The organism is Pseudomonas sp. GB2N2, assembly GCF_054897705.1.
In genome coordinates this window covers 1,606,884-1,837,569 of the sequence record NZ_CM142701.1, presented here as the reverse complement: position 1 = coordinate 1,837,569, position 230,686 = coordinate 1,606,884, and the positions used below count along the sequence as shown (strand labels likewise).

Genomic DNA, 230,686 nt, shown 5'->3' with positions numbered 1-230,686 from the left:
CCGCATCTGCCGGTATTGCCATTCGCCGATTGGTTGCGCCTGGGTGAACTGGCGTTCGCCATGGTGATGATTCTGTACGCCGAGTCCTACGGCTCGATCAGTTCGTTCGCGCTAAAACACGGCGACCGCGTGTCTTCCAACCGCGACTTGCTGGCCCTCGGTGCTTCCAATCTTTTATCTGGCCTGTTCCATGGCATGCCGGCAGGCGCCGGTTATTCGGCGACCTCGGCCAATGAAGCGGCGGGCGCGGGTTCGCGTCTTTCCGGAGCGGTAGCGGCGGGCGTCGTGCTGCTCATTGTGCTGACGCTGTTGCCGTGGATCGCCCTGACGCCCGAACCGGTGCTGGCCGCCATCGTCATTCATGCCTTGGCCCGGGGCCTGAGCTTGCAACCGTTGGGCCGGTATTTCATTTGGCGCCGCGACCGCCTGCTGGTGATCTGCGCGGTGGTGGCAGTGCTGGTGCTGGGTGTGCTGGACGGTTTGCTGCTGGCGGTGGCGATCAGCGTGGTGCTGATGCTCAAGCAGATGTCATCGGCGGATATCCAGGTATTGGGGCAACTGAGCGGCAGCCATGATTTTGTCGACGTGCACCGTCATCCCGACGCTCAGGCAATTCCCGGGGTGTTGATTGTGCGGCCCAGCGAGGCGCTGTTTTTCGCCAATGTCGAACGCATTCTGGGCGGTGCACTGCGTCTGGCCCGACACGCGGAACCGCCGGTGCACACGATTATTCTCAGCCTCGAAGAATCGCCGGATCTGGACGGCACCAGCATCGAAGCGCTGGAAGCGTTCTTTTTGCAGGTGCGGGCCGAGGATAAGTTGCTGATTCTGGCGCGGCTCAAGCATGAGGCGAAAGCGGTACTGTCGATATTGCCGACGCAGGAGCTGGAGCAGGTGGTGCTCAGTGGGTTGAGTGTCGATGGTGCGGTCCAACAGGCCCTCAAGCCGTACACATGACCCCGGTAGGAGTGAGCCTGCTCGCGATGGCGGTGTGTCAGTCAACATTTTGCGGAATGACACACCGCCATCGCGAGCAGGCTCACTCCTACAGGGGATGATGCAAACCTTTCGGGCATAAAAAACGCCGCTCATCTCGCGATGGGCGGCGTTTTTTACAGCGTTGTAACGTTAGGCTTGAACGACCGGAATGTTGGCGTTCGCAGCAGCTTCACGGAACTCGGCGATCTGGTCGAAGGACAGGTAGCGGTAAACATCGGCCGCCATGCTGTCGATCTTTCCAGCGTATTCCATGTACTCCTCGACGGTCGGCAGGCGACCCAGGATGGACGCAACGGACGCCAATTCAGCCGAGGCCAGGTAAACGTTCGCGCCGTCACCCAGACGGTTCGGGAAGTTACGGGTCGATGTCGACACCACGGTGGAGTTCGGTTCTACGCGTGCCTGGTTACCCATGCACAGCGAGCAGCCCGGCATTTCCATGCGTGCGCCAGCCTTGCCGTAGATGCCGTAGTAGCCTTCTTCGGTCAACTGGTGAGCGTCCATTTTGGTCGGCGGCGACAGCCACAGACGGGTTGGAAGCTGACCTTTGACCTGATCCAGCAGTTTACCGGCAGCGCGGAAGTGACCGATGTTGGTCATGCACGAACCGATGAACACTTCGTCGATCTTCTCGCCAGCAACGCTGGACAGCAGACGGGCATCGTCCGGATCGTTCGGCGCGCAGAGCACAGGCTCCTTGATGTCAGCCAGGTCGATTTCGATGACTTCAGCGTATTCGGCGTCAGCATCGGCAACCATCAACTCAGGGTTGGCAACCCAGGCTTCCATCGCTTGAGCACGACGTTCCAGAGTACGTGCATCGCCGTAGCCTTCGCCGATCATCCAGCGCAGCAGGGTGATGTTGGAGTTCAAGTACTCGGTGATCGAGTCCTTCGACAGCTTGATGGTGCAACCGGCAGCCGAACGTTCGGCCGAGGCGTCGGACAGCTCGAAAGCCTGTTCGATGCTCAGGTTGTCCAGGCCTTCGATTTCCAGGATGCGGCCGGAGAAGGCGTTCTTCTTGCCTTTCTTCTCGACGGTCAGCAGACCAGCCTGAATCGCGAAGTAAGGAATGGCGTGAACCAAGTCACGCAGGGTAACGCCCGGCTGCATTTTGCCTTTGAAGCGCACCAGGATCGATTCCGGCATGTCCAGCGGCATAACGCCGGTGGCTGCAGCAAACGCAACCAGACCGGAACCGGCCGGGAACGAAATGCCCATCGGAAAGCGGGTGTGCGAGTCACCACCAGTACCGACGGTGTCCGGCAGCAGCATGCGGTTCAGCCAGCTGTGGATGATGCCGTCGCCCGGACGCAGGGAAACGCCGCCGCGGGTCATGATGAAGTCTGGCAGGGTGTGGTGGGTGGTCACGTCGATCGGCTTTGGATAAGCCGCGGTGTGGCAGAAGGACTGCATTACCAGATCGGTCGAGAAGCCCAGGCACGCCAGGTCTTTCAGTTCATCACGGGTCATCGGACCGGTGGTGTCCTGGGAACCGACGGTGGTCATTTTCGGTTCGCAGTAGGTGCCAGGACGCACACCTTTGCCTTCCGGCAGACCGCAAGCCTTGCCGACCATTTTCTGTGCCAGGGTGTAGCCCTTGCCGGTGTCGACAGGTGCTTCCGGCAGTTTGAACAGATCGGTAGGACCCAGGCCCAGTTCGGCACGCGCCTTGTCGGTCAGGCCACGGCCGATGATCAGCGGGATACGGCCGCCAGCACGGACTTCGTCCAACAGCACCGGGGTCTTCATTTCGAAGGTGGTCAAGACTTCGTCAGTGCCGTGTTTGCAGACTTTGCCAGCATGCGGGTACAGGTCGATCACGTCGCCCATGTGCATGTTGGAAACGTCGAATTCGATCGGCAGTGCGCCGGCATCTTCCATGGTGTTGTAGAAGATCGGCGCGATCTTGCTGCCGAAGCAGAAACCGCCAGCACGCTTGTTCGGCACGTTGGGCACGTCGTCGCCGAAGAACCACAGCACCGAGTTGGTGGCCGATTTACGCGACGAACCGGTACCGACCACGTCACCAACGTAGGCAATAGGGAAGCCTTGGCCGCGCATTTCTTCGATCTGCTTCATCGGGCCGGTAACGCCCTGAACATCGGGCACGATGCCTTCGCGGGCCATTTTCAGCATAGCGAGGGCGTGCAGCGGGATGTCCGGACGGGACCAGGCGTCTGGGGCAGGGGACAGGTCGTCGGTGTTGGTTTCGCCTGTGACCTTGAACACGCGCAGGCTGATCTTGTCGGCCAAGGTCGGACGGTTGCGGAACCACTCGCCGTCAGCCCAGGACTGGATCACGCCTTTGGCATGTTCGTTGCCGTTTTTGGCTTTTTCAGCGACGTCGTGGAACGCATCGAACATCAGCAGGGTGTGCTTCAGTTGAGCGGCAGCGACAGGGGCCAGTTCGGCGCTGTCGAGCAGGTCAACCAGCGTCACGATGTTATAGCCACCCTGCATGGTGCCGAGCAGTTCAACCGCGCGCTTTTTGTCGATCAGAGGGGAAGTCGCTTCGCCTTTGGCCAAGGCTGACAGGAAGCCGGCCTTTACATAGGCTGCTTCGTCCACGCCAGGCGGAATGCGATTGGTGATCAGGTCAACGAGGAACGCTTCTTCGCCAGCCGGGGGATTCTTCAGCAGCTCGACCAGGCCTGCAGTTTGTTCGGCGTTAAGCGGCTGGGGAACGATACCCAGTGCTGCACGCTCTTCGATATGTTTGCGGTAGGCTTCAAGCACAGTTATTACCCTCATCAGTGGTCCCAAATGGGTGTCCGGGACGCTCATCCCGAAATTGCCGTACTCATGCGCTGCGTGGCGTTGTGGGCCACTTAGCCAGAATTACCGACAATTCCTTACAGAAGCTGCTTTCAAAGTTTTACGCCTGCAGAACGGGGGAGCTGATGAGGGTTGGCGTTGGGCTTTTCCCCGCTGGAAAAACCCTTCGCCAACACCGCTCTGTAGGAACGACTGTGCTCGTGACGCTTTGAAAACAGCTTCTAACGGACATTGGCGCCTTAAAAGGCTGGCTGATTCTACGGCAAAAAAAAATTAAAGGTAAGTTAGCCCCTCAATTTTGAGGGGTGATGAATGTTAGACAAAGGGCTAACATGCCGGCCTGTTCTGTTTTTCCGTGTTTTGCCTACCTATGCCCAATCAGACCATCAAAACCCCCTGCGTCGGCCTTTGCTCCACCGTTTACGGTGACCTGGTCTGCCGTGGCTGCAAGCGTTTTCACCATGAAGTGATCAACTGGAACGGCTACAACGAGGAGGAGAAGCGCGCGGTGTGGCTGCGCCTTGAGCAACTGCTGTCTCAGGTGATGGCCAGTAAACTGGAGGTTTTTGATCCCCAGCGCCTGCGTCTGCAGCTGGAACAACGCAAGATTCGCTTCGTGCCGCATCAGTCGGAATATTGCTGGGCGTACCAGTTGATCGCCCGGGGTGCGCGGGTGATCAACAACCTCGAGGCGTACGGGATGGTGCTGATGCCGGAGTTTCGCGACTGGACCCTGCCAGAGCTGCGGGATGCGATTGATCGGGAGTTCTTTTTGTTGTCTGAGGCGCATTACCAGCGGTACATCGCACCGGGGTTCCTCAAGGATGCGTTCGTCGGCTGAATCTTCAAAGGATTGCCGGCGAGCCGGCGATGGCGATCTACCCGCCACTGCAAAATTTCAATGCTGCGTAACGATCTCCTCCAGATGATCCATGATCGTATCCGGCTTCAGCACCAGCACATCGCTCTCCACCGCATCCAGCACCACCTCCGCCGTATTCCCGATCAGCGCGCCCGACAACCCGGACCGCGCCACCGTGCCGATCACTGTCACTGCCACCCCCAGCTTGTGCACCAGAAACGGAATCAACACATCCGCCGGGCCTTCCTCGATATGCAGGTGCTCGTCATCGATATCGAATTCCGCCTGAAACGCCTTGCACTGTTCGCGATAGCGCGCCTCGATGGTTGCACTGAGCTGCAGGGTCGGATCAGAGGATGACAGCATCGGCGACGGATGAGCGCTGATCACGTGCAACTGAGCCTTGGCCAGGCTGGCGATGTCGTAGCCGTGATCGACAATGGTGGCATGCAAGGTGCGGTGCTCACCGTCGGTATTACCGACGTCAATTGCCGCCAGAATGACCCCGCCGGTCCACGGTTTCGAGGTTTTCACCAGCAGCACCGGCGTCGGGCAAAAGCGCAACAGCTTCCAGTCCGCCGGGGTCAGCAGGGCCTTTTTCAACGGACTGTCGGGGAAGTGCTGTTTGATCACCAGCCCGCAACCTTCCGCTTGCTGCACGTCAACGATGGTTTCGTGCAGGCTTTCGTTCCACGCCTGCTCGGTGGTGACGCTATAGCCATCCTCAAGCAGCGCAGCCTTGAGCACGCCAAGCATGCCGCTGTGGTCATGCTTGCGGTCGCACACCAGCAGATGCAGGTGCGCCTGCGTCACGCCGGCGATCAGCTTGGCCCGTTTGAGCGCCAGGCTTTCCGAGTGTTCGGGTTCGATGACCACCAGAATGCTGCGAATGGCTTGCATGATCGGGATCTCCAGAAAGTAAAAAACGCTGCGCGGGACAACGGATAACTATAGTAGTTGCTGGTCGCGCATCCGTGACTTGATACATATCAACGTTCGCGACTGGTGGTCTGGCGCCGGGCCGGTATAATCGGCGCCCTTCGTTTTGAACCTCCTATGTCCGTGAGCCCCATGATCCTTCCCGAAATTCACCAGTTTCTCGGTTGCCGTACCCCTGACGGCTGGGTCCGGGCCGCACTGGCCGATCAGGAAACGTTGCTGATCGACCACAAGAACTGCGAATTCAAGGCTGCCAGCACGGCGTTAAGCCTGATCGCCAAGTACCACTCCCATGTCGATTTGATCAACCTGATGTCGCGTCTGGCCCGGGAAGAACTGGTGCACCACGAACAGGTCATGCGCCTGATGAAAAAGCGCAAGATCGAGCTGCGTCAGCTGTCCGCCGGCCGTTACGCCTCGGGCCTGCGCAAAGTGGTGCGCAGTCACGAGCCGGTCAAACTGGTGGATACGCTGGTGGTCGGCGCGTTCATCGAGGCCCGCAGCTGCGAGCGTTTCGAGGCACTCGTGCCGCATCTGGAAGAAGAACTCGGCAAGTTCTACTTCGGTTTGCTGAAAAGCGAGGCGCGGCATTTCCAGGGCTACCTGAAACTGGCTTACCAATACGGTGACGCCAAGGACATTGCCGTGGTGATCGACCGGGTGCGCGAAGCCGAGCAGGAATTGATTGAATCACCGGACGTGGAGTTTCGCTTTCACAGCGGTGTGCCGATGCTGACGTCGAAGGCCTGACTGAGCGAAAACACCCCCGCCAATCTCCGTCAGATTAGCGGGGTATACGATCAACTCTTCAACGGCTCATTCTGCCTTCTTTGTTGAAATGGAAAGTAAGCGCGTTTTTCGAAACGCGGTGACTTAAATCGACGTTTTTAACGCACATCGTGAACGGAAAGTCTTTGGTGTTGATTGGCGCTTCATACGACGTGTGTACATAGTCTTTTTTGTCCACGTTGCTACAGTCTGTCTCTTTGAACGGGCCCTTGTAATAACGAATGGCAAGATTTGCAGGAAGATTCTGACTGAATTGCAGGGCAAGACTTCCGTCGTTGTAAATGCGGTAATTAGGGTTCAGTGGTAACGCGACAAGCGTTCTTTCTATCAGTTGGGTTGGGAGGATTAAAGTGCCTTTCAAGTGCTCGGTAGTCAGTGCCTGTTCCGCAGTATCGACACCTGTAACGCACAGAAAATAGAGCCCTGTCTCTCGAGGTATTGGTGATTTGATAGTTGCATCGGTTGCGTCTTCGATGTTGCTGTAACCAACAGGCAGGCCGCAATGTGCAGGATCTCGGGTGGCTTTAAACCTGTAGTAAGGTGTGTTTAAAGAAAACGTGGCCCTTGCAGTGAGTGGCTTGTCTTCGAACGGCATTGCAGTGTATCGGGAATAATTATCCAGGTCAGTAACTTCGAAAGAACGTCCAAGCGTGCATGCATTTGAGGTGTTCGTGAAAACACCGTCACTGAAACAGCTCGATAAAAAGCTGACAGAGTGGCCATAGCGTGTTTGCGGTGTCCATACGGGCTGGCCATCTTTGACTTCACACGGAGCGAAATCAAAACATTGTCGTTCACTCGTCGAATTGTAGGTGTCCATCGACAGCACGCTAAGAAGCGTGCCGCTGTCGCGATCAACCACGGGGGCACCTGACGAGGAATAGTCTGCAGCCCCACAGCTATTTTTCAGTGTGTTGAGGTAAAGCTCGTCTACCCCCGCAAGGACTGCCCCCCCTGTAGACTCCTGAGTACACGCCTGCACGCGTAGTCCTGTGTTCTGCGTGCTTGTTCTCGTACCGAAAACAAGCACGTTGTTTAGTGCATCTGTAGATTGTGGTACCAACTTGAGTGGCGTTATTCCGTCTTCCAGCAATGTCGAAAGAGGAACCTGTAACTCTATAATCGCGAGGTCAGTATTGTCGCGGTTTTCCCAGGTCGTCGTGCGAATTGTGTAGCTCTTGAAGTCGAGATTGGTGTCACTGAAATAGTTGAATGTTACGGTTCTAGATATGGGCTGTGGCTGAAGCAGATGGGGAATACCTGATACGCAGTTTCCTGCAGTGAGCACATACGCAGGGCCTACTGCGTTATTATTCTGGTCCCGTGTGTCCAGCAGGCTGGCGGTGCAATTTGCATTGTCTCCCCAGAAAATTTGTCCGATTCCATTCCACTGCTGGTTTTCTTTATTTTTATTATTCAACAGCGTTGACCCCGCCCCGTCAATGGCGAGCGTTCCAAAGCTCAATGCAGACGTTGATAATAATAATGTTCCGATTAGTAAAGATGAAGTTGCCAGTCGTGTATTTTTCATAACCATTCCTTGGTTGAGTTCGGGCGTTTCGGAGTCATTAAGTAAGGTGCGCCCGGCGTGATCCGACATTAGAATCTTCGCCTGATATCAGCAAGTTATTAAATAGCGAGTATCGGGCTTAATGGTTTCGGTCTATTGCGGCACGTTTATGAACACAACGGTGCAATCCTGTAAAAACTTCAAAATCCAAGCGCTCGAACATTTGCGATTTGTCCGAACACTTCAACTTGATGGCGGCGCGAATCCCTACAGGTTGCATGCCCGTCACGCCTGGATCGGTACCAGAATCGCATCGCCGGTGGCGACCCGCTTCAATTGATCGCCGTTCTGCGCGAACAGTTCGGCGCGGGCGAACACCTGCTTCTTGCCGGCCTTTATCACTCGTCCTCGGACGATGAACACTTCACCGACGGCGGGTGCCAGGCAATTCACCGAAAAGTGTGATGCCAACACATTGCCTGCGACGGTTCCGGCGGCAAATCCACAGGCGGTGTCGAGCAGCGCGCCAATCAGGCCGGCGTGCAGGAAACCGGCGTATTGCGCCATGTCGGCTTCGCGAAAATCCATGGATAACTCGACTTCGCCGCTTTCGGCTCGAGTGATTTCGAACCCGGCCCAGCGATTGAAGGCGGATGTAGAGTTGATCAGTTTGAGTGCTTCGAGCATGGCGAATCCTCCGAATTGAAGGACCAACATGCGCCGGGTTTGGGGGGATGTCATGGTGGATAAAGGGCGGTGATGGGCCTGAGACTTTGTGGTGAATCCACAGGCTTGCCCGCGAAGAACGATGACGCGGGCCTACTGGACGCCCACCAAAGTCCGGGTCAGCATGCCCACCTCGCACTCAGGATAAAACCCATGCGCCGCCTACCGTCCCTCGCCGCACTCAAAACCTTCGAATGCGCCGCCCGCCACGCTCATTTCGGCCGGGCAGCCGCGGAGTTGTGCGTCACCGACAGCGCAGTCAGTCACCAGATCCGTCAGCTCGAAGAACAGTTGGGTGTGTCGCTGTTCATCCGCGAAGGCCGGCAAATCCGCCCGACAATCGCCGCCGGACGCCTGATGCAAAGCCTGCAACAAGCCTTCGAGCTGATCGGTGAGGCGTGCGATGAACTGCGCGATCCCGCATCGCTGGCGGTGTTGCGCCTGGCGGTGACTGCCGAACTCGCGCAAAAGTGGTTGATGAGCCGCCTCGCTGATTTTTACGCGCGCTACCCGCACGTCACCTTGCACCTGTACGAACAGCCCATCGACGCCACCGCGCCGGGGGAAGACATCGACCTCTCGATCACCTACGGCACTGGCCCGGTGGACAGCAGTGCGTATTTCGTCCGGCCATTGCCGGCGTTGCAATTCTTCCCGGTATGCAGCCCCGGCCTGTTCAATCAGGGCACGCTGAAAACCCCCAAGGATTTGGCGCGCCACTGCCTGCTGCACGACGATCAGGACGGCAAGACCTGGACCGCATGGCTCACCAGTCATGCCGGTGATCAGCGTCCGCAACGGCAACTGTATTTCGCCCACGCCGGTCTGGCGCTGGAAGCTGCGGCGCAAGGGCAGGGTGTAGCGATGGGCGATAACTTGACGGCGCAGGAAGATTTACTCAGTGGTCGACTGGTCCGGCCGTTTACCTCAAGCATGACTGCGTTGGGCCAATACGCGCTGGTGTGCGAACGGGTACGTCTGGAACGTCCGGCCGTGGCGCAAATGCTCGAATGGTTCAACGATCAGTGGCTCGATTGATGAGTGTAATTCAAGTATTCCGCAATTTTCATCGTTGGCGAGGAGGGCGTCGACGCCCTTAGCCTGTGGTCATTCCAATCCCCGTTGATGAGGTTTGACCATGGCACGTTTGCTCGATTCCACTCCAAAGCAAGACGGCTTCCGCCTGCCCGGCGAATTCGAGAACAAGTCCGGTTGCTGGCTCGGCTGGCCAGAGCGCACCGACGTCTGGCGTAACGGCGCCAAGCCTGCGCAGAAAGTCTGGGTGCAGATCGTCACCGCCATTTCCCACAGCGAACCGGTCACCGTGTGCGCCTCCGCGGCGCAGTTCGCCACGGCCCGCCGGCAGTTGCCGCCGCAAGTGCGCGTAGTGGAAATGACCTGCAACGACACCTGGTTCCGCGACAGTGGCCCGTGCTTTGTGGTCAACGATGCCAGCAACGAAGTGCGCGGCGTCGATTTCGAGTTCAACGCCTACGGCGGCCTCGACGGTGGCTTGTACTACCCGTGGGACAAGGACGACCAGATTGCCAGCAAAATCCTCGAAATCGAACGCTTCGACCGTTACCGCGCGCCGCTGATCGCCGAGCTTGGCGGTATCCAGAGCGACGGCCAGGGCAGCATTCTCACCACCGAACAATGCCTGCTCAACCGCAATCGCAACCAGCACCTTGGCAAGGACGAAGTCGCCCGCCGACTGACCGATTACCTCGGTGCCGAGCAGATCATCTGGCTGCCGCGCGGTTGCAAGTTCGATGAAACCGACGGCCATGTCGACGACCTCGCGTGCTTCGTGCGCCCCGGTGAAGTAGTGCTGCAATGGACCGACAACCGTGATGACCCGCAATGGGAAATCTACCAGGAAGCCTACGACATTCTGCGCAGCACCCGCGACAGCCGTGGCCGCGCGCTGATTGTGCACAAATTGCCGCAACCCGACGTTTTAGAATGGACCGCTGAAGAAGCCGAAGGCCTCGACCAGCAGGACAGCACGCACACCCGTCAGGCTGGAACGAAAATTTGCGCCTCGTACATCAATTACTACGCCGGCAATACCTCGATCGTCGTGCCGCTTTTCGGCGACCGCAATGATCAGGTGGCGCTGGCGACACTCGCCGAACTGTTCCCGCAGCACACAATCGTCGGCATCGAAAACTCCCGGGAAATCCTTCTCGGCGGCGGCAACGTCGCCTGCATCACCATGCCGCAATACGCTGGCAAAGGAGTGTGAACATGCGCCTGCACAAACTGACCCAAGCGGTATTGCTGGTGCTTGCACCCTGGTGTGTGCAGGCCGCCGACAGCGCCAAACCGGTGGTAAACCTGTACATCTGGGGTGAGTACCTGGCCCCGGATACCCTGACCAATTTCGAGAAAAAAACCGGCATTCATGTGGTCGCCGATCACTTCGACTCCCTGGAAACTGTCGAGACCAAACTGCTCACCGGTCGCAGTGGCTACGACCTGGTGCTGACGGCGGGGCAGCACCTGTCGCGGGCGATCCAGAGCGGCGCGATCCAGACTTTGAACCCGCAGCGGCTGCCGCACTTCGCCGGGGTCGGTGATGAATTCCGCCAGCACATGGCCGTATTCGATCCGGGCAATCGTTACGCCGGGATTTATGCCTGGGGGACGACGGGCGTGGGCTTTCAGCAGGAGGCAGTCAGCAAGCGCTTGCCGGAGGCGCCCACCGACAGTTGGGCGATGTTGTTCGACCCGGCGGTGGTGGCGAATTTTGCCGATTGCGGCGTGAGTCTGCTCAACGATCCCAACGAGGTGTTCGCTGCGGTGATGAAATACATGGGGCTGGACATCAACCGACAGAACCTTGATGACCTGAAACTCGCCGAGCAACAGTTGGCGAAGATCCGGCCGTACATCCGCTACTTCGACAATGACCTGAACATCAGCGACCTGGCGAATGGCAACACCTGTGTGGCGATGTCGTGGAACGGTAACGTGGCCATCGCCGCGGGTCAGGCAGAGGCGGCGAAAAAACCCTACACGCTGAACTATCGGATTCCGAGGGAGGGCACGCTGATCTGGTTTGACGCCATGGTCATTCCCAAGGATGCACCGCATCCCGAGGCGGGTCTGGCGTTGATGGACTATTTGATGACGCCGGAGGTCATAGCGCCGATCACCGACACCATTCACTACGCCAATGCGATCACGGCAGCGGATGACTTGATTGACCCGGCGATCCGCAATGATCCGGGGACGTATCCGACGGCGCAGGTGCGGGCTTCGTTGTATAGCAAGAATGACAACGGCAAGGTGTTTAACCGGGCGCTGATTCGGGCGTTCAGTCGGTTGAAATCCGGGTTGTGACAGGTTCTGGGTGATGTGTTGAATCGACTTGCCCGCGATGAACGATGACGCGGTCTAACGGCTGGGCACCCGCCACAGATACCACGAAGCCACCGTGCGAAAAGGGCTCCACGCCAATCCGATCTCAACCATCTGCTTGCGCGTCGGCTGCACCTCCAACCTTTTCAACCGGCGGTAACCCTCGCGCACCCCGAAATCATCCGCCGGCAGAATATCCGGCCGCTCCAGGCTGTAGATCAGCAGCATCTCCACCGTCCAGCGACCCACCCCACGCAGGGTAACCAGGCGCTCGATCAGCGCTTCATCCGCCATGGCCAACGCCGTCGCGTAATTCGGTACCACACCGTCCAGCGTCGCCTGGGCGATGCCTTGAATGGTCGCAACCTTGCTCGTGGAAAAACCACACCCGCGCATCTGATCAAACCCGGTCGCCAGTATCTGTTCGGGTCGGGGAAATGCTGAGGAAGGAAACAACGCCAGAAGCCGACCGACAATCGCATCCCCGGCCTTGGTGTGCAGTTGCTGATAGGCAATCGAGCGCACCAGCGACTCATACGGATCACGCGCTGCATGGGGCTCGTGCAGGCAAGGGCCGATGGCTGCGATATGGCGCTGCCAATCTTCATCGATGGACGATAAATACGTACTGGCAGTCAGATAGGTGTTGGGGACGTTGATCAAAAGGACAGTGGCTCCGTTAGTTGCACCGCCGCTTTTTCCAGCCTGAGCAAAAATGCCTTGCGCGGTTGTCCTCCACCATAGCCCGTCAGCGAACCGTCCGCACCGATCACCCGGTGGCAGGGCAAGACAATCGAAATCCGGTTATGCCCGTTGGCCAGGCCCACGGCGCGGCTGGCGCCGGGCTTGCCCAGCCGCGCGGCGATGCTGCCGTAGGTGCTGGTGTGGCCATAGGGGATTTTCGCCAGTTCGGCCCAGACTTGCCGGGAGAACTCGCTGCCGGGCAAGTGCAACGGCACCCTGAATTCGGTGAGTTTGCCGGCGAAGTACTGCGCCAGCTCTGCTTCGATTTGCTGCAAGTGTGCGTTGTGCCCGGGCGCTACCGCATAGCCATGTTGGCGCTGCAGGGCTTCGACTTCCCCGGTCAGCGCCGGCCGGTCGAGAAACTCCAGCAGCACCAGGCCGCGCCGTTCGGCCATGGCGATCATCGGTCCCAGCGGCGTGGTCAGGCGGGTGAACAGCAAAGGTTCGCTGTTGGCCGCGCGACCGGGGGTGATGTGGAAGGATTTTTGAAAGGCGTCGCGAAACCCGCTCAGGGATTCGTACCCGGAATCGAACGCTGCGCCGTCGATGGAATCGCCCTGTTTGATGCCTCCCAAGGCCTTACCGAGGCGGCGGGTGCGTAACCATGCATGGAAGGTCATGCCGAAATGTTGTTTGAACCAGCGCCGCAGTTTCAGCGGCTCGATGCCTTCGGCTAGCAACTGGGCGTCGGTCCAGCGCAACTCTGGATCAACGTCCACCGACTTGAGCAGCGCTTGCACCCAGTCCGGCGCGATGGCGGCCGCGTCCAGCGGTTTGCAGCGCAGGCAGGCGCGATAACCGGCGGACAGGCACTCGTCGGCATGGGCGAAGAATTCGACGTTCTCCGGTTTCGGCTTGCGCGCGGTGCAACTGGGGCGGCAGAAGATCCCGGTGGTTTTGACCGCAGTAAAAAACACCCCCTCGTAGGTGGTGTCTCGTTCGAGCATGGCGCGAACCATCTCGGCGTGGGGCGGAAGCAGCGTGTGTTGTAGGTTCATGGGTTGAGCATAGGGCGCGTCACCTCTGGCTTCCACCGACAAATGGGCAGAGAACTTCAGGGAGGAAACACTCCTGTGTAGGAGTGAGCCTGCTCGCGATGACGTCGCATCAGTCGAGATTAATGTTGGCTGATCAACACCGATCTTGTAGGAGCCGGCAATCCGGCTCCTACAAGGTTGTGTGCATCAGTCATTTTTTTGCGAATTTCTTCGCCCCCGCCACACACAAAATCACCGCCAACGTCACCGCGAGCATCCCGACACTCACCTGCTCATGCAGCAACGTTGCCGCCAGCGCCAGGCCGAAAAACGGTTGCAGCAATTGTAACTGCCCTACAGCGGCAATCCCGCCCTGCGCCAGCCCGCGATACCAGAACACAAAGCCGATCAGCATGCTGAACAGCGACACGTAACCCAGGCTGAACCACGCGGGTGGACTGATTCCGGCGAACGAGACGGGTGTGCGCCACCCGGTCAACAACGCCATCACCGGCAGCGCCAGTACCAGCGCCCAGCAAATCACCTGCCAGCCGCCGAGTGTCCGCGACAGCTTCGCGCCTTCGGCATAACCGAGGCCGCAGGCGAGGATCGCCGCCAGCATCAGCATGTCGCCTTCAGGCGAGGCGGTCAGGCCTTGGGAAACGGCAAATCCCACCACAAGCGAACTGCCCAGAATCGAGAAAAACCAGAACACCGGACGTGGACGCTCGCCACCACGCAGCACGCCAAATACGGCAGTCGCGAGGGGCAGCAGGCCGACGAAGACAATCGAGTGCGCCGAGGTCACATATTGCAGCGCCAGTGCGGTCAGCAATGGAAAGCCGACCACTACGCCCATGGCTACGATGACCAGCGGCAACAGCTGATTGCGCGCCGGGCGTTTTTCCTTGAACAGCCACAACAGGCACAGTGCGAGTACGCCGGCGATGGTGGCGCGGGCGACGGTCAGGAAAACCGGATCGAATTCCAGCACCGCTACCCGCGTGGCCGGCAGCGAGCCACTGAAAATCACCACGCCGATCAGCCCGTTGATCCAGCCGCTTGTGGTCTTCTCCGATGTGTGGGCGTTCAGGTTCGATGTGCGTTCCATTGTGGTCACTCTCGACGTGTGGTGTTAGCGGCGGGTTGCCTCCCGCGCATCGTATGACCGACTATCAGCACAATCAAAAAATTGTCATGGATACATCCACTATGCCGCGCTTGCGCTACAAATCACTTGTCGATCGCTTCGCCGCAGACATCCGCTCGGGCCATTTGCCGCCCGGTATGCGTCTGCCCACCCATCGCCAGCTCGCCGCTGAACATGGCCTGGCGCTGGTCACTGCCAGCCGGGTGTACGCGGAGCTGGAGGCGATGGGCCTGGTCAGTGGCGAGACCGGGCGCGGTACCTTTGTCAGGGAGACTTCGCTTCCTGCCGCTCAGGGCGTCAGCCAGCACGTGGTGGCGGTGGGTATGGCGGATCTGAATTTCAACTACCCGTCGTTGCCCGGTCAGGCCGATCTGTTGCGCACCGCCTTGCGGCAGCTCGCGTTGTCCGGCGACCTCGAATCCCATCTGCGCTACCAGCCCCACGGCGGGCGCCTGCATGAGCGGGCTTCAATTGCCAGGCATCTGGGCTCTCGGGGATTGAGCGTTGAGGCCGAGCATGTGTTGATTGTCAGCGGCGCTCAACATGGATTGGCCGTGACCATGATGGCGTTGCTCAAACCGGGCGATGTGATCGCGGCGGATGCGTTGACCTACACTGGCTTCAAGGTGCTCGCCGAATCGCTGCACCTGGAGATCGTGCCGATTCCGGCCACGCAGGCCGGGCCTGATCTCGGTGCGTTCGAACAGCTTTGCCGGCGCCGATCGGTACGGGCCGTCTACAGCATGCCGACCTTACATAACCCGCTGGGCTGGGTCATGGACCTGAAGTGGCGTAACCGCTTTGTATCGATCGCCCGTCAGCATGACCTGCTGATCATCGAAGACGCCGCCTACGCTTTTTTGGTCGAAGACGCCCCGGCTCCGTTAGCCGAATTGGCACCGGAGCGGACAGTCTACGTGTCCGGATTCTCCAAGAACGTTGCCACCGGATTACGCGTGGGATTCGTTGCCGCGCCACTGGAAAAAGTGCCGGCATTGGAACGTGCAATCAGGGCCACCACCTGGAATACCCCCGGCGTGATGACGGCGATTGCTTGCGCCTGGCTCGACGATGGCACCGTCAGCCAACTCGAAGCGCAAAAGCGCGCCGATGCACAGGCGCGCCAAGCCATGGCCGCCGAGCTATTGAAAGGGCTGCGCTGCATGACGCATCCCAATTCCTACTTTCTCTGGCTACCGTTGGCGGAAGACGCCCGGGCAGATCAGATCGCGGTCGAGTTGATGCACGAGCACGTCGCCGTCTCCACCGCCGAGCCGTTTGCCACCTCTGTGCATGTGCCGCATGCGATCCGCTTGGCGCTGGGGTCGGTGGATATGGATTCACTGCGCGAAGCGCTGATCAAAGTTAAACGGGTGGTGGGCGCGTATTCCTGACGCGGCTGGGCAGTTTTCTTCAATACGTCGACCCGGCCGCTCTTTACCTTGACGCCTGGTTCAACTGAATTGAAGAAGGTTTGCAATGAGTCTGATTATTTCGATGGCGGCATTTGCGTTGGTGGCGTCGATCACGCCGGGGCCGGTGAACATTGTTGCGTTGAGTTCCGGCGCGCAGTTCGGTTTTCGCGCCAGTCAGCGCCACGTCGCTGGGGCGACCTTGGGTTTTGTGTTGTTGCTGGTGCTGATGGGACTCGGGCTGCATGAAGTGTTGCAATTGTGGCCTGCGCTGACGCGAGTGGTGCAATTGGCCGGGGTGGCGTTTCTGTTGTTCATGGCGTGGAAACTGGCGGCGGACAACGGTCAGCTCAATGCCGGGGATTCTGCGCAGGCGCCGTCGATGCTGTACGGCGCGATCATGCAGTGGCTGAACCCGAAAGCCTGGCTGGCCTGCGTCGCTGGCATGGGCGCGTTCGTTGCGGATGGCGAGGCGCGGCTGGTCTGGCAGTTCGCGGCGGTGTATCTGGTGATCTGTTACCTTTCGGTCGGTTGCTGGGCGTACGCCGGAACGTTTTTGCGCGGTTATCTGAACAACCCGACGGGCATGCGTCTTTTCAATCGGATCATGGCGTTGCTGCTGGCCCTGAGCGCGATCTATCTGCTGCTGCCCTAGCCGCGATACTGCCCAGGCGTTGCCGCCAGATGCAGTTTGAATACCCGCTGGAAATGCGCCTGATCGGCAAAACCGGCTTCCAGCGCCACATCGGCAATCAGGCTGCCGCTGCGCAGCCGCTCTTGGGCAAACTGGATGCGCCGGTTCACCAGAAACGCGTGGGGCGTCATGCCGTAATGCTGCTTGAAGGCGCGGATCAGGTAAGACGGCGACAGCTGAGCGGCGGCACAAATGTCTTCGAGCTTGAGCAGTTGCGTGCAGTTGTCACGGATGAAATCCGCAGCGCGCTCCAATTTGAAATTGGGCTCGCGCAGCGGCTGATCGCCGGGGTTGAGGCGCTGCTGCACGTCGGTAAAAAACTCCACTGCCGCGCTGTGTTTGCGCAGCACGTCGTGCTCACCGTCGATGAGTACGGCGTACAAATCCTTGAGACCGATAAACAGCTCGGCGTCGTCATTGTGGGTGACATCAAATCGCCGAAACGCCAAGTCGTCGCTGAACCCGAGCTGATGCTGCAAATCGGTGAGCCATCGTGTTTCGAGGTACAACATCAGGTACGACCACGGTTGATCGTCGATGGGATTGCAGGCGTGGACATCGCCGGGATTCATCAACACCACGGTGCCGGTACTGACCTCGGACGTGGCGTGCTCATGGATATAGGTGCTGCGCCCGGCGGTGATCGCACCGATGGAAAAGTGCTCGTGAGCATGGCGCGTGTAGCAGACCTCGCGACCGTCGGCGATGGCGCGGGCTTCGATGAAGGGCAGGGCATCGTCGCGCCAGAAGCGCGGCGCCTTGTCGGCATCCTTGGCAGCGGTGGGCTTCATCGTCGATGTCCTCGGCAGGTCAGCGCTGGAGTGTATTAGCTCTTGCGCCGCTTGCCGATCAAAAATACGCAACCACACTAGAGTCAATATGACCATTTTAGGAGTCTTAGTGACTATTTTCGGATGGAGTCAAATTGACTTAGTTCTACCTAACCCATTGATTTAATTGCATACCAAATCTGGCACGGAAACTGAAATAACAAGCGTACAACTGGTCTGATTCAGGAGTACGAAAAAATGTTCGCCTACTTCAGCAATCCTCAGAATGTCCTGCACCTGTCGAGCAAAGTCCTGGGCGTCGGCCTGGCGCTGCTACTGGCGGGTATCTACGGCGCTTACCTGTACGCCGGGCACTTGCCGATCGTGGTGTTGGTCACCCTGCATGCCGGTACCATCATTGGCCCGACGCTGATCAAGATCGGCTACGTCATGCGCCTGCTGGCCCAGCATCGCTTGAGCAAACCCTTTGCCGTGGCGGTTGCCTGATGCGCCGACTCGCCACTGCACCGGTGTTCAGCCTAGGCTTTCGCCCGTTCTTTCTGGTGGGTGCCGGTTTTGCGGCCATCGCCGTGGCAGTCTGGGCCTTGTGGTTGTACGGGCGTTTGCCCGGCGCGCAAGCCGTAGGCGGCATGCTGAGTTGGCATCGGCACGAAATGCCGTTTGGTTTCGCCTCCGCGATCATCGCCGGTTTCCTGCTGACGGCGGTGCCAAACTGGACGGGGCACGCGGGCCTTAACGGCTGGCCGTTGATCGGCCTGCTGCTGGTGTGGCTGATCGCGCGGCTGGCGTGGCTGATGCCGATCCCGGCGGTCGCGCTGATTGCGTTGCAAATCCCTTTTCTGCCCTTGCTGGCCTGGGTGTTAGGACGCGATTTGGTCGCCGCCGGTAAACGCGACAACTACCCGATTCTGCTGGTTGTCGCGCTGTTGGCCGCGACTCAGGCCATGACGCTGTGGGGCCTTGCGACCGAGGACGCCGGCCTGCAACGGCGCGGGGTGTTGACGGCCGTGTGGCTGATCGGCGCGTTGATGAGCGTGATTGGCGGGCGGGTGATTCCGTTCTTTATTCAGCGCGGGTTGAATCGGCCTGTTGCCAGTCCGGCGCATCCAATCCCCGGCCGGGTATTGTTGGTGAGCAGTTTGCTGGCCGCGCTTACGTTTGCCGGCGGTTTGCACGACGTCCCCCGAGGTTGGCTCGCAGCGCTGTTCCTGCTGATCGGCGGTTTGCATGTGCTCAAGCTGTGGCGCTGGCATGACCGGGGAATCTGGCGAGTGCCGCTGCTGTGGTCGCTGTATCTTTCGTATGCGTGGCTGGCGATGGCCGCACTGGCCATGGCGCTGTGGCACGCCGGTGTGATGCCGCAACAGAGTCTGGCCACGCATTCACTGGCCGTCGGCGGGATCGGCGGCTTGATCCTGGCGATGATTGCCCGGGTCAGCCTCGGGCATACCGGACGGCTATTGCAGCCCTCGAAAGCCATCGTCGTTGGGTTTGCCCTGTTGTTGGCTGCCGGCGTCTGCCGCGTGTTGCTGGTGCCGTTTTCCGGTACTGGAGTGGCGCTGTCCGCAGTGTTCTGGTGTGGCGCCTTTGTGCTGTTCCTCGTGTGCTACACCGGCGTCTTGCTCAAGCCACGGGTTTGAGGTTGCCATGGCTGGCGGTCCAGCGCGTGGGTCGCCATCCTTGAACCCGGTTCCGCGATCGCCAGCAAGCAAGCTCCTGCAGTTTTGCGGGGGTCGTCGGAGTACCGGTGGTCGATGAACCAGTCTCCCCCAGTAATTTGCGCTTAGCTGAAAGGATACCGCCGCGTCGTAAAAATAACGGCGTCACCGTGAGTCTGAGGAAAACGCGCCATGCTGACCTTGAACATCAATGGCAAGGACCAGGAGCTCGATGTCCCCGCTGACATGCCGCTGCTCTGGGTCTTGCGCGATGTCGCGCACCTGACCGGCACCAAGTTCGGTTGCGGCATGGCCCAGTGCGGCGCCTGCACCGTGCACGTTGACGGCGCACCGTTACGCTCGTGCATCACGCCCGCCACGGCCGTGGCCCACGGGCAAAAAATCCTCACCATCGAAGGCCTGTCCACCGACGGCTCTCACCCGGTGCAACAAGCCTGGGCCGAGCTCGACGTGGTCCAGTGCGGTTACTGCCAGTCCGGGCAGATCATGTCGGCGGCGGCGTTGCTGGCGAAAATTCCCGCGCCGACCGACAGCGATATCGACCAGGCGCTGTCCGGCAACATCTGCCGCTGCGGCACTTACCCAAGGATTCGTGCCGCGGTCAAACGCGCTGCGCAGATCAGCTCATGAACAGCCTCAATCCGGTTTCGCGTCGGGGCTTCCTCAAGGGCAGTGCGCTGCTTGGTGGTGGGTTGGTGGTTGCGTTTGTCATCCCCAGTGCACACCGTTTTGCCCTGGGCGCCGAGAATCAGGGCAACGTCTTTGCGCCCAACGCGTTCTTGCGCATTGGTAATGACAACAGCGTCACCGTGCTGCTCGGCCATTCTGAAATGGGTCAGGGCATCTGGACCGGCCTGACCATGCTGATCGCCGAGGAACTGGACGCCGACTGGTCGAAAATCCGTGTCGAGCACTCACCGGCATCGGCCGCCGACTACGGACTGGCGGGGTTTGGCGGGATGCAGATCACCGGCGGATCTACCTCAACCTGGATGGAGTTCGACCGCTACCGTCAGGCCGGCGCCGCCGCGCGTCTGATGTTGGTCGATGCCGCCGCCAAACGCTTCAACGTTGCGCCGTCGATCATCCGCACCGAGTCGGGTGTAGTGATTGCCGGTGCCGATCGCGCCACCTACGGCGAACTGGCCGACGACGCGGGCCAGTTGCCGGTGCCGGATCCGTCCTTGATCATCTTCAAGCAAGCCAAGGACTGGAAAGTCATTGGCAAACCCACCAAACGCCTGGACACACCGGAAAAAATCACCGGACGGGCCAAGTTTGGCATGGACGTGCAATTCGACGGGCTGATGACCGCGTTGGTTGCGCGCCCGCCGGTGTTCGGTGGCAGCGTCAAATCCTTCGAAGGCGCCGCAGCGCTGGCGATACCTGGCGTGCGCAACGTGGTGCAAGTGCCCACGGGCGTGGCGGTGATCGCCGATCATTACTGGGCCGCTAAGTTGGGCCGCGATGCGCTGAAGGTCGATTGGGACCTGGGGCCGAATACCGGGCTCGACAGCCAGAAACTGCTGGAGGATTTCCGCAAACTCGCGGGCACACCGGGCGCCACGGCGAGCAAGGCGGGTGATGCGGCGGGCGCCTTGGCCAAGGCGGCGAAGAGCATCGACGTCGAGTACAGCGTGCCGTATCTGGCGCACGCGCCAATGGAACCGCTGAACTGCACGGTGAAAATCAGCAAGGACAAATGCGAGATCTGGACCGGTACGCAGTTCCAGACCCTGGATCAAATGATTGCCGGGAAAATCACCGGGCTCAAACCCGAGCAAGTCGAGATTCATACCGAGTTTCTTGGCGGCGGCTTCGGTCGTCGGGCCAATCCGACGTCGGATTTCGTCGCTGAAGCCGTGCAGGTGGCCAAGGCGGCCGGCGCGCCTGTGAAAACCGTGTGGGCGCGCGAGGACGACATTCGCGGCGGCTATTACCGTTCGATGTTCCTGCATCAGGCGAGTATCGGCCTGGATGCCGACGGCCTGCCGATGGCCTGGAAGCACTCGATGGTCGGACAGTCGATCATGGACGGCACCGCGTTCGCGGCCACCATGGTCAAGGACGGCGTCGACAAAACTTCGGTCGAAGGTGTCGCCGATAGTCCGTATCTCGAAGGCATGGCCAATCACCAGGTGGAATTGCATTCACCGAAAACCGGCATAGCCGTGCTGTGGCTGCGGTCGGTCGGGCACAGCCACACCGGGTTCGTGATGGAATCGTTGATCGACGAATTGGCGGCGGCGGCCGGCAAGGATCCCGTGGACTACCGACGGACGTTGCTCAAAACGCATCCGCGCCATCTCGGCGTGTTGAATCTGGCCGTCGAAAAAGCCAACTGGACCGCGCCATTACCGGACGGTCATGCGCTGGGTGTCGCGGTGCATGAGTCGTTCGGCAGTTATGTCGCGCAGGTCGCCGAGGTGTCCCAGGACAACCTGAAAATCCGCGTGCATCGGGTGGTGTGCGCGGTGGACTGCGGGATTGCGGTCAACCCGATGAGCATTGCGGCGCAGATGGAGTCGGCCATCACCTTCGGCCTCGGGTTTACCTTGCACAGCAAGCTGACCTTCAAAAACGGGCAGGTGGTGCAGTCCAATTACCATGATTATCAAGTGCTTCGACTCAACGAAATGCCGGTGGTCGAAGTGCACATCGTGCCCAGCACCGAGAAACCTGGCGGCATCGGCGAGGCCGGTGTGCCGCCCACTGCTCCAGCGGTGGCCAACGCAGTGTTCGCCCTGACCGGGCAGCGTCTGCGCGAATTACCCTTGCAACTGTCGGGGGTGTGAGATGAAACGACATCTAGTGCTCGGCGCCGTGGTGATGGTGGGACTGGCGATCTATGCCTCGGATTTATTCGCAGAAGACCAGGCCGCGTTGAAGGCTTTCGACACGGTGCAGAAGGTGTTCCAAAGCCCGCGTTGCCAGAACTGCCATATCCCCGGCGATTCGCCGTTGCAGTTCGACGCCGGGACGCCCCATGCGATGAACGTGGTCCGGGGCATGGATGGCAAGGGCGCGGCTGGCTTGCCCTGCGCTACTTGCCACGCCGACAGCAATCCGCCGGCCAGTTATGGCCCTCACGCCCCACCAGGTGCGCCGCACTGGAGTCTGCCGCCCGCGTCACACAAAATGGCCTGGATCGGCCTGCCCGCCGACAAGCTGTGCGCGCTGATCAAGGACCGCTCCAGTAACGGTGATCGTGATTTCGCGGCGCTGATCAAGCATGTCAGTGACGACAAGTTGGTGTTATGGGGCTGGAATCCGGGCGAGGGCAGGGCGCCGGTGCCCGTTCCCCACGACATTTTCGTCACGCAGTTCAAGCGCTGGGCCGAGGCGGGAGGGCCGTGTCCAGTGGCGGGGATATGACCGGCGGTCCGTTAGCGGGGAGTCAATGCGGGTCTGCGCCACTCTAAAGTTCATATCCGCCACTGGAGTGAACAATGCTGACCCCAGGCAAACCGGTAAAACACGTTGGCCCAAGCCCCTCGATGTCGCCGCAACAGGCTCGCGAGGTTCTGCGCGACATGGCCCGCCAAGCCGAGCAGGCCGTCATGGGCGTGACCATGGCGAGCATGGATGAGTTGACGCTGCTGTCCAATCGACACGGTTTCACCACGTTGGCCCAACTGGGGCTGGACGTCTGTCAGCGCTTGGAAATACCGGCCACATTGCTTTTTTTTGACCTGGATAACTTCAAGCACATCAACTATTTGTTCGGCCGTTCTGCCGGTGATCACGCGCTTAAAACCTTTGCTGATGTGCTGCGAATCGCCTTTCGCGAAAGCGATGTCGTCGGGCGGCTCGGTGACAATGAGTTTGTCGCCCTGTTGTCCGGCTCAAGCGTTGTTGAACGGGGGGCCATCAGGGCGCGGCTTGAAGAAATCCTCGATGAGCGCAACGTGACGATGCGACGCGGTTATGGGATTCGTTTCAGTATCGAGCAGATTGAGTTCGACCCCGCGCAACACCGTTCGGTGGAGATTTTGCTGGAGCGGGCAGGCCTGTAAAAACAGATCAAAAGGTCGCAGCCTCGGTCACTTGGCAAACAACTGTCCGATATCCTTGAATGCCTTGAATTCCAGCGCATTGGCGCAAGGATCGAACAAAAACATTGTCGCTTGTTCACCCACCAGACCCTGAAACCGAATCCCCGGCTCGATCACGAATCGGGTGTCGCGGGCTTTCAGCCGCTCCGCCAGGTTCTTCCATTCCTCCATCCCCAACACCACACCAAAATGCGGCACCGGCACGTCATGCCCGTCCACAGCGTTGGTGTGCGCAGCTTCCTGAGAGGCGTTTTTCGGCGCCAGGTGAATCACCAGTTGATGGCCGAAAAAGTTGAAGTCGACCCAATGGTCGCTGGAGCGACCTTCTTCCAGGCCGAAGACTTCACCGTAAAATGCCCGGGCCGCCGCTAGGTCGTACACCGGGATCGCCAAGTGAAATGGAGAAAGTTGCATCGTTGAACCTCACAGGCTGTTAGTCGTTTAGGCCAAGTTTATCGCTATGCTTTTTGATTGAAAGACGATAGTTTTTGCGCCGAGCTCAAAATAATTCGATCAATCGAGGGCGGCATGCTGCGGGAATTGAAAACCTTCGTCGCCGTGACACGCTACGGTACCTTCGCTGCCGCCGGTATGCACATCGGCCTGACCCAGTCGGCGGTCAGTGCGCAGATGCGTAATCTGGAGCAGGCGCTTGGCATTCGTCTGTTTGATCGCACCGGGCGTCAGGCGATTCTCAATGCGGCCGGCCAGCGGGCGTTGCCGATGGCCAGGGAAATGCTCGAAACCTTCAGCCGCATGGCGGTCAGCGATGATGTCAGCGAGTACCGCGGCGAGTTGAAAATCGGTGCCGTAGCCACGGCCCAGACCGGGTTGCTGCCTCAGGCGCTGCTGCGTTTGCGCCAGCAAGCACCGCTGCTCGAGCCGAAACTGGTGCCGGGCGTTTCGCTGAATCTGCTAAGCCAGGTGGACACGGGCGAGGTGGATCTGGCGATTCTGATCAAGCCACCCTTCGAGCTGCCCAAGGAACTGTCGTCGCAGGTGATTCGCCGTGAGCCGTTTGTGCTGATCGTGCCGGCGGACCTCGAAGGCGATGATCCGTTGCAGTTGCTGGCAGATCACCCGCAGGTGCGCTACGACCGCAATTCGTTTGGCGGGCGACTGGTGACGCGGTTTTTGCGCGAGCAGCACATCGAGGTGCAGGTGGCGCTGGAGCTGGATGAGCTGGAGGCGATTGTGAAGATGGTTGAATGTGGGTTGGGTGTTTCGCTGCTGCCCGAGGCGGGGTTGTGGCTCGATTATGGCGCGAAGGTGCGGATCATCCGGTTGGGCGAGTTGACGTTCTACCGTGAAATCGTCCTGTTGCAGCGGTATAGCCAGCGTATGCAGCCGATCCAGCAGTTGTTTGCCAAGTGCTTGGCTTTGATCGCCAACTAAACACATCCCCTGTGGGAGCGGGCTTGCTCGCGAAGACGGCCTTAAGGTTGGCGGAGGTTTCGATCGTGTACATATCCATTTCTGTGGTTAGGGCTTGCATTGGTTTCGCCCTTACGGCGAGTCCCTTGAAAAGCCCCAAGTCACCAAAGGCTCTTGCCCCACCACGTGGCACCTCGCTAGGGCTCGGTTTGCCCGCTGCGCAATGCCTGCGTTCGGTCTGACATTCGGGCACAAAAAAACCCGCCTGAAGAGGCGGGTTTTTTAATGGCCGAGCCGAAGCTTACTCTTCGAGGCTGCCCATGGCCGTGGTGTTGAAACCACCGTCCACGTACATGATTTCACCGCTGATACCCGACGCCAGGTCCGAACACAGGAATGCGCCGGCGTTGCCGACTTCGTCAATGGTGACGTTGCGACGCAGCGGAGTTTGCGCTTCGTTAGCAGCCAGCATCTTGCGGAAGTTCTTGATGCCGGAAGCGGCGAGGGTGCGGATCGGGCCAGCCGATACGCAGTTGACGCGGGTGCCATCCGGGCCCAGGGAGCCGGCCAGGTAACGTACGCCAGCTTCCAGCGAAGCCTTGGCCATGCCCATGACGTTGTAGTTCGGCATGGTGCGCTCGGCACCCAGGTACGACAGGGTCAACAGGCTGCCATTGCGGCCTTTCATCATCTCGCGACCGGCTTTGGCCAGGGCCACGAAGCTGTAGGCGCTGATGTCGTGAGCGATGCGGAAACCTTCACGGGTAGTGGCTTCGGTGAAGTCGCCGTCCAGTTGGTCGCCCGGGGCGAAGCCGACGGAGTGCACGATGCAATCCAGGCCGTCCCACTTCTTGCCCAGTTCAACGAAAACCTTGGCGATTTCTTCATCGCTGGCCACGTCGCACGGGAAGCACAGGTCCGGGTTGGAACCCCAGCTCTGCGCGAACTCTTCGACACGACCCTTGAGTTTGTCGTTCTGATAAGTGAAGGCAAGCTCAGCGCCCTCGCGATGCATGGCGGCAGCGATGCCGGATGCGATGGACAGCTTGCTGGCGACACCGACGATCAGTACGCGCTTACCGGCGAGAAAACCCATGTGTTGCTCCTCTTTTTCAGGTTATTGCGCAGTGGCCGGCGCCAGGAAAGCGGCTTCCAGCAACTGCTGTGTATACGGATGTTGGGGGGCGGCAAAAATACGTTGCGCGTCTCCCTGTTCGACCACTTGGCCATGCTTGACCACCATCAGCTGGTGGCTCAGCGCTTTGACGACAGCCAGGTCATGGCTGATAAACAGATACGTCAGGTTGTACTTGCTTTGCAGTGAACGCAGCAGCTCCACTACCTGGCGCTGCACTGTCCGGTCGAGGGCCGAGGTCGGCTCGTCCAGCAGAATCAGCGCCGGTTTCAACACCAGTGCCCGGGCAATGGCGATTCTCTGCCGCTGCCCACCGGAAAATTCGTGGGGGTAGCGGTGCCGGGTTTCCGGGTCCAGACCTACCTCCTTCAATGCCGCAATAATCGCTTGTTCCTGTTCCGCCTCGGTGCCCATCTTGTGGATTCGCAGGCCTTCGCCGACGATCTGGCTCACGCACATCCGCGGGCTCAGGCTGCCGAACGGGTCCTGGAACACCACCTGCATCTCCCGGCGCAGTGGCCGAACCTGTTGTTGCGTGAGGCAGTCTAGCTGCTTGCCTTCAAAACGGATCGCGCCTTGACTGGCGATCAATCTTAAAATCGCCAATCCCAGCGTTGATTTGCCGGAACCGCTTTCACCCACAATCCCCAACGTCTGCCCCTGGGGCAGGCTGAAATTGATTCCGTCGACCGCTTTGATGTGATCGACAGTCTTTTTCAGCAAGCCTTTCTTGATCGGAAACCAGACTTTCAAGTCCTCGACCTGCAGCAATGGCGGGCCAATTACATTGGTCGCCGGCTTGCCGCTGGGCTCCGCTGCCAGCAGTTCCCGAGTGTACGGATGCTGCGGCGCACGGAACAGCTCTTCGCACGATGCCTGTTCGACGATGCAACCGCGCTGCATGACACATACGCGATGCGCAATTCTTCGCACCAGGTTCAAATCGTGACTGATCAGCAACAACGCCATGCCCAGACGGGCCTGCAATTCCTTGAGCAATTCGAGGATTTTCAGCTGAACGGTCACGTCCAGCGCAGTGGTCGGCTCGTCCGCGATCAGCAGTTCCGGCTCGTTGGCCAGGGCCATGGCGATCATCACGCGCTGGCGCTGGCCACCGGACAATTCGTGGGGCAAGGCCTTGAGTCGTTTGTGGGGTTCAGGAATGCCCACCAGTTCGAGCAACTCCAGGGTGCGCTTGGTCGCGATTTTGCCGATCAAGCCTTTGTGGATGCCCAGCACCTCGTTGATCTGCTTCTCGATCGAATGCAGCGGGTTGAGCGAGGTCATCGGCTCCTGGAAGATCATCGCGATCCGGTTGCCACGGATGTGGCGGATGGTTTTCTCTTTCAGGCTCAACAGATCTTGCCCGGAATACTCGATGGTGCCGGACGGATGCCGGGCGAGCGGGTAGGGCAGCAGGCGCAGGATCGAGTGGGCAGTCACCGATTTTCCGGAACCGCTTTCACCGACCAGGGCCAGGGTTTCGCCGCGCTTGATGTCGAAACTGACGTTTTCGACCACGCGCTGGCAGTGATCACCGACGACGAATTCGACGGACAGGTCGCGCACTTCGATCAGATTGTCCTGATTCATTTCACTTCCTCGGGTCGAAGGCATCGCGAGCGGACTCACCGATGAACACCAGCAGACTCAACATCAACGCCAGCACCGCAAACGCGCTCATGCCCAGCCACGGCGCTTGCAGGTTGGATTTGCCCTGGGCCACCAGTTCACCCAGCGACGGTGCGCCCGGCGGCAAACCGAAACCGAGGAAATCCAGCGCGGTCAGCGTGCCGATGGCGCCGGTCAGGATGAACGGCATGAAGGTCATGGTCGAGACCATCGCGTTGGGCAAGATATGGCGGAACATGATCGCACCATTCTGCATCCCCAGTGCCCGCGCCGCGCGCACGTATTCGAGGTTACGTCCGCGCAAAAACTCGGCGCGGACCACGTCTACCAGGCTCATCCACGAAAACAGCAGCATGATCCCCAACAACCACCAGAAGTTCGGCTGGACAAAACTGGCGAGGATGATCAACAAATACAGCACCGGCAACCCGGACCATATCTCCAGGAATCGCTGCCCGGCCAGATCGACCCAGCCGCCATAGAAACCCTGCAGCGCGCCGGCAATCACCCCGATGATCGAGCTGAGAATGGTCAGGCTCAAGGCAAACAGCACGGAAATACGGAAGCCGTAGATGACTCGTGCCAGCACGTCGCGGCCCTGATCGTCAGTGCCCAGCAGGTTGTCGGCGGAGGGCGGCGCGGGGGCCGGGACTTTCAGGTCGTAATTGATGCTCTGGTAACTGAAGGGGATCGGCGCCCACAGCACCCAGGCGTCCTTGGCCTTGAGCAGTTCGCGGATGTACGGGCTCTTGTAGTTGGCTTCCAGCGGGAATTCGCCGCCGAACGCGGTTTCCGGGTAACGCTTGATCGCCGGGAAATACCAGCTGTTGTCGTAGTGCACCACCAGCGGTTTGTCGTTGGCGATCAACTCGGCGCCGAGACTCAGGCCGAACAGCACCAGGAACAGCCACAACGACCACCAGCCACGCTTGTTGGCCTTGAACAGTACGAAACGTCGGCGATTGAGAGGGGACAGGTTCATCTCAATGCTCCCGGCTTTCGAAGTCGATGCGCGGATCGACAAAGGTGTACGTCAGGTCGCCGATCAGTTTCACCACCAGCCCCAGCAGGGTGAAGATAAACAGCGTGCCGAAGACTACCGGGTAATCGCGGTTGATCGCCGCTTCGAAACTCATCAGGCCCAAGCCGTCGAGGGAGAAAATCACTTCCACCAGCAACGAGCCGGTGAAGAAAATGCCGATGAACGCCGAGGGGAAACCGGCGATCACCAGCAACATGGCGTTGCGAAATACATGGCCGTAAAGCACACGGTGATTGGTCAAGCCCTTGGCTTTGGCCGTGACCACGTACTGTTTGTTGATTTCATCGAGGAAGCTGTTTTTGGTCAGCAGGGTCATGGTCGCGAAGTTGCCGATCACCAGCGCCGTCACCGGCAGCGCCAAGTGCCAGAAGTAATCGAGGAGCTTGCCGCCCATGCTCAGCTCAGCGAAGTTGTTCGACGTCAGACCCCTTAGCGGAAACCAGTCGAAATAACTGCCGCCGGCGAACACCACGATTAGCAGGATGGCGAACAGGAATGACGGAATGGCGTAGCCGACGATGATCAACGAGCTGGTCCAGACGTCGAAATGGCTGCCGTGTCGCGTGGCCTTGGCAATCCCGAGCGGGATCGACACCAGGTACATGATCAGCGTGCTCCACAACCCGAGCGAGATGGAAACCGGCATCTTTTCCTTGATCAGGTCGATGACCTTGGCGTCGCGGAAGAAACTGTCGCCGAAATCCAGGGTGGCGTAGTTCTTGACCATGATCCACAGACGCTCCGGCGCCGATTTGTCGAAGCCGTACATGTGCTCGATTTCTTTCACCAAAGCGGGGTCGAGGCCCTGGGCACCGCGATAGGCGGAACCCGCCACCGAGACTTCCGCACCGCCGCCGGCAATGCGGCTGGTGGCGCCTTCGAAGCCTTCGAGCTTGGCGATCATCTGTTCTACCGGCCCGCCGGGGGCGGCCTGGATGATCACGAAGTTAATCAGCAAGATGCCGAGCAACGTCGGGATGATCAGCAGCAGTCGCCGAAAAATATACGCCAGCATCTATTACTCCGTGCCCGCAGGGTCGGCTTGCAGTTTGGTTTCGACTTCTATCGCCGGTGTCACGTTCGGCTTGATCCACCAGGTGGCGGTACCGATGTCGTACTTGGGTGAGATTTTCGGATGACCGATGTGGTTCCAATACGCCACGCGCCAGCTCTTGATGTGCCAGTTGGGGATGACGTAATAACCCCATTGCAGCACGCGGTCCAGTGCGCGGGCGTGGGCCACCAGGCTTTTGCGCGAATCGGCGTTGATCAGTTGTTCGACCAGTTGATCCACCACCGGGTCTTTCAGGCCCATGGAGTTGCGGCTGCCGGGTTTGTCGGCGGCGGCGGACATCCAGAATTCGCGCTGTTCGTTCCCCGGTGAGTTGGACTGCGGGAAGCTGCCGACGATCATGTCGAAGTCCCGGGAACGCACGCGGTTGATGTACTGCGACACGTCGACCCGGCGGATCACCAGGTCGATGCCCAGATCGCTCAGGTTGCGCTTGAACGGCAGCAGCACGCGCTCGAATTCGGTCTGCGCGAGGAGAAATTCGAGGGTCACCGGTTTGCCGGTGGCGTCGACCATCTTGTCGTCGACGATCCGCCAGCCGGCCTCTTGCAGCAATTGGTAAGCCTTGCGCTGCTGGGTGCGGATCATGCCGCTGGCATCGGTCGCCGGGTTCTGGAACGCCTCGCTGAACACTTCGGCCGGGAGTTTGCTGCGCAACGGATCGAGAACAGCCAGTTGATCGGCGTCCGGCAGGCCGGTGGCGGCCATTTCCGAGTTCTCGAAGAAACTGCGGGTGCGCACGTACGCACCATTGAATAGTTGTTTGTTGGTCCACTCAAAGTCCAGCAACAGCGCCAGGGCCTGGCGCACACGAACGTCCTGGAACACCGGACGGCGCAGGTTGAAGACAAAACCCTGCATGCCGGTCGGGTTGCCGTTGGGAATCATTTCCTTGATCAACCGGCCTTCGGTCACCGCCGGAATGTTGTAGGCGTTGGCCCAGTTTTTTGCAGTCATTTCCAGCCAGTAATCGAACTGCCCGGCCTTCAGCGCTTCCAGGGCGACAGTGTTGTCGCGGTAGTAATCGGTGGTCATCACGTCGAAGTTGTAGAAGCCACGGTTGGCCGGCAGGTCCTTGCCCCAGTAATCCTTGACCCGCTCATACCGCACCGAGCGCCCGGCCTTCACTTCGCTGACCTTGTACGGGCCGCTCCCCAGCGGAATTTCCAGGTTGCCCTTGTTGAAGTTCCGCGTTGCCCACCAGTGTTTCGGCAGTACCGGCAGCTGCCCGAGGATCAATGGCAGTTCGCGGTTATTGGTGTGCTTGAACTTGAACAACACGGTCAGCGGGTCTTCGGCGACCGCTTCGGAAACGTCGCTGTAGTAGCCGCGATAGAGCGGCGCACCGTCCTTGGTCAGCGTTTCGAAGCTGAACACCACGTCTTCGGCGCGGATCGGATGGCCATCGTGGAAACGTGCTTCGGGGCGCAGGTAGAAACGCACCCAACTGTTGTCCGGGGCTTTTTCGATTTTGCCGGCGATCAAGCCGTATTCGGTGAACGGCTCATCCAGGCCTTGCTTGGCCAGGGTGTCGTAGATGATGCCGATGTCGTCGGCCGGCACGCCTTTGCTGATGAACGGGTTGAGGCTGTCGAAGCCGCCGAACCCGGCCTGACGAAAAATTCCGCCCTTTGGCGCATCGGGATTCACGTAATCGAAGTGGTTGAAATCGGCCGGATATTTCGGCGGCTCGTTGTACAGGGTCACGGCATGTTGCGGAGCGGCGCTGGCCAGTCCGGCGAACAACAGGCCGCTGGCCTGCAAGAGCAGGGTGCGGATGGGTTTCATTGATCTTTCTCCGAAGATTTCAGCCACCACGCGCTCAGGCCCAGAGTGTAGGGCGGCGTGGTGACGAAGGCGAACCGGTTGCGGTAGGCCAGACGGTGATAATTGAGGTACCAGTTGGGAATGATGTAGTGCTGCCACAACAGCACCCGGTCAAGGGCTTTGCCGGCAGCAACTTGCTCGTCGCGTGTCTGGGCGGCCAGCAGTTGTTCGAGTAAATGGTCGACCACCGGGTTGGCGATGCCCGCGTAGTTTTTACTGCCCTTGACCCCGACCTGGCTGGAATGGAAGTACTGCCATTGCTCCAGGCCGGGGCTGAGGGTCTGGTTCAGGGTCATCAGGATCATGTCGAAATCGAATTGATCAAGGCGCTGCTTGTACTGGGCACGATCCACCGTGCGCAGCTGGGCCTCGATGCCGATGCTGGCGAGGTTCTCGACGTAAGGCTGGAGGATGCGTTCCAGGTTCGGATTGACCAGCAGGATTTCCAGACTCAACGGCTGCCCGGCGGCATTCTGCACATGCTGGCCATCCAGCTTCCAGCCAGCCTCGGCCAGCAGGCCCAAGGCCTTGCGCAGAGTTTCCCGTGGAACGCCGCGCCCCTGGGTTTGCGGCAGGCTGAACGGCTCAGTGAACAGCTTGGCCGGCAGTTGCTCGCGATACGGCTTGAGCATCAGCCATTCGTGCCCGACCGGCAGGCCGGTGGCGGAAAATTCACTGTTGGGGTAATAACTCATCGCACGTTTGTAAGCGCCGCTGAACAGCGTGCGGTTGGTCCACTCGAAGTCGAACATCAGCCCCAGCGCTTCACGGACCCGGACGTCGGCAAACGACGGGCGCCGGGTATTCATGAACAGGCCCTGGCTCTGGGTCGGAATCTGATGCGGAATCTGTGCCTTGATCACGTCGCCGCGATTGACCGCCGGGAAGCGGTAGCCGTTGTCCCAGTTCTTGGCCTGATGCTCGATGTAGATGTCGAACTCTCCGGCCTTGAACGCCTCGAACGCCACGTCGCTGTCACGGTAGAACTCGACCTCCATGCGGTCGAAATTATATTTGCCGCGATTGACCGCCAGGTCCTTGCCCCAGTAATCCTTGACCCGTTCGAAGACGATCTGGCGACCGGGAGTGACCGAGGTGATGCGATACGGTCCGCTTCCCAGCGGTGGCTCGAAGGTGGTGGCCTTGAAGTCGCGACCTTTCCAGTAATGCTGCGGCAGCACCGGCAGCTCGCCCAGACGCAGGATCAGCAGAGGATTGCCGGCGCGCTTGAAGACGAAACGGATGCGCTGCGGGTTGAGCACGTCGACCCGCAAGACTTCCTGAAGATTGGTCCGGTATTGCGGATGGCCGTCCTTGAGCAGCAGGCGGTAGGAGAACGCGACGTCATACGCGGTGATCGGCGTGCCATCGTGAAATCGCGCTTCGGGGCGCAGGTTGAAGACCACCCAGCTGCGATCTTCGCTGTACTCCACCGATTGGGCGATCAGGCCGTAACTGGATGTCGGCTCGTCGCCTGAAGGCGCGTACTGGCCAGTGCCGACCATCAGCGGTTCGTTCAGCTCGTTAATGCCGTACTGCAGGAAATTCCCGGTAGAAACCGGGCTCGAGCCCTTGAAGGTATAGGGATTGAGCGTATCGAAGGTGCCAAACGCCATCACCCGCAACGTTCCACCCTTGGGCGCTTGCGGGTTGACCCAGTCGAAGTGGGTAAATCTGGCCGGGTACTTGAGCGTGCCGAACTGCGCATAACCATGGCTTTCGCTGATCGTCGCGCTTGCGCAGGTGCTCAAGGCCAGGCTGATCAGGAGAAGGAGGAGGGGACACTTCAAGTCAGAGATCCGATCCAGGCGGCTTGGGCTTTGTGGGCGGTACAGTAACAGCTTGTATGGACAGGAAAAAGACAGGGATTAATGCTGAGCAATGCCGCTATTGTAGGCGCGAGCTTGCTCGCGATGGTCGTCAACGATAACGCGGGGAGCCTGACACCCTGCGGCGGTCTCACATCCATCGCGAGCAAGCTCGCTCCTGCAGGCAAAAAAAGCCCCTGAAGTCAGGGGCTCGTTTTTAATGCGGCGAAGCGACCGTCAGCATCTGCCCAGGCTTCAACGCCTGACCCACACGCGGATTCCAGCGCTTGAGGTGCTGCATTTCAACGTTGAAACGCTTGGCCACCATGTACAGCGAATCACCCTGCTGAACCTTGTACTGGGTCTGCGGTTTCTCGGTCTTTGCTTTCGTTTTAGTGTTGACCGCGACGACGGTGTTCACCCGTCCGGCGCTGCGCTTTGTCTTGTCCTGCATCACCAGCGTCTGGCCAACCTTGAGGTCCTTGCCGGTCAGCTTGTTCCAGCGTTGCAGGTCCTTGACGTCGACCTTGTTGGCCTTGGCGATGGTCCCAAGGTTGTCACCACGCTTGACCCGGTAGGCGCGTTTCAGGGTGGCGAGCTGGGCGTCGTCGGCGCCTTCGAAAACCGGTTTGAGCGGCTTTTTGCTGATCAGCTCTTCAGGACGCATGGTCTGCAGGCTGGCGGTCAGCAACTGCGCCTTGGACGTTGGCACCAGCAAATGCTGCGGACCGTCTAGCGTGGTGGTGCGTTGCTTGAAGGCTGGATTGAGCTGGAACAGCTCGTCTTCGTCGATGTTGGCCACCGCTGCAACCTTGGACAGGTCCATGCGCTGATTGATTTCGACGACCTGGAAGTACGGTTCGTTAGCGATCGGGTTCAGATTCACGCCGTAGGCTTCCGGCGACAGGACTACTTGCGACAAGGCCAGCAACTTCGGCACGTAGGCCTGGGTTTCGGCGGGCAGCGGCAGGTTCCAGTAATCAGTCGGCAGGCCGAGCTTTTCGTTGCGCTCGATGGCCCGGCTGACCGTGCCTTCACCTGCGTTGTATGCCGCGAGGGCTAACAGCCAGTCGCCGTTGAACATGTCGTGCAGGCGCGTCAGGTAATCCATCGCGGCGGTGGTCGAGGCCGTGATATCACGACGACCATCATAGAGATTGGTCTGGCGCAGGTTGAAGTAACGACCGGTGGAAGGAATGAACTGCCAAAGACCCACCGCATTGGCCCGAGAGTAGGCCATCGGGTTGTAGGCACTTTCAATCACTGGCAGCAGCGCCAGTTCCAGTGGCATGTTGCGCTCTTCAAGGCGTTCGACGATGTAGTGAATGTAGAGGCTGCCACGTTCGCCGGCGCTTTCGAGGAAGGACGGGTTGCTGGCGAACCACAGGCGCTGTTGCTCGATGCGCGGGTTGACGCCCAGGCCGTCCTGCAACTGGAAGCCCTGGCGCATGCGCTCCCAGACGTCCTGTGGAATTTGCGGAGTGGGCTTCTCGCTGAGCCAGATGGGCTTCTGCTTGGCTCGCGCGGCAATGTTCGGGGTGTGTGTGGCTTCGGTCTGCGGCACATGGCTGGAACAGCCCGCCAGAGTGGCGGACACGGCCACCGCTATGGCTTGAGCCAAGCGGGTCAATGCGTCTGAATTGATGGCTTTGCGTATAGGTGACGACATTGGCTGGAAGTTAGTTCCGGACAAAAATGTCGGGCGATTCTAGAAAGCGCACCCCTCGCGGTCAACCATTCAGATTTTTCGTACCCGCGCGCAGGCCTGTCAGAACGTATCTTTCCACGCCCTCAAGGCAGTAAAAACCGCACTCGGAGCCCGGTTATGGGTGCCGGTCCGTTCGTCCACTTTTTCTTTAACAGATGTTTCATCGGTACGCAAAAACGGGTTTGTCAGCCTTTCCAGTGCGAGCGTGGAGGGCAATGTGATGATGCCGGCCGCGCGCATTTCAGTGACCTTGGCCAAGCGTTCGAGGGTGTGCGGGTTGCCGGGCTCGACCGCTACGGCGAAGCGCAGGTTGCTCAAGGTGTATTCGTGGGTGCAGTAGACCCGCGTGTCCTCGGGAAAGGACGCAAGGCGCGTCAGCGAGGTGTGCATTTGCTCGGGCGTGCCTTCGAAGAGGCGTCCGCAACCGGCGGCGAACAGGGTGTCACCGCAAAACAGCACGCCCCCGTGATAGAAAGCAATGTGCCCCAAGGTATGGCCAGGCACGGCGAGTACCTCGAAGTCCCAACCCAGCACGCTGATGCGATCGTTGTCCTTGAGGGCAACGTCCCGCGCCGGAATGTTTTCGCTGGCCGGCCCGTAGACCTTCGCGTCCGTCGCTTTTTTCAGCTGTTCGACGCCGCCGACGTGGTCGTGATGGTGGTGAGTGATCAGAATGTCACTCAGCACCCACCCCGGATTCGCCGCCAGCCACGCTTGCACGGGGGCGGCATCGCCGGGATCGACCACGGCGCAGCGCCGGGTTTCGGGATTTTGTAACAACCAGATGTAGTTGTCGGTGAAGGCGGGCAGGGCTGTGATCTGTATCATCGTCGGATTCGCCAAGCGGAAAACATTGGCGCATCTTAGAACTTCCTGGCGCGTTGGAGAATGCAATGACCGATAAAGCGTTCGCTCAGGCTGATCCTGACTGGCTGGCCCTGATCAGCGCGGCCCGTGAATGGCTGTCCGGCCCCCTCGGGCAATTTCTGCTGGACGAAGAGCGACGCATGCTCGAAGACGAGCTGGGCCGGTTCTTCGGCGGCTACCTGGTGCATTACGGTCCTTCGGCCGAGACACCGCCGGCGGCACCGCAAGTCCAGCGCAATGTGCGGCTCGGCGCGCCGTTGCCGGGTGTCGAAATCGTGTGTGAAGAACAGGCCTGGCCGTTGAGCGAGCATGCCGCCGATGTGGTGGTGTTGCAGCACGGCCTGGATTTCTGCCTGTCGCCCCACGGTTTACTGCGTGAAGCGGCGAGCAGCGTACGGCCTGGCGGGCACTTGCTGATTATCGGGATCAACCCCTGGAGCACCTGGGGGCTGCGTCACGTGTTCGCCCATGATGCCTTGCGCAAGGCCCGCTGCATTTCGCCTTCGAGGGTCGGCGACTGGCTTAACCTGCTGGGCTTCGCGCTGGAGAAACGTCGCTTCGGATGCTATCGTCCGCCGCTTGCGTCCCCGGCGTGGCAAGCCCGTCTGGCTGGCTGGGAGCGCAAGGCCGGTGATTGGCAACTCTCGGGCGGCGGCTTCTATTTACTGGTCGCGCGCAAGATCGTGGTGGGCCTGCGCCCGCTTCGCCAGGAACGTCGCGAACCCATGGGCAAGCTGATTCCCTTGCCAATGGCCAAGGTCAACCGGCGCAATATCGAACCGTAATACCTTTTTCAATCCCGGCCGGGTTTGCCCCGGCCTCGGGCAGCGTTGATCGCGGATCGGCGAGCCTCCGCATTTTTCTGGATAGATTGGCATGAGCGATAGCGTAGAACTCTTTACTGACGGCGCCTGCAAAGGCAATCCTGGCCCTGGCGGCTGGGGCGCTCTGCTGGTGTGCAAAGGTGTTGAAAAAGAACTCTGGGGCGGCGAAGCCAATACCACCAACAACCGCATGGAACTGATGGGCGCGATTCGCGGATTGGAAGAGCTCAAGCGTTCCTGCGACGTGCTGCTGGTGACCGACTCGCAGTACGTGATGAAAGGCATCAACGAGTGGATGGACAATTGGAAGAAGCGTGGCTGGAAAACAGCGGCGAAAGAACCGGTGAAAAACGCCGACCTGTGGAAACTGCTCGATGAGCAGGTGAATCGTCACAACGTCACGTGGAAATGGGTGCGCGGGCACATTGGGCACCACGGCAATGAACGGGCCGACCAGTTGGCCAACCGAGGCGTGGATGAAGTGCGCGGGTACAAACAGGCCTGATCGCGGCAGCGCCTACGAGGGCGTGTTCACGGCCTCAAAATGGCGTTAACATCGCCCCTTTTGCACGATTGACCCGTTGAGAGCTGAGCACTGATGGCCACCAGATCCGTTGTACTCGATACCGAAACCACCGGCATGCCGGTGACCGACGGCCACCGGATTATTGAAATCGGTTGTGTCGAGTTGATTGGTCGGCGCCTGACGGGCCGGCATTTCCACGTTTACCTGCAGCCGGACCGGGAAAGTGACGAAGGCGCCGTCGGCGTCCACGGTATCACCACCGAATTCCTGGTGGGCAAGCCGCGTTTCGCTGAAGTGGCCGATGAGTTTTTCGAATTCATCAAGGGTGCGCAGCTGATCATCCATAACGCGGCGTTCGACGTTGGTTTTATCAACAACGAATTCGCCCTGATGGGCCAGCGCGATCGGGCTGACATCACGCAACACTGCTCGATCCTCGACACCCTGATGATGGCCCGGGAACGTCACCCCGGGCAGCGCAACAGCCTCGACGCCTTGTGCAAACGTTATGGTGTCGACAACTCCGGCCGTGAACTGCACGGCGCCTTGCTCGACTCCGAGATTCTCGCCGACGTTTACCTGACCATGACCGGCGGCCAGACCAGCCTGTCGCTGGCCGGCAATGCGTCCGACGGCAATGGCTCCGGCGAAGGTGCGGACAACTCCGCCACGGAAATCCGCCGCTTGCCGGCCGATCGCCAGCTGACGCGGATCATCCGCGCCAGTGAAGATGACTTGGCGCAGCACCTGGCCCGTCTTGAAGTCATCGCTAAATCCGCTGGTGCGCCTGCGCTGTGGCAGCAACTGGTCGAAGCCGAAGCCTGACCCCTGTAGAAGCTGCCGAAGGCTACGTCAGAGCGTGCCTGCGCTCGCAATCTGGCAATTCTCATGCAATTGCTGCTCACTCGAACGCACCCTTCGGCAGCTGCTGCAGGTGTGCGCGCTGCGACATAAGGGTGCGTCCCTCGCTCGCTTGCGGGCATCGTCACTCGCCACATCCGCCTCAACCCTCTACCCTGAGCTTATTGGCAGGCCAAGGTCTGCCGCCTCAGGACACTGAGCCCCATGTATAAAGATTTGAAATTCCCGGTGTTGATCGTCCATCGCGACATCAAGGCCGACACCGTCGCCGGTGATCGCGTGCGTGGCATCGCCCGGGAGCTGGAGCAGGAAGGCTTCAGCATTGTGTCGGCGGTGGATTACACCGAAGGGCGACTGGTCGCGTCGACCCACCACGGCCTCTCGTGCATGTTGATCGCCGCTGAAGATCCCAGCGCCAACTCCCACCTGCTGCAAAACATGGCCGAGCTGATTGGCCTGGCGCGGGTGCGTGCCCCGGATCTGCCGATCTTCGCCCTCGGCGAACAAGTGACGCTGGAGAACGCTCCGGCCGATGCTATGGACGAGCTTAATCAGTTGCGCGGGATTCTTTATCTGTTCGAAGACACCGTGCCGTTTCTGGCCCGGCAGGTTGCGCGAGCCGCGCGAAAATATCTCGATGGGTTGCTGCCACCGTTTTTCAAAGCGCTGGTGCAGCACACTGCCGACTCCAATTATTCCTGGCACACCCCCGGCCACGGCGGTGGAGTTGCCTATCACAAAAGCCCGGTGGGGCAGGCGTTCCATCAGTTCTTCGGGGAAAACACCCTGCGTTCGGACTTGTCGGTGTCTGTGCCGGAACTGGGTTCGTTGCTCGATCACACCGGGCCACTGGCCGAGGCTGAGGCGCGAGCGGCACGTAACTTTGGCGCCGATCACACATTCTTCGTGATCAATGGCACCTCGACCGCCAACAAGATTGTCTGGCATTCCATGGTGGCTCGCGACGATCTGGTGCTGGTGGACCGCAACTGCCACAAGTCGGTGCTGCACTCGATCATCATGACCGGCGCGATCCCGCTGTACCTGTGTCCGGAACGTAACGAACTGGGGATCATCGGCCCGATTCCGCTGAGCGAATTCAGCCGTGGATCAATCCAGGCCAAGATCGACGCCAGCCCGTTGACCAAGGGACGCGAGCCCAAGGTTAAACTCGCGGTGGTGACCAATTCGACCTACGACGGCCTGTGCTACAACGCGGAGCTGATCAAGCAGAGTCTGGGCAACAGCGTTGAAGTGCTGCATTTCGACGAAGCCTGGTACGCCTACGCGGCGTTTCACGAGTTCTTCGCCGGACGTTACGGCATGGGCACTTCCCGCAGCGAAGACAGCCCGCTGGTGTTCACCACCCATTCCACCCACAAATTGCTGGCGGCATTCAGTCAGGCTTCGATGATTCATGTCCAGGACGGCGGCGCGCGACAACTGGATCGCGATCGTTTCAACGAAGCGTTCATGATGCACATCTCGACGTCGCCGCAGTACAGCATCATTGCTTCGCTGGACGTCGCCTCGGCGATGATGGAAGGGCCGGCCGGTCGTTCTTTGTTACAGGAAATGTTCGACGAAGCCTTGAGTTTTCGCCGGGCGCTGGCCAACCTGCGCCAACACATTGCTTCCGATGACTGGTGGTTCACCATCTGGCAGCCGCCGTCGGTGGCGGGCATTGAGCGTGTGGTGACGGAAGACTGGCTGCTACAGCCCGATGCCGACTGGCACGGCTTTGGCGGTGTGACCGACGACTATGTACTGCTTGATCCGATCAAAGTCACCCTGGTGATGCCAGGTTTGACGGCGGGCGGTGCATTGAGCGAACGCGGGATTCCGGCGGCGGTGGTCAGCAAGTTCCTGTGGGAGCGTGGGCTGGTCGTCGAGAAGACCGGTTTGTATTCATTCCTGGTGTTGTTCTCCATGGGCATCACCAAGGGTAAATGGAGCACGTTGTTGACCGAGCTACTGGAATTCAAGCGCAGTTACGACGCCAATGTCAGCCTCTCGACCTGTCTGCCGTGCGTGTCACAGCAGGACAGTGCGCGTTACAGGAACATGGGGTTGCGAGATTTGTGCGACCAACTGCACGCGTGCTATCGCAGCAACGCCACTGCCAAGCACCTCAAGCGCATGTACACCGTGCTGCCGGAAATCGCGATGAAACCGGCCGACGCCTATGATCAGTTGGTGCGTGGCGAAGTGGAGGCGGTGTCGATCGATGCACTGGAGGGGCGTATTGCCGCGGTGATGCTGGTGCCGTATCCGCCGGGAATCCCGTTGATCATGCCCGGTGAACGCTTTACCGAGTCGACCCGCTCGATCATTGATTACCTGGCGTTTGCTCGCACGTTCGACAGCAGCTTCCCTGGATTTGTCGCCGATGTGCATGGCTTGCAACACGAAGACGAGGGCAATGGGCGGCATTACACCGTCGATTGCATCAAGGAATGAGGACCTTTCCCAGCATGCAACCGGTCATGAATCCAAAATACCCAGGGCTGTCGGTGCGCGTTGCCGACGATGGTTTCGCCGCTTATATCTGGGGCAGTGATTTCAGTTTTGAAGTCGCGGCTTATGGCGCTGCCGAAATCGGCACATCGGTGGAGCAATGGCCGGTGACGCCCATCACCCCTTACCGCAAGTGCTATGGCATTGATCCCGAAGAATTCAGCAGTTTCCGCGATGCCGCCGACAGTGCGATTTTCATGGCGTATCTCGATGATGAGCCGGTGGGTCACCTGGTGATCAGCACCAACTGGAACGGCTTTGCCCATATCGACGAGTTGGCGGTGCATGCGCCGGCTCGACGCCATGGTGTGGCGAAGGCGCTGCTGGACGTGGCGCAGTTCTGGAGTCGCAAGAAAAAACTGCCGGGCATCATGCTCGAAACCCAGAACAACAATCTGGGGGCGTGTCGGCTGTATGAGCGTTGCGGTTATGTGATTGGGGGTGTCGATCATCTGCGCTATCGCGGCATCGATCCGAACACCGCCGAGATTGCGTTGTTCTGGTATCGGCTGTTCGATAACCCGCTGGAAGGCTCGATCAGCTCGCCAGCATCGCCGCGGCTTGTTCCGTGACGATATCCAGCAGAGTCTGTACGGCCGAAGCAGGCTCGCCGTTTTTCAAAGTCAGGGCGTAGACACTGATTGGCACGGCAGGTGCCAGTGGGCAGGCGTCCAGGCCCGCGGACTTGGCGCCGAGCGCCGTGAACGGATCGACAATCGCCAGGCCTTCACCGGCCTCGACCATGCTGCGCATCATCTGGTGCGTCTGCACCCGGGTGTGCACCACGGGGGCAGGGCGCAAGGCGTGCAGTTTGTTGTCGAGCGCCGGGCTCAGCGGATCGTGGCCTTCGAGGCCGACCATCGACTGGCCTGCCAGGTCCTGCAGCGAAATGTACTTCTGCTTCGGTTGCAACCAGCCATGAGGCGCAAGCAGCTGCAGTTTGCCGTGGGCAATGACCTGACAATGAATATCGGCGTGATCGGGATCGTGCAGGCTCAGGCCCAGTTCGCTTTCGCGCAGCAGCAAGCTCCTGACGATATCGCGAGTCGGTTGGCTCAGCAGGCTGCACGGGACGTCGGGGAGGCGCCGGCGCAACGCTGCGATGCTTTGGGGCAACAATTGTTGCGCCAGCGGCGGGGTGCACATGACACGGAGGGGCGGGGCATGATATTGCTTGAGACTGTTGGCCAGACGCTGGACCGGCTCAAGCGCGTCGTAAACGCGGGCGATTCCGGCCTGTAGCTCCCGCGCCTCACGCGTTGCCTGCAAGCGTCCACGCACGCTGGAAAACAGCATGAAGCCCAACTGACTCTCGGCGTCCCGCAGAATGCTTTCGACCTCTGCCACCGGCAACTGCAGCCATTCGGCCGCGGTACCCAGGTGACCGGTCTGCAGGAGCGCCTGAATCACTTCGATATGGCGTAAACGCATGCGTGAAGTCCATGTTCAGCAGGTGGGGAGTCAGTGGCTGAATCCTAACCCAAGTCCGCGCATATGACTTCTGCTCATAACGCAAGGTTATGAGGCGACGTTGGTTTCCGCCACGCCAGCGACGTAGGTGTCAGGCTCGCGAACGATGGTGACGTCCGATTGCACCAGCAAAAACTGGTTGTCGTCGAGTTTCTTTACGCGATCGCCAATGGCCAGTTTGTAAGTGGTGACAGGCACGGAGCCGGCGAGGCCGTCTGCCGACGGGGTAGATTCCTGGAACTCATGCACGGAATAGACACGACCTTCTGCGTCTCTTGCATGGAACTGACCGACGAGTACTGCTGCCATCTGCTTAGAACCTCTGGAGATAAATCACTCAATTTGCGGTTCTGTAGACCGTGGTTGGGCGAAGTAAGTTTTCCTACAGGAAAAAAATAGTCAAGTGAACGTGGGTATAGGTAGCAAACGCCATGAAACGTCAACTATAACTAGGCGTTCCTACTATCAGACAGTCGAGAATCTTCTATGAGCAACGTCTACACGATCGCCGTGCTGGTTGGCAGCTTGAGAAAGGATTCGATCAATCGCAAGGTCGCGTTGGCCCTGGCCGATCTGGCACCTGCAAACCTCACGCTGAACATCGTCGAAATCGGCGACCTCCCGCTCTACAACGAAGACATCGATGGTGCTACACCGCCGGCAGCCTACAGCACTTTCCGGCAACAAGTGAGCTCATCCGACGCAGTGCTGTTTGTCACGCCGGAATACAACCGTTCAGTACCGGCACCGTTGAAAAATGCGATCGACGTGGGTTCGCGGCCTTATGGCAAGAGCGCCTGGAGCGGCAAGCCCGGCGCGGTGATCAGCGTTTCACCGGGAGCGGTCGGTGGATTCGGCGCCAACCACCACCTGCGCCAATCCCTGGTTTTTCTCAATGTGCCCTGCATGCAGCAGCCTGAAGCCTATCTCGGCGGGGCCGGCACGGCGTTCGACGAGGCGGGCAAATTGTCCGAGTCGGTGAAGCCGTTCCTGCAAAGCTTCATCAATGCCTACGGCCAGTGGGTCGAGCAGCACAAAAAAGCCTGACCTACCCACCATTTGCAGGAGCCGGCTTGCCGGCGATGAGGCCCTTGGGATTTGCATGGGCCTCACTGCCGCCATCGCCGGCAAGCAGGCTCCTACAAGGAACCCCACGTACCCCGGTTGGAAGGCCGCTTACATCGGGGCGGGGAACTGAGTTATTTTGGCGACCCGTTGTTCACAGGTTGCTGTTGCATGCTCACCGCCTCGTTGATTTTCCTCCTGACCATCACCCTGGTGATCTGGCAACCCAAAGGCCTCGGCGTTGGCTGGAGCGCGATGTTCGGCGCGGTGCTGGCGCTGATTTTCGGGGTGGTGCATCTCAGCGACATCCCGCTGGTGTGGCAGATCATCTGGAACGCTACCGGCACCTTTGTCGCGCTGATCATCATCAGTCTATTGCTCGACGAGGCCGGGTTCTTTGCCTGGGCGGCGCTGCATGTCGCGCGTTGGGGCAGGGGCAGTGGGCGCAAGTTGTTCGCCTACATGGTGCTGCTTGGCGCGTTGGTCTCGGCGCTGTTTGCCAATGACGGCGCGGCGCTGATTCTCACGCCGATTGTGATTTCCATGCTCCTGGCATTGCGTTTTTCTCCTGCCGCGACCCTGGCGTTCGTGATGGGCGCCGGCTTCATCGCCGACACCGCGAGCCTGCCTCTGGTGGTGTCGAACCTGGTGAACATCGTTTCTGCTGACTTCTTCCACATCAGCTTCAACCGCTACGCGGCGGTGATGATCCCGGTCAATCTGGTGAGTGTCGGGGCAACGCTGACGGTGTTGATGGGGTACTTCCGGCGCGACATTCCCAAGGATTACGACCGCGAACAATTGGAAGATCCAGCCGGTGCCATCCACGACAAGGCGACTTTCTACGCCGGTTGGGCGGTTTTGCTGATCCTCTTGCTAGGCTGCTTCGCGCTTGAGCCGTTGGGCATTCCGATCAGTGCGATTTCTGCGGTGTGCGCGGCGCTATTGCTGGCCATTGCCGCCCGAGGCCACAAGATTTCCACGCGCAAGGTGATTAAAGAGGCGCCTTGGCACATCGTGATTTTCTCGTTGGGCATGTATCTGGTGGTCTACGGCCTGCGTAATGCCGGACTTACCGGTTATCTGGCGGGATGGCTCGACGGCTTTGCCGGTTACGGCATCTGGGGCGCGGCGATGGGCACCGGGGTGTTGACCGCGCTGCTGTCGTCGCTGATGAACAACCTGCCCACGGTATTGATCGGCCTGCTGTCGATCGATGCCAGCCAGGCGACCGGGGTGGTGAAGGAGGCGATGATTTACGCGAACGTCATCGGCAGTGACCTGGGGCCGAAAATCACCCCGATCGGCAGTCTGGCGACGCTGTTGTGGTTGCATGTGCTGGAGCGCAAGAACATCCGCATTGGCTGGGGGTACTATTTCAAGGTGGGGATTGTGTTGACGGTGCCGGTGTTGTTGGTGACGTTGGCGGCATTGGCGTTGCGGTTATCCATCTAAATCCGGCTTGCCCGCGATGAGGCCGGTTCAGGCACTAAATAACTAACCACTACCCGGCACATTCGGCCAAAGATCCGCCACCAGGAACAACCGCTCCGCTTCCTCCCAGTCACCCTCGGCATTCTCGGTCAACCGCACCAGCAGCTGCGCCGGCGCCAGCGGTTCCAGGTCAGTCAGCCACGTCTCCAACTGCTCCGTATTCCAGGTCTGCTCCACCGGATAATGCGCCGGCGCCAGCCAGGCATGCCGGGGCAGGGGTTGCCAAAGCCCGAATGGCCGCTGTGCGACAAAGTCTTTCCAGTCCTTTTGATGCAACCAGCTGCCACGCAAATGCAGCGGGTGCGCACCCTCCGGTGCGCGGGCACGCCCCGGCCACGGATACAGCAGATAACCGCCCAGCCACAAATGCGCGTTGAACTGCTGGATGTCCAGCGCGGCCAGCACCTCGCGGCTCTCCGGTCGTGCGGAAATCGGCAGTTGATGCTGGCTCAGGTGCGCCAGCTTTCGGTCGAGTCGATCATGGCACCCAGGTCCCAGCCACTGCGCGGTATCCTGCCCGTCGCCAATTTGCGGGCCGAGGTAAAGCTTGATCGCCAGCTCCAGATGATGCACGCCGTCACGATCACGCAGCAGCATATCCAGCTCGCCCAAGGTGTGACCCTCGCGGCGGATCGGCAGGTTCGCGGCAATCAGCTCGATGCCCGGCGCGTGACGCACGGCGTATTGCCACAGCCGTTCGTAATACAGACCCAGGCGCCGGGTCCGGGCCTGGGCCAGCCAGTGCAGCAAGTCATAACTGTCGCGATCCAGTTGCCGCAACCAGGATTCCAGCCGTTCCGGCGCCTGTACCCAGTCGCTGCCGGCCAGCGGATGACGCTGCGGCCACGGCGTGACCTCGAGCATCGGCGGCGCGAGGATGACCCACGCCAGGTCACGCACCTCGGGGTGGCGCAACTGGTGGGGTAACTGCAGCAAATCGGGAAATAGGATCATGTTGCCAGCATAGCCCTAATCATCAGCACGCCGTTGTGGCTGAAAGGATTTTGTCTATCCCGCGGTTTCGCCCATAATCGTGGTTTTCGCCGTCGCAACCGTAGAGGCACCATGGAGCAATTTCGTAATATCGGCATCATCGGTCGCCTGGGCAGTTCGCAGGTGCTGGATACCGTCCGCCGACTGAAACGGTTTCTGCTCGATCGTCACCTGCACGTGATCCTCGAAGACACCATCGCCGAAGTGCTGCCGGGTCATGGCCTGCAAACCTCGTCGCGCAAGATGCTTGGCGAAGTGTGTGACATGGTGATTGTGGTCGGGGGCGACGGCAGCCTGCTTGGCGCAGCACGCGCGCTGGCCCGGCACAATATTCCAGTGCTCGGGATCAACCGTGGCAGCCTGGGGTTCCTCACCGATATCCGTCCCGACGAGCTTGAAGTCAAAGTCGCCGAAGTGCTCGACGGCCATTACCTGGTGGAAAACCGCTTCCTGCTGCAAGCCGAAGTTCGGCGCCATGCCGAGGCCATCGGCCAGGGCGATGCCCTGAACGATGTGGTGCTGCACCCCGGCAAATCGACGCGGATGATCGAGTTTGAGCTGTACATCGACGGCCAGTTCGTCTGCAGCCAGAAGGCCGACGGCCTGATCGTCGCCACGCCGACCGGTTCGACCGCCTATGCGCTGTCCGCTGGCGGCCCGATCATGCATCCCAAGCTCGACGCTATTGTGATTGTGCCGATGTACCCCCATACCTTGTCAGGCAGGCCAATTGTGGTCGATGGCAACAGTGAGCTAAAAATCGTCGTGTCCAAGGATATGCAGATTTACCCGCAAGTCTCCTGTGACGGGCAGAACCACTTCACCTGCGCGCCGGGTGACACCATTACCATCAGCAAGAAAGCCCAGAAGCTGCGGCTGATTCACCCGCTTGACCATAACTATTATGAAGTCTGCCGAACCAAGCTCGGCTGGGGCAGCAGGTTGGGGGGTGGAGGCGACTGATGCTCGATCCCGCGCGAAGTTACGACCTGATCGGTGACGTGCACGGTTGCGCCATGACCCTTGAGCACTTGCTCGACCAGCTCGGTTATCACAAACAAGGTGGCGTCTGGCGGCATGCGTCGCGCATGGCGGTGTTCGTCGGTGACATCATCGACCGCGGCCCGCGGATTCGCGAGGCGCTGCACATCGTCCATGACATGGTCGAGGCCGGCCAGGCGTTGTGCATCATGGGCAACCATGAATTCAACGCACTCGGCTGGAGCACCCCGGCGTCTCCCGGCAGCGGCAAACAGTTCGTGCGTGAGCACACGCCGCGTCACGCGCGCCTGTTGGGTGAAACCCTGACCCAGTTCGAGGATCATCCTGGCGACTGGCATGACTTCCAGCAGTGGTTCTACGAACTGCCGCTGTTTGCCGATGCCGGACGTTTCCGCGTAGTCCACGCCTGCTGGGATTCGGGGCTGATCGAGCCGCTGCGCGCGCTGTTTCCCGACGGCTGCGTCGATGAACATTTTCTCCAGGCCTCCGCCGTGCCGGGCAGTTTTGCCAGCACCGTGTTCGACCGCTTGCTGCGTGGCACCGACATGCGTCTTCCCGACGGGTTGACCATGACCAGCGGCGATGGCCTGACGCGTTCGTTCTTCCGCACTAAATTCTGGGAAGACGATCCGCAAACCTATGGAGACATTGTGTTTCAGCCTGACGCGCTACCGGAGCCCGTGGCCCGAACGCCGCTATCGTCCATCGAGAAAAACACCTTGCTGCGCTATGGCGCCGACGAACCCCTGCTGTTCGTTGGCCACTACTGGCGCAGCGGCAAACCGGCACCGATCCGCCCGAACCTGGCCTGTCTGGATTACAGTGCGGTGCTCTACGGCAAACTGGTTGCCTACCGCCTGGACCAGGAAACCCGGCTCGATCCGCACAAATTTGTCTGGGTCGATGTTGAACGGCCGGAGGTGCTGCGATGAGCACTGTGGCTGTGTTGCGCCTGCCGCTGGCGGTTGACTTGAGCGGGTTCGTCAAACTGCTGCATCGCATGCAGGTGCCGCATCGGGTCAGCGAAGAGCTGGGCGAGCAGGTGCTGTGGGTGCCCGCCAACATCAGCGAAGACGTGCGTGTGTTGTACGAGCGTTTCCCGGCCGGTGATCCGGACGAGCAACTGGACATCCCGGTGGCGCAGACCGTCAACCGTCCCGGTTTCGTCGAGCAATTGCGCCACGCCAAGGCGACTGCGCTGGTGTTGCTGCTGAGTCTGATCGTCGGCGCGGTGACGCTGCTGGGCGAAAACCTCGACACGATGCACTGGTTCACCTTCCTCGATTTCCGCGTCGTCGGCGAGTACATCCATTTCACGCCACTGGCCGACAGCCTGGCGGCGGGGCAGTGGTGGCGTCTGGTGACGCCGATGCTGATCCACTTTGGTTTCCTGCACCTGGCCATGAACGGCATGTGGTACTGGGAACTGGGGCGACGCATCGAGTCGCGCCAAGGCAGCATCAACCTGATTGGTCTGACGCTGCTGTTCGCCCTGGTGTCCAATTACGCCCAGTATTATTTCAGCGGCCCGACCCTGTTTGGCGGGCTGTCGGGTGTGCTGTACGGCCTGCTCGGGCATTGCTGGATCTTCCAGCTCATTTCGCCGAACCGGGCCTATCGCCTGCCGCGCGGTGTGCTGGTGATGATGCTGGTGTGGCTGCTGCTGTGCCTGTCCGGGCTGGTCTCTATGATCGGTTTCGGGGAAATTGCCAACGCCGCCCATGTCGGCGGGTTGCTCGTCGGATGCTTGACCGGTTTGTTGGGTGGTTTGTACAACCGCCGTAAACTGGCCGCCTAAAGAAGTTATGCAAGTTCGGAGACCTTGATGTCCTCTTTTAACGAAATGATCAAAAACATCACCCCCGATATCTATCAGAGCCTGAAACTGGCGGTGGAAATCGGCAAATGGTCCGATGGCGGCAAGCTCACCGCCGAACAACGCGAACTGTCGCTGCAGGCGATGATCGCCTGGGAAGTCCAGAACCTGCCGGAAGAAGAGCGTACGGGCTACATGGGCCCGCAGGAATGCAGCTCGAAGTCGATCAGCGTGCCAAACATCCTGTTCAAATCGGATGCCATCCATTGATCGAGATTGGCCGCGGTGCAATCAGCAAAATGTCGGCACGCCTTGAAGGCCCTGACGTGCAGTACGCGTTTCGTCTGGGTGATGCCGAGGTGCCGGTCAACCCGTTGATCGGCAACACGGTGCGTCTGGAATACCTTGGGGCGATCCACTGCTCCCATTGCGGGCGCAAGACCAAAACCAGTTTCAGCCAGGGTTATTGCTACCCGTGCATGACCAAACTGGCGCAGTGCGACCTGTGCATCATGAGCCCGGAGCGTTGCCATTTCGACGCTGGCACCTGCCGTGAACCGGAGTGGGGCCAGACGTTCTGCATGACCGATCACATTGTGTATCTGTCGAACTCGTCCGGGGTGAAAGTCGGGATTACCCGCGCCACCCAGCTGCCGACCCGCTGGATTGACCAGGGCGCGCGTCAGGCGTTGCCGATCATGCGTGTGTCGACCCGCCAGCAGTCGGGGTTCGTCGAAGACCTGTTCCGCAGTCAGGTTGCCGACAAAACCAACTGGCGTGCTTTACTCAAGGGCGAAGCGGTTTCGGTGGACTTGGCAGCGGTTCGCGACCAGCTGTTTGAAAGCTGCGCCGAAGGCCTGCAAACCTTGCAGGAACGATTTGGCATTCAGGCCATCCAGACTATTGCCGACGTGGAACCGCTGGAAATCCGTTATCCGGTCGTGCAATACCCGGCCAAGATCGTCAGCTTCAACCTCGACAAGAACCCGATTGCCGAAGGCACGCTGCTGGGAATCAAAGGCCAGTACCTGATTTTCGACACCGGCGTGATCAATATTCGTAAGTACACGGCTTATCAACTCGCCGTGCATCAGTAAGGATTCCAGCATGCGCACCGAACAACCGAAGATGATCTATTTGAAAGACTATCAGGCGCCCGAGTACCTGATCGACGAGACGCACCTGACCTTCGAGTTGTTCGAGGACCACAGCCTGGTCCATACGCAACTGGTGATGCGCCGCAATCCTGAACGCGGGCCGGGCCTGCCGCCGCTGGTGCTCGATGGGCAGCAACTGGAGTTGTTGTCGGTCACGCTGGCCGACAGTGAGTTGAGCGATGCTGACTACCAACTGACCGAAAACCATCTGACTTTGCACCCGACCAGCACTACTTTTACGGTCGATACCAGCGTCAGGATCCACCCGGAAACCAACACTGCGCTGGAAGGCCTGTACAAATCCAGCGGTATGTTCTGCACCCAGTGCGAGGCCGAAGGCTTCCGCAAGATCACCTATTACCTCGATCGCCCGGACGTGATGAGCAAGTTCACCACCACCGTGATGGCCGAGCAGCACAGCTACCCGGTGCTGCTCTCCAACGGCAACCCGATTGCCAGCGGTCCGGGCGAAGACGGCCGTCATTGGGCGACGTGGGAAGATCCGTTCATGAAACCGGCGTACCTGTTTGCGCTGGTGGCCGGGGACCTGTGGTGTGTCGAAGACACCTTCACCACCCTGACCGAGCGCTCCGTGGCGCTGCGCATTTATGTCGAGCCGGAGAACATCGACAAGTGCCAGCACGCCATGAACAGCCTGAAGAAGTCGATGCGCTGGGATGAAGAAGTCTACGGTCGCGAGTACGACCTGGACATCTTCATGATCGTCGCGGTCAACGACTTCAACATGGGCGCGATGGAAAACAAGGGCCTCAACATCTTTAACTCCAGCGCCGTGCTGGCCCGCGCCGAAACCGCGACCGACGCCGCGCACCAGCGTGTCGAAGCGATCGTTGCCCACGAATATTTTCACAACTGGTCGGGCAACCGCGTGACCTGCCGCGACTGGTTCCAATTGTCGCTGAAGGAAGGCTTTACCGTGTACCGTGATTCGGGCTTCTCTGCCGACATGAACTCGGCCACCGTGAAGCGCATTCAGGACGTTGCGTACTTGCGCACCCACCAGTTCGCCGAAGACGCCGGCCCGATGGCCCACGCCGTGCGCCCGGACAGCTTCATCGAAATTTCCAACTTCTACACCCTGACCGTGTACGAAAAGGGCTCGGAAGTGGTCGGCATGATCCACACCCTGCTGGGCGCCGAAGGCTTCCGCAAAGGCAGCGACCTGTACTTCGACCGTCATGACGGCCAGGCCGTGACCTGCGATGACTTTATCAAAGCCATGGAAGATGCCAACGGCGTCGACCTGACCCAGTTCAAACGCTGGTACAGCCAGGCCGGCACGCCGCGTCTGGCAGTGAGCGAGTCCTACGACGCCGGCGCAAAAACCTACAGCCTGACGTTCCGCCAGAGCTGCCCGGCCACGCCGGACAAGGTTGAAAAACTGCCGTTCGTGATTCCGGTTGAATTGGGCCTGCTGGATTCCAAAGGCGCGGCAATTGCCTTGCGCCTGTCCGGCGAAGCCAGCAATCAAGGCACTTCGCGGGTGATTTCGGTCACTGAAGCGGAGCAGACCTTCACCTTCGTCGACATTGCCGAACACCCGCTGCCGTCGTTGCTGCGCGGCTTCTCGTCGCCAGTGAAACTGAGCTTCCCGTACAACCGCGACCAACTGATGTTCCTGATGCAGCACGACAGCGACGGTTTCAATCGTTGGGATGCCGGCCAGCAATTGTCGGTTCAAGTGCTGCAGGAACTGATCGCCCAGCAGCAGAAAGGCTTGCCACTGGTACTTGATCAGCGTTTGGTGTCTGCCCTGCGTACTGTGCTGTCAGACGAGACGCTGGATCAGGCGATGGTCGCTGAAATGCTTTCGCTGCCGGGCGAAGCGTATCTGACGGAAATCAGCGAAGTGGCTGACGTCGATGCCATCCACATCGCCCGCGAATTTGCCCGCAAGCAATTGGCGGACGGGTTGTTCGAGGCGTTGTGGCTGCGTTACCAGGCCAACCGCGATCTGTCGAAGAAAACCCCATACGCGGCCGAGGCCGAACACTTCGCCCGTCGTGCGTTGCAGAATATTGCGCTGTCGTACTTGATGTTGAGCGGCAAACCTGAAGTCCTGGCGGCAACGCTCGAACAGTTCGAGACCAGCGACAACATGACCGAACGCCTGACGGCGTTGGCCGTGCTGGTCAATTCGCCGTACGACGAAGATAAGGCCCGTGCGCTGGCGAGTTTCGCCGAACACTTCAAGGACAATCCGCTGGTCATGGATCAGTGGTTCAGCGTTCAGGCGGGCAGCACGCTGCCGGGTGGTCTGGCGCGTGTGCACCAGTTGATGCAGCACCCGGCGTTCAACATCAAAAACCCGAACAAGGTGCGGGCGCTGGTCGGTGCGTTTGCCGGGCAGAACCTGATCAACTTCCACGCGGCCGATGGCTCGGGGTATCGCTTCCTGGCGGATCTGGTGATCGAGCTGAACGGCTTCAATCCGCAAATCGCATCGCGCCAATTGGCGCCGCTGACGCGCTGGCGCAAGTATGACGACGCGCGTCAGGCGTTGATGAAAGGCGAGCTGGAGCGGATTCGTGCTTCGGGTCAACTGTCCAGCGACGTGTTTGAAGTGGTCAGCAAAAGCCTGGCGTGAGGCTGGCTTCGCTCCTGCAAGGTTCACCCCGAACCCTGTAGGAGCGAGCTCGCTCGCGAAAAACGCCCAGGCAAACATTCATTCAGGCAGCCCCCGTTATCGTTGACGTCCATCGCGAGCACGCTCGCTCCTACAAGTGACAGCGTACGATCAAAGAGCCAAATCACCCCACCTGATACCCCATCATTCAGACAAACCCCATCCCCCTCAGGTTAACAAAACATAACGTGGCGTCGATTGTCAGACCTTTCCAAACCCCGATAGGATAAGCCAGCTTCCGAAGGGGCTCTGGATTGCGGGTTTGAGGACTATGCTCCAAACCACTCAATCCCAGCGAGCACCCCTTACGGCGCCCTGAAAGGTTGAACGACCTAACAATAATAATGGGGGAAGGTCTATGAGTGAGCCTGTCATGGGTGTGGGTACCTGCCGCCCGCCGGCATTGCGCAAATTCGCGTTGCTGGCCACAGCGCTCTCGCTGTTGGGCTGTGCCGTGTTGTCGGCACCTGTGCTGGCCGCTGCGGCGCCGGCATCCGACGTTGTTTATGCGGTTGAATCCGCCAAGGCCAGCAAAAGCCTGATGCTCGACGTCGTGCACGCCGGCAAGCGCCTGGTGGCGGTCGGTGATCGCGGGCACATTCTGTATTCCGATGACCAGGGCGTGACCTGGACTCAGGCCAAGGTGCCGACCCGGCAATTGCTGACATCCGTCTCTTTTGTCGATGACAAACACGGCTGGGCGGTCGGCCATGACGCACAAATTCTCGCCAGCGAGGACGGCGGGGTCACCTGGACCAAACAATTCGAAGACCTCAAACGAGAAGCGCCGCTGCTCGACGTCTGGTTCAAGGACGTCAACAGCGGTTTTGCCGTGGGCGCTTACGGCGCATTGCTGGTCACCACCGACGGTGGCAAGACCTGGGACGATGCCAGCGATCGCCTGGACAACGAAGACCAGTACCACCTCAATGGCATTGCAGCGGTCAAGGACGCCGGCCTGTTTATCGTCGGCGAGCAGGGCAGCATGTTTCGTTCTGCAGACTGGGGCCAGACCTGGGAAAAGCTTGAAGGCCCTTACCAGGGCTCATTGTTTGGCGTGATCGGCACCGCTCAAGCCAACACGCTGCTGGCTTACGGTTTGCGTGGCAATCTGTTCCGCTCCACCGATTTCGGCAGCACCTGGGAGCCGGTCGAGCTGCAAGCGACTCGTGGCGCACTGGAGTTCGGCCTGTCCGGCGCTACGCTGCTCGATGACGGTTCCATCGTGATCGTCGGTAATGGTGGCAGCGTGATCCGCAGCAACGACAACGGCGAAACCTTCAGTGTGTTCAACCGTCCGGATCGCATTTCCGTGTCGGCAGTGACAGCAGCGGGCAACGGCAATCTGATTCTGGCAGGACAGGGCGGCGTTCGCGCTACTTCGCCAACCGGCTCAGAGCTGGGCAAATAATAAGAAGGGCGGAGCTATGACATCCATGACAAGTCATCACCAGGACAAGGCGACGTTTCTTGAACGCCTGATTTTCAACAACCGCCCGGCAGTGATCGTGATCTGCCTGCTGGTCAGCATTTTCCTGTTCTGGCAGGCGACGCTGATCCGGCCGTCCACCAGTTTCGAAAAAATGATCCCGCTCGAGCATCCATTCATTCAAAAAATGATGGAGCATCGCAACGATCTGGCAAACCTGGGCAACACCGTGCGGATCTCGGTGGAAGCTACCGACGGCGACATCTTCTCCAAGGAATACATGGAGACCCTGCGCCAGATCAACGACGAGGTGTTCTACATCTCCGGCGTCGACCGTTCCGGGCTCAAGTCCCTGTGGAGTCCGAGCGTACGCTGGACCGAGGTGACGGAAGAGGGCTTCGCCGGCGGCGAAGTGATTCCGCAGAGCTACAACGGCTCCCAGCAAAGCCTGGATCTGCTGCGCAACAACGTGCTCAAGTCCGGGCAGGTCGGGCGCCTGGTGGCCAACGATTTCAAGTCGAGCATCGTCGATATTCCGTTGCTGGAGTCCTACCCGGACCCGCAGGACCAAGGCAAGTTGCTGGCCCTGGACTACCGCAAGTTCTCCCACGAACTGGAAGATAAAATCCGCGACAAGTTTGAAAAACAGAACCCCAACGTGCAGATCCACATTGTCGGTTTCGCCAAGAAAGTCGGCGACCTGATCGATGGCCTGGTGATGGTGGTGATGTTCTTCGGTATCGCCTTCGTCATCACCTTGATCCTGCTGTACTGGTTTACCAACTGCATGCGCAGCACCGTGGCGGTCTTGAGCACAACGCTGGTGGCGGTGGTCTGGCAACTTGGGCTGATGCACTTCTTTGGCTTCGGGCTGGATCCGTATTCGATGCTGGTGCCGTTCCTGATCTTCGCCATCGGTATTTCCCACGGTGTCCAAAAGATAAACGGCATCGCGTTGCAATCGAGTGAGGCCGACAACGCGTTGACCGCTGCGCGACGCACCTTCCGCCAGTTGTTCCTGCCGGGGATGATCGCGATCCTGGCGGATGCCGTGGGCTTCATCACGCTGCTGATCATCGACATCGGCGTCATTCGCGAACTGGCCATCGGCGCGTCCATCGGTGTGGCGGTGATCGTGTTCACCAACCTGATCCTGTTGCCGGTGGCGATTTCCTACGTCGGTATCAGCAAGCGCGCCGTCGAACGCAGCAAGAAAGATGCGCACCGCGAACACCCGTTCTGGCGCCTGCTGTCGAACTTTGCCAGCCCGAAAGTTGCACCGGTGTCGATCGTGTTGGCCCTGTTGGCCTTCGGTGGCGGTCTCTGGTACAGCCAGAACCTGAAAATCGGCGACCTTGACCAGGGTGCGCCAGAGCTGCGTCCGGATTCGCGTTACAACAAGGACAACAACTTCATCATCAGCAATTACTCCACCAGTTCCGACGTGTTGGTGGTGATGGTCAAAACCAAGGCTGAAGGCTGTTCACGCTACGAAGCCATGGCGCCGATCGACGAACTGATGTGGAAGATGCAGAACACCGAGGGCGTGCAGTCGGCGATCTCGTTGGTGACCGTGTCCAAGCAGATGATCAAGGGCATGAACGAGGGCAACCTGAAATGGGAAACCCTGTCGCGCAACCCGGACGTGCTGAACAACTCCATCGCTCGGGCTGACGGCCTCTACAACAACAGTTGCTCCCTGGCGCCGGTGCTGGTGTTCCTCAATGATCACAAGGCCGCAACGCTGGATCGCGCCGTGCATGCGGTGCAGGACTTCGCCAAGGAGAACAACAAGGACGGTCTGGAATTCATCCTCGCCGCCGGTAACGCCGGTATCGAGGCGGCCACCAACGAGGTGATCAAGGAATCCGAGCTGACGATCCTGATCCTCGTCTACATCTGCGTCGCGACCATGTGCATGATCACCTTCCGTTCCTGGGCGGCGACCTTGTGCATCGTGCTCCCGCTGGTGCTGACCTCGGTACTCGGTAACGCCCTGATGGCGTTCATGGGGATCGGTGTGAAAGTCGCAACCTTGCCGGTGGTGGCGCTGGGTGTGGGGATTGGCGTGGACTACGGCATCTACATCTACAGCCGTCTGGAAAGTTTCCTGCGCGCAGGGCTGCCGTTGCAGGAAGCTTATTACCAGACGCTGAGATCCACCGGTAAAGCGGTGCTGTTCACCGGCCTGTGCCTGGCGATCGGCGTGTGCACCTGGATTTTCTCGGCCATCAAGTTCCAGGCCGACATGGGCCTGATGCTGACCTTCATGCTGCTCTGGAACATGTTCGGCGCGCTGTGGCTGTTACCGGCGCTGGCACGGTTCCTGATCAAACCGGAGAAACTCGCGGGACAGAAGGGCAATTCGCTGTTTGCTCACTGATCCAGGCAGAAACTAAAAAGCCGCAACCCAGGTTGCGGCTTTTTTTTATCTCTGGATTGACACTGAACCTATGTGGGAGCGGGCTTGCTCCCACATTTGATCTTTGTCGGTCAGAGGGGATCGGTTCCGAGCACCACATTCAGCGCACTGCGCGCATCATCCAGCTGCACCAGCGTCGCATGCCTTGCGCCCAGCGCATCGCGATTCTCGATGGCGGTGAGGATTGCTTTGTGTCGCGGCAATGCCAGTTCATGCAGGTTCGGCCGCTGGTTGGAGTGCTTCAACGCTTCGGCAATCGCAACTGACAGCATGTTGCACAGGTTCGCCAACAGATCGTTGTGGGTGGCGTCGGCGATGCGGCTGTGGAAATCCAGGTCCGGTTGCAGGAGGGCTTCCGGGGTCGGCGCGGTTTCCATGCGTTGGTAGGCTTCACCAATGGAGGCAATGTCGGCGTCTGTGGCGAACTGCGCCGCCAGGGCCGCCGCTGCCGGCTCGATGATGCTGCGCACGCTGGTCAGCAGGTCGAAGAATTGATTTTGCGGGCTGCTTTGCATCAGCCAGTGCAGCACATCCGGGTCGAGCATGTGCCATTCCTTGCGCTGCTTGACCACCGTGCCGACGCGCGGGCGGGAATACACCAGGCCTTTGGCAACCAACACACGCGTGGCTTCACGCAGCACCGGCCGACTGACCGCGTATTCTTCGCACAACAGGGCCTCGGCGGGCAGCTTGTCGTCCGGCTTGAAGCGTCCCGAAACGATCTGCATCCCGAGTTCCTGGACGATGCGCGAATGCATGCTTTTGCGGTCGGAGGGTTTGCGGTAATCCATGGGGAACGGCGCGATCCTGAGCGATGGAGATGCCGCGCATCATAGCAGGCGCGGCGCAACCTTGAGGTACATGCAAAGCAAATGTGGGAGCGGGCTTGCTCGCGAAGGCGGTGTGTCAGTCAACAAAGAAAGTGACTGACGTATCGCCTTCGCGAGCAAGCCCGCTCCCACATTAGATTGATGGGGTTAGTGAGAGTGGCGCGGCACTTCGGAGCCTCGGCAGCCGACCAGAAAGTCGAAATCGCAGCCCTGATCCGCTTGCAGCACGTGATCGATGTACAGCTGGCGATAGCCGCCAACGATCAGGTTCTGCGGCGGTTTCAAGTCGGCCATGCGCGCGGCCAGTTCGGCATCCGGGATGTCCAGGTGCAAACGCCCATTCGCGCAATCCAGCTCGATCCAGTCGCCTTCTTTCACCGTCGCCAAAGGCCCGCCGGCGGCCGCTTCCGGGGCAACATGCAAAACCACCGTGCCGTACGCCGTGCCGCTCATGCGCGCATCGGAAATCCGCACCATGTCGGTCACGCCTTGCGCCAACAGTTTCGCCGGCAAGCCCATGTTGCCAACCTCGGCCATGCCCGGATAACCCTTCGGCCCGCAGTTTTTCATCACCAGAATCGAATTCGCATCCACGTCCAGCTCGGGATCGTTGATCCGCGCCTTGTACATGTCGAAGTTCTCGAACACCACCGCACGCCCGCGATGCTGCATCAGTTCGGCGGTGGCGGCGGACGGTTTGAGCACCGCACCGAGCGGCGCCAGGTTGCCGCGCAACACACAGATCCCGCCGTCGGCGCGGATCGGGTTATCGAGGGTGCGGATGACTTCGTCCTGGCCGTAGATCGGCGCGTCTTTGGTGTTCTCGCCGAGCGTCTTGCCGTTGACGGTCAAGGCGTTCGGGTTAGGGATCAGGTTGGCTTCGCCGAGGCGACGCAATACTGCCGGCAGGCCGCCGGCGTAGTAGAACTCTTCCATCAGGAAGCGCCCGGACGGTTGCAGGTCGACGATGGTCGGCATGCCACGACCGATGCGGGTCCAGTCGTCCAGGTCGAGCTCGACGCCGATACGCCCGGCGATGGCTTTCAAATGAATCACCGCGTTGGTCGAACCGCCAATGGCCGCGTTCACCCGAATCGCATTTTCAAAGGCTTCTTTGGTGAGGATCTTCGACAGGCGCAGGTCTTCGCGAACCATTTCCACCGCACGCATGCCAGACATGTGCGCCAGCACATAACGCCGTGCGTCCACTGCCGGAATCGCCGCGTTGTGGGGCAGGGACGTGCCGAGCGCTTCAGCCATGCAGGCCATGGTCGACGCGGTGCCCATGGTGTTGCAGGTGCCGGCCGAGCGGGACATGCCGCCCTCGGCCGCGAGGAAGTCATCGATAGTGATCGTGCCGGCTTTGACCTGTTCGCTGAGCTGCCAGACCACCGTGCCCGAGCCGATGTCCTGGCCCTTGTGTTTGCCATTGAGCATCGGGCCGCCGGTCACCACGATCGCCGGCACGTCGCAACTGGCGGCACCCATCAGCAAGGCCGGAGTGGTTTTGTCGCAGCCGGTCAGCAGCACCACGCCGTCGATTGGGTTGCCCCGAATGGCTTCTTCGACGTCCATGCTCGTCAGGTTGCGGGTGAACATGGCGGTGGGGCGCAGGTTCGATTCGCCGTTGGAGAACACCGGGAATTCAACCGGGAAACCACCGGCTTCGATCACACCGCGCTTGACGTGATCCGCAATCTGGCGGAAATGCGCGTTGCACGGGGTCAGTTCCGACCAGGTGTTGCAGATACCGATGATCGGTTTGCCGTGGAACTGGTGGTCGGCGATGCCCTGATTCTTCATCCAGCTGCGGTACATGAAGCCGTTCTTGTCGGCCGTGCCAAACCATTGGGCGGAGCGCAGGGTGGGTTTCTTATCAGACATGATCGATTCTCTTATTGTATGACTATATTGTTCGAGCTGACGCTTAACATAAGCGCAAAATCGCCGCTTTGGAAGTGTTGCCCGATTAAATAGTATTACTATATAGTCGGTGCGAGTGGAGGGATGGCCCTGGCAGATATTCCGCGAGAGGCGTCCCCCGAGGTTCTATAACAACAACAATCGGAGACCGATCCCATGAGCCAGGAACTGCGGCTTATTCGTCGCATCACGCTGAAACTGATTCCCTTTCTGATCCTGCTGTACCTGATCGCCTATGTGGATCGCTCCGCCGTCGGTTTCGCCAAGCTGCACATGGGCGCGGACATCGGTATCGGCGATGCGGCTTACGGCCTCGGTGCCGGGCTGTTCTTCATTGGTTACTTCCTGCTGGAAATCCCCAGCAACCTGATGCTCGAACGCTTCGGCGCGCGGCGCTGGTTCGCGCGGATCATGCTGACCTGGGGCGCCATCACCATCGGCATGGCCTTCGTTCAAGGCCCGCACAGCTTCTATGTGATGCGCTTCCTGCTCGGCGCCGCCGAAGCCGGGTTCTTCCCGGGCGTTCTGTACTACATCACGCAATGGTTCCCGGTGCGCCATCGCGGCAAGATCCTTGGGCTGTTTATCCTCTCTCAACCGATTGCGATGCTGATCACCGGTCCGGTGTCCGGTGGCTTGCTAGGCATGGACGGGGTTCTCGGTTTGCATGGCTGGCAGTGGCTGTTCATCGTCATCGGCACCCCGGCGATCCTGTTGACCTGGCCGGTGCTGCGCTGGTTGCCGGATGGTCCGCAACAGGTGAAATGGATGGATCAGCCTGAGAAAGACTGGCTGGCCGGTGAGTTGAAAAAGGATCTTGAGGCTTACGGCCAGACCCGTCACGGCAATCCGTTGCATGCGCTGAAGGACAAACGGGTATTGCTGCTGGCGCTGTTTTATCTACCGGTGACCCTGAGCATTTATGGCCTTGGCCTGTGGTTACCGACGCTGATCAAACAGTTCGGTGGCACCGACCTGATGACCGGTTTCGTGTCGTCGGTGCCGTACATTTTCGGGATCATCGGGTTGCTGATCATTCCGCGCAGTTCCGACCGGTTGAATGATCGCTACGGGCATCTGGCGGTGCTTTACGTGTTGGGTGCGATCGGACTGTTTCTCAGCGCCTGGCTGACCGTGCCGGTGCTGCAATTGGCGGCACTGTGCCTGGTGGCTTTTTCATTGTTCTCTTGCACCGCGGTGTTCTGGACTTTGCCGGGCCGCTTCTTTGCCGGCGCCAGCGCAGCAGCGGGGATTGCGCTGATCAACTCGGTGGGCAACCTCGGTGGTTACATCGGTCCGTTTGTGATTGGTGCGCTGAAGGAATACACCGGGAACCTTGCGTCCGGGCTGTATTTCCTCTCGGGCGTGATGGTCTTCGGGCTGATTTTGACGGGCGTGGTTTATCGCGTGCTGGAGCGCAAACATGTGCTGCCGGTTGATCAGTTTGCGGCGAGTGCCCGAGGGGCAACCCGCACCTGAGGATTCACACCGATCACTGTAGGAGCGAGCCTGCTCGCGAAAGCGGTATGTCAGTCACCAAAGAGGTTGGATTTGATGGCCTCATCGCGAGCAGGCTCGCTCCTACAGGGATCAATGCCGACTTGAAGATTGTTTAAGGAGAGAATTCATGCGTTTGGTTCAATTCGAATTGGTTAACGGCGAGCGCCGGGTTGGTGTGGTCGAAAACGGTCTGGTCCGTGAAGTACAAGAAGCACGCACCGTGCGTGATCTGGCGTTGGCGGCGATCGAGGCGGGAGTCAACCTTGAGCAACAGGTGACCACCTTCGGACTGGGCATCAGCCATGACTACGCGGAACTGCTGGCAACACTGCGTATCCTGCCGCCGCTGGATCATCCGGACCCGGCGCACATGCTTGTCAGCGGCACTGGCCTGACCCATCTGGGCAGCGCTTCGGCGCGAGACAAGATGCATCAGCAGGCGGGCGACGAAGCGACAATGACCGACACTATGCGAATCTTCAAATGGGGCGTGGAGGGCGGTAAACCCGTAGCGGGGCAGGTCGGTGTACAGCCGGAATGGTTTTATAAAGGAGACGGCAGCATCGTCGTGCGACCGGGTCAGCCGTTCCCGCTTCCCCCGTTCGCCGAAGACGCTGGCGAAGAGCCCGAACTCAGCGGACTGTACATTATCGGGCACGACGGCAAGCCCTATCGTCTCGGGTTTGCGGTGGGCAACGAGTTCTCCGACCACGTCATGGAACGCAAGAATTACCTGTACCTGGCACACTCGAAATTGCGTAGTTGCAGTTATGGTCCGGAACTTCGGGTCGGTAAATTACCTCACCATCTGGCAGGCACCAGCCGCATATTGCGCGACGGCGAAGTGTTGTGGCAGAACGAGTTCCTCAGTGGTGAGGCCAACATGTGCCACAGCCTGGAGAACCTCGAATACCACCATTTCAAATACAGCCAGTTCCTGCGTCCTGGGGACGTGCACATTCACTTCTTCGGCACCGCGACCCTGTCCTTTGCCGACGGCATTCGCACCCGACCGGGTGACGTGTTCGAGATCAGTCAGGCCGAGTTCGGCGCACCGTTGATCAACGGTATTGCACCGGTTGCAGCGGCGTTCGAGCCCGGCACCATCGGTACTCTTTAAGGAGACTTGCATGAGCCAGATTCTGGGTCACAACTACATCGGCGGCCAACGCAGCGCTGCGGGCACCGTCAAATTGCAAAGTGTCGACGCCAGCACCGGCGCAGCGTTGCCTCACGACTTTATCCAGGCCACGCCGGAAGAAGTCGATGCCGCCGCCAAGGCCGCCGCTGCCGCTTACCCCACGTACCGCAGCCTGAGCGCCGAACGTCGCGCGCAGTTTCTCGAAGCGATTGCCGATGAGCTGGACACGTTGGGCGATGACTTCGTCGCCGTGGTTTGCCGCGAAACAGCGCTGCCTGCGGGACGCATTCAAGGCGAGCGCGCACGCACCAGCGGTCAGATGCGCTTGTTCGCCAAGGTCCTGCGTCGGGGCGACTTCTATGGCGCGCGGATCGACCTCGCGTTGCCGAATCGCCAGCCGTTACCGCGTCCCGACTTGCGTCAGTACCGTATCGGTCTCGGACCGGTGGCCGTATTCGGCGCGAGTAACTTTCCGCTGGCATTTTCCACCGCCGGCGGCGACACCGCGTCCGCCCTGGCCGCCGGTTGCCCGGTAGTGTTCAAGGCTCACAGCGGCCACATGGCCACCGCGGAACTCGTCGCCGATGCAATCGTGCGTGCTGCGGAAAAAACCGCGATGCCGGCCGGCGTTTTCAACATGATCTACGGCGGCGGGGTCGGCGAAGCGCTGGTCAAGCATCCGGCGATTCAGGCGGTGGGTTTTACCGGCTCGCTCAAGGGCGGCCGCGCGTTGTGCGACATGGCGGCTGCGCGTCCGCAACCGATCCCGGTGTTCGCCGAGATGTCGAGCATCAACCCGGTGATCGTCTTGCCGCAGGCGCTGCAGGCCCGCGCTGAAACCGTCGCCCGCGAGTTGACGGCTTCGGTGGTTCAGGGCTGTGGCCAGTTCTGCACTAATCCTGGCTTGGTGATCGGCATTCGCTCGCCGCAGTTCAGTGCGTTCGTGCAGCAAGTGGCCGGGCTTATCAATGATCAACCGGCGCAAACGATGCTCAACGCCGGGACGCTGGGCAGCTATGGGAAAGGCCTGCAAAAGCTTTTCGCTCACTCCGGCGTGACACACCTGGCCGGGCATCCGCAGCAAGGCAATCAGGCGCAGCCGCAGTTGTTCAAGGCCGATGTCAGTCTGTTGATCGATGACGATGAGGTCCTGCAGGAAGAAGTCTTCGGCCCGACCACGGTGTTTGTCGAAGTCGCGGATCAAGCGCAACTCAGCGCGGCGTTGAACGGGCTGCACGGGCAACTGACGGCAACGATCATCGGTGAGCCGGCGGACTTCGAACAGTTCGGCGAGTTGACGGCGTTGCTGGAACAGAAGGTCGGCCGCATCCTGCTCAATGGCTATCCGACCGGGGTGGAGGTCTGCGATTCGATGGTGCATGGCGGGCCATACCCGGCGACCTCCGATGCGCGCGGCACGTCGGTTGGCACATTGGCAATTGACCGATTCCTGCGGCCGGTGTGCTTCCAGAACTACCCCGACAGCTTGCTGCCAGATGCGTTGAAGAATGGCAATCCCCTGCGTATCCAGCGACTGGTGGATGGCCAGCCTTCGCGCGACGCCCTCTAAAGCCAGCCACAAACCCCTGTAGGAGTGAGCCTGCTCGCGATGCGGTGTGTCATTCAACAGTGATGTTGCCTGACACACCGCATCGCGAGCAGGCTCACTCCTACAGGAAGGGGGCTGTGGTGTTCTTGGGGTTTGTGATCGGCGCATTGAGCTATCATTGCGTCTTTCCCTTCCAAAGATTGACTGCCATGACTGCCGTAACCGATACCTTGCTCAACACCCTCGAACTCTGCGACATGTTGATAATCGACGGATTGCACGCTTCCGATTTCTACCTCGCTGAAGACGATGACAGTCTGAACATCGAGTGCATGGACGGCCGGGCGCTGAAGCAGTGGGAATTCAGCAAGGCGCAAATCGAAAACGCGACGTTTGATCCAACCCTGCAAAGCTGGCTGATCACCGGTGACTCCGGCGAGCATCGGCTGGAATGCCTGTCCGCGACAGGCGGTGGCGACGACGAGGATGACGAGCATGAGGATGCGTAATTTCTGGCCGCTGCTGATGGCCGGCAGCGTCGGCGCCATGGGCGTGCAGGCGGCACCGGCCGATCAGTATCAGCTGTTGGTGGGGTCGTACACGGCGGGCCAGAGTCAGGGCATCTATCGCTTGAATTTCGACAGTGCCAGCGGGCAGATCGACGCCAAGCCACTGCAAGTGGTCAAGCGTGAAAACCCGTCCTGGCTGACCCTGTCCAAAGATCAGCGGCATCTGTTCGTGGTTAACGAGAACGGCCCCGGACAGAAAGACCCGGTCGGTCGCGTCAGCAGTTACGCGATCGATCCGAAGACCCATGCGCTGAGCCTGCTCAGTCAAGTGCAGAGCCTGGGCAACGAGCCAACCCATTCGAGCCTCAGCGGCGATGCAAGTCACTTGTTCGTCAGCAATTACTCGGTGTCTGAAGACCCGGGCGGCTCCCTGGCCGTGCTGCCGGTGGGCGCCGACGGCAAGCTCAAGTCCGTGGTGCAACTGAGCAGCCATCCATCGAGCCGGGTCAATCCCGAGCGGCAGATGTCGGCGCACGTGCATTCGACGATCTCTTCGCCGGACGGCAAGTTTGTATTCTCCAATGACCTGGGCGCGGACAAGGTCTTTGTCTACCGCTTCGACCCGAGGGCCAATCCGGATTTGCCGCTGGTGGCCGCCACGCCGCCGTCGGTGCAGTTGCCCGCAGGCAGCGGTCCCCGGCATTTGCTGTTCAGCGCCGATGGCAAACATGCCTGGCTGACCATGGAGATGAGTGCGCAGGTCGCGGTGTTCGATTACCAGGACGGCAAGCTTGAACAGACGCAGATAGTCGATCTCGCCGCCGGGCAACCGACGTCGGACAAGGCCGGCGCGGCGTTGCATGTATCAAACGACGGCAAGTTCCTCTATGTCAGCAACCGTGGCACCGCCAATCAGTTGCTGGTGTTTGCCATCGATCCGGCGACCGGCCACCTCAAGGAACTGCAGCGGCGCTCGGTGGAAGGTGATCACCCGCGCGAGTTCAGCCTAGACCCAAGTGGCAAGTTCTTGCTGATCGCCAATCAGAAAAGCAACCAGATAGTCGTCGTCGAACGCGATCCCCAAAGTGGCATGCTGGGTAAGACCGTGCAGAAACTGCCGATGGATGCCCCAAGCGACCTGAAATTCCTGGTGCGTCAATAGGCCGCAGGCCCCGGTTGATGGGGCCTGCGTCCCTGTATTAATGCTGATGATATCTGCTACTGCTACAAAAGATTTCAAGCAGCCAGCCTCGACGGTTAAGTTTGCTTCACGGCCCCACCGGGCAAGCAAGCCAACTGAATCCGAGGAATACCGCCATGAACTTCAATCTCTTCTCCGTTATCGCCGCTTCCGCCATTTCCGCCACCGTTGCTCTGCCAGCGAGCGCCAACGTTGAAATCAGCGATAAAAAAACCCACACCCAGAGCTACACCCAGAAATACCTGCAACAGAGCGCCAACTTCTACGCGGCACTGGACCACAAAACCCAAGCCTGAACGTCAAGCCCTGCACCCTTTATGCAGGAGCGAAGTCACTTGCGCAGATCAAGCTGAGAAGCTTTGAAAAGCCCTGAGTGATGTCGCTCCTGCATAACGCGTTTCCGACAGCATCACATTGCAATCATCGCGCTGCTAAATATCGTTTTCGGCAAGCCTGACCCTGCGCATGAGGGCATGATAAGTTTTATTGAACGCTGAAATAGACTGGCTTAATGATCAACGAAGTCGATGGTGACTATGGATAACCCTGAGTGGTTATCGCGGCTTTTTTGATCGATTCTGTGGGCTCTGAAACATGCCCACGGAGAACACCATGGCCAGCGCAATTCTCACTTCCGCCAAATACGGCGCCTACCTGGCCATCGGTCTTTACGTAGCGCTGGTCTCGGTTGTCAGTATCACCGCCCAGTCGCAACACGAATTCGAAGCACCGATTCAGGTCGCTTATCCCGCCATTCAGTTCGAGCACCGCGTGCAGAACGCCGTGGTCGATCACGTAGACGTGGCGGGAGTGACAGGGGCATGAAAGGCGTAAAACTCTGGGTCATCGCCTTCCTGGCATTGATGATCAATGGCGGTTCGTTGTTGGGCATTGGACAAGCCTCGGCCGGGTCGGTAGCGCGCTCCATTGAAGCCAATCACAACCTCGCTCGCAACATCGAAACCGACAAGGCCATGGGCTTGCTGGCCGGCAATCCACCGGTGAAACGACAAGCCGATTTCTTTGGCCCGTTCAAGGTTGATTGCTCGGTGTTGCAGATGTGCGAAGTGTTCGCCTGATTCCCGGCACGAAGCAAACCCTGTAGGCGCCGGCAAGCTGGCTCCAGCACGGGTTGCGGTTATTTCTGCATGATGGACGTAAACAGGTCCGCGTCGAGGAAGCGCTGTAACCAGGTCTGCAATCGCACATGACGAGTCTGCGCAAACCACTCACGATCCACATGCGCAAACTGCCGAACGAATGGCATCAGCGCCATGTCGGCCAGACTCGGATGGACCGCCAGCAAATAATCGCGCCCCTCCAGCAATGCCTCAAGCCTGCTCAAAAACACCTCACCTTCGCTGCGATAAAACGCCATCGGCTGCTCGGGATAACGTTCGGCATATTTGTATCGATTGAGGTGCACCTTGAACACCTGATCGTTTTCTTCGATCAGCGCCGCACTGTGCGCTTGACCGATCACATCATCCTTGAGCAGCCAATCCTGCGGGTCGTTCTGCGCCAGTGCCCAACGCATGATCGACAGACTTTCATCGATCACCAGGCCGTCGACGCTCAGCACCGGCACCGTGCCTTTGCTCGACAGCGCGAGCATCTCGGCAGGCTTGGCCTTGAGGCTGACTTCGACAATGTTGACCGCCACCCCCGAGTAACGCAGGGCCATGCGCGCCCGCATCGCATACGGGCAGCGGCGAAAGGAATACAGCGTATTCACTTCACCTCCAGCGTGCTCAGGCCGTTGCCCTGGCGGTGAACCTGAATCTGCACCGGAATCCGTTCATGCATTTCCTGCACGTGGGAAATCACTGCGACCTTGCGGCCCTGAGCCTGCAAGCCGTCGAGGGCATCCATGGCCAGTTGCAGCGATTCCGGATCGAGGCTGCCGAAGCCTTCGTCGATGAACAGCGATTCGATCTTCAACGTGCTCGACGCCATCGACGCCAACCCCAGCGCCAATGCCAACGACACCAGGAAGGTTTCGCCGCCGGACAACGAGTGCACGGAACGCAGTTCGTCGCCCATCTCGGTGTCCATCACCAGCAAGCCGAGCATGCTGCCGCCGCGTTTCAAGCGGTAGCGCCGCACCAGTTGGCGCAGTTGTACGTTGGCGTGATGCACCAGCAAGTCGAGGTTGTACGCCTGGGCGATCTTGCGGAAGGTGTCGCCGGTGGCGGAACCAATCAACGCGTTCAATCGCGCCCAGCGCTGGTACTCGGTGTAGGCGTCGGCGATCTGCTGGCCCAATGCCTGATTGGCGTTTTGTCGGCGCTGATCCTCGGCCTGCTCGGCGCGCAGTTCGGCGCAATGCTGTTCGCTGGTGGAAAACTGGTTTTGGAGCTCGGTCAGTGCCGTCGCCAGCTCACCGGCGTCGAGCTTGCCATTGTGTTGCGCTTGATGAGTCGCCAGACGCTTGTCGCGTTCCTGCAACAGTACCTTGGCTTGCTCGATGGCTTTTTCGTTGAGTTGCAAGCGCTGGCGCAATTCGCTGACCTGTTGGTCGTCGACGCTCAGCAACTGCTCAAGACCGACGTCATCCAGTTCCGGGTGCGACGCGCGCCAGTCGGCAATCTTCGCGCGCAGTTCGCGGTCCTCGGTTTCGAGGGCTTGCAGGCGTTCTTGCTGTGCCTTGAGTTCGGCGGCCAGTTGCACCAGGCGCGTGCGCACGGTTTGCAGTTCCTGACTGGCCGTAGCTTCGGCCTTGCGTGCTTGCTCGACGGCTTGATCCAGTTGCTGTTGCCAGTGTTCGGCTGATTCGTGTGTACCGAGCAGTTGCATCAGTTGTTGCTGGCAATTGTGTTGCTGCTCGGCGAGGGCGGCGAACTGCTGCTGAGCCGATTCCAGTTGCTGGGCACGCGTCAGTTGGCGGTCCTGTTCCTTGTCCAGGGTTCGCTGGCGTTGTTGCTGTTCGCTGAGTTCGTCGCGTTGCTGGTCGAGTTGTTCCAGGCGCTGGGCGATCAGCCGGTCGAGCTGCATGAAGGTCGCGGCGGGCTCGTTGCGCAACGCGTCCAGCGTGTCGGCCGGAAGCAGGCTGCTGAACGCCGTCAGCTCTTCATCCAGACGCTGGCGATCGTTGCCCAGTTCACGTTGCTGATTACCCAGATGCTGAGACGCTTGCTGACTTGCGGTCTCGGCATTGCGCAGTTGCTGCTGCAGGCGCGTGGCGTCCTGTTGCAGGGTGAGCAGGGCGGTCTGGCGTTGCTCGTCCTGATTGATGCTTTGGTTCAACTGACTGTTTTGTTGCCCGAGCCAGGCGTTGCGCTTGGCAGCGTCCTGCGCAAACAGCTGCGCTGATATCGGGTGGGCTTCGAGGCTCGGCGCCAGGCTTTGCTGTTGAGCGACGAGGTGTTCGTGTTGTTGCAGCAGTTCCTTTTGCTGGGCAATCACGCCGCCGACTTCGGTGCGCAGGTCGGTGAGTGTTTCCTTGAGCACATCCACCGCTTTCTGTGCGTTCGCCTGTTCGCTTTCATCGTGCCGACCGAGGCTTTGCAACAGCGCTTCCGGCTGATGATACGGATGGTCCGGGCTACCGCAGACCGGGCATGGCTGATCGTCCTGCAACTGCTCGCGCAATTCTTCGACGCTGGCGCTGCGGGCCAGGCGCTGACGTTCCAGCAGCTCGCGGGTTACCGTCAGGGTCTGCTCGGCGACGGTCAATTCGTTTTTGGTTTTCACCCCGTCCTGGGTCAGTCGGTCGCGTTCCTGTTGGGCTGCCGCTTGGCGTTGTTGCAGTTCGGCAAGGCGTTTTTCCAGTTCTTGCTGGCTGCTCCACAGCCGCGTGAGCTCTTCAATGGCGCGCAGTTGCTTGCGGTTGTCCTGCAACAGATTGCTTAACAACCGGACCTGCTCCGCCACGGCATCAGGCTCGGCGCCGGCCTCTTTGTAGAGCACTTCGAGGCTCTGCTTTTGTTCGGCCAGTTCAGCGGCGGCACGACTGGCATTTTGCTCCAGAGACACAAGTTCTGCCTGGCCTTTATTCAGACGATTGCCGATCAGCATCAATTGCTGCAATCGGTCACGGTAGGCGTTCCAGGCATCGCTGAGCGGCGCGAGATGCGTGCTTTGTTCAAGCTCGGCGGCGATCGTTTGCAAACGTTCGGCGACGCGTTTCTGCTGATCGAGCAACGCTTGAATCGTATTTTTCCCTTCATTACACGCCAGCTCTGCCTGCTGCTTGAGCCCGGCGCTGACGCCGGTGTCCTTGATCAGGCGGGCGAGGGTGCTTTGCGCTTCAAAGGCCTGACGCAGCAATGGCGCGTTGGAGGTGTGTTGGCGTTGCGCCTCGACCAGCGCGGTGTGCGCTGCGATCAGGTTCTGTTCGAGTTCAATCTGGCGTGCTTGCAGGTCTTGCTGCTGTTGGGTGTGCTGCTGAATCTGCGCGGCCAGCGGCGTGAGCTGGTGGGCGAGTTCGATCTGCCGAGCGAACTGATGGCGTTGCGGGGCGAGTTGCTCCAGGCGAGTCAACTTCAAGCGCTCGCCGGTCAGGCTCTGCCAATCCTGCTGAGCGGCGGTCAGTTGTTCGGTGGCGCCCTGTTGATCTTCCTGCACCTGGCGCAGCTCTTTCAGCCAGGTGCTCTGAGATTCAAGTTGCTTGAGTTGCGCCTGCTGAGTCTTGAGTTGCTGCGCCGCTGCGTTGAAGCGCTCATCGAGTTCGGCGCGAGCCTCGGGCGCCAGCGGTGTGACGCCGGTGGCCTGATCCTGCAGCTGCTTGTGCACTTCACGGGCGTCTTTGGTCTTGTCGAAGGCGCGTCGGCCGAGGCGCGTGTAGAGCGCGGTGTCCGTGAGTTTTTCCAGCAGTTCGCTACGTTCGTTGTCGTTGGCCTTGAGGAAGGCGCTGAATTCACTCTGGGCCAGCAACACGGCGCGGGTGAACTGTTCGAAGTTCAAGCCCAGGACTGCTTCAAGCTGGACCTTGAACTCGACTTTCTGACTGGCCAGCAGTTGATCCAGATCGATGTCGCGCAAGCTCTGACGGCTGTGTTGCAGTTTACCGCCGGCCTTTTCCCGGGCGCGATTGGCTTCCCAGCGCGCGCGGTAACGACGGCCATCGATGCCGACAAAATCAACTTCGGCATAACCTTCGCCGGTGCCGCGACGCAACAGCGTGCGCGGATCGCCGGTGCTGATCTCGCCGTCGGCGTCCGGTGCCTTGGCCGACACCTGGGCATTGCTCAGCCGCGGCACGGCGCCGAACAGCGCCAGGCACAAGGCATCGAGCAAGGTGCTTTTGCCGGCGCCGGTCGGCCCGGTGATCGCGAACAGGCCGGCGCTGGCCAGCGGTTCAGCGGTGAAATCGATTTCAAACGGCCCGGCCAGGGACGCGAGGTTTTTCAGGCGGATCGCGAGAATTTTCATGGCTGTTCGCTCTCCATCTGTACGTCCTGCAGCAGCTCGGCAAAGTCCTTCAGCGTTTGCTCATCGACCTCGCTGCCGTAGTTGTCTTGCCAGGCGCGACTGAACAATTCCTGGGGCGTGAGCTGGTCCAGTTCGATCAGCGCGGTGCCGTCATCGACGCCATCGCGGCTGCCGCTGCCGGCGTATTCGGCAGCGATGCGTACCAGTCGCACAGCTTTGCCTTGCAGGGCGCTTTCGACCTGATGGCGCAAGTCGGGCTGCGGCTCGTCGAGGCGCACCCGGACTTCCAGCCACGGTTGCCGTTGAATGTCGGCCAATAGATCGATGTTCGGCAGGTCTGCCAGTTGCAGGAGGATGTCTGCTAACGGCGCCGGGCCGATGCGTTGCAGGTTGACCGCGCGCGGAATCAGTTTCGGTTCGACGCTGACCAGAGCTTCACCGTCCAACTGGACGTCGAGAATCTGATGCTGATAACCGATCTCGGAGAACGACAAGGGAATCGGCGAGCCGCTGTAGCGAATGCGTTCTTCACCATTGACCTTCTGCGGCTTGTGCAAGTGACCGAGGGCCACGTAGCTGATGCTCGGGCCGAACAGGCTGGCGGGCAGGGCTTCGGCGTTGCCGATGATCAGGCTGCGCTCGGAATCTTCCGACACCGAGCCACCGGCCATGTGCGCATGACTGATGGCAATCAGCGCCTGGCCTTTTTTGCGCTTGGCATTGGCGGCTTCGATCAGCCATTCGTGAACCTGTCCAATGCCGCGCAAATAGTTGTCGCCGAGGTGCGCGCCGGTCACTTCTGCAGGACGCAGGAACGGCAGCGCCAGGCACCAGGCGACCGTTTTGCCCTTGGCATCCGGCAGCGGCAGCAGCAGACGCTCGGCGTCGAGCTGCCCGTCATCCAGCCACAACACCCGCCCCAGCGCGTGGGTGCGCAAACGGCGCATCAACGGTGCGGGCAACTCGATCCGCGAGCCTGAATCGTGGTTGCCGGCGATCATCACGATGGTCAGCTTCGGTTGTTGCTCGTGGGCACTGACGATGAAGTCGTAAAGGCGTTCCTGGGCTTTGACCGGCGGATTGACCGTGTCGAAGATATCGCCGGCAATCAGCAGCACGTCTGGCTGGTCCAGCTTCAGCTGGCGCAACAGCCATTCGAGGAAACAACCGTGTTCGAAATCGCGTTCCTGGCCGTGCAGGTTCTGCCCAAGGTGCCAGTCGGAGGTGTGAAACAGACGCAAGGCAAGCTCCGTAGGAAAAAGGTGATGGCCGCGAAGGAAATGGAGGCGGCGAAAGGGCAGAGAGTTTACTGGCAAAGAAGTAATAACACCTACAGCTCAGACTGCAAACCCGGGCTCCACCACGGATAACTGTAGGAGCGAGCTTGCTCGCGAAGGACGTCAACGATAACGCGTGCTGCCTGAATGAACACGATGTCCAGACGATTTTCGCGAGCAGGCTCGCTCCTACAAGGAATCAGCTTCGCCCAGGCGTTGGGGTTACTTCGGGTAGAGCGGCGGCAACCCGCTGTCGCCCACCGGGTCATGAACCCGTTCGGCAATCGGGATCGCACGGGTGGCCCGCCACAGATCTTCACCCTGCCAATGCTGGCCGGTTTCGCTGTACAGCGCGCCGTTCAAGCCGTCCAGCGCATCGGACAATGGCACGAAGCGTGCGGCCATGTCGGCCAGGGTTTCCGGTTGTTGCCGGGCCCAGGCGTCGAGGGCCTGGCGGGTGGCGTGGGGGTCGTTGGCCTGGCAGGCGCGCTTGAGGTCGTCAAGCACGGTCCGTGGGCTCGGGCCGGTTTGCGCTGCGCGCAGGATTGCCGGTTGCCAGCGGGCGCGCCACCAGAGGCCGAAGCCCAGCAGGGTGGTGCAGGCGAGGATCGCAGTGCTGAGTTTCCACCACCAGAGCGCTTCATTGTCGGCGACGGAAATGACCGTCGGCGTGGCGGCGGGAGCATCCACCACCCATCCCGGATTGTTCGCCACTTGCAGGGTTTGGTCCGAACAGGGCTTCACGTTCTCCATGACTGCTGGTCGATTCGTGCTCACCGTTCTCATTGTGTCGCCCCTCTTGGACCATCATGATCAGTCTCTAAGACTACTTCCCCTTCGTCGATTTATCTTGGGAGTCATTTGTGCAGTAACACTGCGCCAATCAGCGAGGCAGTGAGGGCAAGCAGAGCACCCGCTAAAAACGCCATGCCATAACCGCCGCTCAAAGCGGCAAGAGGTGCGAGGCCGGTATCTACGAGGTAGTCACGATGATGCGAAGCCAGACTGCTGATGATAGCCAGTCCCAACGCGCCTCCCATCATGAAGGAGGTATTGACGATACCTGAGGCGAGGCCGGATTCACTGGGATCCACATCGTTCATGGCGGCTACTAGCACTGGATTGAATGCCATCCCTGCACCCAATCCCAGCAGAAGCATGCCCGGTAAGACGTCAAACAGAAAGCCGCCGTTTGCGGGTGCCCTGGACAGCAGTAGCAGACCTGCGGCGGCCAACGCGAGGCCCAGGACCAGCGGCAGCTTGATGCCGTAACGAATGATGAGCCTCGAGGACAGGCTCAATGAACACACGGCCATTACCAGGTTGGCAGGCAAAAAGGCCAGTCCTACATCAAGCGGGCTATAGCCCAGAACCTGTTGCAGGTAGAGAGCGCACAGAAAAAACCAGGCGAACATCGACGTTGCCCAGAGGATACCGATCAGGTTGGCCGTACTCAGGTTTCGCAAGCGGAACAGACGTAACGGTACCAAAGGCTCTTTCACGCGAACCTCTATGGCTAAAAACAGCGCGAACAACAAGGTCGCCAGTGCCAGTAAGCTAATCGTCTGCGTGGATCCCCGGCCGACGTGATTGCCATTCATGATTGCGTACACAGCCAGCATCAGTGCCGCCGTGATCGTGATGGCACCGGCCACATCCAGCATGCCTCTTTTGGTTTTGTCGGCTGGTGGAAGTAATCGGCATGCCAAGCAGAGAACGATGATCCCCAGGGGAAGGTTGACAAGAAAAATCGAATGCCAGTCATAGTTGGTGGTCAGAACGCCGCCCAACAGTACACCGATGCTGCCGCCCCCAGCGCACACGAAGCTGTAGGCGCTGATGGCTTTCGCGCGCTCGATCGGGTCAGTGAACAAGTGAATGATCAGCGACAGCGCTGTGGCGGTGACTAGTGCGCCGCCGAGGCCTTGAAATCCTCGTGCTGCGACGAGGGTCCATTGAGTCGATGCCAGACCGCAGGCCAGTGACGCCAACGTAAAGAGGCTGAGCCCGCAAATAAAAAGATTACGCTGCCCGTACAAATCGCCCAAACGACCGCCTAGCAACAAGAAGCCACCAAACGTCAGTAAATACGCATTAATAATCCAGGCCAGCGAGGCATCGCTGAAGCCCAGCGCTATTTTTATCGAAGGTAACGCGACGTTCACGATCGTTGTGTCCAGCACGATCACCAATGTTGCTAGGCAGACAATTATCAATGCTTGCCAGCGTTTTTCACGGTAAACGCCTCGATCTAAAAGCAGATTATTCGAGTTTTGGTTTAAACCACCCATAAAAAATATCCGTTTAGAAAGTTATTTTATTGAAGGAGCAGCTCCTTCGTTTGATTTGTGGGGTTATTGAGCGATTGTTTAGTGTGTAGTTGTGGTTTTGTAGGATATGTATGACGGATCTTTCGGAAAGTTGATCGATTGGCGTGATTGCATGGCCAGAATAGTTGTTTGTTTTTTATTTGCAAGTTAGGTTGTGTTTTCTGATTTTAGCATTGCGGGCTGAAATTTTATTAGTGATAACACAGTGCTATATGGTTGATTGAATTTTATGCTGATTCGGGAACTAAAGCTGCCAGGAAGGTAAATGCAATGTATAGGCGTGCCAATTGCCATGAAGAACTTGTGTTTGAGCGAATCGAGAGAAATATAGGTGATCCCGGTTGCAGGCTCTCATATGCTTTTCTGATTTCTGGCGAGTTGATGGTGGATGAGCTGGCAGATACTTTGCGCACCCTGATTTTTAATCACTATCAAGTCGCCTTGAGTAGGTTCGTGAGAAAGGAGGCTGGACTGTATGTTTACTCCACTGGAATACCGGAGAACATTCTCGATTATTATGAAAATCCACAGCGCCTCCACTCGCGCATTTTAGATGGTGCGACAGAGTCACTCCCTGAAGACCGTCTTTTTTGCTTTGCTCTGACGAAGCTCACGGAGCACGTTTACCATCTTCGGTTAACATTCAGTCATCTAATTTTCGACGGGCAGTGCTATCGGGTTTTTTGTAATTTGCTGAGCCGGCTTTATGGGCAAGAGCGTGTCCGACTCGACCCATCCAGCGAGTCTCAACGTACTCGGCGTCTTCCATCCGGCGCCCCCGCCATTCCTTCGACCGACACAGTTGCTTTCTGGAAAGAGCGACTGAATCGATATCCGCTCGGCCAGACGTTGTCGTTTCTCAAGGCGAATCATCGAGGTGCATCCCCCTTCGTGACGGTCAGACGCTCGCTGAGCGGATCGGACTTTGCAGCCCTCCAGGCCTTTGTCGCGGAGTCAAACAGTACGTTGTTCAGGTTGATCGTGGCCGCGACGGCCATAACAATCGCCCGCTACAGCAATGATGAGGAACTTGCAGGGGTCAGCATCGCGCATACGTTCGATGCTCGCCAGCAGGCCGGCGCGCTGGGATGTTTCACCAGCCTGGTGCCCTTGTGGATTCCACATCATTCGGACTGGTCGCCTCGTCAGTACCTGAGCTACGTGGATCAGGAGCGTAGAACCCTCAGACCGCATCAGCAGCTGGCACCTCAGATGTTGCTGGAGCTGGCGGATGAGCGCCTGAATCGCAATCGTCCAGTCCTGAACGTAGTGGTCAATCAATCCGAGGGCCTGTTGCCAAGTGTCTGTCCTGAGCTGGAAGGGCTCAAGGTCGAATTGATCGAAACGCCATCGACCGGGGGGCCATATGATTTGGGGGTGAATTTTCATTACGATGCCAAGGGGCTGTCCCTACGTGTCGACATCCCCCGCAGTCTTGCTACTGATGCCCTGGTCAACCAGTGGGCCGATAACTTCATGCTGGTGTTGAATCGTTTCGTGAATGACGGCGACACCGCCATCGACTCCATCGAGTTTTCCGAACCCTTGAGCCCGGCGGCTTACGGCGATGCAATGGTGTTGACCGAGGCCGACAGTGTGGTTGCACGCGTCTGTGAGCAGGTGCAATTACGCCCTGAAAAAGTTGCCGTGCAGTCGCCGCAACAGGTGCTGACATATGCTCAATTGTCGGACCAGGCACTGCGTCTGGCCCGGCAGATTCAAGCCGTTGTCGATGGGGATGCGCTGCAGCACGGTATCGGTCTGATGCTGGGACGCTCATCCTGGTTACCCGTGTCGATGCTCGCTGCATTGGAGCTTCAGGTCCCGTTTATCCCCCTGGATAACGCGCTGCCGGAACGACGGTTGGACGCGATCCTTGCCACGACGCAGTTGGGGATTGTGCTCAGCGATGACCAGACGGATGTCGCGGGCTTACAGACTCGCCATCCCGGTGTGCTAGTGATCGAGTTGCCTAACTCTGGCGCGCTACTACCTAGTGTCAGCGAAGAACCGATTCGGAAGCAACGCTGTGATCAGGCCTACATCCTGTTCACCTCGGGCTCCACCGGTGTGCCCAAGGGAGTCGCACCGACCCGGGACAACCTTTCGAATTTTCTGATGGCCATGACGTTTGAGCCGGGGTTCTGTGAGGAAGACCATTTCCTTGCGTTGACGCCCATCTGCTTCGATATCTCGATTCTCGAACTGCTTCTGCCATTGGTCATTGGCGGCACGCTGGAAATTGTCGATGATGAAACCCGGCGTTCAGCGGTGGCACTCGCTCGGCACATCAATCATTCCGCGGCCACGGTTGTTCAGGCCACTCCCGCGTCCTGGCGATTGCTCAAGAATGCCCGATGGTCATGTCCCCGCAGGCTGACGATTGTTTGCGGTGGGGAGGCGTTGACGGCTGATATCGCGCAGTTCCTGCTGCGGGATCGGCACCTGCTGTACAACGTGTATGGTCCTACGGAGGCAACGATTTGGGCTTCCTGCGCGTGCATTGAAGATCCCGATGTCATTTACCTCGGCCGCCCGGTACTCAACAATCGCTTCTATGTCGTTGACGAACACCTTCGCACTGTCGCCAACGGCCAGGCGGGAGAGCTGCTGATCAGTGGCGCCAGCGTTGCTCCGGGTTACTTGAATGTAGACAGCCGCAACGCGTTTATCGATGTACCCGGCATACAGGGCAAGGTCTACCGTACGGGCGATCGGGTCAGGCATTTCGGCGAGGGGCAGTTGGCGTATCTGGGGCGCTCTGACAATCAGCTCAAACTCAATGGCCATCGGATCGAACTTGACGAAATCAACGTGCGTCTCGCAGCGCTGCTGGGACCGGCGGAGGTGTTCACGGTCGTGCGTTCCGGCACCGAACCTCACTTGTGCAGCTTTTACTGGTCTGGGCAGGGCGATGCGGTGGATGAGTCGCGCGTTCTGGCTGAACTGAAAAATGCATTGCCGCTTTACATGGTCCCGGCCACTCTCCTGCGGCTGGAGGTGATCCCGCTTACCCCGAGTGGCAAGGTCGATTTGCGACGCCTGGCCAGCGAGCCGCTGGCGCTGTTGGGCGTCCAATCCTCTGGCGCAGTCACGCCTGTTTCAGTACTGGCGCCATCAACCTACGATTCTGAGAGCAGCGAGGTCAAAGTCCGGGCCATCATCCTTTCCTGTCTGGGGGTGGATGTCCAAGATCGACAACTGCCCCTGGGATGGCTGGGGCTGAACTCGATTTCCTACAACCTGTTGTCTCAGGCACTGTCCGATGAACTGGGAGTGAGTATCGCCCCCCATCGTTTCTATGCCCTCAACACGCTGGCTGCCATCGCCGAAGAGCTGTCGGCTCGCCAGTCGCGAAACGGTGACGCCAACAGCCAACAGGCGCGCGAGACACCGCAGCCGGCGACCCGATCTGAAAAGGACGATCAGATCGCGATCATCGGTTATTCCGTATTGATGCCTGAAGACCTTGAGGCTCAAGGGTTCTGGCAGGCTTTGCTGGACAATCGAAACCTGATCTCCAACACCTCGCGTCCCGGTTTTTCCGCTCCGCTTCAGGCCGGGTTTTTGAAAAATATCAAGGCGTTCGATGCCCGGCTGTTTTCCATTTCCCCGCTGGAAGCCAACTACATGGATCCGCGTCAGCGCTTGCTCTTGCAGACGACCTGGCGCGCACTCGAAGACGCCGGCTATGCGCCGCAAGCTCTGGCCGGCAGTCGAACCGGCTGCTATATCGCAGGGACAGGCGCCGACTACGCCACTCTGCAGGCCAAGTTCTCCACGCCATCCACCCCGTACACCTTGCCCGGCAACTCGTTGAGTATTCTGGCCAATCGTCTGTCGAGTTTTTTCGACTGGAGCGGCCCTTCCTTTACCTTGGATACCGCCTGCTCAGGTTCGTTGAGTGCAGTGGTCAAGGCTTGCCATGATCTGGCTTCGGGTGTTTGTGAAGTCGCGCTGGCGGGCGGCATCAACCTGATTGCCGATGATCAGATTTCTCTGGGGTTACAGGCCGGGAACTTCATGTCGCCGCGTTTTCGTTGCGCCAGTTTCGATGAGTCTGCCGACGGTTATGTTCGTGCAGAAGGCGTGGGCTGCTTCTTGCTTAAGCCCTTGTGCCAAGCCCGGCAGGATGGGGACGCAATTCATGGTGTGATACTTGCGCATGGTGAGAATCATGGCGGGCGGGCCAACTCTCTGACCGCGCCTAACCCGGCGGCTCAGGCAGCGCTATTAACCCGTGTCTACAGTCCCGGGCTCGCCGCGCAAGTCAGTTACATCGAGACCCACGGCACCGGCACGTTGTTGGGCGATCCAATCGAAATTGATGCGCTTAAGGCCGCCTGGCGCGAACTTTGTCCGAACCAGCCTGAGCAGTCAGTCTGGCTAGGGGCCGTAAAGTCCAATATTGGTCATCTGGAGCCGGCTGCCGGAGCCGCTTCGCTGGCCAAAGTGCTCCTGGCCATGCAGCACAGCACCTTGACGGCGAACCATCACTTCAGTCGATTAAATCCACTGATCAACCTTGAGCAGTCCCCGTTCTCGATCCTCACCCAAACACGGCCGTGGCCTGAGCCACACGTGGCGGGTATCAGTTCCTTCGGTTTCGGTGGCGCCAATGCTCATCTGGTCGTTGGCAATGCGCCGCGTCGTGAGCGATTTGCCAATCTTCACGCCTGCTATCTGGTCACGTTGTCTGCTGCTAGCGACAAGGCCATGCAGGCCATGCGTGAACAGCTCAAAGACTTTTTGATCCGCTCTTTGCAAACCGATCCGTCGCGCCTTGACCTGGAGCAGGTTGCTTACACGTGCAATAGTGGTCGTGCTCAAGCGGAATTCAGATTGGCCTGGGTGGCCAGCAGTCTCGCAGATCTGGTACAGCAACTGGCACTGCCGTCGGCCTCATGGCGTGCAGCCGTTCAAGCCAATGGCGACGCTGCTGCATCGCTGCGCACAGACCTGCCCCGGCACGAAGCGTTGTCAGCCCTCAGAGAATGCTTCTTGCAGGGCGAGACACTGGATTGGGCGAGTGTGCATCTGGGCGAAAGCGGACAGCGAGTGCATCTGCCGACTTATCGCTTCGACGAGCGCGAATACTGGTTTGACCAGGTACGGCCAAACCGTGCCGCGCAGGAATCGGCAAGATGATCGGGGAGGGCATTTTTGCCCCTTTCATTCTGGCTCAGGGCCACGCCGCGACACTCTGTGTGCCGCCCCATCATCGTTGCTTTTCCGATCATCAGGTGCGGTCGATGCCGGTCATGCCCGGTGTGAGTCACCTGGAGCTGGTTTTGAATGCCGCGAAGTTGCTCTTTCCGCACTTCACGACAAGCACTCTGGAAGATTGCCTGTGGCTCAGGCCGTTTCTTGGCAACGTCCCAGCCCCTCGACTGAACATCGAGTTCAAGCCGGTCAGCGATGAGCGTCTGGCGTTTACGGTCAGTGACCAGGAACATACCTATGCACTGGGCTGCCTCTGCTCCGAGTCAGCAAAAACGGACGTTCCTGTGCAGGGGCAGGGTATTCGCCAGCAACTGGGTCTGCACTTCAGCCGGTATTTCAGCCATCAGCAGGTGTACGCCGAATTCAGGGGCATGGGGATCGACTACGGGCCGTTCTTCAAAAAGATCAGCGATGTGCGCATCCACGAGCAACAGTCCCTAGCGTTACTTTCAAGGCAGGCCGGCGCCGGATTTTGCTTCAGCAATCTACTGGACTGCGCGTTTCAATCAGGCATGGCCATATCCATTGGCACCGAGCGCGGCAGCCTTATGCCGTTCTCGCTGGGCACGCTGGTGCTGCATGCGCCCATCGACTTCAGTCACACGAATGAATACTGGGTCGCCACCCAGAAAAACACCGAGTTTCGAACCGATATTTGCGTGCTCAGCCATGACGGCAGACCGCTGATTTCCGTACGCGACCTGGGCGTCAAACCGTCTCTTCTGTAAAGCGCAGATCATATTCATATGGAGGTGAAACATGAGCCAGCCCGTTCTCCCGTTCTCCCAGGTTGCATCATTGGTATACGCACCTCGGTGGCAGTGTTCGAAGCTTCAGCCCGACTCTCGCTCCTGCATCGAGCGTCACATTCTACTCGTCGTTCCAGCCAGGCAGGTCGCTACGTTCGAAGCGCTCAAGCAGTGGTCGCCCGATGCGCAATCGCTGGTGCTCAATGCCGAAAACGTCGAGCGGATCGGGTACCTGGTCGAGAGCGGTGCGGTTTCGCGCATTGTTTTCATGTCGGTCACGCCTTGGCGCGACGGCATTGATGATCAGGCGATAAAAGACTTTTTACAGATGAGCAAACGGCTCGCCAAACTGGCACATCTGCGGTTGGATATCATGACGGTCAAGTCGATCGTCTCACCGGCTACCGAAGCGCCGACCCATCCGGTCGACAGTGTCTACATCGGTCTGGGGCAGACGGCGGCAAAGGAATTCGGTGGCTGGGATGTGCGCTGTTTCTCGTTGGCTGCGTTCGCCCAGGGCCATTTCCGGGCGGCCTTGCAGGGACAATTCTCGGTCGGGAGCGGCCAACCGATCACCCTTGATGACCATCAGTGGTGGACACAGACTCTGGCGGCGCAATCGCTGGCGCCGGTCGATTCAACCAAAGGCTTTAAACAAGGCGGCACTTATCTGATATTCGGCGCGACCGGTGGTCTGGGGAGCATGCTGGCTCATTACCTGGCCAGTCGTTATCAGGCCTGTCTGATTCTCGTCGGTCGTCGCGCAACCGCCGATGAATTGCTAGCCGATCTGCGCCCCTTGGCCGCCAGTGTGGTGTACGAACAGGCCGACCTGGCTGACGCGGCCGCGGTCCTGGCACTGTTGGCGCGTTATCCCGAGATAGACGGGATCATTCATTCTGCGCTGGTGCTCGATGATGCGGTACTGAGCAACATGACCGAGCAGGCGTTGATGCGTGTGCTGGAGCCGAAGTTGCACGGCATGGTCAATCTGTTGAATGCAGTCCGTGGGCGGGACTTTGATTTCGTTCTGCTGTTTTCCTCGATCCAGTCCTACATTGCCAACGCTGGTCAGGCCAACTACACGGCCGCCTGTGTCAGCAAGGATGCGCTGGGTGGATTGCTGCGAGACGTACTGATGGTCAACACCAAAGTCATCAACTGGGGGTATTGGGGATCTATCGGCATTGTGGCTTCGCCCCTCTACCGTGAACGGATGCAAAAGCTGCAGATCGGTTCGATCGAGGCGCCGGAGGGGCTGGCGATCATCGAAGCGTTGCTGAGCAGCGCTGTCCCTCAGATCAGTGTGGTCAAGGCGTCGCCGCAAGCGTTGGAGCGGTTACGCATCGTCCCTCATTCCGAGTCCGGGATAGAGGCCCCGGTGAGCGCCGCGCAATCGCTGTTGGCTGCAGTTGTTCCGGCTTTTGATCCCGACAGTGAGAGTGTTCGCCGTAATATTGGCTTGTCACAGGGACTGCAAAATTACGCACGTGCCCGCTTGGCGCAAATCACGATTCCAGCTGTTACGTTGCCCCGACACGCCAAACTGGTGGTCGCCATCAAGGCCATTGCACAAAGCCACGGCCCCAGTCGTGAGCAACTGTTGAGCGAGTTTCCGGAAAGCGCTGGACATGTCGCGCTGCTGGACGCTTGCCTGGCGCGCTATCCTCAAATACTCAGCGGTGAAATTGACCCGCTGACTGTGTTGTTTCCCGAAGGAAGTTTCGCGCTGGTCGAGCCAGTATACCGGGACAATCCGCTGGCGGATTATTTCAACAACATCGTGGCACAGGTCGTCGACAGGTTCGCCCGTCAACAAGCACGACCGTTGCAGTTGCTTGAAGTGGGCGCCGGCACCGGTAGTACCTGTCAATTCGTGCTCCCGGTATTGCAGGGGAAGGAGGCTACTTACACCTTCACTGACCTGTCCCATGCTTTTTTGAACAAAGCGCGCAGCCGCTTTTCCGAGTTCGGATTCGTGCATTACGAGCTCTGCGATATCGCACAGCCGACCACCAGCGATCAGCGTTACGACGTGATCATCGCGACCAACGTCATCCATGCGACCGCCGATCTGCCGGCAACCTTGGCCAATGTGCGTGATCGGTTGGCGCCCGGAGGCATTTTCATCCTCAATGAAATAACCTCGTGCCAGGACTACGCCACGCTGACCTTTGGCCTGACTGAAGGGTGGTGGTTGAGTGTTGATCCTTACCGGATCCCCAACAGCCCGCTGGTAGCTGCCGCGACCTGGCGATTGTTGCTCAGCGATGCCGGGTTCAGCGCGACGATCGGTCACGGTTCCGAGGATCAGCAGGTGATCGTTGCCCGGCTTGAGCCAGTCGCCATTGCGTCTGCGGCAGTGGCCGGCGCCGCCCCGAACGTAGGCGTCGCGGGTGATTCCCAGAGGTCGGTCGAGCATTGGGTACGTCGGGTGATTGCTGATGTGCTGCACGCCTATGAAGACGAAATCGATGTTGACCAGCCCTTCAACGAGTACGGCGTCGATTCGTTGATTGCGATGGAGTTGCTCAAACCCTTCAAGGAGAGCCTTGGGTATCTGCCGGCCACCGTGTTGTTCGAACATCCTACCATCGCGCGTCTGGCACGGCACTTCCTGACAGAGTTCGGCGAGGTGGTGCAGCGTGCAGCCGGCGCGATGGCGCCGCTCGCCGATGGCACACAACAACCGCCAACCGCAGTAACACCGACAGCGCAGCCTTCGCTCGCGCCAGCCGTCATTGCCATCGCAGCAGCGCCAACCTCGCAGCGGCGGGCGAACGCGCTCCTGCGTCAGGTGATAGCCGAGACCATGTTGATGGAGCCTGATGAGCTGGAGGACACGGTGTCATTCAAGGAATACGGCATCGATTCGATCATTTCTCTGGAGTTGCTCAAACCGTTGCGTGAGCGTTTTGGCTACTTGCCGGCGACGTTGCTGTTCGAATACCCCACAGTCGACCGGTTGGCGACTTACCTGGAACAGCATTATCTCGACTTCTTCGGGCCACAGGCTTCAGAGCTTGCGCCGGTGGCCAACGAAACGCTGATTGAGCCCGCGCAACTGTCCTCCGCCGGCGCCGGTATGGACGCTGCGTCGCCGGCGCGTGCCGATGATCTGGCGGTCGTCGGTGTAGCGGGGCAGTTTCCCGACGCAGATGATGTGCAGGGGTTCTGGGCCAGCTTGCAGACTGGGCGCCAGTGCACCGCTTCTATTCCTGGCCAGCGCTGGCCGTTGGAAGGCTTTGAGAACCCGCGCAGTCCGCTTGAGGCCGGAAGCTACACCTCTATCGGTGGTTTTGTGCGGGATGTCGACGCGTTCGATCACCAGTTTTTCAATATCACGCCGCTTGAAGCGCAGCGGATGGACCCACAGGAGCGTCTGTTCTTGCAGAACGCTTATCAGACGTTCGCCGATGCCGGTTATCGGCGCGGTGATCTGAAGGGTAGTGAAACCGGTGTCTTCGTCGGGGTGATGAATGGCGGGTATGCCTGGCATCGCCCCGAAGACCCGTCAGATCCGACGCCGACGTCGCTGTTCTGGTCGATTGCCAATCGTGTCTCCTATCTGTTCGATCTCAAGGGACCGAGCATGGCCATCGACACTGCCTGTTCGGCTTCACTGACCGCGCTGCACCTGGCGTGTCAGGCGGTGCGTAGCGGTGACTGCACCCAGGCGCTGGTTGGTGGAGTCAACTTGATCGTCAACCCGCGTCATTACGAGCAGCTCTGCAGCCTGCACATGCTGTCGCGTTCAGGCACCTGCAGCCCGTTTGGCTCGGCGGCGGACGGTTTTGTTGACGGTGAAGGAATCTGCTCGATCCTGATCAAGCCCTATGCCGATGCGACCCGCGCAAATGACCGTATTTACGGTGTGATTCGCGGGACGGCCATTAATGCCGGTGGCCAGTCCAACGGTTACTCGGCCCCCAACCCGGAAGCGCAATCGCGGGTTGTCGGCAGAGCCCTTGAACGTGCAGGTTTGACGCCAGCCGATATCCATTTTGTCGAAGCTCACGGCACCGGCACCGAATTGGGCGATCCGATCGAGATCCGTGGCCTGAGCACCGTGTTCAAAGGGGTCGCGCCAGGGTCAGTTGCCATAGGCTCGGTTAAAGGTAACGTCGGGCACCTGGAGTCGGCGGCGGGGATGACCGGCGTCATCAAGGCCCTCAAACAGTTGCAGTCTCGTACGTTGGCCTCCTCGATCAATGCACAGCAGATCAACCCATTGCTGAATCTTGCCGACACGCCGTTTTATCTGGTTCAGCAACCCCAGACCTTGCCGGCCAACGGAATCTTGTACGGCTCTGTCAGTTCTTTTGGCGCGGGCGGGGCTAATGCTCATGCGGTGTTGCAGTCAGTGCCGGCGCCGGTGGCACAGCCGACGACTGAAGTGAACATCGCGCTTTTGTCGGCGCGTACCGAGGCGGGTCTACAACGTCAAATCGACGCGCTGCACGACTGGCTGGAGCAGCAGGATCCGTCATTCACCGCCGTCAGCTACACCCTGTGTTGTGCGCGGGAACACTTCGCCCATCGCCAGGGGTACGTGTTCTCAAGCAAGGCGCAGTTGTTGAGCCTGCTGCGCGAAGATTTGCAGCAGCGTGCGCCTGCGGTTGCCGATCCAGCAAATGCACCATCGATTGCTCAAGCGGTGGCCAGCAGCGGTCGGCTGCAGGTGGCTCAGGCCGCCGAACTGGTCTTGGCGTTCAGGGCGGGGCAGGACATTGCATGGTCCGCATTCTTTCCCCTGCGCGAGGTCATCTCACTGCCCGGTTATCCGTTCGAGAAAACCCGGTCGTGGGTTAAGTCGTCACAAAGTGCCTTCCATCACGCCAATGATCTCGTACGTCAACACTCGATTCTTGGCACTGAAATCGCACCGGCCGCGTGGGCGCTCGCGCACTGCCTGGAGAACCGCCGCGATGTGGCTTTGAAGGCCGTGATATGGCGCAGTGTCATTCGTGATCTGGATGACGTGCTGCTGGACATCAACGGCGAGCGATTCGAATTGCGCTCCCTGGATCACTCACAGATCTACTGCGAAGGGTTGTTGCAACCCGCTGTCGAAAATACGGTGATGAACTGGCCAGCTCCCGAACCCTCGTCGACCTTTCTGGGGCATCAGGAGATTTACCGGCAGTTCACTCTTCTGGGTTACCAGTACGGCGAGGATTTGCGACCTCTGCGTTGGGCAAAGGTGGGGCAGACCAGTGTCAGGACATTGCTCGATGCAGGACGCGACTGGGGTTACCGGATATCACCGGCACTGCTCGACGGCGGCCTGCAAACCGCCATTTTGATTCCGCAATTGCAAAGTCTTGGCGTGGACGAACTGCTGGTGCCTTACCACTTGGGAGAGTGCCGAGTGTTGCGCATTCCGGAGCATGAAGCGGTGTTCTGCCACTGCGTCATGCGCCCGGCGCAGCCCGGTGATCGATCGGTGACCTTTGATTTGCTCTTCAGTGATGGCCAAGGCCGACCGCTGATTGTCATGCGTGAGCTGACGTCGGTGGTGGTGCATAAAAGTGCATTGAAAACCGAGCGGCCCACGGGCATCTATCGCGACTTTTCGGCGGTTCACAGGCCGTCTCGGATTGTGGCCTTCGACCTGGACTAAGAGAGGAACGCTCATGTTGATAGGTATGTTTCCCGGCCAGGGATCACAGTTCCCGGGCATGGGGCGGGAGTTGTTCGCCGGCTATGCGCTGCAATGCGAAATCGCCGACGACATTCTCGGTTACTCGATAACCGCCTTGTGCAAGGGTGAAGATTCCCCGCGCATGAACTCAACGGCTTACACCCAACCGGCGATTTTTTTCGTCAGTTGTCTGGCCTGGCTTGAACGTCAACAGCAAGACGGTGACCTGCCGCAACTGCTGATCGGCCACAGTCTGGGCTTGTATGCCGCACTGTTCGGCGCCGGGGCTTTCGACCTGGCAACCGGCCTGCGGCTGGTGGCCAAAAGGGCAGAGTTGATGGCGGCAATGCAGGGTGGGGCGATGGCGGCGATCATTGGCGAGAACGTCGAACGGTTGCCCGAGTTACTGCTTGAACATCAGTTTCATCAAATTGATATCGCCAACTACAACAGTCCGGTGCAGGCAGTGATCAGTGGTAAGTCCGAGGATATCGACGCGGCGTGCAAAGCGTTGGAGCAGCACAGCCTGCGTTGTGTGCGGCTTCCCGTCAGCGGGGCTTTCCATTCCCGCTATATGGAACCGGCCCGGCTGAGCTATGTCGCGTTCCTGCAACAACAGACCCTGGGTTCTCCCGGCACACAGGTTATTTCCAGCACCAGTGGCGAACGTCTCGGGGAGGCGCATTTGCTCGAAGAAATGGGCTTGCAGCTTATTCGCCCGGTGCGCTGGAGCCAAAGCATTCGGGCTTTGTGTTCACGCTTTGACGAGATTGCTTTCGAGGAAATCGGACCGGGCCAGGTCTTGACCCGCCTTAACGCTCAATTGCTTGCGCACAACTGAACTGCGCTTACAGACACGGACGAGGTCGATATGAAACGCGAAAGGATTGCAATTATTGGTGGTGGCGCGGCAGGTACGACAGCCGCCTGGCAACTGCGCACACTGCACGATGTCACCCTATTCGAAGCCGGGCCACGCTTGGGCGGCCATGCCTATACCCACCATTTCAATATGGGTGAGGACACGCTTCACGTGGACATGGGGGTGGAGTACTTCAACGAGCGCCTGGCCCCTAACCTGTTCGCGATGTTGCAGCAATTGGGGATCGATACCTACATCGCGCCCATGTCGTTTCGCGCGACCTTTCCCGGGGTTGGCAATGCCTGGAGCAATCTCCACGGAAGGGGGCGACTGCGGGCTGAACTGGCCGATGAGATCGACCGTTTTCATCTGGATATGACCCAGGTGCTCAGTGGTGGTGATCCGCGTTACAAGAAACTCAACATTGGCGAGTTCCTGACCGAGCGCAACTACTCCGAAGCCTTCCGCCAGCAGGCGTTGTTGCCCTTGTTGACGACGTTTTCCGGGTGCAATGCGCCTTCGCTGGAATACACGCTCATGTACGTGGCCATCTCGTTCAACATGAGTCTGTTGTCGTTTTTCACGCCGGGTGTCTGGCGTAAAGCCAAGGGCGGTATCGATGGCTATTTGCTGCAGCTTGGTGAATTACTCGGCGCGCGGGCGCGCCTTGCCTGCCCGATACGGCAAGTGCGCAAGGACACCGGTCGCGGCTGGCTGGTCGAGACTGAGCAAGGCGACATTGAGCCGTTCGACAGTGTGGTATTTGCCACGCACGCCGATGTCACCTTGAAGTTGCTTGAAGCACCGACCGCCGAGCAACGGGACATTCTTTCGCGTTTCGACTATGTCCAGACCCGGAGTGTGCTGCACACCGACGAACAGGTGCTGGTCGAAGGCGGGGGCGGTGAGTACTGCGAGTTTTCCCGACCTTCGGGCCTCGAGGGCACGGACTACGGGCAATTGACACGAATCAATAATGCCCTGGCGACTTATACCCATGTACGTGAACCGGTGCTGGTGACATTCGACCCTAAACAGGCGATCGCCCCTGAGCGGCAGGTTCATGAACAGCACTGGAAGTTGCCGAAACTGCGTCCGATCGACTTCTACCAGAAGTCGCGCTATCGACGCATTCAAGGGCTTGAAAAACTCTGGTATTGCGGCACCGACACCTCGCTGACCGGCCACGAAGGGGCAGTGGTGTCGGGTATGGTCATTGCCCACCGTTTGGGTGCCGACCATCCCTATGCCGACAACAATTTGGCCGCCATTCAGTTCAATGTCATCAAGGACCTGATGGGGGTACACCGTCCCTCCGAGCGCTTCAAGGCGACATTGGGCAACCTGCTGTTCGCTGCCGCCAAAGGCACCTCACTGCACAAGAGCCAGTCTCATAAATTTATCAAGGACGTCATCGTTTAAGCCGACCCACGGGTTTGGCGAACCCATCATCTGACAGGGAGTTTCATTATGTTGATCAAGGCCGACAACGTATGCGTGGTTATTTTCAATATGCAGCTGGAAATAATTCCGTTGCTGCATGAAGGAACGCAAGTGCTCAACAACTGCTGCTGGCTCGCCGATGTGGCACAGACCCTCGACGTGCCGACGCTGATTATCGAACACAGCAAACTCGGCGCATCGTCCCAGGCACTGAAAGAGGTGGCGGGTGTCGCCTCTTACCTAGAAAAGACCTGGTTCGACTGCACCTCCCATGACTCGATCGCCCATCCGCTTGAGGCCACCGGTCGGCGGCAAGTGGTGCTGGCGGGAGCGGAGTCACATGTGTGCCTGTTGCAATCAGCACTGGGGTTGCGTGAATTGGGCTATGAGGTCAGCGTGATGGCGGATGCCTGCAGCGCCCGTAATCTTTTCGATCACCAGCACGCGCTGACCAACTTCGCGTACGCAGGCATACGCGTGCTGACTCGGGAAATGTTTTTCTTCGAATGCATACGCCACTCCACGCGCCCCGATTACATCGATCTGGCGATGAAATACCTGGACGGGCGGTACATCCGCTAAGCGAACAAAGGGCCTGCCTGCACGGCTGCTTCGATGCTTACCCGAGAGATTTTTTGATATGGATATTTTCAAGCGTCATTTCGTCCCGATACCGATGGCTTGTGGTTCGGATCCGGCGTTGAGCAGCAGCGTCCTTCTGACTGACAGTGATGAGTTTGCACGCTGGGGCAGCACCGCTGGGCTGGTGGTCATTCAGACGGACATTGAACGTCTGGCCGCGCCGGATGAACTGAAAAAGCTCCTGTCGCGCCTCGACGCTAGCCGTGCGCGCACCGTCCTTTGTGCCGTGTCTGGCGAATGCCCGCCAGCGGTTGAGCCATACCCCGTGGTCAGTCAATGTGCGCAGGCTTTCCTGGGACTGATCAAGGGGTTGATTAGCCAATCCAGAGCCATCGCGCTGGTAGGGCTGCGCCGTCACGACGCCCTGGCAGCCAGTGTGCTCGATGGCCTGGGGTTGTCTGCGTGCCAGGAAACGACCCGCCTGCGTTATGCCTCGCTGATTGTTGAAGGCGCGTTGACGTCGACGGTGACCCAGGCGATTGCCACGGCGTTGGAGCAGCCCGGCGTGCGGCATCGCTTTGACGGGCAGACCCTGGCGCGTGAGCGACTTGAGCCCGTGGGTCCGCGTGTCGAGTCGAGTCCGGGATCCACCTTGCGCCACAACGGTTGCTATGTGGTCACGGGCGGCGGCGGTGGTGTCGGGCGGCTACTTTGCCGGTGGCTGGCCCGTGAGTACCAGGCCAAGGTCTGTGTGGTCGGACGTTCCTCGGTGGATGACGAACGACGGGCAATGCTCCTTGCGCACGGCGTGACCTCTTATGTGCAGGCCGATGTGGCGGACCGACAGTTACTGGCGGGGGCGCTGAATCATTTCAAGGATCGTTATGGCGCCATCGACGGGGTTTTTCACCTGGCCGGTACGACGGCTGATCGCTTGTTGATCAACAAAAACACTGCAGATGTCGAGCGGGTGCTGCTGCCCAAGATTGCCGGCAGCTTGAATCTTTGGGCCCTGGACTCATTGATACAGCCAGGCTTTGTCTGCCACTTCAGCTCCCTCAGTGGGCTGGTGGGTAATGTCGGGCAGGCCGACTACGCCGCTGCGAATGGTTTTATCGATGAGTTGACCGATTTTGTCGGTCGCCAGGTGCCAGCCGGTCGCGCTCGCTGGCAGTCGGTCAACTGGGGGTTGTGGGCTTCCGAGGGCATGCAAATGGCCGAAGGGAGCAGTGAATTACTGGCCCTGTCGGATGAGCAGGATTTGGCGGCATTGCGCACCATCCTCGACCAGGCCGCGCCGCGTCTGGTCGCCTTCGCTGGCAGCCGCACAGTCCTCGGTGCGCTGAACCCGTCCGGTGGCGGGCAAGGCGTGGCAGATTCACCGGTGGCCGTGAGCTTGCCATCCCTGAGCCAGGTCAGTGAGTGGATTGATTCACTGGTTTATACCTTCAGCGGCTTACGCGATGTGGCGCATGACGCATCGCTGGTGGCGCTGGGCGTGACGTCTTCGGCGCTGATCAGCATTGTCTCGGCCCTGGAGCATCGATTGAACGGTAGCGGTGTCGCGGTCTCCCTGAGCAAGGCGCTGATTTTCGATTATTCATCGGTGAGCGCGTTGAGTGAGTATTTGCTCGGCACCCAGCCCCAGGCGCTCGCCGCGGCATTTGCCAGTGAAAGGGCAGGGCCGCCCCGGCCTTTGCCGGCCATCGAGACGATTGCGCCCACGCCTGGCGCGCAGATCAACCTTGAGGACCGCTTGACACAGTGGGTGCAAGAGGTAGTTCGGCGCTTTAGCGGGATAACCGATCCGTCTGTGGACGATAACCTGCTTGAGCGTGGCCTGGATTCGGTCGCCAGCATCAACATTGCGACCGAGCTGGCTCGACGTTTGTCGACCCAGGCCCCGGTCAGCATCAGCAAGACACTGTTGTTTGAATACTCGAGCATCAGTCAGATGGTGCGTTTCCTGATAGGTCGCTACCCGTCGCAGATTGCTGCCGTGCTGGACACTGCGGTGGCCCGGGCGGTGCCGGGCGTTACTTCTGCCGCCGTGACGGCGACGGTGGTGGTCAGACCCGTGGCCGATGTCGCCTCGGGTGTCAGTGCTCACTATCGGCCTGATGACATCGCTATTGTTGGCGTGGCGGGCGAGTTTCCGGGGGCGGACAACCTCGCCCAGTTGTGGGCATTGCTTGAGTCCGGGTCCGAGGCGATCAGCGTCATCCCCGCGCAACGTTGGGACTGGCAACTCGATTACTCAGCCGATCCGAAACAACCGGGCGCCAGCTACGGCCGTCATGGCGGTTTTCTGTGGCGGGCGAAACAGTTCGATCCGGCGTTTTTTTCCATCACCCCGATCGAGGCGGCGCGTCTTGATCCTCAGGAACGGCGGTTGCTGGAAATGGCCTACCATGCCCTGGAAGACGCCGGGCATTTTGCCGATCCGCTGGAGGACACCGGAGTCTTCACCGCGGCGATGTTCGGCCATTATCAAAACCTGAATGCCGCCAGCGCGGTGACCAGCAGTTCATTTGCCTCGATCGCCAACCGCATTTCGTACACCTTTAACCTCCAGGGCCCGAGCCTGTGTGTCGACACCATGTGCTCGGGATCGCTGACCGCCCTGCATCTGGCGATCAACAGTCTGCGCAGTGGCGAATGCACCCAAGCGCTGGTCGGTGCGGTCAACATCATGCCCCACCCGGGCAAGTTCAAACTGCTGTCGGCGGGACGTTTCCTGAGTCCCAGCGGACGGTGCCACAGCTTTGGGATCGAAGCCGACGGTTATGTGCCGGGTGAGGGGGCTATCGCTCTGATGCTCAAGCCGCTGGCCCAGGCGCAAGCCAATGGTGACTGGATACACGGGGTCATTCGTGCTGTTGCGCTCAATAGTGGCGGGCGCTCCAGCGGTTTTACCGTGCCCTCGGCAAGAGCTCAGGAAAAGGTCATTCGCCAGGCATTAAGCAAGGCCGGTGTGGACGCCAGCCAGATCGATTATGTGGAAGCCCATGGCACCGGCACTCGACTGGGCGATCCGATCGAGATCAACGCACTGAGCGCGGCCTATGGCACGCGTCAGGGCGAGCGGCGCTGCATCGGGTCGATCAAGAGCAATATCGGGCACCTTGAATCGGCTGCCGGCCTGGCCGGCCTGGTCAAAATCCTGCTGCAGTTCCAGCATCAGTCGCGGGTGCCGACGCTCAACTGTGAAATCGTAAATCCCTGGTTGAACCTGGGTGACACTGATTTTCGCTTGCCGCGCATCACCGAACCCTGGACTGCTGACACGCCGCTGCTGGCCGGGCTCAGTTCGTTCGGCGCCGGGGGCTCCAATGCACATGTCATCGTTCAGCAGTACATCGATGCGCCGCTCGCACCGGCGCCACAGGCGGAATATTTGTTGCCTGTTTCGGCGCGCACACCTTTGGCGTTGAAGGTCCGGATCAACGATTTGGTTGCCTGGATCGACAAGCATCCGCAGGCCAGCCTTGCAGCGATTGCCTATACCCTGGGCGTCGCACGTGAACACTTTGGCCACCGTGCCTGTTTCGTTGGCGACAGCCTGGCTCAATTCAAGCAGCAACTGCTGGATGCCGCTGATGGTGTGCCTGTCGTGGATCACTCGCGGTCCAGCCTGCAGCCCCTTCAAGCGTCTTACCTGGCGGGGGAAACACTGAATTTCGCTGCGCTGCATGACAGCCGCAGGCTAGTGTCGTTGCCTCATTATCCGTTTGAAGAACAATCGTATTGGGACGACCAGCTCGTCACCTCTGGGGCGCTGGGCGCTGACCCGCTCAAGCCTGTGGGCGAGGACGCTTCGGCGTTGGTGAAGGCCTCGGTGCCGGTGTGTTTTCAAACCGTCTGGGAGCCTCAGCCCGTTCACGCATCGGGTGGTGTGCGAGGGCAGGGCACCATTGTCTTTTGCAATCCGTCACAGGCACCGGCGTTGATCGGCCAACCGCACATCGTGGTGGTCACGCTCGGTGACAGCCTACGTCTGGGCGAACAGTTCGCCCAAGTGCGCAGTGATTCGATCGACGATTGCCAGCAAGTCTTGCAGCGCTACGTCTCTGGTGATGCGGCGCAACGACCGTGGCTGATCAATCTGGTGCAATGTTCGGGTGAGGACATGCAGGCTTCATGGGCCAGTTGGCAGTTCACACTGGCCAAGGCGATCAGTGCTGTCGGGGCCCGTTACCGGATGGCCTTTGTCCACGAAGAAGGGCTGGATGTCTGGCCGATGCCCGCAGCCGGGGCCGTAAGCCGGTTGTTTCGGGTGCTGCAAATGGAGCAGCCCGAATTCGAACTGCTGTCGATGACCGTTGCATCGCAGGACTTCGAGCATGTGTCGCAGCTGTTGAAGTCGGCGCTGGATGAGCTCGCCAATGCCGCTGACGGCTTCAATGCCACTCGGCACGTGGCCGGTGAGCGCTGGCAGGCTCGCGTACGTGAAGTGCCTTGGCCTGCGGCAGCCGGCAGTCGTTTTCGTAACAAGGGTGTCTACCTGATCACCGGGGGCCTGGGCCTGATTGGGTTGGCGGTCGCCGCGCGCTTGATCCGGCAGTTCGACGCCACAGTCGTGCTGGTTGGTCGCAGCACCGCAGGGGAAGCAACCCGAGACAAACTTGCCGGACTGGCTGCACCGGCGAACGTCGACTACATCAGCGCTGACATCGGCGACAGCGTTGCAGTGAATGACCTGATCAAGTCGGTCATTGACCGGCATGGTGCATTGCACGGAGTGCTGCATGCTGCCGGCATCATCTGCGACGGGCTGTTGCGCAACAAACAGCTGGAAGACTTCCAGAAAGTGATAGCCGTGAAGCTCAGCGGCGCGCGTCATCTCGATAACGCAACCGCCGATGTGGCGCTGGATTTCTTCGTGTTGTTTTCTTCAATGTCCGGATTGTTCGGCAATGTCGGCCAGGCCGATTACGCCGTGGCGAATCATTATCTGGACCTGTTCGCCTACGGTCGTCAGCGGCAAGTCACCCGAGGTCATCGGCATGGTTTGAGCTTGTCGGTGAATTGGCCTTTGTGGCAAGGCGCCGGCGAACCGGTCTTGGTCGCCCTTGGGCGCTATTTTCACGATAATTACGGCATTCAGTCGTTGACCCCCGCCTTAGGTGTCGACCTGTTGGTGAGGCTGATTGATGGTGTGGACGGGAGCATGACGCAGATTGCCCCGTTTGTAGGCGACAGCGAGAAAATCCGTCGCAGTGTCACTCCCGGCGGACTGCGCAGCCACTCAGCGCTGAAGCCCGGTGCAGTGAACGCCGCAAAAACAATCAGTGAATCGACGACGCTGGAGCAACTCAAGCTTCGGCTCAAGGCACTGGTGAGTGCGTTGACCGGTTTGCTCCCCCAGAACATCGATGATCGATGCAGCTTTGGTGATCTGGGTTTGAACTCGGTCATGTTGCAGCAACTGGCGCAAGACATTGAGGAACAGTTCAAAGTGCCCATGGCCCCCAGCACGCTGTTCACCTACAACTCAGTCGCGCAGTTGATCGAATACCTGCAAGAGCGAGGGGCGCAGGAGGCGGCTCCGGTCTCGGTGCCAGAGCTGCAAGCACACCTATCGTCGGCACCAACGGCGCTGTCAGCCAGCGCTGCAAACGCTGATGACCAACGGATCGCGATCATCGGCATGGACGGCCGCTTGCCCGGTGGCCAAGACCTGGCCGGATTCTGGGAAGGGCTGATGGCCAATCGCAGTGCGATCAAAGCGGTGGAACGCTGGCCCGACAAGGCCTGCCATGCCGGGATCATTCCTGAGATCGGGCACTTCGATGCACGTTTTTTCGGGATATCGGCGCGCGAGGCGATGCTGATGGACCCGCAACACCGACTGTTTTTGCAAGCGTGCTACAACACGTTGCTCAATGCCGGTTACGCACCGTCCTCGCTCAAGCGCGTGGGGGTTTTCGCCGGCGTTCAGTTCAGCGATTACCAGACCCTGCTGCAGCGTTCCGGACAGAGTTTTCATCCCTTTGCCGCCACCGGGAATGCCCATGCGATGCTGGCTAATCGAGTGTCTTACCTATTCGATTTCGAAGGCCCGAGCCAGTCCATCGATACCGCCTGTTCGAGTGCATTGGTGGCAGTGAACCGTGCTGTCATATCGCTGCAACGGGGGGAGTGCGACTACGCGCTGGCCGGTGCGGTCAGCTTGTTGATCGACAGCGACATGACCGAAGCGGCGCAGAGCATGGGCGTGCTATCGCCGAACTTTCGTTGCGCCACGTTCGATAGCGAAGCCGATGGCTACGTTCGTGCGGAGGGGGTTGGCAGCCTGTTGCTCAAGCGTCTGATCGATGCTCGTCGCGACGGTGACAGCATTCATGCGGTGATCGAAGCTGCGGAGGAGAACCACGGCGGGCGTGCCAACTCGCTGACGGCACCCAATCCCAACGCGCAGAAACGTCTGTTGCTCGCTGCCTATACACCAGAGCTGGCCGCACGGGTCAGCTACATAGAAACCCACGGCACGGGAACCCGTTTGGGCGATCCAGTGGAAATCGATGCTTTGAAGGGCGCCTGGTACACGCTGGTGCCGAGTCAGAAGCAGCAGGTTTTGCTGGGGTCGGTCAAAACCAATGTCGGTCATCTGGAGCCGGCCGCTGCGATTGCGTCACTGTTCAAGGTGATACTTGCCTTCAAGCACCGGGTGTTGCCGGCCAACCTCCATTTTCGCACGCTCAACCCTTACATCGACTTTGAGCATTCGCCGTTCCAAGTGCTGGATCGCAATACACCTTGGGATGGGAGCGATCGCGTCGCCGGAATCAGCTCGTTCGGTTTCGGCGGGACCAATGCTCACGTGGTCCTGTCCGAACCACCGGCCTTCGCCGAACAGAGGTCGTCGCCACAGGGGGAACATCTAATCGTGTTATCTGCCCGTAGTCGTGACTCGCTGCTGGTAATGAAGGAGGCTCTGTACCGTCACCTCGATTCTCCACTAGGTCGGTCACAGGCTTTGGCTGATATCGCATTTACCCTTGGGTCCGGACGCGAGCATTTTGAATATCGCCTGGCTTGGAGCGTTCGAACGGTCGATGCGTTGTTGCATGCCTTGAGTTCTGAACAGACACCGGATGTTTGTCACGTCGGACGAGGCGACGAAGCGCCCGAGATCGATGAGCAATGGCTGGACCCTCGCAAGCAGTATCTGCACGGGAGGCAGGTGCAATGGCCGACCTTGTACCCCCAGGGTGGCCGGCTCCATCTACCCGGTTATGCCTTCGATACGCGCCGGTATTGGTTTGACGATGAATCACAGGTTCAACCGGGCAATCGCTGAATAACAGGAGCAGAACATGCACATGGACGAGACACAAAACATGACAGCGCACCTAAAACCGCCATCGGCTGACAACGTGGTGATTGTGGGGGCTGCCTGCCGTCTGCCTGGCAGCAAGTCGCTGTCGGCCTATTGGCAGAACCTGATGGCGGGTCAGCGTTGCGTTGCCCCGGTTACACGGTGGGAGTCTCTGCGCGGGACTGCGATGCATGGCGGCCTGCTGGAGCATGTGGACGAGTTCGATGCCGGGTTTTTCCGTATCTCGCCCAACGAAGCGCGCTGTATGGATCCGCAACAACGGTTGCTGATGGAAACCGTGCAACACCTGATTGATGACTGCGGTGTGCCGGTCCAGACCTTGCGCGACTTGCACTGCGGGGTGTTTTGCACCGGCCTTCCCGGGGACTACAAGTTTTTGCTGGCCCAAGAGCCTGCATCGGCTTTCAGCAGCCATAGCTTTCTTGGCAACGCCGCTTCGTCGTTGGCGGGAAGGGTGTCTTATTTCTACGATTTCCATGGCCCCTCAGTGAGCCTTGATACCGCTTGCTCATCATCATTAACAGCCTTGCAGATTGCCGTCTCACAACTGCGTGCCGGTGAATGCGAGGCAGCGTTGGTGGCTGGGGTCTCGGTTTTTGCCACCCCAGAGGTGTTCGAGTTTGCCCAGCGCTCGAACATGTTGTCGGCGCGGGGGCACTGCGACGCCTTTAGTGACGAAGCCGACGGTTTCGTCCCGGCTGAAGGCGTCGCGGCAATCATGTTGATGACCGCCAGCAAGGCCCGGACCCTCGGACTGGAAGTCCTGGCGAGTGTCGAGGCGATTAGTCTGAATCACGACGGTATTAGCAATGGCATGATGGCGCCCAACAGCCGGGCTCAGGCGGCGCTGATCGCCGGATCCTACGAGCGTTACGGTATTGACGTGGGGCGTGTCGGCTACGTCGAGGCTCACGGTACCGGCACGCGTCTGGGTGATGCGATTGAGGTGGCGGGGCTGGTCAACGGCTTTCGTGCTCAGGCGCAACCTTACGACGCCTATTTGGGCGCCTCGAAAAGCGTCATCGGCCACACGCTGGTGTGCTCCGGGTTGGCCAGTTTGATCAAGACCCTGCTGATCTTTCGTCACGGGACCATTCCTGGTCAGCTTCTGGCGGGGTCCCTCAATAGCGCTCTAGACCTGGATCAGTTCAAGATCAGCGAGCAGGCAGTCCCTTGGCCGTCCGACAAGACGTTTGCCTGTGTCAGTGCATTCGGCTTTACCGGTAGCAACGCTCACCTCGTGCTAGGTAAGCCCGAGCCGCGTCAGATTGACCCGCAGAACAGCCCGGGCCCCTGGGCTTTTTTGATCAGCGCTCAAACCGCCGCCAGCCTTCATGCGCGTGTCCGGCAGGTGCTGGGAATTATCGAGGGGCTTCCGGACGATCAACTGGAGGCGCTCAGCGTGGCACTTGGTAAAGGAAGCCAGTCGTACCGACTGCGTCTGGCTGTCACGGCTTCGACAAGTGACTCCTTGGTGACGCAGTTGAAGCAATGGCTGGGGACACCGCCAGAGCAGCTCGGCGTTGGTTGCTCAAAGGTCGAGGGGCTGGCCGATCCCATGCTCGCCGAACGCTTGCAACGATGGTTGGCGGGTACCGATTTGCCGTTGTATGGCACCGAGCACGCGGCTCGATACCGGCGTATCGAACTGCCGGGTTACCCGTTTGATCGTAAGTCTTACTGGGTGGGGACCGAACTGATCGCTGCTCAAGTACCCGTATCTACATCGAGTCCGCGGCAAGGCAATGTTCTGGACACGCTGAAAAGTGATCTGGCGCTATTGCTCGGCTTCGATCAGGCCGACATTGATACCAGCCGTTCGCTGCGCGATTACGGTGTCGATTCGATTTCGTTGATTGAACTGTTGAGCCGGTTGGGTGCTGGCGCCAGCCGGATGCAGCCTCATGACGTATTCGACTTTGCTTCCATTGCCGCACTGTCTGAGGCATTGGAGGGGCTACAACCCGATTCGATAGTCGCCTCCTGGGCTGATGCTGTCGTGCCGGTCGGTCGGTTGCCAATGACATGGACGCAAACAGGGCAAGGGCGCGCCATCGTGCTGCTGCCTCCGTTGAACATGAGTGCGCAGGCGTGGATGCAACAAGTCAATGTCCTGACGCGCCAGGGTTTCGCCCTTCATATCCCTTCGTATCCAGGTCATCAGGGTACCCCGCTTGATGAGGGGCGCTTTAGTCTGGAAGGGCTGGTGTTGGAGATCGAGGGCTATATCAATGAACAGCTCAAAGGCCGGCCCGCCCCAGTGGTGGGTTGGTCGTTGGGGGGCTGTCTCGCATTAGCGCTTTGCCGCCGAGCCCCGGCAATGGTCGAGTCGATGATCCTGATCAGCACCGCCGCACGTTTTGGCGATGATATCTTCGGTAAAACCATTGAGTTGAATGCTGAACTGCAAGCCCATGCCGATTATCTGGATATCTTGCTTGAGCCTCGGCAGAGCATCGCCGAACAAGTCGGCGCCGGGGCGTCGATGAGTACGCTGAGTTATTACTACCAGATGCTCGGACAACTGGATTTAAGTGCGCAATTACCGAGCATTGGTGTGCGAACGTTGATTGTTCATGGTCAGCAGGATGTGGCCATCGCGGGGGGCGATGTGAAGCTGTTGCAGCACCTGCCCAACGCGCGACTTGAAGTGTTTTCCGATCAGGGGCATTTCATACCGTTGACCGCTGCGCGGCGCTTCAATGAATTGCTGCTCGACTTTGTATAGGCTCGACAACCTTGAACAACCCAACTTGGTCCCAGCGGGACTTGGGCCAATGCGCACTGGACGGGTTCCTCACCGGTATTGAGTCGCTAGACACAGGCTTGGCGGCTGTCGCGACGGTGTCGGGACACTTTAACCTGGACCGCTTCGATCCTGCTTTGTACACCCGTGCGGGTGTGGACTGTCCGCCAGCCATTGTCCAGGCTGTGCCACGCCGCCAGGCCGAATACCTGGCGGGGCGCTGGTTGAGCCGGCATCTCTGGGCCAAGTGCAATCTCTCGCCGGTACAGGTGCATTCAGGGGCGCATCGTCAGCCGGTATGGCCAAGCGGTTGGGTCGGCTCCATCAGCCACACATCTGCTATCGCCGTCAGTTGTCTGGCCAGATCTTGTGAGGTCGGACTGCTGGGCCTGGATCTGGAGAATTGGCTGGCACCAGAGGTCGCTGCCAGGATCAGCACCACTATCGTCGACCGCCAAGAAGCCCACTACCTTGGAGTGCTGGGACCTTTTGAGCATATGTTGACCCTGGCGTTTTCAGCCAAGGAAAGTCTGTTCAAGGCCGTTTATCCGCAGGTTGGCCGTTATTTCGATTTCGATGCGGCGCGGCTGGTCGAGGTACATAGGCCCTCGGGACGCCTGATGCTGAGGGTTACACAAGACCTCTCGACATCGATCAGGGCCGGCATGCTTTTCGAAGGTCATTTTCAGATATGGGCAGGCGCCGTGTTCACGGTCATTGCCCATCCGCCGGGTGCTGTTGCGCACCATCAGGGAGTGGTTCAGTGCCTATCGGGCCGATTGTTAAGGATTCGTCATGACTCAACGGTTACTCCAACTTGATCAAGTGTCACTCAACCTGCCCGATGGGCGCGTTCTGTTCGATCACTTGAACCACACCGTCAGTACCAGGGTCACCGGCATCGTGGGTGCCAATGGCTGTGGCAAGTCATTGCTTGGCCGGCTCCTGACGGGGGAGCTACTGCCCACCAGCGGCATCATTCGTCGCGAGGGGCGAGTTTACGCCGTGTCGCAGTTACTAAAGCCCGAGCGTTATCCCAGCGTTGCCGCTCTGGCCGGCGTCGACCATATTCTGTCAGCGCTGGATCGCATTGCCTTGGGCAGCGTCGACGATAACGACCATTCGCTGGCAGTTGACCAATGGGATTGTGCCACTCGCCTTGAGGTAGAACTGGAACGGGTCGGCTTGGGTCATTTGAACGCCAACGCGCGCACCGACGCACTCAGTGGTGGCGAACGCCAGCGGGTGGCGCTTCTGGGGGCGTGGTTATCCAAGGCTGACTGGCTCATTTTGGATGAGCCCAGCAACCACCTGGATATTGAACAGCAACACAAGCTCGCGCAGCAAATCGATCGCTGGCCTAACGGCCTGGTGTTGATCAGCCACGACCGGAGTCTTTTGGAGCACGTGAACGAAATCGTCGAGCTTTCACCCTTGGGGCTGGGGGTCTATGGCGGCAGCTACAGTCAGTATGCGGCGGCCCGCGAGCAGGAACAGCAGTCATTCCAGTCGGCATTGCAAGGGGAGAGGGCACAGGCCAAGCGTGAGCAACGTGAGATGGCCGTGCAGATGGAGCGTCAGCAGCGGCGTAACGCGCGCGGCGACCGTCAGGCCCGTGACGGCAATCAGACCAAGCTGATCACCAACGCCCAAAAAGAGCGCAGTGAAAACAGTCAGGGAAAATTGCGCCTCAATCAACAGTTGGCCCGGGAGCAGCAGCAACAACGGATCGCCGAGGCCCGTGCGCGGTGTGCGCCGGACATTCAACGCATGATGTTATCTCCGGAAAGCGTAGTGCCCAATGGCAAGCTGATTGTGCAACTCAACGACGTTATTCTCCCATTCGTTGACGCGGCACCGATCAATCTGGCGCTGACCGGGCCTATGCGCATGGCGATCCTGGGCGCCAACGGCAGCGGCAAGTCGACGCTGTTGCGAGTGATCGCCGGCCAAGTGCCGGTGCGCGAAGGCGAACTCATCCGCAGTTGCCATGTCGGCTGGCTGGATCAACACGCTGGATTGCAGTACCCCGAACGCACGGCGGTGCAATGGCTCTACGAGAGTAATCCGGAGTTGCCGAAAGCCGAGGCTCGAACCCGCTTGGCTCAGATGGGGATTGATGCGGATCGTGCGCTGCTCAAGACTTGTCAGTTGAGCGGCGGCGAGCGCCTGAAAATAGCCTTGGCCGCGCAGCTGTATGCGCAACGTCCCCCGCAATTGCTGTTGCTGGATGAGCCGGATAACCATCTGGATCTGCCCAGCAGAATCGCGTTGGAGCAGATGCTTAATCAGTACCAAGGGGCATTGATCGTCGTGTCGCATGACAGCGCTTTTTTACAGGCCATCCATTTGGACGGTGAGTTAAATCTCAAAGGCGGGAAGTCGGTGCAAGGACCTCGATGACCGGAAGTCGCTACTTCGGATACAACGGCGGCAATCCACTGTCGCCCACCGGGTCATGAACCCGTTCGGCAATCGGGATCGCACGGGTGGCCCGCCACAGATCTTCACCCTGCCAATGCTGGCCGGTTTCGCTGTACAGCGCGCCGTTCAAACCGTCCAGCGCATCGGACAGCGGCACGAAGCGCGCCGCCATGTCTGCCAGGGTTTCCGGTTGCTGCCGGGCCCAGGCATCGAGGGCCTGGCGGGTGGCGTGGGGGTCGTTGGCCTGGCAGGCGCGCTTGAGGTCGTCAAGCACGGTCCGTGGGCTCGGGCCGGTTTGCGCTGCGCGCAGGATTGCCGGTTGCCAGCGGGCGCGCCACCAGAGGCCGAAGCCCAGCAGGGTGGTGCAGGCGAGGATCGCAGTGCTGAGTTTCCACCACCAGAGCGCTTCATTGTCGGCGACGGAAATGACCGTCGGCGTGGCGGCGGGAGCATCCACCACCCATCCCGGATTGTTCGCCACTTGCAGCGTCTGGGCCGGCAGGCTGGTGTGCTCCAGATGATCCTCGAAGGTGTTCCACCAGACTACGTCCACCGCCGGTAACTCGACTTCACCGTTGCGTACGGGTACCAGCGCTTCACGGTCCTCGCGACTGCCAATCAGGCCGCGCTCGCTGTTCTGGTTGACCAGCACCGGTTGATCCGGATATCGCCGCAAGCCGTTGACGTCGGTTGCCGGCAGCGGCGGCAGCTGGGAACTGGCCAGGCCTTCGGCCTTCAACGTCAGGCTTCGGGTTAGCGAATCGCCCACCTGTGCATGGTCTGGCTCCGGATTCCAGCTTTCGCTCAGGCTCAGGCTCCGGGCCGGCAGCCAAGGCGCATCGGCCGGGTACGTGACGGGTTTAGCCTTGACGGTCAGCGGCAGTTCGACCGAGCTGACACGCATCAGTTTGCCGGTTTTCGGCGCTTGGGGATCGACATCCTGCGCCGGCTGCGCGTCCACCAGCGTTGCGCTGAAAATCTGTGCCGGAATGATCAACTGGCCGCTGTGCTGCGGGTAAATCGCATAGCGCAGTTCAATAACGCCGTGGCGCAGGCCGTTGATGTCTTTTTCGTAAGTCCGCGAATCGCCCAATTGCTCAATGCGCGCATCGGGAATTTGCAACGGCGTCAGGCTGCTGTCGTCATACAGCGAAACGGAATGGTAGATGCGCAGGGTCAAGAGTGCCTGCGCCTGCACGTACACGGAGGTCTGATCGAGGCTGGCTTCGATGAACACCGGCGCCCGTTTGTTCTTGCTGTCCTGGTTCTCGCTTTCGACCACTTGCAAGGTGATCGGCTGGGTTTGCACGTCGCCCAGTTGCAATGCGGGAATCACCACGCTGCCATTCTGGCGGGGCAGCAGGGTGATGATCCAGCGGGTGGTGGCACGGTTGTCGCCGTTAATCGTCGTCAACTGGTTGACCTGGCGGGTACCGCGCACCTCGAACAGCGGTTCCAGTGCCGTCAGGTCGGGTTTGCCGAACTGCGTCACATCGTTGGATTCGAGGGTCAGTTCGACCGTTTCGCCAGAGTTCAGGCGGCTGCGATCGACACTGGCGACCAGCTCCCCGGCCTGGGCCTGCACAGTCCATAGCATCGTTGCAAACAAGAAAGCGGTGAAGCGGGTCATCGGGTTTTTTCCTGATCCTGATGTTGTTGCTGTTCGTACCAGAATTTACGTCTGAGCAGTTCGCTCGGGTCATCCGGAATTTTGCGCAACCACTGCTCCAACGCCTGGCGCTGCTCGCCATCGATGGCATCGCTGGCCGGGCGCAGGGGCGGGGTGGTGCTTTGTTCGTCGCCCAATTCGCTGCCGGGCACCTCATTGGTGCCGGGGCGCGGCGGCGTTGTGTCCGACGGTTCCTCGTCGGGTGAATTCGCCTGGGCGTCGGTCTTGGGGTCGCCCTCATTTGACGGCTGGCTGGTCGCACCGGCCGGCGTTTCTGGCGGTGCCTCTGTCTCGTCGTTTGCAGACTTTTCCGGTTCCGCGGGCTTTGGCGCGTTTTTCTGCTTGAGCAGACTTTCCACCAAGGCCTTGTTGGTCAGCGCCGGGCGCAGGTCAGGTTGACGTTCCAGTGCTTGCTCGTAAGCATCCAGCGCCGCCTCCAACTCGCCACTCTTGGCGAGAGCGTTGCCTCGATTGTAGTGGGCGTGGGCGTCGTCGCCTTCAGCAAACCGCTGGGCGGCGCCACTGTAGTCGCCAGCTTCATAGCGCGCGACACCTTGCCATTGCCGATCCTCAAAATGTTGCGCGGCTTCAGCAGGACGCTTCTGTTTAAGCAGGTGCAAACCTTGCTGATCAGGACGCAACCACAAGTCGTTGAAGTCGAAGGCATAGCTCGGTTGTGGCAGCAAAAACAACAACGGCAGGCAAAATAACCAACCACGCCGGCCGGCACAGGCTGCCAGCAATAACAGCGGCAACAACAGCCAATAACCCTGATCGGCCCAGGTATCGAGGCGCAGGGTCTGGCCGTCATTGCGCAAATGCCGTGGGCCGTCGAGCAGCCCGAGGCCACGCAAGTCGGCGTCGTCCAGGCGCGCATGGCGGTAACGGCCGTCGAGACTGTTGACGAAGGCTTTCAGGCCGGGGTCGTCCAGACGCGACACCAGAATCGCGCCCTGGTCGTCCTTGAGAAAACTGCCGTCTTCCTGGGTGATCGGCGCACCTTCAGCGGTGCCGACACCAAGCATCAGCAGTTGCGTCGATTTGCCGTCCAGCGCCTGCTGAATCCCTTCGCGCTCCAGATCGGTCAGGGACGAACCGATCAGCAGGATGCGGCCGTCACCCAAGGCGCCCTGATTCAACAGCGCGAGGGCCTTGGTCACCGCGAGATCGGCGCGATGGCCGGCCTGGGGCATGATCGACGGCTTAAGCGCATCGAGCAGATTGCGACTGGTGGCGAGGTCATCCGACAAAGGCACCAGCGTGTGGGCACTGCCCGAGTAGACGACGATGGCAGTTTGCGCGTCGCTGCGAATCTGCAGCAGGTCAAACACCTTGCGCCGCGTCTGTTCCAGTCGGTTGGGTGTGACGTCGGTGGCGAGCATTTCCGGGGTCAGTTCCAGAATCACCACCAGCGGGTCGGCCGGCTTCTGGCCGTTTTGTTCGACTCGCTCCCAACTCGGCCCGAGCAGCGCAAAAATGGTCAGCACCCACGCGACACCGAGGGCGACCCACGGCAATTTGCTGTCACGCCCGTTGCCGCCGCTGAGCAGCGCAGCATGGAAGGCCGGCGGCAGAATCATCTGCCAGCGCCCGGCGCGCTTCTGTCGGTGCCAGAGCTGCCAGAGCAACCAGCCCAGCAGCGGCAACAGCAGCAGCCACCAAGGGCGGAACCAGTACGGCCAAAGCGCACTCATCGACGCCTCCGCAGGCGCAGGCGTTTGAGCCGCTGGCGCCAGTCAGGCAGTGGCGTTTGCAAGAACAGATCCTTGGTAAACAGGCGTTGCAACGGATTGTCCGGCCAGCGCTCTCTGACCACCAACAGCAGGCTCAACAGCAGCGCCATCGCCAGCGGCCAGTGATACAACGCCTGTGCCGGGCGGGCCTGAGTCGGTTGTTGCGTCACCGGCTCCAGTTGGTCGAGGGTCTCCTTGATGGTTTGCAGTTCCTTGCCGTCGCGGGCACGGAAATACTGGCCTCCGGTGGCCGCGGCGATAGCCTTCAGCGCAGGCTCGTCGAGATCGAGGCTCGGGTTGATGCCGAGAAATCCTGCGGTGCCGCTTTGCTCCGGGTCGGCGCCGATGCCGATCGGGTAGATTTTCACGCCTTCACGGGACGCCAGGCGCGCCGCGGTCAACGGATCGATTTCGCCGCCGTTGTTGGCGCCGTCGGTCACCAGAATCAGCACCCGGCTCTGCGCCGGACGCAGGCGCAGGCGTTTGAGCGCGAGACCGATGGCGTCGCCGATGGCGGTATTTTTGCCAGCGATGCCGATGCGCGCTTCGTCGAGCCAGACCCGCACGGTGTGCCGGTCAAATGTCAGGGGGGCTTGCAGATAAGCCCGGCTGCCAAACAGGATAAGGCCGACGCGGTCGCCTTCGCGATGCTCGAGAAAATCACCGAGCAAATGCTGCACCAGCGACAGGCGGCTGACTTCATCGTCCTGCCACTGCATGTCGGGAAAATCCATCGAACCGGAAACGTCCACCGCCACCAGCAGATCACGACCGCTCGCGGCAATTGGCAACGGTTCACCCAACCACTGCGGGCGCGCCGCGGCGATCAGTAAAAACAGCCACAGCAGCATGAACGGCGCTTGCTGGCGCCACGCCGGCAGATTGGCTCGGGCACGCCGTCGGGCCAGGCCTTCGAGGTCGCTGAGGAAGCTGACTTTGAGCGCCGGTTCGCCGCTGTCGGCTACTGGCAACACGATGCGCATCAGCCAAGGCAGCGGCAACAGGGCGAAGATCCACGGCCAGGCGAACTCAAACATGTTTGCGAATCCACGTGTCGACGGCTTGTGTCAGGCCGGCGATGGCCTTGTCGTCGAGTTTGCATTCGGGTTTGTAGGCGCCTTCCACCAGGACCATCCAGCGCGTCAGGCCGGCGGCGGGGCAGCGGTTATCGAGGAACGCCAGCCATTTGCGCCCGTTGAGGGTGTGGCTCTGGCTGTAAGGGTAATGGTTGCGGCACAGGCGTTTGAGCAAGCCGTTGAGTTGCTGCAGCCAGGCACCGGCCGGCGCGCCGTCGTAGGGTTTGGGCATCCGGGCCAGTTCCGCCAATGCGGCGACGCGCACCGGGTCCAGCGGCTGTTCGGCGCGAACGACGGGGCGTTTGTTCGGCAGGAAACGCCGCGCCTTCCACAAGCCGAAGCCGATCAGCGCAAGCAACAATAGCAGCAGCCACCAGCCCGGCGCCGGCGGCCAGAAAGCGATGGGTGGCGGGGAAATCAGCGGTTGCAGTTGATCAAGGCTGCTCATCGACCTTTCCCCGGTTTTTGCGGGTTCAGGTACTCGCGCAGTTGCTCGACCATTTCGCTCTGGGTACTCAGAGGCATCAGCAATACGCGCAGCTTCTGCGCGAGCAATTCCCAGCGGGCGATGCGCGCTTCGGCCTGGGCGCGATAGGTCTGGCGCAGGTCGAAATTCAGCGTGTCGAGTTCCAGTTGCGCACCGCGTTCGGCGAAACGCAGAAGGCCCGCGGCAGGCAGGGCGTGATCCAGTGGATCGGACAGCGGCAGCAATAACAGGTCGCAATGCCGCGACAGCAGGCTCAATTGTTGCTCGGAACCTTCGGTCAGCGCGCGTTCGTCGCAGATCACGATCACCAGGCTGCCGGGGCGCAACACTTCACGTGCACGGCGCAGGGCGAGGTTGAGGGCGTCGCGGTTCTGTTCGTTTTCGGTGTGCAGGGATTGATTGACCCGCACCAACCGGTTGAGCAACTGCAGCAAGCTTTGTTTACTGCGACGCGGCTTGATTTCGTAGTGCTCGTTATCGCCGAACACCAGTCCGCCAACCCGGTCGTTATGGCCCAGTGCTGCCCAACCAATCAGGCTCGCGGCCTGGGCGGCAAGCACCGACTTGAACATCAAACCGGAACCGAAGAACAGCCGGCGACTTTGCTCGACCATGATGAAAATCGGTCGCTCGCGCTCTTCATGGAACAGCTTGGTGTGTGGCTCCTGAGTGCGAGCGGTGACGCGCCAGTCAATGGTGCGCACGTCGTCGCCGGCCTGGTAAACCCGCACCTGATCGAAATCCACGCCACGGCCGCGCAGCTTGGAGTGGTGCAGGCCAATCAGCGGGCTGCGCTGGCTCGGCGTGGAGAACAGCTGCACTTCGCGCACGCGATGGCGCATCTCGATCAGCTCGGCGAGGCTGACGCGGATGCCCGGTTCGGGCGGCAGAATGGCGTTCATCGGGGTCAAGCGACGGCTACGACGTCGAGAATCCGCTGGACCACCCGGTCCTGATCGATGCCCGCGGCTTCGGCTTCAAAGGACAGAATGATGCGGTGGCGCAACACGTCGAACAGCACGGCCTGGATGTCTTCCGGGCTGACGAAGTCGCGGCCGGCAAGCCAGGCATGGGCCCGGGCGCAACGGTCGAGGGCAATCGAACCACGCGGGCTGGCGCCATAGGCGATCCATTCGGCCATTTCCGGATCGAATTTGCCTGGGGTGCGCGTGGCCATGACCAGTTGCACCAGGTATTCCTCTACGGCGTCGGCCATGTACAAACCGAGAATTTCCTTGCGCGCGGCAAAGATCGCCTGCTGGCTGACCCGGCGGTCCGGTTTGGTTTCGCCGTTCAAGGCTTCGCCACGGGCCTGTTGCAGGATGCGGCGTTCGACGGCAGCGTCCGGGAAACCGATTTTCACGTGCATCAGGAAACGGTCGAGCTGGGCTTCGGGCAGCGGATAAGTGCCTTCCTGCTCGATCGGGTTCTGCGTGGCCATCACCAAAAACAGCGGCGACAACTCATACGTGCTGCGCCCGACACTGACCTGGCGCTCGGCCATGGCTTCGAGCAGGGCCGATTGCACCTTGGCCGGGGCGCGGTTGATTTCGTCTGCCAGCACCAGGTTATGAAAGATTGGACCTTGCTGGAACACGAAGCTGCCCGTTTCCGGGCGATAGATCTCCGTGCCAGTAATGTCGGCGGGCAACAGGTCGGGGGTGAACTGGATGCGGTGGAACTGGGCTTCGATGCCTTCGGCGAGTTCTTTGATGGCCTTGGTCTTGGCCAGCCCAGGGGCACCCTCGACCAGCATGTGGCCGTCGGCAAGCAGGGCGATGAGCAAGCGCTCGATGAGTTTTTCCTGGCCGAGAATCTGCGTTGAAAGAAAGGTTCGCAGCGCGAGCAGCGCTTCACGATGTTCCATCGATGACTGTTCCTGGAAAGGGTGACCGAAGACGTTCGAATAACGCCAGGGCTGGGGGCGTTACTTTAATGCATCGCGGGGGGCGGCGACTAACGGCATTTTGTGCAAAGTGTGGTGATTTGAATCCTGCATCTCCTTTGCACAGGGAAATGCCAGCACCCTGAGGCTATTGCCCCGTTTCCTGAAGGTCGCTCAATAGGTGTTTGATGGCAGGTTTGTCGATCAATTGAGACCATGGTCCATCTTCGATAATTCCACCGTCCTGCATGACGACGACGCGATCAAAACGGTGTAAATGGCGAACGTCATGGGTGACACATATCAGTCCACTCTTGCCGAACGAGTCGAATAGCAAATCCCAAACCGGTCCGGCCAGCTTCGGTTCGATCGACGCGCTTGGCTCGTCGAACAAATTGAACTGCCCCGGCTTGTTGATCAGGCGCAGCAGTGACAGGCGTTTGGCTTCGCCACCGGAAATATTGGATGCGTGTTCACTGATATCTCGCTGGGAGACAATTTCCTCAAGTTGTAACTGTCGTATCGCCTCATTCAAAAATGGCGATGCTTCACTTCCAAACAGGACCGATTGTTCAAACGCCCCTTCCAGAAACCGGGGCTGCTGAGGGCAATACCTCAAGGCGCTCAAGTGGGTGTGAGAATTGAGTAGGGAAACGGGTGTTTCGTCGATGCTCAAATGGTTTCGCGTCGCCTGATCGAGGCCTGCGAGAGCTTCAAGCAGGCTGGATTTACCTGCGCCACTCGGGCCGATAATCGCCACTGATTGACTTTGAGTGAATGTCAGGCGCTTGGTGATCGACAACCGAACTTCTCCACTGTCTGTCAGTACGCAGGGGGCAAGTGCCAGTGTCGTCGCACCCCGGAAAATGACTTGTGCCTGCCGACCGCAGTGGTCGAAGTTCGGTAACGTCAATAGCCTCTGAAATCGATCCTGGTCTGCAAGAAACTGATCCAGAACACGGTAGCCCTCCGTCAACGCGGCAATGTTAAGCAGATAACTGCCTGCAATGGAAAAAATGGCAACCAATTGGCCAACGCTGATGCTGGGCTGAGTCGAAAGTTGATCAACAACTCCCCATGCCAGTAGTCCGCCTGTGGAGAGGCTCATAAACAGAATTTTGGCACCGCTCAGGAGGCCGCCGGAGCTGGCCGCCGTCACAGCGGCAAATGCGTAGTTCCTGAACGCCAGATTTAACGGTTGGACTGCGCTAGGTGTGGCATTTTCCAGTTTTATGGCTTTGCCCGCATTGAGGGTGTTGAACAGAAGGGCGCTCAGGTCATCTTCCTGTTCGTTGACTGCGTCGATGTGTTTCCTGCGCCACTTGATTACTTTGTGACTGGCAACGAGGTAAATGATGCCCAATCCGGTTATTCCGAGGAACACGTCGCCCCCTCCCAAATACAGGAAGGCGCCGCCAACGATCAAGAATTCCAGACCCATTGAAAAACCGACTGTGACGAAGAATGTCAGTAGCTGTTCATGAGCTGTAATTCCACGCTCGACTGATTTTATGAAGTGACCGATTCGCCATGAGCTGAATTGGGAGAACTCTTTACCCATCAGAGTTGAAAGCCAGTCGATAGACGCGGTCATTACAATGTTTTGCACAAGCTTTGACAGGAAGAACGTCTGTAACGGGGTGATAACCGCATGAATGCAACCCGCAAGCATTAGCGCTGCAATCAAAGCGAACAACATGTTTTGCGCGGCAGGGATGTCACTATTTAAGGAGTCTACTATCTTGCCCAGTAATAGTGGCGGGGCCAGCAGCAGGGCTTTTATGATTATGATCGTTGCGATGGTCGACAGTAGGAGTATTGCGTGTTTTTGAAAAGCAGTCTTTATCAGTGTGAGAATCGCATTCATTTGTCCGCCCGCTATTTGTTAGAACGTTATGCTGCGGAATCATGACTCGGCGCGCAGTATATGTTGCGGCGCTACGAGTCTTCCATTTCTGATTATATTGAACCGTTCAAGCCCTGGGATATAGGATTGCGTGACAATGCTGTTTTCTGAATGGTGCTGTATGGTCCGATGGAATAATTTGAAGCCGGATTGTGTCAAATTTTTTTGTAGCGTTTTCAGTTGTTCCGGAACGGTTTCAGTGGGGATCTGCGCCGGGGCTTCAAGCGTGGGGAAAATTTCTGTTCTGATAGGTCTAAAATCAATAAGATTTTTGAGCTTGTCCGAGCAAGATAATAGTACTAATGTTTTTTTGTCCATTAACTCTTCGGTCGCGTCATATAGCTCACTCGACTGAAGTTGTTCGGTCACAGCACGCTGAATGGCTGTGCAGATATCCAGGGAGCTGCCCGAACCTATCTGTGACAAATGACTACCTCCCGGTCCGTTTTTCGGAAATGCAACAGAGAAGTACACGGACAGCACATCTTTTATGACCACAATTTGCAATTTGGCTGCGTTTGCAAGTGCATAGGCATCATTTTGAAGGGCCTTGTTCAGCAGAGCACTCGATGGCGCGTACAGCTTGATTTTCGGTCCGATTCCGCAGACCGACATATAAAACAAAGACAAAATGTGCCTTTCGATGATCTCGTGGGTTCCGTGCAGTAAAGCTTCGGCTTCGGTACAACCGTAGGCCGTGCCGGAGTTGGATGAATATCGAGCCAAAAATTGTATGGAAATGCTTTGATCGCCGTGCCTGTTTTTTTCAGTAGCAGGGCAGAGGAGTATGCATGGGATCAGGAGGCTTTCTTCTTTGCACAGAGTAGTAAGTTCGAAACATTCCAGTAGTTCTTCAGCGCCCGGCAGGCAGTTGATGATTCCGTCCCTCTCGACGGCTTTCTGCGCAGTAATGGCATCGCCTCGATGCAATGATGCGTCGTTTGCACTGGAGTTAAAAATACTATAGTGCTCAATACTTTCTGCTAGCGCGCCTATCAACGAGTTTGGCCCTTTTCCAGCGCCAGACTCAACTAGATTATTATTTTTGTCGAATAATTCGGCAGTCGCCACCAGTTTGGAAGGGCCTGCATATCGTGCCACTGCCGCAAACCCCAGTGTATGGATCGTGGACATAATATTGAATAGTGCGTCGGTAGGCGTTAATTCGCGCTCGGACATGGCAGGTCTCCTGATTAATTGAATGCCGAAAGGGGAAGCCTTTCGGCATTTTTTACCAGAGCTTAATTGCTCTCTGATTTCAGTTGGTCAGAGACGCGAAAAAGCCAGCCTCAGATACCAATAGTCCTTTGGAAAAGCCCAATACCTGCGGCAGGTCGTCGAACGTGTTTATTTCAGAGCGTTTTTTACCCATGTCAATTAACTCCTTGCTAACAGTTGATTGGAGCCGCAAAGCGATCACCAAACTTGCGTGGTTTGTCGCAAGTGATTAATTAATAGCAGCTGGCTTAGGGGCAGGATAGAGGGTGATTTCCGGTGTTGACGTGGCTCTGTTCTCATTGCTCGGTAAGGCAAATACGTAGGAATAGTCGTTTTTGTTTAAGCGCGCTTTTTAGATTGTCTGTTTCAATGGTTTTAGGCGTTTAAGTTTTTTTATACAGGAGGGTGCGGGTTAGCCCAGCCAACTTTTGCAAGAACATGACGTTCGCAGCTTTACAACTTTCGATACCTGTTTTTAGGGTGACCTACGGAAGATGTGCGAATAATCCCAAGGCTGAGGGCGCAGATTCATGCATCGCGGTGGGGGGCGGCGACTAACGGCATTTTGTGCAAAGTGCGGGGAAATGATTGAGGAATTTGTTGGATTTTGCAGGGCGACAGTCTTCAGGTGACTGTCAGGGGCCTCATCGCTGGCAAGCCAGCTCCCACAGGTATTGGCGGTGTGCATGCGATCTGTGCAACACATCGGTCACTGTGGGAGCTGGCTTGCCAGCGATAGGGCCGGTTCAGGCAACCTCAAATCTGGCTAATGAAGGTGCCAGTCCCCTTGAGAATGTTTTGCAATGTTTCTTCAACCTCCGCCAGATCACGCGCATCCGTGCTGTGAATGATCTCCAGCGAATCATCCCCGTTCAACGCATCCGCATCCCCCGCCGCAATCTCGATCAGCAAACGGGTTGGGCTGAGCGTCACTTTCACGCCGTCCAGGGTCGAAGGCTCACCGTCGAGGGTGATCTCCAGCTCGTCCTCGTCGGGGTAGCGGCTCATCAGGAACATTTCGCCCTGATCGCTGTGGCAGGCGAGCATGGCCATGTTGTCTTCTTCCTCATCACACGGGTTGACGATCAAGAGGGCGGTGGTCATTTGCATGGGGAATTCCTGGCTCGACGAGCGTTGTGAACACGACAAAAGGCAATTCTGCCAGCCCTCGGGAATTTCTGCTCGGCTGAGTGTCAGAGAATGTGTCGTGAACAATGGGGATGTTCCTGGTCATTTCTGACACGAAAGTGCAGCAAATCCGGGCATAAAATGCCCAATTTCCTACACGGCTGCTAGTGTTGTCCGATGCACAAGGCGCAAGCTGCGTACCGTTGACCGAATATGTCGCAGCACCGCAAGCACGGGCGTTGCCGCACTGGTTAAGCTGCGCATCGAATGGATACCTGTAAAGACATTGTGCAGTTGATCGTAGAGCTCATCGCCCAGTCGTTTTTGCAGATGCCCATTCATGGAAGGTGAATGTGACCTGAGTGTCTCGTCCAGCTTCACCCACCTGTCACCCTGTTTCCTCTGCCCGAGAATCAGGAACAGGATGACGGATCGCCCCGAAAGGGGTTTTGCACGCGACGCTTCCATCAATAACAAGCCCAAGCGGAGTACCACAGATGGCGTTCTTCACCGCAGCCAGCAAAGCCGACTTCCAGCACCAACTGCAAGCGGCACTGGCCCAGCACATCAGTGAACAGGCACTGCCACAAGTGGCGCTGTTCGCTGAACAATTCTTCGGCATCATTTCCCTTGACGAGCTGACCCAGCGTCGGCTGTCCGACCTCGCCGGCTGCACCCTTTCTGCGTGGCGCCTGCTTGAGCGCTTCGATCACGCGCAACCACAGGTTCGCGTCTACAACCCTGATTACGAACGCCACGGCTGGCAGTCGACCCACACCGCGGTCGAAGTGCTGCACCACGATCTGCCATTCCTGGTGGATTCGGTGCGTACCGAGCTGAACCGTCGCGGCTACAGCATTCATACCCTGCAAACCACCGTGCTGAGCGTGCGTCGCGGCAGCAAGGGCGAATTGCTGGAAATCCTGCCGAAAGGCACCCAGGGCGAAGGGATCCTGCAAGAATCCCTGATGTACCTGGAAATCGACCGCTGCGCCAACGCGGCCGAACTGAACGTGCTGAGCAAAGAGCTGGAGCAGGTTCTCGGTGAAGTCCGTGTTGCGGTCGCCGATTTCGAACCGATGAAAGCCAAGGTCCAGGAAATTCTGACCGGCCTCGACAACAGCCAGTTCGCTGTCGACGGCGAAGAAAAAGCTGAAATCAAAAGCTTCCTGGAATGGCTGGTGGGCAACCACTTCACCTTCCTCGGCTATGAAGAATTTGTCGTTCAGGACGAAGTCGACGGCGGCCACATCGTCTACGATCAGGATTCCTTCCTCGGCCTGACCAAACTGCTGCGCACCGGCCTGAGCTACGATGAACTGCGCATCGAAGATTACGCCGTGAACTACCTGCGCGAACCGACCCTGTTGTCGTTCGCCAAGGCTGCGCACCCAAGCCGTGTGCACCGTCCGGCTTACCCGGATTATGTGTCGATCCGCGAAATCGACGCCGACGGCAAGGTCATCAAGGAATGCCGTTTCATGGGCCTGTACACCTCGTCGGTGTATGGCGAGAGCGTGCGGGTCATTCCGTATATCCGCCGCAAGGTCGAGGAAATCGAACGCCGTTCCGGGTTCCAGGCCAAGGCTCACTTGGGCAAGGAACTGGCGCAGGTGGTCGAAGTGCTGCCGCGTGACGATCTGTTCCAGACGCCGGTGGACGAGCTGTTCAGCACCGTGATGTCGATCGTGCAGATCCAGGAACGCAACAAGATCCGCGTGTTCCTGCGCAAAGACCCGTACGGTCGCTTCTGCTACTGCCTGGCCTACGTGCCGCGTGACATCTACTCCACCGAAGTGCGCCAGAAGATCCAGCAAGTGCTGATGGATCGCCTGAAAGCCTCGGACTGCGAGTTCTGGACCTTCTTCTCCGAGTCCGTGCTGGCCCGCGTGCAACTGATCCTGCGTGTCGATCCGAAAAACCGTCTGGACATCGATCCGCTGCAACTGGAAAACGAAGTGATCCAGGCCTGCCGCAGCTGGCAGGACGACTACGCGAGCCTGGTCGTGGAAAGCTTCGGCGAAGCCCACGGCACCAACGTGCTGGCTGATTTTCCGAAAGGCTTCCCGGCAGGTTATCGCGAACGTTTCGCCGCGCATTCTGCTGTGGTCGACATGCAGCACCTGCTGAGCCTGAAAGAAGCCAACCCGCTGGTGATGAGTTTTTATCAGCCAATGGGTCAGGCCTCCGGTCAGCGCGAACTGCACTGCAAGCTGTATCACGCCGATACGCCGCTGGCCCTGTCGGACGTGTTGCCGATCCTGGAAAACCTCGGTCTGCGCGTGCTGGGTGAATTCCCTTATCGTCTGCGCCACACCAATGGCCGCGAGTTCTGGATTCACGATTTCGCGTTCACGGCTGCCGAAGGCCTGGAACTCGACATTCAGCAACTCAACGACACCTTGCAGGACGCGTTCGTCCACATCGTGCGTGGCGATGCCGAGAACGATGCGTTCAACCGTCTGGTATTGACCGCCGGATTGCCGTGGCGCGACGTGGCGCTACTGCGTGCCTACGCTCGCTACATGAAGCAGATTCGTCTGGGCTTCGACCTCGGTTACATCGCCAGCACCCTGAACAACCACACCGACATCGCTCGCGAACTGACCCGGTTGTTCAAGACCCGTTTCTACCTGGCGCGCAAACTGACCAGCGATGACCTGGAAGACAAGCAGCAACGTTTGGAGCAAGCCATCGTCAGCGCCCTGGACGACGTCCAGGTGTTGAACGAAGACCGCATCCTGCGTCGCTACCTCGACCTGATCAAGGCGACCCTGCGCACCAACTTCTACCAGACTGATGCCAACGGTCAGAACAAGTCCTACTTCAGCTTCAAGTTCAACCCGCACCAGATTCCAGAGCTGCCGAAGCCAGTACCGAAGTTCGAAATCTTCGTTTACTCGCCACGCGTCGAAGGCGTGCACCTGCGCTTCGGCAACGTCGCTCGCGGTGGTCTGCGCTGGTCTGACCGTGAAGAAGACTACCGCACCGAAGTGCTGGGCCTGGTGAAAGCCCAGCAAGTGAAGAACTCGGTCATCGTTCCCGTTGGTGCGAAAGGCGGCTTCCTGCCGCGTCGCTTGCCACTGGGCGGCAACCGTGACGAAGTCGCGGCCGAGGGCATCGCCTGCTACCGCATCTTCATTTCGGGCCTGTTGGACATCACCGACAACCTGAAGGACGGCGCGCTGGTTCCGCCATTGAATGTGGTTCGCCACGACGATGACGATCCGTACCTGGTGGTCGCGGCGGACAAGGGCACTGCAACCTTCTCCGACATCGCCAACGGGATCGCCATCGACTACGGCTTCTGGCTGGGCGACGCATTCGCCTCCGGCGGTTCCGCCGGTTACGACCACAAGAAAATGGGCATTACCGCGAAAGGCGCGTGGGTGGGCGTACAACGTCACTTCCGCGAGCGCGGCATCAATGTCCAGAAAGACAGCATCACTGTGGTCGGTGTCGGCGACATGGCCGGTGACGTATTCGGTAACGGCTTGTTGATGTCGGAGACCCTGCAACTGGTCGCCGCCTTCAACCACCTGCACATCTTCATCGACCCGAACCCTGAAACGGCGAACAGCTTCGCCGAGCGTCAGCGCCTGTTCGACCTGCCGCGCTCGGCGTGGTCGGATTACGACACCAGCATCATGTCCGAGGGCGGCGGGATCTTCTCGCGCAGCGCGAAGAGCATTGCGATTTCCCCGCAGATGAAAGAGCGTTTCGACATTCAGGCTGACAAGCTGACCCCGACCGAACTGCTGAACGCCTTGCTCAAGGCGCCGGTAGACCTGTTGTGGAACGGCGGCATCGGCACCTACGTCAAAGCCAGCAGCGAAAGCCACGCCGATGTCGGTGACAAGGCTAACGATGCACTGCGCGTGAACGGCAACGAACTGCGCTGCAAAGTCGTGGGCGAGGGCGGTAACCTCGGCATGACCCAGCTGGGTCGAGTCGAGTTCGGTCTGAATGGCGGCGGTTCCAACACCGACTTCATCGACAACGCCGGTGGCGTGGACTGCTCCGACCACGAAGTAAACATCAAGATCCTGCTGAACGAAGTGGTTCAGGCCGGGGACATGACCGACAAGCAACGTAACCTGTTGCTGGCGAGCATGACCGACGAAGTCGGCAACCTGGTGCTGGGCAACAACTACAAGCAGACTCAGGCATTGTCCCTGGCGGCTCGTCGCGCTTTCGTGCGAATCGCTGAATACAAGCGTCTGATGAACGATCTGGAAGGCCGCGGCAAGCTGGATCGCGCCATCGAGTTCCTGCCGGCCGAAGAGGCGATCAACGAGCGTCTCGCGGAAGGCCATGGCCTGACCCGCGCCGAACTCTCGGTGTTGATCTCCTACAGCAAGATCGACCTCAAGGAAGCGCTGCTCAACTCCCTGGTGCCGGACGACGACTACCTGACACGCGACATGGAAACCGCTTTCCCACCGAGCCTGGTGAGCAAGTTCTCCGAAGCCATGCGCCGTCACCGTCTGAAGCGCGAGATCGTCAGCACCCAGATCGCCAACGATCTGGTGAACCACATGGGTATCACTTTCGTTCAACGACTCAAAGAGTCGACCGGCATGAGCCCGGCGAACGTGGCCGGTGCCTACGTGATCGTGCGGGACATTTTCCATCTCCCACACTGGTTCCGTCAGATCGAAGCCCTGGATTACCAGGTTTCCGCTGACGTGCAACTGGAACTGATGGACGAGCTGATGCGCCTGGGCCGTCGCGCTACGCGCTGGTTCCTGCGTGCCCGTCGCAACGAGCAGAACGCTGCCCGTGACGTCGCACACTTCGGTCCGCACCTGAAGGATCTGGGTCTCAAGCTCGACGAACTGCTGAGTGGCGAGATCCACGAGAATTGGCAGGCCCGTTATGAGGCGTACGTCGAAGCCGGTGTGCCAGAGTTGCTGGCGCGCATGGTGGCGGGTACTTCGCACCTGTACACGCTGTTGCCGATCATCGAGGCCTCCGACGTGACCGGGCAGAATCCTGCGGACGTGGCCAAGGCTTACTTCGCCGTGGGCAGCGCGCTGGACATCACTTGGTACCTGCAACAGATCAGTGCGCTGCCGGTTGAAAACAACTGGCAAGCCCTGGCCCGTGAAGCGTTCCGCGATGACGTCGACTGGCAGCAACGTGCGATCACCATCTCGGTCCTGCAACAGGGCGACGGCACTCAGGACGTGGAAACACGCCTGGCGCTGTGGATGGAAGAGCATGCCAGCATGATCGGACGCTGGCGTGCCATGCTGGTGGAAATCCGAGCCGCCAGCGGCACGGACTACGCCATGTACGCAGTAGCCAACCGTGAGTTGCTGGACCTGGCGTTGAGTGGTCAGGCGGTTGTGCCTGCTACCAGCGTCAAGGCCAGTGCAGTACTGGAGCCTGCGGCCTGAGCAGTCGCTGAATGAAAAAAGCCCCGCATTGAGAGATGCGGGGTTTTTTTTGCCTGGTTGTCTCGTGGTGTCCGGGCGGGCCTCATCGCGGGCAAGCCAGTGCCTACAAATATAGGTCGTTCGAAGACGATGTGGACGACGCAACACTTGTAGGTGCCGGCTTGCCTGCGATGGGGTCGTCAGACTTACGCCTCTGCCATAAAAAAAGCCCAAATCGACGATTCGGGCTTGTTTATTAATGGCTGTACATTCAGCTATCAGTTCTCCAACGGGATCAGCACTTTCTCGTCAGGGGACAACACCATGAATACCAACAGTTTGGCAGGCTTGGTCGCACTGCCATTTTTCGACACCAGATGTTCCGATCCCGCCGGTTCATACCAATACTCGCCGGCCTTATAGGTTTTCGCCTTTTCGCCTTTGACTTGAGAAATCACCGAACCCGAAATCACATACGCCATTGCCGTACCTTCGTGCTTATGGGCAATGGAGGATTGCCCCGGCTTGTAATCCACCTCAATCATCATCGCTTTCTTGCCGGGCACATTTTTCAACGCCTCGTCCTGCAAGACCGTGACTTTTTCAGAAGGATCGTGGGCGAAGGCCGAGGCAGAAACGGTCAGGGCAAGAACAGCAAGTGGGGCAGCCAGTAAACGCAATGCTTTCATGAATTATCACCTGCGGGGGATTGCGTGGGTAAGTTGTCAGACACAACGTTAGTCCGCCGGTGACGGCAATCAAACAGCCAATTGGCGAGAAGGACAGGTGACCAATTAGAGGCAAAATTTTCGCGTGGCAATGCAACATTTGTAGCAGCCGGCTTGCCGGCGATCGCATCGCCACGGTAGATCGGACAGACCGCGCCGCATGGATCGCCACGCAAGGAGGGCGTTTAACGAATCGGAAAACTGTTGAAATCCACGGCATTCGCCAGTTGATTGTCAATCAGACCGATGAAGCCTTGCACTTCAGGGCAGTTGAAATGCATCTGCATCGCTGCTTCCGATTGCCAGCGGGCGCTGACGTTCCAGCGGTTGCTGTCCTCGGGGCAGCGGTCGACCATATAGGAATCACAACCCGGTTGCTGGCGCAGGGTTTCGACAATTTTTTGCAGTTGCTTGCCCAGTTCCTCCGAGCGGCCGGCAGCGGCCTGTACCTGTACGGTGTTGATCACTTCGTTGGACATTGCTCACACTCCTGAATCAGGCCGGACGAATCCTGCTCACTGAGGGATAACGCTTATGCAGGATAGGCCTGCCCCCCCGGACCGCCAATAGCCAATCGCCGGATAAAGGCCCAGTCCAATCGTCAGGCAACTTGCTGCAAAATGTCGCGCAATCGGTCCAGAGCAGTGTCGATGTCCAGGGTCTCGATGGCGCCAAAGCCCATGAGAAGCCCATCCCGTGGTGCTTGCTGGTAAAAGAACGTGTCGATCGAATACAGCCCTACTTCGACTTTTTTTGCCAGTTCGATCAGCAATGGCATATCGATAGGCACTTTGAACATAAGCACCATGTGGAATCCGGCCGTGCTTGGAATTGCTTCGAGCCAGGGTGACAGATCGCCGGCAACCCGCGACAGGATGCGTTCTCGCCGCCCGGCATAGATCGTATGGCAGCGGCGGATATGCTTGAGCAGACAGCCTTCGGCGATGAATTTGGCCAGTGCCCATTGGGGCATGGTGGAGGTATGCAAATCGGTGAGTTGCTTGGCGCGGATCACCGCTTCGAGAATCGCCGGCGGCAAAATCGCGTAGCCGAGGCGCAACTCGGGCAACAGGGTTTTCGAAAAGGTGCCGACGTAGGCGACGATGCCGCGTTCATCCATGCTTTGCAGAGAATCTGTGGGCCGGCCCTCGTAGCGGAATTCGCTGTCGTAATCGTCCTCGATGATAATCGCGCCCAACGCGTAGGCGCGCTCCAGCAAGGCTACCCGACGCGCCTGGCTCATGGGTAAGCCGAGGGGAAACTGGTGCGAAGGCGTGACGTAGATCAGTCGGGTGCCGAGGGGGATTTTGTCGACCTGGATGCCTTCGGCGTCGACAGGTACACCGATCACCGTGGCGCCGTGGCTGCCGAACAACAGGCGCGCGGGCGGATAACCAGGATCTTCCATGGCGACAATGCTGCCGGGGCGGGTCATCACGCGGGAGATCAGGTCCAGCGCCTGTTGCGCGCCGTTGCACACCACCACGTCTTCGTCCTGGCAATTCACCCCGCGAGAAAACGCGATGTGCCGGGCGATCGCATTGCGCAGTGCCGGCAGGCCTTCGGGCAGACTGTAGAAGCCTTTGGAGCCGGCCATCTGGCGCAGCGCGTGGGAGGTGCAGCGGCGCCAGTCATCCTGCGGAAACTGCCCTTTGCTGGTGGCGCCACCGATGAAGTCATACCGCAGCGAACCCTCAAGCGTCGGGTGACGCAGAAACACCGGCAAGTTGCGCCACGATTCAATGACTTCGGCGCTGGCCAATTGTGTATGACTTTGCTTGGGCAGCGTTTTGGCGGCCCTGGCATTAACGTAAGTGCCTTTACCGATGACACCCGTCAGGAAGTTTTCATACGTCAGTTGAGCGTAGGTGTCGGAAATGGTCTTGCGTGAGATGCCCAACTGCTCGGCCAGTAAACGGCTGGGGGGCAGTTGCGTTCCGGACGCCAGTCGACCGGATTCGATGGCGCTGCGCAATTGGTTGTACAACTGGCCTGCCAGGTCCTTGCGGCCGTTGATGACAACATGAAGTTCCATACCAGCGGGGCTCCTGGGGCGATTGAGTCGCGTGGGCGTCGCGCCAGATTACCCGCAAGCATCGCCGTGCAGAAGTTGCGCAGGCGAAAAACCGTGAATTGGCCTGCTGTCGGGTGGTCCATCGGTATTTCGCTGAATTGGATCTGTAACGCCGGCGCATCAGCGCCTACCGTAAACAGCATCCGTTAATCTGCGAGGCAGGCCATGACTTCCCGTCTGGATTATTACAGCGCGTCGCCCAAAGCGATGAAGGCGATGATTGCCATGGAGGCGCTGACCAGCAACTTGAGCATCGAACCGGCGCTGTTGCACCTGATCAAGATCCGCGCCTCACAGATCAATGGCTGCGCCTTTTGTACCGACATGCACTCGGTGGATGCGCGGCGCCTTGGCGAGACCGACCGGCGTTTGTATTCGATCGTGGTCTGGCGCGACAGTGGTTTCTTCAACCCCCGAGAGCGGGCGGCGCTGGCCTGGACCGAGGCCGTCACCTTGCTTGCGCAAAACCACGTGCCGGACGACGTCTACGACCAGGCCCGTGAGCAGTTCAGTGAAAACGAGATGGTCGACCTGACCATCGCCGTCACCACGATCAACAGCTGGAACCGCTTGGCTGTGAGTTTTCGGCAGACACCCAGCGGCTGAAGCGGTTGTCACACCAGATTCATCATCAATGCGCAGGATGAGATTTCGGAGGACGGATTGACAGGGAGTCATCGATGTCATTCATACAAACCACAGACCACCAGCGTGCAGCCGAATACTGTTCGCCACTGGCACCCACGGCACCCACGGCATCCTGCCGGACACAGGCCGCGGCGCTTGATCCGCAGCTACTTCAGGCGTTCACCGTCAGTGCCCGTTGCGGCTGTTTCATGCAGGCGGCCCGCAGCCTCAACATCAAGTCGACCCTGCTGCGCAAACAATTGGCACAGCTCGAACGGCAATTGCAGTGTTCACTGTTCAGTCACAGCGACAACGGCATCGCCCTCAGTCGTGAAGGCTTGCAGCTTCAGGGGCAGTTGATTGCGCTGGCCCATGAGCGCGACCTGCCAGTGATCGAACAGCCGTTGGTGCGCCTGGCGGTCGCCGAATCGATCCTGCATGACATTCTCGGCCGCGATCTGGTGGCGTTGTTACGCCGCAACGCCAGTGTGCGTCTGGAGATCATCAGCCTCGACAGCGAACTGGCCCTGCAAGCGGTCAGTGCCGATGTGGTGGTGTGGCTGGCGGGCACCGATTCGCATCTGTCAGGCCCGAGTTTCGCTGTCAATGAACCCCGGCGCCTGGCCCGGCTCGACTACCTGCCACACATCGCCAAGCGCTATTCAAGGGCGGCCTCGCGTCCGGACAGCCTCGATGACCTCGCCGATTTTATGCTGGTGCAATGGCAGCCGCATCGACAGGTCGAGAATTTCGCAGCGTGGAATGCCCTGGTGGACCAGCGTTTGGCGGGCGTTGTGCAGTTGCATTCCTATGAGCTGCTGCTGGAGATGATTCGTTGCAGCGCTTGCATCGGTTTGCTGCCGGGCTACATGAGCCGGTTTGATCGCGGCCTGATTGCGTTGCCAGGGTTGTTTCCCCAGCCGATGCAGCGGCAGGTGTGGATGGCGGTCAATGCGCAGTCTCAGGGAGAGGCCCAAGTAGAGATGATCGTCGAGCTGATCGACAACACCTTTAATGAGCGCAGTGAGTGGTTCAAGGATTAACCAGCGTCCAATGTGGGAGTGAGCCTGCTCGCGATCGCGGTATGTCTGCCGACATTGATAGTGACCGGCACACCGCTATCGCGAGCAGGCTCACTCCTACATTGGGTTATCGCCAGGCGGGTAGACCGCGTTGTAGAGTAAGCGGCCATGTCTGTATCAAGGACGAATCACCCATGCCCGCCAGCGAATCCGCCATTACCCTCGAACGCTTCAACGAGTCCCACCTCGAAGGCATCACCGCGCTGTACAACGAGCCCGCCGTTACCCGGCAAGTCCTGCAAATGCCTTTCCAGTCCATCGAAGTCTGGCGCAAACGCCTGGTCGTCGATGACGAGCGCGCAGTCAAACTGGTGGCGCTGCATGAGGGAACGGTCATTGGCAGCATTGGCCTGGAGCAGTTCACTCGGGTCCGGCGCAGTCATGCCGGCAGCTTCGGCATGGGCGTCTCTACGGCGTGGCAAGGCAAGGGCGTTGGCTCGAAGCTGCTGGCCACCGCGCTGGACATCGCCGACAACTGGATGAACCTGCAACGGATCGAGCTTTCGGTGTACGCCGATAACGAACCGGCCATCAGCTTGTACCGCAAGTTCGGCTTTGAAACCGAAGGCCTGTTTCGTGACTACGCCGTGCGTGATGGCCGGTTCGTCGACACCCTGGGCATGGCGCGGCTGCGGCGCACGCCCAAGGCCGGTTGACTCAGTCGCCCAGTGCAAACGCCACCGCCGCCCGCGCATGCAGTTCGGTGGTGTCGAGCAGGGGCAGGGCGCTGTGCTCGGGTTTGATCAGCAGGCCGATTTCGGTGCAGCCGAGGATGATCGCGTGTGCGCCGCGCCGCGCCAGGGTTTCGATGGCCTGCTGATACACCTGGCGCGATGCTTCACTGATGACCCCGACGCATAACTCGTCATAGATGATCCGGTGCAAGGCCTGACGCTCCTCGGCCTCCGGCACCAACACGGTCAAGCCCATCGCGGTCAGGCGTTCTTTGAGGAAGTCCTGTTCCATGGTGAACGCCGTGCCGAGCAATCCGACCTTCAGCGCGCCCGTGTCGACAGCCGCCTGACCGGCCGGGTCGGCAATGTGCAGGAATGGAATGCCGATCGCAGACTGAATCTGCCCGGCTACCTTGTGCATGGTATTGGTACACAGCACCACGCAATCAGCACCGCCAGCCTCCAGGCGTCGCGCGGCGTCCATCAGAATCTGCGCCGCATCGTCCCAGCGTCCGGCATGCTGGGCCTGTTCGACGGGCCCGAAGTCGACGCTGTACATAAGCAATTTTGCCGAACGCAATGGCCCGAGCCGGTCGCGGACCTGTTGGTTGATGAGGCGGTAATACTCGGCGCTGGACTCCCAGCTCATGCCGCCGATAAGGCCGATGGTGCGCATGGCGTGCTCCTGTTGATGGCAATCCTGTGTTCGAGAGTATCCCGTGGGTCTTCGCTGGGATCTATCAGGAAATTTGAACACGGCGACCTGTCGCTGGCCAATACCGCTCACGCTTTTAGTCGTACGCCCGCCGCGCACATCTGCCATGCTCAAAGTCCGCAGCACCGCTTCAACCAAAGGAACACCGCAATGGACGACGTACAGCAATTGGGTGAGATGCTTCGCCACTACGCAGACAGCGAAGCGCACAAAAAACAACTGTTCGAGTCGCAATCGGCCGTGTGGACGACGCGTATTGGTGAGCTCTTCGATCAGATCCAGCAATGGCTGGAACCGGTCCAGGCGCCAAACCTGCTGGAAGTCCGCCGTGACGTGTATGTCGCCTCCGGGCCGAGCGTTCCAGTCGAGTCGTCGACGTTCAAGACTGAAAAGCTGAGCATCGTGATCGCCGGCAAACCCGTGGAGATCGTGCCGGATGTCATGGGCTCAGGCGGGCAGATTTCCCTGGCGGTGATGGGCCTGACCGCTGCACGTCATGGCAGTATTTCGCTGGTGTGCCTGCCGCCATCCAACAATTGGCAATGGCGCAGGACCAATGGTTTGAAAGACCCCGACACCTTTGGCTTCGATGCGAACTTCCTGGCGCAGCAGTTGCAGAGCCTGATCCCCCGCGAGCGCGGCTGAATGTTCTGAATCTGACACCCTATATCGCGGGCTTGCCCGCGAAGGGTCCCTCGGATCAGCCCCCGATCATTTCAACGCTGGATCCCCCATGTTCATCTTCTTCCAGCCCTGCAACAGCACCTGAGCCTTGGGTTCCTGGCCGTTTTCCAGGTAATACTGGATCAACGACAAGCGCGCATTGCGATTCGCCGGTTGTACTTTGAGCAGGCGCTCAAGCTCTTCGCAAGCCTGATCGACCTTGCCGCTGTCGTGCAAGGCCACCGCCAGTACGTAACCGAATTGCGCGTTGTCCGGCTCCAGTTGCGCGGCCTTGCGCAGCGCCGGCATGGCCTGATCTATTTTCCCCGCACGAATCAACGACAAGCCCTGGGTATGTTGCAACAGGCCCGCATCCGGATGCTCTTTCAGGCTCTGCGCCAATAGCGCCTGCGCCTCCTGGCCACGCCCGCTGGCTTCCAGCCACTGCACCAGTGTCACCAGTGCCGGATAGAAATCCGGGTCACGTTTGAGCGCGGTGCGCAGCAGTGCTTCGACCTCACCGCTGCGACCGCTGGCCTGGTACAACATCGCGAGATTGAGGTTGGCTTCGGCGCGTTCTGCCAGACTCTTCTGCACCTGTTCATACTCGCCGATGGCCACCTCCCAGTTGGCCTGAGCCGTGCCCAGACCATTGCGGGCCACACTGAGCAGTTCGCGTGCCGCAGCGATGCGCACAGCCTTGACTGGATCGGCCAGCAACGGCGTCAGCAGCGGCGCACGCTCCGGTGGCGGCAGGAACGCGCTGATCGCCCGCACTGCGCTTTCACGCACCTGCGGCGCCGGGTTGCGCAGGTCCTCGGTGGCGAGTTTCAACGCCTGCTCGCTGGGGTACAGCGGTAACTCGGCCAGCAGCGTCGAGCGCTGGATCGCCGGCAGGTTGCTGCGTTGCAACTGCTCATACAACGCCAGCGCCGCACCCGGTTGACCGTTGCGAATCAGCCAAAGGCTTTCGTCGTAACGTGGCGCCGGCACGGCGGTGGCACTGGCACTGGCACTGGAACTGGCAATGCTCCAGAGCTTGAACTGCTCGGTAATCTTGTCGCCGGCCTTGCCCTGATGGCAGGTCAGGCAGGCGTCCGGCGTGCCAAGTTTTTTCGCTCGTTCAGGGTTGGGGATGCTGAAGCTGTGGTCATGCCGCAAGTCATTGCCCATATAGAATTTGCCGGGCATGTGGCAATCCACGCATTGCGAACCCGGCTGGCCCATGGCGTGACGGGTGTGTTCGATGGAGTCGTAATTCTTCGCTTGCAAGCCCTTGCCATCGACGCCGGCCACCGGGGTCTTGCCGGCAGTGTTGTGACATTGCAGGCAGACGCCGTTGCCCGGCGCTTTCAGTTCGGTGCTGTGGGGATTGTGGCAATTGCTGCAGCGCACACCCTTGTCGAACATTTTGCTCTGGGCGAATGAGCCGTGTTCGAATACTTCATCCTTGATTTTGCCATCCAGCGCGTACAACTCTCGGGTCAGCGTGCTCGGCAAATAGTCATCCATCAAGCGCTTGCCGACGGTGAAGCCATCCCCCAGCGGTGCACGTCGAGCGTGGCAGCGCGCGCAGGTTTCGATCTCGACGGTGGCGTCCTTGTCCTTGAGGTCGACGGCGAAACCGGCGTGGATCAGGTCACCTTTCTTCGCGGTCCATTCCAGGTGATTCGACGCCGGACCGTGGCACGCCTGACAGCCGACGCCGAGGCTGTTCCAGTGACTGTCGAAGGTGTTTTTATCCGCGTCGAAATTTCGTTTGTAGCCCGTGGTGTGGCATTCGACGCACATGAAATTGGCGTTCTGGCTCGGTTTGCTCCAGTGCAGCGGGTTTTTGAAAGTTACACCCTGGCCCTGATACAGGTGAAACCAGCGGTGCTTCTCGGTATCCCAGGCAACGCCCAACGCTTGCAAGCGACCTTCGCCGACTTCGATCAGGTATTGCTGCAACGGCGCGATGCCAAAGGTGTAGGCCACTTTGAAGCCTGCGTTCTTGCCGTCAATGCCCGGCGTATTGACCCAGAATTCATCGTTCTGGCGCGAGAAACGGGTGGTTTCGTTTTCCGCTTTGAAGGTGACGTTATTGAAATCGCCGAGCATTGTTTCGGCGGTGGCTTCCTGCATCGCCAACTGGTGATGCGAGCCTTGCCAATCCTTCACTTGCCCGCTGTGGCAACCCTGGCATTGCTGCTCATCGACCATCTTCGCCGGTGCCACAGCCACGGGTTGCGGCTTGATCGGCGCCGTGATGGGGGCACTGGCCGGCGCATACGCCACCGGGGTCGGTTTGCTGCTGAACAGAAACCAGCCGATGCCCGCGATAGCGAGCAGCAACACGCCGATGAGGAGGGGGAACAGGTAACGAGCAATCGAGTTCGGGGGCGAATCAGGGTTTGGGTTCTGCGCGTTGTTTTTATGTTTCGGCATTGCGACTTCCATAGTCCAGGGGCGTTTGCCGTGAGGCGCGCGGTCTAGCTCGATGCAGCTTTGCCGGATGACCGGTGTCTGTCAATTGGCGCCTGCGATCTACCGCGCGGCGATAGATGAATATTCTGATTTTTTGCAGCAGAGTGCGTTGGATTGGCTATACCTGTAACACCGTATCCCAACCGTTGTTGCCCGTCTTACAGGAGTTACCGCATGAAGTTTGCATTAACGATGAGCACTCTGTGCATCGCCTCGATCGGCCTGGTGGGTTGTGCCAGCGACAAGGTCGAGCCGGACCAGTATTCGGGGTTCCTCAAGGACTACAGCCAGCTCAAGGAAGCCAAGTCACCTTCGGGGGCGGTGGTGATGCGCTGGATTGATCCGAAGCTCGATATCGATAAATTCAAAAGCGTGTACATCGAACCGACCCAGCTGTATCCGAAGCCTGAACCCACGGTAAAAATCCCTCAGGCCACCCTGAACGGTATCACTGGCTATTACGACCAGGCGCTCAAGCGTGAATTGGGCAAATCGCTGCCGTTGGCGTCCGGCCCTGGCCCGGGTGTGATCGTAGTGCGCGCGGCGATCACTGCGGTCACCAGCAAGACCCAAAGCCTGAAGCCTTATGAAGTGATCCCGATTGCCCTGGTGGCCGCGGCGGTAAGTACGGCCAGCGGGATTCGTGATCAGGACACCGACCTCGCCACCGAAGCGGTATTCCTCGATGGCGGCAACAATAAAGTCGTGGCTCAGGTGGTGCGCAAAGGTACCGGCAAGCCGCTGGAAAACGATGCTCAGGTGATGAAGGCCGCTGACGTGAAAGGTGTGATCGATGGCTGGGCGTCGGATTTGCATCAGTCGTATCTGAAACTTAAATCCAAGTAATGCGTAGCGGCTGATGGCCTCTTCGTGAGCGGGCTCGCTCCCACAAATGCGTTTCCACAGTGGGAGCGAGCCTGCTCGCGAAGGCGGTCTGTCATTCTCCGACAAACCACTTGTAATACGGATTCCCGCCATCCCCGCGCATCACCTCGCGGATATCCCTGGCCCACGCATCACGGTCGCCGTCATACGCATGCAGGCTCGCCCGATAGAACTGCATCAACCGTTGCTGATGTGCATTCATGCGCTCGACAAAGCCCGCATCGGCATTCACCAGCGGTGGCTCCACACGTAAATCGAGCAGGGTCGGCAGCACGCGGCTGATCTCCTTGGCGCGCACCCATGGCGCGTATTCGATTCGGGGTTGGTCGTCGGTTACCGGCAGCGCATCGGCAGCGAAACGTTCGAGACCGGCGCGATCCGTCACCCACGTCGCCAGCAACGCCGCCGCCGAGCCAATGCCCACGTCCTGCAAAGTGCTACGAACGGAGTCCTGCTGAAAGCGCTGGCTGATTTTCGCCGCGTCCAGCTCAATCGGCTCCAGCGAACCTACCAGCAGCATTTCGTGAAACTCGCTGGTCCACAGCGTCGGGTAGGGGAAGACATCAAGGAAGCTGCGCACCAGCGAGCGCGAATCGTCGATGTTCTGTGTCGGTAACGGTAACCATTGGGCGACCAGGCCGTTTTTCTCAAGGCGACTGGCGGCGAGTTGGTAGAAGTCGCGCGAATACAGATTCACCACGCCGGCAGCGGAGGGCGGCGGCGGTTCGAGGGTGATCAGGTCGTAGGTTTGCGGGGAGCGCAGCAGTTCCTGACGCCCGTCGCGTAGTCGAACATCCACCGCCGGATCAGCGGCCGCATTGAAGTTGCCTTTGAACAGTGGCGCGGCTTTCACCACCGAGGGCAGCAATTCGGCGACCACGCGATGCTCAAGTCCCGGGTAGCGGGTGAGGGCGCCCGCGGTGATGCCGGTGCCGAAGCCGATCACCAGCGCCGAACGCGGCTCTCCCTTGTGGATCAGCAGTGGCAACAGCGCCTGAATGCGCATGTAGCGCAACGAAGGCATGGCATCCCCGGTGTTCGACACGCCCTGGATATATAGCCGTTGAAAGGCTTTCTGCCCCTTGCCCTGAGTGACCACGGCCACTGTGCCGCCGCGTCCTTCTTCATAGAATGCGAGCGTGCCGTTGCGGGCGCCGGGCAGCAGACTGGCGAGTTTGTCGACCGGGGTGAATGCCACGACGATCAGCGACAGCAGGCCGATGGCAACCACGGCGTGGCGCCGGCCTTTCTTGACGTGATGCCCTTTGCGCACCGCGAAATAACCGATGCCGGCCGCGATGATCGCCAGCAGCCCCAAGGTGCGGACCAAACCCAGCGACGGAATCAGCAGGAACCCGCAGAGCATGACGCCGATGATCCCGCCCAGGGTATTGAAAGCGATCACGGCACCAACGTCCTTGCCCACGTGGGCAGGCCCCACGCTCAGGCGCAGCGCCAGCGGAAATGCAGCACCCAGCAACAGGGTCGGCACGAACACGATGCTCAACGCCGCCACCGCAAAACGTGCGCTCATGCCCAGCAACTCGCTACCGCCCATGGCCAGCGCGAGGGTTTCAGCCTGGGATTGCAGCAGCACCAGCCAACGTCCGAGGAAGGCCACTTCCAGCAAGGCGATCAGACCGGCGCCGGCAATCAGCAAGCCGAACACGCCCCACGGATCGCGAATACGATCGACCCGACGGGCCAGCAAAATGCTGCCGAGAAACAACCCGGTGAGGTACGTCGCCAGTACCACGGCAAACGCGTAAGTGCGGGTGCTCATGAACTGCACGATGGATTGCGACCAGACGACTTCGTAACCCAGCGCCACGCCGCCGGCGATGGAGTAGAGCCACAGCGCCAGGCGCTCAGGCGCTTTCTTGGCGTGGGGATGTTTGGCCGTGGCTTCGACCGGCGTCAGCCGATGGCGCTGAAACCACAGCGCTCCGGCGGCAGCCAGCAGGTTCAGCATCGCGGCGGCCAACGCACTGCCGCGCACGCCGAGGGTGGCGATCATTACAAACGCGGCAAGCAGGGTGCCGGCAATGGCGCCAGCGGTGTTCGCCGCATAGAGTTGGCCACCGGCCTTGCCCAGATGCAGCGGGTCGGCAGCGAGCGAACGCATCAGCACCGGCAGCGTGCCGCCCATCAACAGTGCCGGAATGCCGACCAGCGCGAACGGCAACAGCCATGCCGCGACACCAATGTGCTGCTCCAGCCAGGCGAACGGGCTGGCCGCGAGGCTCATGGCAAACGTCGCGCCGACGCCCAGCACGGCCACCGCGACTTCCAGCCCGGCATACAGCAACACCGGCTGCTGCATGCGATCCGCCCAGCGCCCGAACAGCAATCCACCCAACGCCAGCCCGGCGAAAAACGCACTGATACCGGCGGTGATTGCATACACCTCGACGCCGACCACCAATGACAGCTGCTTGATCCACAGCACCTGGTACACCAGCGCCGCGGCACCAGAAATGAACAGCAGCAGGGCGGGGATCAGCAACGCGGGGGAGGCGGTGTGAGTAACAGGTATGGCCGACGACTTACTGGCGACACGTGAGGACATAGGGCTGTTGCCTTGTACAAAATTCAAATTAAACACAAACCCTTGTAGGAGCTGGCTTGTCGAACCGTCGCACCGCAGCGATGGCAATGGTCCAGGCACTGATTTATTGGCTGGAAGACCGCTATCGCTGGCAAGCCAGTTCCTACAGGGGACGTGTTCGCAATCTGGTAAAAGGGCCGCTCGCCGGTGAGGGCGAGCGGCGTTCAAGCGGTGTTACTGAGCCGGTTGATTCTTCATTTTTTCAGCGATTTTTGCGTCCACTGCCGCGCGAATCTGGTCAACGCTGAAGCTGGCCGGTTTCTGGCTTGGCGGATATTCGATGAATGTCTGCAGGAACACCGCCGCCTTACCGGTGGCCACGGCCGCCAGATAAACGTTCTTGGTCGACCAATCGTAATACTGGTCGGAAACGATGTCGGCGCGTTCGTAAGGGTCCATTCGCAAGTTGAGGATTTTCGGCACCCGCAGGCACACAAAGGGCTCGCTCCATACCTTGAAGCCGCCGGGTTCACGTTGCTCACAGAACACCGCCTTCCAGTTGTCAAAACGCATCGACACCAGCACGCCGTCATCGTTGAAGTAGTAGAACTCCTTGCGCTCGCCTTTGGGTTGTTGCCCGGTCAGGTAAGGCAGCTGGTTATAACCGTCCAGGTGCACCTTGAAGTTGGTGCCACCGGAAGTCGGTGCCCAGCCTTTGAGCAGCTTGTTGCTGACATCGGTTTCGCCAGCAGCAGCCAGCAGCGTCGGGAACCAGTCCAGACCGGAGAACATCTCGTTGGATACTTCACCGCCCTTGATCTTGCCCGGCCAGCGAATGATCGCCGGAACGCGATAAGCGCCTTCCCAGTTGGAGTTCTTCTCGTTGCGGAACGGCGTGGTCGCCGCGTCCGGCCAGGAAAACTGGTTCGGTCCGTTATCGGTGGTGTAGACGACAATGGTGTTGTCGGTGATTTTCAGGTCATCCAGGGTTTTCAGCAATTTACCGACGTCACCGTCGTGCTCGAGCATACCGTCCGCATACTCGTTGCCGGGCATACCGCTTTGGCCCAGCATCGACTGACGCACGTGAGTGAACACGTGCATGCGGGTGGTGTTCATCCAGACGAAAAACGGTTTGTCCGCCTTCGCCTGTTTCTCGATGAACGCCTGTGCCGCCGCGGTGGTTTCGTCGTCGATGGTTTCCATGCGCTTGGTGGTCAACGCGCCGGTGTCTTCGATTTTGCCGTCCGCGAAACTGTGAATCACACCCCGTGGGGCATAGGACTTGAGGAACTCGGCGTCGTCCTTCGGCCAGTACGGGCGTTCAGGTTCTTCCTCGGCATTGAGGTGGTACAGGTTGCCGAAGAACTCGTCGAAGCCATGATTGGTCGGCAAGTATTCGTCCTTGTCACCCAAATGATTCTTGCCGAACTGGCCCGTGGCGTAGCCTTGGGATTTCAGCGCTTGGGCGATGGTGATGTCGCGTTTTTGCAATCCGACCGGTGCCCCAGGCGCGCCGACCTTCGACAGACCGGTACGCAACGGCGTCTGCCCGGTGATGAACGACGAGCGCCCGGCGGTGCAGCTGTTCTCCGCGTAGTAATCGGTGAACATCATGCCTTCCTTGGCAATCCGGTCGATGTTGGGAGTCTTGTACCCGACCACGCCCATGGAATAGGCGCTGATATTGGTCTGGCCGATGTCATCGCCAAAAATAACGAGAATGTTTGGTTTTTCGGCGGCCCCGGCAGTTGCCGAAATCGCCATGACCGAGGCCGCCACCAGGGCGAGTTTCGGTAGCCACTTGCGTATGCGAGTCATCTGACTTGCTCCTTTTGCACTGGCGTCGCGTGGTGCGACAAACGTTTATTGCAGTCCTGCGTCACGCTCTTTATTGCACTTGCCCCGGTGTGGCGGCCTCGTATGGATAGATCCGGCGCCATTCGGCCGCCATGTCCACGATAGTCCAGCCACGGTTTTTTGCTTCGTCGAGCGCCTTGTCCAGGCGCCCGATATCGGAATTTCGGTCGTAGGCCCATTCGCGCTTGGCATCGGTGTGATGCACCAGGCCCATGAAGCGCTTGCCCGGTCCGGCGGCGGTCCACTGCAGCATTTGCAGGTCGCCGTCGGAATTGCCGAAGGCGAGGATCGGACGTTTGCCGATAACGGCATCAATGCTTTCGGGTTTGCCCGGGCCGTCGTCGTTGTGCGCCAGTTTCGGTGTGCGCAGGATCGAGGCTTTGCCGTCCTTGTACTGGAACGCCGTGACAAATGTGGTGCCGATCACTTGCTCCGGCGCAATGCCGTAGACCTTCTCGGCAAACGCACGCATGAACGCGGTGTCGCCGCCCGAAACGATGTAGGTCTTGAAGTCCTGGCTGCGCAGGTAATCGAGCATTTCCAGCATCGGCTGGAAGATCATTTCGGTGTAGGGCCTGCCTGTCTTCGGGTGTTTGGCCTGACTCAGCCAGGTCTTGGCGTAGTCGTCGAAGGCTTCGGCGGTCATGCCGGTGTGGGTGGCGCCGAAAATCTTGAGAATGCCGTCCATGCCCGCTGCTGCGAGGGCCTTGTGATCGTTTTCCAGTACGGCTTGAAACGGCTGGGTGGTTTTCCATTCCGGATGCTGCGGCGCGGTGCGCTTGACCTCGTCCAGGGCGAACAGCAACTCGAAATACATCGGCTGCTCGCTCCACAAGGTGCCGTCGTTGTCGAACACGGCGATGCGGTCCGCCGGTTTGACGAAATCCTTGCTGGACTGGTCGGTGACGGTCTGCACGAACTCGATGATGTTTTTCTTCGCCGGGCCGTCGGTCCACGAGGGCAAGGGTTCGGTAGCCTGAGCCAGCAGCGGCAGCGCGAGGGCGAAGAACAACGTCAGCCCGAAACGGTGGCGAGTTGAAATCGGGTTCGTCATGGGAATTCCTTCTCGTGGACGGGGTTGAGTGGACGTAATGCGGGAGCGGTCCGGGCATTGCTGCGCTGAGTCTGCGCATGCAGCTCAGACAAGGTTTGTTTGAGTTGACGCAGCGCCTGCTCCTCGGATGATTTCTTGCTGTAACAGGCGCGTAACAGGTCCTGCAGACGGGGACCGAGGGCGCTCAATTTCCAGCCGCCTTGGCTACGTTTGAGCCACAGATATAGCGCGCTCAGTTGGGCCGGTTTTGCGTCGATTTGCGCCGGAATCTGCCGCCAGGCGTAATCGGCGGATTGCAGCCAGGCGGCATGCCGGTCGCGGCGTCGGGCTTGCAGGGCAACGTATCCGCGATGCACGAAAGGACGCGCAAGCCAGCCCAATAGCGCCACCGCGGACAGCAGCGCCAGGACAACCAGCCAACGGCCAGAGAACCGTAGGCGATTTGGCTGACCGAGTCTTTGCAGGTCTTCTGTGATCGAGAACATCGGCTTGTAAGCGTCGTTGACCACCGCGTCGAAGATCAAGGCGGGCACTTGGGCCGTGCGGGTTTGCTGGCTGCTGGCGTCCCACCATTTCACCTCGATGGCCGGCAGCGTGTGGCTACCCTCGGTATCGATCCGATAGCTCGCGGTGTCGATGCGCTGGCCGCCAGTGAAGTTGCCACGACCGTCGTCCAGGGTTTTGATTTGCGGAGCCTTCGGGTAGCGACTCAGACCGCTGACATCGACCAGCGTCGGCACCGGCAAAGACATGGCGAGTGCGCCGTCGGCCTGCAAGGTGAGCTCGCGGGTGAGGCTGTCGCCGACTTTCAGGGGTGTCGCCGACTGGGTGACTTTTTGCGTGAAACGCAGGGCTTGCGCGACCAGCACCGGCTCATCAGGGTTGAACCCCGGCGGTTGCGTGGCGGTGAAGTGCAACGGCTGGGATTGTGCGTTCAGCGGCGCGCTGGCCTGGCCGGGAGACACTCGCACGGTCAGCGGTGGAATGTCGAAACTGCGGGCCAGGTTCGGCGAGATGCGATAGCTGTAGCGCATGCCATTGAACGATTTGCCGTCCAGCGTCTGATTGATATGTTCGGCGTGGCCGTCGGGTGGCAAGACCAGTGCGCCGGGGAGTTTCAGGTCGGGCAGGGTGGGGGCGTCGGTGAACCAGGTGTCTGTGAGGACGTCGAGTTGCAGTTCGAGCAGGCCGCCGACCATCACGGAATCGGCGGGATGCAGGCGGGTTTGAATGCGCAGGTCGGGTTCGGCGGCGAAGGTGTTGAGGCTGAGCAGGCAGAGGAGTATGGCGCCGAATTTTGTGATGAATGAGCCGACGCCATCGCGAGCAGGCTCACTCCCACAGGGGTTCCGTGTGCTCAATGTGGGAGTGAGCCTGCTCGCGATGGCCGTGACTCGGTTCATGGTTTGCCCCCGGCCTGATCCTGCAAACTGAATTTCTGCTTGAGGAATTTCGCCGGCGACGTCGTCAGGTTTTGCAACCACAGCGCATCCGAACTCGCTTGTTCGGTCTGCACCTTTTTGCTCTGGCCCTTGCCCGGCGCCTTGTCCATTTTGATTTCGTCGGGCTTGACCTCGGGCGCGTTCTGCTCGGCGCTTTCGGTGTCTTTCTGCAGGGCGATGGCCAAGGCCAGGTTGGCCGTGGCTTCCGGAAACTGCGGCTGCAACTTCAATGCCTGGGTATACGCCGAAATGGCCTGATCAAACTTGAAGCGGCGCACGTAAATATTGCCCAGATAAAAATACGCCTGGGGCGTTTCCAAGCGCGCAAAACTCGCCAGCGCCAAGTCGAAATCCGCCGCGTTATAAGCGGCGATGCCCTTCCAGTATGGGTCGACAAATTGTGCGGCGGCCTGCGGGAAGTGCTGATGTTCAAAGGCCCAGCGACCTTGCTGGTCCGGGGTGAAAAACGCATCGGTCAAGGTGTTGGCTTCAGCGCTGCTCGGCTGCAAACCCAACCCCAGTGCCAGCAGGAACCCGGCCATCCAGTTCAGGCTCCAGCCCTTGCGCACGCTGAAAAACGCGATCAGCAACAGCGGCCAGCACAACCAGTAACCGGCGTCTTTCCAGTGCAACTCACGCTGTTCATCACTGGCGGCCTGAAAATGCTGCTCGGCGTGCAGTTCGACCCAATCCAGATCGTCGTCATTGAGCGTCAGGCTGCCCAGCGGCGCATCCACCGCGGAAGCCAGTTGCTTGAGCGCGGCCTGATCAAAACTGCCGAGGGTCGGCCGACCGTTGCTGTCGGTGCGCGGCTGGCCATTGGCATCGTGGATGATCCCGCCGTCCTCGTTACCCACGGCGAGGATCAGCACCTGCAGGCCGCTGCCGTCGAGTTGATTGTCCAGACCGGTGAGCTGCGAGGTGTCTGCGCCATCGGTGATCAGCAACAAGGTGCCCGGGGTTTTTTCGGCCGCCAACAGCCGTTTGGCCTCGTCGATCACCGCGCCGACATTCTTCCCCGGTTTGCCGATCAGGTCGGTACTCAACGCTTCAATAAAAGTGTCGAGCAGCGCCGGATCGTCGGTTGCCGGTAACACCAGATGCGCGCTGCCGGCATAGGCGATCAGCGCGTTGCGGGCGCCGGCGCGACGCTGGATCAGGTCGTGCAACTTGTGTTTGGCGGCTTCCAGGCGACTCGGCGCGACGTCGCTGGCGTCCATCGACGGCGACAGATCAATGGCAATGATCAGCGGCGCGCGGTTCTCCAGAAAGTCCGGCCGGTCCTGTTCCCAGGTTGGCCCGGCGGCGGCAACACCACCCAGGATCAACAAGGCGCAAATCAGGTGCACCGGCCGCAGGCGTTGCTGATCCTGCGGGGTGATCAGCAAGTGCGGCAGCAGGTGTTCGGCAATGTTGCTGCGCCAGCGTCGCTGCACATCGCGATTGCGGCGCCACAGTAGCGGGAGCGACGCGGCGAACGGCAGCAGCAATAACCAGAGTGGACGCAGGAAGTGGACATCGCTGAGGTTGATCTCCATCTCAAGCCTCCTGCCGTTGACGCGCAAGTGTCAGGTGCGGACGGAGCAGGGAGCCCAAATGGTACAGCGCCAGCAAGGCGATCGCTGCGCCCAGCGGCCACCCGAACAGGTCCTTTTTCGGCCGGTGGCTGAGGGTTTTCACCTGGTGCGGGGTCAGCTTGTCGAGGGTGCTGTAGACCTGATCCAGCGCGTTGCGGTCCTCGGCGCGGAAGAACTTGCCACCCGTAGCGTCAGCGATCTGCTGCAAGCCTTGCAGATTGACTTTTGCTTCTCCCGCGGCGGTCGGGTCACCAATGCCGATGGTATGAATCACCACGCCTTTGGCGGCGGCCATCGATGCGGCGTGAGCCGGGGTGATGGCGCTGCTGGTGTCGTTGCCATCGGTGAGCAGGATCAGGACTTTTTCCGGCTCGTGGGCCTGATCCAGCATCTTCAGGCTCAGACCGATGGCATCGCCAATCGCGGTGTTCGGCCCGGCCATGCCGATGCCGGTGTCGTCCAGCAGCAGCGACAGACTGGCGTGATCAAGGGTCAGCGGCGCCTGCGGGTAGGCGCCGCTGCCGAACACGATCAGGCCCAGACGATCATCCTTGCGCTTGTCGATAAAGCCGTGGACCACGGCTTTGACAGCGGCCAGACGGTTGATTTCCTGCCCATTGGCATCGGTGAAGTCAGGGGTTTCCATCGATTGGGAAATGTCGATGGCCAGCATCAGGTCGCGCACTGGTTGCTGGCGTTCGATGGGTTTTTCCACGTAGACCGGGCGCGCCGCCGCCAGTAGCACCAGCGCCCAGACCAGCAGGTTGAGCGCCAGTTGCCAGCGGTTGTTGCGCGTGCCCGCCGCGCTGGGGGCCTGCCCGACGGCGCGGCTCATGGCGGCAAAAAACGGCACTCGTACGGCGCTGCGGGCTTCGCGATAATCCGGCAGGTAGCGATAACCCAACCAAGGCAACGGCAGCAGCAATAACAGCCAGGGGTAATCAAGCTGCCACATGATGATGCTCCACCCAGTGTTTGCAGGTGTCGAACAGCTGCTGGCGCTGATCAGTCGGCAACGCCAGCAAAGTGGCGTCGGGGGCGTAGGCCAGTTGCGCGAGTTGCTGGCTGAAATCCGCCGGCAACGGTTGCTTGCTGTGTTGTTGCAAAAAGACCTGCCAGTCCCCACCCCCGAGCGCACCGGGATCCTGTGGGAGCTGGCTTGCCAGCGATGGCTTCCTCAAGGGCAGTGCAAATCTCAGGGGACCCATCGCGGGCAAGCCAGCTCCCACAGGGGGGGCGTTCCAATTCGAAGGCATCGACAGGGCTACGCGTTTCAGCAACTCCGGGAGTTCGCGAAGGGCGCTGAGCTGATCATCACTGCTTTGCAACTCACCCAACCGCACCAACGCCTCCCGCCGATAACGATCCCGACGCCATTGCCAAGCCCGCCGCGCCGCGACCAGCACCACCGCGCCAATCAACACCGCCAACAGCACCCACCAACCCCAGGTCTGCGGCGCATAACTCACCGGTGCGGGCAGGGCGATTTCCTTGAGTTGTTCAATGCTCGGGATGTGCGCGTTCATCGCGCGCCCCGACCCAGTTCGCTTCGCAGTTGTTCATGGGCTTGAGTCGCGGTGCTGAACATCATCAGCGGCACCTGACTGCGGCGCAGCAGCGTGGCGACGTCCTTGAGCCGCCCGCCGAGAAAATCCCCCAGCGGCTGGTGAACGCTGCGTTGTTCCACCGCCAGTTCCACTTGCAACTGGCCCTGGGTGATCAGCAAGCGGCCGTTTTTCGGCAGGTTCAGCGCCAATGGGTCATACACCTGCATGGCGATCACATCGTTGTGCGCCGCCAATTGCCGCATCAGTTGCAGGGTGCGTTCACCGGCGCCGGCAAAGTCGCTGACGATGCAGATCAGGTGATCGTGACCGGCCACCGCGAAGCAATGCTGCAGAACTTTGTCGAGCTGGTCTTCGCCCTCGACGTCCGGGTTGGCCGCGTTCAATGCCTGATTCTGCTGGACGATGCCATTGCACAGCGCTTCGATCCGTTTGCGGCTACGCAGCGGGGCAATTGCATCGATGCGTGAATCGTTGAACACCAGGCCACCGACCCGGTCACCCGCGTTGAACACCATCCACGCCGCCAATGCGCCGAGTTCGGCGGCGAAGGCGGATTTGAAACTGCGTTGCGAGCCGAAGAACATCGACATGCGCTGATCCACCAGGATCAAGGCCGGGCGGTCGCGCTCTTCGGTAAAGGTCCGAACCACCGGTTTGCCGGTGCGCAGCGAGGCGCGCCAGTCGAGGTGACGCAAATCATCACCCGGTTGATAGCGGCGCAGTTCATCGAAATTCAGCCCACGGCCGCGCAGACGCGATGCGTGGTTGCCGGCGAGAATGCTGCCCTGCGGCTGGCGCGCGAGAAAACTCAGGTCGCGGGCCTTGAACTCCAGCGCCATCAACTGCGCGAGAGAGACATAGACCAGCCCGTCGCCACTTTCCATTTTCAACCTCAGGCCGGAATAGCGACTTTATCGAGCAGGCGATCCAGCACCTGATCCGCCGTCACACCGTCCGCCACCGCGTCATAACTCAACTGCAAACGATGGCGCAGCACCGGATGCACCACCGCGCGCACGTTGTCCGGCGAGACAAAATCCTGCCCTTGCAACCAGGCATCCGCCCGAGCGCAGCGGTCCAGGCCGATGCCGCCACGGGGGCTGGCGCCGATGGCGATCCAGCGGCCCAGGTCGGCGTCGTAATCAACCGGATGGCGGGTGGCGTTGATCAGGTCGATCAGATAACGGTCGATAGCGGGGGAGACGTGGATCGCGCTGACTTCCCGGCGTGCGGCGAAGATGACTTCCTGCGACAGCGCAAAACCTTGCACCGTCGCAGTCTTGGCGCCCGCCGCAACCTCTTCCTGGCGCAACAGACGCAGCACCTGGCTTTCGTTTTCTGCGCTCGGATAATCGAGCAGCACCTTCATCAGGAACCGGTCCATCTGCGCTTCCGGCAGCGGATAAGTGCCTTCCTGTTCGATCGGGTTCTGCGTCGCCACCACAATGAACAGCTCCGGCAACACATGGCTGTTGCCGGCCACGGTGATCTGCCGTTCTTCCATTGCTTCAAGCAGCGCGGCCTGGACCTTGGCCGGGGCGCGGTTGATTTCATCCGCCAGAATCAGGTTGCCGAACAGCGGGCCGGGCTGGAACTGGATCTCGTTCCTGCCATCAATCTGGTGCAGCACTTCAGCGCCGGTGATGTCCGACGGCAGCAAGTCGGGGGTGAACTGGATGCGGCTCATCTTGGCGTCCAGGTGCTTGGCCAGCGCCTTCACCGTGCGAGTCTTCGCCAGTCCCGGAAGGCTTTCCAACAGCAAATGACCGTTGGCCAACAGGCCGAGCAGAATCTGCCGAATAACTTGATCCTGGCCGAGCACCGCTTCGGCGATGCTGGCTTGCAGGGCGTTGAGATCATTGAGTGCGGTCATAAACGCTCCTGACTCAGAACATGAACGTCGGAATGACGGGAATGAACGACAAGCGGAAATTCCAGCGACTGCTGATGAGATCTTCGGGGTGGATCGCCGAATACTGGATCTCACCGGAAATGCGCACCGGCAGCTTGCCGAAATTGAAGATCCGCCCGGCACCGAGGCCGATGGGGAAGGTCACCTTGTTGCCGCCTTCTGCCTTCCAGTTGACCGTGACGTTGGGCGTCATGCCGACCCGCCACTGTTCGGGGCCGGGAATGTTGCGCTGGATGAAGTACTGCACGTTGGTCAGGCTGACATCCTTGCGCTTGCTGTCGCCGCCCACTGACCACCAGTGTTGCGGGAACACGCCGAGGGTCCAGTCTTCGCCCAGGTAAGCGGCCACGAACGCCGGCCCGAGGGAATACTTGCCGGTGCCGAGCACGTCTTCTTCGGCGGTGGGAAACATCGCCGTCGGGCCGAAGCCCCAGACCATCTTGCCGCCCCCGGCGAAGCGGATCGGCTCCTTGGGCGAGAACACGCCGACGTAAGCCAGGTCGCCGAAACCGCTGGTGCGGTCGAACGGGTCCTGCACCACCGACGCAAAGTCGCCGCGGTCGTGGAGCAATTCATTGGGGCCCATGCCGATCAGGTTGCCGGCCTTGTGGTTGACCGGTGCACTGACGTAGCTGATGGGCAGCCGGTTGATCAGGTTCCAGTCTTCGCCAATGGAAATCGGAAAAGTCGGCATGAAGCTGTACTTGCCAAGCATGCGCGTACCGTTGCTGCGCGGACCTTTGAGCGCGGTGTAGTCGAACTGGTTGAACAGCAGCACCAGATTACCCACTGGGTTGTCCATCAATTTGGCGATCTGTTCCGTGGATGGCTCGCAGCCGGCAGCGACGACCTTTTTCAGGTCAATGTCAAAGTCCTGTTGCAGCCGACGACAGGTCTCGGGGTCACCCTTGGCGGCGGGTGGCGCCGGCGCGGTGCCGAGGGTCGGCAGGTCAGCGGCACAGGCGAAGCCGCTGAACAAAATGCTGCATACCGCCAGTCTGGAATTCATGGCCATCCCTGGTCACTCCTAGAAAAACGCCAACGTCAGGTTGATGCTGAAACCATTGCCTTCAGGACGGTTTTTGGTGTCGAACTCCGGTATCCAGCGGGCATTGATGTTGGCCTGGGCGTCGGCGAACTTGCCTTGCCAGCCCACTGTCGGCCCGGCACCCACCGAACGCCCGCGAAAACCAGTGTTGGCGCCTGACCCGGTATCGTCGGTGAGCTGCTGGATGTAACCCGCCGCCACGCCGGCGTTCCAGCCGCCGCCGAAGCCGTGGGTCCACAGTGCGTCGAGGGTGAAGAGGTCGCCGTTCTTGTAATCCGTGGCGTTGTTTTCGGTGTAGAACTCCACACCACCGGACACCGTGAACTCGCCACCCTTGCCGTCGAGATGGGTGAAGGCCACCGTGGGCATGAAGGTGTAATTGTTCTGCCCGGCGTTAGCCAGGCGATCGTCGTTGTAGGCGCCGGTCGGCAGGTAGATCGGCAGCGAGAACGAGATGTGGTTGACCTCGTCGAAGTGGTAACCGGCGGCGATCGGCGTCACCAGTATGTCGGCGAACTGGGTGCCGGTGTCTTCAGTGCCCAGCGTCCTGCCACGCGGGCCGGTGATGCTTGCCGTAACGTCGGTGTATTGCACTGGCACCCCGATGGCCGACGCGTAGTTCCAGCGGCCCTTGCCGGTATCCCAGACATGAGTGAAGTTGGCCATGGTGTAGGAAACTTTCAAGTCCAGGCCGGTACTCAAGGCGCCAACGATGGGCACCTGTGCGCTGCCTTTGAGCTCGCCGTCGTACCAGAAGCTGGTCAGCGACATTACCCAGCCGGGTTCCGGCGGCACGATCCCGGCATTGGAAAATACCTGCAGGCCGGTCATCGGCCGGCCACCACCGCCTTCGGACGCCAACACCAGCGGACTGCTGCCGACCATGCACAGGGCCAATAAAGGACGTACGACAAAAGACTTGACCATGGCTGACTCCGTTTACGATTTTGGTTGATCGACTGGCGTCAACGACGGCATTTTCCATTCGCCGTTGGTAACTTCCGGTTTCGGCAGGTACAACCGTAATATCCCGTAAAATGGCCCGTTCGGCGCGGGTAGCCAATTGCTTTGCAACGATTTGGCCGGCGCCTTGTTCTGCAGATAGAGGGTCAGGCCACCGTCGGCATCCCGCTTGAGATCGGGCAGCATCCGCGAGTTGATCAGGTAGCGATTCAGCGAGTTGGCCACCAGCAATTTGCTCTTGCCGTCGTACATCGTCAGCGACCAGAACGCGTCGGCCGGGGGCAGGGCGCCCTTGTCGAAATGCAGGGTGTAATTGCGCTTAGAGGCATCGACCGGCTGACCGTCCTTGTCGACGAAGTAGCCGATGTAATTCGCCTCTTCCGCCGAGTTGCCGAAGATGCCCATGTTGGCGCCGGCGTAGCGGTACAGGTAATTGCCATTGATGTGATCACGGGTGCCGAAAAAATCACCGCTGGTGACCTGATGGGTGTCGACTTTGGTTTTCTTGAACTCGGCGAATTCGGCTTTGGCATCGGCAATCCCGTCCTCCAGGGCTTTGCGCTGGCTGGCCGTCAGTTCGTTGGGTTTGAACGGCTTGCCGGCGACGATGCCGATTTTCGCAAAGCGCCCGAGCAGGGCTTTCTCCGCGTCCTGGGGCGGGGCGAACGACAGCATGAAGTTCAGGTAGCGGAACAGGTCCGGGGTTTCGCTCATGGTCGGCGTCGGTTTCGGCCAGTCGATTTTCGGCGCGGCCGGCGGGGCTTTTTGTTTGACGTACTGGCTGAGCGGCTCGACCTTGTAACCTTTCTGAATCTCCTTGACCTTGCTCAGGTCCTTTTCATCGAACAGCTGCGTGCGATACAGCGCGTAGGCGATATTGGTTTCACTGCGCAGCAGTCGGTCGATCTCCACCGGTTGCTGACCTTGCCAGTCTGGCCCGGCAATCATGAAATGCCCGCCGTTGTTACCGGTGCTGCGGGTGCCCAGGTAGGCGAAGTTCTGCGTGTAGGCGTCGATCAGTTGCACCGAGTAGTAGCGGTGCTCGTCGATGGGCGGCAAGGTCAGCACCACCGGTTCGGCGCGCAAATCCATCCAGACGAAGGAGTAGGGCGTGTCGGCGTTGGGTGTGACGAACGCGGTGTCCTTGGCGGTAAACGCCCTGGCGGTGTTGCCGATCTGGTTCAACGGTGCCTTGAAATTCGGGCTCTTTTTATCGATGGCCTGGGTGTAGAGGGTTTTGTACATCTCTACCACCGGGAAGCCATACAAATAGGCTTCCTTGGCGATGGCCCGGGCTTCTTCCGAGCTTGCAGTGAAACTGGTCTTGCTGGTCGCGATAACGTCCTGGGCAGCGCCCACCCCACAACTGACAAACATGCTCATCAAACTGAAACCGGCTGCGCGAAGTGCACCGTGCATAGGGGAATCCTTATTTACCGAAAGTGACGTTGATACCGGCGAACAGCGTGAATTGTGGCGAGCCATCACCCTTGTGCTCGACCGTCCACTGCGGCTCGATAAAGGCATTGAGGATATTGGACCCGGATTTCCAGACCTTGCCGCCACCCAAACCGAGCGGGATGTAATGGGTGTCGTTCTTCAAGTCGAAGGTCCAGGTCGCGGTGGAGCGCAGGTACCAGCCGGCGTCCAGGTTGTGAATGACGAAAGGCTGCAGGGTGGCGGATTCGACATGCTGCCGGTCGCTGTCGCCGGCGAAGGAGCTCTGGTATTGCACCAGTGCACCTAGCAATCCACGGGGCGATGAATCAATCGCGATGGCGGCCAGCCCCGCTTGCCATTTGCCGGTACCGAGCTCGTCTATGGCGGCGGTAGGCGCGGTAATTTGCGGACCAATGCCCAACTGCACGCCATCAGTCTTGAGCAAGAAAATATCGAACAGGTTCAAATCCCCGACACCCGTGCTGTAACCGCCGTGCGGGTCGGGCCGCGTACTGATCGGTGCGGTGACGCGCAGCAATTGGGGAACGCCGATGAAGTCGTTAGGCGCGACCGGCAGCGTGCCGCGCAGCAGCACATCGTTGGAATGGATGTTGGAGTGGTCGTATTTCGGGGTGTAGTAATCCTGCAGGTTCATTCCAGGCGCAAGATTCAGCGGGTTGTTGCTTTTGTTGGCTGTGTCGCTGTTGTCGGCGTACACGCAAAAAGCGGACGTCACTGACGCCGCCAACAAAAGGGCGTTCGCTCCTGAAAGTTTCAACATGATTCCCCGGTTCCTTGGTGGCTCATTGGTCAACTCGGCACTTGGCGGCCGTTACTGCGTAATCTCTTTCCTATCAAGCCTGTAGGACCCGTCTGAGGACGGTAGCAGATGGCGCCGGGTTCGCCAGTCGAAGGGATTAATTCGTTCGTTTATAGCCATAGCGCCTATCGCAGCCGCGTCTTACAGTGCTGATATAGGTCCCGTGCGGTACATATGTGCCGCACTGTGCCATTCCCCCATCGACATGCTTGCCCTACAGACAAGGAGAAACTGTATGGCACAAAACACATTGAACGATGGATCGTCAGGTTTAAAGACATCCCGGTTGGCGTTGATTGGCGCATTCAGGATTGCATCGTTTGTGTGCCAGGCATGGAGCCGATCTATTTATCCTTTCACGTCGAACCGATGGGCACAGGTATTGTCACCGGGAAGGGGCAACCCGCAACGGCAGACTGGTGGAAACCGGCCACTCAATCTGTGGGAGCCGCGATCCGGACACAGATCGGTGATCAGTTTCGAGGTCGTCAATTCACATCGTTCGACAGCTTCGATACCTCTCTGTGGCAAACGCTCGGAGAAGATCCGGGGCTTGCGACCTCATTTAATGAGTTGAATAAAAAACGCATCGAACAAGGCTTCGCGCCTTATGCGCCCAAAGACTCTTGGATCGGTGGAAGCCGCGAATTTGAACTGCGCTATCAGGAGCGACCGGAGTTCTGGGCTGACGTTTTCAATCTCGATAAGATCAGCATAAAAACGCCGAACAGTGCCGGAGGATGGCTGGGGGTTGTACCTGCTGTTGTACCGTGGCCGATTCCGCCCGCCAGTAGCTGGAAACCATTGGTACCACCGGGCAGTGAACACCTCGGGTCGACGACATCGCCAACCACGTCTACGAATCCCTTGGTTTATCCCGGCACCCCGGCCATCCCTGTCCTGCCGCCGAACGAGACGTTTCCGGCTGTTGACGAAGGGGAGGTTGGCGCGAGTATTCCTGGGTTTCCAGGGGATATGGAACTGCCCTAGACGGAAGCGTTGTTTCGTGATCGACGGGATGATCCCGGTGTCGCAACGGGGTTGGGGCAGGTGGTTTCGGGGCGGTGGCCAGGAGAAGCTGGGAGAGGGGTGGGGGCGCTTGTTCCAGCGCAAATTGCTAATCGATTAGGAGCGCGAGAGTTTAGAAATTTTCATGAATTCAGGCGTGAGTTCTGGAAGGCAATTGAGGCTGATCCGGAGCTCAGATCCCGATTTACTCCTATCGATTTGCATTTGATGAAGACAGGCAAGGCTCCTTATGCTCCCGCGGATGACAGGAACGGTGGTCGTAAAAAGTATGAGATTCATCATCTCGAAGAAGTCGCTCAAGGAGGAGCGGTATACGACATGGATAATTTGGTCGTCTTGACAGCGAGACGCCATATTGATCTACATAGGAAAGGGGAATAATCATGATTATGAAAAATAGATATGAAGACTATACAGAAGAAGAGTTTTTGCAGTTTTTGAAAAGTTTATACGAAGAGAGAGATGACCTGGCTCCGGACGAGTTTGAAGACTTCATCGATAGAGGAGTGACGCATTTTGAGTGGGTGACAGAGCATCCTGACCGTTCTGACGTAATTTTTTTTCCCAGGGAAGGCTGCGAGAGTACCCCGGAAGATGTGCTAAGAGTTGTCAAAGAGTGGCGTATGGCCAATAACAAGCCCGGCTTCAAACAGGAATAACCCGTTCCTTTGAAGGTTTAACGGCATTTGCTCACTATTGAGCAGGTGCCATGAGAATCGACTATTGGCGGACCTAAAGGAGAAACCAAAGATGGAACTTAAACCAACACTCATGGATTACACCGCTTCGGAATTCGAAGAACTGGTCAACAGGATTTGGGCCGTTGATCTACCGAGGCAGGATCATAATCAATTGATCAATCATTTCGATCAGATTGTCGGTCACCCAAAGGGTGCGGACCTGCTGTTCACCGCAGACGAGGCCGGCATGGCAGATGAAGCGGAAACTGTTGTGTTCCGTGTCAGGGACTGGCATCGCATGCAAGGCCGTATCGCATTCAAGGACGAGACTGGTTTCATACCGTCACCCTACGTGCGGATAACTCCTGTCCAGCGCAGCTTGGCCGAGGTACAGAAGATAGCGGCGGACGTGGCCATTTTGGATCAGTTCGTGGATCAGGCACTCAGTGCTTTCGAGCAGAATTTACGCCACCTGCGATCACTGGAGAGTGTCGCGCTTGATATTTCCGAACAGGAAAAGAACATTCGTGGATTGGAAGCAACTCAGCAGGATTCGTACACAAATACCAGAAAGTTCGCATTCTTGAAGATGCGCATTGAGTTCGCCAGAGACAGCGTTCAGCGCGAACTGAAATATGCAGGGCCCGAGCAAGGGCAGTGGCAGAGCATCGCGCAGCAGATCAATGCAACCTACGATCGCTATATCGCCCGACTGACCGCGATTAATCTGCACCATCGAGCCCTGCACGATGAGGCCGAGACATTGTTAGTGGCCGCGCAGAAGATTCTCATTGGTTCACGTACTTTGGCAGGCGTCAGTCCGGCCCGGACTGCTCGCCAAGTCCATGCATCGCTGGTTACCGCTAACAAACGACCGGATCTACTGCTCGAGGATGAGCTACCCGCACTGCAGTTTTCACACCAGGTCAGTTTGCAAAGCGCTATTCGATCGACAATTGCCGAATTTACCTGGCGGAACACTTCGGTCCAGCCTGCGGTTGAAAACCATCAGGCAGCCATCGTGCAGTTTGAATTTACCAGTCGCGCAGATGCTAAAGTTTTCGGTCTCAGTGTCCCTTTGTCTGAACTTCTGCCAATTGAGGGGCAAAACTGGCTGTCATTGGCCGCTGACCGCTCCGAGGTCGACATTCCTTTCAGGATGGGCTCGTCAGTAGCGCCCCTTCAGTCCGGAAAAATTTTCAGGGGTTTACGCGAGGTCACGTCGTTAGAGCAGGTCCACATTGCAGCGTCGCGGCGCAATGTTTCCGGAGCAGGGGTGCGGGTTAGAGGGGCTCAAAGAACTGAGGAACCGAATTCATTCAGTTTCACTGCTGACGGCAGCGCACCGATCAGTGTCCGATGGTCTGCACCGGTCGCTCACGAGACGCATATTGCAGTAACTCCGGCACCAACGCGGCGGATTGGTGTTGTTTATTCTTCGCCAGTGCCCACTCTTGATCTGATAACCGGTGACGTCGAGGACATGCCCATTGACGACTACATCGTGGTATTCCCTAGCGAGGCTGGTATTGATCCGTTGTACGTCGTCTTCGGAAGCCGGGATGAGTAATCGAATCAGCGGCTGAGCACTGCGCGCTCGATCACGTCCGTTCTAGGAACGAGGCTATTCAGGACGTGATCGGGGCGCTTCGTGTTATTTCAGGTTGTCACTACTCAGCCCTTCTTCCCCTGCCCAAACGCCCGCTCTTCCTGCTCGCGCAACTCCGGCGTGAACTCATCACCGAAATCGTCCAACTCGAACACCTGGCGTATTTCAATCTCGGCTTCAACGCCAGGCATCGGCTTGGGACAACGTTTGACCCACTCGATGGCCTCTTCTTTAGACTTCACTTGCCAGAGCCAGAACCCGGCAATCAGTTCCTTGGTTTCGGCGAACGGGCCGTCGATCACCGTGCGTTGGTCGCCCGAGAAGCGCACGCGGGCGCCTTTGCTGCTCGGGTGCAGGCCTTCGCCGGCGAGCAAAATGCCGGCCTTGGCCAGTTCCTCGTTGTAATTGCCCATCGCGGTCAGCAGTTCTTCGCTGGGCATTACGCCGGCCTCGGAATCCGCGCTGGCTTTGATAATGATCATGAAACGCATGGGGTTGTCTCCAAGGGTTGTGAGTGACTCACAGCATGGTCGAATGGTGGCGGCCCGAATCGACAGGACATTGGATAAATAGTAGCTGTACGCAGACCTGTGGGAGCGAGCCTGCTCGCGAAGCGGTGTGTCATTCAACTTCAATGTCGGCTGACACAGCGCTTTCGCGAGCGGGCTCGCTCCCACAAGGTGCTGCGGGAATCCAGGTCGGCGGCGAGTTATCACGATTTGTATCGGGGGTAGGTCACCGGCCCGTTTCGTGGTTAACTTCGGCCTCTCCAGAATTCTCCACACCAACGTTCAGAAGGACTCCGTTCATGGCTCAAGTCACTCTTAAAGGCAACCCGGTTCAAGTCAACGGCCAACTGCCACAAGCCGGTTCCAAGGCGCCAGCCTTTTCCCTGGTTGCCGGCAATCTGTCCGACGTGACCCTGGCGAACTTCGCCGGCAAACGCAAAGTGCTGAACATCTTCCCAAGCGTCGACACCCCGACCTGCGCCACCTCGGTGCGCAAGTTCAACGCCCAGGCCAATGATGTCGCCAACACCGTCGTGCTGTGCATCTCTGCCGACCTGCCGTTCGCACAAGCCCGCTTCTGCGGCGCCGAAGGCCTGGAAAACGTACAGAACCTGTCGACCCTGCGCGGTGCCGAGTTCATCGAAAATTACGGCGTGGCCATTGCCGACGGTCCGCTCAAGGGCCTGACTGCTCGTGCCGTCGTTGTTCTGGACGAAAACGACAACGTTTTGCACAGCGAATTGGTCAGCGAAATCGGTCAAGAGCCGAACTACGAAGCTGCACTCGCCGTTTTGAAGTAAGTCGTCTTTACAATTGTTAACGGCCTGGCCCTGTCCAGGCCGTTTTCATTTCTGGTTCAGTGTCTTAGAGAAATCTCCTGTTACGTAAGCCGAAGGTAAATTGCCGGTAAAGGCGCTTTGCTAATTGCCCGCCAGTGCTTATCGTTCAGCCTCCCGTCGAAGAAGCCCACGCGCCCAATGGTTGATCATTCAATGCAATCCTCCGCTTCCCGTAGTCCACGTCGCTGGCTGTTCGGCCTGCTTGTCCTGCTGGTCATCGCTGGCCTGTGCTGGAAATTCTGGCCCGGCAATGCTGCGCCGAAACAAGGCGCGGGGCAAAAAGCCGTGGCCGGGCACACCGGCAAGTCAGGGGGAATGCGTCCAGGTTTCGGCGGCGCGACCGGGCCGATTCCAGTGCGGGTGGCGCCGGCGGTCAAGGGTGACTTCCCGCTGTACTACAAGGCGCTGGGCACCGTGACGGCGCTGAACACCATCAATGTGCGCAGCCGGGTCGGCGGCGAACTGATCAAGGTGTCGTTTGAAGAGGGGCAGATGGTCAAGGCCGGCGATTTGCTGGCTGAAATCGATCCGCGTCCCTACCAGAACGCCTTGCTGCAAGCCGAAGGCACCTTGCTGCAGAATCAGGCGCAGTTGAAAAATGCTCAGGTCGACGTCGAGCGTTATCGCGGTCTGTTCCGCGAAGACAGCATCGCCAAGCAGACCCTGGACACGGCCGAAGCATTGGTGGGCCAGTATCAGGGCACGGTCAAGACCAATCAGGCGGCGGTCAACGACGCCAAGCTCAACCTCGAATTCACCCGCATCCGCGCGCCGATTGCCGGCCGTGTCGGCCTGCGCCAGCTCGACGTCGGCAACCTGGTTGCCGCCAACGACACCACCGCGCTGGCAATCATCACTCAGACCCAGCCGATCAGCGTTGCCTTCACCTTGCCGGAAAACAGCCTCGAGGTGGTCCTGGCCCGTTATCGTACCGGGGCGAAACTGCCCGCCGAAGCCTGGGACCGTGGCGACACGAAAATCCAGGCCACCGGCTTGCTGCAGAGCCTCGACAACCAGATCGACATCACCACCGGCACCCTGAAATTCAAGGCGCGCTACGAAAACCGCGATCAGTCATTGTTTCCCAATCAGTTCGTCAACGTCCACCTGCTGGCCGACACGCTCAAAGACGTGGTCCTCGCACCGTCGGCAGCCATCCAATTCGGCAACAGCGGCACGTTTGTCTATGCCATGGATGGCGACAAGAAAGTCGCCATCCGTCAGTTGAAAGTCGGCGCCAGCGACGGCGAAAACACCGTGATCACTGCAGGCTTGGCGGCGGGTGATCGTGTCGTCCTCGAAGGCACCGACCGCCTGAAGGAAGGCAGCGAAGTGGAAGTGGTCAACGACACCAAGGACGTACCGACCACCCCGACCGAACACCTGCAAGGCAAGTCGGCCGCCTCGGCGCCTGACGCGGCCGCTACCGACAAGGCGAAAAAGGGCGGCGCATGAACATCTCGCGGCTGTTCATCCTTCGCCCGGTCGCCACGACCCTCAGCATGCTGGCCATCGTCCTGGCCGGCATGATTGCCTATCGGCTGCTGCCGGTGTCGGCGTTGCCTCAAGTCGACTACCCGACCATTCGGGTGATGACGCTGTATCCCGGCGCCAGCCCGGACGTCATGACCAGCGCCGTGACGGCGCCGCTGGAGCGTCAGTTCGGGCAAATGCCCGGGCTGACCCAGATGGCCTCCACCAGTTCCGGCGGTGCCTCGGTGCTGACCCTGCGTTTCAGCCTCGACATCAACATGGACGTCGCCGAGCAGCAAGTGCAAGCGGCGATCAATGCCGCGACCAACTTGCTGCCCAAGGATTTGCCGGCGCCACCGGTGTACAACAAGGTCAACCCGGCGGATACCCCGGTGCTGACCTTGGCGATTACCTCCAAAACCATGCTGCTGCCCAAACTCAACGACCTCGTCGACACGCGCATGGCGCAGAAAATCGCCCAGATCAGTGGCGTCGGCATGGTCAGTATCGCGGGCGGCCAGCGTCAGGCGGTGCGGATCAAGGTCAATCCCGAAGCCCTCGCGGCCAACGGTTTGAACCTGTCAGACGTGCGTACATTGATCGGCGCGTCCAACGTCAACCAACCCAAGGGTAACTTTGATGGTCCGACCCGGGTGTCGATGCTCGATGCCAACGATCAGCTTACGTCACCGAAAGATTACGCCAACCTGATCCTGGCCTACGCCAACGGTGCGCCGTTGCGGCTTAAGGATGTGGCGGAAATCGTCGACGGTGCCGAGAACGAACGCCTTGCAGCGTGGGCCAATGAAAACCAGGCGGTGTTGCTCAATATCCAGCGTCAACCTGGTGCCAACGTTATCGAAGTGGTTGACCGGATCAAGGCGCTGCTGCCGAGCATCACCGACAACCTGCCGGCCGGTCTGGACGTCACGGTGCTGACCGACCGCACCCAGACCATTCGCGCGTCGGTGACCGACGTGCAGCACGAATTGCTGATCGCCATTGCACTGGTGGTGATGGTCACGTTCCTGTTCCTGCGGCGTTTCAGTGCCACGATCATTCCGTCGGTGGCCGTGCCGCTGTCGCTGATCGGCACCTTCGGCGTGATGTACCTCGCCGGTTTCTCGGTGAATAACCTGACGCTGATGGCACTGACCATCGCCACTGGTTTTGTGGTCGACGATGCAATCGTCATGCTCGAGAACATTTCCCGGTTCATTGAGGAGGGCGACAGCCCGTTGAATGCGGCGCTCAAGGGCGCCAAACAAATCGGCTTCACCCTGATTTCCCTGACGCTGTCGCTGATCGCGGTGCTGATTCCGCTGCTGTTCATGGCCGACGTGGTCGGCCGGCTCTTCCGCGAGTTCGCGATCACCCTGGCGGTAGCGATCCTGATATCGCTGGTGGTGTCCCTGACCCTGACGCCGATGATGTGCGCACGGTTGCTCAAGCGTGAACCCAAGAAAGAAGAGCAGGGCCGTTTTTACAAGGCCAGTGGCGCAGCAATTGATTGGATGATAGCGGCTTACGGTCGAAAGTTAACGTGGGTTCTCAAGCATCAGCCGCTGACGTTGATGGTGGCCATCGGCACCCTGGCATTGACTGTTTTCCTTTACATGGTGGTGCCCAAAGGGTTCTTTCCGGTGCAGGACACCGGGGTGATTCAGGGCATTTCCGAGGCGCCACAGTCGATTTCCTTTGCGGCGATGAGCGAACGGCAGCAGGAACTGGCCAAGGTGATTCTCGCGGACCCGGCGGTCGAGAGCCTGTCATCCTACATCGGTGTCGACGGTGACAACTCGACATTGAACAGCGGTCGCCTGCTGATCAACCTCAAATCCCACGGCAACCGCGATTTGAGCGCAATCGAGGTGATTGCCCGTCTGCAACCGGAACTGAACAAATTGGTGGGCATTCGCCTGTTCATGCAACCGGTGCAGGACCTGACCATCGAGGATCGCGTCAGCCGCACGCAATATCAATTCAGCATGTCATCGCCGGATTCCGAATTGCTCAACCTGTGGAGCGGCCGACTGGTCGAAGCGCTGGCGCAGCAGCCGGAGTTGACCGATGTTGCCAGCGACTTGCAGGACAAAGGCTTGCAGGTCTACCTGGTGATCGACCGCGACGCCGCCTCGCGGGTCGGAGTGTCGGTGTCGAACATCACCGACGCGTTGTATGACGCCTTCGGTCAACGGCAGATTTCCACCATCTACACCCAGGCCAGCCAGTACCGTGTGGTGCTTCAAGCGCAGTCCGGCGAGAAAATCGGCCCGGATGCGTTGAACCAGATTCACGTCAAGACCACCGATGGCGGGCAAGTGCGTCTGTCCAGCCTGGCGCACATCGAAGAGCGTCAGGCGCAACTGGCGATCACCCACATCGGCCAGTTCCCGGCAGTGATGATGTCGTTCAACCTGGCGCCCGGTGTGGCGTTAGGGCACGCGGTGGAAATCATCGAACAGGTGCAGAAGGACATCGGCATGCCGATTGGCGTGCAGACCCAGTTCCAGGGCGCGGCCGAAGCGTTCCAGGCGTCGTTGTCGAGCACCTTGCTGCTGATCCTCGCCGCGGTGGTCACCATGTACATCGTGCTTGGCGTGCTGTACGAGAGCTACATCCACCCGATCACCATTCTCTCGACCTTGCCCTCAGCGGCGGTCGGCGCCTTGCTGGCGTTGCTTCTCAGTGGCAATGACCTGGGGATGATCGCGATCATCGGCATCATCCTGCTGATCGGTATCGTGAAAAAGAACGCGATCATGATGATCGACTTCGCCCTCGACGCCGAGCGCAATCAGGGCATGGATCCGGAGACGGCGATCTATCAAGCGGCGCTCCTGCGTTTCCGGCCGATCCTGATGACCACACTGGCGGCGTTGTTCGGTGCCGTGCCGTTGATGCTGGCCACCGGTTCCGGCGCCGAGTTGCGTCAGCCGTTGGGTTTGGTGATGGTCGGTGGTTTGCTGGTCAGCCAGGTGTTGACGCTGTTTACCACGCCGGTGATTTACCTGTACTTCGATCGTTTGGGACGCCGCTTTGGCAAGTCTGACTCGGAAGAGGTGGTGGTATGACGGCGAGCATCAAGGTGCTAGCTTCAAGCCGCAAGCCAAAGCCCGCGCACATTCTGCTTTCGTCCTGCCGCTTGAAGCTTGCCGCTAGTGGTTGCCACCCATGAACCTTTCTGGCCCGTTCATAAAACGCCCCGTGGCAACCATGCTGCTCTCATTTGCCATCATGCTGCTGGGCGGCGTGAGCTTCGGCCTGCTGCCGGTGTCACCGCTGCCGCAAATGGACTTTCCAGTGATCGTGGTCCAGGCCAGCCTGCCCGGCGCGAGCCCGGAGGTCATGGCCTCGACCGTCGCCACGCCGCTAGAGCGTTCCTTCGGTGCCATCGCCGGGGTCAACACCATGAGCAGCCGTTCCAGCCAGGGCTCTACCCGGGTGATTCTGCAATTCGACCTCGACCGCGACATCAATGGCGCGGCGCGGGAAGTGCAAGCGGCGATCAACGCCTCTCGTAACCTGTTGCCCAGCGGGATGCGCAGCATGCCGACCTACAAGAAGGTCAACCCGTCCCAAGCGCCGATCATGGTGCTCTCGTTGACTTCGGACGTGCTGGAAAAGGGTCAACTCTACGATTTGGCCTCGACCATTCTGTCCCAAAGCCTGTCCCAGGTGCAGGGCGTCGGCGAAGTGCAGATCGGCGGAAGCTCGTTGCCGGCCGTGCGCATCGAACTCGAGCCGCAAGCATTGAACCAGTACGGCGTGGCGCTTGATGACGTGCGTAACACCATCGCCAACGCCAACGTGCGCCGGCCCAAGGGCTCGGTCGAAGACGGCCAGCGGTTGTGGCAGGTCCAGGCCAACGATCAACTGGAAAAAGCCAAGGATTACGAGTCGCTGATCATTCACTACGCCGACGGCGCGGCCCTGCGCCTCAAGGATGTGGCGAAAGTCAGCGACGGCGTCGAGGATCGCTACAACAGCGGTTTCTTCAACAATGATGCGGCGGTGCTGTTGGTGATCAACCGGCAGGCCGGCGCCAACATCATCGAGACGGTCAACGAGATCAAGGCCCAGTTGCCCGCACTGCAAGCCGTGCTGCCGGCCAGCGTCAAGCTGAACCTGGCCATGGACCGCTCGCCTGTGATCAAGGCAACCCTGCACGAAGCGGAAATGACCCTGCTGATCGCCGTGGCCCTGGTGATCCTGGTGGTGTTCCTGTTTCTCGGCAACTTCCGCGCCTCGTTGATCCCGACCCTCGCGGTGCCGGTGTCGCTGGTGGGCACGTTTGCGGTGATGTACCTCTACGGCTTTTCGCTGAACAACCTGTCCCTGATGGCGCTGATTCTGGCGACCGGTCTGGTGGTGGACGATGCCATCGTCGTGCTGGAGAACATTTCCCGGCATATCGACAAAGGCGTGCCACCGATGAAAGCCGCCTACCTCGGGGCCCAGGAAGTCGGCTTTACCCTGCTGTCGATGAACGTCTCGCTGGTTGCAGTGTTCCTGTCGATCCTGTTCATGGGCGGGATTATCGAAAGCCTGTTCCGTGAGTTTTCGATTACCTTGGCGGCGTCGATCGTGGTGTCGCTGGTGGTCTCGCTGACCCTGACGCCAATGCTCTGCGCCCGCTGGCTCAAGCCCCATACGCCGGGCGAAGAAAACCGCCTGCAACGCTGGAGCCAACGGGCCAACGAGTGGATGGTGGGCAAATACGCCACCAGCCTTGACTGGGTACTGCGTCACCGTCGCCTGACATTGCTCAGCTTATTTTTGACAGTTGGCGTGAACGTTGCGCTGTATGTCGTTGTTCCAAAAACATTTCTGCCACAGCAAGATACGGGTCAGCTGATCGGTTTCGTGCGTGGCGATGACGGTCTGTCGTTCAGTGTGATGCAGCCGAAAATGGAAACCTTCCGCCGCGCCGTATTGAAAGATGAAGCTGTGGAGAGCGTCGCCGGATTCATCGGTGGCACCAACGGCACCAACAACGCGTTCATGCTGGTGCGCCTGAAGCCAATCAAGCAGCGGGGCGTTCCCGCGCAAAAAGTCATCGAACGCCTGCGCAAGGAAATGCCCAAGGTTGCCGGCGCGCAATTGATGCTGATGGCCGATCAGGACCTGCAATTTGGCGGTGGCCGTGAACAGACCACCTCGCAATATTCCTACATCCTGCAAAGCGCCGACCTTGGCGAGCTGCGCCAGTGGTATCCAAAAGTCGTGACCGCGCTGAAGGCGTTACCGGAGCTGACCGCGATTGACGCCCGTGAAGGACGCGGTGCGCAGCAGGTGACCTTGATTGTCGACCGCGATCAGGCCAAGCGCCTCGGGGTCGACATGGACATGGTGACTGCCGTGTTGAACAACGCCTACAGCCAGCGGCAGATTTCGACGATCTACGACAGCCTCAACCAGTATCAGGTGGTGATGGAGGTCAATCCGAAATACGCCCAGGACCCGATTACCCTCAAGCAAGTGCAAGTGATTACGGCCGATGGCGCGCGTATTCCGCTGTCGACCATCGCCCATTATGAAAACAGCCTGGAAGACGACCGGGTCAGCCACGAAGGCCAGTTCGCGTCCGAAAGCATTGCCTTCGACATGGCCGAAGGGGTGACAGTGGAGCAGGGCACGGCGGCCATCGAACGGGCGATTGCCCGACTCGGCATGCCGGAAGACGTGATCGTGAAAATGGCCGGCACTGCGGATGCTTTCGCCGCGACTCAGAAGAGCCAGCCGTGGATGATTCTCGGCGCGCTGGTGGCGGTGTATCTGGTGCTGGGTGTGCTGTATGAAAGCTATATCCATCCGCTGACCATTCTGTCGACCTTGCCGTCGGCCGGGGTGGGCGCGTTGTTGTCGATCTACGCGCTGGGCGGCGAATTCAGCCTGATCTCGTTGCTGGGGCTGTTCCTGCTGATCGGGGTGGTGAAGAAAAACGCCATTCTGATGATCGACCTCGCGTTGCAACTTGAACGGCATCAAGGCATGGCACCGCTGGAATCGATTCGCAGCGCCTGCCTGCAACGTCTGCGTCCGATTCTGATGACCACCCTGGCCGCGATCCTCGGCGCCGTGCCATTACTGCTGAGCAGTGCCGAAGGTGCGGAAATGCGTCAGCCGCTGGGCCTGACCATCATTGGCGGGTTGATCTTCAGTCAGGTGCTGACGCTTTACACCACCCCGGTGGTTTACCTCTATCTCGACAAACTGCGCCATCGCTTCAACCATTGGCGTGGGGTGCGTACTGATGCTGCTCTGGAAACTCCGCTATGACTGACCGTTCGCTTATCAACCTGTCTGCCCCGTTGATCACGGCCCGAGGCTCGCGTTTGCTGAGCCTGTCGCTGTGTGTGGCGCTGCTCAGTGCCTGCGCCATCGGCCCGGATTATCAGCGCCCGCAAGCCGCCGCGCCCGCGCAATACAAGGAAGCGGCCGGCTGGCGTCAGGCCAATCCGAGTGATTCCCTGGCTCGTGGCGCCTGGTGGGAGTTGTACGGCGACCCTCAACTCAACGGCTTGATCGAGAAGCTCAACAGCGCCAACCAGACGGTCGCGCAGTCCGAGGCTCAATACCGTCAGGCCCAGGCCTTGGTCCGCAGTGCCCGCGGTGCGTTCTTTCCGACGGTGGACCTGACCGTTGGTAAAAACCGTTCCAGCCAGGGCACCGGCAGCAGCAGTTCGAGCCTGAGCAGTTCCTCCAGTGGTATTCGCGACACCTACACGGCGCAGGCCGGGGTCAGTTGGGAGGCGGATGTCTGGGGCAAGTTGCGCCGAGGCCTTGAGGCCGACACCGCCAACGCCGAGGCGAGTTTTGCCGATCTGGCGGCGATGCGCTTGAGCCAGCAGTCGGAGCTGGTGCAGAACTACCTGCAGTTGCGGGTGATCGATGAGCAAAAACGTTTGCTGCAAGCGACGGTCGAGGCGTATCAGCGATCCCTGAAAATGACCGAAAACCAATACCGCGCCGGTGTTTCCGGAAAGGACGCAGTGGCCCAGGCGCAGACCCAGCTCAAGAGTACCGAGGCGGATATGGTCGACCTGATCTGGCAGCGCGCCCAGTTCGAGAACGCCATCGCCGTGCTGACCGGCGTGCCGCCCGCCGAGTTCAACCTTGCGGAAACCCGAGACATTCCGGTGCTGCCCGAGGTGCCGCTGACCCTGCCTTCACAACTGCTGGAACGTCGGCCGGACATTGCGTCCGCCGAACGCTCAGTGATGGCGGCCAACGCGAATATCGGCGTGGCCAAAGCGGCTTATTACCCCGACCTGACGCTGAGCCTGAATGGCGGTTACAGCAGCAGCACGTCTTCCAACTGGTTCAGTGTGCCGAACCGCTTCTGGTCGGTCGGCCCGCAATTGGCGATGACCCTGTTTGACGGCGGTCAGCGTTCGGCCGAAGTCGACCGCAGCGAAGCGGCCTACGATGAAACCGTGGCCAAGTACCGCCAGACCGTGCTCGACGGTTTCCGCGAAGTGGAAAATTATCTGGTCCAGCTCAAGGTCCTGGAAAATGAATCCGCGGTGCGCCAGCAGGCGCTGGATGCCGCGCGTGAATCGTTGCGCCTGACCCAGAATCAATACAAGGCCGGGTTGATTGCGTACCTGGATGTCGTGGTGGTGCAAGCCACCGCGTTGAGCAATGAGCGCAACATGCTGGATTTGTTGCAAAGTCGCCTGATCGCCAGCGTGCAATTGATCGCGGCGCTGGGTGGCGGATGGGACGGGCAGGTTAGCGCTCAGCACTGACGCACCTGTTGATCGTTCCCACGCTCTGGATGGGACGATCAGCGTTTCCTCGGGCGGTGACAGCGTTACAAATATTGTCAGTGCGTTCTTTTACGCAATCAGTACAATCGTCCGATTTGCCCACCGAGAACGGAAGCAGTACGGCGGGTAGTCTCGAGAAGTCTCATGCTCATTGGAAGCTATTCCCCGACGCTGGTGTTCGTCTCGCTCCTGGTGGCGATTCTCGCCTCGTACACCGCGCTCGACATGACCGGACGCATCGCCACTGCCAAAGGCCGTGCCGTGCATTTCTGGACCGCGGGCGGCGCGTTTGCGATGGGGATTGGCGTGTGGTCGATGCATTTCATCGGCATGCTCGCGTTCGATTTGCCGATCGAGCTCGGTTATGACCTTACGCTGACGTTACTGTCGCTGCTGATCGCGTTCCTCTCCTGCGGTTTCGCCCTGTGGCTTGTCAGCCAACCGCGACTGCCGGCCTGGCAACTGGCATCCGGCGCGCTGGTCATGGGCGCAGGCATCAGTGCCATGCATTACACCGGCATGGCGGCGATGCGCATGCAACCGGGCATCGATTATGACCCGACGCTGTTCGGCGCGTCGCTGCTGATCGCCGTCGGCGCGTCCGGCGCCGCGTTATGGATTGCCTTCCACCTGCGCCGGCATACGCCTTATGTCAGCCTGGTTCGCGGCGGCGCGGCGGTGATCATGGGCATCGCCATTGTCGGCATGCACTACACCGGCATGGCGGCCGCGCAGTTCCCCGAAGGTAGTTTCTGTGGCGCAGCGGTCAGTGGTCTGAACGGCAAAGGCCTCGACAGTCTGGTGCTGATTACCACGCTCGCGGTGCTGAGCATTGCGTTGCTCACGTCGATTCTTGATGCGCGACTGGAAGCTCGCACAGCCGAACTGGCTCAGTCTCTGACCGAAGCCAATCGTGAACTCACCCAACTGGCGTTGCACGACACCCTGACCGGCTTGCCGAATCGGGTGCTGCTAGCCGATCGCATCGGTCAAGGCATGTCGCGGGTGCAGGAGCAGGGCGGGTGTTTTGCTCTAATGTTTATAGATCTGGACGGTTTCAAGCCGGTCAACGATGCGTTCGGTCATCACATGGGCGACCTGTTGCTGCGCGAAGTTGCGCAACGCCTGCGCGAGGATTTACGCGGCCACGACACTCTGGCGCGAATCGGCGGCGACGAATTCGTGCTGCTGGTGCAACTGGCTGACGAGAACGACGCCCTGAATCTGGCTGCGCGTCAGGTCGCATTGATCGCCCGCCCGTTCCGGGTTGCCGAGCATGACCTGCAGATCTCCGCCAGTGTCGGCATCGCCCTGTACCCAGGCAACGGCCAGACCGCCGAAGAACTGCTGATGAACGCCGACGCGGCGATGTATCACGCCAAGGGCGCGGGCAAAAACGGTTACAGCTTCTTCGATGCCTCGATGAACAGCAATGCGCGCAAACAGCTGCAACTGCTGCAAGACCTGCGCAATGCGCTGGACCAGCAACAATTCAGCCTGTATTACCAGCCAAAATTCGACGCCAGCAACGGCCGACCCGTCGGCGCCGAGGCATTGCTGCGGTGGGTGCATCCAACGCAAGGCATGCTGCTGCCGGATAAATTCATTGATCTGGCGGAAAAGACCGGTCTGATCATTCCCATCGGCGACTGGGTGCTCAACGAAGCGTGCCGGCAGATGCGCGAGTGGTACGTGCTCGGCTACACCGACTGGCGCATCGCGGTGAACCTCTCGGCCTTGCAATTCTGCCACGCCGGCCTGGTGCAAAGCGTCGCCAAAGCCCTGGCCACGCACCATTTGCCGGCCAACAGCCTGACCCTGGAAATCACCGAAACCACGGCCATGAGTGACGCCGATGCGAGCATGACGGTGCTCAAGGAGCTGTCGGAGATGGGCGTCGACCTGTCCATTGACGACTTCGGGACCGGCTATTCGAGCCTGATGTACCTCAAGCGCTTGCCGGCGAATGAACTGAAGATCGACCGTGGATTTGTTCGCGACCTGGAACGTGACAGTGACGACGCGGCCATCGTTTCCGCCATCGTCGCCCTTGGTCAGGCGCTGGGCTTGCGGATCGTCGCTGAAGGGGTGGAAACCGACGTACAGCAGGATTTCCTGACCCAGCTCGGCTGCGACTCGTTGCAGGGTTATCTGCTGGGGCATCCGCTGCCGGCCAAGCAATTCATGCTCGACATCGTTCGCGCTGAACAATCTTCTGTAGCCGCGGCCGAGCTCGCGAGGCGGCGTCCGGCGGCGGAGCCGTCGTAACACCGAACGAATTGGTATTTCGGGGAAATGGCGGCGGTTGGATTCGCGACGACTTCGTCGCCGAACGCAACCTCGCAAGCTCGGCAGCTGCTACAGGTCATGCAAAAGCCGCCGATGACGGTTATTCTTGACCCCGACTGCTTACGCTGAACGGGGAAAAGCTCGCATGGACAAAGTCATCGTCATCACCGGCGGCAGCCGGGGCATCGGCGCCGCCACCGCTTTGTTGGCCGCCGGGCAGGGCTATCGAATCTGTATCAACTATCACTCTGACGAAGAGGCTGCGCACCGTGTGCTGGAGCAAGTCCGCGCCTTGGGTGTCCAGGCCATCGCGGTCCGTGCCGATGTCAGCATCGAAGACGAAGTGATTGCGCTGTTTCACCGGGTCGACACCGAACTGGGCCGGGTCACCGCGCTGGTCAACAACGCCGGCACCGTGGGACACAAATCCCGGGTCGACGAAATGTCCGAGTTCCGCATTCTCAAAACTTTCAAGACCAACGTCCTGGCGCCCATTCTTTGCGCCAAGCACGCGATCCTGCGCATGTCGCCCAGGCATGGCGGGCAGGGCGGCAGCATCGTCAATGTCTCTTCGGTCGCCTCGCGCCTGGGTGCGCCGAATGAGTATGTGGACTATGCCGCGTCCAAGGGCGCACTCGACACTTTTACCATTGGTTTGTCCAAGGAAGTCGCGGGCGAAGGCATTCGGGTCAACGCCGTGCGCCCTGGCTATATCTACACCGATTTTCACGCGTTGAGCGGCGATCCGGACCGCGTCAGCAAGCTGGAATCGGCCATTCCGATGGCCCGTGGCGGCCGGCCGGATGAGGTGGCGGAAGCGATTGTGTGGTTGTTGTCGGATAAGGCGTCGTATGCGACGGGGACGTTTGTTGATCTGGGTGGTGGGCGTTAGGCCTGAGATCTTTTTCGCCTGATCTATCGCCATCGCGAGCAGGCTCACTCCTACAGTTGATCGCGTACCTCCTGTAGGAGTGAGCCTGCTCGCGATGGCGATAGATCAGGCACACATTTTATTAAAAAGACCGCACAATCCGCCCCAACGTCTCCATAGCGTGTTCCGAGGCCTCATCCCACGGACTGCCGTAATTCAACCGAATACAATTCCTGAACCGCTGCGCTGGTGAAAAAATCGGCCCTGGCGCGATGCTGATCCCCTGTGCCAACGCCATCTGAAACAACTTCAACGAGTCCATCTGCGGCGGCAGTTCCAGCCACAGAAAGTACCCGCCCGCCGGTTGACTGACCCGCGTCTGCGCAGGGAAATAGCGCGCAATGGCCGCCAGCATCGCGTTCTGCTGCTCCTCCAGCGCATAGCGCAATTTGCGTAAATGCCGGTCATAACCACCGTGTTGCAGATAGTCGGCAATCGCCGCCTGCGCTGGCATTGATGCGCACAGTGAGGTCATGAGTTTCAACCGTTCGATCTTCTGCGCATACCGTCCCGCCGCGACCCAGCCAATCCGGTAACCGGGGGCCAGGCTTTTGGCGAACGAGCCGCAATGCATGACCAAGCCTTCGGTATCGAACGCCTTCGCCGGTTTCGGTGCCTGTTGGCCGTAATAGAGTTCGGCGTAGACATCGTCCTCGATCAGCGGGACTTGATGCCTGCGCAACAGCTCAACCAATTCCTGCTTCTTTGCCTCGGGCATGCTCGCGCCCATGGGGTTCTGGAAACTGGTCATGCACCAGCAGACCTTGATCGGATGGCGTTCCAGGGTTTGCGCGAGCACATTAAGGTCGATGCCGTCGCGGGGGTGCACGGGGATTTCCACGGCTTTGAGTTTCAGCCGTTCGAGGATTTGCAGGCACGCATAGAATGCCGGGGCCTCGATGGCCACCAGGTCGCCGGGTTCAGTGACGGCTTGCAGGCACAGGTTCAGGGCTTCCAGCGCGCCGTTGGTGATCAGCAGTTCTTCCATGGGCAGCATCAGGCCGCCAACCATGTAACGCAAGGCGATTTGCCGGCGCAGTTGCGGGTTGCCCGGCGACATGTCGGTGACGACCATGCGTGGGTCCATGTCTCGCGCGGCGCTGGCCAGGGAGCGGGACAACCGCTGCAGCGGAAACAGGGTTGGGCTGGGAAAGGCCGAACCGAACGGGACGGTGTTGGGGTCTTTGATTGAGTCGAGGACCGAGAACACCAGTTCGCTGACGTCGACTTCGGTGGACTCGTTGACGAGGCTGCTGATCACCGGCTCGGAAAACGGGCTCGGCGCGTGGGTGTTAACGAAGTAGCCAGAGCGCGGACGGGCGCGGATCAGGCCGCGACGCTCCAGTAAATAGTAGGCCTGGAACACCGTGGACGGGCTGACGCCATAGGTCTGGCTGGCGTAGCGCACGGAAGGCACGCGCTGGCCGGGGCCGAGGACGCCGGAGCGGATGAGTTCGGCGATGTCATCGGCGAATTTTTCGTAGCGTTTCATTCAAAGCCCGGTTCGTGTCATTCAGTGGAATCGAGTTGATTTCTTCGCGGGCAAGCCCGCTCCCACAGGGATTGCGGTGCTCTTGTGGGAGCGGGGTTGCTCGCGAATGGCGCACCGCAGTCTAAAGCCTTAGCGATTCATCGGCGCAACAAAGCGACTTTTCGCAACGCTGTAAATCTCAGGCTCATCGCCGTCGACCACCTTGAAGCTGATGCTTTGCGAACTGCTGTTCGGCCGTTCAGTAGTCATCGCCACCGACACCGGCACGTCGACGATCTCGCCGGGCGCCAGGCTCAGTTTGGTCTTGCCTTGCAGCTGGAAGCCGTCGCCATCCAGCAGGGTCAACCGGTAGTCCTGACGTTGCTGGGTCTTGTTGATGATTTTCAGGCTGTAGATGTTTTCGATCTGCCCTTGGCTGTTCTCGCGGAACAGGCCACGGTCCTTGCTGACATCCAGCGACACCATCGGCCGCTCGATGAGCGCCAGCGCGAGGGCGCCAATCATCAGCAGCAACACCGCGGTGTAACCGATCAACCGCGGTCGCAGCAAATGGGTCTTGCCGCCCTGCAACTCGCGCTCCGAGGTGTAGCTGATCAGCCCACGGGCGTAGCCCATTTTGTCCATGATCGAATCACAGGCGTCGATACACGCAGCACAACCGATGCACTCCATTTGCAGGCCATCACGAATGTCGATGCCGGTCGGGCACACCTGCACGCAGAGTTGGCAATCGACGCAATCACCCAGGCCCACCTCGGCAGGTTTCACATTGCGTTTACGCGGGCCACGGTTTTCGCCGCGGGCGACGTCGTAGGAAATGGTCAGGGTGTCCTTGTCGAACATCACACTCTGAAACCGCGCATACGGGCACATGTGCATGCACACCGCTTCGCGCAGCCAACCGGCGTTGATGTACGTGGCGCCGGAAAAAAACAGCACCCAGAACAGGCTGACGCCGCCCATCTGCAAGGTCAGCAGCTCTTCGGCCAGCGGCCGGATCGGCGTGAAGTAGCCGACGAAGGTCAGGCCGGTGAGCAGGCTGATCGCCAGCCACAGCGTGTGCTTGGCCGCGCGACGCATCAGTTTGTTCAAGCCCCAGGGCGCGGCTTGCAGTTTGATTCGCTGATTGCGCTCGCCTTCGGTGAGCTTCTCGCACCACATGAAAATCCAGGTCCACGAGCTCTGCGGGCAGGTGTAGCCACACCAGACGCGACCGGCAAACACGGTGATCGCAAACAAACCGAATGCAGCAATGATCAGCAATGCCGAGAGCAGGATGAAATCCTGTGGCCAGAAGGTTGCGCCGAAGATGTGAAATTTGCTTTCGGCAAGGTCCCAGAGCACCGCCTGGCGGTCTCCCCAGTTCAACCAGACCGTACCGAAGAACAGCAGAAAGAGAAAACCGGCGCCGCTCATGCGTAGCGTACGGAACAGCCCGGTGAAGCTGCGGGTGTGGATCAGGTGATCGCTGGACTTGACCTTCGGACGCGAAGGCTCAAATGTCTCTACGGTTCGGACGGGAATTCTTTCGCTCATGGTCTTTCGCTCATCAGCCTCCATCAGGCCGGAGCACTATGAGTGTCGATCTGTTTGCATAACAGACTCAGGTATCGCAATAAAAAGCGGATCAGATGGGCGCTGAGCCGCTAATTGCGACAACGTGAAGTACCTGTCGCAACACGGTGCGGGCTCCTATATCAGACGCCCGTGGGGGGAGTTGATCCGGATCAGTCAAATCACCGAATCACTGTCCGTAGCCTTCAAATGCCGACGACCGTCCACGGCGCCTGCTACGGTCAATGCATCGGCTTCTGCTTCGGTGATGTAAAACCGCTCACCATTAATGTCTACGAATGACATGGCTTTTTCGCCATCGGTACTTATGGTGACGTCCGGGCCCAGACGAATTTCTTCGCTGCTTTCGGTGGTAAAAAAGCAGGTTTGATCTTGAGTACGCACAGTCATGGGAGTGTCCTTTTCTTCTGTGGGGTCTAGTGGTTTAGGACACAGTGCGCAGCCATCGTTCTGTGCAACCGATTAATGGTCGGCGAGGTCAATCCTCTCATCACCAATAACAAGGACTGAAACATGGACGCTTGGTGGCATGAGGTTTGGACGACGCTGCAAGCGGAATTCGCCGACATCGGCGACGCCGCACAACTGACACGCATTACCGTAAGACTGCTGATAGCCGCCATTTTGGGTGCCATCCTCGGTTTCGAACGCGAGCACAAGGGCAAAGCCGCCGGGGTGCGCACGCACATGCTGGTCGCACTGGGCGCTGCACTTTTCGTGCTGGTGCCACAAATGTCCGGCTCCCAGGCGGATGCCATGAGTCGCGTGGTGCAAGGCGTTATCGCGGGGATTGGTTTCCTCGGCGCCGGCACCATCCTGAAAAACCAGGAAGGTGAGGGAGGCCATGTAAAAGGCCTGACCACCGCCGCCGGGTTATGGATGACGGCGGCGATTGGGGTATCGGCCGGGTTGGGACGTGAATCGACGGCGGTGTTCAGTACGTTGCTGGCGCTGGCGATTTTCAGCGTGATGCCGAGGATCGTGAAGAGGCTGGATAAGGACAAAGATCCATTGTAGGAGCGAGCCTGCTCGCGATGATCGTCAACGAAAACGCTGGATGCCTGGTTCAACGAGGCGATCTCAGGTTCTTCGAGCGCAAGCTCGCTCCTACAAAGTCAGGCGAGGCTAATCAGGGGCTGACGATCACCGGCGGCATGGTCGCCGGTGGGTCCTCTTGCGCGGGCGGTGTTGTGCCTGGCGGCTCCTGTTCCGGCACCGGCACCGGCTCGGTCGGCGGAATGGTCGGGTTATCGATGTTCGGATCGGGCGTTTCAGCCGGGATGGGAATAGTCATCGTGAAGCCTCCAGTGGCACATGGCGTAAGTCGTGCTTAAGTTGACTGACAGTTGGTTGACCACGGCGCACAGGAATTGATTCCGCCGGACACACCGGCACATCCACGTGAACTTTACCAAGGCCTGTCGCTCGGAACCTAGGTGAGTTCATTCCGGGCCGACGGCTTTGCGCGAATGATGACCACGCACATGAGCGTCCATGGGGCGTACAGGAGAGATGCTCGATGACTGCCGAAAAACCGACAGAGCTGAACTACAACCCTCACATGCCGCTGTCGCAGGCCTTACTGCTGCCGCGCATCGCGATTGAAGACACCATGCCGACCCTCGATGGCGGGCAATTTGCCGTCAAAGCTGTTGTGGGGGGCGACGTGGTGGTCACCAGCAAAGTCTTTGCCGATGGTCACGATAAGCTGGCGGTCCGGGTGCGCTGGCGTGCCGACGGCGAGGAAATCTGGCATACCGCAGTCATGGGCGAGCTGGGCAATAACGGCTATCAAGGCCAGTTCCGCGTCGAGCGCCAGGGCCGGCATGTGTTTTGCGTAGAGGCCTGGATCGATCAGTTCGCCAGTTTTTGCTACGAGTTGGAGAAAAAGCACACGGCCCGCGTGCCGGTGAGCCTCGAGTTGCAGGAAGGCCGGACTCTGGTTCATCAGGCCGCCGAACGCAGCGAAGGGCCTCTAAGCGAAGAGCTGGCAGCGCTGCACCATGAATTGTCGGGACTGCTCGAAATCGAGCAAGTCGCGCTGTTTCTGCACCCGCGTAGCGCTGACTCGATGGCCCAGGCTGATCACCGCGCTTACTTGAGCTTCAGTCCCGAGTATCCGCTGGACGTCGAGCGTGAACTCGCGCAGTTCGCCAGTTGGTATGAATTGTTTCCGCGCTCGGTCACCGACGATCCTGCTCGCCATGGCACCTTCCATGACGTGCATTCGCGGCTGGCGATGATTCAGGACATGGGCTTCGACGTGCTGTACTTCCCGCCGATCCACCCGATTGGTCGCAGCTACCGTAAAGGCCCGAACAATTCCCTCACGGCGGGCCCTGACGATCCTGGCAGTCCGTACGCGATCGGCAGCGAGGAAGGCGGGCACGAGGCGATTCACTCCGAACTGGGCACTCGCGAGGACTTCCGGCGGTTGGTAGCCGCAGCGGCTGATCATGGCCTGGAAATCGCCCTCGATTTCGCCATCCAGTGTTCGCAGGATCACCCGTGGCTGAAGCAGCACCCGGGCTGGTTCAATTGGCGGCCGGACGGCACGATCAAATACGCCGAGAACCCGCCGAAGAAATACCAGGACATCGTCAACGTCGATTTTTATGCCGCGGAGGCGATTCCGAGTCTTTGGGTGGAATTGCGCGACATCGTGGTGGGTTGGGTCGAGGAGGGCGTGAAGATCTTTCGTGTCGACAATCCGCACACTAAACCATTGCCGTTCTGGCAGTGGCTGATTGCCGATGTGCGGGCGCTCTACCCGGAGGTGATTTTCCTCGCCGAGGCGTTTACCACGCCAGCGATGATGGCGCGTCTGGGCAAGGTCGGTTATTCGCAGAGCTACACCTATTTCACCTGGCGCAATACCAAGTACGAGCTGTCGACCTACTTCAGCGAACTCAATGAATCGCCGTGGCGCGAATGCTATCGCCCGAACTTTTTCGTCAATACACCGGACATTAATCCGGGGTTCTTGCACGAGTCCGGACGCGGCGGTTTTCTGATCCGTGCGGCACTGGCCACCATGGGTTCCGGGTTGTGGGGCATGTATTCGGGCTTCGAATTGTGCGAAGCGGCGCCAGTACCGGGGAAGGAGGAGTACCTCAACTCCGAGAAGTATGAAATCCGCCCACGGGATTACACCGCGCCGGGCAACATCATCGCCGAGATTGCCCAGCTCAACCGCATTCGCCGACAGAACCCGGCCTTGCACACGCACTTGGGCCTGACGGTCTATAACGCCTGGAACGACAACATTCTGTATTTCGGCAAACGCAGTGCGGATGGCAGTAACTTCATTCTGGTGGCGGTCAGCCTTGATCCGCATAACGTGCAGGAGGCGAATTTCGAATTGCCGCTGTGGGAAATGGGCTTGCCTGACGACGCCAGCGTTCAGGGCGAAGACTTGATGAGCGGCCATCGCTGGACGTGGCATGGCAAGTACCAGTTCATGCGAATCGACCCGGCGCATCAGCCGTTCGGGATTTGGCGGATTACCCTTTAGCACGATCCGTGTGCGAGCGAGCCTGCTCGCGATGGCGGTGTGTCATTAAACATGGATGTCGGCTGATACACCGCTATCGCGAGCAGGCTCGCTCCTACAGGTGATGCATCGCAATCGCAGCGGCTTTTCGATTTCTACAGGAGTTTCAAATGGCGAAGAAACCCACGGCTGCCACCTTTATCAAAGACCCGCTCTGGTACAAGGACGCGGTGATCTATCAAGTTCACGTCAAGTCTTTTTTCGACTCTAACAACGACGGGATCGGCGATTTTCCCGGTCTTATCGCCAAACTCGATTACATTGCCGACCTCGGCGTCAACACCATCTGGCTCCTGCCGTTCTACCCGTCACCACGACGTGATGACGGCTACGACATTGCCGAATACCGTGGCGTGCATCCCGACTACGGCACCATGGCCGATGCCAAGCGATTCATTGCCGAAGCGCACAAACGCGGTCTGCGGGTGATCACCGAACTGGTCATCAACCACACTTCAGACCAGCACGCCTGGTTCCAGCGCGCGCGCAAAGCCAAACCCGGCTCGGCGGCGCGGGACTTCTATGTCTGGTCCGATGACGATCAAAAATACGACGGCACCCGCATCATCTTTCTCGACACCGAGAAGTCCAACTGGACTTGGGACCCGGTCGCCGGCCAGTACTTCTGGCACCGTTTCTATTCCCACCAGCCGGACCTGAATTTCGACAACCCTCAAGTCATGAAAGCGGTGCTGTCAGTCATGCGCTACTGGCTCGACATGGGCATCGACGGCCTGCGGCTGGATGCGATTCCGTATCTCATCGAACGGGACGGCACCCACAACGAAAACCTGCCCGAGACCCACGACGTCCTCAAGCAGATTCGTGCGGAAATCGATGCCAATTACCCCGACCGCATGCTGCTGGCCGAGGCCAACCAATGGCCGGAAGACACGCAACTGTACTTCGGCGAGACCGACGCCAAGGGGCTCAATGGCGATGAGTGTCACATGGCGTTTCACTTCCCGTTGATGCCGCGCATGTACATGGCGCTGGCTCAGGAGGACCGTTTTCCGATTACCGATATCATGCGCCAGACCCCGGAAATCCCGGCCAACTGCCAGTGGGCGATTTTCCTGCGCAACCACGATGAGTTGACCCTCGAGATGGTCACCGACAAAGAGCGCGACTACCTGTGGAATTACTACGCGGCCGACCGTCGTGCGCGGATCAACCTGGGGATTCGCCGTCGCCTCGCACCGTTGATGGAGCGCGACCGTCGCCGTGTGGAATTGCTCAACAGCCTGCTGCTGTCGATGCCCGGCACGCCGACGATGTATTACGGCGATGAAATCGGCATGGGCGACAACATCTACCTCGGCGACCGCGATGGTGTGCGCACGCCGATGCAGTGGTCGATCGATCGCAACGGCGGCTTCTCCCGCGCCGACCCGGCGAGCCTGGTGCTGCCACCGATCATGGACCCGCAATACGGTTACCTGTCGGTCAACGTCGAAACCCAGGCTGGCGACCCGCATTCGCTGCTCAACTGGACCCGACGCATGCTTGCTGTGCGCAAGCAGTCCAAGGCGTTCGGGCGCGGCACGCTGAAAATGCTTTCACCGAGCAACCGCCGGATTCTGGCCTACACCCGCGAATACACGGGGCCGGACGGCAAGCATGAAATCATCCTCTGCGTGGCCAACGTGTCGCGCAGTGCGCAAGCGGCAGAACTGGACTTGTCGGCCTTCGTCGGCATGGTGCCGGTGGAAATGCTCGGTGGTAACGCCTTCCCGCCGATTGGCCAGTTGAATTTCCTCCTGACCCTGGCGCCGTACGGTTTCTATTGGTTTGTACTGGCTGCGGAGAATCAAATGCCGAGCTGGCATGTGGAACCGGCGCAGAGCCTGCCGGACTTCACCACCCTGGTGCTGAAGAAACGCATGGAAGAACTGCTCGAAGCGCCGTCTCGCGGCACGCTGGAGCAGGGCATCCTGCCAAGCTGGTTGCAGAACCGGCGCTGGTTCGCGGGCAAGGATGCCGCCATCGAAAAGGTCAACCTGGCCTACGGTGTGCGCTTCGGCGACGCACAGCACTCGGTGCTGCTGAGCGAAATCGAAGTCACCAGCGGCGGACAGACCAGTCGCTACCAATTGCCGTTCGGCTTTATTGCCGAGGATCAGGTTGGCCCGGCGCTGCCGCAGCAACTGGCACTGTCGCGGGTACGACGTGGGCCGCAGGTGGGTTTGATCACTGATGCATTCAGCCTCGAAAATTTCATCCTCGCGGTGTTGCGAGGTATGCAGGAAAACATCGTGTTGCCTTCGGATGGCGGCGAGATCCGTTTCGAGCCGACTGCCGAGCTGGCCAAATTGGGCTTGGGCGCTGACTCGGAAGTGCGCTACCTCTCTGCGGAACAGTCCAACAGTTCTGTGGTGATCGGCAAGAGCCTGGTGCTCAAACTGATCCGCAAGATCGCTTCGGGCGTGCACCCGGAGCTGGAAATGAGCGCGTACCTGACCAATGCCGGTTTCGCCAACATCTCGCCGCTGCTGGGTTCGGTGGTTCGCCGCGACGCCAAGGGCGAAGACAATCTGCTGATGATCGCCCAAGGCTATTTGAGCAATCAGGGCGATGCGTGGGAATGGACACAGAACAACCTCGAACGGGCGTTGCGCGACGAACTGGCCGACGCCATGTCCGAGCAGGACCAGCATTACAACGCCCTCGGCGAGCTGCGCGATTTTGCCGGCATGCTCGGTCAGCGTCTGGGGGAAATGCACCAGGTGCTGGCCGCGCCGACCGATGACCCAGACTTCGCGCCGCGCGTCACCTCGCAAAAAGACGCCTTGGCCTCGGCCAAGGATGTCGCGGCGCAACTGGAACATGCGCTGAAGTTGCTCAAACAGCATCAACACGAACTGAACCCGGCGGACAAAACCCTGGTCACTCGTTTGCTCGACAACAAAAAAGCCATCTTCAGCCATGTCCAGGAATTGGGCAGGAAGGCCACTGGTGGCTTGCGGATTCGCGTCCATGGCGATTTGCACCTCGGGCAAGTGTTGGTGATCAAGGGCGATGCTTACCTGATCGACTTCGAAGGCGAGCCGGCTAGGCCATTGCCCGAGCGGCGCGGCAAGCACAGCCCGTACAAAGATGTCAGCGGTGTGTTGCGTTCGTTCGATTACGCGGCGGCCATGGCAATCAATGTGAACAACGTTGATAACACCGCCGATGCCCAAACCGCGCGCCAGCGAGTCGCCGATCGCTACTTAATTGAGGCGAAACAGGCATTTGTCGACGCTTATCGGCTGGCGGCAGCTAGTCTTGCTCATGCGTGGCAAGATCCGGAAGGCGAGGACGCCGCGCTGGCGTTGTTCGGTCTGGAGAAGGCGGCGTATGAGGTGGCCTATGAGGCAGAGAACCGGCCGACCTGGCTACCCGTGCCATTGCACGGTTTATATGGATTATTGAGTGGGCTTAAACCCTTTTCCGATCTTGGTGGAGAGTAGTCATGAGTTTCTCGAACAAGGAACAGGGTCACGCTAAAGAGGCGTTACTGCCCGGACCGCGGGACATCGACGCGCTGGTACGCGCCGAACATCAAGACCCTTTTGCAATTCTCGGCCCCCATGGCGACGACGCCGGCGGCCAATTCATTCGAGCGTATCTGCCAGACGCGCTGAGCGTGCAAGTGCTGGCCAAAGACTCCGGCGAAGAAGTCGGGACATTGGAGGCTTCTGATACGCCAGGGCTGTTCGTCGGCCATTTCAATCGGGCGCAGCCGTATGTACTGCGCACCCGCTGGGCCGGCGGGGAGCAAACCTCGGAAGACCCTTACAGCTTCGGGCCGTTGCTCGGCGAGATGGATTTGTACCTGTTCGCGGAGGGCAATCACCGGGACCTCAGCAGTTGCCTCGGTGCGCAGCTGCAAAATGTCGATGGCGTCGATGGCGTGCGTTTTGCCGTGTGGGCGCCGAACGCCAGGCGGGTGTCGGTGGTCGGTGATTTCAACAACTGGGACGGTCGTCGGCATCCGATGCGCTTGCGCCATCCGACGGGCGTCTGGGAGTTGTTCCTCCCGCGCCTGCAGGCGGGCGAAGCCTATAAATACGAAATCCTCGGCGAACACGGCATTCTGCCGCTCAAGGCCGATCCGATGGCCCTCGCAACCACGCTGCCACCGGATACGGCCTCGAAAGTCGCCTCACCGCTGAGTATCGAGTGGCAGGACCACGAATGGATGCAGGCCCGGGCTGAGCGTTCAACCCCAAGTGCGCCTTTGTCGATCTACGAATTACACGCCGGTTCCTGGCAGTGCGAACTGAACGATCTCGGCGAAGTCGCTCGCCAGTACACCTGGCATGAGCTGGGCGAACGCCTGATTCCGTACGTGAAGGAATTGGGCTTCACCCACATCGAATTGATGCCGATCATGGAACACCCGTTCGGTGGTTCGTGGGGCTATCAACTGCTCTCGCAATTCGCCCCGAGCGCCCGCTACGGTTCGCCGGATGATTTCGCCGCCTTCGTCAACGCCTGCCACCTGGCGGACATTGGCGTGATTCTCGATTGGGTGCCGGCGCATTTCCCGACGGATACCCACGGTCTTGCTCAATTCGACGGCACTGCGCTGTACGAATATGGCAACCCGCAGGAAGGTTTTCACCAGGATTGGGACACACTGATCTACAACCTCGGCCGCACCGAAGTGCACGGCTACATGCTGGCTTCGGGGCTGCACTGGCTCAAGCACTTCCACGTTGATGGCCTGCGCGTCGATGCGGTGGCTTCGATGCTGTATCGCGATTACTCGCGCAAGGCCGGCGAGTGGGTGCCGAACCGTCACGGCGGTCGGGAAAATCTCGAAGCCATCGACTTCCTGCGCCACCTCAACGACGTGGTCAACCTCGAAGCGCCCGGTGCGATGGTGATCGCCGAAGAGTCCACGGCATGGCCCGGCGTCAGCCAGAGCACGCAGCAAGGCGGTCTGGGTTTCGACTACAAATGGAACATGGGCTGGATGCACGATTCGCTGCATTACATCCAGCAAGACCCGGTGTACCGCGGGCATCACCACAACGAGCTGAGTTTTGGTCTGGTGTATGCCTGGTCCGAGCGCTTCATCCTGCCGATTTCCCATGACGAAGTGGTGCACGGCAAACACTCGCTGATCGACAAGATGCCGGGCGACCGCTGGCAAAAATTCGCCAACCTGCGGGCGTATCTAACGTTCATGTGGGCGCATCCGGGCAAGAAGCTGCTCTTCATGGGCTGCGAGTTTGGCCAATGGCGCGAATGGAATCACGATCAGCAGCTGGATTGGTATCTGCTGCAGTACTCGGAACACAAAGGCGTGCAGAAACTGGTTGGCGACCTCAATCGGTTTTACCGCGAAGAGCCGGCATTGCATGACCAGGATGCTGCGCCTCAGGGCTTCCAGTGGTTGATTGGCGATGATGCGATCAACAGCGTTTACGCATTCCTGCGCTGGAGCAAGGATGGCCGGCCGGTGTTGGTGGTGGCTAACTTCACCCCGGTGCCGCGAGAGGCTTATCGCATCGGCGTGCCGTTTGCCGGGCGTTGGTTGGAAGTGGTGAACAGTGATTCGGAGAAGTACGCGGGTTCGAATTACGGGAATGGCGGCGGGGCGTTTACCGAGGCCGAACCGAGCCATGGGCAAGCGGAATCGCTGGTGTTGAATTTGCCGCCGTTGGCGGTGTTGATGTTGCGGCCGGAGGGTTGATCCAGAACCGCGTCGCATTCATCGCGAGCAGGCTCACTCCTACAGGTGTAGCGTAAATACTGTAGGAGTGAGTCTGCTCCGGGCGGCGTTCCGACGATGGCGCCAGACCAGACAATATGGGTCGCGAATTCAGGCCTTCACCACCGCATCCGCACACCCAAACTACCTATTAACCCATTCAAGTCATTTTCATCCACGTCACTGCTGTAATCAGCGCTGACATACAGACTCACGACCGGCGTCACCCTCGCCACCAGCCCCAGCCCGACTTCAACGGTGGATGAGTTGCGGCTGCTGCTGATCTTGTCGACCTGGTCCAGCGTCACGGTATTGCCGGTGTACACCGTGTGCCACAAGTTGGTCCGCACGTACGGTTCGACTCCGAGACCATTGATGTCGTAACTCCCTTTCAATCGTGCACCGACCCGACCGCTCCAGGCCGTCAGGTCGCTGGACGATGCGTTTCCAGAGCCGGCGTACGGCGTGTCGAGCGTGATGCGCTGATTGATCAACTGCGCCTGCGGTTCGACGATCCAGTTGTCGCTCAGGCCAATCGGGAATCCCCCTTCAACCGAAAGAGTGAGCGCGCTGCCCTCGGTGGCTTGCCGCGCGCCTTGCTCGTTGCGACTGAAGCCGCTGACCCGACCGCCGCTGGCCGTCAAATCCACGTGCCAGCCCTGCGGGCCGGTCAGGCTCCAATAAGCGCCGAGGCTTTGGCCCTGCAGATTCAGCGTGTCAGTCTCGGGATCAGCGACGGCGCGACTGGTCAACAGGCCGTTACCATTAGCTTCGAATTGGGTCGTACCGCCGATCAGACCGACCTGCTGGGTATGGCCACTGCTGCTTTGCAGCATGAGGATTGCCGGGCCTTTGAATTGATTGGCGCCGGGCAGGGTCGATCCTTGGGACTGATAATCGGTTTGCGCTTGTCGCGCTGCCTGTCCGTAGAGTTGATCCCACGCCGAGGGCTCGGCGTCTTCGACTGTCAGGCGTGAACTTCGCAAATCAGGCGCGGCGCTGAATCGGCCGGGATACGTTGTGGCGAGAGCGGGCAAGCTGAGCACCGGGACTTCCTGGCTATACCAGGGCGTTGTCTCTTCTTCGGCAGGTGCGGCCTGCACCTCAATGGAAGAACACAACAGGAGCGAACTTGAAACAGTGCAAAAAGTGACTTTGATCTCTTGTTGGGTGAATGAGGTTTTCATGGAGGTCTACCTTGCAGTCGCATGCGTTATCTCGCTGTGGCGTCTCTCCTACCCCGAATGAGGGGCGACCGAATGGAGTAAGGCACGCCTCGGGCCGCCCGTTTTAACGGGGTCCGGGAGCTGCCTCTAGTGGTACTTCGGGGGTAGTAAGGTGTAGCTAAGAAGACTGATGGCGTCGCGTCAAGAAAATGGCCGATAAATGGTCTTGTAATTTTAACGAAGTCAAGTGCCTGATTTTATGAGGGCATCTAAGTGATTGTTTGTTTGGAAAATCGTGCCAAAACGTTGTTCTAGAGGCCTTCAGTAGCTGGCTATCGGTTCACCAGCCAATTCGCAGGCCAATATTGCCGGCCAACCCATGCAGCTCATTACTGTCGATATTGCGGCTGTAGTCAGTGCTGGCGTAAATGCTCACGGATTGCGCAAGGCTCACCACTACTCCAAGGCCCAGATCGGCCGATGAGTATTGTTGTCGGGTTTCAATCGGATCAGTGCCGAACTTCACGGTGTCAGTTCCCGAAAACGTGTGCCAAAGATTGGCGCGCACATAGGGCTCGACCGGGCGACCACCGACTGTATAGCGACCCTTGAGGCGCGCGCCGAGGCGACCTGTCCAGGCACCGTCGGAATCAAATGAAACACTCGAAATACCGTCATCCTGCCTGTCGAGTTTCACGTTCTGATAAATCGCCTGTGCCTGGGGTTCGACTGTCCAGTTGTCGGCGACCTTGATCGGGTAGCCGACCTCTGTCGAGAGACTCAGGACGTGACCCTTGTTATCGATTTTCAGGCCTCGTTCCGAGCGACTTTCGCCGTCGAGCCAGGTATACATCGCCACGGTGTCGAGGTAGGCGCCCTTTTTGTCGGTGAGTGTCCAATAAACGCCAGCGCTGTCACCGTTAAGGTCAACTTTCCCGGCGCGTTTGCCTTGAAAACCCTGGTTGAAACCATCGACGTCGCCTTTCAAATCGCTGTGGCCGACGAAGAAACCGCTGCGTTGGGTTTGCCCCGTCGCCCATTCGGAACTGAATAAATCGTTGCCAACCTGAAAGCCCTTCAGCGATCCATCGAGTTTCGGTGAAACGGTGCCGCCCCACGTCTGATCGAAGCGCTTGCCGTACACCCGACCCCAGCCAGCACTCAACGCACCGGTTTCAGTCAGCAGGCGCTGGTCACCCTGGCGATCATGGAACGTGCCGAGCGCATCAAGGGCCAATCGCGCGGCGGCAGGCGGAACTGCCGACCACGTGGGCACTTCGGCCCGGTACAGGGCAATGGGCGCGGCACCGGGTTCGGCGGCGGGTAGCGCGGGCGATCCGATCGCAGCGACTGGCGTTGCCACCAGCGGAACCAGAATGGGCGGCAGGGCAGGGTCGGGATTGGCCACCAGAACCAACGGCGGGGCCACGACGGATGAGCGCAGATACCAACTGTTTTCGCTTCCAGCCGTGACGCCACCCTTGAACAGTTGGTAATCGTAGGCCCCGACCGAGACCGGCGTCTTCAGGGCGAAGGCGCTGTTATCGCTGACCGCCGTGCCCGAAGCCTGGACCAATTGAATACCGTTCTGCTGGGTCAGCGCGCCAGCGCCGCCGACATTGCTGACGGTGATCAGGGTGCTGCCGGTCAACGTTCCGTTGTTCACCACGAGTTTGTCGCTGGGTGAGCTGTCATCGCCCACAGCAGATTGCAGCAGCAACTGACCGCCGCTGCCTGCGTAATTGCCTTCAACGGTCAGGGTGTCGTTGGTGCGGGTGTTACCACTGGTGAGGTCGATCACGCCGCTGTTGTTGAGGGTCGCCAGTTGGCCGGAAGTGAATGACGCAATGCTGCCCTGGACCGAGGTCAGCGTGCTGCTGCCATCGATGTTGAACACGCCAGTGCCGGTGGTGCTGTCGCCCACGCGGAAAATGCCATCCAGGTCGAAGCGCGATCCGTTATTGAGGTTGACCGTCTCCCAATTCACATAGCGGCCAGCACCCGCCGAGGTTGTACCGTTGAAGGTCAACAGGTCGGTGCCGCCTTCGCCGTTGATGCTCGGCGTGAGCGCGAGGGTGCTTTCAGTGAGATTGCCCAGGGTGGCCGTGTCGTTGCCGTCGCCCATGAGGATCGCCGAGCGGATAATGCCGCCGCCGTTCCAGACCAGTGTGTCGTTACCGGTACTCGCGCGGATCTCGCCGACGATTTCGCCGCCGGTCACGGTGATGCTGTCGTTGCCACCGCTGACGCTGATGTTGCCGCCAATCCTGCCGCCGGACACGATAATGGTGTCGGTGCCGAATCCCGTCACCAGGTTGCCCAGAATTTGACCACCAGACAGGTTGAACAGATTGTTGTCGAGCTTCATGTCGACTCGACCAATGGTGCCGCCGGTCATTCTGGCGGTGTCGCCGTCCTCGAATGCACCGGTAATCGTACCGCCGGTCATCAGGAAAAAGTCGCGGCTGTCACCTTGGGCCAGCGACTGAATGGTGCCGCCGCTCATGGTGAAATTATCGACCCCGTTGCCCTGTGCGACCGCCCCGGTAACCTGGCCGGCACTGATGCTGAAATTATCGGCGCCATCCCCCTGAGTGACAGCGCCGGCGATCGTGCCGGAATTCATATTCACCGTGTCAGTACCGGGGCCAAACGTGACGTTGCCGTTGATCGTCCCGCTGCCATTGGCGGGGAAGCTCAGGGTGTTGTTGCCCGACAAGTCAGTCAGCGGTCCACTGCTGGCGCTGTCGCAGGTAAAACTGTCGTTGCCCGCGGTCGGTGTCAGGACACAGGCCGCGTGGGCCGGCTGGGACCAGCCCACACATAGCCAGAGGGAAACAGCGCAGGCTGAATAACGGTACGTGGGCAGTTCTGTCGAAAACGGCATGCTCGTTCCCTCGAATCGATTCGGTCCCATTCGTCAACGCAACTGACAGGGACAGCTGCACCGTAACAACAGATATCGAGTGCGACTACTGTAAGAGTTGACAGGTTTCACCGCTTTTTTTGTTTATTTTGTGCCTGATAAGCAACATTGCCGGGCGCTTCAAAGATGCACCTCAACCGCTAAGGGTAGATGGTCTGACAGATGTGTCCACGGCTTGCTGCCCAAGATTCGCGGATCGTGACTACTGGCGTTGCGCAGATAGATCCGGTCCAGGCGCAACAGCGGGAACCGCGCCGGATAGGTTTTCGCCGGGCGGCCATGGTGGCGTTCGAAGGCTTCATGCAGATAGTCTCGACGGGCGAGTGTGGCGTTGCCTTGCAGCTGCCAATCGTTGAAATCGCCAGCGATAATCACCGGCGCGTCATGCGGCAGGGATTCCAAGAGCTGGCAGAGCAATTCGAGCTGCAACTGACGATGGCTTTCCAGCAGGCTCAGGTGCACGCAGATCGCATGGACTTCGGCGTGGCCAGGGACGTCCAGCACACAGTGCAGGAGACCGCGGCGTTCCGGGCCGGTGATCGACACGTCGAGGTTGCGATACTCGCGAATCGGGTATTTCGACAACAGGGCGTTGCCGTGGTGGCCGTCGGGGTAGACAGCGTTGCGTCCGTAGGCGAAATCGCTCCACATGCTGTCGGCCAGGAACTCGTATTGCGACGTCTGTGGCCATTCGTTGAAACGGGAAGAGTGACGCTCGTGTTCACCGACGACTTCCTGCAGGAACACCAGGTCCGCCGAGGTACTGCGCACCGCTTCGCGCAGTTCCGGAAGAATGAAGCGCCGATTGAATGCAGTAAAACCCTTGTGGGTGTTGACCGTCAGCACCCGAATGCGATGAATCGCCGGGGGCGTGTTCAACGGGACCGAGGTCAGGGGTTTGCGCTTGGTATCACTGGTCACATTGGCTCCTTCGAATCGGGGCTGCGTATGCATGCGACTAGTGCGGTGGTGGGCAGTTCAGTTCGAATGCACCTGTGACTCGGCATGCCCATGGGGCAAGCAGATCAACATCAAAAACGCGCGAGGCGGCCTGATAGCGACCTGACGCTCTCGTCGTACGCATTCCCCTGTCATCGCCAGCAAGCAGGCTTCTACAGGGAATGGCGTCAGCACGCTTTCAAAAGTGACTCGCCGTAGGGGCGAAACCAATTTCAGCCGTCACCCCCCAAAATGGATATGTACGCAAAGGCAAGCTCAGACAAACACAATCTCATAGGGCAAGCGCATCCGCTCCAACAGCACGCGCGGCAGCAAAGGCGCAATCCCGATCGCCGGCTCACCGTCAAGCTGGCTGGCATAAGCATGGGTAGCGTGGCTTTTGCGCGCAACAGTCCAGGTATCGAGCCGCAACTTGCGGGCGCGGTGCCAGGGAATCAACCCACTGTCACGCGTCGGCCAGTGCCAGGCCCAGACCGGCACTTCGTGAAACGCCGCCCCGACCATCGCGGCAGCATTGGCGCTGGCACGTCCCACTGCATCGTGATCCTCATTGCCGTCCTCGCGCCAAGTGCTGAACACCACGTCGCCCGGCCGCAGGTAGCGGGCAATAAACTCGGTCAACTGAAGTTCACGTTCGGTCAGGGCCCTGTCGGTGAAACCACCACGAATCCACTTCAGGCTGTGCATCGGCAATCCGAGACGGCGCAAGGCTTCGACGCTTTCCTGGGCTCGAAACACACTGAGGCGTTTCTCCGACCATTGCTGAGACCCCGGGTGGCTGGCGCTGCCATCGGTGATCGAGATCAGTTGCAGGGGATGGCCCAGCGTACTGAGCAATTGCAACAGACCGCCGCAAGTCACCACTTCGTCGCCGGGATGGGGGGCGATGACCACGGCGCGAGCGCCGGCGGGGACCAAGGTCTGCGTGTTGATGACAGGAACATTGTCGAGTTGCAGCGCGTTGTTCCAGATCTGGGCTGACAGGCTGCTGTCGCTGATGGAAACAGATTTCATCGGGCTACGTCCTTGTTCTAATGAATAGCAGTGTGCCGCGCTCCGTACCCTGGATTGCAGCGAGCAGAGTATTGCTCAAGTATCGCTATTCGTCGCCCCCTGTTCAGTCAGGCTGTTTTTATCCAGCCTGGACGAGGTTGCGCAGGTAATCACCGAAGCCACCCCGGGCCCGACTGTCGAGTCGCGCGCTGGTCAGCACCTGCGGCCGCTGGCTCCAGGCGATGGTCGCGCCGCAGCGTTCGAGTTGCCGCACCAGCTGCACATCCTCATCGCACGCCAGGGGTTCGAAACCACCGGACCGACGGTAGGCCTCGGCACTGATGCCCAGATTGGCGCCGTGGATATGCCGATGGCCCTCTCGCTGTTTGTAGTGCTGGTGATAGCGAATCTGCGCCGATTGATCGAACGACTCATCCCACGCGTCCACGGTCACCGTGCCGCACACCGCATCGGCCTCAAGCGACAGCTGCGCCACCAGCCAGTCGTGGGCGACGCGGCTGTCGGCGTCGGAGCAGGAAATCCAGCGCACCCCGCGATCCAGCAGAAACAGCGCCCCGGCCGCCCGCGCCTGACCGACATTTCGCGCGTCGATTTCCAGGCAGTGCACCGGGAAACTGCCGACGATGTCTGACGAGCGATCGGTGCAACTGTCGAGCACCACCAACACTTCCACGGCTTCACCGTTCAGCAGTTCATGCTGCGCCGCGCGCAGAGCGGCCCGCAGGCAGTCTTCGAGCAAGTCTTCTTCGTTATGCGCCGGGATCAGGATGCCGATCATCGCAGGCCCTCAAGTGCGGCCACGGAGCGCGGTTCGCGGCTCCACAACTCCAGCAGGAAGTCGGACTCCTGATGCAACACCAGGCGTGGCAGTTGCAGGTGTTCGTGCAGCAAATCGTGCACCTGCCGGGCATTGAGGGGACAGCCCTCGATTGTTGGGCGCCAGTGGCAGGCCAGTAGCTGGCCGTCAGCAGTCAAGGACTGCGCGGCGTGTTCGATCAATTGTTTCAGGTCGTCGGCATCCAGGTAATAGCCGACTTCGCTGAGCACGATCAGGTCGAAGTGTTCGCTCGGCCAGTCACCGGGCAATCGCCCTTGACGGACTTCAGCGTGGTCGAACGGGCTCAGACGCGTGCGGGCCAGCGTGACGGCGGCGGCTGCGGTGTCGCAACACAGCAGCCGGTCGCAACGTTCGGCCAAGCCGGCGCTCAGCTCACCGTTGGCGCAACCCGGTTCCAGGATCGAACGGTAGCGGGGCCGGGGCAGCGCGGCGAGGGTGATCGCGCGTTTGCGTTGTTCGTACCAGCGCTGGCGAAACGCCCAGGGATCGTCGTTGCCGGCAAACAATCCATCGAAATAGCGATCCTCGACGCTCATAGAAACACCACTTCAAACGGTTGCAGCAAACGATCCAGCACATACGGCGCGAGTACCGGCGGCAGGCCGATGTGCGGGTCGCCTTCGAGCTGACTGGCAAACGCGTGGATCGCATGCCGCTTGCGCGCCACCAGCGGCGGGGTCAACAGGATTTTTCGCGCCCGCTGCCAGGGAACGAGACTGTCTTCGGGCGTTGCCCAGTGCCACGTCCAGACGGGCAGTTCGTGGAGGGTGGCGCCGACGCGCTGCGCCGCCGTGGCACTGGCACGGCCGACGGCTTCATGGTCGCAATGACCGTCTTCGCGCCACGTGGTGAACACCACATCGTTGGGGCGCAGGTGGCGTTCGATGAATGCCGCCAATTCTGTTTCCCGCGCCGCCACTTGACTGTCCGCGAAGCCGCCACGCAACCATTTCAGGCTGTGCAACGGCAGGCCGAGCCGACGCAGAGCTTCGGCGGACTCTTGCGGACGCACCGCGCTCAAACGCTCCACCGGCCAGCGTCGCGAGCCGGGATGACTGGCGCTGCCATCGGTGACCGAGATCAGTTGTAACGGTCGGCCAACGGCGGCCAGCAATTGCAGGAAACCGCCGCAACCGAGCACTTCGTCATCCGGATGCGGGGCAACGATCACGGCCCGTGAGCCTTCGGGCACCAGGTCGAGGATGTCGATTATCGGCAATTGCGCCAGATGGCTGGAGGTTTGCCACCGATGCAACGGCGTGCCTTGACCAACAATAGGATTGGCTTTCATAACGTCCATGTTCCGTAAATGACATGTTTGCCGAGGGCCGCAAGGTCGCGTTCGGCGTGGCTTTGGCGCAGGAACACCGGCAGGTCGGCGCTCAGGCGGGCGAACTGCCGGTCCTTGCAATAAGGGCCTGCACCGAGGGCGTGGCCGACATGCAGGATCACCTGTTCCGCGCTGTGTTCAACAATTGAGCGGGCACGGCGAGCGAGCAATTCGGCGTCATCCTGTGGCGCTGCATCAATGCTTGATGCACTGAAGCGCAACACCGTCGCTGCTGCCTGCAACGCGCTGTCGGCCGCGCCGAGGTGGGCGAGGGCATGGGGTTCCTGGCGATGGGCGCAGTGACTGCGCAAGCGTTCGGCGAGGCTTTGCGCCGCGCCATACCAGCATGCCGCAATGCCGATCCCGCCTTGCCAGAAGCCCGGACGTTGCTGGTAGTCGCCGGGGTAGCCGATGGCCTGTGCTTCGGCGCCGTCGAACAACACTTCGACGCTGCCGGTCGCAGCCATCCCCAGCGCTTGCCAGCCCTGATCGGTGACGGTCACGCCAGGCTGATCGAGCGCCACCGCCACCAATTGCTGGCGGTCCCGATCATCCCACGCAGTGATCAATGCGTGGCTCAACACCGACGCCCCCGAACACCAGGCTTTACGCCCGGTCAGCATAACCCGTTGGCCGTGAGGGCTGACGCGCACCCGCGCATCCGGCGGCTCGGCGGCCCACATCCCCCACGTGCTGGAGGGCGTGGGCGAACCACCGAGTTGCTGGATGATCGCCAACACGTCGGTGTGCCCCTCATACAATTTGCACAGCCCCAGATCATGCCCGCCGACCTCCGCCAGACGCTGGAAACGTTCCAGCGTACGGCCGCTGCCCGGCAGCGGAAGCTGATCGAGACCCGCCCCGACCAGCTCCCCCAAGCACCTGCCTAGCGCCGAGGTATCGGCGTAATCAGTTGACTGTCGTAGCAGAAAAGCCTGGAGGTCCATTTCACTCTTCTTCCTCATGCTGCAATTCGAACAGCAACAACGAACGGCCGGTGACCGAATACTCATGCCCGAACTCGAAGCGTTCCTGACCGCGAATCGACGGCTGATTGGTGTCGATCATGCAGGTCCAGAAACCGCCATCCGGCACTTCCGGCAGGGTGAAGTTGACGATGTCGTGGTGGGCGTTGACCACCAGCAACAACGTTGCATCGCCGCCCTTGCGACGAATTCCGGTCTCCTGGGCGCGGCCATCGAGCAGCATGCCGAGGCATTTGCCGTGGGCGTCCTCCCACTGTTCGATGGACATTTCGGTGCCATCCGGCGCCAGCCAGGTCACGTCCTTGACCCCGATGTCCTCGTTGTAACTGCCCACCAGGAACCGTCCACGACGCAGGATCGGGTAGGCCAGGCGCAGCTTGATCAGGCGTTTGACGAACTTCAGCAGCGACTTGCCGTCTTCGCTCAAGTCCCAGTTGACCCAGCCGATTTCGCTGTCCTGACAGTAAGCGTTGTTGTTGCCGTCCTGGGTGCGGGCGAACTCATCGCCGGCCACCAGCATTGGCGTGCCCTGGGACAGCAGCAGCGTGGCGAAGAAGTTGCGCATCTGCCGATGGCGCAGTTCGTTGATCTCAGGATCGTCGGTCGGACCTTCGACGCCGTGGTTCCACGACAAGTTGTTGTTGCTGCCGTCCTGGTTGTTCTCGTCGTTGGCTTCGTTGTGCTTGTCGTTATACGAGACCAGGTCGTTGAGCGTGAAACCGTCGTGGGCGGTGATGAAATTCACCGATGCGTAGGGTCGACGACCGCGCTGATTAAACATCTCGCCGGACGCTGTCATGCGGCTGGCGAAGTCAGCCAATTGCCCTTCGTCACCTTTCCAGAAGGCGCGCACGGTGTCGCGGAATTTGTCGTTCCACTCGACCCAGCCCGGCGGGAAATTCCCCACCTGATAACCGCCGGGGCCGCAATCCCACGGTTCTGCAATCATTTTCACCTGGCGCAGCACCGGGTCCTGACGGCAGGCGACGAGGAAGCTGTGACGCTCGTCGAAGCCGTCGTGGTAGCGCCCGAGAATGGTCGCCAGGTCGAAGCGGAATCCATCGACGTGCATTTCTGTGGCCCAGTAGCGCAGGGAGTCGGTGACCATTTGCAGCACGCACGGGTGACTCAGGTCGAGGGTGTTACCGGTGCCGGAGTCGTTGATGTAGAAGCGCTTGTCGTCGGGCATCAAGCGGTAGTACGAGGCGTTATCGATGCCACGCATTGACAGCGTCGGGCCTTGCTCGTTGCCCTCGGCGGTGTGGTTGTAGACCACGTCGAGAATCACTTCGAGATTGGCTTCGTGCAGGTGCGCAACCATCTCCTTGAACTCGGCGATCTTGCCGCTGGCGAGGTAGCGCGGGTCCGGGGCGAAAAAAGCGATGCTGTTGTAGCCCCAGTAATTGGTCATGCCTTTGTGCAGCAAGTGCTGGTCATTGACGAAGGCGTGAATCGGCAGCAATTCGACGGTCGACACCCCCAACTTGCGGATGTGTTCCAGTACGTCATCGACCATCAACCCGGCGAAGGTGCCACGCACATTTTCGGGGACGGAGGGGTGACGCATGCTAATACCGCGAACATGGGTCTCATAGATGATCGTCTTGTCCCACGGCACGCTGACGCGATGGTCATGGCCCCACGTGTGGGCGGGGTCGATCACTTTGCATTTGGGCACGAACGGCGCGCTGTCGCGTTCGTCAAAACTGAGGTCAGCGTCGGGGTGGCCGATGGTGTAGCCGAACAGCGCTTCAGACCACTTCAGTTCGCCGACCAATTGCTTGGCGTAGGGGTCGATCAGCAGTTTGTTGTGGTTGAAGCGATGACCGTTGGCCGGGTCATAGGCGCCGTATACGCGGTAGCCGTAGATCAAACCTGGATGGGCATCGGGCAGGTAGCCGTGGTAGATCTCGTCGGTGTATTCCGGAAGTTCGATGCGCTCCAGTTCGACTTCGCCGGCATCGTCGAAGATGCACAGTTCAACCTTGGTCGCGTTGGCGGAAAACAAGGCAAAGTTAACCCCCAGGCCATCCCAGGTGGCGCCCAACGGGAAGGGCAGGCCTTCACGGATTCGCGATGCCTCGGCTTGAGGTTCTGGCGCGGATTTTTTTGGACTGGTCATAGATGCTCCTGCAAATAAGGGGGAATCTCACCGGCTCACTGTAGGAGCGAGCCTGCTCGCGATGGACGTTTACGATTACGCGCCTGTTTTGGATAAACGCGTTGCCCTTGAGTCCATCGCCAGCAGGCTCGCTCCTACAGAGTTCAGTGTTCAGTGTTGACGTTTTGGTGGGCGAACGAACCCTCTGTGGCGAGCACACTCGCCACGAGTTCATTCACTTCAATGCCGGAGAGCGTCAGGACGCAGGCGGTTTACGCGGTGCGCGAGGTTTCTTCTCGACGGCTTTTTCGCCAGGCGGGATTACCTTCGCCGCCGCAGCGGCAGGTTTTGCCTTGGCTTTGGTTTTCGGCTCGCCGGCCTTGCCATTCAAGTCTTTGCTGACATCAGACTTGGTGCCTGCGGATTTGCTGCCGGCCGCCTTCGACGATTTGCTCGGGGCCAGGGCTTCGGCCTCTGCCAATTTGCGCGCCATCTCCCAATGCCTTGAGTCGTGGCCCTCGGGTTTACCCTCCGATTCCCAGATCTGATAGGCAAATTCACGGATGCGTTTATCTTCGGTACTCATCGCAATGCTCCTGAACTGAACTCAAGTGTCGGTAGTTTGGATAAAGAGATTGACCGGGAAGTCCCCCAGTGCCGCACTTATCATCAGCTCCATGTTTTCTGTGACTGCGACGCTGGAAAAAAGTCCCTTCAGATTTTCGGCAGGGGTGGTGAACGGTAATTTGACCCGGGTATCGCCCCACTGCGGCGCGCCGACGTGGGGTTCGGCACTCTTAATCAGCAGGTCGGCACAGCGTATCGGTACGATCACGATAGCCCGCTTTGGGTGGTGCGAACGCGCAAATGCCAAGACTCGGTGAGCCTCGCTGCCGACCACTTCCAGCGCTTGATACGACCCGCGCTGAAACAGCTCGGCATGTTCGGCACGCAGGTTCAAGGTGCGTGCGATCAGGGTTTGTTTGATGCGCCCGTCGCGCCAGTTGGCCAGCAGCTCTGGCGTCTCCGTCGCACGTTTCAGGGCATGTTCGCGACCCGGGTAATCCACCGGGCGGCGGTTGTCCGGATCGACCAACGAGAAGTCCCAGTACTCGTTGCCCTGATAAAGGTCCGGAATGCCCGGCACGGTCATGCGCAGCAAGGTTTGCGCCAATCCGTTGAGTGCACCGGGTGCGGCGATGGACATCGCGGCTTTGCCAAGGGCGGCGCGCAACAGTTGACCTTCGGGGTTGAGCAACAGACGCTCGAGAAACTGCTGGGCGGCTTGCTCGTAGGCTTCGTTGGGCGCGCTCCAGCTGCTTTGCAACTTGGCTTCACGCAAGGCTTTCTGTTGCCACTGCCACACGCGTTGATTGTAGTGCTCGAAGCCGGCCTTATCGTCCCGCTGCAAGTCGAGCGGCCAACTGCCGAGGAGCGCTTGATACAGGATCAGCTCATCGCCAGCGGAGGGCATCTGGTCGGTGTCGCGCAGCGCCCGGGCAAGTGTCTGCCAGAGCGGCACCTGCTCGGCGAACCAGGCGCTGCGCTCGCTCAACACTGCCAATCGTGCGCGGGTGTCTTCGCCGCGTTTGTGGTCGTGGGTCGCGGTGGCCAACAGGTTGTCCGGGAATTCATCGAAGCGATTCAGGCACGCGGCATGAAAGTCGGTCACCGGCGCGCTGAACTGCTCGGTGCTGAAGCCCACGTCATTGCGCGACAGCAGCACTGCCGAGCGATAAAACGCAGTGTCTTCCACGGCCTTCGCCGCCGCCGGCGAGGTCAGTTGCTGAAAGCGTACGCAGGCGTGTTTGAGAATTTTGCGCTGACGCCCCACCGGACGGTTACGCCACGGCTCACCGCCAAGCCAACGCGCTACGCAGTCGAGCACCGGCCAGTCCGCTTCGCCGAGGGTTTGCCGTGCACCGTCCATGGCCTGCTGAAAAAACACATCGTCTTCGGCTGAGCGCCCACGGGGGCTGATGTACGTGCGGTACACCGGGAAATGCACGATCAGTTCCTGCAACGCCCGGCGAATTGCGCCGAGGGTCAGGTCGCGAGTCATCAAGTCATCCCGGGCCACTTGCAACAAGGCCTGGGCGACACTTTCGAAATCGCCGGCGAGGGAACCGTTAAGAATCTGCTGTCGTGCCAGTTGTGCTTCCTGACGGAAATCCGCAGGCCGTCCGCTGTCGCGATTCCACAGTTCGCCGAGCGTCTGCGCGCCGGCGGGATCGTGTTGCAGCAACGACAGCTGATTCATGAATTCATAACCGGTGGTGCCATCAACCGACCAGTCACGGTGCAAGGTTTCACCCTCGCCAAGGATCTTCTCGACGTAGATCGGCAAGTGCCGCCCCGGCGCCAGGCTGTCGACCCGACGCCGCAGTTTGCGGCAATAACCCCGCGGGTCGGCAAGCCCGTCGATGTGGTCGATGCGCAGCCCGTCGATCAGACCTTCAGCGACCAGCTCGAAAATTTTTGCATGGGTCTCCTCGAACACCGCCGGACGCTCTACGCGCAAACCGCCGAGTTCGTTGACATCAAAAAAGCGCCGCCAGTTGATATCGTCCGCCGCCGTGCGCCAGCTGGCGAGGCGATAACTTTGGCGCTCCAGCAACGGGTGCAAGCGCTGGAAGCCTTCCGGTGTCAGGGAGTCGTAGGCTTTGAGGTTGTTTTCAATGCTGTCCAGAACGGCGGGATTACTGGCCAACTCGCGCAGTTCGGCTTTCAACGGTTTGGCCGAACGGTGGGCGTCTGCCTGATCACTCAACGTGCTGAAGCGCTCGGCCAGCGAATTCAATGCGTCGACTTCACCCTTGAGCAATTCACCGTAACTCAACGGGCAAATCGGGAAGCGGTGCTCGTAGTGCTCGACGTAAAACCCGCCGTGCTGCCGATCGAAGCGCAGGGGCAGGGTGCCTTCCTGCAACGCAACGCCATAGTCGCTGCCGAGGAACGGCAGCAGTAACTGGCCCTCCATCAGCGGATCGGGCGAGTGCCACTGAATGTCGAAAAACTCGCCATAGGGGCTCAGGCGTCCCCATTCCAGCAAGTCCAGCCACCAGGGATTGTCGCTGCCGCCGACGGCCATGTGGTTGGAGACGATGTCGAGGATCAGCCCCATGTTCTGTTCGCGCAAGGCGCTGACCAAACGGCGCAACGCCGCTTCGCCGCCCAGCTCCGGGTTGACCGTGGTTGGGTCGACCACGTCGTAACCGTGCATGGAACCGGCGCGAGCGCTCAAAATTGGCGAGGCGTAGACATGGCTGATGCCAAGGCTGGCGAAATACGGCACCAGCGGCACCGCTTGATCGAGGGTGAAACCTTTATGAAATTGCAGGCGCAGCGTCGCACGCAGCGGTTGATTGCGTTGCTGATTCATCGGTCACGCTCGGCAGCCTGAAGCCGCGCGCAGGCGAGCAATTCCAGGCGTCGGGCGGCGTCCGGGCCATCGAGCAGTGCTTCGCTGTCGCCGGGCAACCGTCGCGACCAATTCGGATGCGTGTCGGTGGTGCCGGGCAGGTTGGCCTGCTGTTCCATGCCCAGGGCATCCTCCAGCGGCAGCAGCACCAGCGGCGCGCGGGTATGGCCGAGAAAACGCACCGCCGCGTCGAGCACCTGATCGGTCTCGTGAGACTCTTCAAGGAAATTCTGCGGGTCTTCGCTCAGCACCCGACGCAGTCCTTCGCGCTCACGCTCGCGATGATGACGCCACTCGATTTCCCCGGTGGCATCGACCATGCCGAGACGGGCATTCCAGTCGATATCACGGCCACGCCACCAGCCGTTGAGCGTTGGCAAGTCGTGGGTACTGGTGGTCGCCAAGGCATTGTCCGGCCAGTCGAGAATCGGTTTGAAATGCGCGTTGTCCTGTTCGAAGAGCATCACGCGCATGCCGAGGATCGAGCGGGCAATGAGCTTTTCGCGCAAGCCGTCCGGCACGGTGCCAAGGTCTTCGCCGAGGACGATGGCCTGATGACGATGGGATTCCAGCGAGAGCAAACGCAGCATGTCGTCGATTGGATAGTAGAGATAGGCACCGTCAGCCGGCGACGCACCGTTGGGGATCACCCACAGCCGTTGCAGTCCCATGACGTGATCGATGCGCAACCCGCCGGCGTGGGCGAAGTTGGCCCGCAGCATTTCGATGAACGCGCGGAAGCCATTACGCACCAGGCCTTCCGGGGAAAACGCGGAAATCCCCCAGCCCTGACCGGTGCGATTGAGAATGTCCGGCGGTGCGCCGACGGTCAGGGAGGCGAGCAATTCGTCCTGGCGGCTCCAGGCCTGGCTGCCACCGCCGTCGGCACCGACCGCCAGATCTGCAATCAGGCCGATGCTCATGCCGCTGCTGCGAGCCGCCGTTTGCGCGCGCTCCAGGCAACGGGTGATCAACCATTGGCAGAACGCAAAGAAGCCAATGCGCCCGGCATTTTCCTCGGCAAATTCAGCCAGTTCAGCACTGCGCGGATCGCGCCATTGCTCAGGCCATTCGCGCCAGTCGAGGTTTTCACCTTTGGCAGCACGGGCTTCCTGAATGGCTTCGAAACGGCAGTGGTTTTCCAATGCTTCGCCGGCGGCGTGGCGAAAACTGCTGAAGTCCGCATGCAGCGGATGCTCGCCCAGCACAAAACCTTCGTACAACGCCTGCAACAAGCGGTGCTTGGCTTCGGCGGCAACCGGCCAGTCAATCAGTGGTAATTCTTCCAGATGCTTGAGTTGAGCAGCGAGCCCGGCGGCATCGATGGCCGTGCGCATCGCGCGATCGCCAAGGATCGCGCCGGGCGCGGCATACAGGCTGTTCAAAAACAAACGGCTGGAGGGGGAATATGGGCTGTAGCGGTGGGTGTCGCTGCTGAACATCGCGTGCAGCGGACTGATTGCCAGCGCTTCGGCACCGCGTTCACCGGCCACGCGAGCGAGTTCTTCCAGGGCTTGGGTGTCGCCAAAACCGCCATCGCCGGGACGGCGCAGCGAATACAACTGCACGCTCAGCCCCCAGGCGCGGGGGATCGGACTGTCAACGGCATCGCCAACGCTGTAGCAACGTGTTGGCGCCACGGCCAGGGTAAATGACTGGCCGTCAATGCTGACGTGCTGATAGCCGACCGGAATCAGGCCGGGCAATACCGCCTCGGCGTCGAGTTTCAGGCTGAGTCGCGAGCCGTCTTCGAGGTGGATCTCGCAAGACGTCAGCGGGTCGAAGTGGTGGGCCAGGTTCAGGCCGACACCGAAGTCTGCGGTCAGCAGCGGCGGCAGGTGCCGGGTTTGCTGAACCTGCAGCAATTCGAGGAGGCTGGCGTCGATTTCCTGGGCGCTGCTCGCCGGGTGGCCGAGTCCGATGAGGACGTTGCGTAATACCGCAGAGGCGACTTTCTGCGGGCGGCCGTTGGCGTCGATCCAGTCGACGGCCAGGCCAGCTCGGCTGGCCAGTATTTCCAGTTGCGCATCGCTCATTGGCGCTCTCCATCCGGGGTTGGCAAAGGGGCTGCGGCCGTGAGGCTGACTAGCGCGCAATACGGGGCAAGTGTGCCCCGGTTCAACAGCTCGGCGGACTTCGAAGGGTGTTCGAACAGCAACGAAGCGCCGGCGTGTGGGGAATGGACCACCGGCGCGTTGCTGAGGTTCAGGTCAATGCGCAGCAGACTGCCATCGCCCAATTGCCAGCGTGCGGATACCGCGCCATTCGCCAGCACATCCGCCCCCACCGGGTGCGCGCCGGGGACACGTGGCACGATCTGCTGATGGCGGATGTTCAACAGTTGACGGTATCGCTCGTACATCGAGGACTGTTGATTGGCCTTCAAGTCCGGGCGGGAATCTTCGAATGTCTGTTGCGCGTTCGGGTCAGGGATCAGGTCTCGCTTGACGGGATCGGCAAAGGCGTCGAACGCGGAAAACTCGCTGCGACGGCCTTCACGAACCAGTTCCGCCAGCTCTCCGTGGTGGCTGGTGAAAAACAGAAAGGGCTCTGGCGTGGCAAATTCGTCGCCCATGAACATCAGCGGAATCATTGGCGATAACAGCAACAATGCCGTTGCGGCAATCAACGCGTCGGGATGCGCCAGTTGGTGCAGCCGTTCGCCAAAGGCGCGGTTGCCGATCTGGTCATGGTTTTGCAGAAACAGCACGAACGCACTGGGCGGCAAGTGACCGCTGGGTTCACCGCGTGCTTCACCGTTTTGATTGGTATGGCCCTGGAACACGAAGCCCTGGCTCAGGCAGCGAGCCAATTGTCCGGTAGGGTCGTCCGCGTAGTCCGCATAATAAGCGTCGGTTTCGCCGGTCAGCAGCACGTGCAGGGCGTTATGGCCGTCATCGTTCCACTGCGCGTCGTAACCTTCCTGAAGCAGGCTGGCCTGGTTGTGTTCATTCTCCACTGTCAGCCAGACATGCCGCGAGGGATCGATCTGCTCGCGGATGCGTTCTGCCAATACCTGCAGGAAGTCCGGGCTTTTGATTGCGTGCACTGCGTCGAAACGCAAACCGTCGAAGCGGTATTCCAGCAACCACATCAACGCATTGTTGATGAAGAAGTCACGCACTTCGCGCCGCCGGAAGTCGATGGCGGCGCCCCAAGGCGTGTGCTTGTCTTCATTGAAGAAGCCCTTGGCGTAGCGATGCAGGTAATTCCCGTCGGGGCCGAAGTGGTTGTAGACCACGTCGAGAATCACTGCCAGGCCATGGCCATGGGCGCTGTCGATCAGGTGTTTGAGTTGTTCCGGAGTGCCGTAAGAAGCTTGGGGCGCATAGAGCAGAACGCCGTCGTAGCCCCAGTTTCGATCACCGGGAAACTGCCCGATGGGCATCAGTTCAATCGCCGTAATGCCCAGTTCAGCGAGTCGTGCCAGGTGCTGTTCCACCTCGCTGAAGCCGCCCAGCGCACCGACGTGAAGCTCGTAGATGACCGCTTCATTCCATGGCCGCCCGAGCCAGGCGCTGTGTCGCCAAGTGTAGGCGAGGGGATCGACGACGATGCTGTGGTGGTGAATGTCCCCGGCCTGGGCGCGGGAGGCCGGGTCGGGGACGTCGATTTCGCCATCGATATTGAAGCGGTATCGCGTGCCGGCGGGGCAGCGCGTCTTGAGCACGAACCAGCCATCAGCCTGAGGCAGTAGTGGCAAGGATTGTCCATTTTCCAGTTCGACACTGACAAAAAACGCATCTGGCGCCCACAAGGCAAAACGCGTGTGTTCTGCGTCCAGCATGATTGCGCCGTGGGGCCAGGTCTCGAGGGTCCGTAACGGCATCTTCAAAAAAACTCCTTACTGATGTTTGGATTTCCCCAGCGCCTTGGCGACAAGCTGTTCGTAAAGTTCGGCGTAGGGTTCGACGGCCTTGCACCAGTTGAACGGTGCGGCCATGGCCCGGCAACGCATGGCATTGAGCAATTCGGGATAGGCAAAGACTTTAAACGCGCGGCTCAGCGCTTCCTGATAACTCTCCACGGTGGATTCGTCGAACAGAAAACCGGTCACGCCATTTTCGATGGTGTCGGCCAGACCGCCGGTATTGCGCGCCACCGGCAACGAACCGAAGCGCTGGGCATACATCTGGCTCAGGCCGCAAGGCTCGTAACGCGACGGCATCAACAGGAAATCACTGCCGGCAAACATGCGGCGCGCGTCGGTTTCGTTGAAGCCGATGCGCACACCGATCTGCCCCGGGAAACGCAGGGCCAGCTCGCGCATGGCTTGTTCTTCTTCCGGTTCGCCGCGACCAATGATTGCGATCTGGCCACCGGACTGCACGATGTACTCGGACACCGCTTCGGTCAGGTCCAGGCCTTTCTGGTAGACCAGTCGCGAGACCACGGCAAACAGCGGGCCCTCGGAATCCTCCAGGCCAAACAGGTCTCTTACGTGAGAGGCGTTGACGGCCTTGCCGTCCCAGTCGCCGATTGCGAACGGGCAGAACAGGTGCGGGTCGGTGGCCGCGTCCCAGCTCTCATCGATACCATTGGGAATGCCACTGAGCAGGCCTTGCTGGGTCTTGGCGGCGAGAAAGCCGTCGAGACCGCAGCCGAAGTCCGGCGTGGTGATTTCCTGCGCATAGGTGGCGCTGACGGTGGTGATGTGGCTCGAATAGGCCATGCCAGCCTTGAGAAACGACATCTTGCCGTAAAACTCCATGCCTTCCTGTTGCAGGGCATGGTTGGGAATGCCCAGCTCCGGGCACGAGCCCAGGCTGGTCACGCCTTGATAAGCGAGGTTGTGAATGGTGAACAGCGTCGGGGTGCGCTGACCACGCCAATGCATATAGGCTGGCGCCAGGCCGGCAGGCCAGTCGTGAGCGTGTACCAGGTCCGGGCACCAGTGGATTTGTGCGAGATTGGCGGCAATATCGGCAGCGGCCAGGCCCAGGCGGGCGAAGCGAATATGGTTGTCCGGCCAGTCGCGGCCATTATTCGCGCCGTAGGGCGAACCTTCGCGCTCGTAGAGTTCAGGGCAGATCAACACGTAAATAACCAGACCGTCGGGCATGTCCATGCGCCCGATCTTGCAGGGCGGCAAAGCAGCGTGCCCACCCAGTTCGCCAATAATGTGAATCGGGTTTTCGCTGTGCAACACCTGCGGGTAACCAGGGATCAACACCCGCACATCGTGCAAGTGCGCCATGGCCCGTGGCAGCGCCGCAGAAACGTCGCCCAGGCCGCCGGTCTTCACCAGGTCAGCCATTTCCGAGGTCACGAACAGAACTTTCTTGCGATTCGGATTCCGATGGGCCACCGGCGTCAGCGTCTTGGTACCCGGAACGCTGATCGATTGGGCACTTGGCGCGCTCACGGCGCTCGTTTCGCCTACCTGCTGATGAGCACGTTCTCCCTGAATATCTAAAGCCGTACTGATCATGTGTATCTCCCGTGTTGTTGATCTAGTTCTCGGTCTGTAAACGGTGTTTCGAGGCCAAATCCTGTGGCCGGGCGCAAACGCGCGACGCATCGACAAGCAATGGCTGCCCATGCGTTTAAGCAAATTGGCTGGAGTGTTCGCTGCAAGGATTGAACCAGTCGCAACGCACTTACCTTTCAGAGGACCGACCCCAAACGGCAAAAGTTTCGATTTTCTTTGCACATTCTGACCGACCGGTTTTGCCCCGCGAAAATGAGTCTAGGCCAGAACTTAGAGCGGTGAAGGGCAGATAGCAAAATTGTTCGACAATCGGTCCAAAGCGGTACGGACGTGCCTGATTGGTCATGAAACGCCCCGACGAAGTGCGGGTTTTTTTATGATTGAGCCCCAAAATGTCACTGACCCGTCACGTGTTTATGCGTGTGCTCCGGCTGTGTCGCACCGTGTTGGTGCGCTCATGAGTCCCGCATTTGGCCGAACCGCTGCCTTACTGCGCGACGGCCTGCCTTGTTATAGTTCAAACCTCATTTTTGCCCGGTCAAGGATCACTGCCATGTCTCAATACACTGCGTTCACCGTCGAACTGGCCGATAAGATCGCCCATGTGCAAATCAATCGTCCGGAGAAAATAAATTCGATGAACGCCGCGTTCTGGAGCGAGATCATCGAGATTTTCCAGTGGATCGACGACACCGACGAAGTGCGCGTGGTGGTGCTGAGTGGCGCCGGCAAACATTTCTCTTCCGGCATCGATCTCATGATGCTGGCGGGCGTAGCGAACGAACTGGGCAAGGACGTGGGCCGCAACGCGCGCCTGTTGCGACGCAAGATTCTCGCGCTGCAAGCATCGTTCAATGCCGTCGATAACTGCCGCAAACCGGTACTTGCCGCGATCCAGGGTTATTGCCTGGGCGGCGCAATTGACTTGATTGCCGCGTGCGACATGCGCTACGCCGCAGAAGACGCGCAATTCTCGATCAAGGAAATCGACATCGGCATGGCCGCCGATGTGGGCACCTTGCAACGCTTGCCGCGGATCATCGGTGACGGCATGCTGCGCGAACTGGCTTACACTGGTCGCGCGTTTGGCGCCGACGAAGCGCGCAGCATCGGCCTGGTCAATCGCGTCTACAGCGACGCCGCCAGCCTGCTCGACGGCGTCATGGGCATCGCCCTGGATATCGCCAGCAAGTCACCGATCGCGATCACCGGCACCAAGGAGATGATCAGCTACATGCGCGACCATCGCATCGACGACGGCCTCGAATACGTCGCCACCTGGAACGCCGCCATGCTGCAATCCACCGATTTGCGCGTGGCCATGGCTGCCCATATGAGCAAACAGAAACCCGAATTTCTGGATTGATTGAAAATGACTTCACGCTGGACCACCGCAGTACTGGACACCGATCAACCGGGCGGCTGGGCCGTTGCGCGCAGCCCCGAAGGTTTTCTGTTCGATGACAATGGCGCGCTGTTCCCGCGCGAATGGCTCAAGCGTCAGGACCTGTCGGTGCTCGCCGAACATGGCATCGGCCATCTCGACGGTGAACCGGTGTATCTGATGGAGCTGCACGGTCACAGCGAAGTCGCTGGCTGCAACTGGAAGGGACTACGGGCCTTTATGCTCGAGGGCGACCCGGTTATCTACAGAGTGCTTGGCTATGCCGCGCAGATCGGCACCTGGGCTCGCGAGCATCGCTTCTGCGGCAACTGCGGGCAGGCGACCCATCAGGTGCCGGGCGAGCGGGGGATGTACTGCGAACCGTGCAACTTGCGCTTTTATCCGCGCATTTCGCCGAGCATGATCGTGCTGATCACCCGGGGCGATGAGATCCTGCTGGCGCGCTCACCGCGGTTTGTCAGCGGGGTCTACAGCACGCTGGCGGGGTTCGCCGAGCCGGGCGAGTCCGCTGAAGAGTGCCTGATTCGCGAGGTTCGTGAAGAGGTGCAGATCGAGGTGAAGAACATCCAGTACCTGGGCAGCCAATGCTGGCCGTTCCCGCACTCAATGATGCTGGGATTTCACGCCGAGTACGCCGGGGGCGAGATTGTCTGCCAGGAAGACGAAATCGAGGACGCCCAGTGGTTCAACGTGCACGAGCTGCCGCCGTTGCCGGCGTCCCGCTCGATTGCCCGTTACCTGATCGACGTTTATGTGGCGCAGCGCCTAGGCCGCGCTGAACCAGTGTTGCCAGGCTAACCGCACGGTCAAGCCCAGCACCACGGTGATGAACACCGGGCGAATGAATTTGGCTCCGCCGCTGATGGCGGAGCGTGCACCGAAGAACGCCCCGACCATCACCGACAGGCCCATGCTCAGGCCGATGATCCAGTCCACTTGCCCGGAAAATACAAACACCGACAGCGCCGCAATGTTGCTGACAAAGTTCATGCTGCGCGCCACGCCGCTGGCCTTCACCAGGTCGATGGGGTACATCAGCAGGCTGCTGACAGTCCAGAACGCGCCCGTGCCGGGACCGGCCACGCCGTCATAGAAACCGAGGCTGAAGCCTTGGGTCGATTGCCACTTTTTCTTGATCGGGGCGTTGCTGTCCAGCGGCGCTTTTGGCGTGCCGCCGAACAATAGATAGACACCGCAGGCAAATACGATCACCGGGAGCATTTTGTTCAGCCATTCGGCGGGCAGGTAATGCGCAACCACGGCACCGGTCAACGCCCCGACCAGCGTGCCGACGATGGCGTGCACCCATTGCCGCGGATGGAACAGCTTGCGGCGGTAGAAGGTGAAACTCGCGGTGGCCGAGCCGAAAGTCGAACTGAGCTTGTTGGTGCCCAGCACCAGATGCGGTGGCAGGCCGGCGGTCAGCAGCGCCGGAGTGGTCAACAGGCCACCGCCGCCGGCAATGGCGTCGATGAAACCGGCAATGAAGGCGACAACGGCCAGGATGGCCAGGGTGGTGAGGTCAACGCTGAGTTCGAAAGGCATGGAATCGGCTTATTCTGCAGGGAGCACAAGGAGGGCCGACATCTTACCTAACTTGGGGGTTGAACTGTCGCGTGGCCAACAGCACAGCAGCAAATTGTCCAGGCACGCCACAGATTACTGTGGGAGCTGACTTGCCCGCGATGGCGTCCTGACATTCAACGACGATGTCGCCTGTGAGGTAGCCATCGCCGGCAAGCCGGCTCCTACGGGGGATCGGTTTTCGGTTTTCGGTTAGCGGGTTGGCTTACAGACCGAGATCCGACAACCCCGGATGATCATCCGGGCGACGCCCCAGCGGCCAGTGGAACTTGCGCTCGCTTTCCTTGATCGGCAGGTCGTTGATGCAGGCGAACCGGTTGGCCATCAAGCCGTTCTCGTCGAACTCCCAGTTTTCGTTGCCGTAGGAACGGAACCAGTTGCCCGAATCGTCGTGCCATTCATAGGCGTACCGCACGGCGATGCGGTTATCGGTGAAGGCCCAGAGCTCCTTGATCAGGCGATAGTCCAGTTCCTTGGCCCACTTGCGCGTGAGAAAACCTTTGGCTTCCTCACGGTTGTTGGCAAATTCGGCGCGGTTACGCCATTGGGTGTCCAGCGTGTAGGCCAGTGAAACCCGCGCCGGATCCCGCGAGTTCCAGCCGTCTTCGGCCAGGCGAATTTTTTCGATGGCGGATTCACGGGTAAAGGGTGGCAATGGCGGACGAACTTCAGCGTTAGACATATTCAGTCTCCCTCTCGATTTCACGTTCAAGCAAATAATCGGGCTTGGTTAAAGTGCTACAGGTCCAATAACTTACGCGCCATGCATTGCGCATTATCGGCGGCACTGTGATCACCCATGACAAACGCCACGGTAATGGCCCCGTCGATCAGGATCAGCAGCTGTCTGGCCAGCGTCTGCGGATCGTTGGCGCCATGTTCGGTGCAGAGCTCTTGCACGTAGTCGAGCAGCTTCTGCTTATGTTCTTTAGCGACCAGGCGTACCGGGTCTAGGGGGGCGCCGGTTTCCCCGCTGGTGTTGATGAAGGCGCAACCACGGAAGCCTTCGGAGTCGAACCAGGCCCTGAGTACGGTGAACAGGTTGAGCAGCCGGTCAGCCGGGGTTTCGGCCTGATCGACGGCGCTTCTGTACCAGTGCATCCAGCGCTCGTCGCGTCGTTGCAGGGCGGCGACAGTCAGCTCCTCCTTGTTGGCGAAGTAGCGGTAGATACTTTTCCTGGAGACGCCGGCGGTTTTCACCAGGAGCTCCATGCCGGTGGCGGCGATGCCACTTTTGTAGATTAATTTTTCGGTGACATCCAGGATGATGTCGCGGGTGTCGTAGCGCATGATTTCGTTCATGTCGCGAACAGTAGAACGATCGTTCTTCTTGGTCAAATGATATTTTGTGATGCCCATGAAGTCGCCATCGCTGGCCAGCCAGTTCCTACAGTTTGACCGCGTTCCCCTCTCGGCGCTGGCGTGCCAGCGATGGCGTCAGGACTGACACCCACAAGACCCGAACCAAGCGATGGTGTAAGCTCTCGGGTTCTTCGGATTCGACCCATTTGCGAGCCCTATGCCGTCGCTTTTCAAACGCTCCCTGCTGCCCAAATTGCGCAGTTTCCCGCTGACCGCCGATGCCGTCACCCTCCTTTCCGGCGCTGCCGAGTTCCGTCGTTGCCTGCTGGAAAAAATTGCCACGGCGACCCAGCGCATCTACATCGTCGCGCTGTACCTGCAACAGGATGAAGCCGGGCAGGAAATCCTCGATGCCTTGCATGCCGCCAAACTGGCCCGTCCGCAACTGGACGTGGTGGTGGTCGTCGACTGGCTGCGCGCCCAGCGTGGCTTGATCGGTGCCGGCAAGCAGCCGGGCAACTCGGCGTGGTATCAGGAAACCACCCGCACCCACGCAAGCGAGGTCCCGGTGTACGGCGTGCCAGTGCAGACCCGCGAGTTATTCGGTGTGCTGCATTTGAAAGGTTTCGTGATCGATGACTGCGTGATCTACAGCGGCGCGAGCCTCAACAACGTCTACCTGCACAAATTCGACAAATACCGCTACGACCGTTATCACCTTCTGCACAACCGTGCCCTGGCCGATTCGATGCAACACTTGGTGCAGCACGGTCTGGTCGCCTCGAAAGCGGTGCATCGCCTCGATCTGCCGAACCTGCCAACCACCCGCAGCCTGCGCAACGACATCGGCGACCTGCGCAGCCGCTTGAAACACGCGGCCTACGACACCACCACCGGCACCACCGATAAAAGCGGTTTGTCGGTCAGTCCATTGCTCGGTGTCGGCAAGAACAACTCGCTGAGCCGGGTGATCTGCGAGCTGATCGCCAGCGCCCAGCATCAACTGACGATCTGCACGCCTTACTTCAACCTGCCGCTGGCCGTGACACGGGAAATCAACCGGGCGCTGGCCCGTGGGGTGAAGATCGACATTGTGGTAGGGGACAAAACCGCCAACGATTTCTACATCCCGCCGAGCGAGCCGTTCAAAGTGATCGCGGCGCTGCCGTATCTCTATGAGATCAGCCTGCGGCGCTTTGCCAAACGGCATCAGCGCAACGTCGAAAGCGGGCAGTTGAACCTGCACCTGTGGAAGGACGGCGACAACACCTATCACCTTAAAGGCATGTGGATCGATCAGCGCTACACCTTGCTGACCGGCAACAACCTCAACCCACGCGCGTTCCGCCTCGATCTGGAAAACGCGCTGCTGATCGATGATCCGAAAGGGGAATTACTGGAACCGCGTCGCAGTGAACTGGCAGAGATTTTCCAGCACACCACGCGCATTGAGCGCTATCAGGATCTGCAAACCTTGCCGGATTACCCGGCCGGTGTGGCCAAGTTCCTCAAGCGTGTGAGCCGAGTGCGGATTGAGCGGTTGCTTTACCGTATTTTGTAAGGCCGGGAGGCAAAGTCGCGCCTGAAAATGCCATCGCGAGCAGGCTCGCTCCTACATTGGAATGCATTCCAACCTGTGGGAGCGAGCCTGCTCGCGAAGGGGCCCGCCTAAACGCTACAAAGACTTCAGTTAAGACCGAGCTTTCCACGCAAAGTCGACAGATCCTCAGCCAAGGTATTCACCGGTCCGACCAACGCTTTACGGTCGCTGTCTTTCACCTTGTCATAGGTCTCAAAACCGCCATCCCTGGTTTTGTACTTGGCCAAAGTCTTGTCCACCGTGGCGAAATTTTTGTCGACCTTGGCAATGAACGCTGGGTCCTGTTTCTCGATTTGCGGACGGAACAGATCGACGATTTTCTTCGCGCCGTCAATGTTGCCCTGGAAGTCATACAGGTCGGTGTGGCTGTAGCGATCTTCTTCGCCGGAGATCTTGGTCGCTGCCACTTCTTCCAGCAACGCAGCCGCACCGCCTACCACTTTCTCAGGCGGGAAGGTCAGGCCGGCCACGCGGGTTTGCAGGTCCTTGACATCTTTGTCCAGACCGTCGGCCAACTCGCCGAGGCCCTGGGTGGTTTTCTCAGTAAACAGCGTGTATTCGATGCGGTGGAAACCGGTGAAGTCTTGCGCTTTCACGCCTTTTTCATGGTCGTCGACACGGGAGTCGATGGACGCGTCGAGGTCACTGAACAGCTCGGCAATCGGTTCGATCGACTCGTAGTAAACCCGGGTCGGCGCGTAGAGCTTTTGCGCGGTGGCCACGTCACCTTTCTTCACGGCGGCGGTGAATTTCTGCGTGTGGCTGGCCAGCTCGTCCAGTTGCTCGGTGACGTAGATTTTGTAGTCCGAGATCGGCCCAACCAGTTCCAGCGGCGCCGTCGCCGCGAAAGCCGAAAACGGGGTGTTGAGCAAACCAAGGGTCAGCAGTAACGCGAGTGGCGGCTTTTTCATGGGACGGTTCCGTGTGGGGGTTATTCAGGTCGTTGTTTTTGGCGGTGTGGCGTTGAGCAGCGAGCGTCCGATGAAATCCTGATCGCCCGTGACACCCGGCAGCGTGAAAAAGTACCCGCCGCCAACCGGCTTGAGGTACTCCTCGAGCGGTTCGCCGTTGAGTCGGGTTTGTACGGTGATAAAGCCTTTTTCCAGGTCGGCCTGGTAGCAGATGAACAGCAATCCCATGTCCAGCTGGCCGTTCTTGTTCACGCCGTTGGAGTAGTTGAACGGCCGGCGCAGGATCAGATTGGCCTGGCTCGCGACCGTGCGCGGGTTGGCCAGGCGGATGTGCGCATCGAGTTTGGTCAGTTTGCCTTCCGGGTCTTTCGCGTAATCCGGCACTTCGGTTTCATGGGCGCCGCCCATCGGCGCGCCGGTACTTTTGACTCGGCCGAGAATGCTTTCCTGTTCCTGCAACGGCGTGCGGTCCCAGCGCTCGACGAAGTTGCGGATGATCCGCACCGCCTGATAGCTACCATTCGCCGCCCACGCCGGTTCATCACTGCCGGGCTGCACCCAGACGATGCTGCCCATGGTCTTGGCATTGTTGGAATCGGGGTTGGCCGAGCCGTCGCGAAAACCCAGGAAATTGCGTGCGCTCTGCGGCGGGACCCCGGGTTTTAACGGAGCCTGGGCCGGCACGCTGCCTTCCTGTTTCCAGCGCACCAGCAGCAAGTCCGGCAGGTTTTTCACGATGTCGCGCAGGGCGTGGATGTTGGTGTCGATGGTGTTGGCGCAGAACTGCAGGCTCAGGTCGCCATGGCAGCAATCGGCCTCCAGCGCATCGTTGGGGAAACCGATCATGCGCATCAGGCGTTTCGGCTTGGCAGCGGCGAGGCCGAAGCGCTCGTCGAACAGCGATTCGCCCACCGACACGGTGATGGTCAGGTTGTCCGGCGTGACCACCGGGCCGAGGATTCCCGAATCCACCGGCGGCAATTTCGGATCGATCTGGGTCACGGGGCCACCGGTCATCAGGAACGCGATGCGCTCGTTGAGCGTGCGGAACAGCCGCTCCAGGTCTTCGCGGTCGCTGGCCAGCACATCAAACGACACCAGCATGCCGGACGCCGGACGCGGGGTGACGATGCCGCTCTGGTGCTGGCCGTGGAAATCATGACGATCTTCGGTCTTGTCGCTGCTCGGTGCTTCGGTGACTTGCGCGGGGCTGGCGGCCATGGCCGGGCAGCTCAAGGCCGAACCGGCGAGGGCCACGCCGGCGGCGCCCATGCCCATCAATACACGACGGCGCTGAAGGTTGAATTGCTCTGAATCGTTCATCTGAAAGTCGTCTTCTGCTTACAGGCCGGAAAGGCCAAGGGCGGGATCGATTGCGTCGAGTGCGTCGGCCAGTGCCTTGGCCTTGTCGGCGATCTGTTTGCGCTGTTCGGCGCTGACCGTGTCGTAACTGGCGTAGCCATCGTTGACCTTGAAACCGTTGAGCTCGGAATCAAGGCTGGCGAAGGCGCTGTCGATGCCCGGCAGCAAATCGGCAGCGGATTTGGTCAACAGCGGACGCAACAGCTCGACCACTTTGCGCGCGGCTTCGAGGTTGCCGGCGAAACCGTTCAGGTCGGTGTGGCTGTAGCGCTCCTCTTCACCGCTGCTGGCGCGCACGTCGCCGAGGTTATTGAGGTTGCGCACTACGATGCTGACCAGTTGTTCCGGCGGCAGCGATTGCGCGAGCAGCTCCTGTTTCAATGCGCTGACATCGGTCAGCAGTCGTTGCGCCACCGGTGTCAGGCCATCGAGGCTGCGTTGCTGGAACAAGCCGTATTCGAGGCGATGAAAACCGCTGAAGTCTGGGTCCTGTTCGCGTTTTTCAAAGTAATCGGCGCGGACGTTGATCGTGTTGTCCAGCTCGGCCAGGCGCTGCGCCGCCGGGGCAATGCGTTGATAGGCGCTACGCGTCGGAACGTACAACGCCTGCGCTTGGCTCAAGTCACCGGCTTCGATGGCTTGCTCCAGGGCGGTGACGCTTTTGATCAGCGCGCTGCTTTGGCTGCTCAGGTAGACGCGGAATTCCGACAACGGACCGACAAAAGCGACCATCGACGGCTTGGCCTTGGCGGCGGCATCGGACGCGGCGTTCGGCGTCACGTGCAATGTGCCGCGCGGGTTGCTCAGCAGGCCGCAGGTGATCGCGTAATCGCCGGGCAGCAGGTTGGCGTTGATCACCTGACTGAGGCCGGGCGCGATGTTTTCCCGTTCTTCGATCACCAGCACGCCGTCGAGGATTTCCCATTCAACGGCGCGATCCGAGCGGTTGACGATACGGAAACTGGCGCGACCGGCCGGCACCGTCAGCGCATTAGGCTCGCAACTGTGCGGGTGAATGGTCACCAGCACCTCGTCATGGTGGGTCAGGCGCTTGGCGGCCGCCATTTTCGAGGCGTAATAGAACAGGCCGCCGGCGGCAATCATCACGATCACCGAACCGGCCACCGCCCAGCGCAAGGCGCGGGGAGGGGAGGGGAGGCCTGAGGAGAAGCTTGATTTGGCATGAGGGCCCTTACTGTCTGGAAAAAATGCATCGGCGCACCCCCTTGTAGGAGCGAGCCTGCTCGCGAAAGACTTACAGGCGCCACGGGGCATCAGGTTTTACGCGTTATCGTTAACGACCATCGCGAGCAGGCTCGCTCCTATAGGAGGTAGGGGGCGCGGATGCCGGCGCGGGGAGGAAAAACATCACCAGCGCCACCCCCAGGTAAATCAGATACACACCCAAGGTGCTGACGGTCGGCGTGTCCTGATAGCCGAACATGCCCGCCAGCACCGAGCCCAGCGGGCCGTCCATCGGCAGCGTGGCGCTGAAGTCAAAGAGCACGGTTTGCAGTTGATTCCAGACCCCGGCCTCATGCAGCGCCTGAACCGAGTTGGCAAGAATGCCGGCGGCGACCACCAGGATGAACAGCCCGGTCCAGCGGAAGAACGCGCCAAGGTTCAGGCGCATGCTGCCGCTGTAGATCAGGAAGCCGACGATAATTGCGAGGATCAGGCCGAGCAGGGCGCCGATCGGCGCGCCCGGACCTTCGCTTTGCTGGAACACGGCGAGCAGGAAGAACACGGTTTCCAGGCCTTCCCGGGCGACGGCGAAAAACACCATCGCAATCAGCGCGGTGACCTGATGTTTGGAGCCGGTCAGCGCGTGATCAAGGGAGACGTGCAGCGAATGCTTGATCGAGCGTGCGACCTTGCGCATCCAGAACACCATGGAACTGAGGATGCCAACCGCCACCAGGCCGACCACGCCTTCAAACAGTTCCTGTTGTTTCTGCGGGAATTCAGCGCTGACCAGTTCCAGGCCACCACCGACCAACAGGGCCAGGGCAGCGGCGAGAAACACGCCGATCCACACGGCGGGCATCCACTGGCCGCGACCGGTTTGCTTGAGGTAACTGGCGATGATGCCAACGATCAACGCTGCTTCAATGCCTTCGCGCAGCATGATCAGAAAGGGAACGAGCATTCGGCACCGCGTCAGAATCAGATAGGGTGCTAATTTGTAACATAATGACACTCATTCCCAAATAGCAATCATTGACATTAACCTGAACCTAAGCTGAACGACCTCAACATCACCTCAGTGCCCTGTAGGAGCCAGCTCCTGTGCGGTAAGATGCCGGCACGCAAACAACAGGGCTCCCGCCGCGCCAATGTCGGAAAAAGACACCATCTCCATTCAACTGGTGCGTGAAGCGCTGTTGCAAAGTTGCGCCCCCGGTGCCGCCACCGACGAAGTATTGAACAAGGTCGGCATCGACCCAGCGCTGCTGCAAACCTCCGACGCCCGTGTCCCGGCCACCGCTTACGCGCGCCTGTGGCGTCTGCTGGCCCGGCGTGGTGACGATGAGTTTTTTGGCATGGACCCGCGCAAGCTCAAGTCCGGCAGCCTGGCGTTCCTGTGCCGCAGTTCAATGGTGCAGCCGAGCTTGGCCGCCGGCCTGGCCTCGGGGCTGGGTTTTCTGTCGCTGATGCTCGAACACTTGCCGGCGCAGTTGGTTCGTCAGCAAAGCCTGGCGGAAATCGTTTTGCTCGAAGACGATCAGGACCCGCGCCGTGCCTTCACTTATTTCACCTACTGGATGATCGTCCACGGCGTGGCTTGTTGGCTGGCGGGACGACGGATTCCGATCCTCGCCATCGAACTGCGTTGCCCGGCACCGGATTTTTGTGATGACTATCAGGTAATGTTTTCCGAAAACCTGCGCTTCGACCGGCCACGCACGCGGATGATTTTTTCCGCCGATTGCCTCGATTGGCCGATCAAGCGCAGCGCCGAAGAACTCACGCGGTTCCTGGCCCATGCGCCGGCGAACATTTTGGTGAAGTACCGCGATCCGGAAAGCCTTGCCAGCCGGATCAAGCAGGATTTGCGGCACTTGCCGGCCGAACACTGGCCGGAAACCGAGCCTCTGGCTCAGAAGCTGTGCATGTCGGCCTCGACCTTGCGCCGGCGCCTGGCGGAAGAGGGGCAGACCTATCAAGGCCTCAAGGACAGCGTGCGCAAGGAATTGGCCATTGTCTGGCTCGCCGAGCCCGCCATCAGTTTTGCCGAGATCGCCACGCGGCTGGGTTTCGCCGATGCGAGTTCGTTCTACAAGGCGTTTCGCAAGTGGTCAGGGTCGAATCCGGGGCATTATCGCAGTCTGATTCTTAACGAAGCGACGTGATCCAGACCCCGTGTTGATTGCACCGACGCTATCGCTGGCAAGCCAGCTCCCACAGGTCATGTATCAAATTTGAAAACACGCCCATTCTGTGGGACCTGGCTTGCCAGCGATGACGACCGCTCAGGCGCCGCACCTCTTGAGTTTTGGCCAAACCAGTCAGATAACTTGATAGCTTTGACCATTGCCTCACACCCCACGCAGAGCGAGTATTTCCCTGGTTTTTACGGTTCCCCCAACCTAATAAAAATACAGAGGGATTCTGGCAATGCGCGATTACTTGTCTGCCACTTCACAGTTCGATTATCAGCACACCGTCGACGCCGCGCTGGCGGGCGATCTGACGGCGCTCAATGCGTGTGTCGAGTGTTGCGACCGGCATGCATTGCCAGGTCGCATCGCGCTGTTTTGGGAAGGCCGCGACGGCGCTAGTGCGACGTACACCTTCAGCGACGTGCAGGACAAAGCCGCGCGCTTCGCCAATTTCCTCCTGGCCCAGGGCGTGCAGAAGGGCGACAAGGTCGCCGGCCTGTTGCCGCGCAATATCGAATTATTGATCACCGTATTCGCCACCTGGCGCATCGGCGCGGTGTATCAGCCGCTGTTCACAGCGTTCGGCCCGAAAGCCATCGAACACCGCTTGAGCTGCTCCGGCGCCAAAGTAGTGGTCACCGACGCGGTCAACCGCGCCAAATTGGCCGAAGTCGCCGATTGCCCGACCATCGTCACCGTCGGCGGCGCCAAGGGCCAAGGCATTGTTCGTGGCGATTTCAGTTTCTGGGCCGAACTGGCCAATTATTCCGCTGACTGCGAACCCGTGCTGCTGACCGGCGAAGACCCGTTCCTGCTGATGTTCACGTCCGGCACCACCGGCCCGTCGAAAGCCTTGTCCGTTCCGCTGAAAGCCATCGTCGCGTTCCAGAGCTACACCCGCGACGCCGTGGACCTGCGCCCGGAAGACGCCTTCTGGAACGTCGCCGATCCGGGCTGGGCCTATGGCATTTATTTCGGAGTGACCGGGCCGATGTCATTGGGGCACCCGATCACCTTTTACGATGGCCCGTTCACCCTCGAAAGCACCTGCCGGGTGATCAACAAATACAACATCACTAACCTCACGGGTTCGCCGACCGCGTATCGCCTGTTGATCGCCGGTGGCAATGAATTCGCCAAGTCGATCAAAGGCAAGCTGCGCATCGTCAGTAGCGCCGGCGAGCCGCTGAACCCGGAAGTGATCCGCTGGTTCGCCGACAACCTCGGCGTGGTGATTCACGACCATTACGGCCAGACCGAGCTGGGCATGGTCCTGTGCAACCACCACGGCCTCGAACACCCGATCCACATGGGTGCCGCCGGTTTCGCCTCGCCGGGCCATCGCATCGTGGTGCTCGACGATGACTATCAGGAACTCGGCGTCGGCCAGCCGGGCATCCTGGCCATCGACCGCACCCAGTCGCCGATGTGCTGGTTTGGCGGCTACGAAGGCGCGCCGACCAAAGCCTTCGTCGGCAACTATTATTTAAGTGGCGACACGGTCGAGTGGAACCCGGACGGCAGCATCAGTTTCGTCGGCCGCAGTGACGACGTGATCACCACCTCCGGTTATCGCGTCGGCCCGTTCGACGTCGAAAGCGCGTTGATCGAGCACCCGGCGGTGGTTGAAGTGGCGGTGGTCGGCAAACCTGACCCGGAGCGCACCGAACTGGTCAAAGCCTTCGTGGTGCTCAGCGCGCAATACCGCGCCGCGCCCGAATTGGCCGAAGAGCTGCGCCAACACGTGCGCAAGCGATTGGCGGCGCACTCGTACCCGCGTGAAATCGAATTTGTCAGCGAGTTGCCTAAAACCCCAAGCGGCAAATTGCAGCGCTTTATCTTGCGCAACCAGGAAATCGCCAAGGCTCAAGAGGCCGCAGCGAAGAACGTTTCAGCTTGAATTCAAGGAAACAATGATGCAGATCGAAAACAAGGTTTTTCTCGTCACCGGCGGTGCGTCCGGGCTCGGTGCGGCCACCGCTGAAATGCTGGTCGCGGCCGGCGCCAAAGTGATGTTGGTGGACCTGAACGCCGAGGCGCTCGCGGCCCAGGCTGCACGCCTCGGTACGCAAAGTGTGGTGGCCGACATCAGCAACGAAGCGGCGGCTGAAGCGGCGGTGCAGGCGACCGTCATAGCGTTCGGCGGCCTCAACGGTCTGGTCAATTGCGCCGGCATCGTGCGCGGCGAGAAAATCCTCGGCAAGAACGGTCCCCACGCTCTGGCCAGTTTCAGCCAGGTGATCAACGTCAACCTGACCGGCAGCTTCAACATGCTGCGACTGGCCTCGGCGGCCATCGCCGAAACCGAGGCGGATGCCGATGGTGAACGCGGGGTGATCATCAACACCGCATCGGCTGCGGCCTACGACGGCCAGATCGGTCAGGCCGCCTACGCGGCGTCGAAAGGTGCGATTGTCAGCCTGACCTTGCCCGCCGCCCGCGAACTGGCGCGCTTTGGCATCCGCGTGATGACCATCGCCCCGGGCATTTTCGAAACGCCGATGATGGCCGGCATGACCCCGGAAGTCCGCGCATCCCTGGCCGCCGGCGTGCCATTCCCGCCGCGCCTGGGCAAACCGGCCGAGTACGCGCAACTGGTCCGACACATCATTGAAAACAGCATGCTCAATGGCGAGGTGATCCGTCTCGACGGCGCCTTGCGCATGGCCGCCAAGTAAGGAGGATTTGTCATGAGCCTTTCCAACGATCCCATTGTTATCGTCAGCGCCGTCCGCACCCCGATGGGTGGTTTCCAGGGCGAACTGAAAAGCCTGACCGCGCCGCAACTGGGCGCCGCCGCGATCCGCGCCGCCGTCGAACGTGCCGGTGTGGCGCCCGACTCGGTTGACGAAGTGTTGTTCGGTTGCGTGCTGCCCGCCGGTCTCGGCCAGGCCCCGGCACGTCAGGCGGCACTGGGTGCCGGGCTGGATAAATCGACCCGCTGCACCACGCTGAACAAAATGTGCGGTTCGGGCATGGAAGCGGCCATTTTGGCCCACGACATGCTTGTCGCCGGCAGCGCCGAGGTGGTGGTGGCCGGCGGCATGGAAAGCATGTCCAACGCGCCGTACCTGCTGGACCGCGCCCGTAGCGGTTACCGCATGGGCCACGGGCGAGTGCTCGATTCGATGTTCCTCGACGGCCTCGAAGATGCCTACGACAAAGGCCGGCTGATGGGCACCTTCGCCGAGGATTGCGCCGAGACCAACGGTTTTACCCGTGAAGCCCAGGACGCATTTGCCATTGCCTCGACCACCCGCGCGCAGCAGGCGATCAAGGACGGCAGTTTCCGCGACGAGATCGTGCCGCTGACCGTGACTGTCGGCAAAGATCAGGTGCTGATCAGCACCGACGAACAGCCACCGAAAGCCAGACTGGACAAGATCGCTTCGTTGAAACCGGCGTTCCGCGAAGGCGGCACGGTGACGGCAGCGAACTCCAGTTCGATTTCCGATGGCGCGGCGGCCCTGGTGCTGATGCGCCGTTCCGAAGCAGAAAAGCGTGGTTTGAAAGCGCTGGCGGTGATTCATGGCCATGCGGCGTTCGCCGACACTCCGGCCCTGTTCCCGGTGGCACCGGTGGGCGCAATCAAGAAGTTGCTGAAGAAAACCGGCTGGTCGCTGGAGCAGGTCGATCTGGTGGAAGTCAACGAAGCCTTCGCCGTCGTCAGCCTGGTGACCATGACCCAACTGGAAATCCCCCACGAGAAGATCAACGTCCATGGCGGCGCCTGTGCCCTCGGTCACCCGATCGGTGCGTCCGGCGCGCGAATCCTCGTGACCCTGCTCTCGGCCCTGCGCCAGAAAGGCCTGAAACGCGGCGTCGCAGCGATCTGCATCGGCGGCGGCGAAGCCACGGCAATGGCCGTTGAATGCCTATATTGAAAACGCCACCGATACCTGTGGGAGCGGATTGAACAAATTAAGGATTTGCCATGATTCCCAATGACGAACAACTGCAGATCAGCGAAGCCGCCCGGCAGTTTGCTCAGGAACGGCTGAAGCCGTTTGCCGCCGAGTGGGACCGCGAACATCGTTTCCCCAAGGAAGCCATCGGTGAAATGGCCGAGCTGGGCTTCTTCGGCATGTTGGTGCCGGAACAGTGGGGCGGTTGCGAGACCGGTTACCTGGCCTACGCCATGGCCCTGGAAGAGATCGCCGCCGGCGACGGCGCCTGCTCGACGATCATGAGCGTGCACAACTCGGTCGGTTGCGTACCGATCCTCAACTACGGCAACGACGATCAGAAAGAACGCTTCCTCAAACCCTTGGCCAGCGGTGCGATGCTCGGCGCATTCGCGTTGACCGAACCCCAGGCCGGTTCGGACGCCAGCGGCCTGAAAACCCGTGCACGTCTGGAAGGCGATCACTACGTGCTGAACGGTTGCAAGCAGTTCATCACGTCCGGGCAGAACGCCGGGGTGGTCATCGTGTTTGCGGTGACCGACCCGAGCGCCGGCAAACGCGGGATCACCGCACTGATCGTGCCCACTGATTCGCCGGGCTACAAAGTCGCCCGCGTCGAAGACAAGCTCGGCCAGCACGCGTCCGACACCTGTCAGATTCTGTTCGAAGACGTCAAAGTGCCGGTCGCCAACCGATTGGGCGAGGAGGGTGAAGGCTACCGAATTGCCCTGGCCAACCTCGAAGGCGGACGCGTGGGCATTGCCTCGCAGGCCGTCGGCATGGCCCGTGCCGCATTCGAAGCGGCGCGGGATTACGCCCGTGAACGCGAGAGTTTCGGCAAGCCGATCATCGAACACCAGGCCGTCGCATTCCGCCTCGCGGACATGGCGACCCAGATCGCCGTCGCACGGCAGATGGTGCATTACGCAGCGGCATTGCGTGACAGCGGCAAACCGGCCTTGGTCGAAGCCTCGATGGCCAAGTTGTTCGCCTCGGAAATGGCTGAAAAGGTCTGCTCCGCCGCCTTGCAAACCCTCGGCGGTTACGGTTACCTGAACGACTTCCCCCTGGAGCGTATCTACCGCGACGTGCGGGTCTGCCAGATCTACGAAGGCACCAGTGATATTCAGCGCATGGTCATTTCGCGCAGTCTTTAAGAAGGAGTCCATTGTGAGTTACGAAACGATTTTGCTGGAAACCCATGGCCGTGTCGGCCTGATCACCTTGAACCGTCCGCAGGCGCTGAACGCGTTGAACGCGCAGCTCGTCAGCGAACTGAATCACGCGCTTGATGGCCTGGAAGCCGATTCGAACATCGGTTGCATCGTGCTGACCGGCTCGAAAAAAGCCTTCGCCGCCGGTGCCGACATCAAGGAAATGGCCGAGCTGACCTACCCGCAGATCTACCTGGACGATCTGTTCAGCGACAGTGATCGCGTGGCCAACCGCCGCAAGCCGATCATTGCCGCGGTCAACGGTTTTGCCCTGGGCGGTGGTTGCGAACTGGCGCTGATGTGCGATTTTATCCTGGCCGGCGACAATGCCCGGTTCGGCCAGCCGGAAATCAACCTCGGCGTATTGCCGGGCATGGGTGGCACCCAGCGCCTGACCCGCGCCGTCGGCAAAGCCAAAGCCATGGAAATGTGCTTGAGCGGTCGTTTGATCGATGCGGTGGAAGCGGAGCGTTGCGGGATCGTCGCGCGGATCGTGCCGGCGGATGAATTGCTGGAAGAAGCGCTGAAAGTCGCAGCGCTGATCGCCAGGAAGTCGTTGCCGATTGCGATGATGGTCAAGGAAAGCGTGAACCGCGCGTTCGAGGTAAGCCTGCAGGAAGGCGTGCGTTTTGAACGCCGGGTGTTCCATGCGGCGTTTGCGACGCAGGATCAGAAGGAAGGGATGGCGGCGTTTATTGCCAAGCGTGACGCCGAGTTCGTCGGTAAGTGATGTAGCGTTTTCAATGGCGCCTTCGCGAGCAGGCTCGCTCCCACACTGGAACGCATTCCAAGTGTAGGAGCGAGCCTGCTCGCGAAAAACCTGAGAGCACCGCGGTGTTTCAGGTTTCCCGCGTCATCGTGGACCACCATCGCGAGCAAGCTCGCTCCTACAAGGTTTAAACCAGATAATTTTTCAGTTCGCGGGCGATGACCATCCGCTGAATCTCGCTCGACCCTTCATATATCTGCGTAATCCGCGCATCCCGGTAGTAACGCTCCACCGGGTAATCCTCCAGGTACCCGTACCCGCCGTGAATCTGCAACGCTGACGAGCAGACCTTCTCAGCCATTTCCGATGCAAACAGCTTGGCCTGCGAGGCCTCTGACAGACACGGCTTGCCCGCGCTGCGCAGCCGTGCGGCATGCAGGATCATCAGCCGTGCGGCGTTGAGTTGCATGTGCATGTCCGCCAGCATGTTGGCAATGCTCTGGTGCTCGATGATCGGCTTGCCGAACTGCACGCGATCGCGGGCGTAAGCCAGCGCCGCTTCAAACGCCGCACGGGCGATGCCCAGCGCCTGCGCCGCAATGCCGATGCGTCCGCCTTCGAGGTTGGACAGGGCAATCGCCAGGCCCTTGCCGCGTTCGCCAAGCAGATTGGCTTCAGGAAGGGTGCAGTTGCTCAGGGTCACCGCGCAGGTATCAGAGGCGCGGATGCCCATTTTGTGTTCGGTACGGTCGACGATGAAACCGGCGGTGTCGGTGGGCACCAGGAACGCCGAAATGCCGCGCTTGCCCAAATCCGGATCAGTCACCGCAAACACAATCGCCAGTTTCGCCCGTTTGCCGTTGCTGACAAATTGCTTGGCGCCGTTGATCACCCATTGGCCGTCGCGCAATTCGGCGCGGGTGCGCAGGTTATGTGCCTCGGAACCCGCTTGCGGTTCGGTCAGGCAGAAGCAGCCGATGGCCTGGCCGCTCGCCAGATCCGGCAACCAGGTCTGTTTCTGTTCGTCAGTGCCGTAGTTCAACACCGGCCCGCAACCCACGGAATTGTGGATGCTCATCAGCGCGCCGGTGGCGCCGTCGCCAGCGGAGATTTCTTCCACAGCGAGGGCATAGGCGACGTAATCGACGTAGGTGCCGCCCCATTCTTCCGGCACCACCATGCCCAACAGGCCGAGTTCGCCCATCTTCGCCACCAGACCGTCGTCGATCCAGCCGGCCTTCTCCCAGGCTTGCGCGTGGGGCGCGATTTCGCCACGGGCAAAGTCCCGGGCCATGTCGCGGATCATGACTTGCTCTTCACTCAATTCGATATCGTGCATGGCTCAGCTCCCGCTCCGGTCAAACCCGCTGAAGAAACTCGCGACGTGCCCGGTGTCCAGCGCGTGCAAGGTCGGTGGGTTCCAGCGCGGTGTCTTGTCTTTGTCGATCAGCAAGGCGCGCACGCCTTCGATCAGGTCGCCGCGCTCGAACCACTGACGGTCCAGGTGCAGCTCAAGGGCGAAGCAGTCTTCCAGGCTCAAGTGCCGGCCGCGTCGCAGCATTTCCAGGGTCACGCCCATGGCCAGCGGCGAACGGGTTTCCAGCAAATCAGCCGTAGCATTTGCCCATTCACGGCTGTCAGCGACGGTCACCTCGCGCAATTGCTCAACCATACTCGGCACGTCGGGCAGGGCGAAGAAGTGATCGATGGCCGGGCGCAGTGCTTTAAGTGGTGCATCGGGCAGTTGCTGTACCGCGAATTTGGCCAGCAGACTGTGCAGGTCCTTCAGCGGCGTCTCGCGCCATTCCAGCCGATCGAGCTTTTCGTCGAGTGTTGCGAGTTTGCTGCTGTCCAGATACCAGTCAGCCAATCCGCAAAACAGCGCATCGGCGGCGCGGATCTGCACGCCGCTGACGCCCAGGTAAATCCCCAATTCGCCGGGGATGCGCGGCAAAAAGTAGCTGCCGCCGACGTCCGGGAAATAACCGATGGCCACTTCCGGCATCGCCAGGCGGCTTTTCTCGGTGACTACCCGCAAGTCGGCGCCTTGCACCAGGCCCATGCCGCCGCCGAGGACAAAACCGTCCATCAGGGCGAGCACCGGTTTGCGGTAATGGTGGATAGCGAGGTCGAGGGCGTATTCCTCGACGAAGAAATCTTCGTGCAGGGTGTCGCCATTTTTGAAGCTGTCGTACAGCGAACGGATATCGCCGCCGGCACAAAAGGCTTTCTCGCCGGCACCCCGCAAGACCACGGCGTGAACCTGCGAATCCTGCGCCCAGGCGTCGAGCTGGCAGTGCAGGAGGCGGACCATGTTGAGGGTAATTGCGTTGAGACCGGCGGGGCGATTCAGGGTCAGGTGACCGATGTGGTTGCGAACCTCGGCCAGCACTTCATTTTGCGTGGCATCCAGGAGCGAAGTCCCTGGAGAAGAAACCTGAGCAGTCATCACTAACTCCCTGCTTTTATTGTTCTTTATAGACAAGCTCGCGCGCGAGCGATGCAGGATCGTACCAGTGCAAATTTATCGTGTACAACCGGGATATGTGCAGGCTCAGTCTGCATTTTTGCAGAGGACTTCGCTGATGCTGCGGCGTTTGGCGTGCAGTTCACTGGCGTGAATCAACCGCTCAAGGTCTTCAGGGGTGACGTCGAAGAAAGCTTCCATGTCCGTCAGGGCCAGTTTCAAGTCTTGGGCGGTAATGGCCTGGCTGTCGGCCGAAGGCATGACCGGCGCCGGTTCGGCGGGGTGTTTCGGGTAACGAATGCGCGTCAGGTTGTTATACGCCAGCGCGCTGAACAACATCGTCGTGGCGCCAAACATCACCGGGGCCAGGGCTTTCCAATCGAGGGCGATGGTCGCCGGGTCAGCCAATACCAGCGTCAGGGCCAGGGCACCGGCCGGCGGGTGCAGGCAACGCAGCCAGCACATCAGGAGCAGCGCCATGCCGGCGGCCAGGCATGCACTGCCGAGGGTGCGCCCCAGCACATGTGCCACCAGCAACGCGACAACGCTGGCGCTCAGGTAACCGCCGAGGATCGACCAGGGTTGCGCCAGCGCACCGGATGACACGGCAAACAGCAACACCGCCGAAGCCCCCAGGGGGCCGATCAAATGCTGCGCCACTTCGATGCCAAACACCTGCGAACACAGCCAGACGCTGAACATCGTGCCCAACGCCATGCCAATCGCGGCGCGGCTCCATTCCGAGGGACGGGTGTTGATGGCGGCGGGTAACCAGCGAGCGAGCATCGGTAACAGACCCATAGATAAAATCGATGCAAAAAAAAAGGCTTAGCTGGGATATCCAGAAAGCCCTTGAAGGTGTTCCAACTATTGGGGGAGGAACGAGGACAGTGTGCCGCTGATTTCTGATGCTGACAAATTCATATTAATGCTGTTTGAGTGCATTATCTTTGCTGTAAAGCCACGCGCCGACCGCTCATGAAGCATAGAAAACCGCCATGGCGGTGAGCGCGCTCAGGGCATAAAACATTGTCGGTGCCGCTGTGTGCATCAATAGATAGCCGCACATCACCGGACTCAGGGCACCGCCGAGGGCGGCCAGGTTCTGCGCACCGTAATAGCTGCCGCGCAGTTCCTCCGGGGCGAGGGTGTCGACGAAGAGGAATTCGGCGGGATAAATGATCATCTCGCCGAGGGTGAAAATAAACATCGCCACCCATCACGACATCAGGCTGTCGGCCAGGCTGAAGCCGATCCATCCGACGAAGAACAGGCTGGTACCACCGGCAAACCAGTAGCGCAGCTGTTCACGCTTGAGAAAGCGCTTCTGATTTTTGATGTTCGGCGGGAGGCCGATTCGCGCCTTTCGCGAGCAAGCCTCGCCACAGGTCCACGCTCCTACAAGGGGTGGTGGTGGGGGGCAAGTTTAGGGTTTCGGCAGGTGAATCAGTACGTAATCATTGTTATCGAAGCGTCCGTTCAATACCGAAAACTGCGTACCCGGAGCAGTGCCGTGCAATGCATTGTAATCACTCTGGTCCATCATCACCCACGCCGGTCGCGCAACGCTTTCCAACTCCTGTATCGACTCAGTAAACACCGGTTGCAGATCCTGCCCGATATTGACCATGAACTTGATCGCCTTGGCGTCTTTGCCCATGCCGTGTAACACCAGCGGCGCCGGGTTTTCCTGTACGAGCGCAAAGGCCGCGCGACTAAACGTTCGGGTATCGTAGAGCCGGCGTTCCACTGGCTCGAACACCAGCAAGTAAACCAGCCACAGCGCCAACACCGCGCACAATGCCAATGCCTGAGGCCGCCATCGCGAAGACTTGAACAGCATGACGATGGCGATGGCCTGCAACCCACCAAGGATGGTCAAAATCGAAGTCAGTGGCTCGGGCACGCGTCGTTGAGCAATCAGCAATCCAGCGATCAGTACCGAGGGTAATATCAGCCACACCCCCTGCATCCCGACCCGCAACCAGGCGAACACCCGGCCGTGCGCCACTTGAAACGGATACGCCGCGATGATCGCCACCATTGGCAATATGGGCAGCACATAACGGGCTTTCTTCGCCTGCGGAATCGATAACCCGATCATCACGATCAGCGCCGCCGCCGTGCAGCAGTGCACCAGGCGCAAGGCCGGACTCGCCTGGCGCGAATCCGTCAGCCAGACCGCCGCCAACGCCAGCAAGGCCAGGGGATAGGCCAGCGCATAGTTACCCAGCGAGCTGGTGAAGTAATACAGCGAACCGCTCATGCCTTCGCTGCCGTCCATGCGGCCCATGAACTGCATGCGTATCACGTCTTGCATGAAGGCCTGGCCGCCGCTGCGTTCAGCCAGCCACAACAACGCGCCGACGCACACCGCCAGCAGCAGCGCCGCGCCAAGGCCAAAACCGAACAGGCGTTGCCATTGGCGATTGATCAGCAGATAGCTGCACAGGATGCCGGTGGGAATCACCAATCCAATTGGCCCGCGGATGCCGAATCCGAGCAGCAACAGGGCGAAGATCAGCCACCAGCGACGCTTTGCCGCACCGTGATCGGCGGCGTAGCCCAGGTAGAACACCGCAAATGCCACCGCAGCGAGCATCAGGTCCAGGGACACGGCGCGGGTTTCGGTGATGAAGGTGCTGGTCATGAGCATCAGCGCGATGCTCAACACCGCCCAGCGCGGGGAGTGGGGCGCCAGCATGCGGTACATCAACGTCACGATCACCGCACCGGCAATCGCGCTGGGCAGCCAGGCACTGAGGCTGCTGACCTCGCCGAATGGCAGTGACAGCAGCCAGATAAACAGCGTCGAAACCGCCGAATAATCAGCGTAAGGCTGGCCATAGGTGGTCGGAAACACCGACGGCCCATGACGCAACATCTCCTGGGCGAACAGCACGAACCGCGAATCGAAACCAATGGCTGCCTGCTGATAAACCCCGGCGCTGAACAGTACCAACGCCAGCAGACCGATTAACCAGGACTGGTGGCGCACGTGCCCTGACATCACAACCCGGCGACGACCGAAGCGGCCGGCCACTGCTGATATGGAATCGGCAATTTGCGCGATTCACCGCGGCCCATCGGGAAGTACGTGAACCCGTTGCGCGCCAGGCGATCAGCGTCGTACAGGTTGCGCCCGTCAAAGATCACCGGTGCGTTGAGCCGCTGCTGGATCAGGTTGAAATCCGGGGCCTTGAACTGCTGCCACTCGGTGCAGATGATCAACGCGTCGGCCCCCGACAGCACTGACTCCGGGGTGCCCATGAGCATCAGCTTCGCTTCGTCGGGATACAAATGCTGGGTTTCCTGCATCGCTTCCGGATCGAATGCGCGCACGCTGGCGCCGGCGGCCCACAGCGATTCCAGGAGCACGCGGCTCGGGGCGTCGCGCATGTCGTCGGTGTTGGGCTTGAAGGCCAGGCCCCACACGGCAAACGTCTTGCCGCGTAAATCGCCCTTGTAGAACGCGTTGATGCGTTCGAACAGCTTGTGTTTCTGCCGCTGGTTGATCGCTTCCACCGCTTGCAGCAAATCGCTGGAACAATGCGCTTCTTCAGCGCTGTGGATCAGCGCGCGCATGTCCTTGGGAAAACACGAACCGCCATAGCCGCAGCCGGGGTAGATGAAGTGGTAGCCAATGCGCGAATCGGCGCCGATGCCCAGGCGCACCGACTCGATGTCGGCGCCGAGGTGTTCGGCCAGTTCGGCGATCTGGTTGATGAAACTGATCTTGGTCGCCAGCATGCAGTTGGCCGCGTATTTGGTCAGCTCGGCGCTGCGCAGGTCCATGAACATGATGCGGTCATGGTTGCGGTTGAAGGGTGCGTAGAGGTCGCGCATGACGTCGCGCACGTCATCGTTTTCGCAACCGATGACGATGCGGTCCGGGCGCCGGCAATCGGCCACGGCCGAGCCTTCTTTCAAGAACTCAGGGTTGGAGACGATCTCGAACTGTAACAACCGACCGACTTTGATCAAGGCCTTGTCGATGTGCGCGCGCAACGTGTCGCCAGTGCCCACGGGTACGGTGGATTTTTCCACCAGAATCACCGGCTGCTCGCGATGACGAGCCACCGCATCGCCCACCGACAATACGTAACGCAGGTCCGCCGAGCCATCGTCCCGGGACGGCGTGCCAACTGCGATGAACAGCACCTGACCGTGTTGCACCGCGAGTTTTTCATCGGTGGTGAATTGCAGGCGCTTGGCTTCCAGGCTCTCGCGCACCAGGCTGGCCAGCCCCGGCTCGAAAATGCTTACGTGGCCTTGTTGCAGCAATTCGACTTTCTTCTCGTCGATGTCCATGCACACGACGTCGTGGCCGACTTCCGCCAGCACGGCGGCTTGCACCAGACCAACGTAACCGCTACCAAATACACTGATTTTCATAGGTCACTCCTGAGTCCGGACGCGTGAGCGGGTCGAGAATTGATGGTGATGACGCCGAGGATGACCAGTGCCACCCCGAGGCTTTTGGAAAGGCTGAACGCTTCGTTGAACATCGGTAGCGTGGCGGCGAGCAGGTACACCAGCGCATAGCTGATGCTCAGCAGCGAATAGGCCCGGCCGAGCGGCACATCGCGCAACGCGGCGAGCCAACTGAACATCGACAGGGCGTAGGCGAGGATGGCGCCCAGCACCACGACCACCGCGGTCGGGTCAATGGCTTCGTCGAGCCAGTGTTCGGGTGAGGGCAGGCGCGTCATGCTCCAGCGCATGCCCAACTGTGCAGCGCTGCCGAGCAAGACGCTGCCGAGGGCGAAAGTGATTCCGCGGCGCAGGCTCATGTGTGCGACCCCAGCAGAATCACTCCGCCGATCACCAGCACCACGCCGACCCAGTGGCGGCGGTCGATGACTTCATGGAAAACGAAGCGAGCGATCAAGGTAATCAGCACGAAATTCAGGCTGAGCATCGGGTACGCGAGGCCGACCTCTAGGCGCTGCAACACCAGCAGCCACACCAGCAAACCCGCGCCCAACGCGCCGAGCGCCAGCCACAGCCACGGTGTGCGAAGTTTTTCGCCCCAGCTTGACGGCTTGCCACGCCAGCGCTCGACTGCGTATTTCTGGGCGATCTGACCCAGGCACGTGAGCAGGCAGGCTGCCAGCACCAGTAACAGGCTCATGACGCACCCTGAGGAAAAATCAGAATCACAAGGTTGCCTTGTTCATAGCGTTTGCCGTCTTTGGGCAAGCGTTCGATTTCACGCAGTTCGCTCTCGCCTTTGACCCGCATTATCACCCCCACCGAACCGTGCTGGCGGGCGTCGCGCATCCACTGCTGGACGCGCTCGGGGTCGACGCGTTGCTGCATGCCGTCAGGATAGGCGAGGCCATATTTCAGTTCGCCTATCGTGTTGTACAACGCCACGTCCGCACGTTTCAGGCGCCAGGCCAGGGCAGAGGCGGCGCCGAGGTCGTTGGCCAACAGACTGTCGACCCGGCTGAGTTCCTCTTGATGCTCAAGGACGAACTGGTCCGGCATCTTGTTCGCCACCACCGCCTCGGGCAGCGCCGCCGGCACAACGCCGATCAGCAGCAAACTGCCAATGGCTGGCGCTGCCCAGCATTGCAACGGCCGGAACGCTTGCAGCAGATTGGCCATGATCCAGCCGATCAGCCCGATAAACACCAGCACCAGGCTGTGCAACTCGTGGTCGTACAGCGGCTTTTTCAGTTGCAGGTAAACCAGCGCGAGCAGGGTGACCAAGCCCAGTATCAGATTCAGCAGGCCATTGATCCCCAACGCCCGGCCCTGTTCCACGCGCAGACGATCCGCCAGTGCGTGCCCCAGTAACAAAGCCAACGGCAACAGGCACGGCAGGATGTAACTGGGCAATTTGCCGTTGCTGAGACTGAAAAACAGCAACGGCATCAGCAGCCACAACAGCAGGAACGCGATGTGCGACTGCCCGCGTGTTTGCCACGCTTGCTTGAATGCCGACGGCAACAGCCCGGCCCACGGCAGACTGAATCCCACCAGCCAAGGAAAGTAGAACCACCAAGGCGCGTCGTGCTGGGCGTCGTCACCGGCGAAGCGGCGAATGTGTTCGTGCCAGAAGAAAAACCGCCAGTAATCGGGCTCCTGCGCATGCACTGCCAGCGCCCACGGCAAGCTCACGACGATGGCCGCGACAATGGCCACCGGGCCGTAAAGCAACAGCTCGCGCCAACGTTTTTGCCAAAGCATCCAGGGCAGGGCGATCAGCACCGGCAACAGCAACGCCAGAAAACCCTTGGTCAGAAACCCCATGCCACAGGCCAGACCAAGCACGGCCCAGCCGACCAGGCGCCGCCCGCGACTCGCGCTGTCCAGCGCGAACCACAAGGCCACCAGACTAAGGTTGACCCACAGGGTGAATTGCGGATCGAGGTTGGCGTAACCGGCTGCACCGGCCACAACGGTGAAACTCATGTACAGCAGCGCGCAGGCGAAACTCTTGCGCGGTTCGTTCCAGAGCCGACGGGCGATCAGGTAACACAGCATCACGCTGAGCCCGATGCTCAGGGCGGAAGCAAACCGCACGCCGAACAAGTTCTGGCCGAACAACGCCTGACTGGCGGCGATCATCCAGTAACCGGCGGCCGGTTTTTCGAAGTAGCGCAAGCCCATGAAGTGCGGCGACACCCAGTTGCCGCTCAGCAGCATGTCCTGGCTGATCTGCGCGTAGCGGGTTTCGTCGGGAATCCATAAGCCATGGGTGCCCAGCGGCAGGAGGTACAGCAGCAGGAAAGCGCCCAGCAGAAACGGCAATGCCCAGCGATTGCTCATACGCCTTGCACTCCCAGCCAGCCTTCACGCCCTTCAAGCGCGCCGCGTACCACGCGCCCGGCCGGCACAGCGTCTGACCGTTCGGGCAGCAGATCGCCCAACGGCTGGAAACGGATATCACGCTGGCTCGCAGCGGCCAGCAGTTGACGGAAATCGTCGGCCATCAGAATCCCTTCTACTTCGGCATGGATCGTGTAGACGTTGAGTTTTTCGGCACTGAACCGGTCAAGGATGAAGCTGTTGAAGTCTTCGGCGGCGACAGCGGGGCCGACCACCTCATCGAAGGTCGGCAGATCCACCGGAATTTGCGGCGCACCCAAACCACCACTGGGCAGTCTCGGCCGGAACAGGCTGTTACCCCGGCAATCGCTGTTGTAGCGAAAACCGAAAGCCTGCTTGGCTTCGATCACTCGCTCATCCGCACGCCATCCGGCCGCCGCCGAGCAGTCGATTTTCTGCCCGAGGATGTCGCTCAGCGTGTCCACGCCCAGGCGAATCTGCTCGATCAACTGAGCGTCGTTCCAGTGTCCGGCATTCGCCTGCCAGCCGTGGTGATCCCAGGCGTGCAGGCCGACTTCATGCCCGGCCGCCTGGGTCTGGCGCATCAAGTGGCCGAGGTCATGGCCAATCGGCTTGCCCGGCCACGCGGTGCCCGCCAGCAAGATGTCCCAGCCGTAGAGGCCGGCGGCATTCGAACGGAGCATCTTCCACAGAAACTGCGGGCGAATCAGGCGCCACAAATGCCGGCCCATGTTGTCCGGTCCGACACTGAAAAAAAACGTCGCCTTGACCCCGGCCTCATCGAGCATTTCCAGGAGCCGCGGCACCCCCTCACGGGTGCCGCGGTAAGTGTCGACATCGATTCGAAGGCCTGCCTGCATTAACATGCTTCTTCTTTAGAAAGCTCCGCGATTTCGAGCATGGCTTCACGGAGGAAGAAATCCAGGGTATTGCCGATGGTCTCGCTCATCTCCACCGTCGGCGCCCAGTCGAGCAGGCGCTTGGCGTTGGCAATGCTTGGTTTGCGATGGGACACGTCTTGATAGCCGGTGCCGTAGAACGCCTTGCTTTCGACATCGCGGAACCCGGCGAACGGCGGGAAGTTGTGGCGCAACGGATGCGCTTCGAACTGGCGCAACAGCTCTTCGCCCAACTGCCGGATGCTGGCTTCGTTGTCCGGGTTGCCGATGTTGATGATCTGGCCGTTGCAGGCGTCGTTGCGGTTGTCGATGATCCGCGCCAGGGCTTCCACGCCGTCGGCAATGTCGGTGAAGCAGCGTTTTTGCTCGCCACCGTCGAACAGGCGAATCGGTGTGCCCTCCACCAGATTGAGGATCAGCTGCGTGATCGCCCGGGAACTGCCGATGCGTGCCGAATCCAGACGGTCGAGGCGCGGGCCCATCCAGTTGAAGGGACGGAACAGGGTGAAGTTCAGGCCTTTCTGGCCGTAGGCCCAGATCACCCGGTCCAGCAGTTGCTTGGAGGTCGAGTAGATCCAGCGTTGTTTATTGATCGGCCCGACCACCAGGTTGGAGGTGTCCTCGTCGAATTTGTCGTCCTGGCACATGCCATAGACTTCCGAGGTCGACGGGAAGATCACGCGTTTGTTGTACTTGACGCAGTAGCGCACCAGTTTCAGGTTTTCTTCGAAATCCAGTTCGAACACGCGCAGCGGGTTGCGGGTGTATTCGATCGGCGTGGCGATCGCCACCAGCGGCAGGATCACGTCGCATTTCTTGATGTGGTACTCGATCCACTCGGAGTGGATGCTGATATCGCCTTCGACGAAATGGAAGTTCGGGTGGCTGCGCAAACGGTCGATGGCATCGGAGCCGATGTCGAGGCCGTAGACCTCGTATTGGTCATCGCGCAGCAAACGCTCGGACAAGTGATTGCCGATGAAACCGTTGACGCCGAGGATCAGTACGCGGGTACGACGTGGTGCGCGCCCGGATTCGGAACCGCGCAGCACGGAACCCTCGACCAGACCAAGCTCGCTGGCCAGTTGCGGGCCGCTCAGGTACAGGCCATTGTCGTTGCGTTGACCGGCGCTGATCACCAGCGAATCTTCGCCGCAGGCAATGCGCAGCGGATCGACGCTGATGACCCGGCCGGGTGCCTGGCCGTCGTTGCCCTTGACCACTTCGGCGTTCCAGATGATCAGTTTGTGTTCGCTGACGGCACAGAACGCGCCGGGGTAAGGCTGGGTGACTGCGCGCACCAGATTGAACAGCTGTTCGGCCGGGCGCTTCCAGTCCAGTTTGCCGTCGGCCGCTGTGCGTCGGCCGAATACTGTGGCTTTGGATTCATCCTGCGGGGTTTCGCTGACGGTGCCGGCGAGCAAGGCTGGCAGCGTGTCGCGCAGCAGGTCGGCAGCGGCCACGCGCAGTTTGCCGTGCAGGCTCAGCGCCGTGTCGCTGCGTTCAATCGCGACACGCTGCTGGGCGAGAATCGCGCCGGCGTCGGCGCGCTTGACCATGCGATGCAAGGTCACGCCGGTTTCGCTTTCGCCGTTGACCAGCACCCAATTGGCCGGCGCCCGCCCGCGATAGCGCGGCAGCAAGGAACCGTGCAGGTTAAACGCGCCTTTGCGCGCGGTGGCCAGCAACGGTTCGCTGAGCAGGTTGCGGTAGTAGAACGAGAACAGGTAATCCGCGTCGAGCTGGCCGATGCGTTCGATCCACAGGGGGTGATTGACGTCTTCCGGGGCGTGCACCGGGATACCCTTGCGGGCGCACAGTTGCGCAACAGAGCTGTAGAAAGCGTTTTCCTTCGGATCATCGGCGTGGGTAAACACCGCGGCGATCTCGAAGCCCGAGGCGAGCAGGGTTTCGATGCCGGCACAGCCAATATCGTGATAGGCGAAAACAACAGCTTTTGCACTCATGAGAGAACCTGATCTGAAGAAGTGGAAGTGAGACCGTCAACGGTGACAACCGGAGCAGGGGACGCCGGTTGGCTACGCAAAACTTTTTCGATAAAGAAACGCGGGCGGGCGCGCACGTCGCTGTACATGCGCCCGAGGTATTCGCCCAACAGGCCCATGCCGATGAACTGGCCACCGGTGAACACGAACAGCACGGCGAACAATACGAAGGTGCCGTGACCGGCCCAACTGGCGCCGAACACCAGGCGCAACACGATCAGCGCCAGGGCGAACGCCACGCCCAGGCCGGCCATGGCGAAGCCGACAATGCTCAGCAAGCGCAGCGGCGTGGTGGTCATGCAGGTGATCAGGTCGAACATCAGGTTGATCAGGCGCATCGGGCTGTACTTCGATTCGCCGTGTTCGCGTTCGGCATGGGTCACGAGGATTTCCGTGGTGTGCCGGGCAAAACTGTTGGCGAGGATAGGGATGAAGGTGCTGCGTTCGCGGCAGGCGAGCATGGCGTCGACGATGGACCGACGATAAGCGCGGAGCATGCAGCCGTAATCGCTCATGGCCACGCCGGTGGAGCGCTGCACGGCCAGGTTGATTACTTTTGAAGGCCAGCGCCGCAGCGCCGAATCCTGGCGATTACTGCGCACCGTGGCGACCACGTCATAGCCGAGTTCAGCCTGGGCCACCAGGCGCGGAATCTCTTCTGGCGGGTTTTGCAGATCGGCATCAAGGGTGATGATCACATCGCCTTTGCACTGCTCGAAACCGGCCATGATTGCCGCGTGCTGGCCGTAGTTGCGGTTGAGAATGACCGCCACCACCGGGCTGCACTCAACACTGGCAGCCTCTTCGAGAATTTGCGCAGAGTTGTCACGACTCCCGTCATCGACCAGCACGATTTCATAGTCGTGGTGCAATTGCCGGCACGCCGCTTCGGTGCGCCTCAGCAACTCTGGCAGGCTGTCTTCTTCGTTGTAGACCGGGATGACAATCGAAACGCAACGGATCGGATAAGGTTTCACAGGCGTGTGTCCAGTACGGTTTCAATGGCATCGACCACGCGATTCACGTCATCGCCGGTCATGTCCGGGAACAGCGGGATCGAGCACAGGCGCGCGGAGTTCCACTCGGTGTTGGGCAGGTAGATGTTCGGGAAGCGCTGGCGGTAATAGCTGTGCAGGTGTGTGGCAATGAAATGAATCCCAGTGCCGATGTTCTGCGCCTGCAAGGCTTTCATGAACGCTTCGCGGTCGAGCCCGCAGCGCTCGGCGTCGATGCGCAGGATGAACAGGTGCCAGGCGTGCTGTTGCGGGTACTGGGGAATCGCCAGGGGTTGCACGGCCGAGCCTTCCAGCCTTTGCAAATACGTTCGGGCCAGTTCGGTGCGCTTTGCATTGATCTCGTCCAGGCGTTCCAGTTGCACCAGCGCGATGGCGGCATTGATGTCGGCCAGGTTGTATTTGAAGCCGGGTTCGATCACTTCCGCCTGAGGCTTGCGACCGTGAGTCAGGCGGTCGTAGGCATCGACGCCGAGCCCGTGAAACTTGAGCATGCGCACCCGATTGGCCAGCGCTTCATCGTCACTGACGAACATCGCGCCCTCGGCGCAGGTCATGTTCTTGATCGCGTGAAACGAGAAGATCGCCGTGCCGTTCGCGCCGACATGGCGGTTTTTGTAGAAGGTCCCGGCTGCGTGGGCAGCGTCTTCGATGACCGCGATGCCGTGTTTGTCGGCCAGCGCGTAAAGCGGGTCAAGGTCGAACGCCGCGCCGGCGTAATGCACCGGAATAATCGCTTTTGTGCGTGGGGTGATGGCGGCTTCGATACTCGCCAGATCACTCATCAGCGTGTCGCGTTCAACGTCGACGAATACCGGTGTCGCGCCCAGCAGGCAAATCATGTTGGCGGTCGAAACCCAGGTCTGCGACGGCGTGATGACTTCATCGCCAGGACCGATGCCCAATGCCAATAACGTGATGTGCATTGCACCGGTGGCCGAGGACAGAGCCACGGCATGTTTGCAACCGACGTAGTTGGCGAAGTGCTCTTCGAGTTGCTGGTTTTTCGGCCCGGTAGTGATCCAGCCTGAGCGCAATACTTGCTCTACGGCGGCGATTTCTTCTTCGCCAATACTCGGGCGGGAGAAGGGGAGAAAAGCCTCAGTCATGGGCACCTCGGATTATTTGATCAGCAGTTTTGAGTTGAAACACGTCTGAATCCCATTTCATCGTAGACGAAGAATTGAATGCTGCATCAATGAGTTAATTCATCATGCTGACAAAGCGCATTCATTGGGGTTTCCAATGGGCTCGGCAAATTGAGGGAGCGCTGGCAGGCCCACCCGATTGTTAAGAGAGTAGGCTCGATTTTGTGAAAGGAATATGAAAAACCGGTCGTGATAGCGTTTATCTGAAGGCTATTAAGCCTGTGTTCAGACTTCTGCCTTCGCTCACGCTTTTGTGTAAGAAGCGTCTTACGGAAGTGTTCGGCTTATATGAAAAATGTTTCAGTTATTAGTTGTTTCATTGATGTGTTTGCATTCAATGAAACAGGTCTTGCGGATCGCCGGGCGTGTGCCCGGATGTGCGGTATAAAAACGAACGGCGGCGCGGGCCGCCTCAAGGCTCGCTCAACACATGGGCGTGGCCGATAGTGGAAACATGAACCGCGCTGCCGGTGGGTGGCGCATAGAGTCCGGAACTGCGCACCATCAATGATCGGCCAGGCTGGTCTGCGTTGGCTAAAGCCTCCAGTTCCACGGTCAATGTGCAAGTGTTGCCGCTGAAATCGCGCTCGGTAACCACGGCGCGGCAGCCCGCGGCTTCGACGGTGTTGGGGACAATGCTGACCAGTTGCAGCTGCTCGGGCCGCAACATGATCTGCGCGCAGCGGTTGTTGCGGTGGTTGTTGACCGGAACCCGCCCCAGGTCGCAATGGGCCCAGCCGGCCTCGATCCTGGCGGGCATGACCACGGCATCGCCGAGGAACAGCGCGGTTTGTTCGTCGGCGGGATAACGGTAGAGATCCAGCGGATGGCCCGACTGCACCAGTTGGCCGTCGCGCATGACCGCCAGTTGATCGGCAAACGACAGCGCTTCACTCTGGTCATGGGTGACCAGGATGGTGGTCACGCCGGCGTCGGCCAGCAGCCGCGCAACCAGCTTGCGCATGGACGCGCGCAAACCGGTGTCGAGCGCCGAAAACGGTTCATCCAGCAGCATCAGGCGTGGTTGTTGAGCAAGGGCCCTGGCCAGTGCCACCCGTTGTTGCTGACCGCCGGATAGCTCGTGGGGCCAACGAGTGGCCATGCTGGCGTCGAGCGCCACGCTGTCCATCAGTTCAGCGATACGTTCCTGTTTATTGATGCCTTTGCCCGAGAGTCCGAAACCGATATTGGCGGCCACGGTCATGTGCGGGAACAGGGCGCCGTCCTGGGGCACATAGCCGATCTGGCGTTCGTGTGCCGGCACTTCATGGGTGTCGTCGACCAACGTCTGGCCGTTGAGTGTCAAGCGGCCCCAGTCCGGAAATTCAAACCCGGCGATCATTCGCAGCAAGGTGGTTTTGCCCGACCCCGACGGGCCGACGATCACCGTGCGACTGCCCGTAGGCACCGACAGGCTGATGTTTTCCAGGGCCCGGTGGGCGCCGTAGGATTTGCAGATCGAATGCAGTTCAAGGGCGTTCATCGGCCAGCCGTTTTTTTGGATTGGTGATAGAGAAGTCCGGTCAACGGGAGTGACAACACAATCATCAGCAGCGCGTAGGGTGCCGCAGCGGCGTAATCGATTTCGCTGGTCAATGCCCAGAACCCGGTCGCCAGCGTGCGGGTGCCGTTGGGGGCGAGCAGCAGGGTGGCGGTCAACTCATTGGTGATCGCCAGGAACACCAGCGCGGCACCCGCGGCAGCACCGGGCGCGGCCAGGCGCATAGTGATCAGCCACAGCGCCCGGCCGGGGGAGCGCCCGAGGCTGCGCGCAATGTTCTCCAGTTCCACCGGCGCCTGGGCGATACCGGCACGCAAACTCACCAGCGCCCGGGGCAAAAACATCAGCAGGTACGCCAGTAGCACGGTGATGGTGGTCTGATAAATCGGCCGGGCGTAATGCACCGTGACCGTCACCAGGGCTAGGGCGACGACAATGCCCGGCAAGGAACTGGTGATGTAATTGCAGCTTTCAAGGATGCGTTGCAGGCGCCCCGGATAGCGAATCGACAGCCAGGCAATCGGGATCGCGGCGCAGGTGGTGAGCGCTGCGCCCATGACCCCGAGCAGCAAGGTCTGTTGCAGCGCCGGCAGCAGTTCGGCGACCTGCCAGACGTGCGCGCCACCCGCGATCAGCCACTTGCCCAACGTGATCAGCGGCACACCGAGTGCCAGGGCGCAGGTGACGCTCAGCAAAATCAGCGCGAATGCGGTTGGCGTGGTTTTCAACCGGACGATTCGCTGTTCGCGGGCACTGCCCGAACCGACCCGGGCATACCGCGCATGACCCCGCGCCGCCGACTCCGCAGTCAACATCGCCAGGCAACACAGGGCCAACACGCCGGCCAGCATGTTGGCGGCGGGGCCGTTGAAAGTGGATTTGAACTGATCGAAGATCGCCGTGGTGAAGGTGTCGAAACGGATCATCGCGTACAGGCCATATTCAGCCAGCAAATGCAGGCCGACGAGCAACGCGCCGCCGCAGATTGCCAGGCGCAACTGCGGCAACACCACGCGGAAAAACACTGCCCAGGGCTTGAGCCCCATTGACTCGGCAACGTCCTCAATGGCGGGATCGAGCCGGCGCAGGGTCGCCGCCACCGGTAAATACAGAAAGGGAAAGTAGGCGATCACCGAGACCAGCACTCCGGCGAACAACCCGTTGATCGAAGGGATCAGACTGACCCACGCATAGCTGTGCACGAAGGCCGGCACCGCCAACGGTGCGGTGGCCAGCAACGACCACCAGCGTCGCCCCGGCAAGTTGCTGCGCTCGGTCAGCCAGGCCAGCGTCACGCCGAGGGCAGTGCACAGGGGAATGGTGATCACCACCAGCAACACGGTGTTGATCAGCAGCTCGCCCACTCTTGGCCGGAACACCAGCACCGCCACTGTGGCCCAGCCGGTTTGCAACGAGACGCCGATGACGAAGGCAATCGGCAACAGTGCCAGCAATGACACCAGCACGGACAAACCGGTGACCCACGCGCCGCCGCGGCGGGCGAACAGACCACGGGAGCGGTGGCGCAAGTGTGTGGGGGTCGCCGCAGCGACGTCCGCCGGTAGCGTTTCAGGCATCAATTCAGAGCAGTCCGGCCTGGGTCATTAGCTCCACGGCTTTCTTACTGTCGAGTTTTGACGCATCGACTTTCGGCGCGTCGAGCTGCTGCAGAGGCACCAGTTTAGGATTGGATTCTGCATTTTTGCCGACCGCGTATTCGTAGGAGCTGCCGGTCTTGAGGACGGCCTGGCCGTCTTTGCCGGTGATCCATTTCAGGAAAGCCTGAGCCTGTTCCTTGTGCTGACTGGACGCCAGGACACCGCCACCGGAAATACTGACAAACGCGCCCGGGTCCTTGTGTTTGAAGTAGTACAGGGCAGTGTTCTTGCTGTTTTCGCCGGTCTTGGCCTGATCGCCAAACCGGTAATAATGATAAATCACACCGCTGTCCACCTGCCCGGCATTGACCGCCTTGAGCACGGCGCTGTTGCCCCGGTACGCGGTGAAGTTGGATTTCATTCCTTTCAGCCACTCAAGGGTAGCGGCTTCGCCTTTGAGCTCCAGCACGGCAGCAACGATCGCCTGGAAGTCGGCGCCGGCGGGTGAGGCCGCCCAGCGACCTTTCCATTTCGGCTCGGCGAGGTCCGTCAGTGATTTCGGCAAGTCGGCTTCCGCCAGCTTGGCCGGGTTGTAGACGAACACCGTAGAGCGCGCTGCAATGCCCACCCATTTGCCGTGGGCCGGACGGTAGGCTGACTCGACGTGTTCAAGGGTGGCCGGCGCGACCGGTGCAAACAGCCCGGCGTTGTCCACCAGCACCATGGCCGGGGAATTTTCGGTCAGGAACACATCAGCGGGTGAAGCAGAGCCTTCCTGCACGATCTGGTTACCCATCTCCGTGTCGTCGCCGTTGCGTAACGTGACCGGAATACCGGTTTCCTGGGTAAAGCCCTCGGCCCAGGCCTTGGTCAGGCTCTCATGCTGGGCGTTGTAGACCACGATGCCGACGGTATCGGCGGCGTATACGTGTCCGGCGCTCAGCAGGGCGGTGACCAGCAGTGCCTGTTTCAGGACAGCGGCGAGAGGGCGATTCATGTTGTGGGAAACTCCTGGTTTTTTAGTCATGCCAAATGGTCATTCGCGAGTCAATCAATGCGAATCATTTGCATATTTCAAGTGGCAGGCAATGTAGGCAGCACAATGAGAAAAAAACGTTAAAAAAACCGTTAATACATGTCATTTCCATTCAGATTAGCAGCCACTCGAACGCTTGCCCGGTGAATTCGGGCCACATTCGCAGGTTGATGGGCAAAGCGTAGCGCCTGAATCAAGTCTTGTAGGGCAATCGACACATTGGGGTTAAACGCCAGCGTCTGGCGCAGCCCGCTTTGCCGGTTCTCGGCGCAACAGGGTGAGTGTCACGCATCTACCGATCTGCAACGCGCTTCGAACCGTCAGTTGCCCACCCAGCCTTTCGACAAGCCGTTTGCACTGTGCAAAACCGAGACCGAACGATGCCGGTTGCGACCGCGCGGCATCGGCGCGAAAGAAGACTTGCCCCAGCTGTCGAACTTCCTCCTTGGACATCCCGATGCCGTTGTCTTCAATCTGGACTCCCGTCATTGAACCTCTGTTGTTGCGCAAACATTGTCAGGGTTGGCGTTGCGGAAAAATCAGGATTTCCAGTTCGCCACGCTGAAAGCGCTTGCCATCGACAGGCAACAATTCGACCTCCTGAATTTCCTGGACACTGTTAACTCGCATCACCACACCGACCGCGCCCTTTTTACGGGCCTCGGTCATCCATTGCCCGACATTGTCCAGGGTGACCTTTCTTGATTCCATGGCGGGATCGTCGAGGCCGTATTTCAACTCTCCGACAGTGTTGTAGAGTTCGATCTGCGGCCGCTTCAGGCGCCAAGCCAAGGCAGAGGCTGCCCCCAAGTCGTTACTGAGCAATGAGCGGGTCTGACTCAGCGAGTCCAGGTGTTCGGCAATGAACAGGTCAGGCATTTTGCTATCGACGATCCGGGCGGGCAGCGCCGCGGGCACTAATGCGACCAGCAACCAGATGCCCAGGGCCGGCATGGCCCAGTACGTCAACGGACGCAGGATGGACAATGCGTTGGCGATGATCCAGCCGATCAGCACGATGAAGACCAGCGAAAGACTGAACATCTCAGTGTTTTCGTACACTTCCTTGGTGGCTTGCAGGTAAAGCAAAGCGATCAGCGCCGTGACGGCCATGACGACGTTGATCAATCCGTTGATACGAATCGCCTGGCCTCGAGCTTCGTTTACCTGCGCTGTCAGCGCATGCCCCATCAGCAATGCCAGTGGCAACAGACACGGCATGATGTAGGTCGGAAGTTTGCCGCTGCTCAGACTGAAAAAAACCAGCGGCAACATGAACCAGAGCGACAGAAAGCCTGTTTTCGGTTGACGTTTTTGCTGCCAGGCTCGGAAAAATGTCATTGGCAACAAGGCTGCCCACGGCAGACTCGAAGCGATCAGCAGCGGCAGGTAGAACCACCAGGGGCGAGCATGTTGCGCATCATCGGCAGCAAAACGGTGAATGTGTTCGTGCCAGAAGAAAAATCGCCAGAAATCCGGTTCCTGGTGATGGATGGCGAGTACCCATGGCAGGCTGACAACCATGGCGACCATGATCGCCAGCGACCCGTATCGTAACAACTCCCCCACGCGTCGTTGCCAGAGCATATAGGGCAGGGCGATCAATACCGGCAGCAATCCGGCCAAAAAACCCTTGGTCATGAACCCCATGGCACAGGCACCACCCACTAGAGCCCAGGCGCCGAGCCGGGCATTGCCCGCCGGTCTGTCGACGGCAAACCACAGCGCCACCAGACTCAAATTCACCCAGAACGTGAATTGCGGATCAAGGTTGG

The 230,686-nt window shown here is 59.9% G+C and carries 174 protein-coding genes and 3 pseudogenes (2 of these 177 only partly in view); 78 read left to right on the top strand and 99 right to left on the bottom strand.

What is annotated here, in order from left to right:
- Nucleotides 1–957, top strand: partial view of a SulP family inorganic anion transporter gene (locus tag ACYZT4_RS08275; protein ID WP_461986821.1) — the 3' portion only. The gene continues 705 nt to the left of window position 1, outside the view; 957 of the gene's 1,662 nt are visible here — the last part of the coding sequence; its start codon lies beyond the left edge, outside the window; its stop codon occupies nucleotides 955–957.
- A 171-nt stretch (nucleotides 958–1,128) separates the two neighbouring features.
- Here ACYZT4_RS08275 and acnB read toward each other — a convergent pair whose 3' ends face one another.
- Nucleotides 1,129–3,738, bottom strand: coding sequence for a bifunctional aconitate hydratase 2/2-methylisocitrate dehydratase (gene acnB / locus ACYZT4_RS08270; RefSeq protein WP_461988603.1), 2,610 nt, complete (start codon nucleotides 3,736–3,738; stop codon nucleotides 1,129–1,131).
- Between the two features lie 409 nt (nucleotides 3,739–4,147).
- Here acnB and ACYZT4_RS08265 point away from each other — a divergent pair, with 409 nt between their 5' ends.
- A complete protein-coding gene (locus tag ACYZT4_RS08265) occupies nucleotides 4,148–4,618 on the top strand; it encodes a DUF1289 domain-containing protein (RefSeq protein ID WP_461986820.1) in 471 nt (156 codons plus the stop codon).
- 57 nt (nucleotides 4,619–4,675) lie between these two features.
- Here the strand turns inward: ACYZT4_RS08265 and ACYZT4_RS08260 are convergent, their stop codons facing one another.
- A complete protein-coding gene (locus tag ACYZT4_RS08260) occupies nucleotides 4,676–5,539 on the bottom strand; it encodes a universal stress protein (protein ID WP_461986818.1) in 864 nt (287 codons plus the stop codon).
- Between the two features lie 171 nt (nucleotides 5,540–5,710).
- Here ACYZT4_RS08260 and ACYZT4_RS08255 point away from each other — a divergent pair, with 171 nt between their 5' ends.
- Nucleotides 5,711–6,328 (top strand): MiaE family protein, encoded by a 618-nt coding sequence (locus ACYZT4_RS08255; protein ID WP_461986816.1) that lies wholly within the window; start codon nucleotides 5,711–5,713, stop codon nucleotides 6,326–6,328.
- Between the two features lie 58 nt (nucleotides 6,329–6,386).
- On the opposite strand, the gene ACYZT4_RS08250 is transcribed toward ACYZT4_RS08255, so the two are convergent.
- Nucleotides 6,387–7,967 carry a trypsin-like serine protease gene (locus ACYZT4_RS08250; RefSeq protein ID WP_461986815.1) on the bottom strand — a complete coding sequence of 527 codons (1,581 nt, stop codon included), beginning with the start codon at nucleotides 7,965–7,967 and terminating at the stop codon, nucleotides 6,387–6,389.
- Nucleotides 7,968–8,162: 195 nt separating this feature from the next.
- Nucleotides 8,163–8,564: a PaaI family thioesterase gene (locus ACYZT4_RS08245; protein WP_461986813.1), complete on the bottom strand. Its 402-nt coding sequence runs from the start codon at nucleotides 8,562–8,564 to the stop codon at nucleotides 8,163–8,165.
- 192 nt (nucleotides 8,565–8,756) lie between these two features.
- Here ACYZT4_RS08245 and ACYZT4_RS08240 point away from each other — a divergent pair, with 192 nt between their 5' ends.
- The 3 genes from ACYZT4_RS08240 to ACYZT4_RS08230 all read left to right on the top strand — a co-directional run bounded on the left by ACYZT4_RS08240 (nucleotide 8,757) and on the right by ACYZT4_RS08230 (nucleotide 11,951).
- Nucleotides 8,757–9,641, top strand: a complete 885-nt coding sequence (locus ACYZT4_RS08240) for a LysR substrate-binding domain-containing protein (protein ID WP_461986811.1) — start codon at nucleotides 8,757–8,759, stop codon at nucleotides 9,639–9,641.
- 100 nt (nucleotides 9,642–9,741) lie between these two features.
- A complete protein-coding gene (gene aguA / locus ACYZT4_RS08235; protein ID WP_461986809.1) occupies nucleotides 9,742–10,851 on the top strand; it encodes an agmatine deiminase in 1,110 nt (369 codons plus the stop codon).
- A gap of 2 nt (nucleotides 10,852–10,853) precedes the next feature.
- On the top strand, nucleotides 10,854–11,951 hold the full coding sequence (locus ACYZT4_RS08230; RefSeq protein ID WP_461986808.1) for an extracellular solute-binding protein: 1,098 nt from the start codon (nucleotides 10,854–10,856) through the stop codon (nucleotides 11,949–11,951).
- 54 nt (nucleotides 11,952–12,005) lie between these two features.
- On the opposite strand, the gene ACYZT4_RS08225 is transcribed toward ACYZT4_RS08230, so the two are convergent.
- From ACYZT4_RS08225 to ACYZT4_RS08215, 3 genes are all read right to left on the bottom strand, one after another.
- Entirely contained in the window at nucleotides 12,006–12,629 is a 624-nt protein-coding gene (locus tag ACYZT4_RS08225; RefSeq protein WP_461988602.1) for a DNA-3-methyladenine glycosylase family protein, read from the bottom strand.
- A complete protein-coding gene (locus tag ACYZT4_RS08220; RefSeq protein ID WP_461986806.1) occupies nucleotides 12,629–13,711 on the bottom strand; it encodes a bifunctional transcriptional activator/DNA repair enzyme AdaA in 1,083 nt (360 codons plus the stop codon). The genes ACYZT4_RS08225 and ACYZT4_RS08220 overlap by 1 nt, the downstream gene beginning before the upstream one ends.
- Nucleotides 13,712–13,901: 190 nt before the next feature.
- A complete protein-coding gene (locus ACYZT4_RS08215; RefSeq protein WP_461986804.1) occupies nucleotides 13,902–14,801 on the bottom strand; it encodes a DMT family transporter in 900 nt (299 codons plus the stop codon).
- A gap of 101 nt (nucleotides 14,802–14,902) precedes the next feature.
- Between ACYZT4_RS08215 and ACYZT4_RS08210 the strand changes: the two genes are divergently transcribed.
- Together ACYZT4_RS08210 and ACYZT4_RS08205 are read left to right on the top strand one after the other, a co-directional pair.
- A complete protein-coding gene (locus ACYZT4_RS08210; RefSeq protein ID WP_461988600.1) occupies nucleotides 14,903–16,234 on the top strand; it encodes an aminotransferase-like domain-containing protein in 1,332 nt (443 codons plus the stop codon).
- An 85-nt stretch (nucleotides 16,235–16,319) separates the two neighbouring features.
- Nucleotides 16,320–16,907 carry a LysE family translocator gene (locus tag ACYZT4_RS08205; protein ID WP_461986802.1) on the top strand — a complete coding sequence of 196 codons (588 nt, stop codon included), beginning with the start codon at nucleotides 16,320–16,322 and terminating at the stop codon, nucleotides 16,905–16,907.
- On the opposite strand, the gene ACYZT4_RS08200 is transcribed toward ACYZT4_RS08205, so the two are convergent.
- A complete protein-coding gene (locus tag ACYZT4_RS08200) occupies nucleotides 16,904–17,737 on the bottom strand; it encodes a helix-turn-helix transcriptional regulator (protein ID WP_461986800.1) in 834 nt (277 codons plus the stop codon). The genes ACYZT4_RS08205 and ACYZT4_RS08200 overlap by 4 nt on opposite strands.
- 237 nt (nucleotides 17,738–17,974) lie before the next feature.
- Here ACYZT4_RS08200 and ACYZT4_RS08195 point away from each other — a divergent pair, with 237 nt between their 5' ends.
- The 6 genes from ACYZT4_RS08195 (at nucleotide 17,975) to ACYZT4_RS08170 (ending at nucleotide 23,432) form a co-directional block, all read left to right on the top strand.
- On the top strand, nucleotides 17,975–18,223 hold the full coding sequence (locus ACYZT4_RS08195; protein ID WP_461986799.1) for a transmembrane sensor/regulator PpyR: 249 nt from the start codon (nucleotides 17,975–17,977) through the stop codon (nucleotides 18,221–18,223).
- Nucleotides 18,223–19,377: an NnrS family protein gene (locus tag ACYZT4_RS08190; RefSeq protein ID WP_461986797.1), complete on the top strand. Its 1,155-nt coding sequence runs from the start codon at nucleotides 18,223–18,225 to the stop codon at nucleotides 19,375–19,377. The genes ACYZT4_RS08195 and ACYZT4_RS08190 overlap by 1 nt, the downstream gene beginning before the upstream one ends.
- 210 nt (nucleotides 19,378–19,587) lie before the next feature.
- Nucleotides 19,588–20,046 (top strand): (2Fe-2S)-binding protein, encoded by a 459-nt coding sequence (locus tag ACYZT4_RS08185; protein WP_461986795.1) that lies wholly within the window; start codon nucleotides 19,588–19,590, stop codon nucleotides 20,044–20,046.
- Nucleotides 20,043–22,211 carry a xanthine dehydrogenase family protein molybdopterin-binding subunit gene (locus ACYZT4_RS08180; protein ID WP_461986794.1) on the top strand — a complete coding sequence of 723 codons (2,169 nt, stop codon included), beginning with the start codon at nucleotides 20,043–20,045 and terminating at the stop codon, nucleotides 22,209–22,211. Before ACYZT4_RS08185 ends, ACYZT4_RS08180 begins: the two co-directional genes overlap by 4 nt.
- A 1-nt stretch (nucleotide 22,212) precedes the next feature.
- A complete protein-coding gene (locus ACYZT4_RS08175) occupies nucleotides 22,213–22,791 on the top strand; it encodes a hypothetical protein (protein ID WP_461986792.1) in 579 nt (192 codons plus the stop codon).
- Between the two features lie 74 nt (nucleotides 22,792–22,865).
- Complete coding sequence (locus ACYZT4_RS08170; RefSeq protein ID WP_461986790.1) at nucleotides 22,866–23,432, top strand: GGDEF domain-containing protein; 567 nt, start codon at nucleotides 22,866–22,868, stop codon at nucleotides 23,430–23,432.
- 27 nt (nucleotides 23,433–23,459) lie between these two features.
- Here ACYZT4_RS08170 and ACYZT4_RS08165 read toward each other — a convergent pair whose 3' ends face one another.
- Nucleotides 23,460–23,885 carry a VOC family protein gene (locus ACYZT4_RS08165; protein ID WP_461986788.1) on the bottom strand — a complete coding sequence of 142 codons (426 nt, stop codon included), beginning with the start codon at nucleotides 23,883–23,885 and terminating at the stop codon, nucleotides 23,460–23,462.
- Nucleotides 23,886–23,999: 114 nt separating this feature from the next.
- On the opposite strand from ACYZT4_RS08165, the gene ACYZT4_RS08160 reads away from it, so the two are divergent.
- Nucleotides 24,000–24,866: a LysR family transcriptional regulator gene (locus ACYZT4_RS08160; RefSeq protein ID WP_461986786.1), complete on the top strand. Its 867-nt coding sequence runs from the start codon at nucleotides 24,000–24,002 to the stop codon at nucleotides 24,864–24,866.
- A gap of 280 nt (nucleotides 24,867–25,146) precedes the next feature.
- Here ACYZT4_RS08160 and fabI read toward each other — a convergent pair whose 3' ends face one another.
- From fabI to gloB, 8 genes are all read right to left on the bottom strand, one after another.
- Complete coding sequence (gene fabI, locus ACYZT4_RS08155) at nucleotides 25,147–25,941, bottom strand: enoyl-ACP reductase FabI (protein WP_008152082.1); 795 nt, start codon at nucleotides 25,939–25,941, stop codon at nucleotides 25,147–25,149.
- A gap of 21 nt (nucleotides 25,942–25,962) precedes the next feature.
- Entirely contained in the window at nucleotides 25,963–27,573 is a 1,611-nt protein-coding gene (locus ACYZT4_RS08150; protein WP_461986784.1) for an ABC transporter ATP-binding protein, read from the bottom strand.
- Between the two features lies 1 nt (nucleotide 27,574).
- Nucleotides 27,575–28,594, bottom strand: coding sequence for an ABC transporter permease (locus tag ACYZT4_RS08145; protein WP_461986783.1), 1,020 nt, complete (start codon nucleotides 28,592–28,594; stop codon nucleotides 27,575–27,577).
- Between the two features lies 1 nt (nucleotide 28,595).
- Nucleotides 28,596–29,669: a microcin C ABC transporter permease YejB gene (locus ACYZT4_RS08140; RefSeq protein WP_461986781.1), complete on the bottom strand. Its 1,074-nt coding sequence runs from the start codon at nucleotides 29,667–29,669 to the stop codon at nucleotides 28,596–28,598.
- 3 nt (nucleotides 29,670–29,672) lie between these two features.
- Nucleotides 29,673–31,514, bottom strand: coding sequence for an extracellular solute-binding protein (locus ACYZT4_RS08135; protein WP_461986779.1), 1,842 nt, complete (start codon nucleotides 31,512–31,514; stop codon nucleotides 29,673–29,675).
- The gene (locus ACYZT4_RS08130) at nucleotides 31,511–33,319 is read right to left on the bottom strand and encodes an extracellular solute-binding protein (RefSeq protein ID WP_461988599.1); all 1,809 of its coding nucleotides are present in this window, start codon (nucleotides 33,317–33,319) and stop codon (nucleotides 31,511–31,513) included. Before ACYZT4_RS08130 ends, ACYZT4_RS08135 begins: the two co-directional genes overlap by 4 nt.
- A gap of 259 nt (nucleotides 33,320–33,578) precedes the next feature.
- Complete coding sequence (locus tag ACYZT4_RS08125) at nucleotides 33,579–35,030, bottom strand: transglycosylase SLT domain-containing protein (protein WP_461986778.1); 1,452 nt, start codon at nucleotides 35,028–35,030, stop codon at nucleotides 33,579–33,581.
- A gap of 99 nt (nucleotides 35,031–35,129) precedes the next feature.
- Nucleotides 35,130–35,897 (bottom strand): hydroxyacylglutathione hydrolase, encoded by a 768-nt coding sequence (gloB, locus tag ACYZT4_RS08120; protein WP_461986777.1) that lies wholly within the window; start codon nucleotides 35,895–35,897, stop codon nucleotides 35,130–35,132.
- 65 nt (nucleotides 35,898–35,962) lie between these two features.
- Between gloB and ACYZT4_RS08115 the strand changes: the two genes are divergently transcribed.
- The 5 genes from ACYZT4_RS08115 to ACYZT4_RS08095 all read left to right on the top strand — a co-directional run bounded on the left by ACYZT4_RS08115 (nucleotide 35,963) and on the right by ACYZT4_RS08095 (nucleotide 41,236).
- A complete protein-coding gene (locus tag ACYZT4_RS08115; RefSeq protein WP_461986775.1) occupies nucleotides 35,963–36,721 on the top strand; it encodes a methyltransferase domain-containing protein in 759 nt (252 codons plus the stop codon).
- 91 nt (nucleotides 36,722–36,812) lie between these two features.
- A complete protein-coding gene (rnhA, locus tag ACYZT4_RS08110; RefSeq protein ID WP_008028618.1) occupies nucleotides 36,813–37,265 on the top strand; it encodes a ribonuclease HI in 453 nt (150 codons plus the stop codon).
- A gap of 93 nt (nucleotides 37,266–37,358) precedes the next feature.
- On the top strand, nucleotides 37,359–38,111 hold the full coding sequence (gene dnaQ, locus ACYZT4_RS08105) for a DNA polymerase III subunit epsilon (protein WP_461986773.1): 753 nt from the start codon (nucleotides 37,359–37,361) through the stop codon (nucleotides 38,109–38,111).
- Between the two features lie 240 nt (nucleotides 38,112–38,351).
- Entirely contained in the window at nucleotides 38,352–40,607 is a 2,256-nt protein-coding gene (locus ACYZT4_RS08100; protein ID WP_461986772.1) for an Orn/Lys/Arg family decarboxylase, read from the top strand.
- Between the two features lie 14 nt (nucleotides 40,608–40,621).
- A complete protein-coding gene (locus tag ACYZT4_RS08095; RefSeq protein WP_461986770.1) occupies nucleotides 40,622–41,236 on the top strand; it encodes a GNAT family N-acetyltransferase in 615 nt (204 codons plus the stop codon).
- On the opposite strand, the gene ACYZT4_RS08090 is transcribed toward ACYZT4_RS08095, so the two are convergent.
- On the bottom strand, nucleotides 41,202–42,095 hold the full coding sequence (locus tag ACYZT4_RS08090; protein WP_461986768.1) for a LysR family transcriptional regulator: 894 nt from the start codon (nucleotides 42,093–42,095) through the stop codon (nucleotides 41,202–41,204). The genes ACYZT4_RS08095 and ACYZT4_RS08090 overlap by 35 nt on opposite strands.
- An 87-nt stretch (nucleotides 42,096–42,182) precedes the next feature.
- Nucleotides 42,183–42,443 (bottom strand): hypothetical protein, encoded by a 261-nt coding sequence (locus ACYZT4_RS08085; protein ID WP_461986766.1) that lies wholly within the window; start codon nucleotides 42,441–42,443, stop codon nucleotides 42,183–42,185.
- A gap of 177 nt (nucleotides 42,444–42,620) precedes the next feature.
- Between ACYZT4_RS08085 and ACYZT4_RS08080 the strand changes: the two genes are divergently transcribed.
- Together ACYZT4_RS08080 and ACYZT4_RS08075 are read left to right on the top strand one after the other, a co-directional pair.
- Entirely contained in the window at nucleotides 42,621–43,181 is a 561-nt protein-coding gene (locus ACYZT4_RS08080) for an NADPH-dependent FMN reductase (RefSeq protein WP_461986764.1), read from the top strand.
- A 189-nt stretch (nucleotides 43,182–43,370) separates the two neighbouring features.
- Complete coding sequence (locus ACYZT4_RS08075) at nucleotides 43,371–44,654, top strand: arsenic transporter (RefSeq protein ID WP_461986762.1); 1,284 nt, start codon at nucleotides 43,371–43,373, stop codon at nucleotides 44,652–44,654.
- A gap of 42 nt (nucleotides 44,655–44,696) precedes the next feature.
- On the opposite strand, the gene ACYZT4_RS08070 is transcribed toward ACYZT4_RS08075, so the two are convergent.
- The gene (locus tag ACYZT4_RS08070; protein WP_461986760.1) at nucleotides 44,697–45,647 is read right to left on the bottom strand and encodes a DUF1853 family protein; all 951 of its coding nucleotides are present in this window, start codon (nucleotides 45,645–45,647) and stop codon (nucleotides 44,697–44,699) included.
- 111 nt (nucleotides 45,648–45,758) lie between these two features.
- Here ACYZT4_RS08070 and ACYZT4_RS08065 point away from each other — a divergent pair, with 111 nt between their 5' ends.
- From ACYZT4_RS08065 to ACYZT4_RS08030, 8 genes are all read left to right on the top strand, one after another.
- Entirely contained in the window at nucleotides 45,759–46,649 is an 891-nt protein-coding gene (locus ACYZT4_RS08065) for an NAD(+) kinase (protein WP_010459816.1), read from the top strand.
- Nucleotides 46,646–47,620, top strand: a complete 975-nt coding sequence (locus tag ACYZT4_RS08060) for a metallophosphoesterase (RefSeq protein ID WP_461988597.1) — start codon at nucleotides 46,646–46,648, stop codon at nucleotides 47,618–47,620. Before ACYZT4_RS08065 ends, ACYZT4_RS08060 begins: the two co-directional genes overlap by 4 nt.
- A complete protein-coding gene (locus ACYZT4_RS08055) occupies nucleotides 47,617–48,486 on the top strand; it encodes a rhomboid family intramembrane serine protease (protein ID WP_461986758.1) in 870 nt (289 codons plus the stop codon). Before ACYZT4_RS08060 ends, ACYZT4_RS08055 begins: the two co-directional genes overlap by 4 nt.
- 27 nt (nucleotides 48,487–48,513) lie before the next feature.
- Entirely contained in the window at nucleotides 48,514–48,774 is a 261-nt protein-coding gene (locus tag ACYZT4_RS08050) for a YeaC family protein (protein ID WP_157712939.1), read from the top strand.
- On the top strand, nucleotides 48,771–49,601 hold the full coding sequence (locus tag ACYZT4_RS08045) for a DUF2797 domain-containing protein (RefSeq protein WP_461986756.1): 831 nt from the start codon (nucleotides 48,771–48,773) through the stop codon (nucleotides 49,599–49,601). Before ACYZT4_RS08050 ends, ACYZT4_RS08045 begins: the two co-directional genes overlap by 4 nt.
- A gap of 10 nt (nucleotides 49,602–49,611) precedes the next feature.
- On the top strand, nucleotides 49,612–52,269 hold the full coding sequence (gene pepN, locus ACYZT4_RS08040; protein ID WP_461986754.1) for an aminopeptidase N: 2,658 nt from the start codon (nucleotides 49,612–49,614) through the stop codon (nucleotides 52,267–52,269).
- Between the two features lie 397 nt (nucleotides 52,270–52,666).
- Entirely contained in the window at nucleotides 52,667–53,719 is a 1,053-nt protein-coding gene (locus ACYZT4_RS08035) for a WD40/YVTN/BNR-like repeat-containing protein (protein ID WP_461986752.1), read from the top strand.
- A gap of 25 nt (nucleotides 53,720–53,744) precedes the next feature.
- Nucleotides 53,745–56,120 (top strand): efflux RND transporter permease subunit, encoded by a 2,376-nt coding sequence (locus ACYZT4_RS08030; RefSeq protein WP_461986751.1) that lies wholly within the window; start codon nucleotides 53,745–53,747, stop codon nucleotides 56,118–56,120.
- 110 nt (nucleotides 56,121–56,230) lie between these two features.
- Here the strand turns inward: ACYZT4_RS08030 and ACYZT4_RS08025 are convergent, their stop codons facing one another.
- Together ACYZT4_RS08025 and ACYZT4_RS08020 are read right to left on the bottom strand one after the other, a co-directional pair.
- Nucleotides 56,231–56,950: a FadR/GntR family transcriptional regulator gene (locus ACYZT4_RS08025; RefSeq protein WP_461986749.1), complete on the bottom strand. Its 720-nt coding sequence runs from the start codon at nucleotides 56,948–56,950 to the stop codon at nucleotides 56,231–56,233.
- Between the two features lie 186 nt (nucleotides 56,951–57,136).
- Nucleotides 57,137–58,873, bottom strand: coding sequence for an IlvD/Edd family dehydratase (locus tag ACYZT4_RS08020; RefSeq protein ID WP_461986748.1), 1,737 nt, complete (start codon nucleotides 58,871–58,873; stop codon nucleotides 57,137–57,139).
- A 195-nt stretch (nucleotides 58,874–59,068) separates the two neighbouring features.
- Between ACYZT4_RS08020 and ACYZT4_RS08015 the strand changes: the two genes are divergently transcribed.
- The 8 genes from ACYZT4_RS08015 to ACYZT4_RS07980 all read left to right on the top strand — a co-directional run bounded on the left by ACYZT4_RS08015 (nucleotide 59,069) and on the right by ACYZT4_RS07980 (nucleotide 65,891).
- Complete coding sequence (locus ACYZT4_RS08015) at nucleotides 59,069–60,391, top strand: MFS transporter (protein WP_461986746.1); 1,323 nt, start codon at nucleotides 59,069–59,071, stop codon at nucleotides 60,389–60,391.
- Nucleotides 60,392–60,539: 148 nt separating this feature from the next.
- Nucleotides 60,540–61,532 (top strand): AraD1 family protein, encoded by a 993-nt coding sequence (gene araD1 / locus ACYZT4_RS08010; RefSeq protein WP_461986744.1) that lies wholly within the window; start codon nucleotides 60,540–60,542, stop codon nucleotides 61,530–61,532.
- 10 nt (nucleotides 61,533–61,542) lie between these two features.
- Complete coding sequence (locus tag ACYZT4_RS08005; RefSeq protein WP_461986742.1) at nucleotides 61,543–63,123, top strand: aldehyde dehydrogenase (NADP(+)); 1,581 nt, start codon at nucleotides 61,543–61,545, stop codon at nucleotides 63,121–63,123.
- Nucleotides 63,124–63,311: 188 nt separating this feature from the next.
- A complete protein-coding gene (locus ACYZT4_RS08000; protein ID WP_461986741.1) occupies nucleotides 63,312–63,611 on the top strand; it encodes a DUF5629 family protein in 300 nt (99 codons plus the stop codon).
- The gene (locus tag ACYZT4_RS07995) at nucleotides 63,598–64,773 is read left to right on the top strand and encodes a lactonase family protein (RefSeq protein ID WP_461986739.1); all 1,176 of its coding nucleotides are present in this window, start codon (nucleotides 63,598–63,600) and stop codon (nucleotides 64,771–64,773) included. Before ACYZT4_RS08000 ends, ACYZT4_RS07995 begins: the two co-directional genes overlap by 14 nt.
- Nucleotides 64,774–64,928: 155 nt before the next feature.
- Nucleotides 64,929–65,108, top strand: coding sequence for a hypothetical protein (locus ACYZT4_RS07990; RefSeq protein WP_461986737.1), 180 nt, complete (start codon nucleotides 64,929–64,931; stop codon nucleotides 65,106–65,108).
- A 316-nt stretch (nucleotides 65,109–65,424) separates the two neighbouring features.
- Nucleotides 65,425–65,637, top strand: a complete 213-nt coding sequence (locus ACYZT4_RS07985; protein WP_461986735.1) for a hypothetical protein — start codon at nucleotides 65,425–65,427, stop codon at nucleotides 65,635–65,637.
- On the top strand, nucleotides 65,634–65,891 hold the full coding sequence (locus ACYZT4_RS07980; protein ID WP_461986733.1) for a hypothetical protein: 258 nt from the start codon (nucleotides 65,634–65,636) through the stop codon (nucleotides 65,889–65,891). The genes ACYZT4_RS07985 and ACYZT4_RS07980 overlap by 4 nt, the downstream gene beginning before the upstream one ends.
- A 59-nt stretch (nucleotides 65,892–65,950) precedes the next feature.
- Here the strand turns inward: ACYZT4_RS07980 and ACYZT4_RS07975 are convergent, their stop codons facing one another.
- The 5 genes and pseudogenes from ACYZT4_RS07975 to ACYZT4_RS07955 all read right to left on the bottom strand — a co-directional run bounded on the left by ACYZT4_RS07975 (nucleotide 65,951) and on the right by ACYZT4_RS07955 (nucleotide 73,753).
- Nucleotides 65,951–66,547 carry a glutathione S-transferase gene (locus ACYZT4_RS07975; protein ID WP_461986731.1) on the bottom strand — a complete coding sequence of 199 codons (597 nt, stop codon included), beginning with the start codon at nucleotides 66,545–66,547 and terminating at the stop codon, nucleotides 65,951–65,953.
- On the bottom strand, nucleotides 66,544–70,185 hold the full coding sequence (locus ACYZT4_RS07970) for an AAA family ATPase (protein ID WP_461986730.1): 3,642 nt from the start codon (nucleotides 70,183–70,185) through the stop codon (nucleotides 66,544–66,546). The genes ACYZT4_RS07975 and ACYZT4_RS07970 overlap by 4 nt, the downstream gene beginning before the upstream one ends.
- Complete coding sequence (locus ACYZT4_RS07965) at nucleotides 70,182–71,426, bottom strand: exonuclease SbcCD subunit D C-terminal domain-containing protein (RefSeq protein ID WP_461986728.1); 1,245 nt, start codon at nucleotides 71,424–71,426, stop codon at nucleotides 70,182–70,184. The genes ACYZT4_RS07970 and ACYZT4_RS07965 overlap by 4 nt, the downstream gene beginning before the upstream one ends.
- 258 nt (nucleotides 71,427–71,684) lie before the next feature.
- Nucleotides 71,685–72,188 (bottom strand): annotated as a pseudogene (locus tag ACYZT4_RS07960) (BatD family protein); the annotation flags it as partial.
- 131 nt (nucleotides 72,189–72,319) lie between these two features.
- Nucleotides 72,320–73,753, bottom strand: a complete 1,434-nt coding sequence (locus tag ACYZT4_RS07955; protein ID WP_461986726.1) for an MFS transporter — start codon at nucleotides 73,751–73,753, stop codon at nucleotides 72,320–72,322.
- Between the two features lie 255 nt (nucleotides 73,754–74,008).
- On the opposite strand from ACYZT4_RS07955, the gene ACYZT4_RS07950 reads away from it, so the two are divergent.
- Genes ACYZT4_RS07950 through ACYZT4_RS07905 form a run of 10 tightly spaced genes read left to right on the top strand, consistent with a single transcriptional unit; the run spans nucleotide 74,009 to nucleotide 100,786 of the window.
- Nucleotides 74,009–78,940: a beta-ketoacyl synthase N-terminal-like domain-containing protein gene (locus tag ACYZT4_RS07950; RefSeq protein ID WP_461986724.1), complete on the top strand. Its 4,932-nt coding sequence runs from the start codon at nucleotides 74,009–74,011 to the stop codon at nucleotides 78,938–78,940.
- The gene (locus ACYZT4_RS07945; RefSeq protein ID WP_461986722.1) at nucleotides 78,937–79,743 is read left to right on the top strand and encodes a polyketide synthase dehydratase domain-containing protein; all 807 of its coding nucleotides are present in this window, start codon (nucleotides 78,937–78,939) and stop codon (nucleotides 79,741–79,743) included. The genes ACYZT4_RS07950 and ACYZT4_RS07945 overlap by 4 nt, the downstream gene beginning before the upstream one ends.
- Before the next feature lie 31 nt (nucleotides 79,744–79,774).
- Nucleotides 79,775–85,387 (top strand): SDR family NAD(P)-dependent oxidoreductase, encoded by a 5,613-nt coding sequence (locus ACYZT4_RS07940; protein WP_461986720.1) that lies wholly within the window; start codon nucleotides 79,775–79,777, stop codon nucleotides 85,385–85,387.
- Between the two features lie 13 nt (nucleotides 85,388–85,400).
- Nucleotides 85,401–86,249, top strand: a complete 849-nt coding sequence (locus ACYZT4_RS07935; RefSeq protein WP_461986719.1) for an ACP S-malonyltransferase — start codon at nucleotides 85,401–85,403, stop codon at nucleotides 86,247–86,249.
- 30 nt (nucleotides 86,250–86,279) lie between these two features.
- On the top strand, nucleotides 86,280–87,692 hold the full coding sequence (locus ACYZT4_RS07930) for an FAD-dependent oxidoreductase (protein WP_461986718.1): 1,413 nt from the start codon (nucleotides 86,280–86,282) through the stop codon (nucleotides 87,690–87,692).
- 48 nt (nucleotides 87,693–87,740) lie between these two features.
- Nucleotides 87,741–88,295: an isochorismatase family protein gene (locus tag ACYZT4_RS07925; RefSeq protein WP_461986716.1), complete on the top strand. Its 555-nt coding sequence runs from the start codon at nucleotides 87,741–87,743 to the stop codon at nucleotides 88,293–88,295.
- A gap of 58 nt (nucleotides 88,296–88,353) precedes the next feature.
- Nucleotides 88,354–95,598, top strand: coding sequence for an SDR family NAD(P)-dependent oxidoreductase (locus ACYZT4_RS07920; protein ID WP_461986714.1), 7,245 nt, complete (start codon nucleotides 88,354–88,356; stop codon nucleotides 95,596–95,598).
- A 40-nt stretch (nucleotides 95,599–95,638) separates the two neighbouring features.
- Nucleotides 95,639–98,365 carry an alpha/beta fold hydrolase gene (locus ACYZT4_RS07915; protein WP_461986712.1) on the top strand — a complete coding sequence of 909 codons (2,727 nt, stop codon included), beginning with the start codon at nucleotides 95,639–95,641 and terminating at the stop codon, nucleotides 98,363–98,365.
- Nucleotides 98,366–98,376: 11 nt separating this feature from the next.
- Nucleotides 98,377–99,204: a 4'-phosphopantetheinyl transferase family protein gene (locus ACYZT4_RS07910; protein WP_461986710.1), complete on the top strand. Its 828-nt coding sequence runs from the start codon at nucleotides 98,377–98,379 to the stop codon at nucleotides 99,202–99,204.
- On the top strand, nucleotides 99,179–100,786 hold the full coding sequence (locus ACYZT4_RS07905) for an ATP-binding cassette domain-containing protein (protein WP_461986708.1): 1,608 nt from the start codon (nucleotides 99,179–99,181) through the stop codon (nucleotides 100,784–100,786). The genes ACYZT4_RS07910 and ACYZT4_RS07905 overlap by 26 nt, the downstream gene beginning before the upstream one ends.
- Before the next feature lie 10 nt (nucleotides 100,787–100,796).
- Here ACYZT4_RS07905 and ACYZT4_RS07900 read toward each other — a convergent pair whose 3' ends face one another.
- The 9 genes from ACYZT4_RS07900 to ACYZT4_RS07860 all read right to left on the bottom strand — a co-directional run bounded on the left by ACYZT4_RS07900 (nucleotide 100,797) and on the right by ACYZT4_RS07860 (nucleotide 111,891).
- Nucleotides 100,797–102,437, bottom strand: coding sequence for a BatD family protein (locus ACYZT4_RS07900; RefSeq protein ID WP_461986706.1), 1,641 nt, complete (start codon nucleotides 102,435–102,437; stop codon nucleotides 100,797–100,799).
- Nucleotides 102,434–104,170, bottom strand: coding sequence for a tetratricopeptide repeat protein (locus ACYZT4_RS07895; protein WP_461986704.1), 1,737 nt, complete (start codon nucleotides 104,168–104,170; stop codon nucleotides 102,434–102,436). Before ACYZT4_RS07895 ends, ACYZT4_RS07900 begins: the two co-directional genes overlap by 4 nt.
- Nucleotides 104,167–105,246, bottom strand: coding sequence for a vWA domain-containing protein (locus ACYZT4_RS07890; RefSeq protein ID WP_461986702.1), 1,080 nt, complete (start codon nucleotides 105,244–105,246; stop codon nucleotides 104,167–104,169). Before ACYZT4_RS07890 ends, ACYZT4_RS07895 begins: the two co-directional genes overlap by 4 nt.
- On the bottom strand, nucleotides 105,239–105,733 hold the full coding sequence (locus ACYZT4_RS07885; RefSeq protein ID WP_461986701.1) for a DUF4381 domain-containing protein: 495 nt from the start codon (nucleotides 105,731–105,733) through the stop codon (nucleotides 105,239–105,241). The genes ACYZT4_RS07890 and ACYZT4_RS07885 overlap by 8 nt, the downstream gene beginning before the upstream one ends.
- A complete protein-coding gene (locus ACYZT4_RS07880) occupies nucleotides 105,730–106,674 on the bottom strand; it encodes a DUF58 domain-containing protein (RefSeq protein WP_461986699.1) in 945 nt (314 codons plus the stop codon). Before ACYZT4_RS07880 ends, ACYZT4_RS07885 begins: the two co-directional genes overlap by 4 nt.
- A 5-nt stretch (nucleotides 106,675–106,679) precedes the next feature.
- The gene (locus ACYZT4_RS07875; RefSeq protein WP_461986698.1) at nucleotides 106,680–107,639 is read right to left on the bottom strand and encodes an AAA family ATPase; all 960 of its coding nucleotides are present in this window, start codon (nucleotides 107,637–107,639) and stop codon (nucleotides 106,680–106,682) included.
- A gap of 166 nt (nucleotides 107,640–107,805) precedes the next feature.
- Nucleotides 107,806–109,524 (bottom strand): ATP-binding cassette domain-containing protein, encoded by a 1,719-nt coding sequence (locus tag ACYZT4_RS07870; protein WP_461986696.1) that lies wholly within the window; start codon nucleotides 109,522–109,524, stop codon nucleotides 107,806–107,808.
- 39 nt (nucleotides 109,525–109,563) lie between these two features.
- Nucleotides 109,564–110,742, bottom strand: a complete 1,179-nt coding sequence (locus tag ACYZT4_RS07865) for a YcaO-like family protein (protein WP_461986695.1) — start codon at nucleotides 110,740–110,742, stop codon at nucleotides 109,564–109,566.
- Between the two features lie 795 nt (nucleotides 110,743–111,537).
- Nucleotides 111,538–111,891, bottom strand: a complete 354-nt coding sequence (locus ACYZT4_RS07860) for a hypothetical protein (protein WP_461986693.1) — start codon at nucleotides 111,889–111,891, stop codon at nucleotides 111,538–111,540.
- Between the two features lie 515 nt (nucleotides 111,892–112,406).
- Here ACYZT4_RS07860 and ACYZT4_RS07855 point away from each other — a divergent pair.
- Complete coding sequence (locus ACYZT4_RS07855; protein ID WP_461986691.1) at nucleotides 112,407–117,311, top strand: NAD-glutamate dehydrogenase; 4,905 nt, start codon at nucleotides 112,407–112,409, stop codon at nucleotides 117,309–117,311.
- Nucleotides 117,312–117,568: 257 nt separating this feature from the next.
- Here the strand turns inward: ACYZT4_RS07855 and ACYZT4_RS07850 are convergent, their stop codons facing one another.
- The 3 genes from ACYZT4_RS07850 to pdxR all read right to left on the bottom strand — a co-directional run bounded on the left by ACYZT4_RS07850 (nucleotide 117,569) and on the right by pdxR (nucleotide 120,053).
- A complete protein-coding gene (locus ACYZT4_RS07850; RefSeq protein ID WP_461986689.1) occupies nucleotides 117,569–117,979 on the bottom strand; it encodes a cupin domain-containing protein in 411 nt (136 codons plus the stop codon).
- Nucleotides 117,980–118,203: 224 nt separating this feature from the next.
- Nucleotides 118,204–118,497 (bottom strand): putative quinol monooxygenase, encoded by a 294-nt coding sequence (locus ACYZT4_RS07845; RefSeq protein ID WP_461986687.1) that lies wholly within the window; start codon nucleotides 118,495–118,497, stop codon nucleotides 118,204–118,206.
- Between the two features lie 122 nt (nucleotides 118,498–118,619).
- Nucleotides 118,620–120,053: a MocR-like pyridoxine biosynthesis transcription factor PdxR gene (gene pdxR / locus ACYZT4_RS07840; RefSeq protein WP_461986685.1), complete on the bottom strand. Its 1,434-nt coding sequence runs from the start codon at nucleotides 120,051–120,053 to the stop codon at nucleotides 118,620–118,622.
- Nucleotides 120,054–120,257: 204 nt separating this feature from the next.
- Between pdxR and ACYZT4_RS07835 the strand changes: the two genes are divergently transcribed.
- The 3 genes from ACYZT4_RS07835 (at nucleotide 120,258) to ACYZT4_RS07825 (ending at nucleotide 122,457) form a co-directional block, all read left to right on the top strand.
- Nucleotides 120,258–120,698 (top strand): carboxymuconolactone decarboxylase family protein, encoded by a 441-nt coding sequence (locus ACYZT4_RS07835; RefSeq protein ID WP_461986683.1) that lies wholly within the window; start codon nucleotides 120,258–120,260, stop codon nucleotides 120,696–120,698.
- Nucleotides 120,699–120,772: 74 nt separating this feature from the next.
- Nucleotides 120,773–121,762: a LysR substrate-binding domain-containing protein gene (locus ACYZT4_RS07830; RefSeq protein WP_461986681.1), complete on the top strand. Its 990-nt coding sequence runs from the start codon at nucleotides 120,773–120,775 to the stop codon at nucleotides 121,760–121,762.
- Between the two features lie 173 nt (nucleotides 121,763–121,935).
- The gene (locus tag ACYZT4_RS07825; RefSeq protein ID WP_461986679.1) at nucleotides 121,936–122,457 is read left to right on the top strand and encodes a GNAT family N-acetyltransferase; all 522 of its coding nucleotides are present in this window, start codon (nucleotides 121,936–121,938) and stop codon (nucleotides 122,455–122,457) included.
- A gap of 1 nt (nucleotide 122,458) precedes the next feature.
- Here ACYZT4_RS07825 and ACYZT4_RS07820 read toward each other — a convergent pair whose 3' ends face one another.
- A complete protein-coding gene (locus ACYZT4_RS07820) occupies nucleotides 122,459–123,151 on the bottom strand; it encodes an aspartate/glutamate racemase family protein (RefSeq protein WP_461986677.1) in 693 nt (230 codons plus the stop codon).
- 189 nt (nucleotides 123,152–123,340) lie between these two features.
- Here ACYZT4_RS07820 and ACYZT4_RS07815 point away from each other — a divergent pair, with 189 nt between their 5' ends.
- Nucleotides 123,341–123,835 carry a hypothetical protein gene (locus ACYZT4_RS07815; RefSeq protein ID WP_461986675.1) on the top strand — a complete coding sequence of 165 codons (495 nt, stop codon included), beginning with the start codon at nucleotides 123,341–123,343 and terminating at the stop codon, nucleotides 123,833–123,835.
- A gap of 66 nt (nucleotides 123,836–123,901) precedes the next feature.
- On the opposite strand, the gene ACYZT4_RS07810 is transcribed toward ACYZT4_RS07815, so the two are convergent.
- A complete protein-coding gene (locus tag ACYZT4_RS07810; protein WP_461986673.1) occupies nucleotides 123,902–126,280 on the bottom strand; it encodes a tetratricopeptide repeat protein in 2,379 nt (792 codons plus the stop codon).
- Between the two features lie 213 nt (nucleotides 126,281–126,493).
- Here ACYZT4_RS07810 and ACYZT4_RS07805 point away from each other — a divergent pair, with 213 nt between their 5' ends.
- Nucleotides 126,494–127,165: a DUF3313 domain-containing protein gene (locus ACYZT4_RS07805; RefSeq protein WP_461986671.1), complete on the top strand. Its 672-nt coding sequence runs from the start codon at nucleotides 126,494–126,496 to the stop codon at nucleotides 127,163–127,165.
- Between the two features lie 91 nt (nucleotides 127,166–127,256).
- On the opposite strand, the gene ACYZT4_RS07800 is transcribed toward ACYZT4_RS07805, so the two are convergent.
- From ACYZT4_RS07800 to ACYZT4_RS07740, 13 genes are all read right to left on the bottom strand, one after another.
- On the bottom strand, nucleotides 127,257–129,773 hold the full coding sequence (locus ACYZT4_RS07800) for a fused MFS/spermidine synthase (protein WP_461986669.1): 2,517 nt from the start codon (nucleotides 129,771–129,773) through the stop codon (nucleotides 127,257–127,259).
- A gap of 213 nt (nucleotides 129,774–129,986) precedes the next feature.
- The gene (locus ACYZT4_RS07795; protein ID WP_461986667.1) at nucleotides 129,987–131,573 is read right to left on the bottom strand and encodes an arylsulfatase; all 1,587 of its coding nucleotides are present in this window, start codon (nucleotides 131,571–131,573) and stop codon (nucleotides 129,987–129,989) included.
- A 70-nt stretch (nucleotides 131,574–131,643) separates the two neighbouring features.
- Entirely contained in the window at nucleotides 131,644–132,666 is a 1,023-nt protein-coding gene (locus tag ACYZT4_RS07790; RefSeq protein ID WP_461986665.1) for an HAD family hydrolase, read from the bottom strand.
- Complete coding sequence (locus tag ACYZT4_RS07785) at nucleotides 132,663–134,069, bottom strand: hypothetical protein (RefSeq protein WP_461986663.1); 1,407 nt, start codon at nucleotides 134,067–134,069, stop codon at nucleotides 132,663–132,665. Before ACYZT4_RS07785 ends, ACYZT4_RS07790 begins: the two co-directional genes overlap by 4 nt.
- Nucleotides 134,066–135,646, bottom strand: coding sequence for a VWA domain-containing protein (locus ACYZT4_RS07780; RefSeq protein WP_461986661.1), 1,581 nt, complete (start codon nucleotides 135,644–135,646; stop codon nucleotides 134,066–134,068). Before ACYZT4_RS07780 ends, ACYZT4_RS07785 begins: the two co-directional genes overlap by 4 nt.
- 1 nt (nucleotide 135,647) lies before the next feature.
- Nucleotides 135,648–136,640: a vWA domain-containing protein gene (locus tag ACYZT4_RS07775; protein WP_461986659.1), complete on the bottom strand. Its 993-nt coding sequence runs from the start codon at nucleotides 136,638–136,640 to the stop codon at nucleotides 135,648–135,650.
- Nucleotides 136,627–137,211: a DUF4381 domain-containing protein gene (locus tag ACYZT4_RS07770; protein WP_461986657.1), complete on the bottom strand. Its 585-nt coding sequence runs from the start codon at nucleotides 137,209–137,211 to the stop codon at nucleotides 136,627–136,629. The genes ACYZT4_RS07775 and ACYZT4_RS07770 overlap by 14 nt, the downstream gene beginning before the upstream one ends.
- Nucleotides 137,208–138,137 carry a DUF58 domain-containing protein gene (locus ACYZT4_RS07765; RefSeq protein WP_461986655.1) on the bottom strand — a complete coding sequence of 310 codons (930 nt, stop codon included), beginning with the start codon at nucleotides 138,135–138,137 and terminating at the stop codon, nucleotides 137,208–137,210. The genes ACYZT4_RS07770 and ACYZT4_RS07765 overlap by 4 nt, the downstream gene beginning before the upstream one ends.
- A gap of 8 nt (nucleotides 138,138–138,145) precedes the next feature.
- Nucleotides 138,146–139,126: an AAA family ATPase gene (locus ACYZT4_RS07760; protein ID WP_461986653.1), complete on the bottom strand. Its 981-nt coding sequence runs from the start codon at nucleotides 139,124–139,126 to the stop codon at nucleotides 138,146–138,148.
- 13 nt (nucleotides 139,127–139,139) lie between these two features.
- The gene (locus ACYZT4_RS07755) at nucleotides 139,140–140,174 is read right to left on the bottom strand and encodes a hypothetical protein (RefSeq protein WP_461986651.1); all 1,035 of its coding nucleotides are present in this window, start codon (nucleotides 140,172–140,174) and stop codon (nucleotides 139,140–139,142) included.
- Between the two features lie 18 nt (nucleotides 140,175–140,192).
- Nucleotides 140,193–141,140 carry a SphA family protein gene (locus ACYZT4_RS07750; protein ID WP_461986649.1) on the bottom strand — a complete coding sequence of 316 codons (948 nt, stop codon included), beginning with the start codon at nucleotides 141,138–141,140 and terminating at the stop codon, nucleotides 140,193–140,195.
- A gap of 12 nt (nucleotides 141,141–141,152) precedes the next feature.
- Nucleotides 141,153–142,595: a DUF1254 domain-containing protein gene (locus tag ACYZT4_RS07745; RefSeq protein ID WP_461986647.1), complete on the bottom strand. Its 1,443-nt coding sequence runs from the start codon at nucleotides 142,593–142,595 to the stop codon at nucleotides 141,153–141,155.
- Between the two features lie 10 nt (nucleotides 142,596–142,605).
- Nucleotides 142,606–143,397 carry a hypothetical protein gene (locus tag ACYZT4_RS07740; RefSeq protein ID WP_461986645.1) on the bottom strand — a complete coding sequence of 264 codons (792 nt, stop codon included), beginning with the start codon at nucleotides 143,395–143,397 and terminating at the stop codon, nucleotides 142,606–142,608.
- Between the two features lie 213 nt (nucleotides 143,398–143,610).
- Here ACYZT4_RS07740 and ACYZT4_RS07735 point away from each other — a divergent pair, with 213 nt between their 5' ends.
- From ACYZT4_RS07735 to ACYZT4_RS07720, 4 genes are all read left to right on the top strand, one after another.
- A complete protein-coding gene (locus tag ACYZT4_RS07735; RefSeq protein WP_461986643.1) occupies nucleotides 143,611–144,426 on the top strand; it encodes a hypothetical protein in 816 nt (271 codons plus the stop codon).
- A 60-nt stretch (nucleotides 144,427–144,486) separates the two neighbouring features.
- Entirely contained in the window at nucleotides 144,487–144,846 is a 360-nt protein-coding gene (locus ACYZT4_RS07730) for a hypothetical protein (RefSeq protein WP_461988596.1), read from the top strand.
- Nucleotides 144,847–144,848: 2 nt separating this feature from the next.
- Nucleotides 144,849–145,124, top strand: coding sequence for a bacteriocin immunity protein (locus tag ACYZT4_RS07725; protein ID WP_461986641.1), 276 nt, complete (start codon nucleotides 144,849–144,851; stop codon nucleotides 145,122–145,124).
- A 91-nt stretch (nucleotides 145,125–145,215) separates the two neighbouring features.
- Nucleotides 145,216–146,715 (top strand): bacteriocin immunity protein, encoded by a 1,500-nt coding sequence (locus ACYZT4_RS07720; RefSeq protein WP_461986639.1) that lies wholly within the window; start codon nucleotides 145,216–145,218, stop codon nucleotides 146,713–146,715.
- A gap of 104 nt (nucleotides 146,716–146,819) precedes the next feature.
- On the opposite strand, the gene ACYZT4_RS07715 is transcribed toward ACYZT4_RS07720, so the two are convergent.
- Nucleotides 146,820–147,245 carry a YciI family protein gene (locus ACYZT4_RS07715; RefSeq protein ID WP_461986637.1) on the bottom strand — a complete coding sequence of 142 codons (426 nt, stop codon included), beginning with the start codon at nucleotides 147,243–147,245 and terminating at the stop codon, nucleotides 146,820–146,822.
- Nucleotides 147,246–147,562: 317 nt separating this feature from the next.
- Between ACYZT4_RS07715 and tpx the strand changes: the two genes are divergently transcribed.
- The 7 genes from tpx (at nucleotide 147,563) to ACYZT4_RS07680 (ending at nucleotide 160,531) form a co-directional block, all read left to right on the top strand.
- Complete coding sequence (gene tpx / locus ACYZT4_RS07710; RefSeq protein ID WP_034146655.1) at nucleotides 147,563–148,063, top strand: thiol peroxidase; 501 nt, start codon at nucleotides 147,563–147,565, stop codon at nucleotides 148,061–148,063.
- 177 nt (nucleotides 148,064–148,240) lie between these two features.
- Nucleotides 148,241–149,557: an MdtA/MuxA family multidrug efflux RND transporter periplasmic adaptor subunit gene (locus tag ACYZT4_RS07705; protein WP_461986635.1), complete on the top strand. Its 1,317-nt coding sequence runs from the start codon at nucleotides 148,241–148,243 to the stop codon at nucleotides 149,555–149,557.
- The gene (locus tag ACYZT4_RS07700) at nucleotides 149,554–152,649 is read left to right on the top strand and encodes an MdtB/MuxB family multidrug efflux RND transporter permease subunit (RefSeq protein ID WP_461986633.1); all 3,096 of its coding nucleotides are present in this window, start codon (nucleotides 149,554–149,556) and stop codon (nucleotides 152,647–152,649) included. Before ACYZT4_RS07705 ends, ACYZT4_RS07700 begins: the two co-directional genes overlap by 4 nt.
- A gap of 100 nt (nucleotides 152,650–152,749) precedes the next feature.
- Nucleotides 152,750–155,857 carry an efflux RND transporter permease subunit gene (locus ACYZT4_RS07695; RefSeq protein ID WP_461986631.1) on the top strand — a complete coding sequence of 1,036 codons (3,108 nt, stop codon included), beginning with the start codon at nucleotides 152,750–152,752 and terminating at the stop codon, nucleotides 155,855–155,857.
- Entirely contained in the window at nucleotides 155,854–157,329 is a 1,476-nt protein-coding gene (locus tag ACYZT4_RS07690) for an efflux transporter outer membrane subunit (protein WP_461986629.1), read from the top strand. Before ACYZT4_RS07695 ends, ACYZT4_RS07690 begins: the two co-directional genes overlap by 4 nt.
- 165 nt (nucleotides 157,330–157,494) lie before the next feature.
- The gene (locus ACYZT4_RS07685; RefSeq protein WP_461986627.1) at nucleotides 157,495–159,618 is read left to right on the top strand and encodes a putative bifunctional diguanylate cyclase/phosphodiesterase; all 2,124 of its coding nucleotides are present in this window, start codon (nucleotides 157,495–157,497) and stop codon (nucleotides 159,616–159,618) included.
- 166 nt (nucleotides 159,619–159,784) lie between these two features.
- The gene (locus tag ACYZT4_RS07680; RefSeq protein WP_461986625.1) at nucleotides 159,785–160,531 is read left to right on the top strand and encodes an SDR family oxidoreductase; all 747 of its coding nucleotides are present in this window, start codon (nucleotides 159,785–159,787) and stop codon (nucleotides 160,529–160,531) included.
- Between the two features lie 121 nt (nucleotides 160,532–160,652).
- On the opposite strand, the gene mapR is transcribed toward ACYZT4_RS07680, so the two are convergent.
- From mapR to ACYZT4_RS07665, 3 genes are all read right to left on the bottom strand, one after another.
- Entirely contained in the window at nucleotides 160,653–162,062 is a 1,410-nt protein-coding gene (gene mapR / locus ACYZT4_RS07675; protein ID WP_461986623.1) for a GntR family transcriptional regulator MpaR, read from the bottom strand.
- Nucleotides 162,063–162,191: 129 nt separating this feature from the next.
- Nucleotides 162,192–163,598 (bottom strand): cytochrome c oxidase accessory protein CcoG, encoded by a 1,407-nt coding sequence (gene ccoG, locus ACYZT4_RS07670; RefSeq protein WP_461986621.1) that lies wholly within the window; start codon nucleotides 163,596–163,598, stop codon nucleotides 162,192–162,194.
- 195 nt (nucleotides 163,599–163,793) lie between these two features.
- A complete protein-coding gene (locus tag ACYZT4_RS07665) occupies nucleotides 163,794–164,027 on the bottom strand; it encodes a DUF3203 family protein (RefSeq protein WP_461986619.1) in 234 nt (77 codons plus the stop codon).
- A gap of 123 nt (nucleotides 164,028–164,150) precedes the next feature.
- Between ACYZT4_RS07665 and ACYZT4_RS07660 the strand changes: the two genes are divergently transcribed.
- Nucleotides 164,151–164,654: an MgtC/SapB family protein gene (locus ACYZT4_RS07660; protein ID WP_461986617.1), complete on the top strand. Its 504-nt coding sequence runs from the start codon at nucleotides 164,151–164,153 to the stop codon at nucleotides 164,652–164,654.
- 112 nt (nucleotides 164,655–164,766) lie between these two features.
- Here the strand turns inward: ACYZT4_RS07660 and ACYZT4_RS07655 are convergent, their stop codons facing one another.
- Complete coding sequence (locus tag ACYZT4_RS07655; RefSeq protein WP_461986615.1) at nucleotides 164,767–164,931, bottom strand: hypothetical protein; 165 nt, start codon at nucleotides 164,929–164,931, stop codon at nucleotides 164,767–164,769.
- A 225-nt stretch (nucleotides 164,932–165,156) separates the two neighbouring features.
- Between ACYZT4_RS07655 and ACYZT4_RS07650 the strand changes: the two genes are divergently transcribed.
- The 3 genes from ACYZT4_RS07650 to glgB all read left to right on the top strand — a co-directional run bounded on the left by ACYZT4_RS07650 (nucleotide 165,157) and on the right by glgB (nucleotide 172,876).
- Complete coding sequence (locus tag ACYZT4_RS07650; protein WP_461986613.1) at nucleotides 165,157–167,151, top strand: alpha-1,4-glucan--maltose-1-phosphate maltosyltransferase; 1,995 nt, start codon at nucleotides 165,157–165,159, stop codon at nucleotides 167,149–167,151.
- A 149-nt stretch (nucleotides 167,152–167,300) separates the two neighbouring features.
- Nucleotides 167,301–170,642, top strand: a complete 3,342-nt coding sequence (gene treS / locus ACYZT4_RS07645; protein ID WP_461986611.1) for a maltose alpha-D-glucosyltransferase — start codon at nucleotides 167,301–167,303, stop codon at nucleotides 170,640–170,642.
- A gap of 2 nt (nucleotides 170,643–170,644) precedes the next feature.
- Nucleotides 170,645–172,876: a 1,4-alpha-glucan branching protein GlgB gene (glgB, locus tag ACYZT4_RS07640; protein ID WP_461986609.1), complete on the top strand. Its 2,232-nt coding sequence runs from the start codon at nucleotides 170,645–170,647 to the stop codon at nucleotides 172,874–172,876.
- 137 nt (nucleotides 172,877–173,013) lie between these two features.
- Here glgB and ACYZT4_RS07635 read toward each other — a convergent pair whose 3' ends face one another.
- The 14 genes from ACYZT4_RS07635 to glgA all read right to left on the bottom strand — a co-directional run bounded on the left by ACYZT4_RS07635 (nucleotide 173,014) and on the right by glgA (nucleotide 193,067).
- Complete coding sequence (locus ACYZT4_RS07635) at nucleotides 173,014–174,081, bottom strand: autotransporter domain-containing protein (protein WP_461986607.1); 1,068 nt, start codon at nucleotides 174,079–174,081, stop codon at nucleotides 173,014–173,016.
- Between the two features lie 319 nt (nucleotides 174,082–174,400).
- Entirely contained in the window at nucleotides 174,401–176,947 is a 2,547-nt protein-coding gene (locus ACYZT4_RS07630; RefSeq protein ID WP_461986605.1) for an autotransporter family protein, read from the bottom strand.
- 159 nt (nucleotides 176,948–177,106) lie between these two features.
- Nucleotides 177,107–177,907, bottom strand: coding sequence for an endonuclease/exonuclease/phosphatase family protein (locus ACYZT4_RS07625; protein ID WP_461986603.1), 801 nt, complete (start codon nucleotides 177,905–177,907; stop codon nucleotides 177,107–177,109).
- A gap of 294 nt (nucleotides 177,908–178,201) precedes the next feature.
- Nucleotides 178,202–178,960, bottom strand: a complete 759-nt coding sequence (locus tag ACYZT4_RS07620; RefSeq protein ID WP_461986601.1) for a PIG-L deacetylase family protein — start codon at nucleotides 178,958–178,960, stop codon at nucleotides 178,202–178,204.
- Nucleotides 178,961–179,078: 118 nt separating this feature from the next.
- Nucleotides 179,079–179,738, bottom strand: a complete 660-nt coding sequence (locus ACYZT4_RS07615) for a glycosyltransferase family 2 protein (RefSeq protein ID WP_461986599.1) — start codon at nucleotides 179,736–179,738, stop codon at nucleotides 179,079–179,081.
- A complete protein-coding gene (locus ACYZT4_RS07610) occupies nucleotides 179,735–180,334 on the bottom strand; it encodes a class I SAM-dependent DNA methyltransferase (protein ID WP_461986597.1) in 600 nt (199 codons plus the stop codon). Before ACYZT4_RS07610 ends, ACYZT4_RS07615 begins: the two co-directional genes overlap by 4 nt.
- Nucleotides 180,331–181,089 (bottom strand): PIG-L deacetylase family protein, encoded by a 759-nt coding sequence (locus ACYZT4_RS07605; RefSeq protein WP_461986595.1) that lies wholly within the window; start codon nucleotides 181,087–181,089, stop codon nucleotides 180,331–180,333. Before ACYZT4_RS07605 ends, ACYZT4_RS07610 begins: the two co-directional genes overlap by 4 nt.
- Nucleotides 181,086–182,075 (bottom strand): acyl-CoA dehydrogenase, encoded by a 990-nt coding sequence (locus tag ACYZT4_RS07600; RefSeq protein WP_461986593.1) that lies wholly within the window; start codon nucleotides 182,073–182,075, stop codon nucleotides 181,086–181,088. The genes ACYZT4_RS07605 and ACYZT4_RS07600 overlap by 4 nt, the downstream gene beginning before the upstream one ends.
- 1 nt (nucleotide 182,076) lies before the next feature.
- A complete protein-coding gene (glgX, locus tag ACYZT4_RS07595) occupies nucleotides 182,077–184,236 on the bottom strand; it encodes a glycogen debranching protein GlgX (RefSeq protein ID WP_461986591.1) in 2,160 nt (719 codons plus the stop codon).
- Between the two features lie 235 nt (nucleotides 184,237–184,471).
- Nucleotides 184,472–184,801 carry a DUF2934 domain-containing protein gene (locus tag ACYZT4_RS07590; RefSeq protein WP_461986589.1) on the bottom strand — a complete coding sequence of 110 codons (330 nt, stop codon included), beginning with the start codon at nucleotides 184,799–184,801 and terminating at the stop codon, nucleotides 184,472–184,474.
- A 21-nt stretch (nucleotides 184,802–184,822) separates the two neighbouring features.
- Complete coding sequence (locus tag ACYZT4_RS07585; protein ID WP_461986587.1) at nucleotides 184,823–187,597, bottom strand: malto-oligosyltrehalose synthase; 2,775 nt, start codon at nucleotides 187,595–187,597, stop codon at nucleotides 184,823–184,825.
- Nucleotides 187,594–189,672 carry a 4-alpha-glucanotransferase gene (malQ, locus tag ACYZT4_RS07580; protein WP_461986585.1) on the bottom strand — a complete coding sequence of 693 codons (2,079 nt, stop codon included), beginning with the start codon at nucleotides 189,670–189,672 and terminating at the stop codon, nucleotides 187,594–187,596. The genes ACYZT4_RS07585 and malQ overlap by 4 nt, the downstream gene beginning before the upstream one ends.
- The gene (gene treZ, locus ACYZT4_RS07575) at nucleotides 189,669–191,465 is read right to left on the bottom strand and encodes a malto-oligosyltrehalose trehalohydrolase (protein WP_461986583.1); all 1,797 of its coding nucleotides are present in this window, start codon (nucleotides 191,463–191,465) and stop codon (nucleotides 189,669–189,671) included. Before treZ ends, malQ begins: the two co-directional genes overlap by 4 nt.
- Before the next feature lie 15 nt (nucleotides 191,466–191,480).
- Entirely contained in the window at nucleotides 191,481–193,067 is a 1,587-nt protein-coding gene (glgA, locus tag ACYZT4_RS07570) for a glycogen synthase GlgA (RefSeq protein WP_461986581.1), read from the bottom strand.
- A gap of 553 nt (nucleotides 193,068–193,620) precedes the next feature.
- Here glgA and ACYZT4_RS07565 point away from each other — a divergent pair.
- On the top strand, nucleotides 193,621–194,433 hold the full coding sequence (locus ACYZT4_RS07565; protein ID WP_461986579.1) for a crotonase/enoyl-CoA hydratase family protein: 813 nt from the start codon (nucleotides 193,621–193,623) through the stop codon (nucleotides 194,431–194,433).
- A gap of 6 nt (nucleotides 194,434–194,439) precedes the next feature.
- Entirely contained in the window at nucleotides 194,440–195,270 is an 831-nt protein-coding gene (nudC, locus tag ACYZT4_RS07560) for an NAD(+) diphosphatase (RefSeq protein WP_461986577.1), read from the top strand.
- Here nudC and ACYZT4_RS07555 read toward each other — a convergent pair.
- The 3 genes from ACYZT4_RS07555 to ACYZT4_RS07545 form a co-directional block, all read right to left on the bottom strand.
- A complete protein-coding gene (locus tag ACYZT4_RS07555) occupies nucleotides 195,238–196,017 on the bottom strand; it encodes a TSUP family transporter (RefSeq protein ID WP_461986575.1) in 780 nt (259 codons plus the stop codon). The two genes, nudC and ACYZT4_RS07555, sit on opposite strands and share 33 nt — an antisense overlap.
- 244 nt (nucleotides 196,018–196,261) lie before the next feature.
- Nucleotides 196,262–196,738: a nuclear transport factor 2 family protein gene (locus ACYZT4_RS07550; protein WP_461986573.1), complete on the bottom strand. Its 477-nt coding sequence runs from the start codon at nucleotides 196,736–196,738 to the stop codon at nucleotides 196,262–196,264.
- A gap of 56 nt (nucleotides 196,739–196,794) precedes the next feature.
- Nucleotides 196,795–197,358: a TetR/AcrR family transcriptional regulator gene (locus tag ACYZT4_RS07545; RefSeq protein ID WP_461988594.1), complete on the bottom strand. Its 564-nt coding sequence runs from the start codon at nucleotides 197,356–197,358 to the stop codon at nucleotides 196,795–196,797.
- 217 nt (nucleotides 197,359–197,575) lie between these two features.
- On the opposite strand from ACYZT4_RS07545, the gene pssA reads away from it, so the two are divergent.
- Nucleotides 197,576–198,919, top strand: a complete 1,344-nt coding sequence (gene pssA / locus ACYZT4_RS07540; protein ID WP_461986571.1) for a CDP-diacylglycerol--serine O-phosphatidyltransferase — start codon at nucleotides 197,576–197,578, stop codon at nucleotides 198,917–198,919.
- 125 nt (nucleotides 198,920–199,044) lie between these two features.
- Here pssA and efeO (ACYZT4_RS07535) read toward each other — a convergent pair whose 3' ends face one another.
- The 4 genes from efeO (ACYZT4_RS07535) to efeU form a co-directional block, all read right to left on the bottom strand.
- On the bottom strand, nucleotides 199,045–199,869 hold the full coding sequence (gene efeO, locus ACYZT4_RS07535) for an iron uptake system protein EfeO (RefSeq protein WP_461986569.1): 825 nt from the start codon (nucleotides 199,867–199,869) through the stop codon (nucleotides 199,045–199,047).
- 24 nt (nucleotides 199,870–199,893) lie between these two features.
- On the bottom strand, nucleotides 199,894–201,192 hold the full coding sequence (gene efeB / locus ACYZT4_RS07530; RefSeq protein ID WP_461986567.1) for an iron uptake transporter deferrochelatase/peroxidase subunit: 1,299 nt from the start codon (nucleotides 201,190–201,192) through the stop codon (nucleotides 199,894–199,896).
- 18 nt (nucleotides 201,193–201,210) lie between these two features.
- Nucleotides 201,211–202,335, bottom strand: a complete 1,125-nt coding sequence (efeO, locus tag ACYZT4_RS07525; RefSeq protein WP_461988593.1) for an iron uptake system protein EfeO — start codon at nucleotides 202,333–202,335, stop codon at nucleotides 201,211–201,213.
- Between the two features lie 190 nt (nucleotides 202,336–202,525).
- The gene (gene efeU, locus ACYZT4_RS07520) at nucleotides 202,526–203,380 is read right to left on the bottom strand and encodes an iron uptake transporter permease EfeU (RefSeq protein WP_461986565.1); all 855 of its coding nucleotides are present in this window, start codon (nucleotides 203,378–203,380) and stop codon (nucleotides 202,526–202,528) included.
- A gap of 187 nt (nucleotides 203,381–203,567) precedes the next feature.
- On the opposite strand from efeU, the gene ACYZT4_RS07515 reads away from it, so the two are divergent.
- The 6 genes from ACYZT4_RS07515 (at nucleotide 203,568) to ACYZT4_RS07490 (ending at nucleotide 210,463) form a co-directional block, all read left to right on the top strand.
- Entirely contained in the window at nucleotides 203,568–204,584 is a 1,017-nt protein-coding gene (locus ACYZT4_RS07515) for an AraC family transcriptional regulator (RefSeq protein WP_461986563.1), read from the top strand.
- Nucleotides 204,585–204,849: 265 nt separating this feature from the next.
- Entirely contained in the window at nucleotides 204,850–206,514 is a 1,665-nt protein-coding gene (locus tag ACYZT4_RS07510; RefSeq protein WP_461986561.1) for an AMP-binding protein, read from the top strand.
- A 16-nt stretch (nucleotides 206,515–206,530) separates the two neighbouring features.
- A complete protein-coding gene (locus ACYZT4_RS07505) occupies nucleotides 206,531–207,292 on the top strand; it encodes an SDR family NAD(P)-dependent oxidoreductase (RefSeq protein ID WP_461988591.1) in 762 nt (253 codons plus the stop codon).
- Nucleotides 207,293–207,304: 12 nt separating this feature from the next.
- A complete protein-coding gene (locus ACYZT4_RS07500; RefSeq protein ID WP_461986559.1) occupies nucleotides 207,305–208,498 on the top strand; it encodes an acetyl-CoA C-acyltransferase in 1,194 nt (397 codons plus the stop codon).
- Between the two features lie 50 nt (nucleotides 208,499–208,548).
- The gene (locus ACYZT4_RS07495; RefSeq protein ID WP_461986557.1) at nucleotides 208,549–209,676 is read left to right on the top strand and encodes an acyl-CoA dehydrogenase; all 1,128 of its coding nucleotides are present in this window, start codon (nucleotides 208,549–208,551) and stop codon (nucleotides 209,674–209,676) included.
- 13 nt (nucleotides 209,677–209,689) lie between these two features.
- Nucleotides 209,690–210,463 carry an enoyl-CoA hydratase gene (locus ACYZT4_RS07490; RefSeq protein ID WP_461986555.1) on the top strand — a complete coding sequence of 258 codons (774 nt, stop codon included), beginning with the start codon at nucleotides 209,690–209,692 and terminating at the stop codon, nucleotides 210,461–210,463.
- 59 nt (nucleotides 210,464–210,522) lie between these two features.
- Here ACYZT4_RS07490 and ACYZT4_RS07485 read toward each other — a convergent pair.
- The 19 genes and pseudogenes from ACYZT4_RS07485 to arnT (ACYZT4_RS07395) all read right to left on the bottom strand — a co-directional run.
- Nucleotides 210,523–210,603, bottom strand: a pseudogene (locus ACYZT4_RS07485) (outer membrane lipoprotein carrier protein LolA); the annotation flags it as partial.
- Between the two features lie 26 nt (nucleotides 210,604–210,629).
- On the bottom strand, nucleotides 210,630–211,781 hold the full coding sequence (locus tag ACYZT4_RS07480; RefSeq protein ID WP_461986553.1) for an acyl-CoA dehydrogenase family protein: 1,152 nt from the start codon (nucleotides 211,779–211,781) through the stop codon (nucleotides 210,630–210,632).
- Between the two features lie 3 nt (nucleotides 211,782–211,784).
- The gene (locus ACYZT4_RS07475; RefSeq protein ID WP_461986551.1) at nucleotides 211,785–212,891 is read right to left on the bottom strand and encodes an enoyl-CoA hydratase/isomerase family protein; all 1,107 of its coding nucleotides are present in this window, start codon (nucleotides 212,889–212,891) and stop codon (nucleotides 211,785–211,787) included.
- A gap of 105 nt (nucleotides 212,892–212,996) precedes the next feature.
- Nucleotides 212,997–213,695 carry an HPP family protein gene (locus tag ACYZT4_RS07470; protein ID WP_461988589.1) on the bottom strand — a complete coding sequence of 233 codons (699 nt, stop codon included), beginning with the start codon at nucleotides 213,693–213,695 and terminating at the stop codon, nucleotides 212,997–212,999.
- 158 nt (nucleotides 213,696–213,853) lie between these two features.
- Nucleotides 213,854–214,233: pseudogene (locus ACYZT4_RS07465) on the bottom strand (MFS transporter); the annotation flags it as partial.
- A 102-nt stretch (nucleotides 214,234–214,335) separates the two neighbouring features.
- On the bottom strand, nucleotides 214,336–215,919 hold the full coding sequence (locus tag ACYZT4_RS07460; protein ID WP_461986549.1) for an ArnT family glycosyltransferase: 1,584 nt from the start codon (nucleotides 215,917–215,919) through the stop codon (nucleotides 214,336–214,338).
- Nucleotides 215,919–217,304: a UDP-glucose dehydrogenase family protein gene (locus ACYZT4_RS07455; RefSeq protein ID WP_461986548.1), complete on the bottom strand. Its 1,386-nt coding sequence runs from the start codon at nucleotides 217,302–217,304 to the stop codon at nucleotides 215,919–215,921. The genes ACYZT4_RS07460 and ACYZT4_RS07455 overlap by 1 nt, the downstream gene beginning before the upstream one ends.
- Nucleotides 217,301–217,702, bottom strand: coding sequence for a 4-amino-4-deoxy-L-arabinose-phosphoundecaprenol flippase subunit ArnF (gene arnF, locus ACYZT4_RS07450; RefSeq protein WP_461986546.1), 402 nt, complete (start codon nucleotides 217,700–217,702; stop codon nucleotides 217,301–217,303). The genes ACYZT4_RS07455 and arnF overlap by 4 nt, the downstream gene beginning before the upstream one ends.
- Entirely contained in the window at nucleotides 217,699–218,043 is a 345-nt protein-coding gene (gene arnE, locus ACYZT4_RS07445) for a 4-amino-4-deoxy-L-arabinose-phosphoundecaprenol flippase subunit ArnE (RefSeq protein WP_461986544.1), read from the bottom strand. Before arnE ends, arnF begins: the two co-directional genes overlap by 4 nt.
- Nucleotides 218,040–219,689, bottom strand: a complete 1,650-nt coding sequence (gene arnT / locus ACYZT4_RS07440; protein ID WP_461986543.1) for a lipid IV(A) 4-amino-4-deoxy-L-arabinosyltransferase — start codon at nucleotides 219,687–219,689, stop codon at nucleotides 218,040–218,042. The genes arnE and arnT (ACYZT4_RS07440) overlap by 4 nt, the downstream gene beginning before the upstream one ends.
- Nucleotides 219,686–220,570, bottom strand: a complete 885-nt coding sequence (gene arnD, locus ACYZT4_RS07435) for a 4-deoxy-4-formamido-L-arabinose-phosphoundecaprenol deformylase (RefSeq protein WP_461988587.1) — start codon at nucleotides 220,568–220,570, stop codon at nucleotides 219,686–219,688. Before arnD ends, arnT (ACYZT4_RS07440) begins: the two co-directional genes overlap by 4 nt.
- Nucleotides 220,570–222,576, bottom strand: a complete 2,007-nt coding sequence (gene arnA, locus ACYZT4_RS07430) for a bifunctional UDP-4-amino-4-deoxy-L-arabinose formyltransferase/UDP-glucuronic acid oxidase ArnA (protein ID WP_461986541.1) — start codon at nucleotides 222,574–222,576, stop codon at nucleotides 220,570–220,572. Before arnA ends, arnD begins: the two co-directional genes overlap by 1 nt.
- Nucleotides 222,573–223,592: an undecaprenyl-phosphate 4-deoxy-4-formamido-L-arabinose transferase gene (arnC, locus tag ACYZT4_RS07425; protein WP_461986539.1), complete on the bottom strand. Its 1,020-nt coding sequence runs from the start codon at nucleotides 223,590–223,592 to the stop codon at nucleotides 222,573–222,575. Before arnC ends, arnA begins: the two co-directional genes overlap by 4 nt.
- A complete protein-coding gene (arnB, locus tag ACYZT4_RS07420; RefSeq protein ID WP_461986537.1) occupies nucleotides 223,589–224,737 on the bottom strand; it encodes a UDP-4-amino-4-deoxy-L-arabinose aminotransferase in 1,149 nt (382 codons plus the stop codon). The genes arnC and arnB overlap by 4 nt, the downstream gene beginning before the upstream one ends.
- Nucleotides 224,738–225,188: 451 nt before the next feature.
- Complete coding sequence (locus ACYZT4_RS07415) at nucleotides 225,189–226,259, bottom strand: ABC transporter ATP-binding protein (protein WP_461986535.1); 1,071 nt, start codon at nucleotides 226,257–226,259, stop codon at nucleotides 225,189–225,191.
- On the bottom strand, nucleotides 226,256–227,854 hold the full coding sequence (locus tag ACYZT4_RS07410; RefSeq protein WP_461986533.1) for an ABC transporter permease: 1,599 nt from the start codon (nucleotides 227,852–227,854) through the stop codon (nucleotides 226,256–226,258). The genes ACYZT4_RS07415 and ACYZT4_RS07410 overlap by 4 nt, the downstream gene beginning before the upstream one ends.
- A gap of 4 nt (nucleotides 227,855–227,858) precedes the next feature.
- Entirely contained in the window at nucleotides 227,859–228,872 is a 1,014-nt protein-coding gene (locus ACYZT4_RS07405; RefSeq protein WP_461986531.1) for an iron ABC transporter substrate-binding protein, read from the bottom strand.
- 264 nt (nucleotides 228,873–229,136) lie between these two features.
- Complete coding sequence (locus tag ACYZT4_RS07400) at nucleotides 229,137–229,364, bottom strand: ATP-binding protein (protein ID WP_461988585.1); 228 nt, start codon at nucleotides 229,362–229,364, stop codon at nucleotides 229,137–229,139.
- A gap of 63 nt (nucleotides 229,365–229,427) precedes the next feature.
- On the bottom strand, nucleotides 229,428–230,686 hold the 3' portion of the coding sequence (gene arnT / locus ACYZT4_RS07395) for a lipid IV(A) 4-amino-4-deoxy-L-arabinosyltransferase (protein ID WP_461986529.1). Its footprint extends 460 nt past the window's final position; the window shows 1,259 of its 1,719 coding nt (coding positions 461–1,719); its start codon lies off the right edge, out of view; its stop codon occupies nucleotides 229,428–229,430.

Excerpts from the sequence above, each read along its gene's own strand:
- ACYZT4_RS08265 (WP_461986820.1), top strand. The coding sequence starts at position 4,148 with ATGCCCAATCAGACCATCAAAACCCCCTGCGTCGGCCTTTGCTCCACC.
- ACYZT4_RS08260 (WP_461986818.1), bottom strand. The coding sequence starts at position 5,539 with ATGCAAGCCATTCGCAGCATTCTGGTGGTCATCGAACCCGAACACTCG.
- ACYZT4_RS08255 (WP_461986816.1), top strand. The coding sequence starts at position 5,711 with ATGATCCTTCCCGAAATTCACCAGTTTCTCGGTTGCCGTACCCCTGAC.
- ACYZT4_RS08250 (WP_461986815.1), bottom strand. The coding sequence starts at position 7,967 with ATGTCGGATCACGCCGGGCGCACCTTACTTAATGACTCCGAAACGCCC.
- ACYZT4_RS08245 (WP_461986813.1), bottom strand. The coding sequence starts at position 8,564 with ATGCTCGAAGCACTCAAACTGATCAACTCTACATCCGCCTTCAATCGC.
- ACYZT4_RS08240 (WP_461986811.1), top strand. The coding sequence starts at position 8,757 with ATGCGCCGCCTACCGTCCCTCGCCGCACTCAAAACCTTCGAATGCGCC.
- aguA (WP_461986809.1), top strand. The coding sequence starts at position 9,742 with ATGGCACGTTTGCTCGATTCCACTCCAAAGCAAGACGGCTTCCGCCTG.
- ACYZT4_RS08230 (WP_461986808.1), top strand. The coding sequence starts at position 10,854 with ATGCGCCTGCACAAACTGACCCAAGCGGTATTGCTGGTGCTTGCACCC.
- ACYZT4_RS08220 (WP_461986806.1), bottom strand. The coding sequence starts at position 13,711 with ATGAACCTACAACACACGCTGCTTCCGCCCCACGCCGAGATGGTTCGC.
- ACYZT4_RS08215 (WP_461986804.1), bottom strand. The coding sequence starts at position 14,801 with ATGGAACGCACATCGAACCTGAACGCCCACACATCGGAGAAGACCACA.
- ACYZT4_RS08210 (WP_461988600.1), top strand. The coding sequence starts at position 14,903 with ATGCCGCGCTTGCGCTACAAATCACTTGTCGATCGCTTCGCCGCAGAC.
- ACYZT4_RS08205 (WP_461986802.1), top strand. The coding sequence starts at position 16,320 with ATGAGTCTGATTATTTCGATGGCGGCATTTGCGTTGGTGGCGTCGATC.
- ACYZT4_RS08200 (WP_461986800.1), bottom strand. The coding sequence starts at position 17,737 with ATGAAGCCCACCGCTGCCAAGGATGCCGACAAGGCGCCGCGCTTCTGG.
- ACYZT4_RS08195 (WP_461986799.1), top strand. The coding sequence starts at position 17,975 with ATGTTCGCCTACTTCAGCAATCCTCAGAATGTCCTGCACCTGTCGAGC.
- ACYZT4_RS08190 (WP_461986797.1), top strand. The coding sequence starts at position 18,223 with ATGCGCCGACTCGCCACTGCACCGGTGTTCAGCCTAGGCTTTCGCCCG.
- ACYZT4_RS08185 (WP_461986795.1), top strand. The coding sequence starts at position 19,588 with ATGCTGACCTTGAACATCAATGGCAAGGACCAGGAGCTCGATGTCCCC.
- ACYZT4_RS08180 (WP_461986794.1), top strand. The coding sequence starts at position 20,043 with ATGAACAGCCTCAATCCGGTTTCGCGTCGGGGCTTCCTCAAGGGCAGT.
- ACYZT4_RS08175 (WP_461986792.1), top strand. The coding sequence starts at position 22,213 with ATGAAACGACATCTAGTGCTCGGCGCCGTGGTGATGGTGGGACTGGCG.
- ACYZT4_RS08170 (WP_461986790.1), top strand. The coding sequence starts at position 22,866 with ATGCTGACCCCAGGCAAACCGGTAAAACACGTTGGCCCAAGCCCCTCG.
- ACYZT4_RS08165 (WP_461986788.1), bottom strand. The coding sequence starts at position 23,885 with ATGCAACTTTCTCCATTTCACTTGGCGATCCCGGTGTACGACCTAGCG.
- ACYZT4_RS08160 (WP_461986786.1), top strand. The coding sequence starts at position 24,000 with ATGCTGCGGGAATTGAAAACCTTCGTCGCCGTGACACGCTACGGTACC.
- fabI (WP_008152082.1), bottom strand. The coding sequence starts at position 25,941 with ATGGGTTTTCTCGCCGGTAAGCGCGTACTGATCGTCGGTGTCGCCAGC.
- ACYZT4_RS08150 (WP_461986784.1), bottom strand. The coding sequence starts at position 27,573 with ATGAATCAGGACAATCTGATCGAAGTGCGCGACCTGTCCGTCGAATTC.
- ACYZT4_RS08145 (WP_461986783.1), bottom strand. The coding sequence starts at position 28,594 with ATGAACCTGTCCCCTCTCAATCGCCGACGTTTCGTACTGTTCAAGGCC.
- ACYZT4_RS08140 (WP_461986781.1), bottom strand. The coding sequence starts at position 29,669 with ATGCTGGCGTATATTTTTCGGCGACTGCTGCTGATCATCCCGACGTTG.
- ACYZT4_RS08135 (WP_461986779.1), bottom strand. The coding sequence starts at position 31,514 with ATGAAACCCATCCGCACCCTGCTCTTGCAGGCCAGCGGCCTGTTGTTC.
- ACYZT4_RS08125 (WP_461986778.1), bottom strand. The coding sequence starts at position 35,030 with ATGTCGTCACCTATACGCAAAGCCATCAATTCAGACGCATTGACCCGC.
- gloB (WP_461986777.1), bottom strand. The coding sequence starts at position 35,897 with ATGATACAGATCACAGCCCTGCCCGCCTTCACCGACAACTACATCTGG.
- ACYZT4_RS08115 (WP_461986775.1), top strand. The coding sequence starts at position 35,963 with ATGACCGATAAAGCGTTCGCTCAGGCTGATCCTGACTGGCTGGCCCTG.
- rnhA (WP_008028618.1), top strand. The coding sequence starts at position 36,813 with ATGAGCGATAGCGTAGAACTCTTTACTGACGGCGCCTGCAAAGGCAAT.
- dnaQ (WP_461986773.1), top strand. The coding sequence starts at position 37,359 with ATGGCCACCAGATCCGTTGTACTCGATACCGAAACCACCGGCATGCCG.
- ACYZT4_RS08100 (WP_461986772.1), top strand. The coding sequence starts at position 38,352 with ATGTATAAAGATTTGAAATTCCCGGTGTTGATCGTCCATCGCGACATC.
- ACYZT4_RS08095 (WP_461986770.1), top strand. The coding sequence starts at position 40,622 with ATGCAACCGGTCATGAATCCAAAATACCCAGGGCTGTCGGTGCGCGTT.
- ACYZT4_RS08090 (WP_461986768.1), bottom strand. The coding sequence starts at position 42,095 with ATGCGTTTACGCCATATCGAAGTGATTCAGGCGCTCCTGCAGACCGGT.
- ACYZT4_RS08085 (WP_461986766.1), bottom strand. The coding sequence starts at position 42,443 with ATGGCAGCAGTACTCGTCGGTCAGTTCCATGCAAGAGACGCAGAAGGT.
- ACYZT4_RS08080 (WP_461986764.1), top strand. The coding sequence starts at position 42,621 with ATGAGCAACGTCTACACGATCGCCGTGCTGGTTGGCAGCTTGAGAAAG.
- ACYZT4_RS08075 (WP_461986762.1), top strand. The coding sequence starts at position 43,371 with ATGCTCACCGCCTCGTTGATTTTCCTCCTGACCATCACCCTGGTGATC.
- ACYZT4_RS08070 (WP_461986760.1), bottom strand. The coding sequence starts at position 45,647 with ATGATCCTATTTCCCGATTTGCTGCAGTTACCCCACCAGTTGCGCCAC.
- ACYZT4_RS08065 (WP_010459816.1), top strand. The coding sequence starts at position 45,759 with ATGGAGCAATTTCGTAATATCGGCATCATCGGTCGCCTGGGCAGTTCG.
- ACYZT4_RS08055 (WP_461986758.1), top strand. The coding sequence starts at position 47,617 with ATGAGCACTGTGGCTGTGTTGCGCCTGCCGCTGGCGGTTGACTTGAGC.
- ACYZT4_RS08050 (WP_157712939.1), top strand. The coding sequence starts at position 48,514 with ATGTCCTCTTTTAACGAAATGATCAAAAACATCACCCCCGATATCTAT.
- pepN (WP_461986754.1), top strand. The coding sequence starts at position 49,612 with ATGCGCACCGAACAACCGAAGATGATCTATTTGAAAGACTATCAGGCG.
- ACYZT4_RS08035 (WP_461986752.1), top strand. The coding sequence starts at position 52,667 with ATGAGTGAGCCTGTCATGGGTGTGGGTACCTGCCGCCCGCCGGCATTG.
- ACYZT4_RS08030 (WP_461986751.1), top strand. The coding sequence starts at position 53,745 with ATGACAAGTCATCACCAGGACAAGGCGACGTTTCTTGAACGCCTGATT.
- ACYZT4_RS08025 (WP_461986749.1), bottom strand. The coding sequence starts at position 56,950 with ATGGATTACCGCAAACCCTCCGACCGCAAAAGCATGCATTCGCGCATC.
- ACYZT4_RS08020 (WP_461986748.1), bottom strand. The coding sequence starts at position 58,873 with ATGTCTGATAAGAAACCCACCCTGCGCTCCGCCCAATGGTTTGGCACG.
- ACYZT4_RS08015 (WP_461986746.1), top strand. The coding sequence starts at position 59,069 with ATGAGCCAGGAACTGCGGCTTATTCGTCGCATCACGCTGAAACTGATT.
- araD1 (WP_461986744.1), top strand. The coding sequence starts at position 60,540 with ATGCGTTTGGTTCAATTCGAATTGGTTAACGGCGAGCGCCGGGTTGGT.
- ACYZT4_RS08005 (WP_461986742.1), top strand. The coding sequence starts at position 61,543 with ATGAGCCAGATTCTGGGTCACAACTACATCGGCGGCCAACGCAGCGCT.
- ACYZT4_RS08000 (WP_461986741.1), top strand. The coding sequence starts at position 63,312 with ATGACTGCCGTAACCGATACCTTGCTCAACACCCTCGAACTCTGCGAC.
- ACYZT4_RS07995 (WP_461986739.1), top strand. The coding sequence starts at position 63,598 with ATGAGGATGCGTAATTTCTGGCCGCTGCTGATGGCCGGCAGCGTCGGC.
- ACYZT4_RS07990 (WP_461986737.1), top strand. The coding sequence starts at position 64,929 with ATGAACTTCAATCTCTTCTCCGTTATCGCCGCTTCCGCCATTTCCGCC.
- ACYZT4_RS07985 (WP_461986735.1), top strand. The coding sequence starts at position 65,425 with ATGGCCAGCGCAATTCTCACTTCCGCCAAATACGGCGCCTACCTGGCC.
- ACYZT4_RS07980 (WP_461986733.1), top strand. The coding sequence starts at position 65,634 with ATGAAAGGCGTAAAACTCTGGGTCATCGCCTTCCTGGCATTGATGATC.
- ACYZT4_RS07970 (WP_461986730.1), bottom strand. The coding sequence starts at position 70,185 with ATGAAAATTCTCGCGATCCGCCTGAAAAACCTCGCGTCCCTGGCCGGG.
- ACYZT4_RS07955 (WP_461986726.1), bottom strand. The coding sequence starts at position 73,753 with ATGGGTGGTTTAAACCAAAACTCGAATAATCTGCTTTTAGATCGAGGC.
- ACYZT4_RS07945 (WP_461986722.1), top strand. The coding sequence starts at position 78,937 with ATGATCGGGGAGGGCATTTTTGCCCCTTTCATTCTGGCTCAGGGCCAC.
- ACYZT4_RS07940 (WP_461986720.1), top strand. The coding sequence starts at position 79,775 with ATGAGCCAGCCCGTTCTCCCGTTCTCCCAGGTTGCATCATTGGTATAC.
- ACYZT4_RS07935 (WP_461986719.1), top strand. The coding sequence starts at position 85,401 with ATGTTGATAGGTATGTTTCCCGGCCAGGGATCACAGTTCCCGGGCATG.
- ACYZT4_RS07930 (WP_461986718.1), top strand. The coding sequence starts at position 86,280 with ATGAAACGCGAAAGGATTGCAATTATTGGTGGTGGCGCGGCAGGTACG.
- ACYZT4_RS07925 (WP_461986716.1), top strand. The coding sequence starts at position 87,741 with ATGTTGATCAAGGCCGACAACGTATGCGTGGTTATTTTCAATATGCAG.
- ACYZT4_RS07920 (WP_461986714.1), top strand. The coding sequence starts at position 88,354 with ATGGATATTTTCAAGCGTCATTTCGTCCCGATACCGATGGCTTGTGGT.
- ACYZT4_RS07915 (WP_461986712.1), top strand. The coding sequence starts at position 95,639 with ATGACAGCGCACCTAAAACCGCCATCGGCTGACAACGTGGTGATTGTG.
- ACYZT4_RS07905 (WP_461986708.1), top strand. The coding sequence starts at position 99,179 with ATGACTCAACGGTTACTCCAACTTGATCAAGTGTCACTCAACCTGCCC.
- ACYZT4_RS07900 (WP_461986706.1), bottom strand. The coding sequence starts at position 102,437 with ATGACCCGCTTCACCGCTTTCTTGTTTGCAACGATGCTATGGACTGTG.
- ACYZT4_RS07895 (WP_461986704.1), bottom strand. The coding sequence starts at position 104,170 with ATGAGTGCGCTTTGGCCGTACTGGTTCCGCCCTTGGTGGCTGCTGCTG.
- ACYZT4_RS07890 (WP_461986702.1), bottom strand. The coding sequence starts at position 105,246 with ATGTTTGAGTTCGCCTGGCCGTGGATCTTCGCCCTGTTGCCGCTGCCT.
- ACYZT4_RS07885 (WP_461986701.1), bottom strand. The coding sequence starts at position 105,733 with ATGAGCAGCCTTGATCAACTGCAACCGCTGATTTCCCCGCCACCCATC.
- ACYZT4_RS07880 (WP_461986699.1), bottom strand. The coding sequence starts at position 106,674 with ATGAACGCCATTCTGCCGCCCGAACCGGGCATCCGCGTCAGCCTCGCC.
- ACYZT4_RS07875 (WP_461986698.1), bottom strand. The coding sequence starts at position 107,639 with ATGGAACATCGTGAAGCGCTGCTCGCGCTGCGAACCTTTCTTTCAACG.
- ACYZT4_RS07870 (WP_461986696.1), bottom strand. The coding sequence starts at position 109,524 with ATGAATGCGATTCTCACACTGATAAAGACTGCTTTTCAAAAACACGCA.
- ACYZT4_RS07865 (WP_461986695.1), bottom strand. The coding sequence starts at position 110,742 with ATGTCCGAGCGCGAATTAACGCCTACCGACGCACTATTCAATATTATG.
- ACYZT4_RS07860 (WP_461986693.1), bottom strand. The coding sequence starts at position 111,891 with ATGCAAATGACCACCGCCCTCTTGATCGTCAACCCGTGTGATGAGGAA.
- ACYZT4_RS07855 (WP_461986691.1), top strand. The coding sequence starts at position 112,407 with ATGGCGTTCTTCACCGCAGCCAGCAAAGCCGACTTCCAGCACCAACTG.
- ACYZT4_RS07850 (WP_461986689.1), bottom strand. The coding sequence starts at position 117,979 with ATGAAAGCATTGCGTTTACTGGCTGCCCCACTTGCTGTTCTTGCCCTG.
- ACYZT4_RS07845 (WP_461986687.1), bottom strand. The coding sequence starts at position 118,497 with ATGTCCAACGAAGTGATCAACACCGTACAGGTACAGGCCGCTGCCGGC.
- pdxR (WP_461986685.1), bottom strand. The coding sequence starts at position 120,053 with ATGGAACTTCATGTTGTCATCAACGGCCGCAAGGACCTGGCAGGCCAG.
- ACYZT4_RS07835 (WP_461986683.1), top strand. The coding sequence starts at position 120,258 with ATGACTTCCCGTCTGGATTATTACAGCGCGTCGCCCAAAGCGATGAAG.
- ACYZT4_RS07830 (WP_461986681.1), top strand. The coding sequence starts at position 120,773 with ATGTCATTCATACAAACCACAGACCACCAGCGTGCAGCCGAATACTGT.
- ACYZT4_RS07825 (WP_461986679.1), top strand. The coding sequence starts at position 121,936 with ATGCCCGCCAGCGAATCCGCCATTACCCTCGAACGCTTCAACGAGTCC.
- ACYZT4_RS07820 (WP_461986677.1), bottom strand. The coding sequence starts at position 123,151 with ATGCGCACCATCGGCCTTATCGGCGGCATGAGCTGGGAGTCCAGCGCC.
- ACYZT4_RS07815 (WP_461986675.1), top strand. The coding sequence starts at position 123,341 with ATGGACGACGTACAGCAATTGGGTGAGATGCTTCGCCACTACGCAGAC.
- ACYZT4_RS07810 (WP_461986673.1), bottom strand. The coding sequence starts at position 126,280 with ATGCCGAAACATAAAAACAACGCGCAGAACCCAAACCCTGATTCGCCC.
- ACYZT4_RS07805 (WP_461986671.1), top strand. The coding sequence starts at position 126,494 with ATGAAGTTTGCATTAACGATGAGCACTCTGTGCATCGCCTCGATCGGC.
- ACYZT4_RS07800 (WP_461986669.1), bottom strand. The coding sequence starts at position 129,773 with ATGTCCTCACGTGTCGCCAGTAAGTCGTCGGCCATACCTGTTACTCAC.
- ACYZT4_RS07795 (WP_461986667.1), bottom strand. The coding sequence starts at position 131,573 with ATGACTCGCATACGCAAGTGGCTACCGAAACTCGCCCTGGTGGCGGCC.
- ACYZT4_RS07790 (WP_461986665.1), bottom strand. The coding sequence starts at position 132,666 with ATGACGAACCCGATTTCAACTCGCCACCGTTTCGGGCTGACGTTGTTC.
- ACYZT4_RS07785 (WP_461986663.1), bottom strand. The coding sequence starts at position 134,069 with ATGAACCGAGTCACGGCCATCGCGAGCAGGCTCACTCCCACATTGAGC.
- ACYZT4_RS07780 (WP_461986661.1), bottom strand. The coding sequence starts at position 135,646 with ATGGAGATCAACCTCAGCGATGTCCACTTCCTGCGTCCACTCTGGTTA.
- ACYZT4_RS07775 (WP_461986659.1), bottom strand. The coding sequence starts at position 136,640 with ATGTGGCAGCTTGATTACCCCTGGCTGTTATTGCTGCTGCCGTTGCCT.
- ACYZT4_RS07770 (WP_461986657.1), bottom strand. The coding sequence starts at position 137,211 with ATGAACGCGCACATCCCGAGCATTGAACAACTCAAGGAAATCGCCCTG.
- ACYZT4_RS07765 (WP_461986655.1), bottom strand. The coding sequence starts at position 138,137 with ATGGAAAGTGGCGACGGGCTGGTCTATGTCTCTCTCGCGCAGTTGATG.
- ACYZT4_RS07760 (WP_461986653.1), bottom strand. The coding sequence starts at position 139,126 with ATGACCGCACTCAATGATCTCAACGCCCTGCAAGCCAGCATCGCCGAA.
- ACYZT4_RS07755 (WP_461986651.1), bottom strand. The coding sequence starts at position 140,174 with ATGAATTCCAGACTGGCGGTATGCAGCATTTTGTTCAGCGGCTTCGCC.
- ACYZT4_RS07750 (WP_461986649.1), bottom strand. The coding sequence starts at position 141,140 with ATGGTCAAGTCTTTTGTCGTACGTCCTTTATTGGCCCTGTGCATGGTC.
- ACYZT4_RS07745 (WP_461986647.1), bottom strand. The coding sequence starts at position 142,595 with ATGCACGGTGCACTTCGCGCAGCCGGTTTCAGTTTGATGAGCATGTTT.
- ACYZT4_RS07740 (WP_461986645.1), bottom strand. The coding sequence starts at position 143,397 with ATGTTGAAACTTTCAGGAGCGAACGCCCTTTTGTTGGCGGCGTCAGTG.
- ACYZT4_RS07735 (WP_461986643.1), top strand. The coding sequence starts at position 143,611 with ATGTGCCGCACTGTGCCATTCCCCCATCGACATGCTTGCCCTACAGAC.
- ACYZT4_RS07725 (WP_461986641.1), top strand. The coding sequence starts at position 144,849 with ATGATTATGAAAAATAGATATGAAGACTATACAGAAGAAGAGTTTTTG.
- ACYZT4_RS07720 (WP_461986639.1), top strand. The coding sequence starts at position 145,216 with ATGGAACTTAAACCAACACTCATGGATTACACCGCTTCGGAATTCGAA.
- ACYZT4_RS07715 (WP_461986637.1), bottom strand. The coding sequence starts at position 147,245 with ATGCGTTTCATGATCATTATCAAAGCCAGCGCGGATTCCGAGGCCGGC.
- tpx (WP_034146655.1), top strand. The coding sequence starts at position 147,563 with ATGGCTCAAGTCACTCTTAAAGGCAACCCGGTTCAAGTCAACGGCCAA.
- ACYZT4_RS07705 (WP_461986635.1), top strand. The coding sequence starts at position 148,241 with ATGGTTGATCATTCAATGCAATCCTCCGCTTCCCGTAGTCCACGTCGC.
- ACYZT4_RS07700 (WP_461986633.1), top strand. The coding sequence starts at position 149,554 with ATGAACATCTCGCGGCTGTTCATCCTTCGCCCGGTCGCCACGACCCTC.
- ACYZT4_RS07695 (WP_461986631.1), top strand. The coding sequence starts at position 152,750 with ATGAACCTTTCTGGCCCGTTCATAAAACGCCCCGTGGCAACCATGCTG.
- ACYZT4_RS07690 (WP_461986629.1), top strand. The coding sequence starts at position 155,854 with ATGACTGACCGTTCGCTTATCAACCTGTCTGCCCCGTTGATCACGGCC.
- ACYZT4_RS07685 (WP_461986627.1), top strand. The coding sequence starts at position 157,495 with ATGCTCATTGGAAGCTATTCCCCGACGCTGGTGTTCGTCTCGCTCCTG.
- ACYZT4_RS07680 (WP_461986625.1), top strand. The coding sequence starts at position 159,785 with ATGGACAAAGTCATCGTCATCACCGGCGGCAGCCGGGGCATCGGCGCC.
- mapR (WP_461986623.1), bottom strand. The coding sequence starts at position 162,062 with ATGAAACGCTACGAAAAATTCGCCGATGACATCGCCGAACTCATCCGC.
- ccoG (WP_461986621.1), bottom strand. The coding sequence starts at position 163,598 with ATGAGCGAAAGAATTCCCGTCCGAACCGTAGAGACATTTGAGCCTTCG.
- ACYZT4_RS07665 (WP_461986619.1), bottom strand. The coding sequence starts at position 164,027 with ATGACTGTGCGTACTCAAGATCAAACCTGCTTTTTTACCACCGAAAGC.
- ACYZT4_RS07660 (WP_461986617.1), top strand. The coding sequence starts at position 164,151 with ATGGACGCTTGGTGGCATGAGGTTTGGACGACGCTGCAAGCGGAATTC.
- ACYZT4_RS07655 (WP_461986615.1), bottom strand. The coding sequence starts at position 164,931 with ATGACTATTCCCATCCCGGCTGAAACGCCCGATCCGAACATCGATAAC.
- ACYZT4_RS07650 (WP_461986613.1), top strand. The coding sequence starts at position 165,157 with ATGACTGCCGAAAAACCGACAGAGCTGAACTACAACCCTCACATGCCG.
- treS (WP_461986611.1), top strand. The coding sequence starts at position 167,301 with ATGGCGAAGAAACCCACGGCTGCCACCTTTATCAAAGACCCGCTCTGG.
- glgB (WP_461986609.1), top strand. The coding sequence starts at position 170,645 with ATGAGTTTCTCGAACAAGGAACAGGGTCACGCTAAAGAGGCGTTACTG.
- ACYZT4_RS07635 (WP_461986607.1), bottom strand. The coding sequence starts at position 174,081 with ATGAAAACCTCATTCACCCAACAAGAGATCAAAGTCACTTTTTGCACT.
- ACYZT4_RS07630 (WP_461986605.1), bottom strand. The coding sequence starts at position 176,947 with ATGCCGTTTTCGACAGAACTGCCCACGTACCGTTATTCAGCCTGCGCT.
- ACYZT4_RS07620 (WP_461986601.1), bottom strand. The coding sequence starts at position 178,960 with ATGAAATCTGTTTCCATCAGCGACAGCAGCCTGTCAGCCCAGATCTGG.
- ACYZT4_RS07615 (WP_461986599.1), bottom strand. The coding sequence starts at position 179,738 with ATGATCGGCATCCTGATCCCGGCGCATAACGAAGAAGACTTGCTCGAA.
- ACYZT4_RS07610 (WP_461986597.1), bottom strand. The coding sequence starts at position 180,334 with ATGAGCGTCGAGGATCGCTATTTCGATGGATTGTTTGCCGGCAACGAC.
- ACYZT4_RS07605 (WP_461986595.1), bottom strand. The coding sequence starts at position 181,089 with ATGAAAGCCAATCCTATTGTTGGTCAAGGCACGCCGTTGCATCGGTGG.
- ACYZT4_RS07600 (WP_461986593.1), bottom strand. The coding sequence starts at position 182,075 with ATGGACCTCCAGGCTTTTCTGCTACGACAGTCAACTGATTACGCCGAT.
- glgX (WP_461986591.1), bottom strand. The coding sequence starts at position 184,236 with ATGACCAGTCCAAAAAAATCCGCGCCAGAACCTCAAGCCGAGGCATCG.
- ACYZT4_RS07590 (WP_461986589.1), bottom strand. The coding sequence starts at position 184,801 with ATGAGTACCGAAGATAAACGCATCCGTGAATTTGCCTATCAGATCTGG.
- ACYZT4_RS07585 (WP_461986587.1), bottom strand. The coding sequence starts at position 187,597 with ATGAATCAGCAACGCAATCAACCGCTGCGTGCGACGCTGCGCCTGCAA.
- malQ (WP_461986585.1), bottom strand. The coding sequence starts at position 189,672 with ATGAGCGATGCGCAACTGGAAATACTGGCCAGCCGAGCTGGCCTGGCC.
- treZ (WP_461986583.1), bottom strand. The coding sequence starts at position 191,465 with ATGCCGTTACGGACCCTCGAGACCTGGCCCCACGGCGCAATCATGCTG.
- glgA (WP_461986581.1), bottom strand. The coding sequence starts at position 193,067 with ATGATCAGTACGGCTTTAGATATTCAGGGAGAACGTGCTCATCAGCAG.
- ACYZT4_RS07565 (WP_461986579.1), top strand. The coding sequence starts at position 193,621 with ATGTCTCAATACACTGCGTTCACCGTCGAACTGGCCGATAAGATCGCC.
- nudC (WP_461986577.1), top strand. The coding sequence starts at position 194,440 with ATGACTTCACGCTGGACCACCGCAGTACTGGACACCGATCAACCGGGC.
- ACYZT4_RS07555 (WP_461986575.1), bottom strand. The coding sequence starts at position 196,017 with ATGCCTTTCGAACTCAGCGTTGACCTCACCACCCTGGCCATCCTGGCC.
- ACYZT4_RS07550 (WP_461986573.1), bottom strand. The coding sequence starts at position 196,738 with ATGTCTAACGCTGAAGTTCGTCCGCCATTGCCACCCTTTACCCGTGAA.
- ACYZT4_RS07545 (WP_461988594.1), bottom strand. The coding sequence starts at position 197,358 with ATGAACGAAATCATGCGCTACGACACCCGCGACATCATCCTGGATGTC.
- pssA (WP_461986571.1), top strand. The coding sequence starts at position 197,576 with ATGCCGTCGCTTTTCAAACGCTCCCTGCTGCCCAAATTGCGCAGTTTC.
- efeO (WP_461986569.1), bottom strand. The coding sequence starts at position 199,869 with ATGAAAAAGCCGCCACTCGCGTTACTGCTGACCCTTGGTTTGCTCAAC.
- efeB (WP_461986567.1), bottom strand. The coding sequence starts at position 201,192 with ATGAACGATTCAGAGCAATTCAACCTTCAGCGCCGTCGTGTATTGATG.
- efeO (WP_461988593.1), bottom strand. The coding sequence starts at position 202,335 with ATGATTGCCGCCGGCGGCCTGTTCTATTACGCCTCGAAAATGGCGGCC.
- efeU (WP_461986565.1), bottom strand. The coding sequence starts at position 203,380 with ATGCTCGTTCCCTTTCTGATCATGCTGCGCGAAGGCATTGAAGCAGCG.
- ACYZT4_RS07515 (WP_461986563.1), top strand. The coding sequence starts at position 203,568 with ATGTCGGAAAAAGACACCATCTCCATTCAACTGGTGCGTGAAGCGCTG.
- ACYZT4_RS07510 (WP_461986561.1), top strand. The coding sequence starts at position 204,850 with ATGCGCGATTACTTGTCTGCCACTTCACAGTTCGATTATCAGCACACC.
- ACYZT4_RS07505 (WP_461988591.1), top strand. The coding sequence starts at position 206,531 with ATGCAGATCGAAAACAAGGTTTTTCTCGTCACCGGCGGTGCGTCCGGG.
- ACYZT4_RS07500 (WP_461986559.1), top strand. The coding sequence starts at position 207,305 with ATGAGCCTTTCCAACGATCCCATTGTTATCGTCAGCGCCGTCCGCACC.
- ACYZT4_RS07495 (WP_461986557.1), top strand. The coding sequence starts at position 208,549 with ATGATTCCCAATGACGAACAACTGCAGATCAGCGAAGCCGCCCGGCAG.
- ACYZT4_RS07480 (WP_461986553.1), bottom strand. The coding sequence starts at position 211,781 with ATGCACGATATCGAATTGAGTGAAGAGCAAGTCATGATCCGCGACATG.
- ACYZT4_RS07475 (WP_461986551.1), bottom strand. The coding sequence starts at position 212,891 with ATGACTGCTCAGGTTTCTTCTCCAGGGACTTCGCTCCTGGATGCCACG.
- ACYZT4_RS07470 (WP_461988589.1), bottom strand. The coding sequence starts at position 213,695 with ATGCTCGCTCGCTGGTTACCCGCCGCCATCAACACCCGTCCCTCGGAA.
- ACYZT4_RS07460 (WP_461986549.1), bottom strand. The coding sequence starts at position 215,919 with ATGTCAGGGCACGTGCGCCACCAGTCCTGGTTAATCGGTCTGCTGGCG.
- ACYZT4_RS07455 (WP_461986548.1), bottom strand. The coding sequence starts at position 217,304 with ATGAAAATCAGTGTATTTGGTAGCGGTTACGTTGGTCTGGTGCAAGCC.
- arnF (WP_461986546.1), bottom strand. The coding sequence starts at position 217,702 with ATGAGCCTGCGCCGCGGAATCACTTTCGCCCTCGGCAGCGTCTTGCTC.
- arnE (WP_461986544.1), bottom strand. The coding sequence starts at position 218,043 with ATGAGCCTGTTACTGGTGCTGGCAGCCTGCCTGCTCACGTGCCTGGGT.
- arnT (WP_461986543.1), bottom strand. The coding sequence starts at position 219,689 with ATGAGCAATCGCTGGGCATTGCCGTTTCTGCTGGGCGCTTTCCTGCTG.
- arnD (WP_461988587.1), bottom strand. The coding sequence starts at position 220,570 with ATGCAGGCAGGCCTTCGAATCGATGTCGACACTTACCGCGGCACCCGT.
- arnA (WP_461986541.1), bottom strand. The coding sequence starts at position 222,576 with ATGAGTGCAAAAGCTGTTGTTTTCGCCTATCACGATATTGGCTGTGCC.
- arnB (WP_461986537.1), bottom strand. The coding sequence starts at position 224,737 with ATGACTGAGGCTTTTCTCCCCTTCTCCCGCCCGAGTATTGGCGAAGAA.
- ACYZT4_RS07415 (WP_461986535.1), bottom strand. The coding sequence starts at position 226,259 with ATGAACGCCCTTGAACTGCATTCGATCTGCAAATCCTACGGCGCCCAC.
- ACYZT4_RS07410 (WP_461986533.1), bottom strand. The coding sequence starts at position 227,854 with ATGCCTGAAACGCTACCGGCGGACGTCGCTGCGGCGACCCCCACACAC.
- ACYZT4_RS07405 (WP_461986531.1), bottom strand. The coding sequence starts at position 228,872 with ATGAATCGCCCTCTCGCCGCTGTCCTGAAACAGGCACTGCTGGTCACC.
- ACYZT4_RS07400 (WP_461988585.1), bottom strand. The coding sequence starts at position 229,364 with ATGTCCAAGGAGGAAGTTCGACAGCTGGGGCAAGTCTTCTTTCGCGCC.